Genomic DNA, 230,686 nt, shown 5'->3' with positions numbered 1-230,686 from the left:
TCCTCGCGGACGACCAGCGGCGAGCCGTCCGACTCGAACAGTCCGGCAGCGTGCACACCCCCGGTCGCTTCGAACGTGCGCTGCTGCCGGCGCAATAGGTCGGGCAGTGCGCTCAGCAAATCCGCGCCCACCCGCGTCTCGTCGCAGGCCAGGTCGTAACGCCCCTGCCGTCCCAACGAGTCGATCGAGTCAGCACCACACACCCCACAGGCACTCGAGGTGTAGGTGTCACGGGGACGTGGCGGCGTGATGCCCGATGCAAGCATCAGGTCGAGCACGTTGTAGGTGTTCACCGGTGTGCCGCTGTCGTCGTCGAGCACCGACCCGGCGCAGTACTGGGCACGCAGCACGTCGCTGGCGGCCACGATCACGCCTTCGGCATGCAGCCAGCCGTGCGCCAGCTCGATGTCATGCCCAGGGGTGCGCATGGTCACGGCGTGGGCGCGTCCGTCAAGCCGCAGTTCGAGAGGTTCTTCGACGGCGAGCCGATCCGGACGCGGGGTGGTGCCGCAACCGTCGATGCGCAGCACCCGCACCGGCTGGGTGACCCGCCCCATCAGCGCAGCCCGATCGGGCTGCCGTCAGCTACCTCGAGCCGCACCACAATCGATTTGGACGTGGGCGTGCCCGACTCGTCGGCCACCGAGTCGAGCGGCACCAGCACGTTGGTCTCGGGAAAGTAGGCGGCGATACAACCGCGCGCGGTCGGGTAGTCGACCAGCCGGAAGCCGTGCGCCCGGCGGTGCTCGACGGTCTCGCCGCTGGGCCAGCGCGAGATCAGATCGACAACAGCACCTTCGCCGAAGCCCAGCTCGGCTCGGTCGTCGGGGTGAATGAACACCACCCGGCGGCCGGCGGTGATGCCGCGGTAGACGTCGTCCATGCCGTAGATCGTGGTGTTGAACTGGTCGTGGCTGCGCACGGTCTGCAGCAACAGGTGACCAGGGGGCACCTCGACGATCACCAGCGGGTTCACCGTGAACCGGGCCCGGCCGGTGGAGGTGTTGAAGGTGCGCGAGTCGCGCGGCCCATTGGGCAACACGAAGCCCGCCGGGTCGGCCACCCGCTGCTCGAAGTGTTCGAATCCCGGCACGGTGGCCTCGATGTGGCTGCGGATGGTGGCGTAGTCGCCGCGCATCGCCGAGAAGTCGACACCCTCGTTGCCCAGGGTGCGTTCGGCGATCGAACACACGATGTCGACCTCGGAACGCAACGCGTCGCCGGCCGGGCAGAGCCGGCCACGGCTGGCGTGCACCATGCCCATCGAGTCCTCCACCGTCACGAACTGCTCGATGCCGCCGGTGCGGTCGTATTCGGTGCGGCCGAGCGTGGGCAGAATGAGTGCCCGGCGACCGGGCACCGCGTGGCTGCCGTTGAGCTTGGTCGAGACGTGCACGGTGAGCCCGACGTTGCCCAGAGCCGCCTCGGTGAGCGCCGAATCGGGGGTGGCCCGCACGAAATTGCCGCCCACCGCGACGAACACCCCGCAGCTACCGTCACGCATCCGCCGGATCGCCTCGACCACGTCGGTGCCGTGCGTGCGCGGTGGCTCGAAGCCGAACCGGTCACGCAGAGCGTCCAGAAACCACTGCGGCGGGCGTTCGTTGATGCCCACGGTGCGGTCGCCCTGCACATTGGAGTGCCCGCGCACGGGGCAGGCGCCGGCGCCGGGGCGTCCGACGTTGCCGCGGAGCAACAGAAAGTTGACGATCTCGCGAATGGTCGGCACCGAGTTCTTGTGCTGGGTGAGCCCCATCGCCCAGCACACGATGATCGAGCCAGCGGCCTTCACCTGCTCAACGATGCGTTCCAGTTCGGCTTTGGGCAGGCCGCAAGCCCGTTCGATGTCTGCCCAGTCGACCGCCAGCGCAGCGGCCCGAAACTCGTCGTAGCCGCTGGTGTGCTCGGCGATGAAGTCATGGTCGACGGCGTCGGCTTCGATCAGGAGCCGATTCAGCCCCGCAAAGAATGCCAGGTCGCCGTTGAGCCTGATCTGGCAGTACTCGTCGGCGAGTTCCACCCCGCCGCGCAGTACCCCACGGACGGTCTGCGGGTTGCGAAATGCCTTCAACCCGGCCTCGATCAGGGGATTCACCGCGATGATGCGACCGCCGTTGGCCTTATTTCGCTCCAGGCTCGACAACATGCGAGGGTGATTGGTGCCCGGGTTCTGCCCGGCCACGATCAGCAGGTCGGCCGTTTCGACATCGGTGAGCGTGACTGTGCCCTTGCCGATGCCCAGGGTCTGGCCCAGCGCGGCCCCACTCGACTCGTGGCACATATTCGAGCAGTCCGGCAGGTTGTTGGTGCCGAACGCGCGCACGAACAACTGGTAGGCATAAGCGGCTTCGTTCGAGGTGCGGCCCGAGGTGTAGAACACAGCCTGATCGGGGCTGGTGAGACCCCGCAACTCGGTTGCGATCAGGTCGAACCCGTCGTCCCAGTCGATCGGTTCGTAGTGGGTGGCCCCCTCGCGCAGCACCATCGGCTCGGTGAGCCGGCCTTGTTGGCCCAGCCAGTGGTCGGACTTCGTCGCCAGGTCGGCCACCGAATGCTGGGCGAAGAACCCAGCCGTCACCCGGCGCAGCGTGGCCTCTTCGGCCACCGCCTTGGCGCCGTTCTCGCAGAACTCCGCCAGGTGCCGGTGGTCGGGGTCGGGCCAGGCGCAGCCGGGACAGTCAAAGCCCTTCTTCTGGTTGAGCGCGGTGAGGGTGAGCACCGAGCGCAGCACGCCCATCTGGTCATTGGACGCCTGCAGCGCGCGCAGCACACCCGGCACGCCGGCGCCGTAGCTCTTGGGCGCCCCGAGTGCGAGTCGGGCGTCGCCGGCGTCCTCGATCGGAGCCTTACGGGCCATGCTCCCCCTCCTTCGGCGATTCGCGTTCGATACTGCCCTTCGGTGTGGGTCTCGACAAGCTCGACCAGCGACCGAACCAACCCACTCACGACCCCGACAACCCCGACCAGCGACCGAACCAACCCACTCACGACCCCGACAACCCCGACCAGCGACCGAACCAACCCACTCACGACCCCGACAACCCCGACCAGCGACCGAACCAACCCACTCACGACCCCGACAACCCCGACCAGCGACCGAACCAACCCACTCACGATCCCGACAAGCCCGACCAGCCGGATCGGTCTTGGCGATCTCGATCAATGCCGGGTCGTCCTGCTACGCCTGCAGGGTGCGCTGAAACAAGTTGCGCTGTGACTTGGTGAGCTCACCCTCGGGCACGGTGACATCGACGGCCAACGCCTCACAGGCCACTCGGTAGCAGTAGCCGTCGGCAACCGGATTGCCGGCCTCTATCGCCAGTAAGGCCTCGGAGGTGAGCAGCCGGTTCCACCGCTTCGCGTCTTTGGCGGGCAGATCGTCGAGGGTAGTGCGACGCTCTTTGACCAGCCCGGCGATGCCGCCGGTGCGGCGCAGCAGCAGTTCGGCATCGGTGCTCGGCTCACGCTGGTCGGCGGCGGCGCCGGTGGGCACGGCGAGCGACACCCCGACGGTCGTCCAGCCCTCGCGCACCGCGGTGTGCTGGGGGCTGCCGTCACCGAAGCGGGCGGCCGCCGCAGCGACGGTGAGCCGGGCGAAGCTGGCGAAGTCGGCCCGCGGGCTGATCTCGCTGCCGGTGAGCACGTCGTACCAGACCTGGCCGGCAGCCACCCAGGCCGGCCCGCCGATCGCCCTGGCCGCCTCAGCGAAGGCACGGTTGGGAATGCCGGAGTTGATATGCACGCCGCCGTTGTCGTCGCTCGTGGTGACGAAACGGTCCATGTGGTCGGGCTGCGGATCTTTACCGAGCCGAGGGTCGTCGTAGGCGGTGCCGGGCGCGATCATGTTGCGCAACGCCACTCCATCGACGCCGGGAAGCAGCAGGTCGGCACCGATCAGCCAGTCGGCGCTAGCGGCGTCTTGGCCAAGCTGGTACTGCCTGACCAGCACGCCGAAGACGTCCGAGATGTGCTCGTTGAGCGCGCCGGACTGACCTCGGTAGACCAGCGCGGCGGTGTTCTCGGTGACACCGTGGGTGAGTTCGTGACCGATCACCTCGAGGCTGGCGGTGAACCGGCCGAAGATCTGGCCGTCTCCATCGCCGAACACCATGCGCTCGCCATTCCAGAAGGCGTTGTCGTAGCCCTGGCCGTAGTGAACGGTGCCCGGGAGCATCATGCCGGCGCCGTCGATGGAGTCTCGGCCGTAGACCTCACGAAACAGCGCCCAGGTCGCTCCGAAACCGTCGTAGGCCTCGTCGGCGGCAAGGTCACCGGTGGCCGGCTCGGCCTCTCGACGGATGACGGCGCCGGGCAGATGGTCGGTGTTTCCGGCTGTGCTGATCTCACGCCGCGGGGTCGCCTCACCCACGGCAGCCACCGGTCGCACATAGCCGGGCGCGGACGGCTGGGTGCCGCGTCGGTCACGGAGCGAACGGTCGGTCAGCAGCGTCTGCTGGGCAACATCGGCTACCCCGGGATCATCGCTGTCGGCGAGCCGCCGCAACAGGTAAGGCGGAACGATCGAGTGCCTGCGGTACGTCATGAGTCAAGCATGCTCGCCACCTCGGACACTTTCCGGCGACACCCCATGATGGGGCGGGGCCGGACGCCCCAAACGCGACTGACACCTCGGCGAGTCGCTGCCGCCCGGCCAAGCGCCACGGGCTCCCGATCTCGCCAGTGAGCCGACGGCCCGCACCGGCGACCGACCAGACCCTGTATCAAAAGAGGCTGTATCACGAGCCGCCAGGAACCGCTCCCACCCACATCACACCCACATCATCAGCGGACGGGCGCTGGCGGTGAGGGGCGCCGTGATTGGCACACCGCCCTCATTCTGCCGGCTTGGCCGACCGCGAGCCCGGTTTCGGCGCGAACTCCCTCGATCGGGCGCGCGATGTGCAGGGTGAGGTAGACCGCCTCGTCATCGGACAGGGACTGCTCGTTGACGGCCAGCAGGTGGCGAATGCGTTCCAGCAGTGGTCCGCCTCCGGCGAAGGCCGCATCAACCACCCGCCACGTCGTGCCTCAGGGGTCCGTGTCTTCTCACCTGCCCGCCCCCACCAAGCGTCCAGTGCACGCCCAGCACCTCTCCGGATGCACGGGCGCACGTTTCACCAGGCACCCTGCTGCACCAAGTCGTGGATGGGGTGCCGGCTGTGGAGGTGCTCGTGACGTGGCACATCGCCCCGACCTGCCGGTCAAGCCAGGTCCGGTCCAGCCAGAAGGCTACGAACGTCGGCCCTCACCCGAGCGTGAGACGATGGTGCAACGATGAGAGGATCACGCCCTTGATCACCAAACTCACCCTGGCCGTCGGCGGCCTGCTCACTCTGACCGGCATCATCGCCTACCTGGCCACCCACATGGTCAGCCTCACCGCGCTCATTCCCAGCGCGGTCGGCGTGCTGTTGCTGGTGGCCGGCTGGCTGGCCCGCACCGAGCGACTGCGTCGGCATGCCATCCACGGGGCGCTGGCGGTGGCGCTGATCGGCGCACTGGGTTCGGTGATGAACGTGGTGAAGGTGGGCCAGTTGTTCAACGGAACGGCCGAGCGCCCCGGAGCCATCGTGGCGAGTCTGGTGATGTTCATCGCACTGGTGGTGTACCTGGCCGTGGGGGTGCGGTCGTTCATCGCAGCGCGTCGTGGGCGGGCGGCCTGAACCGCGCCAACCCGAACCGCGTCGTGGACAGTGTGAATTCTTCGCACTAGTGACCCCGTGCCAAGCGGGCACGCCTGCGGACTTCTCACTGGTGCGAACATTTCACACAAGTCCGCGCTCCCCAACGGGCCCGCGCCCCGGTCGGGACCTCGACGAGCTCGACCATCACCACTGCGTGAGTGCGCCGGGCTACACCCGCCGATCAGGGTATGAGAGACGATTCCGCTCAGGGCGGCCTGTCGCAGGCGAGACTGCTCGACCGGCACCCCCGGGGTCGAGACGGCTCAGGATGGCTGCCGTTGCGTCAGGTCGCGAGCAACAGCCGGGCGGCTCGGTAGCGCCAGGGTCGGACGCCGCGCCGCGCTGCGGCCCAGGTGAACATCGCCGGCCGTGGCTGCGGTGAACACCCGCGCTGCCGGCCCCTCGGCCTGCAGCGTGCTGAGCAGTTCAGCTACTCGGGCCAACTGACCGCGCACGGCGTGCAGTTCGTCTTCGAGGGCCAGGATGCGGCGAATGCCCTCAAGGTTGATGCCCTCGTTCTGCGACAAGAACTGAATGTGCCGCAGCTTGGCGATGTCGCGCAGCGAGTAGCGGCGCCCCCGCCCGCGGGCTCGTTTGGGCACCACCAGACCCAGCCGGTCATAACCACGCAGAGTCTGAGGGTGCATCTCGGCGAGTTGCGCGGCCACCGAGATCACGAAGACCGGCGCGTCCGAATCGATGCGCTGGGGCAGAAATGCGGTCGGCTCGGTCATGGCGATCAGCTGTACAGACTCGAGCGCGGGTCAAAGTCGCCCAGGGCCGCGGCGAAACTCTCCAGGGCCTCTTTGGCGGTGTCGTTGAGCTGGTTGGGCACCTGCACCTCGACGGTGACCAGCAGGTCGCCAGTGCTGCCGTCCGGCTTATGCACGCCCTTGCCGCGCACCCGGAAGGTGCGTCCGTTGGGTGTGCCGGGCCCGATCTTCAGGGTGACCCGCTGCCCGCCGAGAGTGGGCACCGACACCTCGGCACCCAGCGCGGCCTCGGTGAAGGTGACCGGAACGGTGAGGGTGAGGTTGTCACCCTTGCGTCCGAACAGCTTGTGTGGCCGCACGTGCACCAGCACGTAGAGGTCGCCGGGGGCACCCCCGTTCTCACCGGCCCCGCCCTTGCCTTTGATCCGAATGCGCTGGCCGTCGGTGACACCGGCCGGAATGCGCACCTGCATCGACTTGGTCGAGCGACCGCGACCCGAACCGCCACAGACCGGGCAGGGCTGCTCGACGATCAGCCCGCGGCCACGGCACTCGTGGCACGGTTCGCTGACCGCGAAGACTCCGCCGCTGGTCGAGGTCTCCATGCCGCTGCCCTGGCAGGTGCCGCACACCCGGGGCAGCGTGCCCGACTTGGCCCCGGTGCCCGAGCAGGCGGCACAGGCCTCGTCCGAGACGGTCTGCATGGTGACTGTGACGCCCTCTACGGCATCGGTGAACTCGATGGTGGCCTCACCCTCGATGTCTTGACCACGGCGTGGGCCGCGGGTGGTGCCGGTGGTGCGGCGGGTGGACGTGCCGCCGAACAGGTTGCCGAACAGGTCGGAGATGTTTCCGCCCGCGGCATTGCCGCCCGGGCCGCCCGCGTTGCGGAAGAGGTCCTCCATCGATGGCCCCGGGCCGCCGCCGGGAAAGCGGAATCCGCCCCCGCCGAACAGGCTGCGGGCGTCGTCGTACTCCTTGCGCTTCTTCTCGTCCGACAGCACCGAGTTGGCCTCGGAGATGTCCTTGAAGCGCTGTTCGGCCTGGGGGTCGTTCTGGTTCTGGTCGGGGTGATTCTCACGGGCCAGCTTGCGGAACGCCTTCTTGATCTCGTCAGGCTTGGCGTCCTTCGAGACGCCGAGAACCTTGTAGTAGTCCTTTTCGATCCAGTCCTTCGTACTCATTCCCACGCCTCCTTTCCGGCTACTCGTGATGGTGCCTACAGCCTGCCCGGTCGTGACAAGCTCGGCCATGGATCATTCGGGTTCGGCCACCCCCACCCGGGCCGGCCGGATCACCCGGTCGTCCAACCGGACGCCCTTCTGCATCACCGCAGACACGGTGGTGACCTCCACGTCCGGCAGTGGCACATGCATCAGGGCCTCGTGAATGGTGGGGTCGAACGCGTCGCCGACCTCGCCGTACACGCTCAGCCCGTACTTTGCTCCGATGCGCTCCAGTTCGTCGGCCACCAGCTTGAATCCGCCGGTGAGCTCGTCGTGGCTGCGAGCGGCCTCAACGCTATCGAGCACCGGCAACAGGTCGAGCACCACGGCCTCGACACCGCCCTGCCGCGACAGGGCACGGTCGCGGTCGACCCGCTTCTTGTAGTTGGCGTACTCGGCCTGCAGCCGCTGCAGGTCGGCGGTGCGTTCGGCCGCCAGCTCCTCCAGTTCACTGATCTTCGCCGAGACGATCGAGTCGTGCAGCGCCGCCGGCTGCGACTCGGCGTCGGGCGAGCGGTCGATAATCAGCTCTTCGGCCTCGTCGGGGCTCACGGGGTGGTCAGCGGGTAGCTGCTCCTCGTTGGTCACAGAGATCTCCTTCACGGAACCAGGCCCGCGGGTGCTGCCACCCGCGGGCCGGTTCGAGCGTCACTTCTTGTCGTTGCTCTCATCATCGACGATCTCAGCGTCGACCACGTCGTCATCGGACGCTTCGGACGCCGGAGCGTCGCCCTCGGCGGGCGCCTCGGCCTGCTCCTGCTTGGCCTGGGCGGCGGCGTACATCGCCTGACCCATGGCCGATGCCTTGGTGTTCAGGTCGTCCATCGCCTCCTTGACCGCGTCGTTGTCGTCGCCGGCCAGGGCTTCCCTCAGCTTGGCCAGGGCTTCCTCCACCGGGGCCTTCACGTCGTCGCCGATGTTCTCGGCGTTGTCGGCGATCAGCTTCTCGGTGCGGAACGCCAGGGCGTCCGCCTCGTTGCGCATCTCGACGTTCTCACGCCGCAGGCGGTCCTCCTCGGCGTGCGACTCGGCATCCTTGACCATCCGGTCGATGTCGTCCTTGCCCAGCGCCGAACCGCCGGTCACCGTCATGGACTGCTCCTTGCCGGTGGCCAGGTCCTTGGCGTGGACGTGCACGATGCCGTTGGCGTCGATGTCGAAGGTGACCTCGATCTGCGGCACGTTGCGCGGCGCCGGCATCAGGCCGGTGAGCTCGAAGTTGCCCAGCGACTTGTTGTCGCGGGCGAAGTCGCGCTCGCCCTGGTACACCTGGATCATCACCGACGGCTGGTTGTCCTCAGCGGTGGTGAACACCTCGGACCGCTTGGTCGGAATGGTGGTGTTACGTTCGATGATCTTGGTCATCACGCCACCCTTGGTCTCGATGCCGAGGCTCAGCGGGGTGACGTCGAGTAGCAGCACGTCCTTCACCTCACCCTTCAGCACGCCGGCCTGCAGTGCGGCGCCCAAGGCGACGACCTCGTCCGGGTTGACGCTCTTATTGGGCTCCTTGCCGCCGGTCAGTTCCTTGACCAGGTCGGCCACGGCCGGCATGCGGGTGGAGCCGCCGACCAGGATGACGTGGTCGATCTTGCCGACCGAGGTGCTGGCGTCCGAGATGACCGCGTTGAACGGGGTGCGGCAGCGGTCGAGCAGGTCCTGGGTCATCCGCTGGAACTCGGCCCGGGTGAGCTTCTCGTCCAGGTGCAGCGGACCCTCGGCGCCGGCGGTGATGTAGGGCAGGTTGATCGAGGTCTCCTGGGTGGAGGACAGCTCGATCTTGGCGCGCTCGGCGGCCTCTTGCAGGCGCTGACGGGCCATCTTGTCCTTGCTCAGGTCGATGCCGTTGGCGTTCTTGAACTGCTTGACCAGCCAGTCGACGACACGCTGATCCCAGTCGTCGCCGCCGAGCCGGTTGTCGCCCTTGGTGGCCTTCACCTCGAAGACGCCGTCGGCGATCTCGAGCAGCGACACGTCGAACGTGCCGCCGCCGAGGTCGAAGACCAGCACGGTCTGCTCGGTGTGGCCCTTGTCGAGGCCGTAGGCCAGCGCAGCCGCTGTCGGCTCGTTGATGATCCGGTCGACGGTCAGGCCGGCGATCTCACCGGCCTCCTTGGTGGCCTGACGCTCGGCGTCGGAGAAGTAGGCCGGCACGGTGATCACGGCGTTGGTGACCGGCTCGCCCAGGTACGCCTCGGCGTCCCGCTTCAGCTTCTGCAGCACGCGCGCGCTGACTTCTTGCGCGGTGTAGCCCTTGCCGTCGATGTCGACCGACCAAGTGGTGCCCATGTGCCGCTTCACCGAGCGGATGGTGCGGTCGACGTTGGTGACCGCCTGACGCTTCGCGACCTCGCCGACCAGCACCTCGCCGCTCTTGGTGAAGGCGACGACCGAGGGGGTCGTGCGGGCGCCCTCAGCGTTGGGAATGACGGTGGGCTCGCCGCCCTCAAGAACGGCGATGACCGAGTTGGTGGTGCCGAGGTCGATGCCTACTGCACGAGCCATGCTGTGTTCCTCCAGTGACTAGTAGTTCTCTGCCGGTTCCTCCGGCTAACGTGTTGAGCCTAGCACGCTCAACTGTGAGATTGAGTGCATGAGACTCAACTATCGAAGATGCCTTCGTATTCCATCCGCGGACGATGCGGGCGAGCGGGTTTGGATCACGTCCGTTAGGCGAAAGACGTTCTGCGAGCCAGTCGCAGAACCGTCCACGGACCGGCTGAGGATCACGCTTGAATCATCGTTGGTCGAACCGAGTTCGCCGGCTTCGGCCCTGGTGGCAAGGTGTTCGACCGACTACGAAGGCACTGCTTTTCACTGGTTGAGCTTGTCGAGACCTCGAACGGAGTGCCCTGACTAGGGGTTTCGGCAAGGTCAACCCGCGAGGGTTGCGTTGATGAGCGCTTCCCTAGCGCCGGCATGCGGTACTGAACGCTTCGTTGCCGTCATCGGCGAGAACCCGCCTTGAACCGACCGGAACCGTCCCCTGAACCGAACGGAACCGTCCCCTGACCACGCAGAACCGTCCCCTGAACCGAACGGAACCGTCCCCTGAACCAACCGGAACCGTCCCCTGAACCAACAGGAACCGTCCCCTGAACCAAGAGCCGGGCTCACACGTTCGCTGGGCCGGGCGTGAAAGATTGGTGAGGTGATCGACCGAAGGGGGTACGGGTACCTGTGGTTCCGGACGACCCGATCGACATTCGTAGTGCGGCGTTCGGCAGCTGGCCGCGGGGTGCACCTGGGCACCTCGGTGAGCGACCTGAAGACGAGCTACGGCGACTCATTGAGGCGCGCCAGCATGACCGACACCGGGGCAAAGCGTGAAGCAGCGCGCGTTGACCAGCAACACCCAGCACATCGCCTACGTCGCCGGCACGGTGAGCCGGATCGCCATCGGCTACCGTGCCGCGGAGGGCTCGATCACACTGCCGCCGCCCTGCTGAGCGGCCCCACCCAGCAGCGGAACCAGCCGCTCCAGCACGGGGAACGAGTGCCATAACGGGTGCCCGAAACCCTGCACCTCGATCGTCACTCCGGCGTCCGGGGCTGCTGCGCTCAGGGCCGCGAACGAGTCGGCGTGGCACAGGTCGCTGCGCACGCCGCGCACCAGATTGACCGTGACCGAGCCGTCCAGCGGCAACTCGCCCGGCAGGTGCGGCTGGGCCAGCACTTGGGCGATGGCCATCAGGTCGGCGGGTCGATAGCGCACCCAGGGCTCACGAAGCTGCCGCCGGCGGGCCCGCATCACCCAGTCGTGGGCATGATTGGTGGCGTAGCTCGCCGGCTGGCGCAAGACGTCGGCAAGGTTGTGTAACTCAAGTGTGAGCAGGCTGCGGGTCATGGTTGCCACCGGCTCGATCAGCGACACCGACCGCACCGGGGCCACTGCCTGCCACCGGGCCAGCGCGGCCACCCCGAGCGAACACCCGGTCGAGTAACCGAGCACGTCGATCGTGCCGGGCATGGGGTGGCCCAGCGACTCCAGCGCGGCCTGCTGGTAGTCGACCATCAGCTCGGCCCAGGCGACCACATCGCTCTTGAGCATCTTCTTGCGCAGCCATGCCGGCAGCGGGTCGCCGTAGTGACTCATGCCGGGAATCTCGACCAGCAGCACCGGCTCATCGAATGCTGCGGCCAGCATGCGGCACTTGGCCGCCTCCCACGGGCCCAGCGGGGTATTAAAACCGGGATAGTAGATCAGTAGCCGATCGCTCGGCTCCCCCACCAACATGGCCTGGAGCGGTGGGGCGTCGGAGTCGATCCGGGTGACGAATTGCAGCAACCGGCCCGTCGGTTCGGCAATCTCGTCGGCACCCACGACCCTCAACTGCACGTGCTCCCGCATGCTGCCGATGGTAAACCTCGATCCATGGTGCGCGGCGTTGCGGTCATGACTGGGTGCGACACGCCACACTAGGAACGTGCATCAACAGCGTGCCCTGATCCGACGCCCGTCGCCGCAGCTCAGCGACGGCCTACTCACCCACCTGGAGCGCCGGCCGGTGAACGTGGCCCGGGCCGTCGAGCAGTGGCAGAACTATCGCCGGGCCCTGCACGATAACGGCTGGGAGACCGTCGAGGCACCCGCTGCCGACCAGTGCCCGGACGGGGTGTTCATTGAGGACACCATGGTGGTCTACGGCGACCTGGCCGTGATCAGCCGGCCCGGGGCGCCCGAACGCAGGCTCGAACTACCGGGCGCCGAGGTGGCCATGCGGGCACTCGGCTACCGACTGGCCCGGATCACCGAGCCGGGCACCCTCGACGGCGGCGACGTGTTGAAGCACGGCAACACCGTCTGGGTCGGCATCGGCGGCCGCACGAACGCGGCCGGCATCGAGCAGCTCGCCCGCCTGCTGGCGCCGCTGGGCGCGCGGGTCATCGCGGTGCCCCTCACCAAGGTGCTGCACCTGAAGTCGGCGGTCACCGCGCTGCCGGACGGCACCGTGCTGATTCACCCCGACACCATCGACGACCCCTCGGTGTACCCGAGCGTCCTCGAGGTGCCCGAACCCGAGGGTGCGCACGTGGTGCTGCTGAACGGCCAGCGGCTGTTGCTGGCGGCATCGGCCCCGCGCACGGCTGAGTTGTTGTCGCAGCGTGGTTACGACATCACCGCCGTCGACATCAGCGAGTTCGAGAAGCTCGAGGGCTGCGTGACCTGCTTGTCGGTGCGCCTGCGCGGCAAGTCAGCGGTGCAGTGATCGGCACATCCTGGGCACCCCCGCCGAGAAACGCACGTTTTGCTGTGTCAACTCGCCGCAGTTCGCTCCCGCCGCGGCAAGACGATGGTTATGGCTTGCCTCAGAGGCCGGCATAACCATCGTTTCACCGCGGCGGGTTCCCCACTCGGCGTGAGCCAGCGTGATAACCCGCATATCGCGGCGTGCCTGCCGCCCGGGGCGATGGAACGTCTCCAGCCGTGCCCGTAGAGCGTGATGACGCACATATCGGGGCATGCCTGGGGCCGGGCCGAGCCGACACCTGCGCGGCAAGTGAGCGATGCCGTGCACCGCACGGCGATCGGGGCGAGAATGGTCGCATGACGCAGGCCGTGATCTTCGACCTCGACGGCACCCTGACCAACACCGAGGCGGTGTGGCACGAGCAGCGCCGCACGTTGCTGGCCGGTGAGGGCAAGGCGTGGTCCGAGTCCGACAGCATGGCGATCATGGGCATGAGCACCCCCGAGTGGTCGGGCTACATGTTCGGCACGGCCGGCTTCGCCGCCAGCGCCGAGGAGGCCGCCCAGCGCACCATCGACTCACTGCTCGACCGGTACCGCCACGATCTGCCGGTGCTGCCCGGCGCACGTGAGGCCGTCCGGCGGCTGGCCGAGAATTGGCCGCTCGCGGTGGCGTCGTCGTCGCCACCCGTGCTGATCGAGCGTGCGCTGGAGGCAATGGGCGTGCGCGAGTTGTTCGCCGTGGTGCGCTCCACCGAGCAAGGCAGCGCCAGAGGCAAGCCCTCCCCGGACGCCTTTCTGGCCGCGGCCGAGCAACTCGGTTCGCAGCCGGCTCACACGGTCGTGGTCGAAGACTCCGGCAACGGCATTCTGGCCGGGCTCAACGCCGGCATGCCGGTGGTCGCGATTCCGCCGCACTTCTTGCCGCCGTCGGCCGAGATCCTCGGTCGCGCGGCGGCCGTGCTCGACAGTCTCGACGCGCTGACCGTTGACCTGGTGCGCCGGGTGGGTGCCTGAACGCAGGGCCGTTCCGGTGCGTTAGGGTCGCCAGGGTGATCATCGCCTTCTGGGACATCGACGGCACGCTGGTGCGCAACCCGAGCAACCGTGCCGACCTGTTCACCGAAGCCACCGCTGCTTTCGGGGTCGACCCGGTGGAGCCGCCGGGTCCGCGCGAGGGGTTCACCGACCGCCGACTGGCCGAGGTGCACCTGCGGGCCGCGGGGCTGGATGCGGCCCGGGTCGAGGAGTTTCTCGACCACTTGGACGAACTGTCGGAGGCGTTCTACCAGCACACCCCACGCGAACCGGTCCCTGGGGCACGGCAAGCCCTGGAGATGACCAGACGGTTCGGCTGGCGCAACGGCCTGCTCACCGGCAACACCCCTCGCCGCGCGCGGGTGAAGCTGCGCACGTCAGGCTTCGACCTTGATGCGATCGACTGGAGCCTGTTCGCCTCGGGCGGCTACGTGTCAGACCGGGCCGAACTCGGCCGCCGGGCCCGCCGTCTGGCCGGGGACTCCCCGCTGGTGGTGCTGGGCGACACCACGCAGGACGCCATCGCCGCCGACGCCGCCGGGGCTGCCTTCGTGGCGGTGAACACCGATCCCGAAAATTGCAGGCCATCGCAGACTCTGCCGTGCTGGCGGTCGACTCGCTGGCCTCGGAGAAGTTCACCGCCTTCGTGGAGGCCTACACCGGCTCCTGAAGCCCCGATTTTCGTTGGTCGAGCGTGTCGAGACCTCAGACCTGGCACGGAACTAACGGGTTTCGACACGATCAACCACCGCTGGATGCGTTGGCCCACTAAGCAATACCTCGCACTCGCCGGTCGAGCGTGTCGAGACCCCAGAAATCACTCTCCCCTCGTCGCTGACACCCACACCAGACGCCCCTCCCAACACCGGGTTTTCGCCGGTCGAGCTTGTCGAGACCCCAGAAATCACCCTCCCCTCGTCGCTGACACCCACACCAGACGCCCCTCCCGACACCGGGTCTTCGCCGGTCGAGCGTGTCGAGACCCCAGAAATCACCCTCTCCCCTCGTCGCTGACACCCACACCAGACGCCCCTCCCGACACCGGGTTCGGCGCCAGGACTCATCGTCTGGCGCGCAGCCCTTGGCGCGTCCACCGTCCGGCCCACTAACCTCGTGTCAAGGAGACGCGATGCTCAAAACCCTGTTGCTCGGCATGTCGCGCACCCCGGCGGTGCAGAAGGCGGTCGTCACCTTTCCGCCCACCCGGAGGGTGGTCGATCGGTTCGTCGCGGGTGAGACCCTCGATGACTGCCTGCGGATCACCCGCGCCCTGGTCGATCAGGGCCTGCTGGCCACTGTGGACTTTCTCGGCGAGGACACCACCACGGCCACCCAGGCCGACCGGGTCACCGACACCTATGTGGAGTTGCTCGAGGCGCTGGCCGCTGAAGGGCTGACCGACGAGGTGGAGGTGTCGATCAAGCTGTCGGCGTTGGGTTCGCTGCTGACGGGCGGCTACGAACTGGCCCTCGACAATGCCCGGGTGATCTGTGCGGCGGCCGAAAGGCTGGGCACGACGGTCACCGTCGACGCCGAGGATCACACCAGCACCGACGCCACCCTGCGCACGGTCAACACTCTGCGGGAGCAGTACCCGTGGGTGGGTGCCGTGCTGCAGTCGATGCTGTACCGCACCACCGCCGATTGCGGACGGCACACGCAACCGGGCAACCGGGTGCGGCTGTGCAAGGGGGCCTACGCGGGGCCGTCCGAGGTGGCGCATCGGGCCACAAGCGCGGTCGAGCGCAACTACCGCCGCTGCGCCACGATTCTGCTGCAGGGCGAGGGACGTCCGTTGTTCGCCACCCACGACGACGCGATGATCGAGCACGCGCTGGCCGAGGTGCGTCGACTCGGCCGGGCCGCTGACTCGTTCGAAGTGCAGATGCTGCTCGGCGTCCGCTCCGACGAGCAGCGCCGGTTGGCTCGGCTCGGCCACACGGTGCGCGTCTACGTTCCGTTCGGCACCGATTGGTACGCCTACTTCATGCGCCGGCTGGCCGAACGACCGGCGAACGTCGGGTTCCTGCTGAGGGCCTTGTTCGAGCGCCCCCGCAGCAAGCAGACGCAGTCCGGTTTCTGATCAAGGGGCCGCTCGCCCCGCACCGTGCAGATCGCTACGGAAGCGCTGATTTTTCGCTGGTCGAGCTTGTCGAGACCTCGGACACAGTGCCCTCACTAGGAGTTTCGACACGCTCAACCGGCGGTGCTTGCCTTGATCAGCGCTTCCTGGCTCTGCCGACGCTGCCGGATTGAACTGTCGGAACCCCATGCCGGGGCTCACGTCCGTCCGGGGTCTCGACGAACTCGACCGACGTTGCTCAGACGGACGCCGCGCGCTCCAGCCCCGCGGCGAGATCGGCCACCAGGTCGTCCACGTTCTCGATGCCGACGCTCAGCCGCAGCATGCCGGGGGTGATTCCGGCTGCCACCTGCACCTCCGGCGGCATCGAGGCGTGGGTCATGGTGGACGGGTGTGACACCAGCGATTCGGTGCCGCCTAGCGACTCCGCCGCGCAGAACAGCCGGAGCCCCTCCATGAACGCCCGGGCCGCCGCAAGTCCCCCGGCGAGGTCGAAGGTGACGATGCCGCCGAACAACTTCTGCTGGCGGGCGGCCAGTTCGTGTCCGGGGTGGCCGGGCAGGCTGGGGTGGTGCACTGCCGTCACGGCCGGGTGGGCGTGCAGCAGAGCGACGATCGCCGCCCCGTTCGTTTCGTGCAGCGCCATGCGAGCGTGCAGGGTGCGCACCCCACGCATCGCGAGGTAGCTGTCGAACGCCCCGCCCGTCACACCCAAGCAGTTCGCCCACCAGGCGAACTCCTCGACCTGGGCATCGGTCGAGCACACCACGGCACCCGAGACGACGTCGCTGTGGCCGGAGAGGTACTTGGTGGTGGAATGCACCACCAAGTCGGCGCCCAAGTCGAGCGGACGCTGCCCCAGCGGCGTGCAGAACGTGTTGTCGACCACAACGCTCGCGCCGGCATCGTGGCCCAGCCCGGCCAGCGTGGCGATGTCGCTGATCCGTAGCAACGGGTTCGACGGGGTCTCCACCCACAGCACCGACGGACGATGCGTCGCAATGGCCCGCTCGGCGACTGCCGGATCGGTCAGATCGGTCAGCACCAGCTCGAAGTGGCCCTTGCGGCCCAGCGCGTCAAACAGTCGCCACGACCCGCCGTAGCAGTCGTGCGGGGCGAGCAGCACCTGGCCGGGTTGCAGCAATCCGGTCAGAACCGTCGTGACGGCACCCATGCCGCTGGCGGTGATCACCGCCCCGGCGCCGCCCTCGAGTGCCGCGATCGCGCCGGCCAAGGCGCTGCGGGTGGGGTTGCCACGACGGGCGTAGTCGAACGCGCGCGGCACCCCGAACTCTTCGAAGGTGTAGGTGGTGCTCAGGTAGATCGGGGGCACCACCGCCCCGTGGGTCAGGTCACTGTCGATGCCGGCGCGCACCGCGCGGGTGATCGGCGAGAGCTCGCTCACTGGGCCTCCTTTCCCCGCTGGACAATAGTCGGTCGACGCCGACCTGCCGGCCGGCGTCGTCCAGCACGTGGGAGGCTCCCTCGCCAAGCGTGCTTCGCAAAGGGGCCGACCGTTGGTCGCTGGCACCCCGGGCGACTGGCCGGCCGAGCGTCTCGAGTGCAGGCAGCGGTGGCCGTAATCGGTGCGATAAATCCCTTTCAACCCTGCACACGAGCGAGTACCTTCCCGTTATGAGGATCGAAGACATCATCCGCGGCAAGGGTGCCGGAGTGGTCACGATCGAATCGGCGGCCTCGGTGGAACAGTTGGTGGCCGTCTTGGGTGAGCATCGCATCGGCGCGGTGATCGTGTCGTCTGACGGTCTGCACATCGAAGGAATCGTGAGCGAGCGCGATGTGGTACGTGAGCTCGGCAAGCAGGGCGCGAGCGTACTGGCCCGCCAGGTCAGCGACATCATGACCGTCAACGTGCACACCTGCAGCCTCGGCGACACCCTCGAAGAGACCGCCCAGACCATGACCTACCAACGCATTCGGCACCTGCCCGTGGTGGTCAACGGCGAACTGCACGGGGTGATCTCGATCGGTGACGTGGTGAAGAACCGCATCGACCAGTTGCTCGACGAACGCAACCACTTGCTCGGCTACCTGCACGCCTGACCCGGTGAGCCAGCCGCCACTCGACAACGCCGCGGCCCAGGCTGCCCGCGCACTGGGCATTGAGGTGACGGTGACCCGGCACGGCCGGGTGAGTTCGCTCGCAGAAGCGGCCGCGGCCCGGGGCGTACAGCCGCGCGACATCGTCAAGACCATGGTGGTGCGGCGGGGAGCCGAGGACTACCTGTTCGTGCTGGTGCCGGGCGACGCCGAGATCGCCTGGCCCAAGCTGCGCGCATTGCTGGGGGTGTCTCGCCTCTCGATGCCCGACGCCGCCACGGGCCGCGCGGTGACCGGCTACGAGCGCGGCACGATCACCCCGTTCGGGGCCTCGACCGCCTGGCCGGTGATCGCCGACGCCTCGATCACCGGACGCCGGGTGTCGATGGGCAGTGGCACCCACGGCGTCGCGCTCGGCATGGACGCCGACGCGATGCTTGCCACCCTGGGCGCCACGGTGGCCGACATCACCTAACCCGGTGCTCTTGTACCCGGTGCGCTCGACCCGGAGAGCACCGATAGTCGATCGACGGTGTGAAATCTTCGCACCAGTGACGACGGCCATCGCTCCGACGCCTCGGGCCACATGCACTGGTGCGAACATTTCACACCCCTAGGGGTGGTTGGCTCAGGCGGAGAGCCGCCTAGCCTGAATTAACAGTCGGACGCGGCCCCGCGTCCACCGAAGGAGGCACCCCATGGGTATCGGCGACACGATCAGGAACAAAACCGAAGAGATCGGTGGCAAGGTCAAACAGGCTATGGGCGATGCCACCGACAACCCCAAGCTCCAGGCCGAGGGCGCTGCCGAGCAGGCCGGCGCGAAGGTCAAGCAGGCCGGCGAAGCGGTCAAGAACGGCGTGCAGGATGCCGGCGAAGCCGCCCAGGCGGCCTGGAGCAAGGCCACGAACTGATCGCTCCCCCGGCGATCGGAAGAGGGCGGCGTCACCCCACGTGGGGTGACGCCGCCGCCATTCATCACCACCGCTCGCCCGGTTAGGGTGCTGACATGGAACGCGCGCTGATTCGGGTGGACGGCTACGTGCAAGGCGTGGGGTTCCGCTGGTGGGTGCAGGCAGTCGCCCGCGAACAGGGCCTGGTCGGCTACACGCTCAACCTGCCCGACGGCCGGGTCGAGATCGATGCCCAGGGATCCAGCGTGGCACTCGGCAAGCTGCTGGCCATGCTGTTCGAGCAGCCGCCCCGGTCAGGACGCCCCGGACGGGTCACCTCACACGCCGTCGAATGGCTCGAACCGGCCACCGGAGTCGTCGGATTCCGGGTGCGCTGAGACCCGGCGATCCCCGCGCTCAGGTCAATGCGGCGGTCATCGTTGCGCAAATTTGAGGCCTCTGCCCTGTCGCCCTGACCCGTGGCATCTACCGGCTCGACCGTGGCTCGCGACCACCACACTCTCTCGATCATAGGATTTACACAGGCTTTACCTAGCTGAACCTCACAGGCGACTGACAGATTGACCATATGACGACCAGCACACGGGGTGGCAGCGATCCCCTGACCCGGCCCGACGGCACAGCGATCAAGATTCTCACCGTCGACGACGAGTCGAGCTTGACCGAGTTGCTCAGCATGGCGATGCGCTACGAGGGCTGGGATGTGGTCACCGCCGGCTCCGGACTGGCTGCGGTGAAGGCCGCCCGCGAGGTGCGTCCGGACGCCATCGTGCTCGACATGATGCTGCCCGATTTCGACGGCCTCGAGGTGATGCGGCGTATTCGCACCGAGCAGCCCGACGTGCCGGTGATCTTTCTCACCGCCAAGGACGCCCTTGAAGACCGCATCGGCGGCCTCACCGCGGGTGGCGATGACTACGTCACCAAACCGTTCTCGCTGGAGGAGCTCATCGCCCGGCTGCGCGGCCTGCTACGTCGCACCGGCGCCACCACGGTTCGGCCCGGATCGCAGTTGGTGGTCGGCGACCTGGTGCTCGACGAGGACTCCCACGAGGTGACCCGCGGCGGCGACGAGATTCAACTCACGGCGACCGAATTCGAGTTGCTGCGCTACCTGATGCGCAACCCCCGCCGGGTGCTCAGCAAGCCGCAGATTCTCGACCGGGTCTGGAACTACGACTTCGGCGGGCAGGCCAACGTCGTGGAGTTGTACATCAGCTACCTGCGTAAGAAGATCGACGCGAACCGGCTGCCCATGATTCACACCCTGCGCGGCTCGGGCTATGTGTTGAAACCCGCGACCGAATGAGCCTTTTCGTGCCCGACACCGCCCTGCCGTCACCGGCGCCGTCCCCGGTGCCCGCTCCGGTGCGCCCGCTGGCCAAGGGCACGCTGGGGCGCCGGCTGGTGGTGCGAGTGGCCGTGCTGGTGGCCGTGGTTGCCATGGGGTTGAGCACCGTGGTGGCGCTGGCCGCCTACAACATTCAGATCAGCCAGGTCGACACCCGCCTGGGCCTCGCCCTCGACCGCGAGACGCGACGCGTTGGCGGGGGTGTCGGCGGTGGCCCCAGCGGGCCCTCCCCGGGCGGCCAGGTGATCGGCACCATCACCGCCACGCAGACCGCAGCCACGATCAGCGGCGCCATCTTGGTGGACCGCTCCGGAAACAACACCGGCGTCGGCTTCGAAACGCTCTCGACCGACGCCTTGGGCCAGCTCGCGGCGCTCAACCTGGCCACCGACACCAAGACCACCATTCAGCTCAGCGGCTACGGGCTTTACCGGGTGGCGGCCGCGACCGACGGCACCAACCGGGTGATTGTCGGCATTCCGATGGGCGAAGTGGCCAGCGCCATGACCACGCTGTTGCTGTATGAGGCGTTGCTGGCCGGGGTGGTGATCGCCGGAGCGGTCTTCGTGGCCCGCAGCGTGGTGGTGAACAGCCTGGCCCCACTCAACCGGCTGGCGGCGACCGCGACCGCCGTCTCGAATTTGCCGCTTGAGACGGGCGAGGTCGAGGGCATCGTGCGGGTGCCGCACAGTGACACCGACCCTGTGAGCGAGGTCGGACGAGTCGGCCTGGCCTTCAACCACATGCTCGACAACGTCGAGGGCGCGCTGGCCGCCCGGCATGCCTCGGAGGTGAAGCTGCGGCAGTTCGTCGCCGATGCCTCACACGAGCTGCGCAACCCGCTGGCCGCGATTCGGGGCTACGCCGAGCTGACCCGGCGCGAACGCAGCCAGCTGTCGGCCACCATGGCGCACGCGCTGACCCGCATCGAGTCGGAGTCCGACCGGATGAGCACCCTGGTCGAAGACTTGCTGCTGCTGGCCCGGCTCGACTCGGGCCCGGCGCTGGATCTTGCCCCCACCGACCTGACCGAGGTCGTGCTGAACGCCACCAGTGACGCTCGGGTGGCCGGGCCCGATCATCACTGGTCGCTGTCGCTGCCCGACGAGCCCGTCTATGCCATGGGCGACCGTTACCGCCTGCACCAGGTGCTGGCCAATCTGCTGGCCAACGCGCGCACCCACACACCTCCGGGCACTGACGTGCGAACCGCCGTCCGGGTCGAAAACGGACGGGCTGTGCTCACCGTCACCGACAATGGGCCCGGCATCCCGGCCGGCCTGCAGGCGCAGGTGTTCGAGCGATTCACCCGCGCCGACACGAGCCGGGTGCGCAAGCAGGGCGGTTCGTCCACCGGCCTGGGGCTGGCGATCGTGGTCGCCGTTGTCACCGCCCATCACGGCACTGCCTCGGTGCAGTCGGAGCCCGGCCGGACGGTGTTCACGATCAGCATTCCGAGCGCGCCGGCGCCGGCCCGGGGTTGAGACTCGATACGCGTCAGGAAGCACTGCGTTCTCGCCGGTCGAGCCTGTCGAGACCCCGGCCACACCGCCACAACAAGGAGTTCCAATGAACTCAACCAGCAGTCCGCACACAGACCAACCCCTTCAACCAGCCAAGGCGCCGACCAGCACACCTAAGCGTTCTCGCCGGTCGAGCCTGTCGAGACCCTGCACAAACATCGAGCAAGACTTGAGGGTTGCGAACGTTCGCAACTCCTAGTCAGAACCGGTTCTTGAACGTCGGCGTCGACGCCGGGTCGAGACTTTCAGTGGCTCTTGGGTAGCTCTCAGGTTTGAATCACTACCCATGACCCACCCCAGCGTCCGCATTCGCGCAGCCCTGCTGGCGCTCGCCGTCAGCGCGGCCGGCCTGATCGGCGGCACCGTGGCCACCACCGAGAGCGACGCCGCCTTCGACTACAACGGCTACATCGCCAAGGCGGCCGAGGCCGCGAAGGCGTCCAAGAAGCTGTATGGGGTGCCGCGTGCGGTCACCATCGCACAGTCGATTCTCGAGTCGGGCTGGGGAAACTCGGGGCTCAGCACCAAATACCGCAACTACTTCGGCATCAAGTGCAGCGCCGTGATCAGCCCGCATCAGAACGGGTGCGTCGCGCTCTCCTCGTACGAGTACGTGAAGGGCAAGAAGAAGAAGTACGTCAGCCGCTTTCGCACGTACCGTTCGATGGAGAAGTCGTTTCTCGACCACGGCCGGATGCTCAACTACCTCGACCGCTACAACGCCGCCTTCAGGCACTCAAACGACCCCGACAAATTCATTCGCGCGGTGCACAAGGCGGGCTACGCCACCGACCCCAACTATGCGGCCCTGGTGATCAAACTGATGAAGAGGTGGAACCTGTACCGCTTCGACACTCCGACCGCGACCGCCTCGACCACCAGGACCACCACCAGCAAGGCGTTCATCGCCCGCATCGCCGGGCTGGCCCGGCGCAGCGAGGCAGTCACCGGGGTGCCGTCGTCGGTCACCATCGCGCAAGCGATGTTCCACTCGGCCTCGGGCACCAACAAGCTGGCCACCAAGGCCAAGAACTACTTCGGCATGGCCTGCGGCAAGGTCAAGAGCACGGTCACCTCGTCCTGCACCACGATCAGCGGCACCAAGTACCGGTCGTACAAATCGCTGGCCGCATCGGTGAAAGACCAGGCCACCGTGCTCTCGACACGTCCGCGCTACGCCAAGGCGATGAAGCTGACCGCCCACCCCAAGGCGTTCCTGAAGGCCGTGCAGAAGGCCGGCTGGTCTTCGAGCAAGACCTACGCCACCAAGGTGTACGCCCTGATCAGCACGTACAAACTCACCACGTACGACCTGCTGATCACCACGACGCTCAAGAAGGGCACCACCAGCGCCAAGGTGACCGCGCTGCAGAGCCTGCTGGGCAGGGCGGGCGTGGCGGTGAAGACCACCGGCTACTTCGGCACAGACACCGTCGCGGCGGTGAAGAAGTACCAGAAGAAGGCCAAGCTGACCGTCACCGGCAAGGCCGACCCGCTCACCCTGACCAAGTTGACCCCCGACGTCACCAAGGGCGCAAAGGGGGCTCAGGTGAAGGCGCTGCAGGCGCTGCTGAAGAGCCGGAAGTACGCGGTGGACGCGTCCGGAACGTTCGGCTCGAAGACTCTGAAGTCGGTGAAGGCGCTGCAGAAGAAGTACGGGCTTCCGACCACCGGCATCGTGTCGGTGCGCACCTGGGGCGTGTTGTTCGGCTGAGCCGTTGAACCAAAAAGAACCGTCCCCTGAACCACGGGGACGGTTCTTCGTGGTTCAGGGGACGGTTCCGAACGGTTCAGGTGAGCGGGTTCGCCTTCAGCCATTCGGCCACGGCCTCGGTCAGGCCGATCGTTGCCGCGCGGGAGCGCATGCTCATCAGCGCCGCGTTGTCGAGCTTGCCGTGCAGTTGTTGCACCACGTCGAGCACCGTGTCGTCGGACGACAGCTCGGTGCGCAACAGCGCCACCTGAGGGTCGGACGCCACCATGCCGAGCGGATCTTCGACGGCCTGCAGGTCGGCTGCCGCCGGATCGGTGCCCTCGAACACCCCGATCGCGCCGGCCCGCACCTGCTCAGCGCGGGCGGCCGAGTCGTCGACGGTCTCGACCTTGGGTCGTTTGCCGTAGATGGTGGCCAGGCCCTCAGGACCGTCCGGCGCCTTCAGCCAAGCCGCCGGCCCGACCACCCGGTCGGTACCGGTCAGCTCGCTCAAGGCATGCCCGGGCGCCTTTGCCAGGTAGCGCCACCCGTGATCGACCTGGGACGGCTGCAGCACCGCCACTTCGCCGTCCAGCGCCCTGGCCAGGTCGGACACCAGGGCTGAGGGGTCGCTCGAATCGACCTCGAGGGTCTGGGCGGCCGTCCAGGCGTAGGCGGGCGCCAGGTCGAGCTCGCCGGCCATCAGCCGGCTGACCAGCGTGTTGGTGTCGCCTGACACCTCGACGATGCGCGCCGTGTGCCCCTTGGCCACCAGCCCCTGCGCGTACAGCTCGGCCAATGCCTTGGTGGCCGGGTCGTCGGTGGTGGCGATCACCACGGCACCGGACGCGCTGGCGCTACCGCCGGCACTCGCAGACGGCGTAAACGGCGTCTGCCGGGCGCAACCAACGCACGCCAGCAGCACGGTCAGGACGATCAGCACACACCGTTTCATCGCCGTCCACTCTGCCACCGGGGCCGGCCCGGATGGCTGAGCGCCACCCCGCACGGTTCAACGACCGATCGAACCTGCCTACCGATGGCGTGGGTCGATGAGTTCAACCGACGAACGCCGCCGCCCCCGGACTCCCCCCAAAGCGCTGATTTTTCGTCGCTCGAGCCTGTCGAGACCCCAGACATCCCGCTCCGGCAAAGGGGCTTCGACCAGCTCAACCAGCGAGAGCTGCGTTGATCAGCCCTTCCCTCAGCACGCACCAAGGCCCGGCCGCACCAGCGACCGAGCCCAGCAAACGGTGAGTCAGCGGTTCGCCAACGCCGACTGTGCCGCCGCCAGCCGTGCGATCGGCACCCGGAACGGCGAGCACGACACGTAGTTGAGCCCGACCTTCTGGCAGAACTCGATCGAACTCGGGTCGCCGCCGTGCTCGCCACAGATACCGAGCTTGATGTCGGGACGCGCCTGGCGGCCCAGGTCGACCGCGAGTTCGACCAGCTTGCCGACGCCGGTCTGGTCGAGCCGGGCGAACGGGTCGCTCTCGTAGATCTTCTTTTCGTAGTAGGCGTCCAGGAATTTGCCCGCGTCGTCACGGCTGAAGCCGAACGTCATCTGGGTCAGGTCGTTGGTGCCGAAGCTGAAGAACTCTGCCTCGGACGCGATCTCGTCGGCGGTGATCGCCGCCCGCGGGATCTCGATCATGGTGCCGACCAGGTATTTCAGGTCGACGCCCGCCTCGGCGATCAGTGCGTCGGCGGTGTCGGTGACGATCTTTTTGACGAACGCCAGCTCTTTCACCTCGCCGACCAGCGGAATCATGATCTCGGGCACCACGTGCCACTCCGGATGCCGCTTCTGCACGTTGATCGCGGCCTCGATGATCGCCCGGGTCTGCATCGCCCCGATCTCGGGGTAGGTCACGTCGAGTCGGCAGCCTCGATGGCCCATCATCGGGTTGAACTCATGCAGCGAGTCGATCACGCTGTGCAGTTCGTCGGCCGCGATGTTCATCTCGCCTGCCAGGGCAACGATGTCGTCCTCGTCGTGCGGGAGAAATTCGTGCAGCGGCGGGTCGAGCAGCCGGATCGTGACCGGGTAGCCCTCCATCGCCTCGTAGATGCCCTCGAAGTCGCCGCGCTGCATCGGCAGCAGCTTCGCCAGCGCCGCCTCGCGCTGCTCGGGGGTCTTCGACACGATCATCTCGCGGATCGCAGCAATGCGGTCAGCCTCGAAGAACATGTGCTCGGTGCGGCATAGGCCGATGCCCTCGGCGCCAAACTCACGGGCCTGCGCGGCGTCGGTGGGCGAATCGGCGTTGGTACGCACCTTCATGGTGCGAAACTCGTCGGCCCATTCCATGATCCGGCCGAAGTAGCCGCCGATCTCGGCCGGCACGGTCTTGATCGCCACGCCGTAGACGTTGCCGGTGGAGCCGTCCAACGAGATCCAGTCGCCCTCGTTGTAGGTGACGCCACCCAGGGTGAACGACGTGCCTCCGGGCGGAAAGCCGATGTCGCCCAGACCCGAGACGCAACAGGTGCCCATGCCGCGGGCCACCACTGCTGCGTGCGAGGTCATGCCGCCGCGGGCGGTGAGAATGCCCTTGGCGTAGTGCATGCCCTCGATGTCTTCAGGCGTGGTTTCGAGCCGCACCAGCACCACGTCTTCGCCCCGCTTGCCCTTGGCGGCGGCGTCCTCGGCGGTGAAGCTGACCTGGCCGCACGCGGCACCGGGCGAGGCCGGCAGGCCCTTGCCGATGGGGGTGGCCGCGGCCAGTTCGGCGGCGTCGAACTGCGGGTGCAGCAGCGCGTCGATCTGCTTGGGGTCGATCATCTTGACGGCCTGTTCGGTGCTGATCTGGCCTTCGTCGACCAGGTCGCAGGCAATCTTGAACGCCGCCGCAGCCGTCCGCTTTCCGTTGCGGGTCTGGAGCATGAAGAGCTTGCCCTCTTCGATGGTGAACTCCATGTCTTGCATGTCGCGGTAGTGGTCTTCGAGCTTGTCGACGATGGCCTGAAACTCGTCGTAGACCGCCGGGTTCTGCTGCTTGAGCTGATCGATGGTGAGCGGGGTGCGAATGCCGGCCACCACGTCTTCGCCCTGGGCATTCATCAAGAACTCGCCGTACAGGCCCTTGTCGCCGGTGGCCGGGTTGCGCGAGAACGCCACCCCGGTGCCCGAGGTGTCGCCCAGATTGCCGAACACCATCGACTGCACGTTGACCGCGGTGCCCCAGTCGGACGGAATGTCGTTGAGCCGGCGGTAATAGACGGCGCGCGGGTTGTCCCACGAGCGGAAGACGGCCTTGATGGCGCCGAAGAGCTGCTCGATCGGATCAGTCGGAAACTCAGAGCCGATCTTGGCCTTGTATTCGGCCTTGAATTGCTCGCTGAGTTCCTTGAGGTCGTCGGCGGTGAGTTCGAGGTCGTCGGTGACTCCCCGGTGTTCTTTCATCTCGTCGATGAGCTCTTCGAAGTAGGCCTTGCCCACCTCCATGACCACGTCGGAGTACATCTGAATGAAGCGGCGGTAGCTGTCGTACACGAAGCGCGGGTTACCGGTCTTCTTGGCGAAAGCGTCGACGACGGTGGGGTTCAGGCCAAGGTTGAGAATCGTGTCCATCATGCCTGGCATGGACGCCCGCGAGCCCGAGCGCACCGACACCAGCAATGGGTTGTCGGGGTCGCCGAACTTCTTGCCGGTCATCTCTTCGAGCCTGCCGATGTAGGCGACGATCTGGTCGCGAATGTCGTCACCGATCTGCTCGCCGTCGGTGTAGTAGCGCGTGCAGGCTTCGGTGGTAATGCAGAAACCCTGCGGGACGGGCATGCCCAGCCCGGTCATCTCGGCGAGGTTGGCCCCCTTGCCCCCGAGCAGGTTCCGCATCGAACCGTCGCCTTCGCTGAATTCATAGACGTATTTGTGACTCATCGTGACCTGACATCTCCTTCGATGGGGCTCCGGCCGAGGCAATGCGTGTCGATTATGAGGACCGACCCGCGGGACGTCGGCGGAGCCGGGCGGCACCCGGTATTTCTCGGTCACTCTAGCCCGTTGCCGGCAGTGCTGTGGGCCGGCACGTGAACAGTCTTGCCGCTCCTGGCGGACGCGCCCGCCCCGCGGCGTCCGACTGTGGTTTCCTGGCTGGATGCGGAGCGGATCGGACGGGCGCGAGGCTGGCCCCGACGCCGTCACCGAGGTGATCCTGCGCTGGTCGAGCGGTCTGGGTGGGTCGAGCCTGTCAAGACCCGATTCACATCGCCCGAGCCTGTCGATTTCTCTCCCCGAACCCATCGCCGTGCTCGACGATCTGGACGCCGCACTGACCACCGCACTGCTGGCCGGCGGCCTGACCCCGCGCACCTGGTGCGACGACGTGCGTGACGAACTGGCCGTGCCGCCCCCGAGCCGGTGCGCGACGCCGTCCGAGGCGCTGATCGGGGCGCGCACCGTGCTGTGGCGGCTGCCCAAGGCGGTCAGCGCCGTGGACGAATACGCCGAACTGATCGCGCGACACGCGTCCGCCGAGGTGCTGGTGGTGGCCGGCGGCCGCGACAAGCACCTGAGCCGGTCGATGAACGACGCCCTGGCCAGGCATTTCGATTCGGTCTCGGCCACCCTGGGGCACCGCAAGGCCCGGGCCTTGGTGGCCGCAAGACCCCGGCCCGGGCGGGCACGCTGGCCCGCATCCGCCCACCTGGACGCCCTGAACGTGACCGTCGCCGCGCACGGGGCGACGTTCAGCACGAACCGGCTCGACCGGGGCACGGCACTGCTGGCGAGCTGCTTCGAGCGCCTGCCGGATGCCGGCTCGGCAATTGATCTCGGCTGCGGCAGCGGAATCCTGACAACGCTGCTGGCTCGCCGCGGCGTCAATATTCACGCTGTGGATGTCGCCTGGAGTGCCACCGACGCAACCCGGCTCACCGCGGCGGCGAACGGGGTCGAGGCCAAGGTGCTGCGCCGGGCCGGCCTGGCCGGGTGGCGGCAGCCGGTCGATCTGATCGTGACCAACCCGCCGTTCCACGTCCGGTCGGCCAAAGACACCTCGCCCACCCGCGCCCTCTTCGATCAGGCATCTGACGTGCTGGTCGAGGGCGGCGAGCTCTGGTGCGTCTACAACGCGCATCTGCCCTACCTGCACTGGCTGCGCGACACGATCGGCCCGACCGAGATCGTTGCTCGCGACCGGGCCTATGTGGTGACCAGATCAGTACGCCGGCACGAAGCCGGACAGCTTGATCGAAGGGTCTGAGGCAGCCTGACCCAACGCTGTGTCGCGGCGATCGACGTCATGGCGACGATCGACGTCATGACGCCGAGTGCGCCGATGGATTCGACCGTCCGGCTCACGCGGGACTGGCGTACTCGACGCCGAAGCGCGCCAGTCCACGATCGAAGGTCACGGCCAGCTACGCAGCTCTTCTTGTGATGTTCTGATGCCTCATCGTCTGTGCGGTGTTGCTTGAACCGAGATCTCTGGCGACCTTTTTCGCTCTCGATCCGCAACGGGCAGCCCGACAACGACTCATCGGGAAGCGCACTGATCAATGCGGCGTTTCGTTGGTCGAGTGTGTCGAGCCCTTCGGGCGACATGGTTCCCACAAGGGGTTTCGACTAGCTCAGCCAGCGAGGGTCGCGTCGATCAGCGCTTCATTGGCTTAAGGACGCCCTGACCTTCGTTGGTCGAGCGTGTCGAGATCTCACACATGGCGCTGTGGCTAGGCGTTTCGACAAGCTCAACCAGCGGTGTTTGCATTGGTCAGCGCTTCGGTAGCTGATTTCACTGGTTGAGCTTGTCGAGACCTCGAAAGAGTGCTCTCACCAGGGGCAATAGCTCATCAAGCGCGTTATCAACGATCTAGCCGGTAGCCCATGGCGCCAATCCAGCAGGTCGACGAGTTCGGCTAGGCGTTTCAACCTCGCTATACTAGGCAAGCCAACAGGCGATCCCGCCCAACAGAGACTGCCAACGAATGCTGTGTGGGACGCAATCCGGCTACGCGGACCGACACCACCGCGCGAGCCGTGCACCCGGCAGCACCACAACGGGTCACATGCCACCCCACCGGTCTGTTACAGACAAGCAACGATCGGCGCTCAGACTGCTCACGGTTTGCGATCATCCATTAACAGCACGCAGAATGGCACTCTGATTTAAAGGGACTCGGACTCGGACTTGGGAAGCTCACCGGAGCGGAGGACCGTCCGAAAGCCGAGTACGAACTGGAAGAGTTGAATTGACTTCAGCATTGCCCCACCCCGACCGCCGCACCCCACGAGTCACCTGGCGCCGCTTGGCGGCAGTTCTGCTGACCACGGCCCTTGCGACCGGACTGCACCCGAGTGTCGCCTCGGCTGCCACATTGAAGACGCTCACGCTCAAGGCCCACGTTTCGTCGTGGGCCAAGTCGGCCCCAGCCGAACCACACAGATCGCCGAAGTCGTTGTCGTCGCGCCGATCACACCGGTTGAGGTCGGCCTCCAGTTTCGGGCCCAGGGCACATCTTCGGGTTACCGCGCCAAGCTCACGATCGACGCCGACGGCAATGTCTCTGGCGCCTTCAGCCGAGTGGCCTCTCGCAAGCAGACCAGCTTGAAGGGCGGGGCCGAGCTCGGCTTCAAGGTTTCTCCCGGAGATCGCATCCACCTCGAGGCCACGGTCGCCGCAAAGAAGACCGTCAGGCTGTACCTGCGCGCCTGGAAGGAAGGCGCCACCAAGCCGTCGGCATGGCAACTGGTTGCGAAGGACTCTTCCTCGAAAAGGATTTCGCAGTCCGGCTCGGTCTACTTGTGGGGGCGAACCCCTGCTGGAAGCCCGACGATAACTCTTGGCTACGATGTTGAATCAGTTGCCACGTTCTCGGCGACGAAGGCTGCGAAAATCGGCGTGGTGGCGCCACTCGTCTCTGACACGAGTTTCAGCATCGCGGTGATCGGCGACACCCAAGAAGAAACTGATGCGTCTACCGATTCACGCTTCCCAGACAGAACCGCATGGCTTGCCAAGAATAAGACCTCGCTCAATCTGCAATATGTGCTTCACACGGGTGACATGGTCAACTGGGGCTGGCTGGTTCCGTCACAGTACACGGTAGCCAAAGCTGCCATGCGCAACCTGACCACAGCAGGCATTCCCTTCTCCCCCGCCATCGGAAATCACGACACGCGAGCAGTCGGCTGGAACGGAATCGCGGGATCTACCGGGTACGGAGGGAGTACCTACGCGAGCAACCCCGAATGCGTAACCAAGCTCGGCGCGAGTGCCTGCAACACCAAATTATTGGTTCGCAAGACGGACGAGTTCAATTCCGCTTTCCCCGTGAGCGGACTGACGGCCCAGGTGGGCGGGGCTTTCGAGAGTGGCAAGGTTGACAACATCTGGACGACGTTCTCGGCTAACGATACCAAATGGCTTGTCATGAGCCTTGAGTTCGCACCACGCAAGACCGCCGTCGAGTGGGCTCGCAAGGTCGTTGCGAGCCACTCGGACTACAACGTGATCATTGCCACGCACTATTATCTGGATGAGCACGGCAAGATCTCTGCCAGCAACGCCGGCTACGGCGACACCAGTGGACAGTACCTCTACAAGCAGATTGTCTCGAAGTACTCGAACGTGAAGATCGTGACATCGGGCCATGTGGGTAGCTATACGAGCCGAACCGACACCAACAACGGTAACCGGGTCGTATCTTACCTGGGCGACAAGCTCGGTGCTTCTGATAATCCCCTGCGAATACTTACTATCAACACGTCAACGGGCGTTGTGGCCAACACCGTGTACCGCACGATCAAGGGGTCGACTGCGACCAGCTACAGCACCGGCAAGAACACCATCACGATCACCCGCTGAAGCCTCGGTGGGGCCAGAATGCCTGGCCCCACCGAGGCTCGGGCCGAGAACCCCGGCGAGCACGCACCAACGCGACCAGCCCGGCGGGCCTCGCCAGCGGACCCGTTGGGGCCGGTGCGGCGCGTTGACACCCCTCGCCACACCGTCGACGATGGCTTGGGCAGGCGGCAAGTGAAAGGGACGGTGTGCACGCGTTCACGCTGAAGAACTGTGAGTTGGGCGTCGCCACCGCAGCCACCCAGATCGAGGGCGGCCACGCCCCCACCAACTGGCACCGCTGGGCCGAGCAACCCGGCCGAATCAAGGATGGCTCCGGGCCCTGGCGGGCCAACGACCACTGGAACCGGATCGACGAAGACCAGTCGCTGCTGCGTGAACTCAACGTGCAGCACTACCGCATGGGCCTGGAGTGGGCCCGGGTCGAGCCGCGTCCGGGCGAGTTCGACACTGGCGCCATCGAGCACTACCGCGACGAACTCGGCAATCTCAACGACGCCGGGATCAAGCCTCTGGTCACCCTGCACCACTTCAACAACCCGGTGTGGTTCGAAGACGCGGGCGGCTTCCTCGCCCGCGACGCGACCGGGGCGTTTCAGCGCTACACCCAGCACATGGTGGGCGCGCTGGGCGACCTGTGCGACGAGTGGATCACGATCAACGAACCCAACATCTACGCCACGCACGCGCACTACTTCGGCCTGTGGCCACCCGGAGACCGTTCGCTGAAGACGCTCACCCGCGTCTACACCAACCTGGCCGCGGCCCACATCGACGCCTACAAGCTGATTCACGAGCTGCAGCCACACGCCCGGGTAGGGGTGGCGCAGCATCTGCGGGTGTTTCGGCCGCGCATCGCCTGGCACCCCGGCCACTGGGCGTCCGCCCAGATGATGGAGTGGCTGTTTCAACGGGTGATCACCAAAGCCATGTGCAAGGGCCGCTTCCTGGCCCCGCTGTCGCAGCCGCCGGGCGTACACCCCGGCACCTACTACGACTTTCACGGCATCAACTACTACTCACGCAGCACGGTCAGCCGGCTCGACGACGGCGTTGGCGCCGACGTGCCGATCAACGACCTGGGCTGGGAGATCTACCCCAAGGGCCTGATCGAGGTGGCGACCTGGCTGCACGAGGGTTACCCGGGGCCGCTATATGTCACCGAGAACGGCACGGCCAACTCAGACGACGGGTTTCGCAGCCGCTTCTTGTACGAGCACCTGGCCGAGATCGCGGCATCCGACCTGCCGATCGAGCGGTACTACCACTGGAGCTTTATCGACAACTGGGAGTGGCTCGAGGGCGAATCGGCCCGGTTCGGGCTGATCGCCCTCGATTACCAGACCCAGGAGCGCACCATTCGCGAGTCTGGACGGTTCTTCGCCGAGATCGCCGCGACCCGCGGGGTCACCGAGCAGATGTACCAGCGCCATGTGGCGCACCAGATCTACTCACGCAACACTCCATCCCGCTGAGCACGACGAGTCTCATTCGGACGAGACTGGGGCGCCGGTCGAGCTTGTCGAGACCCCAAGCAGAGTGCTCTCACTAGGGGTTTCGACAAGCTCAACCAGCGGCAGGCGCATTGATCAGCACATCCCTAACCCGGCTCCGTTGATGTCTCCGCACTCGGCTCCACGCTCGGCTCAAGAGTTGGCTCCAGACTCGGCTCCGGCGTCGGGCTGGGGTCCGGATCGCTACTGGACAACTTCTCCACGCTGACCTTAGAGGAGGTCACGGCGTTGCCATGCGGGTCTGTGACCGTGACCTGATATATGGCCGTCGACGTACTTCCTGAAAAGGCATACGGGTCAGGGAACGACATTGTCCCTCGCTGCCAAAAGGGCACCGACACGGTGCGCTTATCGATCACGACGCCATTGCGAGAGAGCTCGTAGGTGAGCGCGAGATCATCGCGATCCCACAATTGGTCCCAACTCACAGCCACGGTTCCACCGGATTCTTGTTCCGCGGCAAGCGCGAGAGACGCGCTCGTTCCAGTGGGCCCAACCTCATTGGGCGCCACCGCTGATATAGCCATACGCACCAGCCCCTGCTGTGCGGTGCCGTTCACCTTCGGAAACTCACCGCCCAACGAAATGTAGGTGCCGTTGCCGACGATGGACCATGCAGCCTGGCTCATCCCGGTGTACGTGCCTGCAGAGAGATTGGGAAACCAATTGTACAGTGCAGGAGCAGGTTTTCCCTCGAAGTTGGTGTACGCCTTAGACGAGGTCTGCCCGTTCTTGGCGACGGTACCCGCCGCCTTCTTCGTCACCGCAAGCGCGCGATACCAGGCGGTGCGCCCTTTGGATGTGTCGCTCGTATCGGGAAATCCACCGATGTTCGAGCAGTAGTGGGCGTGCCCGACACTGTAAACGATGTCGCCGATCGGAGCGACGCTATAGGTGTCGCCGTGACAGTCCTGCAGCCAACGGACCGCACCTGTCGTGCTTGACGCGGCGTAAACGCCCTCGAAGTTGCCGGTGCCGTAGGTGTAACCCGTACCATAGACGGTGCTACCGTCAGTTGCGAGGCTGAGAATCGCGGACGCCTTGCCGCCATTCTTAACGACCTTGTTGACCTTCCAAGTCTTGGTCTTGCCGGTCTTAGGGCTGACTGCACCTGACCCCGAAGCAGCCGTCGAGTTCAACTTGCTGAACATGCCGCCGACGATGAGGAGCTTGTTCTTAGAAGTCAGCAGTAAGGCATACACCTGCGCGTCCGCCTTAGCTTTCCAGCGGGTGAGCTTGCCCGTGCTCGCCTTCACCGCCGCCAGCCGGGATCGCGCCTTTCCGTTCACGGCACTGAACGTTCCACCTGCGTAGACCGTCGTCGAATTCACGGCCAGCGCATTGATCGTTCCCGTGAAGGACGGATTCTGTGACTCAAGTGCTCCTGTTGTCGAGTTCAAGGCGGCGAAGCGCGACCGAACACTCTCACCAACCTGGGTGAAGCCTCCGCCCACATAAAGTGTCTTCTTGTCCGTCGAGACCGCCAGAGCCCGGATCGGGCCATTGAATGCATCCGGTGCGAAGGTAGTGACCAGGGCTCCGGTGGTGATGTCGTAGGCCAACAGATTGATGCGAGTTGTCTCTTCAGTACCCGCGGCGGCGCCCGCCGGACGCGCCGCGGTGAACTCACCGCCCGCATAGACGACATTGCCAATCATCACCTGCGTCCACACGACACCATTGATCTGCACGGTCGGCAACGCATCCGCGGTCACGGTCTTCGGCGTTGGCTCAAGCACCGTCGGGACTGCCGCGTCGGCCGTCCCTGAGCCTGGCAATACGGTGATCATCACGACCAGTCCGATTAAGGCCGCCAGCCGCTGCCTCCAGCCGGTCGATCGATGAACGCATGGTACGCCGAGGCCTTCTGTACACATCAAATTTCCCCCCCCGAGAAACACACCTCGAACCACAGCCGAGCAAAAGCCCCCTCCTACAAGCTTGCTGAAACCCCTCGTCAGCAACCTCGTGGGGGACACTCCTCCCATGCCCGGCATAGTGGAACCAGAACTACCCGTCGTTGACCGACAGGTCCAAGTGCAGGATACCTTGGCTGGCTGTGTCGTCAACCTCAGTCGACTGGTTCGACGAGACTCCCGCAATGAAGGCGCCGGGTGAACTACGCGGACCTCACGTTGGGCTAGAACCTAGTCGACACCACCAGTCAGATCAGCGGGCGCAAGCTGTGTGATGTCTCAAACCATTGTTGAGGTTGCATCTCACACATCGTGCGCAAGCAGCCCCGTGATGCACCACTCGAAAGTGCGCTCCCGAGAGTTCGGCCTGAACAGCACAGATACCCGGCGAAAATCGCGTAATATCCGTCCGGCTCATGAGCGGTGAAACGTTTCAGGGTTCTCTCTTATTCGAGCGAGTGGAAGCGGTTCGCATGTTGCTGAACCCACGCGGATAGTTCTTCGTTATGCGCGAGAAGATTGGCGCTCGAACCGCCTCGAGGGCGCATAGTCGCGAGCCACCCAAAGAAACGACCCGAAACCCGGACAGATCTCTTGCAGACCTCACCACTCAGTCGCGATGGTAGAGATCTCGGGTATAAATCTTGTGACTGACGTCGACCAACTCATCATGATGCCGATTGGTCACGATGACATCAGCCCGAGCTTTGAAGTCAGCCAGATCGCGCACCACCTCAGAGCGGAAGAACTCATCGTCAGACAAGGCAGGTTCATACACGATGACATCAATACCCTTGGCTTTGATCCGCTTCATAATCCCCTGAATGGACGAGGCCCGGAAGTTATCGGATCCTTCCTTCATGACCAGCCGGTAGACACCAACGACGCGAGGCGCCCGCCGCAGAATGTCGGCGGCGATGAAGTCCTTACGAGTGGTATTAGCATCGACCACCGCGGCGATCAGATTCTGCGGCACAGCATCGTAGTTGGCTAGTAGCTGCTTGGTGTCCTTGGGCAAGCAATAGCCGCCGTAGCCGAACGATGGATTATTGTAGTGCGTGCCGATCCGTGGATCTAAACCGACACCCTCGATGATCTGTTTTGTATTCAATCCATGAGTGGCTGCGTAGGTGTCAAGTTCGTTGAAGTAGGCCACCCTGAGAGCCAGGTAGGTGTTAGCGAACAACTTGATCGCCTCGGCCTCCGTGGGGTCTGTCAGCAGCACTGGAATGTCGTCATCCAGAGCCGCTGACGCAAGCATCTCTGCAAACTCCCGCCCGGGTGTGTCTTGATTGCCGACGACTATGCGTGAAGGGTGCAGGTTGTCGTAGAGAGCGTGGCCCTCGCGAAGGAACTCTGGGGAGAAGATGATCGTTGCTTGTGGGTATTTGTCAGAGATCCGCCTTGTGTACCCGACGGGCACCGTCGACTTGATCACGACCACAGAGGAAGGGCTGTGTTGCGCCACCCACTCGATGACTGTTTCGACGCTGGTGGTGTTGAAGTAGTTTGCGACTGGATCGTAATCGGTGGGCGTCGCAACGATGATGAAGTCCGCGTCGACCGCTTGTTCACGGTCGGTGGTCGCGACCAGTTTCAGATCCGGATCAGCGAGGTAGGTGTCGATGTCGGAGTCACTGATCGGCGAACGGCGAGTGTTGACCAGGTCGACTCGCGCGGGGTCGACGTCGACGGCAACCACCTCGTGATGACGTGCCAACAGCACGGCTGAAGCCATGCCTACGTATCCCAGGCCGAACAAGGCAATCTTCACGATTTCTCTTTCATTGTGCGTAACCAGTGCTGGCCCGGATCGGCCGGGTCCATTCTTTCACCACATCCGAAGATCGATGTGCGGCTGTCCCGGCAAGACATCGATCCGGCGACGTGCCCACAGGCATAATTGCCGCATGGCCACACCCCTCTGCCCTCCACCGCGGACCATAAGGGCCGGGGGCGGGCTGAACCAACCCGTCGTGTCACGTCGCGGGCTGCTCGCCGGCGGCGCGGCGCTGGTCGCCTCCGCGGCGGTCGGCTGTGCCTCTGTCCAGCCGGGTCAGGCTGTTCACACCTGGGCCGACCTACTGGCGGACGATCCGTTCTACGTAGCCCACCGCGGCGGTGGAAGAAACTGGCCGGAGATGACCTCCTACGCCTACGACCAGGCGGCGGCGCTGCCCTTCGTCAAGGCTCTCGAGGTTTCGTTCTGCCTCAGCGCAGACGGCGTCCTGGTCTGCAGCCACGAGCCCGACCTGAGTCGGGTCACAGGAGTCTCAATCCAGATCGGCGAGAGTGCCTGGTCGGCCTTGGCCCCGCTCACTGTGTCCGCGGCAAACACCGACGACCCGGCGCAGCCTCGGCGCCCGCTCAGCCGCTTCGAGGATGTCATCGAGAGACACATCGACCGGCTGGTGATCTTCGTCGAGCCGAAGGTCTCGGCGGCGGTGGAGCCGCTGATGTCGAGAATGGTGGCCCTCGGCCAACCCGAGCGCGTGGTGTGGAAGCAACCGGTGAACCAGCCGAACTTCGCAAGGGCCAAGCAGAACGGTTTTGCGACCTGGGGCTACGTGCTCGACGAGACCAGTCACGTGAATCGGCTCGGCCAGTTCGCGACGGACGCGAACATCGACATGCTGGGGGTGGCCGTGACCGCCACGGATGCCCTCACCTCCGCGGTCACGTCAGCCGCTGCCGCTGCCGCTGCCGCCAAGCCTGTGATGATGTGGCCGGTCACCAGCGTCGAGCAACGCGCACGCGCACTGTCATTCGGGTCGCGCGGGCTGATGGCCTCCGACATTCGCAACCTCCCCGTGACACCGCTGTGAACGGGCATGTCAGGCTCATCACGGTGCGTGCACACACATGTGGCCGACACCACCCGAAGCTTCGTCGGCGCTAAGTGAACACCTCAGGCGATACCGAGAGACGTTCTCAATGCGCGCTGGTAGACCGCAGGGTCGTACCGGTCGACCGCTGACTGCCGGTCGAGGGCGACCTGCTGCACAACCGCCGGCCAGTCAGCTAAGAGCGCAGCGACCGCGTCTGCCAGTGCGACAGGATCGGAGGGTGCCACGAACCGTGCGCTCCCGAAGCCGGCGGCGGCCTCCCTTAAGCCACTGGTCTCGCTGACCACGAGGGGGCGTTGCGCCAGCATCGCCTCGACCGCGGTGTTGCCGAAGGGTTCGTCGACTGTGGACGGAACGCAGATGATGTCGGCCGCGGCCAGATGACCCCACACGTCCGGGTCGAATCCGGTGAAAGTCACCGAGTCATCGAGCCCGAGGCTGGTGACCTGGGCGCGCAACTGCTGCTCGAACCACTCGTAGCCCTCGAAGACGGCGCCCAGGAGCTCGAGCCGCGCCGGGATGTCGCGGCGGTGCAGCTCGGCCAGCGCATCCACCGCTACCTGTGGCCCCTTACGGGGCGACAACCGGCCGATGAACACGATCCGGGGGTCATCGCCGGGATCAGCTCGAGGCGGCTGCGGCGGCGTGTCGGGGCCGACGACGCCGTTGTAGACCACCTCGGCGCGACCACGCAGCCACGGCCACACCCCGGCCAGTGCCTCAAGGCTGAATCGGCTGTTCACGACCAAGCGGCTGGCGAGGAGCAGCGGCGCGTAGAGCAGCTGCCTGACCAACCGCGGCTGGCTGGCTTCGGCTTCGTGAACGTGGCAGACGGTGCGCACCCCGCTGGTGCGGCCGAGCAGGAGCCACAACGGAATGGTGAGCGTGTTCACCAGGACCAGCTCTGCCTCCGTCTCGCGGAGCAGGCGACGGCCGGCCCCCATGGCTGCCAGGGTTTCGCCGACCAGTCGAACCAGCCCCGTCGGGCGCAGCGCGGATTTGCGCAAGATTGGCGTGGGGCACAACTCGACCTCGGCCCCGCGCTCGGTCGCAGCGGCCACCAGCGGTCCGGACGCGGGCAGGGTCAGCACCACCCTTCGTCCGTCGGCCACCAGCGCAGAGATGGACTCGAGCAGCACGCGGTCCGACCCGTAGAGGTCGGCGCTGGGATGCGCAACGAGTACCGTTCCGGCATCGGCAGGCACTGGCTCCCCGTCCCGCCAGCCTGGCCGGCGGCGGCGGCCGCTCGATCGCGGCGCCCGTTCACCGGCAGCCAGGTCCTCACACAGCTTCAGGTACTCAGCGGCCACCCGATCCCAGTTGTAGTCGGTCGCCCTCGCGTGAAGCCCCGCACCAAAGCTCCGCCGGCGTTCAGAATCGGCCTCCGCCTGATGCAGGCGATCGGCGACATCGTTCTGGTCGGCGAAGTACCAGCCACTGTCACGCACCACCTCACGGTTGAACACCGTGTCGAAGGCGATCGTCGGTGCGCCGGCCCCGGCGGCCCGCAGCAGGCTGGGGTTCGTGCCGCCGACCGAATGGCCATGCAGGTAGGTCGCGGCGTTGGCGTAGAGCTGGTCGAGCAGGTCCTGATCCCACACGCCACCGAGCAGCCGGACGCGGTCATCGGCCGCGTCCTTGATGGCTGCGGAGTACCCGCCGGAGTAGGGCGCGGAACCCACGACCACCAGCGGCAGGGCGGCGTCACTGTCAACATAACCGCGGACGATGTCGAGCACGTGGTTCTCCGGCTCAAACCTGGCCACCACCAGGTGGTAGCCGTCGGTAGTGAGGCCGAGCTCAGAGAGCCGGTCCGATCCGGTGCCGGCCAAGTCGGGCGCGCCGTAGGCGATCAGCCGGCTCGGGGCGCCGAACTCTGCCGTGTAGTAGTCGGCGATCCCCTGGGCGTCGGCGATGATCGCGTCCGACCAGCGCACGGCAGCCGCCTCCATCACCCGGTAATAGCGCCGTCCGGTCGGGCCCCACTTGCTGCGACGCCACTCCAGACCATCGACATGCGTGGCGACCGGAATGCCTCGTGCTCGAATGATCGGCAGAAACGGCGCATTGGCGGCGTTGAACACGATGGCCGCGTCAGCGCCGCCCAGGATCGGCTGAATGACCGAGAGCGCAGTGTGAGAGAGCGTCTCCAGGGAGCGCTTACGCAGCGCGGGCAGCCAGACCAGCCGCATACCGCGGTACTCGCGGGGCTGAGGTTCGCCGTCGACCGGCCGACAGAAGACGAGCACTTGGTGGCCCAGCGCGGCCAGGCGAGACCCGATCTCCTCCACCGCGGTCTCGAACCCGCCGTACCTCGCAGGTACTCCACGAGTGCCGATCATTGCAATGCGCATCAAGTTCCCCCGAGTGCTCGTCAGTAAGTCTTGCCATTATCCCCAACCTTGCCTGACGGGCGCGAATGATGGACCATTAGGTACGCAAACCTTCGGGGGAGGGCTCTGCTGTGATCCTGTTTGTCTCTGAAAGAGATGTATGCCGCTCAGTGCTGGCTGCGTCGATATTGCGGGCGGCGAACCCGCTGCCATCAGTCGAGATTCGGCACGCCGGCATGACTGCCGTAGTCGGTGTACCTGCGGATCCGTTGACAGTGAGCATCGGCCGTCGCCTACTCGGCGTTGACCTGGCCGACCATGTTGCCAGTCAGGTCACCAACGATGAGATCGCCTCGGCGGGCCTGATCCTGACCGCGACCCGGGCAATCCGGAGCCAGATCGTTCGGGCCTACGCCCCAGCAATCCGCCGCAGCTTCACCATTCGTCAGGTGGGACGCATCTTGTCTAGTTCGACCCACACCTTCAACCCTGGCGCCTCGGACGCTACCGAGACGCTCTCCGCGTTCGTTCGCTTCCTGAACCAAGAGCGGTCGCCGCTTGGCCTGGGCCGCAGCTACAACGATGACATCATCGATCCCCACGGACAACGGGCTCAGGTCCACGAATTCGCCGCCCGCGAGATCGTCTCGTCCGTCGGGCTGCTCTCGGGTGCGTTCAAGGCCGACTCGGTCGCCTGGGTACCTGCGAGCTGATCCGCAGTCAATGCGATCTGGGGGCACAGGTCCAGCGTCCTGCCCTAGCCCTAACCTGTGAACTCCCATCGCTGCGCCCACGCGCCGCCACGTCCACATTCCGCAGGGACGCCCAACAAGGGAGGCGTCCGACTCGAAAGAGACCGGGACGGCACCCCCGTAGAAGAGATGATGTCAGAGTCAATAATAGTCGGGCATGGCTACACTGCCCCCTACGCGTCTCGGGGGCCCGCCTACGGCGGGCCCCCGAGACTTTCGCTAAGGCGTCTTCGCGATCAGGTCGTCCCAGGAGGCCACGATTGGGAAGTTGGTTGAACTACTCGATAGGTAGGTCACCAGGCTCACTCCCGCGGGACCCTGCAAGTCACTGGTGCTGTCGGTGGTCGACACTTGCCAACTCGGCTCTGTCTGGGTCGTCTTCCACACCTTCGCCTTGATCGTGGTCGGAGACGAACCCGTCACCTGCGCCGCGATCTGCAACGTCGAGCCCACGGTGTAGTTGTAGGCGCTGCCCAGAGTCGTCGAGGACAAGACAGTCTCCGTGCCACCCACCAACTTCACGACATACAGCGTCAACGCACCTGTCGAAGCCACCTTCACTTTGGCGCGGTAACCATTCGATGCCGTTGTCCTCGCGCCCAACGTGAAGAACGCCCCGCCCCCATCAGGCAACTTGTCCAACGACAACTTCACCGACGCCTCGGTGTTCTGCGACGACACCGAAGCCAGCGTCATTCCCGGTCCTGCGCCGGCCGCGGCAAGTGTGATCGTGCCTACACCCGACCCAACCGAGAACAGGTTCGCCCCGCCACTGCGCGTCCAGTCACCCCCGGTATCGGCCGAACCCCACCCGCTGGTTACGGTGCGCCCGAACTCATCTTTCGCCAACGTCGTCGATGAGGCCACAGCCGTTACCGTCTTCGTCACCGAATCCGTAGCGCCGTCATCATCAGTCACCGTCAACGTCACCTGGTAGTCCCCGGCCGCAGCATAGGTGTGATCCGGCGTCTTGCCCGTACCCGAGCCACCATCACCAAAGTCCCACGCATAAGAAGCAACCGAACCATCCGAATCAGACGACCCCGACGCATCAAACGACGCCACCAGACTCACCACCGACGAAGTGAAAGCAGCAGTCGGCTCCACATTCGCGGTCGCAGCCACAGCCGTCACAGTCTTCGTCACCGATCCGGTAGCACCGTCATCATCAGTCACCGTCAACGTCACCTGGTAGTCCCCGGCCACAGCATAAGTGTGATCCGGCGTCTTACCCGTACCCGAGCCACCATCACCAAAGTCCCACGCATAAGAAGCAACCGAACCATCCGAATCAGACGACCCCGACGCATCAAACGACACCGAAAGACTCGACACACTGGACGTGAAGGACGCCGTCGGGCTGACGTTTGACGCGGAGCCACCCGGCCCGGTGGCGAGAAAATCATCGAAGGAAACGATGATCGGAACGTTGGTCGAAGTGCCCGACAGGTAGGTCTGGACGCCCACACCACCCGCGGCCTGAAGCACGGAGGTGCTGTCGGTGCCGCTCACCTGCCAGGTGCTGGGCTCGGTCTGGGTGGTCTTCCATGCCTTCGCCTGGACAGTGGCGGGCGAGGTGCCCACCGCCTGCACTCTCAGTTGAATCGTTGAACCGACCGCGAAGTTGTAGGCCGATCCCAGGCTGGTGGACGCGATCGTCGTCTCCGTCCCGCTCACCACCTTCGTCACGTAGAGCGTGAGCGCACCGGTCGAGCCGATCTTCACCTTTCCCCGGTAGTCGCTGGTGCCGATAGTCCGCACACCCAGACCCACATATGCACCGCCACCATCGGGCACCTTGTCGAGGGTGAAGGTCACATAGGCTTCGGTTTCGGTCGACGAAACCGATTCCAGCGCCGCTCGCGGACCAGCGCTCGCAGCCGACAGCTTGATCTGTCCGACGCCGCTACCCACCGAGAACAGGCTCGCGGTGCCATAACGCGTCCAGGCGCCGCCGGTATCGGCCGAACCCCAACTGCTGGACTCCGTTCGACCAAACCCATCCTTCGCCAACGTCCCCGAGGCAGCCACCGCCGTCACGTTCTTCGTAACCGAGCCGGTGGCCCCACCGTCATCGGTCACCGTCAACGTCACCGCGTAATCTCCGGCCGCAGGAAACGTGTGAGCCAGCGTCTTGCCGGTACCCGATCCCCCATCACCGAAATCCCACGCATACGATGCAACCGAACCATCCGAATCAGACGACCCCGACGCATCAAACGACACCGAAAGACTCGCCACCGACGAAGTGAACGACGCTGTTGGACTCGCATTCGTCACCGTGGTTACCGACTGAGTGACCGTGCCGGTCGACCCGTCACTGTCGGTAACGGTCAGCGTCACGCTGAATGTGCCTACGCTGGCGTAGGTATGACTCGGATTCGACTCGGCGCTCGAGCTTCCGTCACCGAAATCCCACAAGTAGGACGCAATCGTGCCATCGGAGTCAGTAGAACCGGTGCCGTCGAACGTCACGGCCTGCTTGTTCACCGCGCTGGTGAAGGACGCCGACGGCGCCTTGTTGGCGACCGTGGTCACAGTCTTGGTGGTTGTCGCGGTAGCGCCATCGTCATCGGTGACCGTCAGCGTCACTGACTGCGAGCCCGCCGTAGCAAAGGTGTGCGTCGGCTCGGCCAGCGTGCTGGTGCCGCCATCGCCGAAGTCCCACGAGTACGAGCCGATGGTGCCATCGGAGTCGGTCGACGCCGTGCCTGAGAAACTCACAGCGAGCTTGTTCACCTGGTAAGTGAAGTCTGCTGTCGGGCTGACATTGGCCGGCGTACCACCGCCCTTTATGAAGTGGTCGAGCACCTCCGCCGAAGTCAGCGTGCGCGAGTAGACCGCAACCTCGTCGAGACTGCCTTTGAAGTAGTTCGTTGAATTGCCTCCCCAGGTGGAGTCACCACCGATTCGCCAGTAGCCGGTGAAGCTCTGGTTGGTTCTGGTGGTGTTGCTGCCCACCAGTTGGCCATCGACGTACATCTTCATGCCAGAGGTGTCTTGCTGGGCCACCACATGGTGCCAACTGCCGTCGTTGTACGACGCCGCGGAGTCAAAGTAAACCTGCGACCCGGTGTAGACACCGAACCGGAGTTGACCAGAACTCAGCATGTAGACGTGCCGGTCGTAGCTACTGGAGCTGCCAGTGCGGCTGCTGCTGAAGCCGATCAGCTTGCCACCTGTGGTGGTCGTGGTCTTGAACCACAACTCTTCGGAGAACACCGTCGGGTTGATCACCGAGGTCGAGGCGGCCGCCGTCCCGGTGCTGCCGTTGAACGCCACAGACTTGTCAGTGCTCAGCCCGATTCCACTCGTGCCGCCCAAGGTGAACCCGCCGTTGTAGGTGCCAGCGTTGCTGTTACCGCTGGCATCGGTAACCGTGCTGCCACTGGTCTCGGCCAGCCGCCAGAACAGGTCAGGGTTAGCGGCATAGACGGCCGCCCCGTAAGTGTCTGTCGGTGCCGAGGTGGTCAAGGTGCGACCGCTGTTCACGTAGTGTTGCCGCACCTGAGTGGCCGACAAAACGGTCGGGTAGATGGCCACATCGTCGATCTGGCCGTTCAGGTAGCCGCTCGAAGGCGCACTCGGCCAGCCGCTGCTGATCGCGTCACCACCAATGCGCCAGTAGCCCGCGTACAACTGGCCGTAAGTGGTGTCTGTGCGGCTGCCGATCTTGACACCGTCAACGTAAAGCGCCATACCACCGGAGCCGAGGGTGGCGACCACATGGTGCCATGCGCCGTCCCGGTACGAACTGGTCGAGGTGACGGTGCGGTATGCACTCGGGTAGACCCCGAAGGTAACCCGTCCGGCGCTGTCCACGTACACCTGGCGGTCGTAGGAGGTGCTGCTGCCGCTGGCCGCGTTGCCGAAGCTGATGATCTTTCCGCCCGCGGTCGATGTGGTCTTGAACCAGGCCTCAGCGGTAAAGGTGTTCGGACCCTGCTCAGAGACGTTACTCGCCGCCAAGCCGGTGCTGCTGCCGCCGAAGGCGGAGGCGGGGTTGCTGTCATCGGTGATCGCGCCAGTCTGGCCTCCGGTGACCCCGGTGCCCGCGGTCGCGTTGGTGACGCCCGCCCAGTCGTAGACCGTGGTGCCCGATGTCTCGCCGAGACGCCAGAACTTGGCGGCACCGTCGTTAAGGACGCCCTGGGCGTAGGTCGACAGCGTCCCCTCGCTGGCCACCGTCACGTACACGGTGTCCGAACGCACCTCGTTGCCCCATGGGTCGGTCACGAAAATCCGGTATCGGTACTGCTGCCCCGCAACAAGCCCGGTGTCGGTGTAGCTCAAGATGGGCCGGTTCCACTCAGAAGAAGCTGCTGTGACGGTGTAGACCGGCGATGCCGTGACGCCGTCACGAATCACTTTGTAGGTGAGGTTCTCGTTGTCGCGATCCCAGTTGGCCTGCCACGCAACATGCACCTGTCCGGCGGCGAAAGAGGTCAGAGTGGGGTTCTGCTTTGACCCGGTCAGTTCCGGACCGATCGCGTTCGGGGCGATCGTACGCACGGCGTATCGCACCAGGCCTTGCTGGGTGGTGCCGCTGGCCCCTGCACGTGGGAACTCGCCGCCGATCACGACGTAGCTGTCGTTGCCGCTAACGGTCCACCCGGCCTGACTCTGACCGGTGTAGGTGCCACTGGTCAGGTTGGGCAGCCACTTTTGTAGCGACGGGGCCGGGGTGCCGATCCAGTTCGCGTAGCCGAGCTGGTCCGCCTTCAGTGTTCCGGTGGCGGTCTTCGAAGAAGGCGTTCCCCCAGTGGAAGGTCCAACTGGGCGCGGTCTGCCCGAAGCCGTCCTCCAGATTGCCGCAGTAATGCGCGTGACTCACCGTGTAGACCACATCGCCCATCGGGTAGCTGCCGTAGGTATCTCCGTGGCAGTCTTCGACCCACACCAGCGAGCCGTCAGACCAGTCGATCCGGGTCGTGCCTTCCAGGTTTCCGCCGGAGCCGTAGGTGTAGCCAGTTGCATACAGGCTGTCGCTATCGGACGTAAGCGAGAGAATGGCCGCATTGTCGCCACCATTGCGCACCGTGGCATTGACCGGCATTGCTAGGGACTCACCCGTGTCGGGCGTGACGAACGCCAACCCGTAGCCGGGGTTGCTCGAGCCATTGACGGTGGTGAACGAACCGCCCAGAGCAATCTTGGTACCGTCCGGCGAGAGTTTCATGGCATTCACGTTGCCGCCGGCAATCGTCGGCACCCAGCTAAGCAGCGCACCGTCGGAGGCCTGCACAGCCGCGATCTTCGCCCGGGTGGTGCCGCCGACGCTGCTGAAGATTCCCCCGAAGTAGACGGTCGAACTGGTGGCGACGATTGACTTCACGGATGCGTCCGGCTTGGGCTGGAAAGCGTTCACCAGAGCACCGGTAGTTGGGTCGAGAGCAGCGATTCGGTTGCGGATCGACCCGTTCACCTGGGTAAAACTGCCGCCGATGTAGATGCGTGACTTGTCCGGCGAGGCCGTCATGGTGAGCACCTCACCGTTGGTGGTGGGTGCCCAGGTGGTGCTCAGCACGCCTGTGGTGATGTCGTAAGCGAGCAGGTTGGTGCGGGTCACCGTGTCTACACCCGCAGCCGAGCCGGCTGGGCGCGCGGTGGTGAAGCTACCGCCCACATACACGGTGTTTCCGACCACCAACTGCGTCCAGGCCACGCCGTCGATCTGTGCGGTCGGCAGCGGATCAGCTGAGACGGTCACCGGCGTTTTCGGATTCGTCTCGTCCAGCGGCTTCGTGTCTGCCCGGGCTGCGGTCGGGAACTGTGCAAACGTCCCGATCAATGCGACCGAGGCAAACAACGCCAGCAGTCTGCCGAACCCCAGTGATTTCTTCGCCATGTCATCCCCCCGATGAACGCTCGCCCTCCCTAGGCGAGTCGTAGGCACCCGTAACCGGGCCTTGCGGCAGTGGAGAGACAGATCGCGCGCCCAAGGTGAGATTCCCCAATGGCTGCTGCGCCCAATCCCCCCGATTGACGCAAGCCGTTGACGCCCATCAGTCATGGACAGTCGTCGGCACAACAAAGGTACCGTGGCGCCAGGATCCCGTCCAATCTCCGCGTTGACTCATCCATGATGCCCGCGTAGCGCGAGTCGTTGACTCATCTCAGGTTGCCCGCGTGGGATCGGTGACGGATGGAGCTCACGTTGGCGGCACGTAAGGCGATCACGAAGGCCCAGCTAGCGAAGTGGCCGAAGGCGACCAAGGCCGAGAAGGGGGCGATCCTGGACGCGGTGTGCTCAGTGACCGGTTGGCATCGCGACCATGCCCACAAGGCGATCCGCACGATGCTCACCACCCTGATCCACCGCCTCGGCGGCAGCGGCAACCCGTCCGGCGTTACGACGATGCCGCCATCGAGCTCCTGATCACGTGTTGGGCCGTGCTGGACGGACCGTGCGGCAAACGGCACCAGCCCGTTTTTCAGCCACGAGTTGCTCGACTCCCACCCTTGAGGTTGACCCCGGAAATCCGGACAGGTGGTTGTTTGGTCAGGTGGTGTTCGTATTGTAGTGGGCTGATGTAGCCGATGGCGGAGTGGCGGCGGCGGGCGTTATAGAACCCGTCGATCCAGGCGTAGACGCCCTGGCGGGCGGCGGCGATGGTGCCGAACACGTGCCGCTGGTAGTACTCGGATTTCAGGGTGGACCAGAACGATTCCGCAGCAGCGTTGTCCCAGCACACCCCGGTGCGGCCCATGGAACGGAGCAGCCCGTACTCACCACACACGGCGGCGATCTGCTGGCTGGTGTATTGGCAGCCGCGGTCGGCGTGAAAGATGACCGTGTCGGGCAGTTCGCCCCGTAATGCGACTGCTTGACGCAAGGCGTCCTCGACGAGATCGGCCCGTAGGTGGTCGGCGATCGAGCGGCCCCGGACGCGGCGGGTGTGGCCATCGCGGATGGCGCACAGGTAGGCTCAGCCTTCACCGGTGGCCAGGTAGGTGATGTCGGAAAACCAGGCGAGGTCACGCTCGCCTTTGTCGAAGTCGCGGTTGACCAGGTCCGGCGCCGGGTCGAGATCCGGGCCCGGGATCGTGGCTGGTGGATGCCAGGTGCGGGGACTGATCCCCGCTATCTGCGCTTGCCGCATGCACTTCGCGACCGTCTTGACCGATACCGTCTCGCCGGCCTCACGCAGATCATGCACGATCCTGGGCGCCCCGTAGGTGCCATCCGAAGCCTTATGGAACTCGATGATCTTGTCGGTCAACGTGGCCATCCGCTGCTCGCGGCGGGTCGGGACAGCCGCCCGCCGCCGGCGCCATTCGTAGTAGCGGCGCCGATCCACCCCAAGGAGTCGGCACATCCGGCCGATCGTGTAGTTCGCCTTCTCCGCGTCGATCACCTCGAAGCACTCCTGCCGGGAGTGTTCTTCGCCGCGAAGAAGGCTGCGGCTTTTCCCAGGAAGTCGTTATCCAACCGGAGCTCGGCATTCTCGTGGCGTAACCGTTCCAGCTCGGCCCGTTCCGAGACATCCAACGGTGCCTCCGGTGGCGCACCGATCCGGTCCCGCTCTAGCTGGACCCAACGGCCCAACAACTGCGCACCCACGTTGAGCTCCGCCGCGACCGCCGCAATCGTCCGGCCCGTATCGATCACCCGGTACGCAGCCTCACGCCGATACTCCGGGGTATAGCTCTTCCGCTTCTTCGTCGATCCCATCAGGGAACATCCTCTCCAGCGGCCCCTCACAAGGGAACCCGCCAAGACGGCGTCCGGGCTACGGGGTCAACCTCGCTCCATGCTCACCGCGATCTGGCACATGCTCACCAGCCCTACCACCAATACCGATCAGCAGCCGCATAGCCCGGCCCGACAAGAAGCCGGCAGGACAAGCCCCGACCGGTCACTCCACCCTGCCCACTCACCAACGCAACTTCGTGTCAGGCAAGACGAATGTTGATCTCAGTTCAATGATTCTGGGGTGGGGCAGCGCCGCGGCTACGGATGACACGAGTCGGGGCACCGACCGCGATCACCCTTGGAGGGATCACTCCCCTCGCGACGCTGTTCGCTCCGACAACGGCACCCTCACCGATTAGCGTGCCCTTGAGCACCACAGAACCCCTGCCAATCCAGACATCCGCACCGATAGCTGTCGGCTCAGTGAGTAGCTGTTCTCGCATGGGGCCATCGAGGCTGGTCCCATGGTCTGCATCGCGGATCGAGCACATCTCAGCGATCTGCGTGTCCGCACCTATCTGGATCTCTTCCGAGGCGGCCAACACGCAATAGTGCATGACCTTGACCCGGTCCCCCAGCACCAGCTTGGCGGACGATGGAACATCGAGAATGGTGCCCACACCTAGATACACGCCATCACCGAACACAAGGCCTCGATGCGGACGCCAGCGCAGATGCACCCCACGCTCGGCCTGTAGCCGCCGTCCAACAGAACCTCCGCCAATGCGGATCCAGACAGCAAGCACGCCACCTCGGATACGTCGCTGTAGCCTCCGGTAGCGAACGAACAATGCGGTCATGACACACTCCTGCTCTCCGAGACAGCCATCGTATGACGTAGGATCCCGTACGTCTTCGGGTGGGATGGAAAGGTGCGAATGAATTCACTTGGGGGGAGCGACGACGCCAACGGCGGGGTGCGCTCAGACGCGGGCGGGGCCCCGACCAGAAGTCAAGCATTCTCTTCCGTACGCTGGAGCGTTCTCGCCGTGCTGGGCAGGCAACTACCACAGATGATTGCCGCACTCGTCCTCGCCAGAGTGCTGGGCCCTGAAGCCTACGGTGTGATCAGCGCCGCAACCGTCTACGTTACTTTCACCACACTCCTACTTGACCAGGGTCTCGCTGCAGCTCTCGTCCAGCGCCCCGCGCTCCCGCCCGGCCTCAGCGGGGCGGTAACCACAGTGAACCTGCTCAGCGCCGCGGTTCTGGGTGGCGCCACGGTAGCCACGTCCGACTTGGTCGCGCACTTCTTCACCGCGCCCATGCTGGCCCCACTCTTAGGTGTGCTGGGCGGCGGACTGCTGCTGAAAGGCGTGGCGATCACACCTCGCGCCCTCCTGCAGCGTGACCTACGGTTTCAGCGCATCGGCTTAGCCGATCTCGTAGGAGGGACGGCGGGTGCCGCGGCAGGGATCACAGCGGCCCTCGCGGGAGCCGGCATCTGGTCGATGACCTGGATGGTGCTCACCACCGACTCACTAGTGGCGCTACTACTGGCAATTTTCGCCCGCAGCGGGTGGCCGAACCTCAGGTTCGGCCTACTGAGGGAGATCCTGCCGTTCAGCCTGCGAGTGTTCGGCAGCAACGCGCTCGCGTTCCTCTCACGCAACCTGGACAACATCCTGGTAGGACGGTTCCTCGGGGTGGCATCGCTATCGCTGTACTCGATGTCGTACCGCGTACTGGTTGTCCCGGTGCAGTTCATCGGCCAAACCGTGAACCGTGTGGTCTTTCCGATCTTCTCAAGGGTGAGTGACGAACGACACCGCCTTGCGGCAGGACTGCTGATGGCAACGGAGATCCTTGCTTTCACGGCAGTTCCAGTGATGGTCGGGATCTCCGTGGCCTCACCCGAACTCATTGAGTTGATTCTGGGCGCAAAGTGGGCTGCTGCCGCACCCGTACTCACGGTTCTCGCGGTAGCAGGTGCACGAGAGACTGTCTTCAACGTCACGAACCCGCTGATGCGCGCCAAGGGAGCCGGAAAAGAGATCTTTCGGTACGAGTGGCTGGCCGCGGCCGTCCAGCTCAGCGGTATTGCGATCGGCCTGCAGTTCGGGGTCTTCGGCGTTGCTGTCGGCCTGCTGGCCGCCGGCGTAGTCCTCAGTCCTGTGTTGCTGGCCATTCAAAGGCACTTCACCGGGCTGACGATGCGCAGCCAGTTGGGTCGGATGCTGCCGCCTGTGCACGCCAGCATGTGGGGGGCGGTGGCCTACGTACTAGTCCGTTGGTGGCTAGGGCAGCCGTTCGCTGTACTCGCCGTCGGGCTGATCGCCTACCTGTTCGTCACCTTCGGGGTGCTGGGGCTGATCCACCGCTCTGCCACACGGCGAGCGATCACTACCATCAAGGAACTCCTGCGACCGGGAAATCCAGCACCCACGCAGTGAGTTTGTTGTCGGACCCCATTGGCACCACAATGAAGCGTCATGGACGTTCCTGCAGCCCCGGCGAGATTAAAGCGCCGGCTGGCCCCGATTTACCAGACAGTTCGACGTCGGACAAAACGGCTGAACGCCCAAGTTCAGTACATGTGGTATAGGGTATACAACCGGACGGCACACAGACCGGTCACAGGCTCTGCCTCGCTGATGGTGTCGCTGACAAGCTACGGGCAGCGAGTGGAGCAGGCGTTCGCAACGATCGAGGCCATCGGCGCAGGCTCGATACGTCCGCGCCGACTCGTGCTGTGGCTAGACGACCCGGCGATCGCCGGCGCGCTGCCTCCAGAACTTGTTCGGTTGCAGGCCCGTGGGCTGGAGGTGCGCTTAACAACAAACCTCGGCCCCCACACCAAATATTTTCCGAGCCTGGCCGAGCTGGACGGCACTGGCCTCTCCTTGGTGACCGCCGACGACGACATTCTCTATCCACGGCGCTGGCTGGCCGACCTTCTCGAGGCGTCCACCGAGCACCCCGGCCACGTGTGTTGCCATCGCGCCTATGTGGTCTCGGTTCGTGGCGAAGCCATCGCCCCGTACTCAACGTGGCCGGTCTGCCGCACGACCGATCCAGGGCCGACAATCTTCGCCACCGGAGTCTCCGGGGTCCTGTACCCCCCGCGGATGCTAGCCGCGCTGCGGGAGCGGGGAACCGCCTTCCTGGAGTCGACGCCAAAGGCCGATGATGTGTGGCTGCACTGGGTCGCGTGGCGTGCAGGTGTGCCGGTGCGCCAAGTCCGTGCTACCGCTCGGCACTTCCCGATCGTCCCGGGCACCCAGGAGGTTGGCCTGATTCACGCCAACGTCGGTGAGGGAGCCAACGACCGCTGGATCTCCCAAGTCTATGACGATGCGGATGCCAAAGGCCTTGCTGCCGCCGGCGCACCAGCGCGCTGATCGGGCGGTGGTCCTGTCCGTGCACCAGCAATCACCAGACCGAGCAGCACCCAAGTGAGAGTTCCGGTTAGGTTGGCGAAGGCGAGTGCACTGGAGGCGTTCTGGAGCACCAGCACGAGCGTGGCGCCGAGCGCGATGCCCGAGATCCAGCCGTGGCGCCCGTACAGCGCCAGCAAGAGCACCTGGCCACCGAAGAACAGGACGGCGAGCACTAGCCCGACATCGATCGCATACATCAGGAACGAACTCTCCACGCTGGTCTGGAGCCCAGCCTCACGGGCGATGTCGTAGCTGGAGGTGAGCCCAGCCCCGCTGAACAGGTACTTGTGCCAGTTTTCCAAGACGAACTGCAGCGCTTGTTCCCGCGCCTGGCTGGAACCGGTGTCGTCCTGCAAACGCGACAACAGTCCACCGGCCAGGCCCGTGGCCGCGATCCAAATGGAGGCCCCGACGAGGCCGGCGGAGGTCAGCAGCCGGGTCCAGATCGAGATCCGGGAACGGAACACCGCTAGGACGAGAACGCCCAGCATCATCACTCCGCCCACACGACTCTGGGTCACGAGGGTGGACGAGCAGTATAGAAGCAGCAGCCCGAAGCGGAACACGTTGGAGCGCAGCCCAAGGGTGAGGGCCGCACCGCTACTCAGCAGCAGCGATAGAATCAGCGGACTCTCGGTAGTACCCATCCACCGAACGAAGCGGTCGAGGCTAAACCAGGAGTTGGTCAGATAATCATCCTCGTAGAAGATGATTGATCCCAGCGCGCTCTGCATCAAGGAGAGCACAGCCTGGACAGCGGTCGCCAACAGGACGGTGTCACGTAGCAGTAGTTGGCCGCGGCGATCGGCGCGCGAGATGACCATGAGGCCGAGCGCTACCGGTGCCACGATCTGGTCGATCAGGAGCCGGGATCCACCGCTACCGTTGTAGTAGCTAGTCGCCCCGCCCATAACAATGAATAGCACCAGCATTGTGCTCAGATAGGGGTGTGACCCGATCACCCTGCCCAGATGGCCAGGATCCCAGATCATCTGGGCGAGTACCCCGGCAAGCGCCAGCCAGCTAGCTGGGTGGAAGCCGAGCGGCGAGAGGACACTCAAGCCGGTGAGATGATGACCCGCCACAGAAGGAACTAGGGTCCACAGCCAGAAGACCAGACAAGCGAGCAGCACCGGCCTACGCCGGAACCACCAAGCTGTGGCCAGGCAGAGCGCCACCCACGCCACCAACTGCACGTCAGGCCTCTCTGGGCACGTCCTGCTGCCCATAGTATGACGAGACCGCCGGCCCATGTTGCGCTGGCACCATAGTCATCACGGTCCCCAGAACCTTCGCGCTCACCGACCGCAACGACTCGAGTGCGGTGAACACCTGATCCTGCTTGGTGGAGCCGTAACGGACAACCATCAGCACGCCGTCGGCCAGCACCGAGGTAACCACACCGTCTGTCACCGGCAGCACCGGCGGGGTATCGATGATGATCACGTCATACAGCTCCCGCGCCTCGGCTATGAACCGGCCCATCGCCTGGGAACTCAGCAACTCGCTCGGATTCGGGGGGATCGGACCCGACGCAAGAATGGCCAGCCCGTCTGGACCCCAGTCCTGGAGAAGATCAACCCAGTTGGCGTCGCCCACCAGCACAGTGGTGAGTCCGACCGCATCCTCCAGATCGAGCCGCCGCTCGAGCTTCGGCCTCCGCAGGTCGGCATCGACCAGGAGGGTCTTCACGTCCGCCTTGGCGAAGGTCTGGGCGAGATTGATCGCCGTGGATGTCTTACCCTCGGATTCGACCGCCGACGTGACGACGAGAACCTGGATCGGATTGGTCGCGTTCACGAAGCGCAGGTTGGTGCGTAGCTGGCGATAGCCTTCCGCCCGCCTGGTGCGGTTGTCGGCGGGGTTCAAAACCGGATCTTTGTGAGCGCGCGCGTCACGAACCATGGCCGCGAGGGTCGGCACCCCTGTGGCGGCGGCGAGAGCGTCACGGCTGCGGAAAGAGGTATCGAACTGCTGCATGGCGAGCCCGATCGCGATGCCAAGCGCGAGCCCCAATGCCCCACCGAGAGCCAGATTGAGCGCCTTTCGAGGACTTACCGGTTTAGGGTTTAGCGTCGGACCAGAGATCACTCGCAGTTCGACCTCCGACTTATCCTCACGATTATCGACCTCGCCGATCACTGTATCGAGGTTACGGGCGATCGATGCGGCGATCCGCTGCGCACGGTCAGGGTCAGTATCGGTGACCGTCACCTGCATAAGCACGGTGTCCGCCTCCACGGTCGCGGCGATCATCGTCGTCAAAGTTGGTGGGTCGATATCAATCCCTGTGTCTATGATGATCGCCCGGGCGAAGAGTTCGGAGTTGATCACCCCGACATAGGAGTTGATTCGGCGCTGGGCGAACTCATCTTCCTGCAACGCCGAGGTCGCCCCGCTGCTGGATGTGGCGGCAAAAACGGTCAGTCCCGCCTGATACTGGGGCTGGGTGGTTTCATTGATCACCCAGGCGCCGCTAAGGCCAAGGACCAAGCACACCAGGAGGATCGGCCAGGATCGGGCCAGACCCACCAGTTGCGCCCGGAATCGTGAGCTCGAGGCATCTTCGCCCAAGGCTGACGGAACCATCGCAATGGGTGCCGACATCAGACACTCCCCTCAAAAATCGATACGGCCGCCTCAGTCGAGTAGCGAAACTCCACTCTGATCTGGCCTCGCTGGTTCTTGGGAACGTTGAAGATGTAGCTCCCCTTAGCCTTCTTCCCCGGAGCAAGCCGTCCGCTGAACGGAACCGGGTCGGGACCGCTGAGCGCAGCCGCCGGCGCATTCTTCTTACCGTAGTAGAGGTTCACAACCGTGTTGGCGAGATCAACCGGGCCGTCGGAGCGATTGCGCACCTGAACGGTGACTCGGAGCGCAGGGCCGGCAATCTCACCCGGCCCCTGGGCCTCGCCTGTGACCGCCTTGATTGCAGTCACCTCAGCGGTGACGCCCTTGGCTGGATGCGCCGGCTCATCAATGCCCGCCGTCACCGTCGCCGCCGCCGCACTGGTCGGCTCAACGGACGGCGTTCCGGTAGCGGTTGGTGTCGGAATGTACTGCGTGGGCACTGGCGTGGTTTCGCCTGGCGCGGTGGCAGGACCGGGTGTCACGGTCGAGGCGCTCGATCCATGGTTCGCTGGACGAACCAGCAGGGCTCCGCCCGCCACTACAGCAAGTGCACACCCTCCGAGTACCAGCCATCGGATCCATTTTGGGCGGTCAGGTTCAGACAACTGGTCGCTCATCTGTCCATGTTCCCCTCTGGAAGCCGCCAGGGTTGCCCCCATCCCCGGGGATCCCGCCACGATGCTAGCGCAGGGCATCCAGTCAAGATGAGCGATCCCGAGGTGGAGACACGCGTGGCTCCACACAGCCGAGCAAGGCAGCTCGCAACCTGAAAATGACATGGGGATTTGTCAGAAATGGTGCATATCTCTTAGACTTTTCTCAGCTTTGCCGGGGGGAGGCTACCTGGACACCGTCCAGACGGTATCTGTTAACTACGGAAGGATCCCCAAAACATGCCTGCCACTCCCGCATCAACCCGAAGACTGCGCAACGCGCTGGCTGTTCCTGTTGTTGCACTACTCGCTGCCGTACTTGCACTGGCATCAGCACCCCAACCGGCGGAGGCCGCTTCCACATCGGGGACTCTGAGCCTATCCCCCGGCACCTACGCCAATGCAGCTATCACCACGACGTCACTCGCCGACTCGATGGTCAGCGGCAACTTCACCGTCCCCAGCGCCAAGCCTGTCTACCTCGGCCTCCAGTTGCGCAACAGCGGTGTGAAGACCGGCTATCGAGCCAAAGCGAGCGTGAACGGCGCCGGGGCCATCACCGTGGGAATCTCTCGCGTGAGCGACTACGCCGAGACCAAGCTAGCGTCGGTATCGACCGGTCTCACAGTCACGTCCGGCGCCCAGGTGTTTGTCGAGGCAGCGTCCGTCGGTAGTAACCCGGTTCAGGTGTACGTGAAAGCGTGGACCAGCGGCAACGGGTTCACCGGTTGGCAACTCTCCTACATGGACTACACCAGTAGCCGCATCACCGCATCGGGCGCGCCCAACGTGTGGGCGTACTTAAGCGGAAACGCTAGCGCCTCGGCCACAATCCCTTATACAGGCGTCAGCGTAAGCTCGTACACGGCGGCACTTGCGAGCGCAAGCACCGTTGGCACATCGGTGGTCTCGGACAAACCAACGAGCACCGTCACCGCCGCCACGACGTCCACGTTCCCCACCGATGCCAGCACCGGCGTGAAATCCGGAAGCACGCTGACCCGCCACGACGGAAACATCACCGTTACCACGGCTGGCACTGTGCTAGAAAACCTCGACATCCATGGGTTCGTCACAGTGAAGGCAAAAAACGTCACGATCCGCAACTCCATCGTGCGGGGCGGCAAGCAGCAGGGCACTCAGCAGGGGCTGATCACCAACTACGGCTATGACAATCTGGTGATTGAGGACGTGGACGTTAAGGCCGAGTACCCCTCGGTCTACTTCGATGGAATCAAGGGGTGGGACTTCACAGCCACCCGTGTACACGTGGTCGGGAACGTCGATTCGGTCAAGATCCACGGCGACAACGTGACTGTGCAGGACTCGCTCCTGGAAGACACCACCTATTACGCCAGCGACCCGGCGCAAGACGGCGGTGCGACCCACAACGACAACATCCAGATTCTCACTGGCACCAATCTGAAGATCACCGGCAACACGATCCAGGGAGCGACCAACTTCGCAATCCTCGGTGGTGCCGAACAAGGCGATGTGAATCTGACCGTCACTGGCAACTATCTGGACGGCGGCCACTGCACGGTGAAGCTGCAGGTGAAGAACAGCAACAGCGAGACCGCCAAGGTGACCAAGAACACCTTTGGCCCCAACCGCACGGTCAGTTCATGCGCCTTCACCGCGTACCCCGCGGTAAGCCTGACCCAAAGCGGCAATGTGTTCACCGACGGCACGAGCGTGACCCCGGTGATCGTCGTGTCCTGACCCGAGCGCGCAGAATTGCCGTCCGAACTCACGCTCGGACGGCAATTCTGCGTGTCGCCCCTTCGTGGGGTGGGTTGCTCACTACGCACATGTACGCACCCACAGTGGGCTAGCCAACCAGACCATTGGTGATGGATTCTTCCACCACTGGATGGGCCCCGGGTCGTCACTGAGAGGTCAGCCCGCAAGAGCCCTGACAGTTCACCCAGGGGCGGGCGCGAGCCGAAAGGTGATCCGGCATCGCCGTGCAGTCTGGCGAGCGCCGTATGAAACTCGGATCGGGGCGAGCGACTGTCGGTGCCGATGGCACCTGCACGTCGGAGGGGGATTCATCAAGATGACTGGAATTTCTGTACGTACACGTGGATCGCGAGCACTGGCAGTGCTGGCCGGACTGCTTGTGGCCATCGCGGTGGTGGCACCGCCGACGGCGAAGGCCGACTCCGACCCGGTGGATCCGAGCAACTCGACGACGCCGCCAACGGTGGCCATCGACCGGCTGCCGACTGTGCAACACAACGGCGTTGCGTGGAACCAGGTGATCGTCAGCAACGTCGTCTACGTGGTCGGGAGCTTCACCGCGGCCAGACCTGCCGGAGCGGCATCCGGCACGAACCTGACGACTCGGAACAACGCACTGGCCTACAACCTGACCACCGGCGAACTCATCACCACCTGGAACCCGAACCTGAACGGGCAGGCCCTAGCGATCGCAGCCGCACCGGACGGGTCAAGGATCTATGTTGGAGGCGATTTCACCACCGTCGGCGGCACTAGCAAGTCCCGCATTGCGGCTCTCGATCCCACCACCGGCGCCCTGATTTCGTCGTTCACCGCCAGAGTTGACGGCACAGTGCGGGCGATCGCGGCGACGGCCTCCACCGTCTACGCGGGTGGATCGTTCTCAACGGTGAACGGGGTAAGCCGCGCCCGCCTGGCCGCCATCCGAGCCAGCGACGGTGCACTGCTGACGGCTTTCGCTCCCACGCTGACGACACTCGACACGTCCAGCCCGAAGGTGCATGCGCTGGTCCTGTCCCCCACCGGGGACCGGCTCGTGGTCGGAGGAAATTTTGGTGCGCTGAACGGCTCGTCCCAACCTGGGTACGGCCTCGGCATGCTGAACTCCACCACCGGCGCAAGCCTCGCCCTACCTGCGAACGACACCGTCCGCGACGCTGGCAAGGACTCTGCGATCCTCTCGCTCAGCAGCGACGGAACCTACTTCTACGGCACCGGTTACATCTACGGCACCGGAGGAAACCTCGAAGGCGCCTTCTCCGCACGTTGGGCCGACGGCGGCATCAACTGGGTGGAGGACTGCCACGGCGACAGCTACGGGGTGTACTCATCCCCGACTGCGGTGTACGTGGTGGGGCACCCGCACTACTGCCTGAACCTCGGCGGCTACGGCGAGACCAGCACCCCACAACGAGCGCTGGCGTTCAGCCGGGCGGCCACCGGGACCTTGACCAAGGACACGCGCGGCTACCCCAGCTTCACCGGCGTGGCGGCACCGTCCCTGCAGAATTTCTTTCCCCAGCTCACCACCGGAAGCGTCTCTGGGCAGGGTCAGGCGGCCTGGACCGTGACGGGTTCGGGAGACTACGTCGTGCTGGCCGGAGAGTTCGGCCAGGTGAACGGCACCGCGCAGCAGGGGCTGGTGCGGCTGGCCAACAAGGCGATCTCGCTGAACCAGCAGGGGCCGAAGGCGAGTGGTACGAACTTGACCCCAACCCTGACCTCGCCGGCGGCGGGCCAGGTGAAACTCGCCTGGACAGCGAACTACGACTACGACAACACCCGGCTCACCTACTCAATCCTGCGCGACGCCACGTCGAACGTGGTCGCGACCCTGACCGGTGACTCGACGTGGTGGTCACGGCCGTCCCTGTCGTACACCGACTCGGGCGTTGCCGCAGGCACGCACACCTATTGGGTGAAGGCGGCCGATTCGTTCGGCAACTCCCAGACCTCGCCATCGGCGTCGATCACCGTCACCAGCTCAACCAACGCCTCACCCACCGCGTCCTTCACCGCGACGGTCAGCAGCTCGACGGTCAGCGTGAGCGCCGCGGCGTCCACCGATTCCGATGGCAGTATCGCCAGCTACGCCTGGAACTGGGGTGACAGCAGCACCGGCTCGGGGGTGACCGCGACCCACACGTACGCGGCTGCCGGCACCTACTCGGTGACGCTCACGGTCACCGACGATCAGGGAGCGACGGCAACGTCCACCATGAGCGTGGCGGTCGGAACCTCGACCAGCGTGCTTGCCGACGACGCGTTCACGCGCACGGTCACGTCCGGTTGGGGCACCGCCAGCACCGGCGGCGCCTGGACAGTAAGCGGAACGGGCTTCTCCACCGATGGCAGCACCGGGTTGCTGACCCTGTCCTCTTCGGGAGTCACCCGGGTCGCCGCGCTGGCGGGTATCTCGTCGACCTCATCTGACCTCACCTCGACCATACAGCTCGACAAGCTGCCGAGTGCGTCCGCGGGCTGGATCGGGCTGATTGGACGCCGGGTCGGCAGTGCCGATTACCGGCTCAAAGTGCGGTTCGACACCGGTGGCACCCTCGCGCTGTACCTGGTCTCGGTCAGCGGCACTGAAACCACCTTGGCCAGCGCCACGGTGTCAGGGGTGACGTACACGGCCAACGCGAAGCTGAACGTGCGACTACAGGTAACCGGCACGTCGCCGACGACACTCTGGGCCAGGGCATGGTTGTCGACGGCGTCAGAACCGTCGGCGTGGCAGGTCTCGACAACAGATTCGACGGCTGCGCTGCAGGCGGCCGGCTCTGTTGGCGTCCACGGGTACATGTCGACCTCGGCCACGAACTCCCCGTGGACAATCAGGTTCGACGACTTCAAGGTCGTGCCGGCCTGAAACCGGCCAGACGGTACCTGCCAGGAGGCACGAAGTCAGTAGTTGGCCCGCCGGAGCATGTAGCCGCCTACCTGGGGCTAAGCTGTGTGAGCCGTTTCCGGCACCAGGCGGAACCAGGGGAGAGACATGACTAGCGCGGACGCCAAGTCCTTTGGCGCGTCCTTCGAACAGTTGCGCGCAGCGCAAAAGAATTCGACGGGCGCGCCGCTCTATTCCAAGCTGGTCAACCGCCCGCTCGGTCGCGTGTTCGCAGCAGCCGCCCATCAGTTCGGACTGACTCCGAACGCTGTAACAGGGATCAGCGCGGCCTTCACCTTCGCGGGCATCATCGTGCTGGCGGTCGCCCCTCTTGGGGTAACCACCGGTCTAGTGGTTGGAGTACTGCTGGTTCTCGGCTACGCGCTGGACTCGGCGGACGGCCAACTCGCGCGATTGCGCGGAGGTGGCAGCCTGGACGGTGAGTGGCTGGACCATGTCGTCGACTCGGTCAAGCTAGCCACCATTCACCTGGCAGTTCTGGTCGCGGCCTACCGCAGCGGCGCCCCCCAGTGGTTCTTGTGGGTTCCGATCGCATTCGCGGTGGCCCAGAACGTGTACTTCTTCGGCATGATCGCCACCGATCTGGTGTTGCGTGAGCACCACGCACGTACCGCACCCGGCACACCCTTCGCGGCACCGCGGTTTGGCCAGAATTCAGCCACGCTGGTGAGCGTCGTACGCATAACGATCGACTACGGTTTTCTCTGCGTCGCGTTCGTGCTGCTCGGAGTGCCGTGGCTGTTTGGGGCCATCTACACGGTGATGGCAGTGTGCATGGTGGGTTACACCGCCCTGGCAGCTATCCGGTGGTTCCGGTTGGTGCGGTCCGCGTCCTGAGTGGCGGCTACGTGCGCTTGTACTCCTGATAGCGGTAGCCGAAGACACCCGCGGCAAGGCCGGCGCCGCGAGCGAGATTCCTGGCGCCACGGGCACGAAGGCCTTCGTTCCTGGTAGCGAAGCCGACCACCCAGCGAGCTGCTCCTCCGGCGACGCGGGCAATTCCGGAACCGAAATCCCTCAGCTGCCAGCGCAGGCGTTGACCCGAACCCTTGGCGACGCGCAACGAGGTGGCGCTCCAACTCGTCCCACTGCGTAGGGCACGCAAGAGCACCCAGCGCCGGGTCGTTCGACTCGCCGGCACGATGTCGTAGACGACAGCCTCATCGCACCAGGTCATACGACCCCCACGAGCGACCAGCTCGCGGGTGAACAGGGTGTCACTACCGCCGCTGAGGCCGAAGTCGAGGTCGAACTCCAGCTCGAAGCTGCGGATCTCGCGCAGGTCGAGCAGGAGGTTGTTGGTTGCCGCCACGACCACTGGACTCCCCGTGGCCATACGCCGCCGGGTAAAGAAGCCTCCGGAACTGATCCAGCTATCAGGCTCAGAATCGAACTGAGAGACCACCGGACCAACCACTGCCCCACCGTAGGCCTGGTGGGCATCCAGCAGCAACGACAGCCAGCGCTCAACCGGCCGCTCGTCATCGTCGATGAACACCAGGAGATCGCGCTCGCTCGACTCCGTGAGCGCACGATTGCGGGCCGCTGCGATACCGGAGACCGGCTCGACCACATAACCGACCGGCACGGCACTCGACGCGGCGGCCTGCGTCACCACCTTCCGGGCACTAGCGTCTGCATCGTTGTCGATAACGAGCACGTCGACGTCCCAGCCGTCGGCCGTGGCTGTGACCGCTTCGGCCACCAGCCGCGGGATCGCGGCGGCGATGTCGTCCGGACGCCGATAGGTGAGGACGGCTACGCGGACTGAGGGCTTCACCGCTCCACCTGAACGTATCGAAGTGAGCCTACAACACCACAAACAAACGACGACTTCACAGTCGACCCTCCCCCAGAATCCGCTTCGGGAATACCAATCGTCCCGCAGCGGGAGAATAATGACCGGGCTCCGTCCAGAACCTCTCGGTCAGATGATTATTCACCGACCGCCTGACGGTTGCCAATTTCGCTCGAACCAAGGCGGCGGTCTCAGTCTCCGCACACGATCTGGACGATCTGTGTGCTGGCGTCGCGAATGCCAGCGAACGCCTCGTCGTAGACGGCCGCTGAACGACCGAAGGGATCGACGATGTCGTCGCTCTTGCCGCGAGGGCGCGGAGCGAGCGGGCGGCCAGCAATGGCGAGCGGCAGGATCTGCCACAGCCGCTCCCCCGGTGTGAGCCCCGTCGGCAACGCGGACAGATCAAGGGAGCCCAGAACCCGCGCGAACTCCACCAAGGTGAAACTACGACGCACATTGGCAGGAACCAGTTCGAGCACCCGCGAGCGGTGCTCGCGGGTGAGTGTGAGCACCAGGTTGGCCGCTCGCAGCAGATCTGCCGTCACCTGGCGGGCGACGAAGCCGTCCGGGTCCAGGCCGGCCGTCCGCAGGTAGCCCGTCATCTTGGCGTCGAGCGGGTGACCGGCCAGGGCCATCACGCCGGCACTGCCCACATTCACGGTGTCACCCAGGCCCGAGCGGAGCAGTAGCTCAACGGTCGGTGAGCGAGAGATGTTGGCTGTGCAGACGACGAGTACGCGAGGTTCCCCGGCAACGCTCTTCGACAGGCTGGGCATCAGGCCAGTAGCGAAGCCAAATAGTCGCCGTAACCCGACTTAGCCAGCACGGACGCCCGCCGCGCCAGCCCTTCGTCGCTGAGGAAGCCCTGCCGCCAGGCCGCCTCTTCGGGGCAGCCCACCTGCAACCCCTGCCGGGCCTGAATGGTGCGCACGAAATTGCTGGCGTCGTTGAGCGAGTCGAAGGTGCCGGTGTCAAGCCAGGCTGTGCCACGCGGCAAGAGCGACACCTGGAGCTTGCGATCCTCCATGTACACCCGGTTGACGTCGGTGATCTCATACTCACCACGCGCCGAGGGCGGCAACTCGCGAGCGATGCCTACCACGTCGTTGTCGTAGAAGTAGAGGCCGGGCACCGCGTAGTGCGACTTCGGCCGGGCCGGCTTCTCTTCGATCGACACCGCCAGTCCGCTGGGGTCGAGTTCGACCACGCCGTAGGCGGTCGGGTCGGCCACCCAGTAGCCGAAGATGACCGCGCCGTCGATGTCGTTGAACCGCTTCAACTGGGTTCCGAGGCCCTGGCCGTAGAAAATGTTGTCACCCAGCACCAGACAGCACGAGTCGTCACCGATGAAATCGGCGCCGATGGTGAACGCCTGGGCGAGTCCCTTGGGTTCGGGCTGCACCGCGTAGCTGATCGAGATGCCGAACTGCGAACCGTCGCCGAGCAGCCGCTTAAAAGCCTCCTGCTCGTGCGGGGTGTTGATCACCAGCACCTCTGAGACGCCTGCGAAAATCAGCGTCGACAAGGGGTAATAGATCATCGGCTTGTCGTAGACGGGCACCAACTGCTTGCTGCTGCCGAGGGTGATGGGGTGGAGCCGGGTGCCGGAGCCGCCCGCCAGAATGATGCCGCGCATGTGCGGCATTCTCCCATGGGCGGGCAAGGCGCCGCGAACCCATAGGATTGCCCCTATGTCTTCGCTTCTCGTAACCGGCGGAGCCGGGTTCATCGGCAGCAACTTCGTCCGGCACGTCCTGGCCAACACCGACCACACGGTCACGGTGTTGGACGCCCTCACCTACGCCGGCAACGCCGCCTCGCTGGACGGGTTGCCGGCCGACCGGTTCAAGCTGGTGGTGGGCTCGGTGTGCGATGCGGCGCTGGTCGACGAGCTGGTCAGCGACCACGACGTCACCGTGCACTTCGCCGCCGAATCGCACAACGACAACTCGCTCAACGACCCGTCACCGTTCATTCAGACCAACCTGATCGGCACCTACGAGTTGCTACAGGCCGTGCGCAAGCACGAGAAGCGGTACCACCACATCAGCACCGACGAGGTGTACGGCGACCTCGAGCTCGACGACCCGGCGAAGTTCACCGAGAACACCCCGTACAACCCGTCCAGCCCCTACAGCTCGACCAAGGCGGGCAGCGACCTGCTGGTGCGCGCCTGGGTGCGCAGCTTCGGCGTGCAGGCCACGATCAGCAACTGTTCCAACAACTACGGGCCCTACCAGCACGTGGAAAAGTTCATTCCGCGCCAGATCACCGGCGTGATCGACGGCGTCCGGCCCAAGCTGTACGGCGCCGGCCAGAACGTGCGCGACTGGATTCACGTCGACGACCACAACGCGGCGGTGCTGCGCATCATCGACGACGGCCAGATCGGCGAGACCTACCTGATCGGCGCCGACGGCGAGATGAACAACAAGGCTGTGATCGAGTTGATCCTCGAACTGATGTGCCAACCCACCGACGCCTACGACCACGTGAACGACCGCCCCGGCCACGACCTGCGCTACGCGATCGACGCCACCCGGCTGCGCACCGAACTCGGCTGGACGCCCACCTACCGCGACTTCCGCTCCGGGCTGGCGGCGACCATCGACTGGTACCGCGCGAACGAGGCCTGGTGGCGTCCGATGAAGGCGGCCACCGAGGCCAAGTACGCCCGCACGGGTCAGTGATGGCCGCGTTGACCGTTCAGCGCACCCCGGTCGAGGGTCTGCTGGTCATTGATCTGCCGCTGCATGGCGACGCCCGTGGCTGGTTCAAAGAAAATTGGCAGCGGGCCAAGATGGTCGCGCTCGGCCTGCCCGATTTCGCTCCGGTGCAGAACAATATGTCGTTCAACGCGGCCGCGGGGGCCACACGCGGGCTGCACGCCGAGCCCTGGGACAAGCTCATCTCGCTGGCCACCGGACGCATCTTCGGCGCCTGGGTCGACCTGCGGCCCGGCCCCGGTTTCGGCACCAGCTTCACCCTTGAGCTGGGCCCCGACAAGGCGGTTTTCGTGCCACGAGGGGTGGCGAACGGCTACCAGGCACTTGAGCCCGACACGGTGTACAGCTACCTGGTCAACGAGCACTGGAGCCCCGAGGCGCGCGGTGAGTACACCTACCTGAACCTGGCTGACGAGAGCGTGGCGATTCCGTGGCCGATCGCCCTGGCCGAGGCCGAGATCTCCGACGCCGACCGCGCCCACCCGCGGCTCGCCGATGTGACGCCGATGGCGCCCAAGCGCACCGTCATCGTCGGTGCGAGCGGCCAGTTGGCCCGCGCGCTGCAGGCGGCGCTGCCCAACGCGATGGTGCTGGGGCGTCCGGACTTCGACCTGACCGATCCGGCCAGCCTTGAGGCCGTCGCCTGGGGCCAGGTCGGCACGATCATCAACGCCTCGGCCTACACCGCCGTCGACGCCGCCGAGACCGATGAGGGCCGGCGAGCCGCCTGGGCGCTCAACGTCACGGGGCTGGGCCGTCTGGTCGAGGTGGCCCGCCGGCACCGCATCGCACTGGTCCAGGTGTCGTCGGACTACGTGTTCGACGGCACCATCGAGACCCACCCCGAAGACGAGCCGTTCAGCCCGCTCGGCGTCTACGGCCAGACCAAGGCCGCCGGTGACGCACTGGTGGCCACACTGCCCCGGCACTGGATCGTGCGCACCTCGTGGGTGATCGGCGAAGGCAACAACTTCGTGCGCACCATGGCGTCGCTGGCCGACCGGGGCGTCAGCCCGAGCGTCGTCGGCGATCAGTACGGCCGGCTCACCTTCACCAGCGACCTGGCGGCCGGCATCGCGCACCTGATCGCCGTCGATGCGCCCCCAGGTACCTACAACCTGACCAACGCCGGACCCACCCAGAGCTGGGCCGACATCGCCAAGCGGGTCTTCGAGTTGCTGGGACGCTCCGTCGACGATGTCACCGAGGTGACCACCGCGGAATACTTCGCCGGCAAGACGATGGCGCCGCGGCCGGTGCACAGCACGCTGGCGCTGGCCAAACTGGCCAATGCCGGGTTCGAGCCGGCCGACGCCGACGAGCGGCTGGTGCAGTACCTGGGCTGAGCCTGCGGGGTGAAAAGAATGCGCGACCAGGTGAAGGCACGTGAGCCGGCACACAGTCGGTCGGAAAGTGGCCTCGGGCTCTCCTTGATGCCCTAGGCCGGAACTGTGGCCCTCTTGTGCTCGGCAATCCTTAGAACCGAGGGGCGCACATACTCGCCCGTGACCCTCGCGTGCTTGGCGATTGCCTCAGCGGCGCGCTTCTGCGCACGGGTCACGCGCACAACCTTGGTCTTGCCCATGTTCCACCTCTGCTCATCGCTAGCTCAATCATATTGACCCGGCTTCCAAGGGGTCGACACCGACGCTCCGCCTCGAACCGCGGGACTGGCCTTTCAACGGTGCAACTCCTCCAAGGAGGATCCCCATGGTCGGCAGAGTCGAGTGAACTCCCTCGCGTCGGACGACAAGCGCATACCCGAAGTCACCACCGCACTGGGCGATGTCATAGACACTCTCGTCTTCTGCCCTGACCCACATCCTTCGCTAACGTGGCGTTTATGGATGTTCACGCTGCCCTGGCCCACCTCGGAGTGCGTGTTCCTGACGTGCTGCTGCCGACGGGTGACCTGTACCGATGGGCCGTCGTTGCGTGCGATCAGTTCACCAGCCAACCCGACTACTGGCGCCAGGTTGATCAGATCGCTGGCGAAGAGCCCTCGACCCTGCGGCTCATCTTTCCAGAGGTCTACCTCGATCAGCCAGATTCCGAAGCCCGGATCGCGGCGATCAACGCGTCGATGACCGACTATCTCGACGCCGGCCAACTCCGCGAACATCCAGGCACCATGGTGCTGGTGCGCCGCGAGACCCACCACGGCACGGTGCGTTGGGGGTTGATCGTCGCACTCGACCTGGAGCAGTACTCGTGGGCGCCAGACGCCCACACTCTGATTCGCGCCACCGAAGGCACCATCCTCGACCGCTTGCCCCCGCGCGTGAGGGTCCGCGAGAGTGCGCCATTGGAGCTCCCGCACATCATGGTGCTGATCAGTGACGCCCAGCGTTCGGTGATCGAGCCATTGGCCACTCGGGCCAAGGACTTCGAACAGCTCTACGACACGGAGTTGATGCTCGGCGGCGGACGAGTCACCGGCTGGGCGGTCAACGGCTCCAGCAACTTTGCCGGCATCGCCACCAGCCTGCAACACCTGTTGGACGGCCTCGACCCGGCCAACCCACTGCTCTTCGCGATGGGCGACGGAAACCACAGCTTTGCCACGGCCAAGAGCATCTGGGAGAACATCAAGGCCCAAGTGCCGCGTGATTCGTGGACCGATCACCCGGCCCGCTACTGCCTGGTCGAGTTGGAGAACATCTACGACCCGGGACTTGCGTTCGAGCCGATCCACAGGGTGCTGTTCGGCATTGACCGGGCCACCTTCGAGGCGGCGCTGGTGAATCACTGCGCAGCATTCGAACGTGCGCCTGCGGCATCCATCAGCGAAGTCTTAGAGGCCATCGAAGGGCCGGTTCAATCCTTTGGCCTCATTGATGCCTCCGGGCCGACCGTTTACAGCCTCAGCGCCCCTGCGGCCAGCATCGCCGCCGGCACCCTACAGCGCACCATCGACCAGCTAACCGAGTCGGGCACGGCCTCCGTCGACTACATTCACGGCGCGGACGTCACCGAAGAGCTCGGCAGCGCGCCCGGCAACCTGGGCCTGCTATTGCCGCAGGTGAGCAAGCAGTCCTTTTTCGCCTCGATCGTCGCCGATGGTGCACTACCGCGAAAGACGTTCTCGCTGGGTGAAGCGCAAGACAAGCGGTATTACCTCGAAGCACGGCGCATTCACTGACCACACGGCGGGTACCAGGGAGGCGCTGACTTTTCTCTGGTCGAGCGTGTCGAGACCTCAGGCGGAGTGCTCTCACTAGGGGTTTCAACACGCTCAACCGGCGAGGGTCGCTGACGAGCGCTTCCCTAGCTGGCTGGCGGGGTTAGTGCGGCCCGGTCAACACGACCGGTGCTAGCGAGAGGCGAGAATCTGCCGCAGCGCCGTCGATGAGGTGTGTGCCGTGTACGGGAAGTAGTGCACCGACGCCCCGACGCTGGCCATCTCGGCCTCAAGACGGTTGCCCTTGGGTGTGCCCTGCCAGTCGTCGCCCTTGAACAGAACGTCGAAGTGCACCTGATTCCACGCCGCGAGCTTGCTGCTGGAGAAATCGACGACCACGGCGTCGACGATGTCCATCGCCGCGACCACCTGCATGCGTTCGCGCAACGGAACCATCGGGTACTTGCCCTTGGCCTGAAAGAGCGCGTCGTCGGTCACCACACCGACCACAAGGCGTTGGCAGTGCTGGCGAGCACGCTTGAGCAGATTGAGGTGACCGATATGGAAGCGGTCCCAGGCCCCGGGCACGTAACCCAACACCCCGCCGGTGCTACTCAGCCGCGCGGTCTGGCCCAACTCATCGCTCGGCACCACGATCTGGCGCGGCTCGAGCCATTTGTCGACCGGCACTGTGCCCACACTCACATCGGTGCGGCCATAGACGACGTCCCTCGGACCGGATTTCAGCGGGCCGGCCGGATCGAAGATCGCTGCATCTGCCACCTGGCGCATGGCGCCGACGATCTCGACACGCTCAATGGCGGGCACGACCGGCTTACGCCCGGTCAGGCTCACCACCGCGTCATCAGACAGCACCTGCGCAACAACTCGGTCAGTGCGCTCGGCAGCTTGCTGCACCACGTCGACGTCCCCAACATCAACCATGTCGAAGACGGACAGTAAAAAACCCGTTTTCACGTTCGGTTCCCCCCGGAAGTGAACGATCAGCCCCCCGCCAACCGCCTTCGCCCATCTTCTCACGAGTTCGCACCTGTGGCCAAACACCGGGCAGAGCACCTGTTCACACCCGTGCCCACACGGCGACACCCGGCGTTCATGTTGCCTTTGGCTCGATCGTGTGGAAAACTGCCATTCAGTGCTTGGGGGAGCACTTTCGCTGGCTCGGGGGAGCTTGCGATTTTTCCGGGGGGAAATCACCATGACGACTCTGGACGCGTACGTTCAGGCAACACAGGCACGGCTTAGCCAGCGAGCTGGCGGCCGCTCAACCACTACTCCAGCCCAGCGCAAGACGATGCTGGCTGTCGTCGACGTGACCATCATCACGTTGGTAGCTCTGGCGGCACACGCCGGCAGATTCGGTCTCAGCTTCTTCGATGACGGCGCCACCGTCGAGGGCACCGTGTGGCTGTATTACGCGATACCGGCCCTGTGGCTCACCGTGCTCGCGCTGTGCGGAGCCTATTCGCTGAACCACCTGCAGACCGGCATGATCGAGTACCAGCGGGTCGCACTCGGTTCAGCGTTCTTCGCCAGCGCGATCGGCATCGGCTGCTTCCTGACCAAATACGACCTGTCGCGCAGCTTCTTCATCTTGCTGTTCGCGATCGGTGTTCCGGCCCTCCTGCTGGGACGGTTCGCGCGGCGCCATCTGCTCAATCGATTGCACAGCGCGGGCCTGTTCCAGACGCCCGTGCTGGTGGCCGGCTCGGCTCGGCACATCGACGAGATCGCTCAGGTGCTGCGCCGCGAAAAGTGGCTGGGTTACCAGATCGTGGGCGCTGTCACGCGCTCGGAGCTGGATGAGACCCCGGCCGGACTGCCGGTGCTGGGGCACGTTGACGACGTCGTGGACTTGGTGCGCGACACCCAGATCGACGCCGTGATCTTCGCCGAGGGTTCGTTCCCCGACAGCCAGCACTTCAAGCGCATGGCCTGGGAGCTCGAGGAGCACGAGATCCAGATGGTCGTGGTGCCGGCGCTCACCGACATCAGTTCCGAGCGGCTCAACCCGCGCCCCGTGGCCGGTCTGCCGCTGGTGCACGTGGAACGTCCACAGGCGATGCAGGCCTCGCGCTGGGGCAAACGAGCCTTCGACCTGATCGGCTCGGGCCTGCTGCTGCTGGTGGCGGGGCCGATCATTGCGGCGGTCGCGATCGCGATCAAGCTCGAAGACCGCGGCCCGGTCTTCTTCAAGCAGGTGCGGGTCGGGCGTCGCGGTAAAGAGTTCGAGTGCCTCAAGATCCGTTCCATGGTGGTCGACGCAGAAGCCCGCAAGGCCGAGCTCGCCGCCCATGACGAGGGCAACGGGATCATGTTCAAGATGGCCCGCGACCCGCGTATCACCCGGGTCGGGCACTTCATTCGCCGCTTCTCCATCGACGAACTGCCTCAGTTGTGGAACGTCTGGCGTGGCGACATGAGCCTGGTGGGGCCGCGACCAGCCCTGCCGGTCGAGGTGGAACAGTACGACCGCGACGCGGTGCGCCGGCTCGACGTGCGGCCCGGCCTGACCGGCCTGTGGCAGGTATCCGGTCGCTCGAACCTGACCTGGGACGAGACCGTGCGACTCGACGTGTACTACGTCGACAACTGGTCGGTCATGCAGGATCTCTCGATTCTGATGCGCACCGCCGGAGCCGTGCTCGGCTCGCGGGGAGCCTACTAACCCGCCCAATGAACGAGGGCCCTCCCCCCGGCCCTCACCCGGCACTGCGGGATCGGTATTCACCGGTCCCGCAGTGTCTGTGAACGTGGACGTGCAGGGCGCCCTACCCTGCCCTGCCGTCCTTCGGGTGGAGCCTTCCCCCTAGGCTCAGCCCGCTGCAGGGCCGGCTCACCCAGCCGGCCCTGCAGCCTTTTCCGGCCCAACGCCGCCAGGCGTCGTTCTCGGTCAGCGCGCTTGGTTAGGCTCGCACCATGACCGACCTCAGCAGCGCCGCTCCCCTGCCCGGCATCGAGTCGCACCCCGGCAGCGGTCACTACGGCATCTATGACCACGGCGCCCAGGTGTGGGCCTGGCAACCGGACAGCCAACAACCCGTCCTCTGGTTGAGTTCGGCCACCCAACTGGCCGACGGCAAGGCGATTCGAGGTGGCATACCGATCTGCTTCCCGTGGTTCGGGCCAGGCTTAAGCGGCGAGATGACACCCGCCCACGGCTTCGTCCGCACCACGCCCTGGCGGCGCGAAAAACTGGACGAAACCGACGACTCTCTCACTGTGACCTACCTCATCGACCCCTCGATCACCGGTCGCCAGCCACTGTTCCCCTCCCCATACGAAGCCCGGCTCACCGCCCGGTTCAGCGCCAAGCGCCTGGAGGTGTCGCTACGAGTCGACAACCGTGACTGCGAGCCGTTCACCGTTGAGGAGGCACTACACACCTACCTCGCGGTCAGCGACGTAACGGTCGTCACCATCAACGGTCTGCACGGGGCCGCCTACCTCGACAAGGTGGCGGGTGACCAGGGATTCGACAACGAGCAGTCAGGCAGCCTGGTGCTCACCGGCCCGACCGACCGAGTCTATAAATCGGCTGGTCACGTCACCGTGGACGACCCGGGGTACGAGCGTCGACTGATAGTGAGTTCGTCCGGAGCCTCCAACGTGGTGGTGTGGAACCCGTGGTCGAGCGGTGCGGCGACGATCGCCGACATCGGGGCGGGCGAGTGGCAGCGGTTCGTCTGCGTCGAGGCCGCCAACGCCTACGCCGACGCGGTCACCCTGCTGCCGGGTGAACACTGGACGATCAGCCAATGCATCGAGATCGCTTCGCTGGACGATTGAGCGCGCATCGGTGGTCGAGCCATTGCTCCTCGACGCGACCGACGCTGGTTGAACTCGTCGAAACCCCACACCCACGCGACACAGGCGAGGTCTCGACAAGCTGACCAACGCAGGTTGAAGTCATCGAAAATCCACACCCACGCGACACAGGCGAGGTCTCGACACGCTCGACCAACGCTGGTTTAGCGTTTCCTTCGAGCGCTGATCAAGGGGCTCGACGTAGCGCGACCGTCGAGAGTCAGCCCATCAGCACGCGCTCGTAGAACGCCAGCTCGGCCTCGAGTGCCCGCTCGATGGTATCGGCGCGTCGAAAGCCGTGCCCTTCGCCCTCGAACACGATCAGTTCAACCTCCAGACCCTTGGCGGCCACCGCACGCGCCATGGTTTCGGCCTGATTCGGCGGCACCACCTTGTCGTCAGCCCCCTGCAGAATCAGCATCGGGCAGCTCAGGGCGTCGACATGGTTGATCGGTGAGCGCTCGGCGTACAACGCGGACGACTCGGGCCAAGGGCCGAGGAGTCCGTCGAGGTAGCGCGACTCGAATTTGTGGGTGTCGACGGCCAATGCCGCGAGATCGCCGATGCCGTAGCGGCTGCAGCCGGCTGCGAAGGCGTCCGACGTGGTGAGCGCGCGCAGCGTGGTGTAGCCGCCCGCACTGCCACCGCGAATCGCGAGCCGCGAACCGTCCACCCGGCCGGTCTCGGCCAGAAACAGCGCACCGGCCACGCAGTCGGACACGTCGAGCACGCCCCATTGACCGCGGAGGCGTTCAACGTAGTCACGGCCGTAACCGCTGCTGCCCGAGTAGTTCACGTCGAGCACAGCGAAGCCGCGGGTGGTCCAGAACTGCACACCGAGATCGAAGCCGCTCGACGAGAACGCGGTCGGGCCGCCGTGGCTGACCACGATCAGGGGTGGGAGCGCGGGAGAGGGCTCGTGCGGCGGAGTCTCGACGGACGAGGGCTCGACCGGCGGGGGCTCGTGCGGCGGGGTCTCGACAAGCTCGACCAGCGGGGGCGGGGGCTCGACCGGCGGGGGCGAGGGCTCGACCGACAACGGACGCGTCGGTGCGTAGAACCAGCCGTGCACCTCGCCGGCCTGGCCCGGCCAGCTCACCGCCTCGGCGTGACTCACCCACTCGGGGTGCAGCACCCGGGGTGCCGCCGAGCGCACCACCCGTCGCCGGCCCGGAGCCAGCTCGACGATCTGCGTCGGCACGTCTTCCAGCTCTGCCAGCAGCACGATCCGGTCGCCCGAGGCGTCCAGGCTGTCGCAGTCCACGATCTCGGCGGTGAGCGGCAGACATTCCCTGGCGTGCGAGTGGGCACCGAACCCGCAGCCGCCCCCACCGGTACCGTGCAGCAGCATCGGCCGGCTCCGGCCGTCGATACGGGGCCGAATCACTACGTCGCCGTTACCGGTGAGCGCCAACGGACGCCGTCCGAACACCCAAAACGGTTCGGTCAGGTCGGCGTTCAGCCTGGTGAGCTGCACCATGTCGCCGCCTGAGGGTCGCACGTACAGTTCGGAGAACCCCGAACGGTCAGAGCAGAACAGCAGGTCTTCGCCGCGCCACAGCGGGTGCACGGCCGACTCTCGCGGCCCCCCTGCCACCACCACCGAGTCGGCCACGGTGAGCCGCTGTGGGTCGAGCCGCCCAGTCACGATCAGGCAGGAGTCCCAGGGCATCGCGGGGTGCCGCCACTGCATCCAGGCCAGGTGGCCCCCCTCGCTCAGCTCGGGGCAGGCGTAGAAGTCGGCACCGGCCGCGAGCACCGTGCCGCCGTCGTCGTTGGGCCCGGTCAGCCGCAGCGCCACCAGGGTGTTCACCGGCTCGCCCGGCGCCGAATGGTCCTCGCGCACCGCCAGCACCAACCCGAGCCGCGGCAATACCCGCAGATCGGCGAACCGCCAGCCGCGCTGGGCAGGAGAGAGCGCGACCGGCTCGGGGCCGTCCACCCGCAGCAACTGCCCGGACGGGTCGGAGCTGACCACCACCACCCCGTCGCGAGCCGCCCAGGCACCGCCGCCGTACTCGTGCACCCGGGTGCGCACGCTCAGCCCCGGCGCCGCCTCGGCAACCGTGCCCGCACGCTCGCGCATCAGCGCTACCCGCCCCTGTTCGGCCGGACGCCCCTCCGTCCAGTACAGGTCGTCGCCGTCGTAGCGCGGTTCACCCAGCCGCACCCCCGCCACAGCCAGTTCTTGGGCCGACAGCGGCGACCCCCAGGTCTCGTAACGCGTCGTGCCCATGGCCCCACCGTAGAGCGGAGCACGGGCACACGACATCGAACAGCGCTGTTCCGGCACCGAAACGCCGATCGATGCACCCGCCGTTGGGTGGGCCGCATCGAAACCCTTGCCGACGAACGTGGGATCGGGTCTCGACAGGCTCGACCGGCGACAGACCGCGCTCACCCCCGGGTAGCCGACGAACGTGCGATCGGGTCTCGACAGGCTCGACCGGCGACAAACAGCGCTCGCCACCGGGTAGCCGACGAACGTGGGATCGGGTCTCGACAGGCTCGACCGGCGACAAACAGCGCTCACCACCGGGTAGCCGACGAACGTGCATTGCGCCCGTGGCTGCCGATGTCGCCCAAATCCACTCGGCAGAACGACCCGCGTTCTACTATGTAGCGTAGTAGTCGAGCGAGTGAGGAATTCGATGTCGCGGGTTCAGAACCGGCAGTTGCGCAGCAAGATCACGACGGCGGCCGAGGCGGCGACGCTGATCAGGCCCGGCCACAACGTGGGCATGAGCGGCTTCACCGGGGCCGGCTACCCCAAGCAGATTCCGTCTGCGCTGGCCGCCCAGATCAAGGCCGCCCACGACCGCGGCGAAGAGTTCACGATCGGTCTGTTCACCGGCGCCTCCACAGCCCCAGAACTGGACGGCGTGCTGGCCGAAGTCGACGGCATCAACTTTCGCACCCCCTACCAGTCCGACCCGATCATGCGGCGCAAGATCAACGACGGCACCTCGGAGTACGCCGACATTCACCTGTCGCATCTGGCGCCGATGATCTGGACCGGTTCACTGGGCAATCTCGACACCGCCGTGGTCGAGGTCACCGCCGTCCACGAGGACGGTGAACTGGTGCCGTCGTCGTCCATCGGCAACAACAAAACCTTCCTCGACCGGGCCGACCAGATCATTCTCGAGGTCAACAGTTGGCAGTCGGCCGACCTCGAGGGCATGCACGACATTTACTACGGCACCCGGCTGCCCCCCGAGCGCCAGCCGGTGATGCTCACCCACACCGGTGACCGGATCGGCCAGCGCAACTACCGGGTCGACCTCGACAAGGTGGTCGCGGTGATCGAGACCGACGCCCCCGACCGCAACACCCCGTTCAAGGCCGCCGACGCCGACTCGCAGCAGATGGCGGGCTACTTTCTCGAATTCCTCACCCACGAGGTGAAGCAGGGCCGGCTGCCGAAGAATCTACTGCCGCTGCAGTCCGGCGTCGGCAACGTGGCCAACGCGGTGCTGGCCGGACTGGCCGAAGGGCCCTTCGACTACCTGACCAGCTACACCGAGGTGATTCAAGACGGCATGGTCGATCTGATCGACGCAGGCAAGATGAGCGTCGCCTCGGCCACCGCGTTCTCACTGTCGCCCGAATACGCCGAGCGAATGAACACCGAAGCCAGGCGGTATCGCGACAAGATCGTGCTGCGCCCCCAAGAGATCAGCAACCACCCTGAGATGATCCGGCGGCTGGGCGTGATCGCCTGCAACGGCATGATCGAGGCCGACATCTACGGCAACGTGAACTCGACCCACATCATGGGCTCGCGCATGCAGAACGGCATCGGCGGCTCGGCCGATTTCACCCGCAACTCGTTCATCTCGGCGTTCGTCACCCCGTCGGTGGCCAAGGGCGGGGCGATCAGTTGCATCGTGCCGATGGTCAGCCACCACGACCACACCGAGCACGACGTGCAGGTGCTGATCACCGAGCAGGGCCTGGCCGACCTACGCGGCAAGTCGCCCAAACAGCGGGCGAAGCTGATCATTGCCAACTGCGCCCACCCGACCTACCGGCCACTACTCGAGGACTACTTCGAACGGGCACTGAAGGTGTGCAACGGCCTGCACACCCCCCATGACCTGCGCTCGTCGCTGAGCTGGCACCAGCGGTTTCTCGAGACCGGAACCATGGCACCGGCCTGACCGCCAGGGAAACACCGAATCTGCGTGGGTCGAGCCTGTCGAGACCTCACATGCACCGCCGGAACAAAGGGTTTCGACGTAGCTCAACCAACGGTGACCACGGCACCAAATCTGCGCTCGTCGAGCCTGTCCAGACCTCACATACACCGCCGGAACAAAGGGTTTCGACGTAGCTCAACCAGCGATGACCACGGCACCAAATCTGCGCTCGTCGAGCCTGTCCAGACCCCTAGCGAGAGCACTCCCTTCGAGGTCTCGACACGCTCGACCAACGAAAAATCAGCACTTGCTCAAAGGGCCAACAGTTGGCGCAGTTCGCTGACGCTGCGCGCGATCGCGGCAGGCTCGGCGGCGGCGAGTTCGTCCTCGGTGGCAGCCCCCCAGGTGACCGCTATCGGCGTCACCCCCGCCGCATGGGCGGCCTGCAGGTCGACCACCGCATCGCCCACATAGGCGGCGTCGCCAGGGTCGGCGTCCAGCCGGGCCAGCGCATGCAGCAGCGGATCAGGTGACGGCTTGTGCCGGACGGTGTCTTCTTCGGTGGCCAGCAGCGCGATGCGCCCGGCGAGCCCGGCGCACTCGAGGCTGACCAGCGCCGAGGAGCGACGTTTCGAGGTCGCCACCCCGAAATTCCGCCCCGACGACTCCAGATCGTCGATCAGTTCGTCCACGCCCGCGAACGACCGCACGTAGGCCGCATGGTTGGCCAGGTTCCAGTCGAGATACTGAGCCATCAGCTCGTCCACCCGGTCGGGCGCCAGCTCAATGAACGTTTCCCGTAGTGAGCGACCGATCCACTGCCTGCACTGGTCGGGCGTGGCCGTCCAGCCGAGCACCTGCGAGGTGGTTCGTTCGAACGACGCAGTGATCAACGGCACCGTGTCGGCTAGGGTGCCGTCGAGATCGAACAGAACGGTTCCATAAGCCGTAGAATTCACTGGTTCACCCTACCGGTGGGCGCGAATGCAGCAGAGAGGACGGCGGCATGACGGACACCACCCGCAAGCCGCGGGGCCGGCGACCTGGCCGGGCCGACACCAGAGCGACGATTCGCCGAGCGGCGCTCACGCTGTTCTCGAATGTCGGCTACGACAAGGTCTCGCTGCGCGCCATCGCCCGCGAGGCAGACGTCGACCCGGCGCTGATTCACCACTACTTCACCAGCAAGTCCGACCTGTTCGCGCAGACGGTGCTCGACCTACCGCTCGACCCCGAGCAGGTGGTGACCCACGTGCTGGACGGCCCGCGCGAACAGATCGGCGCCCGTGCGGTGGCCTCCTTTCTGGCCGTGTACGACAGCCCGGAGGGCGGCCGCGACCGCTTCACTGCCATGCTGCGCTCGGCCGTGGCCGCAGACATCGTGCACCGTCCGCTGAGCGAGTTCATGTCGAAAGAGGTGTTCGGGCCGATCGCTGAGCAGTTGGGGCACCGCGACCACCGGCTACGGGGCCAACTCGCGGTCAGCCTGGTGCTGGGCATGGCGCTCAGCCGCTACATCTTGAAGCTGCCGGCACTTGAGGCGGCACCCGACGCCGAGCTCGTCGGGAGCATGGGTCGCGCGATGCAGGAAATCCTGGTCGAGCCCTGGTGAGTGCCGGTTGGTCCATTCCGGGCAGTGCCGGGTCTGGCTGGCCGTGGGTTGCCGAGTCGTGCCGCGGGTAGGCTTGGCGCGGAATCAGGAGGACGATGAGCTGGCCAGCACCAACCGGTGACCCGATTCGCCCCGCCATGGGCGCGGCGTCCCCGTCCGGCGACCAGGCACCCGGCACCGACCACCACTCGCCCACCGGCCAGCAGGTTGGCACGCTGCCGCCGCCCGCCCCACTGCCGCCCCCTTCGTCCGACTCGACCACCCCTGCGCCGACGACGGCCGGTGGCATCCAGACCCTCGCCCCCACAGGCACCCAACCGGGCCTGGCGCGGCTGAGCGAGAAGACCGGGCAGCCGGTTCGTCCGTGGACGATCTGGGCGGCTGCGGTCTTCATGTTCGGCGGCGCGATCGCGGTGACCGTCGGGCTGCTGATCGCGATGTGGGCCATGGCCTCACCCTGGGTCGAGGTGGCCGACGGCTGGACCAAGGACGACAAATTCAACGAGGCCACGTGGCTGACCGCACAGTTTCCGTCGGAACCGGCGAGCGGCTGGCGGGTGTTCTTCGCCATCGTGTGCTGCCTGATCGCGGTGATCGTGGCCGGCACCGTTGCGGTGATCGGCTACTACGCCTTCGCCGGCTACGGCTGGACCCGCATCGGAGCGCTGGTCGCACTCGCGGTGTCGCTGCTGTCGCTGCTGATCACGCCGATCGCCGCCCTCTCGATCGGCCTGGTGGCGCTGGGCGCGGGCGCGTTGTGGTTGCCGCCGACCGCCCCCTTCTTCAACCGCTGGCACCTGGTTCGGCACCCGGTGGCCGCCTATTCAGAGCCCGTCGAGAACGTGTTCTACGGGCCGTTGCCGCGCTATCGCTGACCAGACCGGGCAGCGGCGAGGGTGCGTGCCGACCCCCGTTCAGAGGTTGCCGCGCCATCGCCACCACACCCGGGTGAAGGCACGATGGATCAAACCTCGTCGAGGTCCGAGCCGGCTTTCATTGCATGACTGAGCAGCTCGTAACCATCATCGAAGACCAGGTGCAACGAGCTCCACACGACGACCCGCGGGGTCGGCCCCAACCATGAGCCAGCGGCGTGGATCGTTCTCACCGGCCAGAGGGCGTGAGTACCGGACGTTCGCGGACGCGTAGCGGACGGCGGCGTCATCGAATCGGTCGCGACGGTCGTTCTTGCGAGCGAACTGGTGCAGCACAGTCAACATGCCTGGCCCACTCGCGGACCACGGCCCGGATCCCGTCCGAGTGGGTGGCGATGCCCTCAGCTTCGGCGCGCGCGGCGCGCGCGGCGAGGGTCGATGCGTCGAGGCACACCGGCACGACCACCCCAGGACCGTCACCCACCGGCGGGCGCCCGCGACACGGCTTTCCTACGGAAGTGCTGATCAATGCGCTCACGCTGGTTGAGCTTGTCGAAACCCCTTGCCGCAGCGTGATGCCCGAGGTCTCGACAAGCTCGACCAGCGGTGGTTGCGTTGATCAGCGCTTCTTTGACGATGCACTTCGTGGAGCGGGCGACGGGAATCGAACCCGCATTCTCAGCTTGGGAAGCTGATGTTCTGCCATTGAACTACGCCCGCTGGAGCGGCGAACCGCGGTCAGTCTAGCGGGGTTCGCGCGAGCATCGCATCACGGCTCAGGGTCTCCCCCGCCCGATCCCTGGAGGCTGGCCCGGCCGCTGTCATCGTCCATCGGCGGGTACTAGCGTCGGCTGCATGAGTTTTGCCGAACCCACCGACGTCGGGCCCGCCTTCGGGGGTGACCTGCCGGTCAGCCCCAGCGACAAGACCCGGGTGCTGGCCCTGCTTGATGCCGCACGCGCCGAGGGCCGGATCACCCAAACCGAACACGCCGAGCGCAGCCAAGCTGCGCACCTCGCCCAGACCTTCGACGACCTGGTGCCGCTGACCCGCGACCTGGTCGCGCTCGATGCCCCCACGGCCGCACCTGCGGCGTGGTCGTCCGCCCCTGGCGACCCGGACGCCGGCCCCGAGTTGATCGTGGCCATCTTCGGCGGGGCCAGCCGCACCGGGCGCTGGCATCCACGCCGCAACCTGAGCGTGCTGACCCTGTTCGGCGGCACCGAACTCGACCTCACCCAGGCCGTCTTCACCGACAACGTGTGCGAGATCAACGTGTTCTGCCTGTTCGGCGGCGTCGAGGTCAAGGTTCCCGACGGCACCCAGGTGCGCAACGAGGCCATCGCCATCTTCGGCGGCGCCGACACCAAGACCGTGCCGCCGGTTGCCGGTGGCCCGACCGTGATCGTCAAGGGTCTGGTCGGCTTCGGCGGCATCGAGGTGCGCGGCCTCAGCAAGAAGGACCGCTAGAGAAGTACCGATCAACGCACGCACCGCCGGTTGACCTCGTCGAAACCCCTAGCCACAGCATCATGGCCACAGTCTCGACAAGCTCGACCAGCCACAGCATCATGGCCACAGTCTCGACAAGCTCGACCAGCCACAGCATCATGGCCACAGTCTCGACAAGCTCGACCAGCGAAGGATCAGCGTTTCCCTAGCGCACCGCGCGCCACGACGACCGCTGACCTCCCACTTGGTTCGTCCGTAGGGTTGGACCCATGGACGACCTGTTCGCTCCGCCGGCCGAGATCTGGCAGCGCATCGCGCCCTCGTACGCGACGGTGTTGCGGCTACGCATGCTGATCACCACGGTCATCGTCACCGGGCTGGTTGGCACCGTGGTCTGGCTTACCGCCGGAGGGCTGTGGGCGGCGCCGTTGATCGCCGTCGGGGTCGGCTACGCCGGCTGGCAGTGGTTCCGGCTCGGCCGCTGGGTGCGCACCTGGGGCTACGCCGAACGCGGCGACGACCTGTACCTCACTCATGGCCTGTGGTTTCGCGAACTCACCGTGATTCCGTACGGCCGCATGCAGGCGGTGAAAGTCGAAAGCGGCCCACTGGGCCGGGCGTTCGGCTTGGCCAGTGTGGAACTGGTGACCTCAAGCCTGCAGTCTGGCGCGACCATTCCGGGCCTGCCGCAGCATGAAGCCGAGCGATTGCGTGATCGGCTGATCGCGATCGGGATCGGCGACGACGAGGTCGTCCGGTGAGCATTCCCCCGGCACGCTTCTCGGGTCGGCCGGGCGTGCCGGTGCCGTTTTCCGCACCCGTCGACGACCGATCCACCACGGCTGAGGTCTCGACAAGCTCGACCAACGACACACCGGTCGACGACCGATCCACCACCGCTCAGGTCTCGACAAGCTCGACCAACGACACACCCGCCGACCACCGATCCACCACCGCTCAGGTCTCGACAAGCTCGACCAACGACACACCCGCCGACCACCGATCCACCACCGCTCAGGTCTCGACAAGCTCGACCAACGACACACCCGCCCACCACCGATCCACCACCGCTCAGGTCTCGACAAGCTCGACCAACGGCGATGGGCGCTTTCCCGTGTCGGCACTGCGCGTCGAAAAGCCGCACCCGCTCACGCCCCTGGTGCGCGCCTGGGTGCTGGTGCTGGCCGCCGTCTGGGCGATCGGACGCGAATTGCTCGGCAACACCGAAGGGTTCCGGCTGCCCCCACTGACCTGGCTCACCATCGGCGGCGGCCTGGTGGTGCTGGTGCTGCTGGTGTTCGCCTACCTCGACTGGCGAGCCACCTCGTTCATTCTCGACCACGGCGAACTGCGCATCGAGACCGGCGTGTTCACCCGCTCGTCGCAGCGCATCCGGTTCGGTCGCATCCAGTCCGTCGACATCACCGAACCGCTGGGCGCCCGGCTGCTCGGGCTGGCCGAGATCGCCATCGACGTCGGCGCCGAGGGCGGGCACCAGGTGCGGTACCTGTCCAGGGCCCGCGCGGCCGCCATGCGCGACTACCTGCTGGCCCGGGCCCACGGCCTGCAGCAGGCTGAGCTGACCCAACGCGTCAGCACCGGAGTGCTGGACGACCTGGGCGAACACGACCAGGTGCTGGTGCGGGTGCCGCCGCAACGACTGCTGATCGGCGCCCTGTTGTCGCACCAGTTTCTGCTGCTGACCGTGCCCCTGTTGTTGCTCGTCGCCGCTCTCATCGCGTTCGATCCGCACGGGCCCGAAGCGGTGTTGAGCAACCCGCTGCTGGTCATCGGCGCCACACTGCCGGCGCTGGGCGGCCTGTGGAGCTTCGTCGCCCAGCGGGTGATCGGCCAATGGAACTACACCTTCGTACGCAGCGGCCCGGGTGTGAAAATCACCCGCGGCTTGACCAGCCTGAGCAGTCAGTCGGTGCCCCGGCATCGCATTCAGTCGCTGCGCATCGCTCAGCCGTTGTGGTGGCGCGGCCTCGACCTGTTTCGGGTCGACCTGGCCGTGCTCGGCAACCACGGGCTGACCACCGACGAAGACGGCGCGGGCCGCACCAGCATTCTGTTGCCGATCGGCACCCGCGCAGAGGTGGAGCTGGTGCTGCGCACGATCTGGCCCGGGCTGGCACTGCCGGCCATCGCCGTTCAGCACAGCCCTGAGCGAGCCCGCTGGCTGCAGCCGCTCAGCCAGCGCTGGGTGGCTTGGGGCGTGGACGACTCGGTGCTGCTCACCCGGTCGGGCTGGCTGACCCGCACCCAGCACGTCGTGCCGCACGCCCGCATTCAGTCGCTGGCCTTGGAGCAGGGCCCACTGGCCAGGCGGCTGGGGCTGGCCAGCGTCGCGATTCACACCACACAGGCGCTGACGCTCATCCGGGCTCGGCACCTTGATCCGGCCACGGCACGCGACCTGGCGCTGAGCGAAACCCTCCGGGCCCGGACGTCGGCTCTGCGCAGCCTGCTGTCGCCAAGGTAAGCGACGCCAAAAACCCTTGTCAGAGCGGCGCATGTGGGGTCTCGACACGCTCGGGTCTCGACACGTCCGGGTCTCGACACGTCCGGGTCTCGACACATCCTGGTCTCGACACGCTCGGGTCTCGACAAGCTCGACCAGCGCAGGACGATCAGTGAGCGGCCCTGCGGGCGCTCCAGGCACTGGCCACCATCTGGTCGACGGTGTGCCGCATGCTCCAGTTCAGGTCGGCCGCAGCGGCGCTCCCGTCGGCCACGATCCGGTCGGGGTCACCGGCCCGGCGCGGGCCGATCTCAGGGGTGAAGTCGACGCCGGTGACGCGGCGCATGGCGTCCATGATCTGCAGCACGCTCAACCCGTCGCCGCTGCCCAGGTTGTAGCCGGGCAGCAGCGGGCGTCCAGCCTCCAACGCCTGTGCGGCGGCCACGTGCGAGACGGCCACATCGCCCACATGCACGTAGTCGCGCACGCACGAGCCGTCCGGGGTGGCATAGTCGGTGCCGTTCACCCGGGGGGTGCGGCCCTCGATCAGAGCCTCGATCACCAGCGGAAAAAGGTTATGCGGGCTGAGGTCGCAGACCTCGTCGGTGGCCGAACCGACCACGTTGAAGTAGCGCAGCGCCACCCCCTGAAACTCCGGCCGGGCCCGGGTCACGTCGGCGATCAGCCACTCGCCGATCAGCTTCGACTCGCCGTAGGGCGATTCGGGGTGGGTGGCGGAATCTTCGGTGACCAGTTCGGTGGCGGGGGTTCCGTACACGGCGGCGCTGGAGCTGAACACCAGCTTGTTCACTCCGGCCCGGTGCATGGCCTCAAGCACCGCGACCGTGCCGGTGACATTCTGGGTGTAGGTGTGCAACGGGCGCTTGACCGAGACCCCCGCGTACTTGAACCCGGCGACGTGCACCACCCCGTTGCAGCCGTGGCGCTCGAGAGTGTCGGCGAGCAGTTCGACGTCGAGAATGTCGCCCTGCACGAACGCCACATCGGACGGAACGAACGACGGCCGTCCCGACGACAGGTCGTCGACGACCACCGGCGTGATGCCCACCGAACTGAACGCGCGCACCACGTGCGCACCGATGTAGCCGGCGCCACCGGTGACCAACCATGAACTCATGCCGACCAGTCTGGCCCCGGGGTCTGCCCCTGGCCAATCGCTTGTCACTAATGTGTGCGGCATGGCTACGAACATCGCGCTCGGCATCGACATCGGCGGCTCGGGTATCAAAGGGGCACTGGTCGACCTGCACGCCGGAGACTTCGCCAGCGAGCGGCTGCGCATCGAGACGCCGCAGAAGTCGACCCCGGCCAACGTCGCCGCGGTAGTGGGCGAGATCGTCGCGAACTTCGCCGACCAACTGGGCGACGGGCCGATCGGACTGACCATTCCCGCGATCGTGCAGCACGGCGTAACCGTGTCGGCGGCCAATATCGACCCGGCGTGGGTCAACTGCCCGGCCGAAAAGCTCTTTTGCGAGGCCCTGGGCCGCGACGTGGTGCTGGTCAACGACGCCGACGCCGCCGGCTTCGCCGAGGTGCAGTTCGGCGCCGCCAAGGGCCACCCCGGTCTGGTCATCATCACCACCCTGGGCACCGGCATCGGGTCGGCGATCGTGCACCGCGGGGTGCTGATCCCCAACTCAGAACTCGGCCACCTCGAGATCGACGGCTTCGACGCCGAAAAGCGGGCGGCGGCGAGCGTCCGCGCCAGAGAGGGGCTGAGCTGGGGCGAGTACGTGCCCCGGCTGCAGCGCTACTACGAGACCGTCGAGTTTCTGTTCTCACCCGACCTGCTGGTGGTCGGCGGCGGGGTGAGCAAGAAGGCCGACAAATTCCTGCCCCACCTGAAGCTGCGCACCCCGATCGTGCCCGCCCAGTTGCAGAACCGGGCCGGCATCATCGGTGCCGCGGTGCTGGCGGTGCAGCAGTAGACCGACCTGATCGGCTGCTTGGCAAGCGCTCATTCTTCGCTGGTCGAGCGCGTCGAGGCCTCGGGCATGACCCTGCGGCAAGGGGTTTCGACAGGTTCAACCAGCACTGGGCGCCGCGATCAATACTTCGCCTGGGCTTTCGAAGCCTGCCAGGCACACAGGCCGAGATGCGGCTGCTTGTGGTACCGGGTTTCCCGCATCAGGGAACCGATCGGTGAGGCGCGTTCGGCCACCAGCTCGACCGGCACCCACAAGTCTGGATCAGGGTTGCTCCATTGCGCCGGCTGATCCGTCTGGTACTCGTAGCGTTCACCGAACAGGGTGAGGTTGACCGCCCCCGAAAGCGATGCGGACGGCGACTGGACGCCACGGAAGCCCGCCCGGCGTAGTTCATGACCCAGACTTTGCGCCCGCGCGTGATCGTCCTCGACGGCGATCGCTGGGTCGAGCCCGCACGCCGCGTAGTCGTCGAACGTCGCCAGGTCGGCGATGTCGTCACAGGCCACCCACACGGCCCACATGTCGCGGGTCATCTCGTCCAGCCGGTCTTTGCCGCGAATGTGGAAATACCGGATGGCCTCCGCCCAAGCGCCTCGGGCTGAGTGCGCGAAGTACTGTGCGTACTCGAGGCCAACCCGGTTCCATCGACCACTGGGCTGGATAGGTTTCGGCGCACCCCCGGAATGAAACAGCGGCGGGTTGCGGCTGTCGACCTGGCGGTACAGCAACCTCTCGACGCGAACTCGTCGCGGCGACTGCTTCCCGTGGCAGCTAGCGCCGGGCACTGTCGGCGTATTCCAGGAGTGGCTGCCAGGCCCGGTCCACATCATCATTCATCAGGTCGACGGGGCTGGCCCCGAGCCGGGGGTGTTCGCTGGTGAACCACAGCGCCACGCCGGTCGGAGTGAAGCTACCTCTGATCGCCTCCGCGCACAGGGCGACCAGAAGCACGCGGCGAGCGTTCTTGGGCCGGATCTTCGTGCCGCCCCTCCAGGTGGAGACCGTCTTTTCGGTCACTCCAAGGATGCGCGCCCACGTCACCAGGTCGGCGCTCGGCAGCATCTTGAACAGCTCCGCTGCGGCCACTTCCGGATTGCTCGGGTCATCGAGCACTTGAACCCGTAGCTGGGTCTCGATGCGATCCAGCGTGTCGTTGAGCACCATAAGCAGCCTGCGCGTCTTCATGATGTCGCCGGCTTCGGCAGCCCGCACCAGCAGGCTGTGATTGACCCACAAGACATTAAGCTCTGCGGCTTCAATGCCCGCCTGGTGCAGGTCGATGAGCGCATCGGCGATCCGGTTGAGACCGCTCGGGCTGGTCGTGTCGAGGCCACCCGGATCAGGAAGCGCATCCTCGGCGGCCTCGACGGCGGCGAGCTTGGCCTCAATGGACTGAGCAGGAGGCATCAATACTCCCTTCAACTACTTACGCACACAGAACTTTGCTTACCTTAATGCCTCGCGTTCTGGATTTCTTCCTCTTGGTTGCTTAAGGGAAGCGCTGAGTCAATGCGGCACTTCGTTGGTCGAGCGTGGCGAGGCCTTCGGACGGCATGGTGCCCACGAGGGGTTTCGACAAGCTCAACCAGCGCTGGTGGCGTTGATCAGCAGCCTCACCCGCCCGTTCAGGGCATGAACCTGAGACCGTCGCCACCTGAGCCCTCGAGCTTGTCGGCCCAGCCAGCCCGACAGCCCATATGCCCAGCAGTGGGCTGATAGTGGCCCGTCTCGTGGCCGCCGACACTCGTGAACTGCCCGGTTCAATCTCGGCCGGTGGAAACACGGGGCACAGGGAACCGGCTCACTATGCTCACCCGGGTGAGCACGACGCTGCCGTCGGATGTCACCGACGCAACCTCATCGGGTGCTGCGCTGCGCCGTTTTCTGCACGGCCTGCCCGGCGTCGATCAGGTGGGTGCCGACCAACGCGCCGCTGCCCTGGGCGCCCGGTCGATCAAGACCTCCAGTAAGCAGTGGGCGCTCGACCTCGCCGTCCGGATGGTCGACCTGACCACGCTGGAGGGCATGGACACCGCAGGCAAAGTGCGCGCGCTGTGCAGCAAGGCGATGCGTCCCGACCCGGCCGACCCCTCGTGCCCGCATACCGCAGCGGTTTGCGTGTACGGCGATCTGGTGGGGGTGGCCAAGGACGCCCTGGGTGACTCCGGCGTGCACGTGGCGGCGGTTGCCACCGCGTTCCCGTCCGGCCGGGCCTCGCGAACCGTCCGGCTGGCCGACACCGCCGAGGCGGTGGCCGCGGGGGCCGACGAGATCGACATGGTGATCGATCGCGGCGCCTTTCTGGCCGGGCGCTACCTCGAGGTCTACGACGACATCGTCGCCGTCCGCGAGGCCTGCGGTGAGGCGCATCTGAAGGTGATCTTCGAGACCGGCGAGCTGCAGACCTACGACAACGTGCGCCGGGCCTCGTGGCTGGCCATGCTGGCCGGAGCGGACTTCATCAAGACCTCCACCGGGAAGATTCAGCCGGCGGCCACCCTGCCGGTGACCATGGTGCTGGTCGAGGCCGTCCGCGACTTTCGCGAGGCGACCGGCACCATGGTGGGGGTCAAGCCGGCCGGCGGCATTCGCACCGCCAAAGACGCGATCAAGTACCTGGTGATGGTGAACGAGGTCGCCGGGCCCGACTGGCTGAACCCCGACTGGTTTCGGTTCGGCGCCTCCACCCTGCTCAACGACCTGCTGATGCAGCGCACCAAGCTGGCCACCGGGCGCTACAGCGGCCCCGACTATTTCACCCTCGACTGAGAACGGGGAGCACCAGCCTCATGACCACCTTCGACTACGCGCCCGCGCTCGAGTCGCGCTCGATCGTCGCCATCAAGCCGCGCTACGGGCTGTTCATCGGCGGCGAGTTCGTCGACGGCCGCGGCCAGAGCTTCACGACCATCGACCCGGCCACCGAAGAGGCGCTCGCCGAAGTGTCCGAAGCGTCCGAGGACGACGTCGACCTGGCCGTTCAGGCCGCTCGCAAGGCGTTTCGCTCCTGGTCACGGATGAGTGGCGCCGAGCGCGGCACGTACCTGTTTCGGATCGCGCGGATCATTGCCGAGCGGTCCCGCGAACTGGCCGTGCTGGAGTCGATCGACAACGGCAAGCCGATCAAAGAATCCCGCGACGTCGACGTGCCGACCGTCGCGGCGCACTTCTTCTACTACGCGGGCTGGGCCGACAAGCTTGAGCACGCCGGGTTCGGGCCCAACCCGCAGCCACTGGGCGTGGCCGGCCAGGTGATTCCGTGGAACTTCCCGCTGCTGATGCTGGCCTGGAAGATCGCCCCGGCGCTGGCCTGCGGCAACACCGTGGTGCTGAAACCGGCCGAGACCACCCCGCTGACCGCGCTGCTGTTCGCCGAGATCTGCCAGCAAGCCGACCTGCCTCCGGGCGTGGTGAACATCGTCACCGGCGCAGAGGCCACCGGACGCGCCCTGGTCGCCCACCCCGGAGTCGACAAGGTCGCCTTCACCGGCTCGACCGAGGTGGGCAAGGCCATCGCCCGCAGCGTCGCCGGCACCGCTCAGCGGGTCACCCTTGAACTGGGCGGCAAGGCGGCCAACATCGTCTTCGACGACGCCCCGCTCGATCAGGCGGTCGAGGGCATCGTGAACGGCATCTTCTTCAACCAGGGCCACGTCTGCTGCGCCGGCTCGCGGCTGCTCGTGCAAGAGTCGGTGAGCGAAGAGGTGCTGGCCAGGCTGAAGCGCCGGATGAGCACCCTGCGGCTGGGTGATCCGCTCGACAAGAACACCGACATCGGCGCGATCAACTCCGCCCAGCAACTGGCCGCGATCCGTGAGCTGTCGGCGGCCGGCGAGGCCGAGGGCGCCGGACGCTGGTCGCCGGCCTGCGCACTGCCCGAACGGGGATTCTGGTTCCCGCCGACCATCTTCACCGGGGTATCGCAGGCGCACCGCATCGCGCGGGAGGAGATCTTCGGGCCGGTGCTATCGATGCTGACGTTCCGCACGCCATCCGAGGCCGTCGAGAAGGCGAACAACACCCCGTTCGGGTTGTCGGCGGGCATCTGGTCCGAGAAAGGCTCCCGGACTCTGTGGATGGCCTCGAAGCTGCGCGCCGGCGTGGTGTGGAGCAATACGTTCAACCGCTTCGACCCGGCCAGCCCGTTCGGCGGTTACAAAGAGTCGGGGTACGGCCGCGAGGGCGGCCGGCATGGGCTGGAAGGGTACCTGCAGTGAGCCGCACCGGCGTTCGCAAGACCTACAAGCTGTACATTGGCGGCGCCTTCCCACGCTCGGAGTCGGGCCGCACCTACCTGGTCAACGACGCCACCGGCGCTCTGCTGGCGAACGCGTCGAAGGCGTCCCGCAAGGACGCCCGCGACGCCGTGCAGGCCGCCCGCAAGGCGTTCGGCGGCTGGTCGGGGCGGGCCGCGTACAACCGCGGCCAGGTGGTGTACCGCGTCGCCGAGGTGCTGGAGTCGCGCCGGGCGCAGTTCGAGGCCGAGATCGTGGCCGCGATGGGCGCCACGCCAGCCGAGGCCGATGCCGAGGTGGACGCCGCGATCGACCGGCTGGTCTGGTACGCCGGATGGTCGGACAAGATCGCCCAAGTGCTCGGGGGCGCGAACCCCGTTGCCGGGCCCTACTTCAACCTGTCGTCGCCGGAGCCGACGGGGGTGGTGGCCGTGGTCGCGCCGGAGTCGCCGCTGCTGGGCCTGGTGTCGGTGGTGGCGCCGCTGATCGCGGTGGGCAATACCTGCGTGGTGATCGCCTCGCAGCCGGCACCGCTCCTGGCGATCACGTTCGCCGAGGTGCTGGCCACCTCCGACGTGCCCGGCGGGGTGGTGAACATTCTCACCGGTGACGCCGCCGAGATCGCGCCCTGGCTGGCCAGCCACCTGGACGTCAACGGCCTCGACCTGACCGGGGTGACCCACACCGACCTGGCCCGCGACCTCGAGATCGCCGCCGCCGGGAACCTGAAGCGGGTGCGACGCCCCGGCGTCGAGAATCTAGCGATGTCGCCCGCGCTCGACCGGATGACCCGTTTTCTGGAGATCAAGACCGTCTGGCACCCGTTGGGGGTGTGATCCGCCCGCGCTTAGAGGTCGGCGCCCCGGCGGAAACAATGACCACCACCGCCAATCAATTCGGGGTGTGATCCGCCCGCGCTTAGAGGTCGGCGCCCCGGCCCCACGTTCGCCGGGCGAACAAGGCTAGGAGCCGACGACGAGATGTGCTTCGGCAGTGCAGTGGGGCATCGGTTGACTGTGCTCGCCGAGAAGTGCGAGTTATCGAAGGAGGTACTGATCAGTGGCGACTTCGCCGCAGCCAAATGAGAGTTATGGAGCTTCGGCGGCGTTGCCATAACGCGCGTTTCGCCGCAACTGCGCCGAGTTCGGGCTGAGGGCTCCTCCATAACGCTCGAATGGCCGCAGAGTTGCCCGCGAGGCAGAGCAGGCCCCGATCAAGGCCGACTGGCACCGCACGGGGTCTGACCCAACAACGCTTCTAGGTCTCGCCGAGGCGATCATCGAAGGCAACGCGGGTCGAACGTGTCCAAGCGCCCTCACCAACCACGTGGACCCCTCAGGCCTCGACAACCGGATCAACCAACCTCAGCCGGCGCGTTCACAGGCCGACCCAGAAGCTGCACCCGGCCGAAACACGGGCGATACATCGGGTCGGTTTACTGTGCCGATGGACCTGAACACCATCACGCGGTTTCGGCGCCCGCGCTCGCGCGGAGACTTGGTCCTGGCCCCGGGTGAGACGCTGCTGGCCGGCGGAACCTGGCTGTTCTCTGAACCGCAACCCGAGACATCCGGCCTGGTCGACCTGACCGCGCTCGGTTGGACGCCCCTTAAGGTCAGCGATGCCGGGCTGCGGATCGCCGCCACCTGCACGATCGCCGAACTGCTTGCGTTGCCGCAGCAGCCGGGCTGGACGGCCCAGCCGTTCTTTCGGGCCTGCGCCGACGCGCTGTTGATGTCGTTCAAGATCTGGGGGCTGGCCACGGTGGGCGGCAACATCTGCCGCTCGTTCGCCGCCGGCTCGATGACCACGCTGGCCGCGACCCTTGACGCCGAGGCCGAGATCTGGTGCCCGGACGGCACCGACCGCCGCGAACCGGTGGCCGGGCTGATCACCGGCAACGGCACCAACACGCTCGCCCCGGGCGAGGTACTGCGGGCGATCGAGATTCCGCATCGCACCCTGGTGGCCACCACGGCACTGCGCAAGATCGCGCTGGCGAAGCTGGGCCGCTCCGGTGCGGTGCTGACCGGACGGCTCGACCCGGACGGGTCCGCGCTGTTCGTGATCACCGCCGCCACGCTGCGCCCGGTGCTGCTGCGCTACCCCGAACTTCCGGACGCCGCCACGCTGCGCGCCGATGTCGCCGACGCCCCGGACTACTACACCGACCCGCTCGGTGCCGCCGATTGGCGCCGGCAGGTCAGCCAGGTGCTGATGGACGAGGTGCGCGTCGAGTTGGCGGGGGGTGCCCGATGACTGCCGAGGGAGTGGGGAGCCCGATGAACAGACCGGTCCCGGCTGCGGACCTGACCGCCGAAGGCACTGTCTCGACCACGGACGGGACCGCCGGGCCCGGGTGCGTCGAAACCCAGGCCGCCGACGAAATCCACTGCACGGTGGACGGCGCCGCGCTGGACGGCGTCCCCGCCCCCGGTCAGTGCCTGCGCACCTTCCTGCGCGAGCACGGGCACCTGGGCATGAAGAAGGGCTGCGACGCCGGCGACTGCGGCGCCTGCTCGGTGCTGCTGGACGGACGCCCGGTGCACTCCTGCCTGGTGCCGGCCGTCCGCGTCGACGGGGCCGAGGTCACCACAGCCTCCGGCCTGGGCACCGCTGACGACCTGCACCCGATGCAGCGGTCGTTCTGCGACAACTTCGGCTTCCAGTGCGGGTTCTGCACCGCCGGCATGATCGTGACCGCGTCCACCCTGACCGCCGACGACGTCGACGACCTGCCCCGGTTGATGAAGGGCAACCTGTGCCGCTGCACCGGTTACCGGTCGATCCGGCAGTCGATCCGGGCCGGCCTGACCGGGGCGGCGACGATCACCGACCAGCCCGCGCCGGGCGAGGCGGCGGTGGGCCGCTCGGTTCCGCCGCCGGCCGGACGCCGGGTGGTGACCGGCACCGAGCCGTACACGTTCGACGTGGTGATGCCGGGCGCGCTGCACCTGCGGCTGCTCAACTCGCCGCATCCACATGCCCGGATCGTCGCCATCGACACCGCGGCCGCCGAGGCGCTGCCGGGCGTCGAACTGGTGCTCACCCACCGCAATGTGCCCGGCGTCCGGTACTCGACGGCCCGGCACGAGCACCGCGTCGACGACCCGGACGACACTCGGATGCTCGACGACGTCGTCCGGTTCCGCGGCCAGCGGGTCGCCGCCGTGGTCGCGACGACGGCCGCGATCGCCGAGCAGGCCTGCCGGTTGATCGAGGTCGACTACCAGGTGCTACCGGCCGTCTTCGATCCCGAGGCGGCGCGGTCGCCCGGTGCCCCGCTGATCCATCCCGACCGGACGCCGGCCGACCGGGTCGACGAGGCCCACCGGAACGTCATCGTCGGGCTGCACGAGGGTCACGGCGGCGACGTGGACGCCGCGCTGGCGGCGTCCGACGTCACGGTGAGTGGGGTCTGGCAGACCCAGCGGGTCAGCCATGCCCAGCTGGAGACGCACGGCACCATCGGCTGGCTGGATGACGCCGGCCGGCTGACCCTGCGCACCTCCACCCAGGTGCCGTTCCTGGTCCGCGACGAGCTCAGCCTGCTGCTGGAGCTGCCCCGCGAGCGGGTCCGGGTGTTCACCGGACGGGTGGGCGGAGGTTTCGGCGGCAAGCAGGAGGTGTTCACCGAGGACCTGGTCGGGCTCGCCGTGCTGCGCACCGGGCGTCCGGTGCAGTTCGAACTGAGCCGCGCCGACGAGTTCTGCCGCACCTCCGTGCGGCATCCGATGCGGGTCGGGGTGAGTCTCGGGGCGTCCGCGGACGGCCGGCTGACCGCGTTGAAGCTCGACCTGCTCTCGGACACCGGCGCCTACGGCAACCACTCCCGCGGGGTGATGTTCCACGCCTGCGCCGAGTCGATCTCGCTGTACAACGTGCCGGTGAAGCGGGTGGACGCCGAGGTGGTCTACACCAACAACGTGCCCTCGGGCGCATTCCGCGGCTACGGGCTGGGGCAGGTGATCTTCGGCGTCGAATCAGCCCTGGACGAGTTGGCCGTCGCCCTGGACATCGACCCGTTCGAGCTGCGCCGGATCAACATGGTCCGCGACGGCGACCCGCTGCTCACCGCGCACGCCGAGCCGGAAGCCGATCTGGTCTACGGCAGCTACGGGCTCGACCAATGCCTCGACCTGGCGGAAGCTGCCCTGACCAGGGGGAACGGCGTGGCGGCGCCGTCCGGCCCGAGCTGGCGCAGCGGCGAAGGCATGGCGGTCGCGATGATCGCCACGATGGCCCCGTTCGGGCATATCTCGCGCACCACGGTCACCCTGCACGCCGACGGCCGCTACCACCTGGGCGTGGGCACCTCCGAGTTCGGCAACGGCACCACCACCGTGCACACCCAGATCGTGGCGACCGCCCTGCACACCGGCGTGGACCGGATCGTGGTGCACCAGTCCGACACCGACGCGGCCCCCTACGACACCGGCGCCTTCGCCTCGGCCGGCACCACGGTCGCCGGCAAGGCGTTGTACTCCGCCGCGCTCAGCCTGCGCACAACACTGCTGACCGCGGCCCACACGCTCACCGGGGCGCCGGCGTCCGATCTGACCCTCGATGCGGACGGGGTGGTCGCCGGTGAGCGCCGGCTCAGCTTCGCGGAGCTGATCGCGGCGGTGCACGACGAGCATCGGGTCGGCGACACCCTGGTGGCCAACGGCGCGGAACTCGGCGACGTCCGCTCGCTGGCCTGGAACGTGCACGCCTTCCGGGTCGCGGTGGACGTCGACACCGGCGAGGTGCGCATTCTGCAGTCCGTCCAGGCCGCGGACGCCGGCACGGTGATGAACCCCGAGCAGTGCCGCGGCCAGGTCGAGGGCGGCGTGGCTCAAGCGATCGGCTCGGCACTACTGGAGGAGGTGCTGGTGGCCGACGGCGTCGTGCTCAATCCGGCCTTCCGCACCTACCGGGTGCCGCAACTCGCCGACATCGGCGACACTGAGGTCTACTTCGCCCAGACCAGCGACGATCTCGGACCCTTCGGCGCCAAGTCGATGAGCGAATCCCCGTACAACCCGGTCGCCGCCGCCCTGGGCAACGCGATCCGCCGGGCGATCGGCGTCCGGCCCTACGAGACGCCGTTCAGCAAGGACCGGGTCTGGCGGCTGGCCGCCGGCTGAAACCCGCCACCGGTACGCGGGGACGGTTCTCTCCGGTCCACACCGGTACGCGGGGACGGTTCTCTCCGGTCCGGAACGCTTCGAAATGGACCGAAAAGAACCGTCCCCGGCGTACCACCGCCGAGGGTTGGTTGCGCTTGTCGAAACCCCTCAGCAGCACACCCTGGTCTCGACAAGCTCGACCAACGAGGAACTACTCAGACCCGCTTGGCCAGATCTCTGGACGCCGCAGCGACACGCTGGGCGACGTCCGGCTCGTCGACGGTCAGCAGGGTGTCGTCGGCGACCACCGGACGGCCGTGCACCAGCAGCAGGGCCAGCGGCGGCTGGGCGGCCAAAGTGAGCGCCGCGACCGGGTCGACCAACCCGGCGTGATCGACGGTGTCGACCTGCCACAGGGCGACATCGGCCAATTTGCCGACCTCGAGCGAGCCCAGTTCGCGATCGCGCCCGAGTACCTTCGCTCCGCCCATGGTGGCCATCCACAAGGCCTTTCGGCCCGACATTCGGTCGGCTCCGGCCCGCAACCGGTTCATCATCACGGCCGCCCGGACTTCTTCGCCCAGCTTGCCCGACTCGTTCGACGCCGCCCCGTCCACGCCGAGCCCGACCGCGACACCCGCGTCCAGCAACTGCGGCACCGGCGCCACCCCCGAACCCAGCCGGGCGTTCGAGGTGGGGCAGTGCGCCATCCCGGTACCGGTGGCGGCGAAGCGAGCGATCGCGGCGTCGTCCAGGTGCACACAGTGCGCCATCCAGACGTCCGGGCCGAGCCAGCCCACCGACTCCAGGTACTCGGTCGGAGTCATACCGAACCGCTCCCGGGTGTAGGCGTCCTCATCGAGAGTTTCCGAGCCGTGGGTGTGCAGCCGGACGCCGAGGTCACGGGCCAGTGCCGCCGCTTCGCGCAGCAGATCGGCGGTCACCGAGAACGGTGAACACGGTGCCAGCGCGACCTGGGCCATCGCTTCGCGGGACGGATCGTGATGTGCCGCGACCGCCTCAGCACTGGCCCGCAGGGCGGCCGCGGTGGTCTCGACGGCGAAGTCCGGCGGCAGCCCGCCGTCCGAGGCGCCCAGGTCCATCGAACCGCGGGTGGCGTGCACCCGTACCCCGATCTCAGTCGCCGCAGCGACGATGCCACCCACGATGTCGCCGGAGCCCTGCGGAAACACGTAGTGGTGATCGGCGACCAAGGTGCAGCCTGAGCGGGCCAGTACCCCCATCGCGCCCAGCGCCGCCACGTGGGTGAGGTCGGCATCGATTCGCGCCCAGATCGGGTACAGCCTCGTCAGCCAGTCGAAGAGGACCGAGTCCTGGGCATATCCCCTGGTCAGCCATTGGTACAGGTGATGGTGGGTGTTGATCAGCCCCGGGGTCAGCAACCGCCCGCGACCGTCCACTCTGGTCAACCCGACCGGTTCGCCGGACGGCGAGCCGTCCGGCGCCCTGCCGTCCAGCGCCCAGGCCGGCGGAGCTCCGCCGCCCACGGCGACGATCTCGGCGCCGTCGATCACCAGATGCCCGTCGGGGTACTCCGTACCGGCTGCGTCGACCGTGACGAGGTGGGCACCGGCGATCACCGTGCGAGCGATCACGCCGGCACCACCGCACAGTGGATCGCTCCCGAGCCGGTCGCCAACGGCTCAGCCCCCGCTCCGGTGCGCGCCGCGATCACCTCGGCCATGATCGACACCGCCGTCTCCATCGGGGTGGACGCCCCCAGGTCGAGCCCAATCGGCGAGTGCAGCCGGGCGATCGCCTCGGCACTGACTCCGGCATGGCGCAGCAACGCCACCCGACGGGTGTGGGTGTGCCGCGACCCCATCGCCCCCACGTACCCGGCCGGCCCGGCCAGCGCCACCTGCAGGGCCGGAATGTCGAACCGCTCCTCGTGGCTGAGCATCGCGATCACGCTGCGCCGGTCGAGTTGCGTCGCCGCCAGGTAGCGGGCCGGCCACTCCACGACCACCTCGTCGGCGTCGGGAAACCTCTGGTTCGTCGCGAATGTCGCCCGGGCGTCCACCACGCTCACCCGGTAGCCGAGTTGCCCACCGAGCCGGCTCAACGCGCCGGCCACGTCCATCGCGCCGACGATCACCAGCCGCGGCCGGACCCTGTTCACCAGCACGGCGAACTCCAGGTCGCCGGAGGCTTCGAGACTGCCGCAGCGCCCGTCGACGGTTCGCTCGGCGAGTTCGGCACGCACCGCGGCCAGCACCTCTCGCGGCAGCACGGCGTCGCCGCCGGTCGGCGTCACCACCCGTCCCAGCAGGTCGGACGGCCCACGCGAGACCAGCGCCAGCGCGGCGTCCCGACCCGCCGCGGCTGCCCGCAACTCGGCGATCAGATCGATGCGCGATGGGTCCAGCTCGTGCGCCAGCACCCGCAACTGGCCGCCGCACGACAACCCGGTCGCGAACGCCCACTCGTCGAACCCGAGGTGTTCGGTGCACACGCCACCCGCCGCCAGCACGCCCGTCGCCAGTTCATGCGCCCGAGCCTCGGCGCAGCCACCCGAGACCGCACCCAGCACGCGCTGCTGAGTCGCTGCCGAACCACCCACCACGGCCATCGATGCCCCGACCGGACGCGGTGCGCTGCCCAGCACCCGGGTGACGGTCACCACCGCGACGGGCGCACCGGCGTCCAGGGCGGTCAGCAGTTGGTCGGCGATCTCGAACATCACGTCCCCTTCCGGGCAGAGCGGTGCTGCTTGCCGATCAGCATCGCCCGGCCCTGTTCCAGTGCGGTGAAGACAGTGTTAACAACACTCGCGCGCCCGCGATACGGGGTCACTGAGGCCACAGGATTATTCCCGCCGCCCAAACGGACGGTGCAGCTTCTTCATGCAGGAGGGTCGCGATGGCGACAGACACAGTGCACGCCTCAGAAGTCACCAAGGCCCGAGTGCATCCAGTTGACGAGGTGCTCCCCGCGCCACGATTGGCAGCTTACGGCTTTCAGCACGTGCTGGCGTTCTACGCCGGCGCAGTGCTGGTGCCGATTCTGGTCTCCAGCGCCTTGGGACTGACCAGCGAGCAGCTCATCCATCTGATCAACGCCGACCTGTTCACCTGTGGCATCGCATCGATCCTGCAGGCAGTCGGCTTCGGCCGGGGCGCCTGGAGGGTCGGCATCAAGTTGCCGCTGCTGCAAGGCGTCACGTTCACCGCGGTCTCGCCGATGATCGCCATCGGCATGGCGGTGATCGGCACCGGCGGCACCCCGGTCGACGGCCTGCTGACCATCTACGGCGCGGTCATCGTGGCCGGCCTGTTCACCTTCTTCGTTGCGCCGTTCTTCGCCAAGCTGCTGCGGTTCTTTCCGCCCGTGGTGACCGGGTCGATCATCTTGATCATTGGTGTCGCCCTGGTTCCGGTCGCCGCCGGTGACATCTCGTTCGGCGCGATCGGCGGCCTCAACGGCGTCGTGATCGACGCGACCGGCGCCTACACGCCGGTGGAAATGTTCGACTACTCGCTGCGCAACCCCGAACTGATGCTGAAGAACCTCGCCTATGCGGGCGGCACGCTGGCGCTGATCCTGGTGGTGCAGCGCTTCACCCGCGGCTTTCTGCAAACCATCGCGGTGCTGCTCGGCCTGGTGGCCGGCACCCTGGTGGCCTTCTTCCTGGGCGACGCCCATTTCGACGACGTCGCCTCGTCGAGCTGGATCGGCGTAACCACCCCGTTCTACTTCGGCGTTCCGCAGTTCTCGATCACCGCGATCCTGTCGATGATCATCGTGATGCTGATCACCATGGTCGAGACCACCGGCGACGCCTACGCCACCGGCGAGATCGTCGGCAAGCGGGTGCGGCCCTCCGACATCTCGGCCGCGATCCGGGCCGACGGCCTGGCCACCACGCTGGGCGGCGTGCTGAACTCATTCCCCTACACGGCGTTCGCCGAGAACGTCGGCCTGGTGCGGCTCACCCAGGTGAAGTCACGCTGGGTGGTCGTCGCGGCCGGCAGCATCATGATCATCCTCGGCCTGCTGCCCAAGGCGGCCGCAATCGTGGCCGGCATTCCGCACCCGGTGCTCGGCGGTGCGGCACTCGCCCTGTTCGCGGCGGTGGCGGTGGCCGGCATCCAGACCCTGCAGAAGGTCGACTTCACCGACCACCGCAACGGCATCGTGGTCGGCACCACGATCGGCGCCGCCGGGCTGATCACCGGCTACGGTGCGATCGCCGGCGCCTTCCCGGGCTGGGCCCAGATCTTCTTCGGCTCGGGCATCACCCTGGGCGCCATCGTCGCGATCGGGCTCAACCTGCTCTTCTTCCACACCGGCGGCGGCCACGGCCAAGCGGTGGCGGGGCGTCCGGGGGTCTCACTGGTCACCATCGAACAGACCAACACGATGACCCGCGACGCGTTCGCCGACACCTTCGGTGACCTGGTGCAGGGAGCCCCGTGGGCGGTCGACGCCGCGTTCGCCGCCCGTCCGTTCGAGGACGCCTACGCGTTGCGGGCCGCCTTCCAAGACGCCCTGCTCGGTGCGACCGAAGAACAGCAGTTGGAGTTGCTGCGGTCGTTCCCCGACCTGGGCAGCCTGCAAGACACCGCGCACGCCCGCTACGCCGATGACCACAGCGTCAAGGGCCTGCCGGAGCTGGCCGGTGAAGACCTCGACGACCTCAACGAGCTGACCACCGCCTTCGAGCAAAAATTCGGCTTCCCGCTGGTGGTCAGCGCCGCCGACGTCGACCGTTACGAGAAGGTGATCGCGCACGGCTGGACGCGGCTGGCCAACTCGCCGGCCGCCGAGAAGGCGGCGGGGCTGCTCGAAGTGGCGAAGATCTTGAACCACCGGTTCAACGAGAAGGTGGCCGACGCCAACCCGATCGCTGCCGCCAAGGCTGCGATCGCAGCCGAGTACGGGCACTGAGTTGGGCACCGCAGCAGGGCCCGCGGCACCACCTGCCGCACCACCGCCCAGTGCGACGGGTGCCACCGCGGGCGTGCACCGCGGGCACCTGCTGCACATCACCGGCGCCACCGGGCTGGCCGGTGCCGACGACAACCTGGTCTCCGTGCCCGACGGCGCGCTCGTGGTGGACGCCACGGGCCGCGTCGCCTGGACCGGTCGGTTCGCCGAACTGCCGTCGGACTACGCCTCCTGGCCGGTGCTCGGCGACGGTTCGGCGATTCTGCTGCCCGGCTTCGTCGACACCCACCTGCACTACCCGCAGACCTACACCACCGACGCCTACGGGGGCGGCCAGCTTCTGGAGTGGCTGGAGCACTGTGTATTCCCGGCCGAGGCGCGGCTGGCGTCCGACGACTATGCGCAGGTGATCGCGCGGCGGTTCACCCGGCGCCGGGCGCAGGTCGGCACCACCGCGGCGATGGTATTCGGTTCGGCCTTCCCCGGCGCCCAGGACGCCTTATTCGAAGCGACCCGAGCGGCCGGATTGCGTCTGGTGTCGGGCCGCGGCATTCAGACCGTCGGGCCGGCCAGCGCAGCCCCACTGATCACCGGTGAGGATCAGGCGATCACGCTGGTGGCCGACGAGATCGACCGCTGGCACTGCGCCGACACCGGCGACGTGGCGTCCGCACTGCTGCATGTGGCGGTGGTGCCGCGGTTCTCGTTGTCGGTCACCCCGCGCACCCTGGCGGCGCTCGGCGAGCTGTACGCCGGCGTCCGCGAACGCGGGGTGTACGTGCACACCCACCTGAATGAGAACAACCGTCCGGGCGACGGCGAGATCGCCGCCGTCCGCGATCTGTACCGGGTACACAGCTATCTCGACACCTACGACGGACGCTTTCTGCCCGGCTCGAAGGTGGGCGGCGAATCGCTGCTCGGGCCGCGCACGATCATGGCCCACGCCGTGCACTGCACCGACGCCGAACTGGCCAGGCTGGCGGCCTCGGGCACGGCGATCGCACATTGCCCCACCTCGCAGCAGTTTCTCGGCTCGGGCACCATGCCGTGGCGCCGCACGATCGCGCACGACGTGACTGTGGCGCTGGGCACCGACGTGGGCGCCGGCGACGAATGGCTGATCCCGCGGGTGGCGAACGACGCCTACAAGGTGCACCTGTCAGAACCCGCCGACGCCTCGGTGGCACTGAGCCCGCCGCAACTGCTCTACCTGGCCACCCTGGCCGGCGCGCAGGCGCTCGACCAGGGCGACCGGTTCGGCAACTTCGACCTGGGCAAAGAGGCTGACTTCGTCACCATCGACCCCGGCCGTGACGAGTTGTTCGCGCTCGCTGTGGCCGCGGCCGGGAATGAACCCGACGAGCACCGCGCGCTCCACCAGTTGCTGTTCACCGTGCTGATGGGGCTGCGCGAGGCAGCCATCGCGCAGGTGCACGTGCAGGGGCGGCAGGTGGTGGCCCCCGACTTCGACGCGGTGCCGGACGCTGACCGGCTCACCCACCGGGTGGCCTGATGCGCAACACGCCCACCCCGGACGAGCCGCCGCTCGGCCCGGTCGTGGGTCTCGTGCTCGCGGCCGGACGCGGCGCCCGAGCCGGCGGGCCCAAAGCGCTGCGCCGCACCGACGACGGCACTGCCTGGGTGGTGCTGGCCGTGGAGCGACTGCTCGCGGGCGGCTGTACCGAGGTGATCGTGGTGCTGGGTGCCGAGGTGATGCGGGCCCGCAAGCTGGTGCCCGCCCATGCGACCGCCGTCTACGCGCCGAGCTGGGAGCGCGGGTTGTCGGCCTCGTTGCGAACCGGCCTGGCCAGCGCCGAGTCGGCGGGCACCGCTCCCCCGTCGGCAGTGGCGGTGACGCCGGTGGACATTCCCGGCGGCAACCCCGAGACGTTGCGCCGGCTGCTGCCCTACCTGGCGACCGACTGCCTGGTCAGAGCCACTTTCGACGGTCGCCCCGGCCACCCGGTGCTGATCGGACGTGAGCACTGGCGCGACCTCGCCCGCTCACTCAGCGGCGACGAGGGCGGCGGCTCGTACCTGCGGGCCCACGGCGTCCGGCTGGTCGAGTGCGGCGACCTGGAGTCGGGCGAGGACGTCGACGAGTAGTCCCGGCATCGGTCATCGCCGGTCGAGCCCCACCCGCCGGTCGAGACCTACCCGCCGATCGAGACCTACCCGCCGATCGAGACCCACCCGCCGGTCGAGCCTGTCGAGACCCACCCGCCGATCGAGCCCCACAAAACCCACCCGCCGGTCGAGCCTGTCGAGACCCACAAAACCCACCCACCAGTCGAGCCCGACGAGACCCACCCGCCGGTCGAGCCTGTCGAGAACCACCCGTCGATCGAGCCTGTCGAGACGTGGACTCGGGCACCCTGACCAGGGGTTTCGACAGCCCCAAGTTTCGACAAGCTCACGGTTTCGACGTAGCTCACGGTTTCGACAAGCTCAACCAACGATGGATGGCTTGAGCGGCACCCTTCTCGTGTCGTGTCACATGCGCTCGGGTGCCACGATGCCCAGCAGGTCCAGACCCTTGCCGAGCACCGTCCGGGTGGCCGCGCAGATCGCCAAACGGGACGTCCGCACCTCACCCTCGCTCTTCAGCACCGGGCACTGTTCGTAGAAGCTGCTCAGCGCGGTGGCAGTGTCGAACAGGTAGGTGCAGAGCTTGTGCGGCTGCAGGCTGACCGCCACCTCGGCGACCACCTCGCCGAACCGCGACAGCAACAGCGCGAGCGCCTGCTCGGCGGGCTCGTCGAGCACCGTCACACCATCGAAGGCCCACCCTTCGGCCCCGGCCTTGCGCAGGATGCCGCTCACCCGGGCGTGGGCGTACTGCAGGTAGGGCCCGGTGTTGCCGGTGGTGGCGACCATCCGGTCGGCGTCGAAGACGTAGTCCTTGTGCAGCGAGGTGGACAGGTCGGCGTACTTCACCGCCGCCATCGCGATCTCGGGCGCGGCCACCTCCTCAGCCAGGTCGAGCAGGGTGTCGAGGGTGACGGTCTTGCCGTCGCGGGTCTTGAACATCTTGCCGTCGGGGCCCAGCACCGACCCGAAACCCACGTGCTCGAGCAGCCCGTCCTGAGGAACCCAGCCGGCCGTCCGGGCCACCGCGAAGACCTGCGCAAAGTGATGCGCCTGCGGCGAGCCGACCACGTAGATGATGCGCTGGGCGTCGAGCTCGCCGAACCGGTAGCGCACCGCGGCCAGGTCGGTGGCGGCGTAGCCGAACCCGCCGTCAGACTTGCGCACGATCAGCGGCGCGTCATCGCCCGGCACGAACACCACCAGGGCGCCGTCGTCGACCACCGCGATGCCGGCTGCCTCAAGATCGGCGGCCACCGTGGGCAGCTTGTCGTTGTACAGCGACTCACCGGCCAGGTCGTCATCGGTGAGCAGTACCCCCAGCCGGGCGTAGGCGGCGTTGAACCCGGCCTTCGACACCTCGATCAACGACCGCCAGATGGCCCGGGTCTGCTCGTCGCCGCTCTGCAGCGCGACAACCCGGCGACGGGCGGCATCTGCAAAGGCCTCGTCGCCACGAAAGTGTTCCTGGGCACGCCGGTACAGTGCGACCGACGAGTCGAGGTCGAGGGTGTCGGCGTCGATGCCCTCGAACAGGATCTGCTCCACCAGCATGCCGAACTGGGTGCCCCAATCGCCGATGTGGTTCTGCGCGATCACGGTGTGGCCCTGGGCGCGCAGCACCCGGGCGAAGCAGTCGCCGATGATGGTGGAGCGCAGGTTGCCAACGTGCATCGGCTTGGCCACGTTGGGTGCCGAGTAGTCGATCACCACCCGCTTCGGCTCTGGCGCCTGCTCTATCACGGCATCCGGCTGATGCAGAATCTGGGTGACCACACCGGCCAGAACCTCACGCTTGAGCCGGATGTTGATGAAACCCGGCCCGGCGATCTCGAGCGGTTCGCACAGATCGGCAAGATCAGCCTCGGCGACGATCCGGGCCGCGATCTCGCGCGGCGGCCTGCCCTCGGCCTTGGCCAGGCGCAACGCCACGTTGCTCTGGAAATGCCCGAACTGGGGTTTGGTCGCCGGACGCAGTTCGGGGTCTACCCCGGTGACGGCCTGGAAACGTTCAGTGAGCAGCACGGGCAGGGAAAGCACGGGTCAATCCTCCCACGTCGCGCGGTGGCTGCCGCGCAAAGTCGCAACCAAGGGCACGCCCACCACGCCGGGCCGGCGCCCGTCATTGCCAGCCCGATCTGCAACCTTCGCGGCCAGCGACGATGCGCTCGCGGCGTTGGAGTGGATCGGGCCACGAGTGTGAAATCTTCGCACCAGTACGATCGTCGCCCGCTGCCGCCGCTGACCACGGTGTCAGGCGCGCGAAGAATTCACACTCCTGCCCGGAGTCCCCCACCATCATCGAGGCAATGATCGAGACCGCAGCGACGCCGAGCGCGTCCGGGCCGTCGGCGCGCGGGAAGAACCCTCTTCGACCCAGTGTGCGGGTGGGCCTGACCAGCCCTATGGAGGCGCCGATTTTCCCTGGTCGAGCGTGTCGAGAGCTCGTACATGCCCCCCGCGGCAAGGGGTTTCGACGTCGCTCAACCAGCGGTGATTACGCTGCTCAGCAGCCCCTTAGGGAAACGCTGATCTTTCGCCGGTCGAGCGTGTCGAGAGCTCGGCCATCATGCTGCGACAAGGGGTTTCGACGCAGCTCAACCAGCGGCAGGCGCACTGATCAGCGCCTCCTCAGGTTAGAATCTGGATTCTCAAATCAACTGCCTGGAGCGCCGCCGGAGCATGATTGACTAGCGCTTGCCTGGGGAAACGCTGATCAATCGTTGGTCGATCTTGTCGAGACCTCGCAGATGCACTGCGGTCAGGGGTTTCGACAAGCTCAACCAGCACAGTCGAGGCGACAGGCGAACCCGATCGAGGAGCATCGTGACCACACCCAGCGTGACCCTGAACGACGGCAACACCATTCCCCAGTTCGGCCTCGGCGTCTTTCTGATGCCGGCCGATCAGACCAAGCAGCATGTGCTCACCGCGCTCGAACTCGGCTACCGGCACATCGACACCGCCGCGATCTACCGCAATGAGCAGGCCGTGGGCGCAGCCATCGCAGAGTCGGGCATCGCGCGCGACGAACTGTTCATCACCACCAAGCTGTGGAACAGCCGCCAGACCGACGCCGAGGCGGCGATCGCCGAATCGCTGCAGAAGCTGGGCCTCGACCACGTCGACCTCTACCTGATTCACTGGCCGACCCCGCAGTACGACACCTATCTGCAGGCCTGGCACAGCCTGCAGAAGATTCGTGCCGATGGCCTGGCCCGGTCGATCGGCGTCTCGAATTTTCATGAGCAGCACCTGCGCCGGGTGATCGCCGAGAGCGACGTGGTGCCGGCGGTGAACCAGATCGAGGTGCACCCCAGCCTGGCCCAGTACGAACTGGTCGGCATCAACGACTCCCTGGGCATCGCCACCGAGGCCTGGAGCCCGCTGGGCCGCACCGCCGACCTGGACCACCCGGTGATCGTCCAAATCGCCGACCGGATCGGTCGCACCCCGGCCCAGGTGATTCTGCGCTGGCACGTGCAGCGTGGGCTGATCGTGTTTCCGAAGGCGTCGAGCCGGGAGCGGCTGCAGCGTAACGCCGACGTCTTCGACTTCGAACTGAGCGCCGACGACATGCTGGCCATCGACGCTCTGGACGCGGGCCACCGGGTCGGCCCCGACCCCGAGACCATGAACGTGCACTGACCGGCGCCCACGAAAGCACTGATCAGCCCAACCACTGCTGGTTGAACCTGTCGAAGCCCCTTGCCAAGGCGGCATAGCCGGGTCTCGACAGGCTCGACCAGCGAAAATCAACGCTCCCTGAGCGTCAGGCCCGGACGGCCTCGTCCACGCTCTTCTCGCGCGGCCCCAACGTGGGCTGGCGCTGGCTCAGCACGTCCCAGATCATCTTGAGGTTGGCGCCCAGCTCGCGCAGCGAGCCGTAGCTCCACGCCTCCTGGTTGGTCTTCGCCGTGTCGTCGCCCACGCCCCAGGCCTCCAAGCCGATCGCCCGGCAGGTGGCCAGCGCGCGGGGCAGGTGATAGGTCTGGCTGACCACGATGGCCCGGCTCACCCCGAAGACCTGCCGGGCCCGCACGCACGAGTCGTAGGTGTCGAAGCCGGCGTAGTCGCCGACCACTTTCTTGGCCGGTACGCCCTTCGCGATCAGGTAATCGCGCATGCCGTCGGTCTCGTTGTAGTGCCGGGTGCTGCTGTCGCCCGAGACCAGGATCGCCTTCACCTTGCCCGCTGCGAACAGTTCATGGGCCACGTCGAGGCGAGCCTGCAGATACCGAGACGGCTGCCCGTCGGCGTACACCTCGGCCCCGAGCACCAGGGCAACCGGCTGCGCGGGCACCTCGTCGACGCTCATCATCCGGTCGTCGGTGACGGCCTTGACGTACCAGGCCGGCCCGATCACCACCACGGTTCCGATCAGGGCCCCGACGACCACCAGCCGGAGAAACACCCGGCCGACCACCCACCCCCGCCGTCGAGCCATACGCCCAGGGTAGGCGTGGGCGGCCCGGCTGCCGGGTAGCCGCGCTGGAGCGGCACCCGATGGAGGCCGTTGCGCATGCGGGCCGCAGGCACTCGTCACTGCCCGCGCACCGTGCTGAGCCGTCGTCCGTTGCCCAGCGCAGGCCCTTGGCGTGTCTCCCGACCTGAAGAAATCGTTGGTCGAGCTTGCCGAGGCCTCGGTCATCGCCCTGTGGCAAGGGGTTTCGACGTGGCTTCGCTACGCCTTCGCTCGCCGGCGGCACTCATGCACACAGCGCAACGAGGCCCGACTCGACAGCCCCACCTGCGGACTCTCTAGACTGCCCGCAATGACCGAGTGGAGCGCCCGGGTGGCCAGCGCCGCGATTCGCGACGTGCCGTTGGAGGCCGACCGGCTCAGTTCGCTCGTCGACGACGAGCGGGCCGGGGCGACGGTCACCTTCGCCGGCGTCGTGCGCAACCACGACCACGGCCGGACGGTGACCGGCATCGACTACCTGGGCCACCCCAGCGCGGCAACGATCATCGCCGAGGTGGCCGTCGAGTTCGCCGGGCGCGAGGGCGTCCACGCGATCGCGGTAGAGCACCGGGTGGGCACTCTGGCGGTCGGCGAGGTGGCCGTGGTGGCCGCGGTGTCAGCCTCGCACCGGGCCGAGGCTTTCGGCACCTGCTCCGACCTGATCGACGCCGTCAAGCAACGGCTGCCGATCTGGAAGCACCAGCACTTCGCCGACGGCACGGCCGAGTGGTCCAACTGCCCCTGACCGCCGCTAGGCGGGGCTGATTCGCCCCCGGCGGGGCAGTTCGGCTGGCAGTGGATCTGCGCAGGGCAGAGTCACCCCCGGCAAGCACCGGCTGCCGGAGGCCCGTCCGGCCACGCAGGGTGGACCCATGGACACCACCACCCTTCCCGACCCGCTGCGGCAACGGCTGGCCGGCGAGCGCATCGGGTTGCTCGACGACCCACAGGGGGAAACGCTGATTCGTCGCTGGTCGAGCATGTCAAGACCTCAAACGGGGCGCTGCGGCTAGGGGTTTCGACAAGCTCAACCACCGATGGACGCGTTGATCGGTACTTCCCTAGGCTGCCGACATGAGTCGCTCTGCCATCGTGCTGGCCGGGGGCCGCTCGGCGCGCATGGGGCGCGACAAGGGAAAACTCGTGCTGCGCGGACGATCGCTGGTCGCTCACGCGGTGGCCGCCTGCCGCGATCGGGGCGGCTGCGATCACGTCGTGGTGGTGGCACCCCATCTGCCCGACGACCTGCCGCCGGGCTCGGCGCTGCTGGCGCTGGAACACCCGCCGTTCGGCGGACCGGTGGCCGGGCTGGCCGCGGGGTTGGCCGCCCTGCCCCCCGCCCAGCCCGACGGCGAGGTGCTGGTGCTGGCCTGCGACCTGCCCCGGGTGGCCGAGATCGTCTCTCTGCTGACCACCGCCGAACTCGGCACCGACGGCACCTGCCTGGTCGATTCGGGCGACGTGCCGCAGTACCTGGCCGGCCGCTATTGCCGCCGGTCCCTGACCAGTGCCCTGCCGGCCGAGGTCGACGGCGCTGCGTTGAAGTCGACGCTGTCCGGCCTCCGGTTGCGGCTGGTTCCCGCCCCCGGGCTGACCTCCGACGTCGACACCCCGGCACAGGCCGACGCCTTTGGCGTCCGGCTCGACTGAGCCGGTCGACGGCACCCCGAGCCGGCACGGCTGGCATCGAGCCGTCACTCGGACCAACAGAGACTGGGCGGCCAAGAAGCAGCGATTTTCGCTGGTCGAGCCTGTCGAGACCTTGGACACGCCGCTACGGCAGGGGGTTACGACAAGCCCAACCACCGTTGGTCGAGCCTGTCGAAACCCCTCGTGAGAGCACTCTGCTCGAGGTCTCGACACGCTCGACCAGCGAAAGATCAGCGGCTCCCTAAGCAATTCTCCCCCTGGCTGTGACCGGACTGTGAGCGCAGACTGACCGATGGTGCCGACAGTTGAGGAGTTCAGATGTCCGGACCGATCGAACCCGCCCCCGGCCGCACACTGAAGGCGACCGACAAACTGCGAGCCGAGCGCGTGCAGTCGGCCGAGGCGGCAGCGGCGAAGCGGCGCAAGCCCACACTCGACGAGCAGGTGCGGGTCGAGCCGAAACGGCGCCGGCCCATCGACGTTCCGGTGCACCACCCCGTCGAGCAACCCCTCGAAGGTCCGGTCGGACAGCAGCCGGCCGAACGTATCGCCGTGGCCGTCGACCCCCGGCGCGGCCAGGTCGAGGCGGGCCCCTCGCTGCAACGCCCGATCGGGGACCTGGTCGAGATCGACCCTCGGGTTCCGCCGCTGCGGGCCGATCCGATTCTGGTGGGGCCGGTGATCAGGTGGCCGATCCCCGAGGGCAACGCCCAGATTCCGGACGCCCCCGCCGTCACCCTCGACCACCATTTCGAGGTGATCCGCTCGGCCGACCTGGTGTCGCTGGTGGTCAGTTCCGCCGGCCTTGAACTGGCCGACGACACGCTCACGGCGGCAGCCGACGGCCCCGGCGGCCTGCTGGTGTTCACACTGCCGTTCCAGCACCTGGGCGAGCGGGCCTTCTACGAGGGCATTCCAGCGCCCGAACCGGACCCGAACAACCCCGCTGGCCCGCCGAAGCCGTCCACCGGGGCAGCCGAAACCCCTGCCTACCCCGTCGACGGCATTCCGGCCCGGGCCAGCCGGGTGGTGGTGCAGGTGCCCGCCGGGGCCACCGTCGAGGTGAGCACCACCGGCTTTCTGGACGCCCTGGCCCGGTTCACCATGGCCGTGCACCCGCTGGCCACGCCCGGCCAGGTGCGCAGCCACGCCACGCTCGCCACCCACCTGGTGAACGTGCTGGCCAATGCCGGGCTGATCCAGCAGGTGACGCAGGCCGACCAGGTGCACCAGGTGCTCGCGCTCGACACCAGCACCGGGGTTGCCCAGTTGGCCCGCACGCTCGCCCAGGTGCGCGCGACGCTGGCCGCACCCGCCGCCACATCGGTCGGCACGCTGGTGGACGACTGGCGGGTCGGCATCGACGTGCCGATCTTTCGCAACCCGGCCAAGCTGAGCCGCCCGCCCGGTGTGGGCGAGACCGCGATCGAGGCGCCCTACCGGCTCGTCATCTCGCCGGCGGCCGACAGCGGCTGGACGCACGCCCACGACCCGGTGCCCGACGGCTCCGGCACGGCCGTCGAGCTGTGGCACACCCGGCTCGGGCATCGCGGCGAAGGCACCGTCAATGAGCAGCCCGAGACGATTCGGGCGATCTGGGCCCGCGACCGCGAGAAGCACCCCAACTGGGCCAGCGCCGAGGTGCCGCCCGGCGAGGATCCGTTCCGCATGTCGCTCAACCCGCGCGACCGCAACATGCTGGTGCGCCAGACCAGTGAGACCTGGGCGAAGAACCGGGTCACGATCACCGACCCCACCCCGGTCGACGCCACCCGCCTCTACCTGTCGAGCCTGGGCGCCTGGCTCGACCTGCACGGCCTGTGGAACACCGACCCGTGGTCGAACCAGCAGATGGGCTCGATCCTGTCGTGGGACCACGAGGCACCGATGGGCCGCGACCAATACGTGCGGGTGGCCTACCCCGGGCACCTGTTCCCATTCGGCCACAAGGCCACCTTGGTCAAGGTGACCGAGCGGAAGATCAAGCCGCCCGACACCAAGGCCACCCTGTTTCAGCGCAAATTCATCGTGGTCGGCGAACCGTGGAAGACCTACGCCGCCCGCGACCTGCCGTTCACCCGGGTCGAGATCGCTCCGACCATCACGCCGATCCTGTCGCCCGAACCGTCACCGGCCGAAGAAGTCACCTGCTTCGTGGTGCAGGCCGGTGGCGGGGTATTCCAGTTCGTACTGCACTGCCTCGACATCGACGGCCACGAGGCCAAGCTGCCGACAGGCCTGGTCTGGGTTGCCGACGGTGCGGTGCGTCCGTTCCCGGCCGGCAAAGACCCGGGCACCCTATTCGCCGGCCTGGGCGAGACCAACGGCCTGGGCCAGAACATCGCATTCGTGCCCTCCGAACCCGGCGGCAAGGACACCGCCGTGCCGACCACCGCTCTCAGCTTCGTCGGCGACGACCTGCAAACCACGGCGGTGCCGCACTTGAAGGCCGCGAAGGCGTCCATTCCGGCCGTTGAGCGAATGAACCCGACCGGGCCGCAGCCGTTCAGCTATGCCGAAGCCTGGCTCAGCCACGGCTTCGAGGCAGGCAACGCCGGCCAGGTCTGGGCACAGCTGGCCAGCTCGCCGGTGCTGGGCTTCGGCCAGGGCGGGGCCTCCAGCGGCGGTGCCGGCGGGTTCGTCGCGCCGTCACTGCCGATCGCCGGCATTTCACGCGTCCAGGGGCCGGTGGGCGACGTGGCCGGGGTGGCGTCCGGCAGTTTCGACCCGATGGCCTACCTGGGGGCCGCGTTGCCCAAGCTGTTCGGGTTCGTGCCGCTGACCGCCATACTGGACGCCCTCGGGCTCAAAGACGCCCCCGCGCTGGTCACCGAGTCGCTGGCCAAGGTCGAGGCCCTGATGGCCGACCTGAACGAGTTGAAGCAGACCGTCGCCGACGCCGCCGCCCAGGCCCAGGCGGCCCTGACCCAGGCCCAGGACACCGCGAACGACCTCACCGCCCAGGGCCGGGCCGCGCTGGCCGGGGAGCTGCTGGCCAAGGCCCAAGACGCCGCCTCCAGTGCCCAGAACGTCGTCGCACCGGTGCTGACCGCCGCCGACGGGGTGCTGCAGGCGATCATCGACGCCCCCGGCGATCTGGCCAACGCGCCCGGCAGGCTGGCCGCCGCACTGAACGAGCTGGCCGGGGCACTGACCGCGGTCGAGGCCGCCGCCGCCAAGCTCACCCCACTGGCCAAGAACCGGCTGACCGCCCTCACCGCGGCGCTGCGCAGCGCGGCCACCGACGTCGGCATGGTGCAGTCGGTGGTCGACTTCGTGCAGGGCATCGCCACCGGCGTGGCGCAGGCCCGGTTCTCGTACAAGTGGCAGCCCACGCTCAAATCGTGGCCCGACGAGACCAAACCGGTTCTGAAACTGCCCAAGAACGGCTTCACCTTGGCCGTCGAGGGCCAGGCCGGCGCCAAGCCGAAGCTCGACATTCTGGCCGAATTGCGCGGCTTCGCGCTGATTCTGCCGCCGGGCGAACCGATGATGAAGCTGCCCTTCGACCACCTGAGCTTCAAGGCCGGCAGCAGCGGCAAGGTTGAGGTCGACGCCGCGGTGGGGAACATCGAGTTCGTCGGCATCTTGTCGTTCGTCGAACGCATCAAGCAGTTGATCCCACTCGACGGCTTCAGCGACCCTCCCTACGTCGACGTCGCCCCGGACGGCGTCGTGGCCGGCTTCACCCTGGAGTTGCCCAACCTGGCCATCGGCGTGTTCAGCCTGTCGAATATGTCGCTGGCCGCCGACGTCCGGGTGCCGTTCCTGGGCGACATCGTGTCGGTCGGTTTCGGCTTCTGCAGCCGGGAGCGTCCGTTCAACCTGGCCGTGTTGTGCCTGGGCGGCGGCGGCTGGTTCGGCATTCGGCTCAGCCCGCGCGGCCTGGAGGTGCTCGAACTGGGCCTCGAGGCGGGCGCGTACCTGTCGGTGAACCTGGGGGTGGCCTCGGGTTCGGTGTCGATGGCGCTCGGCATCTACCTGCGCATGGAGGCCGACAAGGGTTCGCTGACCGCCTACTTCAGGCTGCGCGGCGAGGTCGACGTACTGGGCCTGATCAGCGCCTCGATCGAGCTGTACCTGTCGCTCAGCTACGACTTCCCCAGCGGCAAGCTGGTCGGCCGGGCCGTGATCACCGTGAAGGTGAAGGTGCTCTGCTTCTCGGCTTCGGTCGAGATCTCGTGCGAACGCAAATTCGCCGGCAGCAACGGCGACCCGAGCTTCGCCGAGGTGATGGGCGTGCAACCCGACTTCACCTCACCGCTGTGGGACGAGTACTGCCTGGCCTTCGCTGAGGAGCCGAATCATGCGTGAACAGTTCACCGTCGTCGCCCTGCCCTATTCATGCAGCCCGGACGCGGACTTCCACGTCTCGTTGTTCGTCTCACCCGACATCGAGGTGGACGACCCGCGCGACACCCTGGCGGTCACCGAGGTCTTTCAGCACTGGGCCAAGGCCCTGGCGCAGGCCCGGTTCGTGCTGGAGGACCAGAACGGCGAGCTCGCCTGCGAACCACTGCTCGGTGCGATCGAGGACGGTCTGTGGGAGGAAGTTTTCCCGCCCGAGACGCCCGTGACCGCCTTCGTCACGCCGGACTGGAAGCAGCGGCCCTGGCGGACCTTTCACCCGGGCGCCACCGCTGGCATCGCCCGCATGGTGAACCTGATGGCCACCATGGTCAACGGCGTCGACGCCCCCACCGTGCAGCAATTGCCCTGGTACGGCACCGGCATCTTCGAGACCCTCGGCGGCGCGACCGGCCGCCGGCAGCTCAACCCCCTCGACCTGGTCGGACGGGTTGAGACCGGCCTCACCGAGGCGCTCGATGCCGCCACCCGCGAGGGCGTGCCGCTGGCCGAGTTCGGCACCCCCGGCCGGTATTTCGCCAACGACTCACTGCCCGACGATCTGCCGATCGGCAGCCAATTGGGTGCCAGCATGGTCGAACTGCACCGCGCCCGCCGGTTCTACTCCCACCCCGAGGAGGAAACCGACTACCAGCCGCGGCCCGACCCCGACAACCCCGGACCGCCCCCGCCCGACAAGCAGATTCCCGACTTTCACGCCCGGGTCTCACTGGTCAACGATCATGGGCCGCTGCAGCGCAGGCTCGGCCTGGTCGTCGACGTGAAGTCCGAGGCCGAGCGGCTGGCCGCTAGCGAATGGCTCCTGGGACGCATTCTGATCCCGGGCCGAGAAGATGCCACGAAGGTCGTCCGGGTTGCGGTGCGCCCGGTCGGGCGGGCCCTGGTGACCCGAGCCGAAGACGAGTCGCAGTGGATCAACGGACGGCTGCCGGTGGGCAACGTCGACTCGTTCGACCTGCTCGACCTCGACCCCGACGGTGCCGCGCTGAAGACCGAGCAGTACCTGTCGAGCTACCCGCGCACCGTCGCCGCGGCACTGCAGGGCGCTCCGGCGAACGCCGCACCGCCGGCGCTGCGCACCACCGGGTTCACCGTGGCGCGCAAGAACAACGGCGCCACCACCGCCGGGGCCATGGGCCGGCAGGGCTCGGTGCTCGACCAGGTGCGCAGCCAACCGGCGCTGCTGCCCGCACCCGACGCGCCATTGATGGCCACCGAAGACGTCATGCAGGGCGTCCGGGTCGAGGTGCACGATAACGTGACCGGGCTGTGGCGCTCACTGCACCAGGTACACGTGAAGGCGCAGGTACTGAACGGGCGGGCCCTGGAGTTCGACGACATCGCGTTCCTGCAAGAATCGGCCGCCACGCACGCCGGCAAGGACGATTCGCCGATCCATGTGCACGAGGCCGTGTTCGGGTGGGACGGGTGGAGCCTGTCGGCGGCCCGTCCGGCCCTGCCGGTGGTCAGCGAGGACGGCGTCGAGAAAGTGATCGCCACCCCGGCGCCGCCCACCGACCCGTCGACGCCGGTGCTGATCGAGCGCTGGGCTGGCCTGGGCACGCTGCCGCGGCTGCGGTTCGGCCGGCGCTACAGCTTCCGGGTCTGGGGCGTCGACCTGGCCTGCAATTCGCGGCCACACGCGATCGGTGCACCACCGCAACCCGACGTCGAACCCGCCGGCGGGGCACCGCAGGCCGAGGTGGCACCGCCGGCCGGGCCGGTGGCGGTGCAGACCGCCGACCTGACCGCCCTGCGCGACTTCCGCAGCGGGGCGTTGAGCCGACTGCGGGAGCGTCCGATCGAGGCCGCTGCGGCGGCGCAGCCGATCGAGGCCGGGCAGGGCGGTGAGGGTCTGCAACTGGCGCAGGTGCTGCCGCAGATCGTCGGCCGCCTGCAGTCGCGCCGCGGCGACGCCGTCGAGCAGCCCGTCTCGGCGCTGGCCCAGGTGCGCGACGTGCTGGCCACCGGGCTGAACGACGACAACCTGGCACCCGCCGCCACCGCCACGCTCAATCCGGACGTGATTCGCAGCGGGCTGGCTCTCGACCCCGACCTGCTGGCCGGGCCGCTGGGCACGTCGGAGGCCATCGCGGTCTCGGCCGAGTTGCCGTTCGTGCGTTGGCAACCGGTGCCCCCACCGGCCATCGTGCCGCGCCGGCTGTTCACCGAGGGCGAGTCGAACCAGGTGCTGGTGATTCGCTCCTGGGTGAGCCAGGACCCGTCGTCGCTGGCGATCTCGCTCGGCACCCCCGAGCAGTACGCGGTGGCCAATCCCGGCCGGGAGGCGACCTGCGAGCGGCAATTGGTGCCGCCCAAGACCAGCCAGCTCGAGGCCGAGCAACACGGCGCCTTCGACGCGGCCATCGCCTCGCCCGACGCCGCCGCCCGCAACCTGTGGCTGCATGCCGCGATTCGCGAGTCGGGCACCCTGTTCGATCTCGACGTGCCACGGCTGAACGACCCGGGGGTGCGCGACCCGCAGCCGGGCATCGCCCTGGTGCATGGCCCGGGCGCCTCCCCCGGGGAACTGAAGAGCCTGCCCCTGCCCCCCGGCGAGGCACCCGGCCCCGGCCAGTACGTGGTGCACGACACCGACCTGCTGCACACCCCCTACCTGCCCGACGTGCTGGCCCGCGGGTTGGGTTTCGTGTTTCCCGATGCAGGCAAGGACAAGACGATGGTGCCGCCGTTCGGCGTCGAGGGGTTCACCGCCCGCTACCCGGGCGCGCTGCCGACCGACGACCAGCCGTCCGCCTGGCCGGCCATCGACGGGTACCGGCTGGTGCTCGACGGAGCGGCCGAACTGAACGGACGGGTCGAGCCGCACCTGGTGAGGCTGTCGTTGCCGGCCGGGACCGCACTGCGGACCAAGCTGTCGTCGACCCTGACCCTCGACGACCTGGACGTGATGGCTGTCTGGCTGCAGCTACCCGAGGCCCTGCGGCAGTGGCCGGGGGTGGCGCAGGCGGCGGCCAACGGCTGGCTGTGGCCGCTCACTCCGCCCTCGGAACTCAGTCTGGTGCATGCGGTGCCGCGTCCGATCGAGGCCCCCGAACCGATCGGCTTCACGATCTATCGGGCCGCCAGCGCCACCAACGTGATGCTGCTGGGCGGGGTGCAATTGCATGGGCCGAGCAGCGACTCGCTGCTGATCGACGCCCGCTGGACCGACGTGGTCGACGACCTGTCGGACGAAAAATGGAAGGAACTGCCGAACCAACGCCAGGTGGCCGCCACGACGGCGATCGAGCCGTGGGAGGACATCGCGATTCTCACCGGCACCCACCCCGACCACACCTACGACGACGACACGATCGGGCACGTGCGCGGGCACCGGGCGGTGCACGAGTTCGGTGACACCAAACATCGGCTGGTGCATTACCGGCTGCGGGCCACCACCCGGTTCCGGGAGTACTTCGCGCCTGAGGAGCTGACGCCGCTGCCGCCGTCGCAGACCGACCCGGCACTGCCGATCGACGACGGCCGCTCGAGCGTCAGCGCCGAGATCGAGGTGCACGTGCCGAACAGCACCCTGCCGGCACCGCCGCTGGTGCATTCGGTGATTCCGCTGTTCCGCTGGGAGGACGCCAGCGAGCCCGACCAGCCGATGGCGCGCCGGCGCACCCGGCGCTCAGGGGTGCGGGTGTACCTGGAGCGGCCGTGGTTCGTCACCGGCGCCGACGAACAGATCGGGGTGGTGCTCACCGTCGGCGGCAAGCGGCCGACCACGACCTTCACCAGCCAGTGGGGCGGTGACCCGTTCTGGGCCGGCAGCGACATCGACAACTCCGACGCGGTGCGGCTCACCGACCTGCTCAGCGCGCTGGGCCTCGACGACTACGACTCGGTGGCGGGGCCGTCGGGCCGGCCGCAGGTCTACCCGTCGGCGGACGACCCGAACGTGCAGGTGATGGTGGTGCCGTACCGTCCGCAGTACAACCTGGAGCGACGCAAGTGGTTCGTCGACATCGGCTTTCCGGCCAGGTTCTGGCCGTTCGTGCAGTTGTCGCTGGTGCGCTACCAGCCCTACAGCGTGCCCGGCCGGCACCTGTCGAAGCCCGTGCGCTGCGACTATGTGCAGATCGTGCCGGAACGCACCGCCTCGGTCAGCCGCACCAGCGAAAACCGGGTGCGGGTGCTGGTCTCAGGCCCGGTCGGCTACCACGACGCCACCCCGTCGCTGGTCGGCGCGCGGCCGGTCAGCACCGTCGGCATCAGCGCTGCTGAGCGAGCGCTGGCCGGGGTGGCCGCAGTGGGCGCGAACCGGGTGCTGCGAGCCAAACTGCAAACCCGCGACCCCGGCGCCACGAGCGACTTGGCCTGGACGACGGTGCAGGTGACCGACCTGATCGTGCGCGGCTACGCCGGCTCGCTGGCGAACCTGGTCTGGACCGGCGAACTGGACGTGCCCGAGGGGCTGCCGTTCGTTCGTCCGACCACCCCGGGCACGCACCGGGTGCGGATCGAGGAATGGGAGACCTTCGTCGGCGACCCGGCGAACCTCGGCGACCCACACAGCCCCCCGACCCGGGAGAACCGGCTGATCTATGCCGACGAGTTCGAACTGGGCACCCCCTAGCTCGAGACGAGGACGGTTCAGGGGACGGTTCCACACGGTTCAGGGGAGCGGCCCTCCTTTGCTGCGGCTTGCCGCTGAGGACGTCCGCGCAGCACAGTTGAGACATGAACGCCCACCCGTTCCGCGTGTTGTGCATCGACGGCGGCGGTGTGCGCGGACACCTCCCTGCCCTGCTCCTCGCCGAGATCGAGCGACGAGCCGGACGACCCGCTGACGAGCTCTTCGACCTGATCGTGGGCACCTCCACCGGCGGCATCATCGGCATCGGCGTCGCGATCGGTATCGAGGCCTGCGAGTTGGCCCAGTTCTACCCACGAGTCGGACGACGCATCTTCGGCGGCAGCCACGCCGGTATACCGCAGTCGAAGCGTCTGTTCGGCAGTGTTGCCGACCTGGCCGAGCGCTTGGACCGCGCGTCTCGGCACATCGGTGCGTCGTTCGGCGGCAACCCCGCGATGGACGGCAATTCCAAGCATCGGCCGGACGGCCTGGAAGCAGTGCTGCGCGAGGTGTTCGGCGATCTTCGCCTGGCCCAGGTCACCACTCCCCTGGCCATCACCACCTTCGATACCGCTGCCGCTATGCCAGTCGTGCTGGCCAGTCGAGACGCGGTGGCCGACCCGATGTTCGACCTGACCCTGCGCGATGTCGCCCGCGCCACCTGTGCTGCACCGACGTTCTTTCCACCGGCCACCATCACCTGGGGCGGCGCCCAGCGCAGCTTCGTCGACGGCGGCATGTGGGCCAATAACCCGGCTGCGGTTGGCCTGTCCGAGGCGCTTGCCCTCACCGGCGGACGGGCGTCCGCCGATACGATCTGCCTGGTGTCGCTCGGCACCGGCGCTGCTCCTGGCAGCTCGCTGCTCGATCAGAACGGCACCTGGCTGGGAGCCGCCCACGACCTGGCCGGCCTGGCCACCAGCGTGTGGGCCGGTGAGTTGCTGGCCCGCCGCGCCCTTGCTGCGTCCAGGTTCCATCGCTTCCAGGTCGTGGACGCCCGTCTCGCCGGCGCCATGGACGACCCGAGTCGCGAGCGGCTCGACGCTCTCGGCCGGGCCGCGCAGCAACTGATCACCGACCGCTCCGACGACCTGGACGCCGCGATCGCTCAACTCACCTCTGGGTGAACGATCCGTGATCGACCCATCGGCGGCACCGGTGGCCCTGCACGCTGGGCTAGCCCCCGGCGAAGGGCGGCAGTACGTCCACCTGAGATTCCGGGCCGATGTACTCGCTGCGCTCGTGCACGGGGCGTCCGTCGATCAGCAGGGTGGATACCGCCAGCACCTTGGCCAGCCGCTCCCGGTCGGCGCCGAGCTGCTCGACGAGCTCGGCGACGGTGACGTCGAAGTCCGGCTCGAATGATTCTTCGGGCACACCCGCAGCCTCGGCCGCGCCGGCGAAATAGCGAATCCTCACGGTCAACCTCCGATGGCGCTCATGGTTCGATCTGGTGGCACAAAGCCGGGTTCGCCGATGCCGTGCGCGACGGCCTTGCGGCCGTGCGCGCCGGCCCACAGCTCGGCGAGTTCGAGGTCGGACGCCCCGGCCCGCAGCGGTCCGCGCAGGTCGGTCTCGGTGCGCGAGAACAGGCAGGTGCGCAACTGGCCGTCGGCAGTGATTCGGGTGCGGTCGCAGGCGGCGCAGAACGGTGCCGTCACCGACGGGATCACGCCGATCAGTCCGCCCGGCTGGGTGCCGTCGGGTGCGATCTGCCACAGCTCGGCCGGAGCGGCGCCACGAGGTTCGGCGGCCGGCGTCAGCTCGAACCGCTCGCCCAGCAGGGCGAGGATTTCGGCCTGGGCGACCAGGGTGGCTCGGTCCCAGACGTGCTGGGGGCCCAGCGGCATGTGCTCGATGTAGCGCAACTGGTAGCCGCGCTCGAGGCAGAACTGCGCCAGCGGCACGACGTCGCGTTCGTTGTGATCGCGCATGATCACCGCATTCACCTTCACCGGCAGCGCTCCGGCGGCCTCGGCGGCGGCCAGGCCGGACAGTACGGCGGGCAGCCGGTCGCGGCGGGCCAGCGCGGCGTAGCGCTCCCGATCGAGTGAGTCCAGGGACACGTTCACCCGGCCCAAACCTGCCGCAACCAGGCCTGATACGCGCTTGTCGAGGCCGATGCCGTTGGTCGTGAGCGAGAGTTCGGGGGTGTCGCCGGCGTGGGTACGCAACTGCTTCGCGCCGGCGATGATGCTTTCCAGCGAGCGCCGCAGCAGGGGCTCGCCACCGGTGAAACGAATCTTGGTGACCCCCAACTGCCGCACTGCCACCCCCAGCACCCGCAGCACCTCGGCATCGCTCAACACCTCGTCGGTGGGCAGCCAAGGCAGGCCCTCGGCGGGCATGCAGTAGCCGCAGCGCAAGTTGCACCGATCGGTCAGCGAGACCCGCAGGTCGGTGGCGACGCGCCCATGCGCGTCGGCCAGCCGCAGCGGAACCCGCACCCCCACCGTCATGCGCACACGGTACGCGAGGCCGCGGCGGCCGACCGCTCGGCGTCCACGGGTGGCTGCCGCCCAAGGCTTCGACGTTGAGGATCAACCAACGATGGTTTCGACACGCTCAACCAACGCTGGGGCCCGCGATCAGCGGGTGCCGCTCGGCTCAGATGCCGACGTCCTCGAGCAGGTCGGTGACCAGTGCCGCGATCGGAGAGCGTTCCGAGCGGGTCAGCGTCACATGGGCGAACAGCGGATGGCCCTTGAGCTTCTCGACCACCGCGACGACGCCGTCATGCCGTCCGACCCGCAGGTTGTCACGTTGTGCCACGTCGTGGGTGAGCACGACCCGCGAGTTCTGCCCGATCCGCGACAGCACGGTGAGCAGCACGTTGCGCTCCAGCGACTGCGCCTCGTCGACGATCACGAACGCGTCGTGCAGCGACCGGCCGCGAATGTGGGTCAGCGGCAGCACCTCGAGCAAATCGCGGGCCAGCACCTCGTCGATCACGTTGCGGTTGGTCACCGAGCCCAGGGTGTCGAACACCGCCTGCGCCCACGGCGACATCTTCTCGCCCTCGCTGCCGGGCAGGTAGCCGAGCTCTTGGCCACCCACAGCGTACAGCGGACGAAATACGATCACCTTGGCGTGCTGCTGCCGCTCCAGCACCGATTCGAGGCCCGCACACAACGCCAGGGCCGACTTGCCGGTGCCGGCCTTGCCGCCCAGCGACACGATGCCGACGGACGGGTCGAGCAACAGGTCGAGCGCCACCCGCTGTTCGGCGGAGCGGCCGTGAATGCCGAAGCAATCGCGCTCGCCGCGGACCAGCTTGACGCTGCCGTCGGGCAGCACCCGGCCCAGCGCCGACGAGCCGGACGCGTGCAGCACCACCCCGCTGTGGCAGGGCAGGTCGAGGGCTTCGGGCACGATGGCGGTGCCGTTGGCGTAGAGGCCGTCGACGCTGGCCGGCGCCACCTCGACCTCGGCCATGCCGGTCCAGCCCGAGTCTGGCGGCAACTCGTACAGGTACTCCTCGGCTGCCAGCCCGACCGCCGACGCCTTGACCCGCAGCGGCACGTCCTTGCTGACCAGCACCACGTCACGGCCCTCGGCGGAGTAGTTCAGCGCGACCGCCAGAATGCGCGAGTCGTTGTCGCCGAGCCTGAAGCCGTGCGGCAACACGGTCTGGTCGGAGTGGTTCAGCTCCACGTGCAGGGTTCCGCCGGAGTCGTTGACGCTGAGCGGCAGGTCGAGCCGTCCGTTGGCGATGCGCAGCTCGTCGAGGTAGCGCAGGGCGGTGCGGGCGAAGAAGCCGAGTTCGGGGTGCTGACGTTTGGCCTCAAGCTCGGTGACCACCACGATCGGCACGATCACCTCGTGCTCGTCGAAGTTGCGCAGGGCATGCGGATCGCTGAGCAGCACGGAGGTGTCGATCACATAGGTGCGCACGGCGGTCGCGTGATCGACGCGAGTGGTTCTACGGGTAGACCGAGTGGTTTCGGGCACGTGCGCTCCTGTTCGTTCGGGCCGCACGCTGCACCGGCGCCGGCCGCCAGTGCTGATCAGCCGGAGAGGGTTGGGCCCGGTGCGGGCCCGCGGGTTCGACCGGTCAGGGTCAAACAGCGCATCGTTTCCTCCTGGACGGCCGCCGTGGGGTGACCGTGTCTGCACTGTAAGCCGGGCGCGGGCCGATGGCGGTTGCACGCGCAGCGCGTGTCGCCGTCGTCACGCAATATTCACGATGGGTGCGCGTCGCAGCGACCGACGAGGCACAGAGATTCCCTAGGGCGTGCTGGGACGACGTCCAGCCGACTTCGCCTACCTGCGGAATCTCGTAACCCTCTAGGGTGTCTGGCATGACGTTGCCCGAGCATCTGATCATGCCCACAACGCCGCAGGCACCCGCAGAGTCGCAGGTGCGAGGCGATAACTACCGCATCACCGTGCTGAGCCCCGCTCTGTTTCGGCTGGAGTATTGCGAGAGCGGCCAGTTCGAAGACCGCGCCACCCAACTGGTGGTCAACCGGCAGTTCGAACCGGTCGACTTCACGGTGCGCCGCACCAAGCACGGCATCGAGATCGCCACGCAGGGCGTGCACCTGAGCTACGACGAGAAGCCGTTCAGCCCGGGCGGACTGTTCGCCCACCTGGCCGGCGGAACCGGTCACCGCCGCACCTGGCGCTACGGCGAACAGCAGGAACTCTGGGGCGGCGGCAGCGCGAATCTGGGCGGTACCGCACGCACCCTCGACGAGGTGGACGGCCCCACCCCGCTGGAGAACGGGGTGCTCAGCGTCGCAGGCTCGGCGATGCTCGACGACAGCGCCACCATGGCGCTCACCGTCGACGGCTGGGTGGCCCCGCGCACCCCCGGCGCAACCGATGTTTACCTGTTCGCCCACGGCGCCGACTACCAGCAGGCCCTGGACGACTTCTACCGGCTCACCGGTTCACAGCCGCTGCTGCCCCGCTGGGCATTCGGCAACTGGTGGAGCCGCTACCACCCCTACACCGATGCCGAGTATCGCGGCCTGATGGAGCGTTTCGCCGCGCAGGGGGTGCCGTTCAGCGTCGCGGTGATCGACATGGACTGGCACCTGGTCGACGTGCCGCCGCAGTACGGCACCGGCTGGACCGGCTACACCTGGAACCGCGAGCTGTTCCCCGATCCGCAGGAGTTTCTGGCCTGGTTGCACGAACGCGGTCTCAAGGTGGCACTCAACGTGCACCCCGCCGACGGCGTCCGGGCGTTCGAAGAGGCGTACCCGCGCATGGCAGAGGCGCTGGGCATCGACCCGGCCACCGAGCAGCCGGTCGACTTCGACATCGCCGACGAGGCGTTTCTGCGTGCCTATTTCGAGCAGTTGCACCACCCCCTCGAAGACCAGGGGGTCGACTTCTGGTGGCTCGACTGGCAGCAGGGCACGCACACCTCGGTTGCCGGACTCGACCCGCTGTGGCTGCTCAACCACTTTCATTTTCTCGACAGCGCACGGCGCGGGGAGCGTCCGGTCACCTTCTCGCGCTACGCCGGCCCGGGCTCGCACCGCTACCCGGTCGGGTTCTCGGGCGACACGATCAACAGTTGGCCCAGCCTGCACTTTCAGCCCGAGTTCACCGCCACCGCCTCGAATATCGGCTTCGGCTGGTGGAGTCACGACATCGGCGGCCACATGTTCGGCTACCGCGACAACGAGCTGGTCACCCGCTGGTACCAGTTGGGCACGTTCTCGCCGATCAACCGGCTGCACTCCACGCTGAGCCCCTTTCAGGGCAAGGAACCGTGGAATTTCCCGGAGCCGTACGACGGCGTGATGGTGGAGTACCTGCGGTTGCGGCACCGGCTGGTGCCCTACCTGTACACGATGAATGAGCGGGCCAACCGCACCGGGCAGTCCCTGTGCCGTCCGCTGTACCACGAGAGCCAGGTGGGCGACCTGGTTGAGCCGCGCAACTTCGGGTCGCGCAATACCTATTTTTTCGGCACCGAGTTGCTGGTGGTGCCGATCACCTCGCCCGCGGACGCCGGCACCGGGCTGGGCGCGGCGTCGTCGTGGCTGCCGGCCGGCCGCTGGACCGACTTCTTCACCGGGGTCAGCTACGCGGGCGGGCGTGACGTGCAGTTGCACCGCCGGCTGGGCGAATACCCGGTGCTGGCCCGCGACGGCGCGATCGTGCCGTTGACCGGCCCGGACGAGCTGGGCATCGGCAACCCGGCATCGTTTGAGGTGCATGTGTTTGCCGGCGCCGACGGTGAGTTCATCGTGTACGAAGACGACGACGCCGCGAACCCGCGGGCCGTGCGCACCCGGCTGACCTGGAACGATGCCGAGGGACTGTTCAGCGTGGGTGCCGCGCAAGGCGAGCTGGCTGTGGTGCCGTCGGTTCGGTCGTGGACGGTGGTCGTGCACGGCGTTGGCGAGGCCACAGTCGATCAAGGGGTTGCCAGCGCCGGGCCTACCGGCCTGCGGATCGACCTGGGCGCGGTGGCCACCTCCTCGGGGGCGAGCGTCCGGCTGTCGCAACGACTGCCGGTGACCCACCCGACGACACGCGATCGGCTGTTCGAGGTGTTGCGCAGCACCCAGGGCGAGTACCTGACCAAAGACCGGGCCTGGGCGGCGATCCAGCAGATGGGGGACTCCCTGGAGCTGGTTCGCCGGCTGGACGGCATCGACCTGCCCGACCCGCTGCGGGCCGCGCTGTACGAGTTGCTGCTGGCGCAGTAGCCGCTGGTTGAGCTAGTCGAAATCCCCCCCCCACACAGGACACACAATCCGAGGTCTCGACAAGCTCGACCAACGAAAACCAGCAACCACCGCTGGTTGAGCTAGTCGAAACCCCCACACAGGACACACAATCCGAGGCCTCGACAAGCTCGACCAACGAAAACCAGCAACCACCGCTGACTCTCAGCGGCCGAAGCGGCGTTCCCGCTGGGCGTAGGCTCGCAGCGCGCGAATGAAGTCGACCTTGCGAAAATCCGGCCACAGGGCCTCGTGAAAGTAGAACTCGCTGTGCGCCGACTGCCAGATCAGAAAGCCCGATAGCCGCTGCTCACCCGAAGTGCGGATCACCAGGTCGGGGTCGGGCTGCCCGGCGGTGTACAGGTGCGAGGCGATCTGGTCGATCTCGAGCGTCTCGGCGAGCTCGGCCAGGCTGCTGCCCTTGGCCGCCTCGGCGGCCAACAGCGACCGGAACGCGTCGCGCAACTCGTGCCGTCCGCCGTAACTGACCGCCACGTTCACGTGCATGGCCGAGCGCCCCTCGGTTGAGGCCGACGCCTCGCGCAGCCGGGTCGCCATGGCCTCCGGCAGTAGGTCGAGGTCACCCACGATCTGCACCCGCCACGGACCCTCCGCGGCCAGTTCGACCACCAGGTCTTCGATCACCTGCAGCAGGGGCGCGAACTCGTGGTCGTCCGACCGGTCGAGGTTGTCGGTAGAAAGCACCCACACGGTCACGGTCGGGATGCCGACCTCTTCGCACCAGCCGACGAACTCCTTGAGCTTGTCGGCCCCGGCGTCGTAGCCCACAGCCACCGGCTCGTCGGGGGCGTTGCGCCGGGCCCAGCGCCGATTGCCGTCGGCCATCACCGCCACGTGCCGCGGCAGCCGGTCGGGGGTCAGGTCGGCCAGCAACCGCTTTTCGTAGGCGTGGTATGCCAGACCGGTCGGATCGAGCGCGGTGAGCACCCGGGCGACGCGAGTGACCCACTCCATGCGGGCAACCCTACCGCCGTGCGCGCCGGCGGGGGTGGCACGAGCAGGGCTGTCGAACCGGTTTGACCGTGATTCACCTGTGGGCGACGTAGCGAGCGGCGCCAGAGCGGCGCACTGGCAAGCCGGTTGCGCGCAGCCGGTGCACCCTTGGCGTCGCACAGTGACCACAGATCGGCGGATCGAGGTTTCACCAGACGCTGATCTTTCGCTGGTCGAGCTTGTCGAGACCTCGAACGGAATGCTCCCACGAGGGATTTCGACAAACTCAACCGGACGAAATCCCTGCCACAGCGTGATGACCGAGGTCTCGACAAGCTCGACCAGCAAGAAATCAGCGGTTCCTCAACGGGTGGCCAAGTTTCGCAGCGGTTCACCGGCCACGAACCGCCGCAGGTTCTCGCCGATGAACTCACGAGTGTGCAGCGGACGACCACCGGCGTTGTGCGGGGTCAGAATTGTGCGCGGCGCACTCCACAGGGGCGAATCGGACGGCAGCGGTTCGGTCTGCATCACGTCGAGTGCGGCTCCGCCCAGGGTGCCCGCCGTCAGCGCGGCAACCAGCGCCTCCTCGTCGATGGCGTTGCCGCGGCCGACGTTGACCACCCAGGCCCAGGCCGGCAGCAGGGCCAGCCGGCGGGCGTCCAGCACGTTGTCGGTGGCCGGCGACTTGGGCAGCACCAGCACCAGCACGTCGGTGCGGGGCAGCAACTCGTCCACCTGCTCAGTGGCCACCACCGGAAACCCGCCGCGTTCGCCGGCGCTGCGCGCCACCCCGGTCACCGACGCCCCGAACGCCGCGAACCGTGCCGCACAGGCCTGCCCGATCGAACCGAAGCCCCAGATCGTCACCCGCGAGTCGATCAGCGTGGTCAGCGTCTTGCCGTCGTGCAACGGCTTGAACCCGCTCAGCTCGGCGGCCCAGCGGTGCTCACGTTGCGCCGCGGCCGCTTCGGGCAACTGGCGCAGCCCGGCCAGAGTGAGCGCGATGGTGTGCTCGGCGACCGTCTCGTCGTGAAAGCCGCGACCGGTCGTGACCTGCACAGAATCGGGAAAACCGGCCGCCAGCACCGGGTCGGGGCCGGCGGTGAGGGTCTGGATCCAGCGCAAATTGGGGGCGCCCACCAACTGGTCGATGATCGGCGATGCGAAACCCCACAGCACCGCCGCGTCGGCGGCCAGATGGGCCTCGGTCAGGTTCTGCTCAGGGTCGTAAGGGAGCATCTCGACTCCGTCGACCGGATCGAGAACCGCGGGTGCGTCGGTGGGAACGATCAGCAGCATGAACCCCACCTTGTCACGGCAGCGCACAAGGGGTTGGCCAATCATCGTTGGTCGAGCCTGGTCGAGGCCATCGCGATGTGGCGGTTTCGACCAGCTCGAGCGACGGCGTGCCCGTTGATCAGCCCAGGGTGACCATCGCGATCGCGATGAAATGGCAGATGGCGGCCACGATCGTGCAGGCGTGAAAGATCTCGTGGTAGCCGAAGTAGCGCGGGGACGGGTCGGGCCGCTTGAGCGCGTAGACGACGGCACCGGCGCTGTAGACCAGGCCGCCCAACGCGATCAGCACGAAGGCCGGCAGGCTGGCGTTCGCCCAGAACTCGCCGACCCAGCCGAGCGCCGCCCAACCCATCACCAGATACAGCAGGGTGTGCAGCCAGCGCGGAGAGTTGATCCAGACCAGGTTGAAGAACACCCCGGCGGCCGCGGTGGCCCAGATGATGATCAGCAGCATGGTGCGGCTGGACGGGCTGAGCAGCATCAGGGCCAGCGGCGTGTACGACGCGGCGATGAACACGAAGATGTTGGCGTGGTCGAGCCGGCGCAGCATGGTGCCCGTCCGCTCGCCCCAATTCCCCCGATGGTAGGTGGCACTGACACCGAACAGTTCGACCGCGGCCAGCAGCCACACGGCACCGCCGATGCGTCCGGTGACGGTGGGTGCGAGCACCACCAGCGCCAGGCCGGCCAACAAGGCCAGCGGCGTCATCACCAGGTGCAGCCAGCCGCGCATCAGCGGTTTGGCAACCGGAGCGTGACTGAGATCCATGGTGCATCCTTGGGTTGTCGTGACGCTACCTACGGTAACGTAGGTTCATCATCGGATCAAATCATCAGCCGATGAAATCGGCCTCACCTGCGAAGCAGAATCCGGCCACCGAACCGGCGCCGGACGCGGCGCGCCGTCGGGCAGACTTGCAGATCAGGAGGCAGCCATGACCGTTCAGACATCCGCCGGGCACCCCGAGCAGGCCCACGCGCTGACCGCGGACGAGACGCTCGAGGCACTCGGCGTCAGCGCCGACGGCCTGACCAGTGCCGAGGCCCAGCAGCGACTCGACCGGTACGGGCCGAACCGGCTCGAGGCGGTCGCCCCCGAGTCGGCGATCAAGCGTTTTCTGTCGCACTTCGACGACGTGCTGATCTACATTCTGCTCGCGGCGGCCGCGCTCAAGGTGGCCATGGGCGAGTGGATCGACTTCTGGGTGATCTTGTCGGTTGCGGTGATCAACGCGGTGATCGGCTTCGTGCAGGAGGGTCGCGCCGAACAGGCGCTGGCCGGCATTCGCACCATGCTGTCGGCCGACGCCCAGGTGCACCGCGACGGCGCGTGGAGCTCGATCCCGGCCGAACAGCTCGTGCCGGGCGACATCGTCCGAGTGGCGGCCGGGGCCAAGGTGCCGGCCGATCTGCGACTGATCGAGGCGTCCAACCTACGGGTCGAGGAGGCTGCGCTGACCGGCGAGGCGGTGCCGTCCGATAAGCGGGTCGAGCCGGTGGCGCTCCGCGCGGGCATCGGCGACCGCTCGTCAATGCTCTTCTCGTCGTCGCTGGTGTCGGCCGGCCAGGGCGTCGGCGTGGTCACCGCCACCGGCGCCCAGGCCGAGATCGGCCGGATCACCACTCTGCTCAGCGAGATCGACGCCTTCGACACCCCGCTGACCAGGCAGATCGCCGGATTCGGCAAACACTTGTCACTGGTCATCGCCGTGATGGCGCTGGCCATGGTGGCAATCGGCAAGCTGCTGCACGGCATGCCCGCCGGCGAGCTGATCTCGGCCACCATCGGTTTCGCGGTCGCAGCCATTCCCGAGGGCCTGCCGGCGCTGGTCACCATCACGCTCGCCTTGGGCGTGCAGCAGATGGCCAAGCGCAACGCGATCGTCCGCCGGCTGCCGGCGGTCGAGACACTGGGGTCGGTCACCCGGATCTGCTCCGACAAGACCGGCACCCTGACCACCAACGAGATGACGGTGCGCACGGTGGTGACCCCGCTGGGCGACTACAGCGTGGAAGGGCTCGGCTACGACCCGTCCGGCACCATTCGGCAGGGCGACACCGAAGTCACCCTGGCCGGACACGGCGACCTGCTGGCCACCGTGGCGGTGATGAGCGTGGTCAACGACGCCGTGGTGAGCGAAACCGACGGACGCTGGGGCCTGGTCGGCGAGCCCACCGAGGGCGCCTTGCGCACTCTGGGGTTGAAGGCCGGTTTCGACCCGTCCGGGTACCCGCGCACGGCGGTGCTGCCGTTCGACTCCGACCACAAGTACATGGCGACCGCGAACACCACACCCGAGGGACACCGGGTGATCATGGTCAAGGGCGCCCCCGACCGGCTGCTCGACCGGGCGACCCAACAGCTCGCCCCCGGCGGAACGGCCCCGCTCGATCGGGACTGGTGGAACGCTCAGGTGGACGCCCTGAGCACCCAGGGGCTGCGGGTGCTGGCCGCCGCCAGCCGGCCCGCAGACGCCGACACCGTGACCCATGACGATCTCACCGACCTGGTGCTGCTCGGCATCACCGGCATCGTCGACCCGCCGCGGCCCGAAGCCATCACCGCCATCGCCACCTGCCACGCGGCCGGCATCAAGGTGACGATGATCACCGGCGACCACGCCGGCACCGCCACCGCGATCAGCCGCGAGATGGGCATCGTCGACGAGTCCACCGAATCGGCGGTCACCGGCGCCGAGCTCGAGGCGGCCTCCGACACCGAACTGCGCAGCATCGTCGACCGCACCGACACCTTTGCCCGCACCAGCCCCGAGCACAAGCTGCGCCTGGTGCGGGCGCTGCAGGCCAACGGCGAAATCGTCGCCATGACCGGCGACGGGGTGAACGACGCGCCGGCGCTGAAACGGGCCGACGTCGGGGTGGCGATGGGTATCAAGGGCACCGACGCCACCAAAGAGGCGGCCGACATCGTGCTGGCCGACGACAACTTCGCCACCATCGAGTACGCCGTCGAAGAGGGCCGGCGAATCAACGACAACCTGAACAAATCGGTGCTGTTCCTGCTGCCCACCAACGGCGCCCAGTCGCTGGTGGTGCTGGTGGCGGTGCTGTTCGGCACCACCATGCCGCTGGAGCCGGTGCAGATTCTGTGGGTGAACATGATCACCGCGGTCACCTTGTCGCTGGCCCTGGCCTACGAGCCGGCCGAGGCCGACATCATGCGCCGGCCGCCCCGTGCGCCGGGCACTCCCCTGGTCAGCGCCCGGTTCTTGCCCCGGCTGGGGCTGGCGTCGCTGCTGATCGCGGCCGCGACTCTCGCCACCTTCTTGATCGGGCTGCGCCTCGGCCTCGACGTGGCCGCCGCCCAGACCTGGGCCGTCAACACCCTGGCACTCGGCCAGGCCGCCTACCTGTTCAACTCCCGGTTCCTGCGCGAGTCGAGCCTGCGCCGCGAAGCTCTGGTCGGCAACCCACTGATCTGGCCGGTGATCGGCGTGCTGGTGCTGCTACAGATTGCCTTCGCCTATCTGCCGGTGCTGAACACCTGGTTCGGCTCGGCGCCGGTCGGCGTGCTGGGGTGGGCGGTGCCGCTGGGGTTCGCGGTGGCGATCTTCCTGGTCATGGAGGGCGTGAAGGTGCTGGTGCGGCGCTCCGAGCTGCGCGGCTGATTGACCCCGCACCCCGTTGTGGAGGCGCTGATCAACCACCGCTGGTTGAGCTTGTCGAAACCCCTCCCAGGGCATGTACCTACGGGTTCTCGACAAGCTCGACCAACGACAAGCTCGACCAACGACAAGCGCGGGGCGTGCTCAGGGTCGCTGCCACAAGGCACTGCGCAGCGGCTTCAGTTCGGTGACCGGCTCGAAGCAGACGGGGCCACGGCACACATAGGCGGTGGCCGCTCCCCCGCGGGCGTCACGATCGTCGAAGTGATGGGCGAAGCCGGACGTGCCTGTGGGGCCGGCCAGCAACGCCGTCCCGGCCGGAGCCATCCGGGCCGCGGCCCGGGTCAGCTCAGCGATCGGCTCGTCGCCGGGGGTGACGATCACCGCGACCGCAGGCATCAGCCGATGGCGGGCCTGATCGGCGATCAGTTCGTCGGCCAGCGCCCAGCCCGCGAAGCGCGGGGCCGACTCGACCATGCCGCGCAGGGTGACCGCGGCACGATCGGCCCGCTCCGCCAGGTCGGGGCGGTCGGCCAGCAGACCGACCAGTCGCAGCGCCGCCACCAGGCAGGCGGTGCCCGAAGGGGTGGGGTTGTCGGAGGTGTCGCGCGCCCGGGCGAACGGACCCGGCCCGTCAGTCGCCGGGGCATCGTAGAAGCCGCCGTCACCGGCATCGAAGCCGGCCAGCGCCGCCTCGAGCAGCAGCACGGCCCTCTCGAGCCACAGTGACGACCCGGTGGCGCCCGCCAGTCGGGCCAGCCCCAGCGCGAGAGCCCCGTGGTCCTCGGCCATGCCGGGAGCGTCACCCGCGACGCCGTCCATCGCGGTGCGGCGCAGCCGTCCGTCGACCCACAGCGTCCAGGTCGCCTCGGCGGCGCGGGCGGCCAGGGCGAGCCAGTCCGGCTCGCCGAACACCAGGGCCGCGTTCACCAGGGCGTCGATCGCGAACCCATTCCAGGCGGCCACCAGCTTGTCGTCGCGGGCCGGCGCGAACCGGGTGGCCCGCACCTCACGCAGCCGGTCGAGCACTCCGTCGAGCCGCTGCCAATCGGGCCTGCCGCGCAATTGCAAGGTCGACAGGCCATGCTCGAAGGTGCCGGCGGCGGTGACGTGGAACAGCTCCTGGGCCCAGGCGCCGTCCGATGCACCGAGGGCGTCGATGAGCAGTTCGGGCGACCACACGTAGTAGATGCCCTCGTGCACCATGCCGCGAATGTCGCACGAATCGGCGTCCAGGCTTGAGCCGAACCCGCCGCGCTCAAGCTGCAGGTCGTCGCGCAGAAACCGGACGATGCCGCGCACCGTCCGCTCGAACAGCAGCCGCAACCCCTGATCGTGATCGGCGGTGCGGCACCAGGCGCGGGTGTAGCTGCCCAGCAGCAGGGCGTTGTCGTAGAGCATCTTCTCGAAGTGCGGCACGACCCACGCGGCGTCGACGCTGTAGCGGTGAAAGCCGCCGCCCACCTGGTCGTGAATGCCGCCGCGCAGCATCGCCTCCAGGGTGCGCTGGGCGGCGTCCAACGATGCTGGTTCACCGGTCACCAGCAGGGCGTCGACCAGACCGGGGGTGGGGAATTTGGGCGCGCGCCCGAAGCCGCCGTGCACGGCGTCGAAGTCGGCCGAGACCTGCCGCAGCACCCCCGGCAGATCGACGGCTGCCGGGGCGGGCGGCGCATCGAACTCGCCGGAGACATGCGCCACAATGCCGGCCGCGCTGCTCAGCACCTCGTCGCGGCGGTCGCGCCAGGCGTCGGCCAGCGCGGTGACCACCTGGGCGAACGACGGCATGCCGCCGACCGGCTGCGGCGGGTAGTAAGTGCCCGCGAAGAACGGGTCACCGCCGGGGGTGAGAAACACCGTCATCGGCCAGCCGCCCTGCCCGGTGAGCGCCTGGGTGGCCTTCATGTGCACGGCGTCGATGTCGGGACGCTCCTCGCGATCGACCTTGATCGCCACGAAATGTGAGTTGACCAGGGCCGCGACCGCCGGGTCTTCGAACGACTCGTGGGCCATCACGTGACACCAGTGGCAGGCTGCGTAGCCGACGGATAACAAGATCGGTACGTCGCGGCGCCGCGCTTCGTCGAACGCCCCGGCGCCCCACTGCCACCAGTCGATCGGGTTACCGGCGTGCTGCTGCAGATACGGGCTTGTCGCATCGGCGAGACGGTTGACCAATTCTCTGACTCCTGACGAGCGGCATGCCTACCACGTGACCCGAGGGATAGACGAAGCAGATCTCCGAGAGCCAGACGCGACTCCCACCCGTCCAGACTAGTCCGAGAATGGACCCCGGCCAGGCGCGCGGCAGCCCCGGCGGGACTCGACCATCGTCACCAGCGGCACCGAGGCGAACCGCCGCGACGACGGCATCGCTGTCGCCCCCGCCACCCTTCTCGGCCCGTGAATGTCCGCCAATGACAGCCCAAGGGTGCAAACGGAGCTCCGGGAACACTGGCAAGAAACGAAGGCCCGGAATCTCGCTCAGGGCAACAGCCCGATTTTGCCCGAGGACCAACTCTGGCTTTCGCCGACCCGGAGAAGAGCGTGCCGGTTCGGCGATGAAGAGTCATGACAACGGGAAACGCTCAAGGACACGATCGGCAAGCGAATCGGTACGGGCTTCGATGTCGGCTACCGTCCACCCTTGCTTCTCGGCGAGTTCATTGTTCAGCGCGAGGCCGTTCTTGTATCCGATGAAACGCCCCTGAAAGTCAATGCGGTCACGCTTGTCCGGGAAGGATTTATTGCCCAGGTTGCTGTTGTACGCCGTGATTGTCAGGTTGCCGAGCCGGTGGACGTGCTCCTCCTGCGCAGCCTTCGCTGCCTCGGCTCCGCCAAGCATGTCCTGCCATGCCTGAGGGATCTTCTCGCCCTGCGGAAAGATGTGCTCGATCGTCCAAACGAAGTGCCCCTTCTCCTGAACCCAGAGATCAACCTTGGTCTCTTTCGTCATCGCGTCCTCGGCGAGCGTCGTCAGCACGAAACGGGTGACGTCGGTGTTCTCTTCGTAGATTGCACTTTCAAGCCGCTCGCGGAACGTCTCGTCGCTCGATGAGGCGCCGGTCAGCTCCGCCGACACCACGGCGACGGCATCGTCACCGACTACGCCGTCCAACCTGGAAATGACATCCATGAAGAGCTTGGGCAAGGCGTAGGTCTGTGGGAACCCGGTCAGGTTGCGGCGCACGAAGAAGCTGGTCAGTCGTGTCACGACATCGACCAGTTGCACCTCGGACAGTTCCAGCAACTCGGCCTTGCTGAGCATCCACATGATCAGGATGTACGAGGGGGCACCTTGGGCGCGAGTAAGTTGCCGAAGAGCGTGGTCCAGTGCGTTGGGTGAGTCAATCTCCGCCGTGCCAGTCACACGCCCATAGATCTTGCTGGCAGCGACCAGTGCGTCAACGCGCGCCTCGATGTCACCTGCGAGGAGCGCCTCGTAGATGCGGATCAGGCGCGACTTCGTCGCGACTGGCGCGTTCGCCACCATGGGCAACTCGGCCTTGAAGGAGTTGTAGTAGTGGCGCAGGAATCTCTCGTGGATGGCGTAGTCGTCGCCGAGACTGGTGAGCATCTCGTTCCAGCGCTTGAACGCATCATCGACGTTCATGACCTTCTTGCGCTCGGCTTCAGCGAGGAGGTGGTTCTTGATGAGGTCGACGGGCGTCAGTGGCATGCCTCGGTTGTTGAGGGACTCGAACAAGACGAAGGCATCGGCATGGCTGGCGACCTCAATCTTCACAATGACGGCCTGCTCCACGGCATCACGGATCCTCATGGCGGCATCGACTTCTCTGACGCCTTCGGACTCCGCCAGTTTGGTGAGTGCCATACGGAAATGCTCGTAGCACTTGGAGATGCGACGCAGTGAGAAGTACGGCTTCTTGCTGGGGTCAATCTTGAGGCCGGCTGCCGCGAGTACCGTCCGGTAGTCGTCGCGGTTGTGCCCTTGGGTCTGCGGGGTGACCCGGGGCTCGCCGTCCTGCTTCCTGATGAGCTGGCGCCCGAGGTTGGTGACGTCAGTTCGATCGTCCTCGTCAAGAACATCGACGTTGGCCTTGAGCACCGAGTAGATGGCCGCCAGCAGGAGAGTGATGGTCGTCATGCGCTGCTGGCCATCAACAAGTTCCAGCACGTTGCTTGCTGCCGCATCGTCGGTCTGGTTCACGGTAATGATGGTCCCAAGGAAGTGAGCCCCATCTGCCTCGACAAGGTCTTGGAAAAGGTCCTCCCATTGGCCCTTCTGCCACGAGTACTCGCGTTGATACGGCGGGATCTTGTACTGTAGGTTCCCGTCGTGGCCGAGCAGCGTGTGCACCGGGTATTGGTTGGCGGACTTGATCACAGGGCCAAGCCTATTGGCCTGTCGAATCGACAGTGCGCTGGACTCAACACCAACGGTCTGGCGTCAGCTCACTCGGGACGCGTCAGCACGTTCAAAAACTCGTCGTTGACGAAGAGCAGTTCCCTGCCCACCTTGATGTCGCTCAGGAGGCCCGCTTGAACCAAAGCGTGCAACCATGACGAGGCGGTCTGGCGCGCAACGTCGCAGCGCTCGGCAACGGTGTTGATGCGGCAGTACGGCTGTTCGAACAGCAGGGCCAAGAACTGCGGCCGTCACCGCTCGCAACAGCCGGTAGTAGTCGTTCTTCCGGGCGATGATCGCCCGCCAGAGGTAGAGAATCGGGTCGTTCAGCAGGCCGGCCTCGATCAGCATGAGGATGTTGATGACGCGGCCGGTTCGCCCGTTGCCGTCGTGGAACGGGTGGATGGCTTCGAACTGGTAGTGGGCCAGCAAGTGACACACGGAACCCCGGAAACGGAGCCCCGCTGCGCGACCCAGACACGTCGCTTACCGATCGACCCCGTCGTCCGGCTTGCCGCCCTCCGCCGGCGTCCGGATCTTCCCGATCTCGTGCCGCATGCTGCGGTACAGCAGGTACATCACCACGGCGAGCGCCACCACCATCGCCAGCGGAAACCAGCTTGCGTCGGCTAGATCGAGTAAGACCATGTGTTGAGAGTAACCGGGGTTCGGGTGTCGATGCCCGCGAACAGGTCTTCTTCGGGCAGAGCGACCGGCACTGTCGACTTGGCCAGTTGAAAATCCTCAGTCGGCCAGCCGGCCTGCTGAATCGCCATCGGCACCGCGAACCAAGGCCCGTCGGGGTCGATCTGGCTGGCGTGGGCCCGCAGGGCGTGGTCACGCAGCGGGAAGTACTCCGCACAGGGCACGAAGGTGGTCAGCCGGTCCTCCACCTCGTCGCGCTCCCAGTTCTTCAGCCACTCCGCGTAGGGACTCTCCAGACCGTGCGCGTGCATCAACTCGTCCAGCTTCGCGAACCGCGCACGGTGAAAACCCATGTGGTAATAGACCTTGAGCACCTGCCAAGCCGGGCCGTGCTCGGGCCAGGCATCCGGATCGGCGGCGGCCGCCACAGCGGCCATCGAGACCTGGTGGCACATGATGTGGTCGGGGTGCGGGTAGCCCCCGTTCTCGTCGTAGGTGGTCAGCACGTGCGGCCGGAACTCGCGAATCACCTTCACCAGCGGCCCGGCGGCGATCACAGGGTCCACCAGACCGAAGCAGCCCGGCGGCAGCGGCGGCAGCGGGTCACCCTCGGGCAGCCCCGAGTCGACGAACCCGAGCCAGGTCTGCTCGATGCCCAAGATGGTCTTGGCTCGCGCCATCTCTTCGTGCCGCAGGGTGGCGATGGTGGCCCAGTTCTCGGGGGTGTCCATGCGTGGGTTCAGAATCGAACCCCGCTCGCCACCGGTGCAGGTCGCCACCAGCACCTGGACGCCCTCGGCCACGTACTTGGCCGTGGTCGCCGCCCCCTTGGACGACTCGTCGTCGGGGTGGGCGTGCACGTGCAGCAGCCGCAACGGCTCGCCCGCGGCGTCCACCCGCATCATGGTGGTCTCAGACATGGGCGCCATTGTGCCCACCAGCCCCAACGGACCACACCAACTTCCAACGGCCGGACGGGCACAATGGCCGGGTGAGCATCACCGAGGCCGACCGCGAGCGGATCAGCCGCCGCTACCCGCGCAAACGCTTGTCACCGGCGGTGCTGGCGGTGCTGGGCGTGGTCGTGCTGGCCCTGATCGGCTACGTGGTGTGGGTGGCCTCACACCGAGCCAACCCCGCGGTCACGGGCCGCATCGACACCTTCGCCATAGTTTCGGACAACGAGGTGACCGCAACGCTCACGGTGGAGCGCCCCGACCCGTCGGTAGGGGCCAAGTGCTTTCTGATCGTTCAGGCACTCAGCTACGACCGGGTCGGTGAAAGCTGGGTCGAGATTGCGCCGGGCAGCCAGCGACTCACCACCGTGCCGGTCAGCCTGCGCACGTTCAAGCGCGGCACAGCCATCACGGTCGACTCGTGCACCACCGCAACCTGACACCACCAGCGCAACCCAATACCACCAGCGCAACCTGAGACCGCGGGCGAATGTTGCTAGGCTCGACCGATGGCTGACGAGCAGATTGAGACCATCTGGCTGACCCAGGAGGCGTTCGACGCGGCCAGCGCTGAGCTGGAGCTTCTGAAGGGCGAGGGTCGCGCCACCGTGACGGCGAAGATCGCCCGCGCCCGCGACGAAGGCGACCTGAGCGAGAACGCGGGCTACCACGCCGCCCGCGAAGAGCAGGGCCAGCAAGAGCTACGCATTCGCCAGTTGGAGTCGATGCTGCGCAACGCTCAGGTCGGGGAGGCCCCCGAGGGCGACGTCGACCAGGTGGCCCCCGGTTGCAAGGTGACGATCGCCTACGACGACGATCCGGACGACACCGACACCTTTCTGCTCGGCTCACGCGAGCTGATGGCGCTGGCAGACTCCACCTCGATCGAGGTGTTCTCCCCGCAGTCGCCGCTCGGACAGGCGATCACCGGGGCCAAGGTCGGCGACACGGTGAGCTACATCGCCCCCACCGGCAAACCGATCGAAGTCACCGTCCTCGAGGTGCAGCCCTACCGGAGCTGAGTGCGCTGAATTCTCGCCGGCTGAGCAAAGGAAGTCCTGCTCTATGCGCCCACCGCTGGTTGAGCTGGTCGAAACCCCTTGCCGGAGCGGCACATTCGAGGTCTCGACAAGCTCGACCAGCAAGGGTCAGGGGTCTCGACAAGCTCGACCAGCGAGGGTCAGGGGTCTCGACAAGCTCGACCAGCGAGGGTCAGGGGTCTCGACAAGCTCGACCAGCGAGGGTCAGGGCAGCTCGGCCAACAGTGCTGCGGCCCGCTCGGGGCTAAGTGTGCCGGCCGACACCTGGGCCAGCACCTGCGCTCGCGCATCGAGGGCGATGGCACCGGGCGTGGCGGCGTCGGGGGCGGGCGCTTCGGCGCCGGCCAGCCCCAGCTTCACCAGCAGGTCGGTGAACCGGGCCCGAGCCGTGGGGTACGACACTCCGAGGTGCTTCTCGACCTCACGCAGATTGCCCCGCGAGCTGAGGAACACCTGCAGCAGCTCTAGCTCTTTGGCGTCGAGCGCGCAGAAGTCGCAGCGGGCGAAGCGGCCCGACAGCTCGGTGCCACAGCCCGGGCAGCCGAGCCGGCTGGTGACCAGCTCGTCGCCGCACACCGGGCAGTCCACCGGCGCACGATGACCGCCGCCGCGGGCCCCGCTGCTCATCGCAGATCGGCCTTGATGGTGGCCCACCCCATCACCACGCCGACGTCGAGCCGGGCGGCACCGCTGCCCAGCACCACCTCGTCGACGTGGTCGTTGGCGGCCCCGGCCCAACTCACCTTGCCGAGCTGGACGTCGGTCCGCACCGTCACGCTCGACCGGTCACCCAACTCGATGTCGATCGAACCCGACTCGCAGCGAATGCGGGAACGCCCGGTGGCGAAGTCACCCCGAATAGTGGCCGACCCGGCCTGCACCAGCACGTCACTGGCCTCGGCCACCCGGTCGAGGGTTGCCCCGCCGGCGGTGACCCGGATCTTGCCCAGGAACGGCACCCCCTGCGTGGTCAGCGCTCCCGCAGTCACCTCGGCATCGACCGCGATGCTGGGGTTGACCCGCACCAGCAGCTCTTTGCCCAGGCCGAGCGAGCGCAGGTCGTCGAAGCTGCGCGGCGGCAGCAGAATGAACCCGTCGAAGCTGGGCCCGATATCGCCGTCGCTGGTCACCTCGAGCACCGAGCCGCTGCGGCGCAGCACGTGTGGGCCGTCCACCGCGGCGGTGGCGACGGTGCCGTCGCCGACGATGCGCACCCGCCGCGCCACCGCCCGCACGCTGACCAGGTCGACCCCCTTCGCACCAGTGGCCCGGCGCGGGCTGGGCGGCACGTCCTCGACGAACGGCGGCTGGCTGAACACCCCCGCCGCGTGCCGGTCTGGGCCGTCCATATCGCCTGCGAGATCGTCGTCACTGGGCTCGGCGGTGGCTGCGGCTGCCGCCTTCAACGCGTCGATGCGCCGGGCGGCCTCGGCGGCGTCAATGCGCCCCGCGGCGAGGTCTTCAAGGATCGGCGTCAGATCCGGTTCAGTTGCCATGCAACAAATGTAAACCAGACTTTCTAGAATAGAAAGCCTTCGGCGTTAGGTGTTTCCCTTACCGAACCGCTGCTTGTCGCCGGTCGAGCCTGTCGAGACCTCGGGTATGCGGCTCCGGCAAGAAGGGTTGCGACCCGCTCAACCAACGGTGGTTGCGTTGCGCACTCCTTTGAGAAGGCGCCGGTTTTCGCCCGTCGAGCTTGTCGAGATCTCGGACGGAGTGCCCTGACTAGGGGTTTTCGACAAGCTCAACCAGCGACGGGTTGCGCGGATCAGCGCTTCCTCAAGCGTCTACCCCTTCGGCCGTTAGGCCTCTGAGCGAGCGGAGGAACGCCACCGCGAACGCCATCACGGGGATCACCAGCAGAGCCCCGACGATGCCGCCCACCTGGGCGCCCACCGCGATGCCGATCAGCACCGCCAGCGGGTGCAGAGACGCCGCCCGGCCCAGCAGCAACGGTTGCAGCAAGTGCGACTCCAGCCACATCACCGCGATGGTGCCGCCCAGCATGATCAGGGCCGCCACCCAGCCGTGGGTGATCAGCGCGAGCGAGGTGGCCACCGTGCCAGCGATCACCGCGCCCACCACGGGAATGAAACAGACGATGAAGGTGAGTGCGAACAGGGCCAGTGCCATCGGCACGCCGATGAACGCGGCGATGATCGCCACGCCGGCGGCGTCCACCGCAGACACGATCACCTGTGCCCGCATGTAGCTGACCAGGGACGCCCAACCACGTTCGGCCGCCTTGTCGGTGGGCTGCTGGTAGCGCTCGGGGAGCAGTCGCATGGCCGTCTTCCACAGGTGCTCCCCCTCGGCCAGAAAGAAGAAGGTGGCGATCATGGCGATCGCGACGCCGGCGAAGAAGTGCCCCACCGAGGTGCCAACCTTGGCGGCGTAGCCGGCCAGCACCGCCCGCGAATCGCTGATCCACGTGGTGAGTGACTGCATCCACTGGTCGATCTGGGTCTGGTCAATGCCCAGCGAACCGTCGCCCAGCCACTGCATCAACTGGTGAAATCCGGCCACCGACTGCGCGACCAGTTCGGGCGCCTGCCGAGCCGCATTGACGCCGATGCCCCAGCCAATGCCCACGATGACCAGCCCCATCACCAGCAGGCAGGCCACCGCTGCGAGCAGCGGGTGCCAGTTGTGCTGCTTCAACCGCTGCGCCAGCGGGCTGAGCAGGGCGGTGAGCAGAAAGGCGATGCCCAGCGGCACACTGACCTCGGAGAACTCGGACAGCAGCCAGCCGACGCCCCACACCACCGCCGCGAACAACAGCACCCGCCACGACCAGCCGGCCGCCGTCCGCACACCTTGCGGAATCGGGTTCTCCGGCTCGGGTTCGGGTGTCGGGTCTGACGTCCCGATGGACGACGCCGGCGCGACGGCGCCGGCCTCCGGACGGCGCCGGGTACGGCGGAACGGGCGGAAAGCCATGCGGTGATCCTCTCGCGGGGTTGCCACCCAGCCTACTGACCGGTGGGGCGACGCATCCGGTTCGCCATCGTCGGGTTCTGGCCCCGGCAGCTGTGAACCCGGACGGGTGTGGGCGCGGGCTACGCTCGAAGTCGCACCCGTCCGGCACCGCTGCGGCGCCGAATCGCAGGTGCAAGGAGGTGCGATGCCGATCGACACCGCTGATCATGCGAAACGACGCGCCGCCCTGGCCGGAGCGCTCGCCGTGTTCGCCGGGCTCGGCTTCGGGCAGTTGGTCGCGGCGCTGGTCGCACCTCAGGCCGCCCCGGCGCTCGCCGTCGGCGCCCGGATCATCGATCTGACCCCCACCCCGGTGAAGGACTGGGCCGTCGCCACCCTCGGCACCTGGGACAAGCCGGTGCTGGTCGGCGGCGTTGCGATCGGCACGCTGTGCCTGGGAGCCCTGATCGGGTTGCTTGCGCTGCGGCGGCGGGCCTGGCTGTGGATCGGCCCGGCGCTGCTCACCGTGATCGCGGCCATGGCCGCGGCAGCGGCGCCGCAGGCCGGCCCGTTCGCGATCGTGCCCGCAGTAGCAAGCGGCGGTGTGGGCGGCCTGACCCTGCGCTGGCTGCTGGGCACCGGGGCCGCCCCCAGCGACGACGACGGAGCACCCCGCGCACTGCCCCGGCGGGCCTTCATCGCCGGCAGCGCGGTCGCCGGGGCGTCCGGCGCCGCCGCCCTGATCGCCGGGCAATACCTGAGCAGCACCCGGCAGCGGCCCACGCCAGTGACACTCCCGGCCCCGAGCGAGTCCCTGGCGTCGCTGCCGTCCGGGGCGGACGCACCGGGGATGGCACCCTGGGTCACCCCCAACCAAGAGTTCTACCGGGTCGACATCAGCCTGATCGTGCCCACCGTCGACGTGGCCGGGTGGCGGCTCAGCATCGACGGCCTGGTCGATCGGCCCTACAGCCTGGGCTGGGACGACCTGCTGGCGCTACCCCTGATCGAACGCGACGTCACGCTCAACTGCGTCAGCAACGAGGTGGGCGGCCCCTACATCGGCGGCGCGCGCTGGTTGGGGGTGCGCACCCGCGACCTGCTGGACCGGGCCGGCGTGCAGGCCGGCGCCGACATGGTGCTGAGCCGCTCCAGCGACGGGTTCACCGCGAGCACCCCCGTGCAGGCACTCACCGACGACCGCGACGCGCTGATCGCGATCGGCATGAACGACCGGCCATTGCCGGCCGAGCACGGCTTTCCGGCCCGGCTGCTCACCCCCGGGTTGTACGGCTACGTCGGTGCGACCAAGTGGCTCACCCAGCTCACCGTGACCAGCTACGCCAATGATGCGGCCTACTGGACGCTGCGCGGCTGGGCGCCCGAGTGCCCGGTCAAGCCGTCGAGCCGCATCGACACCCCGAGCGGGTCGGCCAGCCTGCAGCCGGGCACGGTGATGATCGGCGGCGAGGCGTGGGCGCAGCAGATCGGCGTGGCGCGGGTGCAGGTACGCATCGACGGTGGCGACTGGCGGGCGACCCAGATCGGCCCGGACGGTGGCATCGACTTCTGGCGACAGTGGACCTATGCCTGGCCGGCCACCGCCGGCCAGCACACCCTGGAATGCCGGGTGATCGACGACTCCGGCGCCGACCAGGTCGAGGTTCGGGCGGCGCCATTCCCCGACGGGGCGTCGGGCCTGCACAGCGTGGTGGTCACGGTCGGCTGAGTTCACCCACACTGCTGGGCAAACGCCGGCATCGTTGGTTGCGCCCCGAAACCCCTGGCCAGTGCGGCACCGGGGCGGCCTCGACCCGCTCGATCAGCGTGTCCGTGGGCATCGGGAATCGCCCCGATGCGGCGCCGTTGTTAGGTTGAGCGGGTGAGGTTGTCGCTGCGCTCATCGCTGCCCCGCACCGTGGTGATGCTGGCGGTGTCGGCGTTCTTCGTGGCGGTCGGCTTCGGGGTGATGATTCCGGTGCTGCCGCTGTTCGCCGCCTCGTTCGGCGTCACCAATTTTCTGATCGGCCTGGTGGTGTCGGCCTTCGCCGGCATGCGGCTGGCGATGAGCCCTTTCGTGCGGCGAATCAGCGACCGCGTCGGCCACCGCCGCACGATCGGCATCGGCATGTGGGTGGTCGGCGGGTCGTCGGCGCTGTGCGGGTTGGCGGGCAGCTACGGGGAACTGTTGGCCTGGCGGGCAGTGGGCGGTCTCGGCTCGGCGATGTTCACCATCTCGGCCACCGCCCTGCTGCTGGCGAGCGTCGGCCCCGAGCTGCGCGGCCGGGCCAGCGGGCTCTACCAGGGCGGCTTCCTGCTGGGCGGCATGACCGGGCCGGCGATCGGCGGGCTGCTGGCCGGAGTGTCGCTCACCGCCCCGTTCTACTTCTACGCCGGCACCCTGGTGATCGCGGGCACCATCGCGTTCACCCAACTGCACGACCCGCCGGGCATGGCCGAGGCGACCGCCGCGGCACCCACCCGGTCGCTGGCCGAGGTGGCCCGCGACACCCGGTTCCGGGCCGCCTGCCTACTCAGCTTCGGCACCGGGTGGCAGTCGTTCGGGGTGCGGTCGGCACTGGTGCCGATTCTGGTCGTCAGCTACCTGGGCGCACACCCCTCGTGGACCGGCATCGCGTTCGCGATCGCCGCCGTCGCCCAGACCCTCGCCTTGCAACCGGCCGGACGTGCCACCGACCTGATCGGACGGCGTCCGGTGATGGTGGCCGGTGGCCTGCTGGCTGCCGCGTCGACGCTGGCCACCCCGTTCGCTCCCAACCTGCCTGTGCTGGTGGTGCTGCTGTGCGTCTACGGGGTGGCCTCGGCGGCCCTGGGCACCGCACCGACGGCCGCCCTGGGCGACGCGGCCAAGGATGCTGGCAGCCAGCCGGTGGCGATCTTCTCGATGATCGGCGATTCGGGCGCGATTCTCGGCCCCCTGGTCGCCGGCCTGCTGGCCGACCACCTGGGCATGCCCGCGGCCTTCGGTGCCGGGGCGGCGATTCTGCTGGCCGGGGCACTGCTGTCGTGGTCGATCCCAGCCCGGCTCGATCGGCCCGAACCGGTACGGGCGCGATGACCCGCCGCCCGTTGCCCGAACTCGTCGCCCCCGACTGGGCCGACGCCCTGGCGCCGGTCGCCGACCAGATCGCCGCCATGGGCGACTTTCTGCGCGCCGAACTGGCCGCCGGCCGCGGCTACTTTCCGGCCGGCCCGAATGTGCTGCGGGCCTTCAGCCGTCCACTGTCCGACGTGCGAGTGCTGGTGGTGGGACAGGACCCCTACCCGACCCCCGGGCATGCCGTCGGATTGTCGTTCTCGGTGGCGCCGGACGTCCGTCCGGTGCCCCGGTCGCTGGCCAATATCTACGCCGAATTGCACACCGACCTGGGCATTGCGCCGGCCGCACACGGCGACCTGAGCGGTTGGTTCTGCCAAGGGGTGCTGCTGCTCAACAGGGTGCTGACCGTCCGTCCGGGAGCCCCGGGTTCGCACCGCGGCAAGGGCTGGGAGCAGGTCACCCAGCGGGCGATCGAGGCCCTGGTCGCGCGCGGCGGCCCGCTGGTCGCGATCCTGTGGGGACGCGACGCGCAGAACCTGCAGCCGATGCTGGGCGAGGTTCCGGTGATTGCCTCGGCGCACCCCTCGCCCCTGTCGGCCCGCTCGGGCTTCTTCGGCTCGCGTCCGTTCAGTCGCACGAACGCGGCGCTCGAAGCCCAAGGCGCCCGTCCGATCGATTGGCGGCTGCCGGCCGGCTGAACGTTGGAGCCCGGGCTGTCGACGTTTCGCCCCCTCTGGATCGGTGGGGGCCGGTGTGGCACCCTGACCGGAGTCCCCGACCGGAAGTGCTCCAGCCATGACCCGCCACCCACGCCTGCTGTTTACCCCGCTCGTGCTCCTGCCCGTGCTGGCCCTGCTGCTCACCCCGGCTGCCGCCCCCGCGGCGGCCGATCCGCTGGTCCGCCCGGCGGCCTCTGATGCCGCCTTGGCGACCAAGGTGGCCTCGGTGCTCAGCGACTCGAGGGTGAAGAAGGCCACCGTCGGCGTGGTGGTGACCGAATCGTCGTCGGGCACCCCGTTGTACCGGCGATCGGCCACCACCGCCATCTCACCGGCTTCGAACATGAAGCTGGTCACCGCCGCCGCCGCGCTCGATCTGCTGGGCCCCGACCACACCTTCAGCACCGAGGTCTACTCTCCCGCCGCCCCGGTCGACGGCGTGGTCAGCAAGCTGTACCTGAAGGGCAACGGCGACCCGACCCTGCGCGAGCGCGACCTTAAGGCACTGGCCGCCCAGGTCAAGGCGGCGGGTATCACCCAGGTGAGCGGCGGTGTCGTCGGCGACGGCAGCTTCTTCGATTCCGACAAGTACAACAACTACTGGGACCCCGCCGACTACAACAACGCCTACGCCGCCCAGGTCACCGGGCTGACCCTGTCGCCATCGTCGAGCTACTCAGTGGGCACTGTCCAGGTCACCTACCAACCTGGCTCCGGCAAGGGCAAGAAGGCCAAGCTCGGGCTCGTGCCCGCTCGGGCGGCGGGGTATGTGAAGCTGGTCAACAAGACCACCACCACAGCGGCCGGCTCGGGAGCCTCGATCAGCGTGCGGCGCACGTCGGGCACCAACACCATCACCGTTTCGGGACGGGTGGCGCTCAAACGCAGCCTGGTGAAACGCACGGTCACGATCAGCAACCCGACCCGTTACGCGGCACACGTGTTCACTCGTGTGCTGCGCGCGTCCGGCGTCACGGTGCTCGCTTCCCCCACCACCGGTAGCACACCGGCAACCCGAGTGCAGGTTGCCTCCGACAGCTCGGTGCCGCTGAGCACCATCGTCACGCTGCTGATGAAGCCGTCGAACAACGGCATGACCGAGCATCTGGCCAAGACCCTGGGCCGGGTCAACGGCAAGGCCGGCACCTGGAAGGCCGGTGCCGCCACCATGCGCACCTGGCTTGCCGGCACCCAGACCGTGCCGTCGAATGTGGTGTTGGTGGACGGCTCCGGGCTCGCGCACCGCAACAAACTCACCGCCCGGGTGCTGGTGCGGCTGCTGCAGTATGCCCAGACCCGGAGCTGGTTCGACGTCTTCTACGCCTCGCTTCCGGTGGCCGGCAACGCCGACCCGGCAATCGGCGGCACACTCGCCGACCGTATGGTCGGCACCGCGGCACAGAACAACCTGCGGGCCAAGACCGGCACGCTGAGCGGTATCACGGCGCTCAGCGGCTATGTCACCGACAGGTCCGGACGCCGCTACACCTTCTCAATGCTCGGCACGTACAGCGGCTCGTCGCCGCGCATCGTGTTCGACAAGCTCGGCGCGACGCTGGCAGGCTGGTCGAGCTGAGGAATGTCGCACCCCATGCCGGGGTTGCTGTGGCAGGAGGCACACATGCTGTTCACCAAGCCGACCCTGGTCGACCCACGGGTGGCCCTGCCCGGGCGCGGCACCCCGGTGCTCGCCCAGCCGTTCTTTCACCGGGTCTTCGGCCATCGCATCGACCGGGTGCCCGCGGGCGCCGAGGTGGCGATTCTGGGGCTGGGCTGCTTCTGGGGGGCTGAGAAGCTGTTCTGGAACACCCCGGGGGTGCTCAACACGGCGGTTGGCTACGCGGGCGGCTACACGCCGAACCCCAGCTACGAAGAGGCCTGCTCCGGACGCACCGGGCACGCCGAGGTGGTCAAGGTGGTCTATGACCCTCAGCGGCTGAGCTACGAAGACGTGCTGGGAGTCTTCTTCGAGAACCACGACCCCACCCAAGGCTTCCGGCAGGGCAACGACCGGGGCACCCAGTACCGCTCGGCCATCTACACCCTCGACGACGACCAGGCCACGCGCGCCCGGGCCGTCCGCGACGCCTACGCGCCCGCCTTCGCCAGCGCGGGCTTCGGCGAGATCACCACCGAGATCGCTCCGGCCGGCGCGTTCTATTACGCCGAGGGCTATCACCAGCAGTACCTGGAGGCCAACCCGTTCGGCTACTGCCCGGTGCATGCCACCGGGGTCACCTGCAACCCGCCGACCGACTGAGCCGAAGAAACACCGATTTCGCTGGTCGCGCTTGTCGAGACCCTCGGATGTGCAGCTCTCACTCGAAGATTCCCGCAACCAGAATCTTCCCGTCCCACGGCGGGCCGGAACAGCCCTGTGATGCTGAGTCGAAGATTCGCCGAATCTCCTCCCATCCCGATCCGCGCGCGAAGCCGCGGCCAGCTACTGGCAAGGGGTTTCGACATCGATCTGCGGCCACCGTGCGACCCCAGCCGGGCGCACGGGCTGCGTGCGCGGATGCCACCCTCGATGAATGTGGCGACCCGCGACGCAGGGACACGGCGGTGGCGACCCTGGCCATGGCAGCCCAAGGCGTCGATCGTGCCTCGGCAGGGCGCGCGGCGATTCGAGCGTTATGGGGCCGGCTGGCGCGCCCCAGGTGTCCCGACGCGCACAGATGAGCGTTATGCCCGCCATGGCGGCAGGTCATAACGCTCATCTGTGCGCGTCGGGACACAACTGCGACGCTGCCGCGGATCAATACGCCCGTTTCTCGGCGGGCGCGCCCAGCAGTAACCGATCGGGTGGATCGAAACGCCCCTCCGGGCGGGACGGCAGCGCGGACTATCCTGACCGCCATGATCGACGCCGACCTGGCCACCCGGTTGCGCGACGCCGGGTTGGGGTGGCGCCCGACGAGCGGCGACCGGTTCATCATTCCCAGCGGCGACTTCGCCGGCGAGGTGTTCGTGGTGGCCGAGATGACCATCGAGGTGCAGGACGTGCCCGGCGGCAACGCCGTGTTCAAGTTCAACGGCACCACCGAATGGGCGCTCGATTCGGTGGACGCCCGGCGGGTGCTGTGGCTGCCTCGCGAAGACCAGTTGCGCGACGAACTGGGTGACGCGTTCGACACCCTGGCCGTAGTTCCGGGCGGCTTCGCGGTGACGCTGAGTGGCGGCTCGCGACATCTCGACATCGACGCCGAACGTGCCTACGCCCGAGCCCTGCTCCATACCCTCGGGGCATCGTGAGTGTGCCGTCCATCGCCGAGGGCGAATTGCTGGCGATCAGCCGAGCGCGGTGGATCACGTTCAAGAACTGACCGACGACCACACGGTGCGCCTGAACCGCCACTTCGTCCGCTACGCCGGCTCCAACCGCTCCATCGGGCAGCCGTAGAATGATTCGCATGGGCACTCCTACAGTGGCCGAGAATCCATCGCGCATCGCCCTCCGCTATGGCTGGGCGGCGTTAACTCCGGTGGTCGTCGTGGCTACCGTGGCCTTCGGCCCACCGGCACTCATGGTCTTCTCGGTGGTGGCAGGGGCGCGCTGATTGAGACCGGTGTTCGCGCGCGCGGCTGGGCGCGTCCCGTCGTGATCACGATCGGGGTACTGCTGGTGGCACTGCCGGTGTTCGGCTTCATCGACATGGCGAGCGGCAGCTTCGTGATCACCCTGCGCTGATCGGGCCGCATCGGTCGGCCGGATCTGCACCGGACGCTCACCTCGGACCTGCGGGCCTTCGGCAACTAGGGTGGCCGACATGACGCCAGCAGCCGCACCCCAGGCCCGCCCCGCGTGGCACAACCAGCAGACCATCGACCGCTTTCTCGACGAGGCCCGCGTGTGGGCCGTCGTCGGCCTCTCCGGCGACCCCGGCCGCACCGCGTACGCGATCGCCGACCTGCTGTACAGCCGTGGCAAACGGGTGATCCCGATTCATCCTCGCGCTCCGCTGCTGTTCGGTGAGCAGGGTTACCGAAGCCTGGCCGAGGTTCCCTTCGCGATCGACGTGGTCGACGTGTTCCGCCGCTCCGATGCGGCCGGTCAATACGTCGACGAAGCCATCGCGACCGGCGCCGGCGGGGTGTGGCTACAGCTCGGCGTGATCGACCACGACGCGTTCGAGCGGGCCACCGCGGCCGGGTTGCCGATGGTGATGGACACCTGCCCGGCCATCGAGTGGAGGTTGCGCGCGAGTTGACCGCAGCGCGCACGAGTGCGATCAGCCGATACCGACGGGCTCTCGGCGTTCGGCTGGGCCGGTCGGCTCAGCCGTGGCCGTCGGCTGGCCGAACACCAGGCTGCGCTGCACCTGGAAGCTAGCCAGAAACAGAGTCGGCTCGACCAGCACCTTGGCCAGAGCCAGCGCCAGGCCGAATCCGGTAAGCCAGGCCAGCAACCCATAATTGGCCAGCAGCAACAACGCGACCAGCGCGTAGTAGCGCAGCATCGTGGACCGCAGCGGACGTCGCGATGCGAACACCATGCGCCGGTTGGTGACGAAGTTGACCGCCGAGCTCAACCCACGAGCGCCGATCACCGCCGCCAGCAGGTTGCCGGTCAGCGCATTCAGCACCAGCAGGGCGACGAAGTCGACGCCGAAGGCGATCAGCGACGACGCCGAGAACGCCAGCAGCGGCAGGTAGATGCGCACCGAATCGGCCAGCGGGCGGAAGTGTGACGACGAGTTACCGGCCAGGTAGATGGTGGCGATCGGCACCTCGTCGATCGTCCAGCCGGCCTCGCGGGCCCGCAGCAGCAGGTTGAGCTCGTACTCGAACCGGTCGCCGGGCACGCCGCACAGCCAGTCGAGCGCTTCCGGCGGGTAGCCGCGCAGCCCGGTCTGGGTGTCGCTGACCGCCACGCCGCTGGCCGCCCGGAACGCCCAGCGGGTGATCACGTTGCCCACCCTGCTGCGCAGCGGCACTCGTCCGGCGAAGGCACGAACGCCCAGCACCATGGAGCCCGGACGAACCGCGCGTCCGACCCGCAGAATGTCGACCACCGCGTGCTGGCCGTCGGAATCGGCACAGATCACGCTCTGCCCCGGGTAACGCCGGGCGATGTGCGCGAAGCCGTGCTTCAGCGCCGCACCCTTGCCCCGGTTAGCGGCGAAGCCGATGACGTCGGCGCCCAAAGCCGCGGCGTCACTGAACAGCGGGGCGTAGCCCGGGCCGCTGCCGTCGTCGACCACGACCACCGCCACCTCGGGTGCCTCACGGGCCAGGTCGCGCAGCAGGGCGAGCAGTTTGCGATCGGGTTCGAAGGACGGAATCAGCACGATCATCGCTCAGCCCGCCACGTAGAGAATGTCGGACGTTCCCCGCTCTTGGCCCTTGCCCAGCGGGTTGTTGACCAGGTTGCCGTTGAACACCATCGCCGACGATCCCCCGCCGTCGAGGTTGTAGGCCACCTGGGCTCCACGATCGACGAACACCTGAGCGAGTTCGGGCAGCGTCATACCGCGGCTGTAGCCATTGCTGCGTCCGTCGACGACGACCCAGACGAAGTGGTTGGCGGCGATCATGCCGACCGCCGTGCGCGGCTGGTTGCCCTGAATGGAGTGGTTGCCGAAGTTGGTGTCGATCTCGATCGAGTCGATGCCGTCGATCACCTTGCCGCCGTTCACCAGACCGGGGCCGAACGACAAGGTGTTCCAGACCCCGTCCGCGATCAGTTGCTCAGCGTCGGTCTCGGTCTCGTCGTAGAGCGTCATCGAACCGTTGCGGTACATGGCGAGGCCCTGCCGCGCCCCCTTATCGCGGTAGGCGACGCCGTCGCGCACCACGATGCCGGTGTCGCGAAACCCGTAGTAGTCGCCGTTGATCGCCAACACCGCGTTCTTGCTCTTCGCGATCACCGAGGGGTAGGCGATGATGTTGGTGCCGAATTCGTCCTGGGCGAAGGCGGAGCGAATCAGCGTGGCATCGGTGGTAGTGATGTCGGCCACGAAATAGGTGATCGCATCGCTGCCCGACCCGGTGCTCACCTTTTCGATGGTCAGCGACGTGGCCGAACTGGTGTAGCTGTCGTCGGTGCTGGTGCCGGTGGGAACTGCGGAGCTGGCGGTCTCGGTGACCGTGCCCTCGACGTGCTCGATCAGGTAGCGATCGGCTGCCCAGGCCGCAGTGCCACCCAAGCCCAGCACACCGGCTGCTCCGCCCAACAGCAGCCGGCGCGACACCCGCCGGGTGATCAACGAATCGCTCATGGATCAGTTGTAGGCAGCGGCGCTGTGCGGTCGCTGTGCTGCTGCTGCGGCAGGGCTGGGGGTGGCCGCTGCGGCAACGAGTTTCGACTCGCTCAACCAGCGGTAGTCGTGTCGATCAGTCGTTGCCTCAGCAGCGACGGGCCACCGGTCCGTGGCCCCGTCGCCCGCGCCCGCGCAGCCGAAGTCAGTCCGCGTCGGCGATGCGGTCGAGCGCCTCTTCCCAGTGTTGGGCGATGGCTTGGGCGTCCCAGCCGCCGGGAATGTGCTCGTGCCGAATCTCGACCACAGTGGAGTCGTCGGCCTGCTTCACCAGGTGCAGATCGACCAGAGACTTGGGGGCGTCGTCGTCGGCGTGCCAACTGAACCGGATCTGCTCCAGCGGGTGATAGCTGCGCACCACGCCGAAGGTGCCATTGACCGAGCGCCAGGAATCGCCCTTGTCGCCCAGCAGGCCCCCCTCACCCAACAGGGCCTCGGAGCCGGCGGGGGTGGCGAGCAGGCGCCACACTTCCTTGACTGGTTGCGACACCGACCGCTGCACGACCACGGTGGTGCCGGTGGACGCTGCGAGCGTGTCGCCCGCCATCTGATCTGTCATTGAAACCTCGATCCGACTCGGTCCGAACCCGGTCAACGGCGACCGGTGACACCCACCATACCCGCGCCGAGTCGGCCGCGTGCAGCGTGTCGATGCACAGTTCTCAGTCGCCGAACGACTAGAAATGGACCCGTCGACCGGACCGCGTATGAGGCGGTCCGGTCGAGTTGTCGCCGCGGGCCGACCGGAAAGTTGTGACACCTGTGACACATGGTGCGAAACCACACGCATGTGACAGATGGAAAGTAAGTCCACCTGAGCGTTGCCAGATTCTAAAAAAAATCTTCCGGATTGGTATTGCACCAGCCCCGAAGGGCGAGTAGAAATACTCCTACGCCGAACCCGGCGGGCCGGACGATCGCAAGACCCGAAGATCCGTCACAGTGGTTCAGCACACAGACGGAGATCGAGGTCCATTGCCCGTGGAGCAATCCACGAGCGCTCCGCATGACGAGCGGACGGATCAGCGAACCGACCGGAGTTCGGGCTCGTCTTTCCCGAACGAACAGGGGCCGGACCAACTCATACTTGGTCCGGCCCCGCCTCGCGTTCGGCTGAACTCTCGCTCGCGGGATCAGAGCCCTCGACCCGCATCCGCGGACTGGGACGGTAGGCCGACACCGACGGCTCCCCCGCCAACCAGAACCGCCACGGGCGCAGGGCAGCCACCGACACCCCCACCCGAGGCCCGGACGACACCGGGCCGGCCGGCTGTGCCGCGGCGACCAGCTCCAGGCCGTCCTCGCCGAAGCGGCGCCCGGAGTCGTCCAGGGTGAGCGCCAGCACCTGGCCGAGGCAGCCCGGCCCACGAGCCAGCCGGGCGTCCGGCACCCCGGGGCGGCGCGACCGGGCCAGCGGCAGGCCGTCCACCACTTCACCAGCACGCAACAGCACCGCCGAACCGCTGCCGGACGGTCCACAGACCACGTTGGCGCAGATGTGAATGCCGTAGCTGCGGTAGCAGTACAGCGTGCCGGGCGGCTCGAACAGGTGCCGGGTGTGCGGTCGCCAGCCCCGATACGCGTGCGCGGCCGGGTCGCCGGCACCGGCGTAGGCCTCGACCTCGGTGAGCCGCAGCGTCACCCCGTGCACCCGAACCAGCGCACCCAGCAGTCCCGAGGCGACGACCGGCGCAGAGCGGGTGAGATCCACCGGCCCAGTGTGCACGCTGTAGTCTCGCGGGGTGCGTAACCCTGCCCTGGTAGCGGCGATCGCCGCGCTCAGCCTGCTCGGGGGTTGCGTCGAACCGGCCGCCGCACCCAGCCCCTCAGCCTCCGTCACCCAAGTCGGTCTCGACCTGACCGAACCCGGCCAGGCCCGCTCGATGCTGCGCAAGCTCATCGCCAAGGCGGGCACGCCGAACCTGATTCAGGTCGAGATCACCGAGCAGTGGGCGGCGATCACCGTGGTGAAGGACGGCCAGCCCGAAACCTGGGCGTGGCGCGACGACACGATCAAGCAGGTAGACACCGACGTGGTCTACGTCAAGCAGACCGTGTTCTCGATCGACGACTTCAACATCAACGACGTCGGCGCCCTATTCCGGGCCGCCGAGAGCATCTCGTCGTCGCAGAGCAATCAAGAACTGCAGATCGTGGACTCGTCAGCGGGCGAGGTGTTCATGAGCGTGTCGACCAACCCCGAGTCACGCACCGTGTTCTTCTACCCCGACGGGGCACTGCTGCCGACCCTCGACTTCAACACCTCCGGCGGCATCAGCCAGGGCCTCTCAGACGTGATCGGCTCGCGGGCCAGCGCCATCGCAATCGGCATTCAGTCGACCATGGGCGCCTGGCTCGACTATGCGGGCAGCACCTCGACCACGGTGCGCCGGTTGCGCACCGCCACGGTGCCGGTGACCATCAACGAGCGGTCACAGCGACCCGAGCTGCCGCTGTTCTCGGCGGCACGGGTCGACCCGGAGGCGATCTGGCGGGTGCTGCAAGCGGCACGGCAGCGCGACGAGTTCGAGGACGGCACGCGCTGGGAGGTGACCATCGACGAGCGCAGCGGCGTGCTGCGCATGTACTTCACGATCGGCAGCAAGTCGCTGGTGACCGACCTGGACGGCCAGACCGTGGAGCGGTAGCGCTCCGGGATCAAGCCATCGGCCGCGGGACGGGGTTCAGCCGGCGAAGGTGTCGCCCGACTGGGGTCGCCGGAGTCGAAGGCGGTGGCGAGCCAGTTCTGGCGTTGCGCCGACGATCGGTGGGGTCACGACTCACACTCGACCCGGCCGGCGGCGGCGCGGACCCGGCCGGTGACCATATGCGGAGTAGTGGCTGGTGCCCGGGCACGCAGTGCGCTGGCCCTTCCCGGCGGCGGTCAGCTACCCCGTCGGTAGGGCGTCGGTTTGGAACGCCTCCGACGCTCGGCCATCATGGGCAGATGCAGATCGTCGGGGTCGTCGCCGCGGGAGGGGCCCGAGTCTTCGTGCAGGCCGCTAGACCACGGCACCGACCCGCACCGGTTGGCGTGGCAACTGGGGTACCGCATCGTCCGGCCCCTGTCGGCAACCGGCCAGGGCGACGACCTGACCCTCACCGTGCAGGTGTCGGCCCACGGCCGTCCGGTCACCGAGCCCGGCCCACGGCGCAGACGCGCGCTCGACCCCGACCTGAGTGAACACGAGATCAGCACCCCCCTGGTGCGACAGCGGCTGGCCGCCTACGCGATCGTGCTCAGCGACCGGGGGCTGCTGGCGACCGAGTTCTCGCACCGCACCGCCGTGCCCGGTTCGTGGGGGCTGCCCGGCGGCGGCATCGACGCCGGCGAGAACCCCAGCCAGGCGGTGATCCGCGAGGCCGTTGAAGAGACCAGCCAAGACATCGAGATCGCGCATTTGCTCGACATTCAGACCGATCACTGGATCGGACGGTCGCCGGCGGGCGTGATCGAGGACTTCCACGCAGTGCGGATCATCTACGCCGCAACCTGCCCAGCCCCCACCGACCCGGTGGTCAACGACGTAGGCGGCACGACGGCGTCCGCCCGGTGGGCGCCACTGCAGCACTGGCAGCGCATGCACTGGGCCGCGGGCACCCGGGCACTGCTCGACCGGCATCTGGTGCGGGTGTCGATGGAGTTGGGCTACCGGCGCCGCTGGGCAACCGGCTGAGCACCTACCGCACCTTGATCGGCACGAGGACGCAGCAACGCCGCGAACCCGAGGGTTCGCGGCGTCGGACCGGCCGAATGGGTCAGTTGGAGCGGAAGTACGACAGCAGCCGCAGCATCTCGATGTAGAGCCAGACCATGGTGACCGTGAGGCCGAAGGCCGCGCGCCACGATTCCGACTCGGGAGCCTGCATGGCGATGCCCTGCTCGATGAAATCGAAGTCGAGGATCAGGTTGAACACCGCCAAGCCGACGCCGAGCGCCGAGATCAGCAGCAGCAGCGCCAGGTTGCCGTGCGAGAACATGAAACCCAGGCCGAACATCGACAGCACGAAGTTGACCAGCAGCACGCCGGCGTAGGCCATCGTGCCGATCATCACCATCTTGCGGAATTTGTTGGTGACCTTGATGCGGAAGAATTTGTAGGCGCCGAGCGTCGCTGCGGCAGCCACCAGGGTGGCCAGCACGGCAGTGGGAATGATGCCGTTGAACGCGGTCTCGTAGATCTTGCTGACCGCGCCGATGAACACGCCCTCGACGGCTGCGTAGGCGAGCACCGCCCCCGGCTTGATCACCCGGCGGGCCGCCACCACCATCACCGTGACGAAGCCGGCCAGCGCACTGATGATCAGGCCGGCCATCAAGAACCGAGCCGGCATGAACATGAAGGTCAGCGCGGCGACGCCGATGACGGTGCCCATGGTGATGGCCGATTTGGTGATGACATCGTCGATGGTCATCACGCCGCGAGTGGCCTGAACCGGGTCTTGCGGGCCGTACGGGTTCGGGTACTGGCCCGGCTGCTGGTAGCCCTGGCCGGGCTGGAAGCCTTGCTGGTAACCGTAGGGCTGCTGGAAGCCGCCCTGAACCGGCTGCTGCGGCGTAAAAGCGTCCGGCCTCGAGAGAACGGGGTTGGAGCTGCGCATGAGTTGGTTTCCTCCTTGTGGATGCACCTTCATTGTAGAGAACATGCGAAGGGGTCGGAACCTTCCACACCCTGAGGTGCCCCGGAGTCGTGGCCGACCGTCTCGAATGGTCCTGACAGGCACCTTGGCGCACGCCGATCGGCGACCCGGTCGCAGCGTCCGGCCCACTGGGGGACGCAGCGACCAACCCGCCGATCGCAGGTTGAGCGTCGAAAGCCCTTGCGCAAGTCACATGTTCGAGGTCTCGACAAGCTCGACCAGCGAAGATTTGGCCAGGCAACCACCGCCGGTTGGGCGTCGAAAGCCCTTGTCCAAGCCACATAATCGAGGTCTCGACAAGCTCGACCAGCGAAGATTTGGCCAGGCAACCACCGCCGGCTGAGCACGTCGAAAGCCCTTGCGCAAGTCACATAATCGAGGTCTCGACAAGCTCGACCAGCGAAGGTCAGCACTTCGTTAGGGGCGCGGGGCGCCGAGTCGGTCGCGCCGTGACGCGGGCTCCGAGACGGCAACGTGGTATGCCTCGACGAAGTCGGCCACGAGCGCAAGGAACCGATCGCGCTCGTCGCCCATTGCCGCGAGTGCGGTGCGATAAGTGCTCAGCGTCGCGTCGAGGGTGCGCTCAAACTCGCGAACCCCCAGCGGCGAGCTGGTGAACAGGTAGGGGCCGCGACCACGACCTCGGGCCTTGACCAGCAAGCCGGCGCCGACGGCGGCGTTCACCTGCCGGTTGACGGTGGACTGCTCCAGGCCGAGCAGTTCGGCGATCTGACGCAGCGTGTACGACTCGCCGTCGGTGAAGAGCCACAACAGCCGCATATCGGCGGTGCCGAGGGTGGCCCGCTGACTGAGCACCCGGCGCGCACTGTCGAGGCTCGCCAGCAACCCGGCCAGACGACGCGAGTCTTCGACCTGCCCGTTCACCGCTCTACGAATGTCGCGTACCGGTGCGTTCATTTGCCTCGTCACCACTCCACTGTGTTGATCCGCCTGGATGTGTGTATCCTACATACTCAAGGTGCTTGTGTAGATTACATACCCGCGCGGCGGGGTGGAAGGATGACCGATGAACCACGCTCCCGCGTCCGATGCCACCGGGGTCGCGCCGGTTGACCGTCCGCTGCTGGTGGTGCTGGTGCTGGGCTTCTCAAGCCTGTGCGCCGCGCTGATGCAGTCGCTGGTGATCCCGATCCAGTCCGAGTTACCCGACCTGCTGCACACCAGCGCCAGCAACACCTCGTGGGTCGTCACGGCAACGCTACTGGGGGGTGCCGTGGCGATGCCGGTAGCCGGCCGGCTCGCCGACATCTTCGGCAAGAAGCCGGTTCTCGTGACCTCGGCGATCATTCTGCTCGCCGGATCGCTGCTGTGCGCGATGACGGACACATTCCTTCTCGTGCTCGTCGGTCGGGTGCTCCAGGGCATCGCCATGGGCTACATCCCGGTCGCGATCAGCATGGTGCGCGAAGTCACCCCGGCCCAGATGACCAATGCCGCGTTGTCGGCGGTCAGCGCGACGCTCGGGGTGGGCGGCGCGCTCGGCCTGCCGCTGGCCGCGCTGATCGTACAGAACATGAGCTGGCACGCCCTGTTCTGGCTCTCCAGCATTCTTGCGGCCGTGGTCATCGCTGTCTCTGCAACCCTGCTGCCGCACCACCGCCGCGAGCATCCGGCCAAGATCGACGTGATCGGCGCGATCGGGCTGGCGGTCGGCCTGGTCAGCGTGCTGGTCGGAGTCACCAAGGGCAACGACTGGGGGTGGGCGAGCCCCAGCACCCTCGGCATGATCGCCGGCGGCACCCTGGTACTGATCGCCTGGGGGTTCTACGAGGTCAAGCACGAGTCCCCGCTGGTCGACCTGCGTACCACGGTGCGGCTGCCCGTGCTGTTCACCAACCTCGCGGCACTGATGGTCGGCTTCGGCATGATGGCCCAATCAGTGGTCGTGCCCCAGCTTCTGCAGATGCCCGCGGCGACCGGCTACGGGCTCGGTCAGTCCATCTTGCAGACCGGCCTGTGGATGGCTCCGGCCGGGCTGATGATGCTCGCGATGTCTCCCGTCTCGTCCAACCTGCTCACCCGCTTCGGAGGACGGATCACCCTGGCGATCGGCAGTGGCGTGCTTGCGGTCGGCTACCTGATCGGCGTGTTCTTGACCGACGAACCGTGGAAGTTGATGCTCGCAACCATTGTGGGTTCCGCCGGCGTCGGTATCGGCTACGCCGCCATGCCGGCCCTGATCTTGGGCAACGTGCCCCGCGCCGAGGCATCTTCCAGCGTGGGCGTGAACTCGCTGATGCGCTCCATGGGCACCACCATCGCCGGCGCGGTGATGGCCATCGTCCTGACCAGCCGCACCCTCACGCTGGGCGAGGCCACGATTCCCACGCACGACGCCTTTCAAACCTGCTTCATCATCGGAGCAGCCGCCGCTGCCACGGCCGTGGCGCTCACCCTGCTCATCCCCCGCCAGAAGAGCACTGACGGTTCAGCCGAACAGGAGGATCTGCGCAACAAACCCGTGTCGGTGTCTGCATGACGCAACCGCAACCCGGTTGACCACGCTCGCCGCGCAACTGGCGTCCATCCACCTGGTGGCGCCGCTCGCCATGAACTGCGCGCCGTTCGTCCTCAAAGAGCGTAACCTCGACCGTCCACAGGTGCTCGCGGCAACTCACGGCGCAAGCCAGAACGAGGAGGCCCGCGCATGACTGAGATCCTGCGACTGCGGAACGTCGACTTTGTGCGCGAGTCGAGGCAGATCCTCACCGGCGTGAACTTCACCGTGAGCGCCGGAGAGCATTGGGCGCTGATCGGGCCGAACGGCGCGGGCAAGAGCACGCTGCTGAGCATGTGCGGCGCTGAGAAGCACCCCACGCGCGGCACCGTGCATGTTCTCGGCCACCAGCTGGGGCGGGTCGAGATTCGCAAATTGCGCGAATCCATCGGGCACGTCAACCCGCGCCACCCGCTGCGCTCCGCACTGACGGTGCGGCAGGTTGTGCTCACCGGGGCGACGGGCACCACCGAGCTCATGCCGCGCTGGGAGCCCAGCCCAGAGGTGTTCGAACGCGCCGATTACCTCATCGCCATGCTGGGGCTTCGCACGTTAGCCGGGGCGACGTGGCCCACGATGTCGCAGGGCGAACGTGGGAGAACCCTGATCGCCCGAGCCTTGGTCACCGACCCACCGCTGCTCTTGCTGGACGAGCCCTCGACCGGCTTGGATATTGCGGCGCGGGAACAGTTCCTCGAAACCGTCGATCACCTGCATCGTTCTCACCCAGAGCTGGCAACCGTGCTGGTCACCCATCATCTCGAAGAGCTACCCGAGACGACAACACACGCGGCACTCCTCAACAACGGGCGCATCTTCGCCGCCGGCCACGCCTGCGACGTGCTCACCACTGAGCACGTGACCGAGAGTTTCGGGCACCCGATTCAGATCGAGTACCGCGACCGACGCTGGCAGGCCCGCGCTATCCGAGCATCGGGGTCATGAACGACATCTCGCTCTTGGCCCCGTTCGACCCTGGTGGCCCTTCAGTGCCCCCGGCGGGGTTCGAACCCGCACTGGAGCGGGTTTAAGCCGCTTGCCTCTGCCGATTGGGCTACGGGGGCACGTGCCCAGGAGTCTACGACGCTCAGAGTGCCAGCAGGCCCAGCGCGATGCCGTCCAGAATGTCGGATTCACTGATCGTCAGGTCGACCGACAAGCGGGCGCCGATCCGGTCGGCGATCAGGGCGCCGGCGCAGATCACGTCGGCACGCTTGGGGTGCATCGACGGCAGTGCCTTGACCTGCTCGACGCTCGCGCCGAGCAGCCCGTGGGCCAGCTCCCGCAGTGCACCTCGAGTGATGGACGAGCCGTGCACCCTCGCGCGGTCGTAGCTGGGCAGCCGCTGGTTGAGCGCCGAGAGCGACGTGGCGGTACCGCCCACCCCGATCCAGGTGGCAACGGCGGCGAAGTCGATGCCGGCACCGTCGAGCAATCCATCGATGTAAGCGGCGGCCGTGCCGATCTGATCGGGGGTGGGTGGGTCGCCGGCCAGGAACCGCTCGCGCACCCGGACGCTGCCGATGTCGAGCGAGCGACCGTGCTCGATCGTGGGCGAGGCTCCCGCGCTGCCGACGATGAGTTCGGTGGAGCCACCGCCGATATCAATCACCAGCACCGGCGCGGCGACGTCCGGCAGTGCGGTGAGTGCGCCGGTGAACGACAGCCGGGCCTCTTCGTCACCGCTGATGATCTCGGGGCGCACCCCGAGCCGCTGCTCGGCGCCGGCGAAGAACTCGTCACGGTTGGACGCGTCGCGCGCCGCCGAGGTGGCCACCAGCCGCACCCGGTCGACGGCGAATCCCTCGATCACCCCGGCGTACTCAGCGAACGCGTCCAGGGTGCGAGCCAGCGCGTCGGGGTGGAAGCGGCCGGTGGCGTCCACCCCTTGGCCGAGCCGGGTGAGGACCAGCCGCCGGTCGAGGTCGGCCAGACCCCCGCCGTCCGCGGTCTCGGCGACCAACAGCCGCACCGAATTGGTTCCGCAGTCGATCGCTGCCACCCTCATGTCGCCCCCAGGCATTCACCGAACGGAAAATCGCGCAACAACGCAACAGCCTCGTCGCCCAGCGGGTTGACGCCGGGGCCGACAGCAAGCGAATGCGCCACCAGCACGTGCAGGCACTTCACCCGGGTGGGCATGCCGCCGGCGCTGACGTGGTCGATCTCGGGCACCACGCCGAAGGCCCGGCGCTCGGCCAGGTACGACTCGTGGGCTCGCCGGTAATGCTGCGCCAACCCGGCGTCATCGGCAAGCCGCGCCGTCATATCGGCCATCAGTCCTTGTGCTTCCAGCGTCGAGGCCCCGGCCACGGCGTGCGGGCAGGTCAGGTAGTACAGGGTCGGGAATGGTGTGCCGTCAGGCAGTCGTGGGGCGGTGACCACCACGCCCGGGTCGCCGTTCGCACACCGCCAGGCCACCCGCAGCAGGCCACGCGGCGCGCGGCCGAGCTGTGCCTCGATGGAGGCAACGTCAACCGGGTCGATCACGGCAGGCACGTCGTCATTGTGCCGCATCCGCCGGGTGCGTGAGCCTGTGACGCTTTGGTGGGGCAACGCATCTGCGGTCCAGCCAAGCGCGACCAGTCTCGGTCGCGTCGCTCGGCGCCCCTAGCGAGCACGCCGAGAAACGCGCGTATTGGTCGGCGCCTTCGCGGCCGTTGCCTCGCCGCGCGCCGAGACGAGCGTAATAGCGTGCCGCGGCGGCGGGCATGACGCTCGTCTCGGCGCGCAGGCCTGGGTTGTGGGCGCAAGCCAAGCTGAAAACGCGCAGATCGCCGCGCGCCCCGGCCGGGCCGGTCGACACCAGCCCTGCACATCGCACTGCCCGGATCGGCACTGCGGTGCAGCGGTGCTGCACGTCGCAAGCCAGAAGAACGCCGATCGTGGACGAAGCAGCTCTGGACCCCGCCGACAGAAGGGTTCGAAAACATCAGCCCGCGGCGGATGGGTTGATCAGCGCTACCGGCCGACGCCGCGCTCGGGGTTGTCCGCAGTCTCGATCGACCCCCACAGGCGATCGAACCACATCTCGGCGTGTTCACCCGGGGGCAAATCGGTCTGCGAGTCGAGCACCACGCCGGTGCCAAGCGGCTTACCGTCGGCGCCGATCACCTTGAAACCCTTCTCGCCCGGCAGCAGCCAGCCCAGCCGATCGCGGGCCTGCGCCTTGACGTAGGCGGGGTCGTTCCAGCGGTTCAGCTCGTCTTGGAGTTCACCGATGCGTTCATTGCGCTGGGCGATCTGTTGCTGTGCCTCACCCAGATCACGCTGCTGATCGAGGTAGATGCGCAGCGAGTTGGCGTACGACAGTGCCAAAACGACCAGCACACTGAGTACTGCGAGCGCCCGACGAGTCAGCCCCAATCTGCTGGGCAGCACCGGAAAGCGGCGCTGCGCCGCAGGCGTCGCGGCGCCGGGTGCGCCGGTCGACGCAGCCGCGACCGACGTGGGTGTGGACGCGCGCGAACCGGCCCGGGAACGCGTCGTGCGCCCCGGGCCGGCCGGCGATGTACGTGGTGGCCGCCTGTCGCGAGCCATCAGCCCTGATCTTTCATCAGGTCAAGCGTACGGTCAGTTGGTGCTGAACCTCGGGAAGGCGGCGGCACCGGCGTAGCGTGCCGCGTCTTCGAGGTCTTCTTCGATGCGCAGCAGCTGGTTGTACTTGGCGACCCGCTCGGTGCGAGCCGGCGCACCCGACTTGATCTGGCCACAGCCCAGGGCGACGGCCAGGTCGGCGATCGTGGTGTCTTCGGTCTCGCCGGAACGGTGGCTCATCATGGTGGCGTAACCGGCCCGGTGCGCCATGGTGACCGCGTCGATGGTCTCGGTCAGCGAACCGATCTGGTTCACCTTCACCAACAGCGCGTTGGCGGTGCTGGTGTCGATGCCGCGCTTGAGCCGCTCGACGTTGGTGACGAACAGGTCGTCGCCGACCAATTGCACCTTGTCGCCGATCTCGTCGGTGATCTTCTTCCAGCCGACCCAGTCTTCTTCGTTCAGCGGATCCTCGATCGAGACCAGCGGGTAGTTGGCGACCAGATCTTCGTAGTAGGCGACCATCTCGTCGGAGCTCTTCGACGCCCCCTCGAAGGTGTAGGTGCCGTCTTCGTTGTGGAACTCGGACGCGGCGACGTCGAGCGCCAAGGCAACATCTTTGCCCGGCTCAAAGCCGGCGTTCCCGATCGCCTCGACGATCAGGTCGAGCGCGGCCCGGTTGCTCTCCAGGTTGGGGGCGAAGCCGCCCTCGTCACCCAGGCCGGTGGCCAGGCCCCGGCCCTTCAGCACAGCCTTGAGCGCGTGGTAGACCCCGGCACCCATCTCGAGCGCCTCAGCGAAGGTCGTGGCACCGATCGGGGCGATCATGAACTCCTGAATGTCGACGTTGGAGTCGGCGTGCGAACCACCGTTGAGGATGTTCATCATCGGCACCGGCAGCAGGTTGGCGGTCGGGCCGCCGATGTACTTGTAGAGCGGCAGGCCGGCCGACTCGGCAGCGGCGTGCGCAACCGCCAGCGAGACCCCGAGGATCGCGTTGGCGCCGAGCTTGGACTTGTTCGGGGTGCCGTCGAGTTCGATCATGGCCTGATCGACCGCCCGCTGCGCGGAGGCGTCCAGCCCGATCACTTCGGCCGACAGTTGCTGCTGCACGTTCTCGACGGCCTTCAGCACACCCTTGCCGCCGTAACGGCCCTTGTCACCGTCGCGAAGCTCGGCCGCCTCAAAGGCTCCGGTCGAGGCCCCAGACGGTACGGCCGCCCGGCCCTGCGAGTCGTCTTCGAGAATGACCTCGACCTCGACGGTGGGGTTGCCGCGAGAATCGAGAATCTCACGGGCGTCGACGAATTCGATAGTTGCCACGATGCAATGCCTTTCGGGTGGTGTGACACGTCGATGCCACCCTAGTGCTCCCCCCTGTCCGTTCGCCATGAAAGGCGCTAACTGGCGGACGTGATCAGCCGGCCCGGGCACGATCAGCCGGACGACTCCGCCGCCCGCACCTGTTGCTCCACTCGCCGCACGGCGGCGCGGGTGACCTGCTCGGCGTCGATGCCCGCCGCCTGCGCCTGGGCGACCAGGGCCATGATGCGGGCGCCGACGTCGTCGCTTTCGTCGATGCTCACCGGAACGCCGTGTGCGCTCGCCCGGGCCAGCACCTTGGTGGCCCTGCTGAGCGCCGACAGCCGTTCGGGAATGCCGTCCAGAGCCGAGGTGCGGCCCTTCTCAGCCCGCTTGCGCTGCTCCCAGGAGCCGACCAGATCGGGCGGCACGTCGGCGCCAGCAAATACGTAGGGGTGCCGCGCCACGAGCTTGTCGGCGATGCCGCGAGCCACGTCGTCGATGCTGAACCGCCCGGCCTCGGCCGCGATCTCGGCGTGGAAGACCACCTGCAACAGCAGGTCACCGAGCTCTTCGACCAGGTCGGCATCAGAACCGTGCTCGATCGCCTCGACCACCTCGAGAGTCTCTTCGACCAGATAGCCGATCAGCGACTCATGAGTCTGCTCGGCGTCCCACGGGCACTCGCTGCGGAGTCGGTGCATCACCTCGATCAGGCGCTGCAGTTGCGCTGCGGCCATCGGCTCAGGCGGGCGCGGACGGGCTGACCCAGGGTTCTGAGAGCTGCCCCGCGGTCTGGTCGACCGCCAGCGAGTCCACAGACCAGGCGCCGTAGCGCGGGTTGACCTGCACCGTGATCTGCTGGGCGCGCGCCACGAACGCCTCGGCACCCACCTTGGTGAGCACCAGCGAGAGATCGGCGGCATCCTCGGCGAAGCTGGCGGCGTCCGGATCGTCGAGGAATTTCGCATAGGCGCTGATCTGGGTGTTGGCCGCCAGTGCCTCCACCTGGCCTTGCCGAGTGATCTCGATGGCCTGCTCCTTGGCGATCACGCGGGCCAGTTCACCACGAATGGCCATGGTGAGCACGGCCTCGTTCAGGTCGGCCTTGGCCGCGTCGGCGCGGCCGACCGCAGTGGTGACGGCGTCGAGCTGGGCGGAACTGATCACGGTGCCGTTCACGGTGGCGGCGACCGTGCCGGCGGGCGTCGAACAGCCAGCCAGTGCCAGCAGGCCGGCCACCAGTGCGGCCAGCCAGCAACGCATGCGCTTCATCGTGCTTCCTCCGAACGTTCGCTGCGATCCTAACCTCTCCCGGCAATCGGTTCGGACGCAACCGGGGCTGATCAGAAGATGTCGGTGAGCACGGCGGTGGCCCAGTCGAGCAGCGGCAGGTCGACGATCGGCTGCCCGGCGATCGGACGGGTCATCGGCCGCGGAATCAGCAGATGGCCGGCGGTGCGGCGCAGTTGCGCGCCGGGGTACAGCCTGGCCAGCCGCAGCGCCCGCGAGTCGGCCAGTTCAGCCGGCGAGAACCGCACCGACGTGCCGGCCATGATGATCTCGGTGATGCCCTTGGCCTTGGCCAGCAGCCGGAACCGGGCCACCGCCAGCAGCGCCTCGGCGGGCTCGGGCAGCGGGCCGTAGCGGTCGAGCAACTCTTCGCGCACCTCGTCGATGCCCGCCTCGTCGCCCACCTGAGCCAGTCGCTTGTACATTTCGAGCCGCAGCCGCTCCGATTCGACGTAGTCGACCGGCAGGTGGGCCTCGACCGGAAGCTCGATCTTCATCTCGGGTTCGGGCTCGACCTCTTCGCCGCGGAAGTCGGCAACCGCCTCACCGACCAGCCTGATGTACAGGTCGAAGCCGACCTCGGCGATGTGGCCCGACTGCTCACCGCCGAGCAGATTGCCGGCGCCGCGAATCTCGAGGTCTTTCATCGCGATCGCCATGCCGGCGCCCAGGTCGGTGTGTGCCGCCATCGTGGCCAGCCGGTCGTGCGCCGTTTCGGTGAGCGGCTTCTCGGGCGGGTACAGAAAGTAGGCGTAGCCACGCTCCCGCCCGCGCCCCACTCGTCCGCGCAACTGATGCAGTTGCGACAGCCCGAGCAGGTCGGCTCGCTCGATCAGCAGCGTGTTGGCGGTGGAGATGTCGAGCCCCGCCTCGACGATGGTGGTGCACACCAGCACGTCGGCGCGACGCTCCCAGAAGTCGACCATCACCTGCTCGAGGGTGTGCTCGTTCATCTGGCCGTGCGCCACCGCGACCCTGGCCTCGGGCACCAGCTCGGCCAGCCGTTTGGCGGTCTTCTCGATCGAGTTGACCCGGTTGTGAATGTAGAAGACCTGTCCCTCGCGGGCGAGCTCGCGGCGGATCGCGGCCCGCACCTGCGCCTCGTCCCAGGGCCCGGCGAAGGTGAGCACCGGGTGCCGCTCCTCGGGTGGGGTGGCGATCACGCTCATCTCGCGAATGCCGGTGATCGCCATCTCGAGCGTGCGCGGAATGGGGGTGGCGCTCATCGACAGCACGTCGACGTTGAGCCGCAGTTTCTTCAACGCCTCTTTGTGTTCGACGCCGAAGCGCTGCTCCTCGTCGACGATCACCAACCCCAGGTCTTTGAACTGCACCTCATTGCCGAGCAGGCGGTGGGTGCCGACCACCACGTCGACGGTGCCGTCGGCGATGCCGGCGGCAGTCTTCTTGGCCTCGGCCGCGCTCTGAAAGCGGCTGAGCGGGGCGACGGTGACGGGAAAGCCGGCGTAGCGGTCGGCGAAGGTCGCATGGTGCTGCTGCACCAACAAGGTGGTGGGCACCAAGACGGCCACCTGTTTGCCGTCCATCACCGCCTTGAACGCGGCCCGCACCGCGATCTCGGTCTTGCCGTAGCCGACGTCGCCACAGATCAGCCGGTCCATCGGCATGACCTGCTGCATGTCGGCCTTCACCTCGGTGATCGCGGCCAGTTGGTCGGGGGTCTCGACGTAGCTGAACGCGTCTTCGAGTTCGCGCTGCCACACGGTGTCGGCCCCGAACGCGTAACCCTTGGACGCCTGCCGGGCCGCGTACAGCTTGATCAGTTCGGCGGCGATCTCGCGGACGGCCTTGCGGGCGCGCGATTTGCGCTTGGACCAGTCGGCGCCGCCCATCTTGTCGAGCGTCGGGTTCTCGCCACCGACGTAGCGGGTGACCAGATGCAACTGGTCCATCGGCACGAACAGCCGGTCGCCGGGCTGCCCGCGTTTGGACGGCGCGTACTCGACGACCAGGTATTCGCGGGTGGCGCCCTGCACGGTGCGCTGCACCATCTCGACGTAGCGGCCGACACCGTGCGTCTCGTGCACCACCGGATCACCGGCGTCGAGTTCGAGCGGATCGATGGTGTTCTTGCGCCGGGCCGGCATCGTGCGCGACGACTTGTCGACCTCGCGCTGACCGGCCAGGTCGGCGGCGGTGTACACCGTGAGCCCCGCCGCGGGAAGGGTGAATCCGTGCCGCAGCTCTGCCACGGTGACGGTGACCAACCCTGGCTCGGGCGGCCCGAGTAGCTCGATGACACCGCGGGCCGGGACCCCTGCCTCGGTGAGCACCTCACCCATGCGGGTGGCCAGGCCGGGGCTGTCGGCCACCAGCACCACCCGGCCGTCGGCGGCGACGCTGCCGCGGACGGCCTCGATACCGGCCTGAGCGTCGCCTCGAAATACCTCGCCCTCACGGGCGCTCACCGTGCGCGATTCGACACCGGCCAGGTCGGCTTCGCCGATGCCGAGGTCGACCGGATCGTCCCAGTCGTCGGCGGGGGCCGGCGCGAGGGCGTCCGGGGCTGCGGCCCACGGCGACAGCGACCACCAGGCCTGGCCACGCTCGAAGGCGCGCCGCCGCACCTCGGCCAGTTCGCGGTAGGCGCCGGCCGCCAGGTCGATCGGCGCTTTGCCACCCGAGGCTGCCGCCGCCCAGGACGCCTGCAGAAACTCCTGGCTGGTCTGTACCAGCTCGTGAGCCCGGGCCCGCACCCGGTCGGGGTCGGAGATCAGCACCAGGGTGTTGCTCGGCAGCACGTCGATGAGCAGTTCGAGGCCGTCGACCAGCACCGCCGACAAGGACTCCATGCCGTCGACGGCATGACCCTGGGCGATCCGGTCGAGCATCTCGGAGAGGTTGCCGGCGATGCTGCTGGTCTGTTCTGCCAGGGCCGCGGCACGGGCCTTGACCTGGTCGGTGATCAGCAGTTCGCGGCACGGTGAGGCGGTCACCTCGCTGAGCGGGTCGCCGAACGAGCGTTGGTCGGCCACCGCGAAGCTGCGGATCTCGTCGACCTCGTCACCGAAGAAGTCGACCCGAACCGGGTGCTCGGCGGTCGGTGGGAACACGTCGAGAATGCCGCCGCGCACAGCGAACTCGCCGCGCCGCTCGACCAGGTCGACCCGGGTGTAGGCGGCGTTCACCAAGGCTCGGGCCAGGTCGGCCAGATCATGCTCGTCGCCGGTGCGCAGGGTGACCGGCAGCAGGTCGCCCAAACCCTTCACCTGGGGTTGCAGCGCGGAGCGGACCGGCGCCACGATCACCCGCGGGGCCGGCTGCTCGTCGTTGCCGGCCAGCCGGCGCAGCACCTTGAGGCGGCGTCCGACGGTGTCGGAGCGCGGGCTGAGCCGTTCGTGGGGCAGCGTCTCCCAGGCCGGGTAGTAGGCCACCTGGTCGTCGCCGAGCAGCGAGGCCAGCGCCGCAGTGGTCGCCTCCGCCTCGCGGTAGGTGGAGGTGATCAACAGCGCGGGACGCGCCGAACCGGTGACCAGTGCGGCCACCAGCAGCGGGCGCAGCGCGTCGGGTGCGGTCAGGTCGAGGGCGCGGAGCCGGCCCCGCCGCGCGTCGTCGACGGACGCCGCGATGGTGGGGTCGGAGGCGACGAGTTCGACCAGGCCCGGCAAAGTCACCGGGCAACCCTACTGCCGGTGGGCGACGGTTTCAGACGCGAAGTCGGTCGGGAGTGAACCCGCTCTCTGACGTCGGCGCGATCGACAGAGATCGCGGTAAGCCCGCAGCGTGCCCGGCCTAGCCACAGCCATCAGCTTGCGAATCCCCCGCCATGCAAGTGACCCTAGGACGATGGACGTGAAAAGCAGTGCGATCTCGAGCCAGGCAATCACTGGCCCTCGTGTGAACGCGCAAGCCACGCCGAGGATCAGAGCCATCCAGGCACTTAGGGCCAGGTAGATCGACGTCGGATGCCGCCGCACCTGTCGGTTGAACTCGACTCGGCCCAGAAGCCCGGCCTCAGCTTGTCGTAAGTCGCGCTTCCCCTCGTGCCCTCTGCCCAGGGATGACAGGACTTGATAGGCACTCTCAGCAGCCGCCAAGTGCTCAATGCGGCGGCGATACGGCGCGATCGGGCCAACAATGAACCGCCAGGCGAACGTGATGCCCGGTGCCAGCGTGAGCGCTGCTACCGCCAATAGATCGGTAAGGCTCAGTTCATTCATGCGGTCCCCTTCTTGAATCGCCCTCTTCAGCCCAGCTCGCGGGCGATGTCGGGCACGAATAGGCTTCGGCCGGCGGCTTGCATGCTTCGCATCAAGGCCAGCGCCTGCTCGGCATCCAGATCACCGTCGGCCACGATCATGCGCATCACGTCGACCGTGCGGTACGTGAGGATCCCCTGACGCTTCGCATACTCGACCGCGTCGTGATCATCGGAGACCCACCACGAGTCCGCGAACTCGGCGACAGTTCGGATCACATGGCACGTTTGCGCCTCGCCGAGGTGCTGGAGCGGTTTGGCCGAGTGTCCGCCCATGACCACACGACGGATCCGCTCAACGGAGACGGCCTCGCGGTCGGAAATTTCGATGGGATCGCCCAGCCAACCGTCAGCAGCGATGGTGGCCAACTGAGGCAGCACGCACGCAGAGTTCGACGCCTCGTGGGCCACAGCTTCACACCACCGGCCACGCCCGCGGAGCCAGTCCCTGAGCAGGTCCAACCGATACACGGCGGCGAAGTTGCACAGCACCGTGTTGTCCGGAAAGACCGCGTAACCCATCAGTCATCCACCTCACCCGTGTCGAGGCTGGCGCGCAGGGCGTCCGTGGTGGTCTCGGACAAGCCGGCAAACAGCCGCAGGGTCACATCGCCGGCTTCATACGCTGCCCAGGCGTCGCGCAGCAGCAGCCCTGGAGGCCTGGTCGAGAGCGATTCGGCGGCCAACTGAGCGTTGAGCGCCTGAAGCCCGGCTTTCTGAGCCGCATCACTACCACTGATGCGTCGCCACCGGTCGCGGGCCCCAGCATCGATCAGCCGCAGGCTCTCCAGCCGAATCGCCAGAGACGTCGGCGAGACACGCAACTTCGTGGCAAGGCGGCAGAACTTCTCGGTGTCAAAGCCTGGCGCCACCGCTTCGCGCAACGTCTCTTCCGGCATCAGCAGGGTGGCCGCGAAGGAGTTCGCGCGAACCTCGCTCTCTGCCCGCTCGGTGCGGTAGATGTTCTGGTCGGTGTGAATCTGCTGGTCATCACTGGCCAGCAGATGGCCCAACTCGTGCGCGAGGGTGAAGCGCAATCGAGCCGGCACCGGCTGCGGCGCGGCGAGAATTAACTTCAGATCGGGAGTCGCCGCGGCCAAACCGTCGAAGCCGTCACCCAGTGGCCTGATCGCCACGTCGATTCCGAAGGCCCGTTCGATCAGGGCCGGTAGCGGGTCATTGATGATGTCGCCGGCAGCAGCCAACTGCTCGGCCGCCGACTTGGCCAGCGCTGCCCCTTGATCCTTCCACAGGCCGCCCAGCCTCGGAGGAGTCGGCAGTCTCCACCCCTGCGCGTAGCCCAACGACGCCAGATCGGACCGAAGAGTCATGTAATGGCGAGCGAGCACCAACGCCCCGCTCGCCGGACTACCTGCGGACGCCCGCGCCGCGGCAGCCAGCGGGGGCTCGTCCCCGGTCACCAACCAATCCACGCTCACGTCACACGCCTCAGCAATCAGAGCCAGATCAAGTGAAGAGAACTTGCGAACACCGGAGAGTGACTTGGACAACTTGGTCGGCTCCAGACCCACCTCGGCCGCGAAAGCACCCTGCGTGCCGCCCCGCTGGCTTAGCAGCTCACGCACGCGCTCAGCAATAGTCATGGTGACCATCGTGACACTCAGTTGCGATAATCGCAACTGAGTGTCACCGCGATCGCAAGAGTTGGACGCTGGGTCGTCCGGGTTGGGCAACTGACGCCGGCGTCGAGCTCACACTTCATCCCCGCCATTCGCGCTCTGGAGGCAGCGGGCAAGGTCACGGCTGCCCAGGTCATCGTCAAGGGAAACACGATCAAGGTCGAGGTGGTGTTGTACGCCGCCCGTGCGCATGACCTTGGCGACGCATGGGTGCGCACACACACTGCCCCAGCAACGCAGGCAGCAGCATTGCCGCGTTGGCAGTTCAACCCTGCACCGGGCTGGCCAACGCCTCCCGAAGATTGGGTTCCGGACCCGACGTGGCGACCGCCCGCCGAATGGCCCCCCGCACCGCCATGGCGGTTCTGGATCGAACGTCCTTAACCTGCAAGAAGACCCGGTGGGCCGACAGTTCGTGCCCTACTTCTCGATCGTGCCGAACTCGACACCCGGCACGCACTGGGTGGCGCCGGCCGCCACCGTGGCGGTGATCACGAACTTCTTGGTCTTGCCCGGCTTGAGGTTCTGAATCACCTTGAAACCGCGCCCCATCACGTCGCCGGTCGAGGTCGTCCAACTGATCGTGACCAGAAAGTCGGCTCGCTCGGCCTGCGACGAGGTCAACTCGCCCGAGACGGTCTGCTTGCCGGCTTGCGTCTTGCACTCGCCGAGGGTGAGGTCGCGCACCGCCCCCTGCGCCTCCTGCACCGTCGGCGGCGTGGGCAGATCGGTGGGCGAGACTCGTCCGGGATCGATCGAGGCCGCCGACGTGGACGGAGCCGACGTGGCGCTGCAGCCGGCACCGCCCAACACCAGCAGGGTGAGCGCAGCCGTGATCGTGATGGCCTTCATGATCTCCTCAAGGGTGTGTGGTTGGGTGCGCCGGGTCACGACCGGTCACCCGTGCGGCGGCGGCGTGCCACGACCAGCAGGACGGCTCCGAGCGCGAGGAGGCCCGCGCCCGCCAACCCGAACTCCAGTGCGGCGTTTGTGCCGGTCTGCGGCAGTTCGGGGCTGGCCGGCGCGTTGACGCCGATCGTCACCGAACTCTTGTCGCTGACCGACACGCAGGACTGCTGGTCGGGCATGTCGGGATCGACCGCGCAGAATTGTGCGGTGACCGTCGCCGTGTTGGTGATCGCACCGGCCTTGGCGTCGGCCCGGGTCACGGTGTAGGCGTCAGCGGTGCAGGTGGTCGACTCTCCGGGCGCCAGGCTGTCGGCCGGGCAACTCACCCCGCTGAGCATCGGGTCGCTCAAGGTGACATCGGTGAGCGTGGTGTTACCGGTGTTGGTGACCAGGAACGTGTAGTTGATCTGGTCGCCCTGGCTCACCTTGCCGGTGACATCCGCCGACTTCACCAGGCTGATCGCCGGGGTCTGCTCGATGGGGGTGGTCACCGTATCGTCGGTGGTCACCGGCTCTCCGGTGGGTGGCGTGCCGGTCACGCTGGCCGTGTTGACCACCGTGCCCGCATCCACGTCGGCCTGGGTCAGGGTGTAGGTGGCGGTGCAGGTCATCGAGTCGCCGGGCTCCAACTCGGTGCCCGGGCAGGTCACCTCGCCCACCTTGACATCGGTCACCGTGATCGCGGTCAGCGTCACGTTGCCGCTGTTGGCGACCAGGAACGTGTACTCGATGGTGTCGCCCGCGCTGTTGCCCGAGGGCGTGCCGGCCTGCTTGTGCAGGGTCAGCCCGGGTGCCGGGGTGATCGGCACGTCGACGGAATCGATTGCCGTCACCGGGTCGCCGGTCGGCGGGGTGCCCGACGCCGTGGCCTCGTTGTGCACCGTTCCGGCGTTCACGTCGTCCTGAGTCAACGTGTAGGTCGCCGTGCAGGTCGTGGACGCCAGCGGCGCCAGCTCCGTCACGGGGCAGACGACGGTGCCGACCTTCGGGTCGTCGACGCTGATCGAGGTCAGGGTCACGTTGCCGGTGTTGGTCACCACAAACGTGTAGTCGATCGTGTCACCCGCCACCTCGCCATTGGCCGTGCCGGACTTCTCCAGCGCGATCGCCGGCGTCGAGGGTATCGGCGTGGTCACCTCGTCGTCGTCCGTCACCGGGTCACCGGTCGGCGGGGTGCCCGTCGCGGTGGCCGTGTTGACCACCTCACCGGCATCGACGTCGGCCTGGGTCAACGTGTACGTGGCGGTGCAGGTCGTCGACGCCAGCGGCGCCAGTTCGGTCTCAGGGCAATCGACTGTGCCGGCCTTGGGATCAGCCACGCTGACCGAGGTCAACGTCACATTGCCCGTGTTGGTCACGGTAAACGTGTAGTCGATGGTGTCACCCACGCGGTTACCCGACGGAGTACCCGCAGACTTCACCAACGTCAGCGACGGCTCAGACGAAACCGGCGTGGTCACGGTGTCGTCACCGGCGACCGGATCGCCGGTCGGCGGGGTGCCCGTCGCGGTGGCCGTGTTCACCACCTCACCGGCATCGACGTCAGCCTGGGTCAACGTGTACGTGGCGGTGCAGGTCGTCGATGCCAGCGGCGCCAACTCCGTCACCGGACACGACACCACACCCACCTTCGGATCAGCCACGCCGACCGAGGTCAACGTCACATTGCCGGTGTTCGTCACCACAAACGTGTAGTCGATCGTGTCGCCCGCCCGGTTGCCCGACGACGCTGCCGCCTCCTTGTCGAGGCTCAGCGACGGCTCGGACGGCACCGGCGTGGTCGCCGAGTCGGCATCCGTCACCGGGTCACCGGTCGGCGGGGTGCCCGTCGCGGTGGCCGTATTGACCACCTCACCGGCATCGACATCAGCCTGCGTCAGGGTGTACGTCGCCGTGCAGGTCGTCGACTCGTCCGGTGCCAGCTCGGTCTCAGGGCAATCAACGGCGCCGACCTTGGGATCAGCCACCCCGACCGAGGACAGGGTCACATTGCCGGTATTCGTCACCACAAACGTGTAGTCGATCGTGTCCCCCACGCGGTTACCCGACGGAGTACCCGCAGACTTCACCAACGTCAGCGACGGCTCCGACGGCACCGGCGTGGTCACCGAGTCGTCATCAGTCACCGGGTCACCGGTCGGCGGAGTGCCCGTCGCCGTGGCCGTATTGACCACCTCACCAGCATCCACATCAGCCTGCGTCAGGGCGTACGTCGCGGTACAGGTGGTGGACGCCTGCGGCGCCAGCTCCGTCACGGGGCAGACGACGGTGCCGACCTTCGGGTCGTCGACGCTGATCGAGGTCAGGGTCACGTTGCCGGTGTTGGTCACCACGAACGTGTAGTCGATCGTGTCACCCGCCACCTCGCCATTGGCCGTGCCGGACTTCTCCAGCGCGATCGCCGGCGTCGAGGGTATCGGCGTGGTCACCTCGTCGTCGTCCGTCACCGGGTCACCGGTCGGCGGCGTACCCGTGGCGGTGGCCGTATTGACCACCTCACCGGCATCGACATCAGCCTGCGTCAGGGTGTACGTCGCCGTGCAGGTCGTCGACTCGTCCGGTGCCAGCTCGGTCTCAGGGCAATCAACGGCGCCGACCTTGGGATCAGCCACCCCGACCGAGGACAGGGTCACATTGCCGGTATTCGTCACCACAAACGTGTAGTCGATCGTGTCCCCCACGCGGTTACCCGACGGAGTACCCGCAGACTTCACCAACGTCAGCGACGGCTCCGACGGCACCGGCGTGGTCACCGAGTCGTCATCAGTCACCGGGTCACCCGTCGGCGGAGTGCCCGTCGCCGTGGCCGTATTGACCACCTCACCAGCATCAACATCAGCCTGGGTGAGCGTGTACGTCGCCGTGCACGTCGTCGACTCTCCCGGCGCCAACTCCGTCACCGGACACGACACCGCACCCACCTTCGGATCAGCCACCGCAACATCACTCAACGTCACATTGCCGGTGTTCGTCACCAGGAACGTGTAGTCGATCGTCGAACCAGCCGTGTTACCCGACGACGTACCGGCCGTCTTCTCCAGACTCAACGACGGCGTGGACACAATCGGCGTATCAGTCGAATCGGTCGGAGTCTCAGGATCACCCGTCGGCGGCGTCCCCGTACCCGTCGCCGTATTCGCCACATGCCCAGCATCCACATCAGCCTGCGTCAACGTGTACGTCGCCCTACACGTCGCCGACTCACCCGGCGCCAGTTCGGTCACCGGACACGACACCGCACCCACCTTCGGATCACTGACCGCAACATCGGTCAGGGTCACATTGCCCGTATTCACCAACACGAACGAATACACGATCGTCGAACCAACCGCATTACCCGACGGCGAACCCGCCTGCTTGTCCAACGACAACCCCGGCTCCGACGAAACCGGCGTCGTCACCGAGTCATCATCCGTCACCGGATCACCCGTCGGCGGAGTACCAGACGCCGTGGCGGTGTTGACCACCTCACCAGCATCGACATCAGCCTGCGTGAGGGTGTAGGTCGCCGTGCAGATCGTCGAAGCCCCAGGCGCCAGCTCGGTGTCGGGGCAATCAACGGCGCCGACCTTGGGATCACTGACCCCGACCGAGGTCAGAGTCACATTGCCCGTATTTGTCACGGTGAACGTGTAGTCGATCGTGTCACCCGCCCGGTTACCCGAGGGCGCAGCGGCCTCCTTGTCCAGGCTGAGCGACGGAGTGGACGGAACCGGCGTCGTCACCGTGTCGGTGGGCTCCTCCGGATCGCCCGTCGGCGGAGTACCCGTGGCCGTGGCGGTATTCACCACCTCACCGGCATCGACATCGGCCTGCGTCAGCGTGTACGTGGCGGTGCAGGTTGTCGACTCACCAGGCGCCAACTCCGTCACCGGACACGACACCACACCCACCTTCGGATCAGACACCGCAACATCGGTCAGGGTCACATTGCCCGTATTCGTCACGAGGAACGTGTAGTCGATCGTCGAACCAGCCGTGTTGCCCGTAGGTGTGCCGGCCTGCTTGTCCAACGACAACCCCGGCTCCGACGAAACCGGCGTGGTCACCGAGTCGTCATCCGTCACCGGGTCACCGGTCGGCGGGGTGCCCGTCGCCGTGGCCGTATTGACCACCGCACCAGCATCGACATCAGCCTGGGTCAACGTGTACGTCGCAGTGCACGTCGTCGACTCTCCCGGCGCCAGCTCCGTCACCGGGCACGAGACCGCACCCACCTTCGGATCAGCCACCGCAACATCACTCAACGTCACATTGCCGGTGTTCGTCACGATGAACGAGTAGTCGATCGTCGAACCAGCCGTGTTACCCGACGGCGCACCGGCCGTCTTCTCCAGACTCAACGACGGCGTGGACACAATCGGCGTATCGGTCGAATCGGTCGGCGTCTCAGGATCACCCGTCGGCGGCGTCCCCGTAGCCGTGGCCGTATTCGCCACATGACCGGCATCCACATCAGCCTGCGTCAACGTGTACGTCGCCGTACACGTCGCCGACTCACCCGGCGCCAGTTCGGTCACCGGGCACGACACCGCACCCACCTTCGGATCACTGACCGCAACATCGGTCAGGGTCACATTGCCCGTATTCACCAGAACGAACGAATACACGATCGTCGAACCAACCGCATTACCCGACGGCGAACCCGCCTGCTTGTCCAACGACAACCCCGGCTCCGACGAAACCGGCGTCGTCACCGAGTCATCATCCGTCACCGGATCACCCGTCGGCGGAGTACCAGACGCCGTGGCGGTGTTGACCACCTCACCGGCATCCACATCAGCCTGCGTCAGGGTGTACGTCGCCGTGCACGTCGTCGACTCCTGTGGCGCCAACTCCGTCAGCGGACACGACACCACACCCACCTTCGGATCAGCCACTCCGACCGAGGTCAACGTCACATTGCCGGTATTCGTCACCACAAACGTGTAGGCGATCGTGTCACCCGCGTTGTTACCGGTGGGCGTCCCACCCTGCTTGTCCAGGCTCAGCGACGGAGTGGACGTGATCGGCGTCGTCACCGTGTCGTCGTCCGTCACCGGATCACCCGTCGGCGGAGTACCCGTGGCGGTAGCCGTGTTGACCACCTCACCGGCATCGACATCAGCCTGAGTAAGGGTGTACATCGCGGTGCAGGTCGTCGACTCGTCCGGCGCCAGCTCGGTCACCGGGCACGACACCGCACCCACCTTCGGATCGCTGACCGCGACCGAGGTCAACGTCACATTGCCGGTGTTCGTCACCAGGAACGTGTAGTCGATCGTGGAACCAGCCGTGTTACCCGAGGGCGCACCCGCGGACTTCACCAACGTCACCGAAGGCGTCGACGCGATCGGGGTGTCGGTGGTGTCGGTGGGGGTCAACGGATCACCCGTCGGCGGCGTTCCCGTCGCGGTGGCGTTGTTGATCACCTCACCGGCATCCACGTCGGCCTGAGTCAGCGTGTACGTGGCGGTGCAGGTCGTCGACTCTCCCGGCGCGAGCTCCGTCACGGGGCACGACACCGTGCCGACCTTGGGGTCGGACACCCCGACCGAGGTCAGCGTCACATTGCCCGTGTTCTGGAGCAGGAAGGAGTAGTCGATCGTGTCGCCCACGGCACTACCCGTGGGCGTGCCGGCCTGCTTTTCGAAGGACAACCCCGGAGCGGACGGCACCGGAGTGGTGACCTCGTCGATCGCGGTCACGGGATCACCCGTGGGCGGAGTACCCGTCGCGGTCGCGGTGTTGACCACCTCACCGGCATCAACATCAGCCTGGGTGAGCGTGTATGTCGCGGTACAGGTGGTGGACGCCTGCGGCGCCAGCTCCGTCACCGGGCACGACACCGCACCCACCTTCGGATCACTGACCGCAACATCACTCAACGTCACATTGCCCGTGTTCGTCACGATGAACGAGTAGTCGATCGTCGAACCAGCCGTATTGCCCGACGGCGCACCCGCGGACTTCACCAGGTTGATCGCCGCCGCCGACGGAATCGGCGTATCGGTCGAATCCGTGGGCGTCTCAGGATCACCCGTCGGCGGCATCCCCGTAGCCGTGGCCGTATTCGCCACATGACCGGCATCCACATCAGCCTGCGTCAACGTGTACGTCGCCGTACACGTCGTCGACTCACCCGGCGCCAACTCCGTCACCGGACACGACACCGCACCCACCTTCGGATCAGACACCGCAACGTCACTCAGCGTCACGTTGCCCGTGTTCACCAGAACGAACGAGTAATCGATCGTCGAACCAACCGCATTACCCGACGGCGAACCCGCCTGCTTGTCCAACGACAACCCCGGCTCCGACGAAACCGGCGTCGTCACCGAGTCATCATCCGTCACCGGATCACCCGTCGGCGGAGTACCCGTGGCGGTAGCCGTGTTCACCACCTCACCCGCATTCACATCAGCCTGCGTCAACGTGTACGTCGCCGTACACGTCGTCGACTCACCCGGCGCCAACTCCGTCACCGGACACGACACCACACCCACCTTCGGATCACTGACCGCAACCGACGTCAACGTCACATTGCCGGCATTCGACACCACAAACGAGTAGTCGATCGTCGAACCCGCCGTATTGCCCGACGGCGTGCCCGCAGACTTGTCGAGCGTGATCTGCGGCACCGATGCGATCGGGGTGTCGGTGGTGTCGGTGGGGGTCAACGGATCACCCGTCGGCGGCGTTCCCGTCGCGGTGGCGTTGTTGATCACCTCACCGGCATCCACGTCGGCCTGAGTCAGCGTGTACGTGGCGGTGCAGGTCGTCGACTCTCCCGGCGCGAGCTCCGTCACGGGGCACGACACCGTGCCGACCTTGGGGTCGGACACCCCGACCGAGGTCAGCGTCACATTGCCCGTGTTCTGGAGCAGGAAGGAGTAGTCGATCGTGTCGCCCACGGCACTACCCGTGGGCGTGCCGGCCTGCTTTTCGAAGGACAACCCCGGAGCGGACGGCACCGGAGTGGTGACCTCGTCGATCGCGGTCACGGGATCACCCGTGGGCGGAGTACCCGTCGCGGTCGCGGTGTTGACCACCTCACCGGCATCAACATCAGCCTGGGTGAGCGTGTATGTCGCGGTACAGGTGGTGGACGCCTGCGGCGCCAGCTCCGTCACCGGGCACGACACCGCACCCACCTTCGGATCACTGACCGCAACATCACTCAACGTCACATTGCCCGTGTTCGTCACCACAAACGTGTAGCCGATCGTCGAACCAGCCGTATTGCCCGACGGCGTACCGGCCGTCTTCTCCAGACTCAACGACGGCGTGGACACAATCGGCGTATCAGTCGAATCGGTCGGAGTCTCCGGATCACCCGTCGGCGGCATCCCCGTACCCGTGGCCGTATTCGCCACATGACCGGCATCCACATCAGCCTGCGTCAACGTGTACGTCGCCGTACACGTCGCCGACTCACCCGGCGCCAACTCCGTCACCGGACACGACACCACACCCACCTTCGGATCAGACACCGCAACATCACTCAACGTCACATTGCCCGTGTTCACCAACACGAACGAGTAATCGATCGTCGAACCAACCGCATTACCCGACGGCGAACCCGCCTGCTTGTCCAACGACAACCCCGGCTCCGACGAAACCGGCGTCGTCACCGAGTCATCATCCGTCACCGGATCACCCGTCGGCGGAGTACCCGTGGCGGTAGCCGTGTTCACCACCTCACCCGCATTCACATCAGCCTGCGTCAACGTGTACGTCGCCGTACACATCGTCGACTCACCCGGCGCCAACTCCGTCACCGGACACGACACCACACCCACCTTCGGATCACTGACCGCAACCGACGTCAACGTCACATTGCCGGCATTCGACACCACAAACGAGTAGTCGATCGTCGAACCCGCCGTATTGCCCGACGGCGTGCCCGCAGACTTCACCAACGTCAGCGACGGCTCGGACGTGATCGGCGTGTCCGTCTCGTCGGTCGCCTGCACCGTGGCTGGCGTGGTGCCGTCCGGCGCCGTGCCCGTCGCCGTCGCAACATTGCGCACGGTGCCGGCATCGATGTCGGCCTGGGTGAGTGTGTACGTGGCGGTGCAAGTCGTCGACGCCCCCGGCGCCAGCTCCGTCACCGGACACGACACCGCACCCACCTTCGGATCACTGACCGCAACCGACGTCAGCGTCACATTGCCGGTGTTCGTCACGTCGAAGGTGTAAGCGATGGTCGAGCCCGCCGTATTGCCCGACGGCGCGCCGGCCGTCTTGTCGAGCGTGATCGCGGGCGTGCGCTCCAGCGGAGCGGTTGCATCGTCGGTCGCCGTCGGCGGCGTCAGGCCGGCCGGCGGCGTACCAGTGACGGTCGCGGTGTTGTTCACCACGCCGGCGTTCACATCGGCCTGGGTGACGGTGTAAGAGGCGAGGCAGTCCATGCTCGCGCCCGGCGCCAGGGTGCTGACCGGGCAACTGATCGATGCGACCTTGGCGTCGCTGATGGCGACGTCGGTCAGCGTGGTGCTACCGGTGTTCACCACGTGGAAGGTGTAGACGATGGTCGAACCGGCGGTGCTGCCGCTCGGCGTGCCCGCGGTCTTGTCGAGGGTGATGCTCGTGGTGCGGGTGATCGGCAGGTCCACCGAATCTGTGGCGGTGGGCGGCGTCATGCCGGCCGGCGGAGTGCCGGTGGCTGTGGCCGTGTTGGCGATGTGACCCGCATCGACATCGTTCTGGGTCAGCGTGTAGGTGGCCGTACAGGTGGTGGACTCCCCCGGCGCCAGGGTGGTGGTCGGGCACGACGCGCCAGACACCTTGGGGTCGTCGATCACCAGGCCGGTCAGCGTCACGTTGCCCGTGTTCGTCACCACGAAGCTGTACGGCACCGTCGACCCGGCGGTCTGGCCGGTCGGCGTGCCGGCCTGCTTATCGAGGGCGATGCTGGTGCTGCGGGTGACCGGCACGGTCTCGCCGTCGGTGGCCGAGACCGGCAGCCCGGTACCCACCGTCACCGCGTCGACCTGGGCGGTGTTGACCACCGATCCGGCGTCGACATCGGCCTGGGTGAGGGTGTAGGTGCCGGTGCAGGTGGTGGACGCTCCGGGCGCCAAAATCGTCACCGGGCAGCTCACGCTGGGCAGCTTGGAGTCGGTCAGGGTCACGTTGGTGAGGCTGGTCGCACCGGTGTTGGTGATCACGAAGCTGTACGCAATGGTCGAGCCGGCGCTGTTGCCCGAGGGAGTCCCGGCGATCTTGTTCAGCGCAATGGATCGAGTGGGGTCGAGCGGAGTGACCTGGGTGTCGGACGCCGTCGGGGGCGTCATGCCGGTGGGCGGAGTGCCGGTGGCCGTGGCGGTGTTGCTCAGCGAACCCGCATCGATGTCGGCCTGGGTCAGGGTCAACGAGCCCGAACAGGTGGTAGACGCCCCCGGCGCCAGGGTGGTCACCGGGCACGTCACGCCGGACACCTTGGGATCGGTCACGGTGACCGCGGTCAGCGTGACGTTGCCGGTGTTGGTGACCAAGAAGTTGTAGTTGATCAGGTCACCGGCATCGGGGGTGCCGTTCGCGTCGGTGTCGGTGAACCCGGAGAATTGCTTGTCGAGGGCGATCCCGGTGGTGCGGGTGACCGGAATGGTGTTGGTGTCGGTGGCGGACGGTGCGCTCAGCCCGGTCGGCGGAGTGCCGGTGGCAGTGGCGGTGTTCGTCACCGTTCCCGCGTCCACATCAGCCTGGGTGACGGTGTAGGTCGCCGTGCAGGTGGTGGACGCGCCCGGCGCCAGGGTGGTGACCGGGCAGGTCACTGTGCCGACCTTCGGGTCGCTCACCGCCACCCCGGTCAGCGTGGTGTTGCCGGTGTTGGTGACCAAGAAGGTGTAGGCAACCGAAGCCCCCGCAGCGGCCCCCGTGATGGTGCCCTGCTTGTCGAGCGTGATGCCCGTGGTGCGGGTGATCGTGCGGGTTGCCGAGTCGGTGTCGGTGACGGTGCCACCGGTCGGCGTGGTACCCGAGGCCGACGCGATGTTGTTGACCACCCCGGCATCGACGTCGGCCTGGGTGAGGGTGTAGCTGGCGGTGCAGGTGGTGCTGGCGCCGGGCAGCAACGAGGTCGCGGGGCAGCTCACCGTGCCCACCTTGGCATCGGTCACCCCGACCGAGCTGAGGGTGACGTTGCCGGTATTGGTGACCAGGAACGTGTAGGCGATCGTCGAACCGACGGTGTTGCCGCTCGGAGTGCCCGCGGTCTTGGTCAGGTCGATGCTGGGAACCGCGGTCAGGGTCTTGGTCTCGGTGTCGGTGTCGGTGACGTTCGACCCGGTGGGTGGCGTGCCGGCCACCGTGGCGGTATTGACCACCGAGCCGGCGTTGATGTCGGCCTGGGTCAGGGTGTAGGTGGCAGTGCAGGTGGTGCTGGCACCGATGGCCAGCGACGTCACCGGGCAGCTCACGCTGCTGACCTTGGTGTCGGTGACCGCGATGCTGGTGAGCGGCGTCTGGCCGGTGTTGGTCACCAGAAAGCTGTAGCTGACGGTGTCGCCGGCGTCGGCGCGTCCGTTGGCGCCGAGGTTGACGGTGCCGGTCTTGTCGAGGGTGATGGCCGGACGTCCGTTGGTGAAGTCACAGGTGATCACCGCATTCAAGACGGTGGCCGTGGCGGGGATCGTGTAGGTCGATCCCGACAGGCTGCCGACGCTGGTGCCCGCGGCGTTCGTGCAGGTCGCGCTCGACAGCGCCCAGTCCGACGGAATGGTCGACTCGTTGATGGTCGCGGCCGACCCGATGGTCGCAACGCTGAATGCCTGGGTGCCGGTGGTGGCAGTGTCGCCGTCCACCTGCACGGCGGTGCCGGCAGCGGTGGTGGTGACCGTGCCGGTGGTCTGGGTGGTATTGGTCAACGTGAAGCCGAACGGGCCGCCTGCGGCACCCAAGGTGGTCTTGCGCAGAATGATGGTGGGCCGCACGGCCATCACCACCGGGTAGTCCTCGACCTCACCGGAGGCGGCCAGGCCGGTGGGGCTCTGCGCCGCGGTGGCCACGTAACTGGTGCGGAACCGGGCGTAGGTGCTCCCGGCCGTCGTGGTTGCGGCGATCGGCCAGGTCAGGGTCGCCGAGGTCGCGCCCGCGGCGACCGTGGCGCACTGCCGCTCGGTGGTGGTGGTCGCGAAGGCGCCGTCGCGGTCAATGTCGATGAAGCCGCAAACGGTGGCAGCCTTCGACACCCCCGACAACGGCACGGTGAGGGTGTAGTCGTTGGCCTCGCCGGCCAGAATGCCCGGCAGCGTGGTGAACGCGTCCTCGTCGTCGAGGTTGTCGGTGTCATCGCCGGTGGCGCCGGTACCGGTGAACGGGCTGGCGGTGGCATTGCGGGTGTTGGCGTTGTCTTCGTCGATGATCGAGCCGAGCTTGAGGTCGCCGATCACGTGCGCCGGGGCCTGGGTGCCGTTGTAGCTGCTCGGGGCGTCGCCGAAGTCCTGCGGCAGAGTGACGGAGAGGCCGAACGCGTCGCCGGTGTTGGAGCTGTTGTTGGGGTTGCTTGCGTTGGCGTTCTTGACGAATACCGCCGACACGTTAAACACCATTGAGGTGACCGTGCCGTTGACACGGACGCTGCCGCACGCCGCGGTCGCAGCAGACGCGTACCCAGTGCCGTTGCTGGTCGTCGTGCAGTCAGCACTGACGCTGTCGTTGGTGGCCGTGATCCGGCTGGAAGTCACCGAGAACTGGCTGTTGCCGGCCAGCCTGGTCAGGCTGAGGCCGGATGTTGCCAGATCGAGAACAGCGTGCAACTGCGACTGCCCCGTAACGGAGACCGTGCCATTGGGCGATGTGGACGTGGCCGTGGAGACTCCACCGATCCCGGAAAGGTGCAGAACCGGGTTGGTCACGGGCTGGCTGAAGGCGACTGTGATCGTGCCCAGGCCCGAACAGGTGCCGGTGGAAGCGCAGGTTCCGGTGTTCGCCAACGGCGCGGTCACGCTGTCCGTGGCGAGAATCGTCGGGCTGTAATCGGAAGACGTAAAGCCGCGCGACGCGAAAGTCCCCGTGCCATTGTTCGAGGTGTTTCCCGTACTGGTGACAGTCACCACGACCTTCGATGGGGTCTCGACGGTGCCGATGCCAGTGGTCGTGTTGGAAGACCAAGTCGCGGTGGGTATCTCGAATGCCTGCGCGGGGGTCGATCCAGGCGCACCATAGGCCAGAAAGCTCGCGGCCATCACGAAGCTCAGCAGCAGGCTGAGCGCGCGGCGTCGGCGAAGTTCACGCGGGCGATGGGCCCCGGGGGTGTGCCACATGAGTGATCCTGTTCACGCAGGGTCGATCAGGGTGCCCTCCCATGTAACACCAGCCGCCGCTCTGACCCGTGTTGCGAAGCCGCGGCCAGGGCAACCTTAGAAGACCTGTGAGTACCTCAACAAACCAGCGTTGGTCCTTGACATTAACCACCAGGTATGACCAAGGCGCGAGGGCGGTCACGAGCACCCGCGTTTCACCCTCCACAGCGCGGCAATCCCCCTGCGACAGTGGACTGTCGAGCCTCTCGCACACGCCGCAACCGGTCGCCGGCAACGCTCAACGTCTGGTTGAGACCGCTGGCAGCTTCCACACAGTCTCTACCCATGCCGTAGAATTTGCGCATTGCAGGGGCGCGCCGGCCCGTGGGCTAGGCAGGCGGCGGAGTCCTGTTGAAAAATGGCACAAGAGGTAGCCGGCGACCTCCGTGCGGGTCAGATGCGCGACAGCTACGGGGACGAAGGGGACGGAGCTATCGAAGAACGCCGTGGTCTACAGGCGGACGACCTGGTGAGCCCGGCTGCGGCTCCCCCGGTTCGTGATGTCGTTGCGATCGGAACTCCACCCGACTCGCACGCCCGGGAAGCAGTGACCGGCCACGACTGGCAGCGGTTGCAGCAGTTGTGGCTGGAGTGGTTTCAGTACGAGAACCTCGCTGACCACCCCGACGCCATCGAGGCCTACCGCACGATCGACGAGGAGGGTCGGTTCAGTTGCCCGATCCTCACCCTGGCTCGGGCGATGGCCGAGGCGACCCAGCCCGACGGCAAGGTCGACCCCGAGGCGGTGCGCCGAATCGTCGCCAACGACGCGGTGACCGTGCACCTGCACTGGCGCAACCACGACGACACCGACGCCGCCGTGCTGGCCGGGATCAGCTATCTCGCCGGTCAACTGGAGACCGCTGCGCCCGGCCGGGGGCTGACCGACGCCTTGTCGACCCGAGACGAGATCGATCACTTCATCGCTGAGCGTCGGCGGGCCGGACAGCCGCCGAGCCCCGCGGTGGCCACCCTGTTCGCCTCCCGTTCGGCACAGTTGGCGCTGGCCTCCGGCAGCCCCGGCACGGCGGCCTCCGAGGTGACCCGGGGAATGCTGATGCACGGCACTGCGCCGCCGCGCGCGGTCGACGACATCGAGGCCGTCCGGCTGCTGTCGCTGGAACTGTTCGGCACCTTTCACCACGGCGCCGAACCGTCGGCCGCCCAGTCGGCGCCCACGGCGAGCGGAACCTCCACCGCCGCCCGGCTGGCCCGGCTGGCCGCCGCCCTGCGCCTGCTCGACCACGCGGCGGCCGATCGCGAGCTGGCCGACTGGCGCCCCGCACTGGGCGAGCGGCTCTGGTCGGTGCGGCTCTACCTGCAGGGCGTGCGCGTGTCGCTGTGGGGCGACCCCGAGGTCGGCCTGGCGCAGTTGGACACCGAGGTGGCACACAACTCGGCCTACTCCACCGAGCAGCACGAGCCACTGGGCCGGTTCGCCCTGCGCCGGGTGCGCGTGCTGTTGCTGAGCGAATTGGGCGCCTCGACGGCAGCGCTCAGCCAGGCCGGACGCATCGACCCGCCGCGCAACTGGGTGCCACTGGCCCGCTCCGCACTCTGGGCCAGCCGGCTGGACGATGCCCTGCACTATTCCGAACAGGGCCTGTACGAAGCAGAGACCTGGCCGGGCGAACGGGCCTCACTCGAAGCCTCGCGCGCTGCCGCGCTGGCCCTGATGCGCACCACGCCGGCCGACCTGGTGCGCAAACGAGTGCGCATCGCGGTGGACCGCTGCACCCAGACACACTCGCTGATCGGGGTCGCAGCCCTTCCCGAGTTCGCTCGCCGGCGGTTGCTCCAGGTGCACGACGACCTCGACTGCGACCCGGGCTGCATTCTGTGCGACCCCGAACTTCGGGCCCGGGTGCAGCATCTGGACGGCCGCTCCCCCACCGGCGGCGTGGCCGTCATGCTGACGGCGCGCGAGCGCGAACTGCTGCCCCTGCTGGCCGGGCCACGCTCGGTGCCAGAGATCGCCCGCGTCTTGCACGTCACGGTCAGCACGGTGCGCAAGCAGATCGTGACCCTTCGGCTCAAATTCGATGCCACCAACCGTGAAGAATTGGTTCGCCGGGCCAGGTTGTCGGGGCACCTGTCCTCGCGTGGCCAGTCGTGAAGCAGCGCCGAACGCGCTGCGCGCCGCGACCCGAATGGCCGTCCGGAATTTCCCTACCGGCGCGGGTGACGGTAGATTAGTGGGGTTGCCTCGGCGAGGGGCCCCGGGCCCGTGATCGACAAGGTGTGCGCGATGCGCGTGCCCTCCCTCGTTCGAGATTCTTGAGTTGCAGACGAGGTAGAGGAGAAAGAGCCACACATGGCTGAAGTGAAGATTTCTGCAGTAGCCCGCACCGAGTTCGGCAAGGGCGCCGCCCGCCGCGCCCGCCGCGACGGACTGGTTCCGGCCGTGCTGTACGGCCACGGCACCGACCCGGTGCACGTGTCGCTGCCCGGCCACGACACCCTGCTCGCCCTGCGGGCCGCCAACGCCCTGCTGTCGATCAGCATCGACGGCACGTCGCCCCAGTTGGCACTGCCCAAGCAGGTGCAGCGCAACCCCGTGCGGGGCACGGTCGAGCACGTCGACCTGGTGATCGTGAAGCGCGGCGAAAAGGTCACCGTCGAGGTGCCGCTGCACGTGATCGGCGCCGACGACAAGGCTGACCGGGTGATCGTGATGGATCAGCAGACCATCACCATCGAGGCCGAGGCCACCAACATTCCGGCCGCCATCGAGATCGACGTCACTGGCCTCGAGATCGGCGATGCGGTCGCCGCCAAAGACCTGAAGCTGCCCGAGGGTGCGGTGTTCCCCGGCGAGCCGGACGACCTGATGCTCAGCATCACCGCGGCCAAGACCCAAGAGCAGATCGACGCCGAGCTCGACGCCGCAGCCGGCGGCGACGAAGAGGCCGCCGCCGCGCCTGCCGAGGCCGAGAGCGAGTAAGCAGCACCGGTGGCTGCATGGCTGGTGGTCGGGCTCGGAAATCCGGGCCCGACCTACGCGTCTCACCGGCACAACGCCGGCTTCATGGTGGTCGACGAACTGGCCCGCCGCGCGGGAACGGGGTTCAGCGCCCCCCGCGGCATGCGGGCCGACGTGGCCGAAACCCGGCTCACCCCGCTGGGCATGGGCCGAGTCGGTGCCGAAGCCCAACGAGTCGTGCTGGTCAAGCCCCGCACATTCATGAACGACTCGGGTGCGGCGGTGCGCAAGGCGTGCGGGTACTACGGCGTCGAACCGTCCGAGGTGGTCGTGGTGCACGACGAACTCGACCTCGACTTCGAGCGGCTGCGGCTCAAGCTCGGCGGCGGCGACAACGGGCACAACGGCCTGAAATCGATCCGGTCGGCGCTGGGCACCGGCGACTTCTACCGGGTGCGGTTCGGCATCGGACGTCCGCCGGGGCGGCAGGCGCCGTCCGACTTCGTGCTGACGAATTTTCCCGCCGCAGCGCGGGAGCAACTGGCACTTGAGATCGACCGCAGCGCGGACGCCATCGAAGCGCTGATCGGGCAGGGGCTCGAGGCGGCGCAGAACCGCTTCAACAGCTAAGCAGTTCGCCACCTCGGGAGGCCTGTCACTCGGCAGCCCCAGGTGGCGGGGGCCGGACGTTGGGGCACGTCCGACCCCCTGGTGTACCTCCTGCACCGGACTTGAGGCGGGAGGTCCTCAACGACCGGCCTCGGGGGGCGGTCGGTTCAGGTCCGAGCGCTCGGTGCACCTGGTTGCAACCGTTGGTTGCCCGATCAACTCTGGTGCCTGCACACCCGCGATCAAGACCGGGATCACGCCTCTACCCACTCATTTGGGCACCCGTTTGGGCACCCCGTCGCAGCGGCGTCGTGCTGGGTGAGGGTGACCGGCTACTCGACGCCGAACAGCGAGGTCACCGAACCGTCGACGAAGACCTCCTGAATCGCCTGGGCCAGCAGCGGCGCGATCGACAGCGTGGTGAGCTTGGGAATCACCAGGTCGTCACGAGTCGGCAGCGTGTTGGTGACGATCACCTCTTCGAACGCGGACGCGTTGAGCCGTTGCGCCGCCGGCCCGGAGAGAATCGGGTGGGTGGCCGCGGCGATCACCGTGGCAGCGCCGTGGTCGCGCAGCGCGGCGGCGGCCTGGCAGATGGTGCCGGCGGTGTCGATCATGTCGTCGACCAGCAGGCAGACCCGGCCCCTCACGTCACCGACCACCTCGCCGACGGCCACCTCGTTGGCCTTATTGGGGTCCCGGCGCTTGTGAATGATGGCCAGCGGAAGGCCCAGTCGGTCGGACCAGTGATCGGCAAGCTTGACCCGGCCGGCGTCGGGCGAGACGACGGTCATGTTGTGGAGCGGGTAGTTGTTGGCCACGTAGTCGGCCAGCACCGGAATGCTGAACAGGTGGTCGACCGGGCCGTCGAAGAAGCCCTGGATCTGCGAGGCGTGCAGGTCGACGCTCATCAGCCGGTCGGCGCCGGCGGTCTTGTACAGGTCGGCGATCAGCCGGGCCGAGATCGGCTCCCGGCCGGCGTGCTTCTTGTCTTGGCGACCGTAGGGGTAGAACGGCGACACCACGGTGATGCGCTTGGCCGAGGCGCGCTTGAGCGCGTCGATCATGATCAACTGCTCCATCAGCCACTCGTTCACCGGTGCCGGGTGGCTCTGAATCACGAAGGCGTCCGCGCCGCGCACCGACTCTTCGAAACGCACGTAGATTTCGGAGTTGGCGTAGGTGACCTGCCTGGTGGGCACCAGATCGACACCGAGCAGGTCGGCGACCTCTTCGGCCAGTTCGGGGAATGCCCGACCGGTGCACAGCATCAGGTGCTTCTCGGTCGGCCGCTTGATGCCGCTCATCGGCCGTCCTCGTTCTCGTTCGTCTGGGGTTTGCTGCCGCGCAGGGCAGCCTCGGCGGCAGCCGCGGTCTTGGTGCCGTCACGTTTACGGGCCACCCAACCCGCAATGTTGCGTTGCTGGCCGCGCGCGACGGCCAGCTCGCCGGGGCCAACCGGGGCGGTGATCGTCGAGCCGGCCGCCACGTAGGCACCGTCGGCGACCTCGACCGGAGCCACCAGCACCGAGTCGCTGCCGATGAAACTGGCCGCTCCGACGGTGGTGTGCGACTTGGTGACACCGTCGTAGTTGGCAAAGATCGTGCCGGCGCCGATGTTGGCCCCGGCACCGACGGTTGCGTCGCCGCAGTAGGTGAGGTGTGGCACCTTGGCTCCCTGCCCGATGGTGGCGTTCTTGGTTTCGACGAAGGCGCCGATCTTGCCCTTGGCCCCCAGATTGGTGCCCGGGCGCAGATACGCGAACGGCCCGACCTCGGCGCCTGGCCCGATCACCGCGAGGGTGGCGTGGCTGCGGACGACGTGGGCGCCCTCGTCCACCTCGACGTCGACCAGGGTGGTGTCGGGGCCGATCACGGCACCGCTGGCAACCGACGTCGCCCCTTCGAGCGAGGTGCCGGGCAGCAGCGTGACGTCGGGGGCCAGGTCGACCGAATCGTGCACCCAGGTGCTGCCCGGGTCGACGATCGTGACGCCCTGCGCCATCCACCGCCGCAGAATGCGCCGATTGAGCTCGGCGCTCAGCGCCGACAACTGAATCCGGTCGTTCACACCTTGCGCCTGCACCGAGTCGGTGAGCACCGTGGCGCCGACCCGGCGCCCGAGCCCGCGGGCGAAGCCGATCACGTCGGTGAGGTAGAACTCGCCCTGAGCGTTGTCGTCGCTGAGTTCGGCCAGCCCCGAGCCCAGCACCGCCCCGTCGAACACGTAGATGCCGGCGTTGATCTCACTGATCGCCTGCTCGGCCTCGGTGGCGTCGCGCTGCTCGACGATACGGACGACCTCGCCGCCGTCGCGCACGATACGTCCGTAGCCGGTGGGGTCGGGGGCGATCGTGGTGAGCACGGTGACCGCGTTGCCTTCGCCGCGATGCGCCTCGACCAGAGCGCGCAGGGTATCGCCGGTGAGCAGCGGAACGTCACCGCTGGTCACCACCACATCGCCGGTCAGTTCACCCAGCCCGGCCAGGCCCGAACGCACGGCGTCACCCGTGCCGCGCAACTCGTGCTGCACGGCGGTGACCACCTGAGGGGCGACCTCGGCCAGGTGCTCCTCGACCTGCTCGCGCTGGTGGCCGACCACCACGACCAGATGATCGGGGTCGAGCGCGCTGGCGGCGTCGACCGCGTAGCTGAGCATCGATCGTCCGGCCAGGTGGTGCAGCACCTTCGCGGTGGACGACTTCATCCGGGTGCCGGCACCGGCAGCCATGATGACGACCGCCGCGACCCGCGGGTGGTCGGTAGTGGACACGAAATCTCCAAGGGTCGAAGGCCACGAACTCTCGCCGAACACCGTCGGCCGAGACTACGGGCCTCAGCCTAACGCCCCCCGCCGTCCAGCGTGACGCGTGCCAGACCCCGTTCGGGCGTGATCAGGCGTCGCCGAAGGTGACCGCCTCGGCCTCGGTGACCGATCCGACCGGCTCGACCTCACCGTCGAGCGCGCGCAGCCGCTGCCGTGCAGTGAACAGCACGGCGACGCCGGCCAGCACCGCCCCCGCACCCACCCAGAACGGCAGGTCGAGGGCGTACTCGCCCAGCACGCCGGCCAGCCACGGCGCGATCGCGCCGCCGGTGAACCGGACGAAGCTGTAGGCGGCCGACGCTGTGCCGCGCTCGGCGTCGGAGACCTTCATCACGGCCTCGGTGATCAGCGTGTTGTTGACCCCCAGGAAGGCGCCGGCGATCACCACCCCCACCGCCAGGACGGCGCGGTTGTCGACGAAGGCGCCCATCACCACGAGCACCATGGCGAAGCAACTCAGTGCCGACACGATGCCGGCGAAGGTGCCGATTTGGCGCTGCACCCAGGGGGCCACGAACACCGACGCCAGGGCCAGCAGTGCGCCCCAGCCGAAGAAGATCAGGCCGATCTGCTGCGCACCCATCTCGAGCGCGAAGGGGGTGAAAGCCAGCAGGGTGAAGAAGCCGAAGTTGTACAGCAGCGCGGTGATGCCAACGGTCAGCAGGCCGGGGTCGCGCAACGCCTTGAGCGGCGCCGACAACGGGGTGGGCCGCCGCTGCTCACGCTCGTTGGGAAGAGTGATCAGGGTGGCCACCAGGGCAATCGCCATCAGCACCGCAACGCCGAAGAACGGCAGTCGCCACGAGATCGAGCCCAGCCAACCGCCCAGCAGCGGTCCGGCCGCGATGCCGACCCCGAGCGCCGCCTCGTAGAGGATGATCGCCTGGGCGACCGATCCGGACGCCGCCTTGACGATGGTGGCCAGTGCGGTCGCGATGAACAGCGCGTTGCCCAGGCCCCACAGGGCACGGAACGCGACGATGCCGGCCACGCCGTCCTGCATTCCCGCCAGCGCCGACCCGGTGATGATCAGGACGAGACCGGCGGCCAGCGTCCACTTGGCGCCGATCCGGCTGCTCACCCAGCCGGTGCCGAGCATCGCGACGCCCATCACGGCCATATAGCTGGTGAACAGCAGTGACACCTCGGACGGGCCGGCGCCGAGTTCGTCCGCGATCGGCTTGAGAATCGGGTCGACCAGGCCGATGCCCATGAACGAGATCACGCAGGCGAATGCGACCGACCAGACGGTGCGGGGTTGACGAAGCATCGAGTTCAGACCTTGTCTGCCGCGGTTCGTGCGGCGGTGAGTAGCTGGTGGAGTAGATCGGCGGCCTCGCGCACGCGATGCTCGGCGATGCCCGCATCGGCCAGCAAGCGGTTCATCACCTCGCCGCGAGCCCGCCTGGCGCGAACCAGGGCGCGGCGTCCGGGCTCCGTGATCACGACCAGGCAGGCGCGGGCGTCGTCCGGGTCGTGGGTACGGTCGACCCAACCGAGGGAGTGCAGCCGTCCGACCTGGCGGGTGACGGCGGGCTGGCTGGTGTGGTCGGCCTCGGCCAGGTCGCCAACGCGAATCGGGCCATGCTCCTCCACCATCACCAGCAGCCGCAGAGTGGCCGGCGGCGCCCCCAGCTCGGCGTGCGAGCTGGCCCAACGCGAGAGCCCGCCGGCCGCGCGGACCAGATCTTCCGGCGCGGAGGAGGTGTGCATGACGTAGGTATATAACATAGGCATGCATTAATTCAACCCCTCGGGCGGTGGCCGCGATGACCGCTTCGCATGGCGTGACGCCGAGATGCGAGCGCCGTGGGAGCCGCCATCGGGGCTGGGCTGCGGGCGGCGAAAATCAAGCGCCAGCCGGTCAAGTGAACCTGTTCGATTGTGGAAAGTATTTTTGGTTTTCCACAAGGTGCGATGGTGGTCAGTGGCGAATCAAAAAGTGTCAGTGGCGGTTCGTAGGTTGAGGGCATGGAGACGCAGTACGAGCATCACGATGATCGCCACTTGCTGGCGATCGTCGATGGCGCCCTGGACGCCTTGGGCGACGACCGGGTCCGGCTGCACTCCGACGCCGACCTGCTAGAGCTGCTGCAGGTGGCGATCAGGGTCGGGGCCAAGCTGTCGGCCTGGCAGAAGCTGTTGGCAGCCCAGATCGAGACCGGCGAGGTGGCGTGGCGCGAGCGGAAGAACTCCACCACGACCTGGCTGGCCGAGGCCGAGAACCTCACCCCACGCGAAGCGGCCCGGCTGATTCGTTCCGGCATGGAGCTGGCCCGCTTCCCGGTCGTGGCACACGCGGCGGGCACGGGCAGGGTGTTGCCTGGTCAGGCCGACGCGATCAGCCAGGTGCTGGCGAAGCTGCCCAGCGAGCTCGACGGCGCCACCGTCGTCCGGGCCCAAGAGTTGATGGTCGGGTTCGCCGACACCCACAACGCGGCCGAACTGGGGCGGCTGGCCACCCATCTGCTGGAAGTCGTCTGCCCCGAGACCGCCGACGAGCTCGAAGCCGAGCGGTTGGAGCGGGAACGGCGGCAGGCGACCCGCGATCGGTACCTGGCGTTCCGCAACAACGGGCACGGCTCGATTCTCGTGCGGGGTTCGCTACCGGTCGCTGACGCCGAGCCGCTGATCCGCATCGTCGACGCCTACGCGGCAGCACAGAAGCGAGCCTTCGAAGCGGCCGACCCGCGCTGCCCCATGCCGAGCCCGGGGCAGCGCCGGGCCGATGGACTGCTCGCTCTGGTCGAGCACCACCAACGCCAAGCAGTAGCACCCAATCATGGCGGCGACCGACCACGCGCCGTGATCACCCTGTCGTACGACACGTTGCTCAAGGCCGCGAACGATGCCGGGCTGGTTGACCCGTTCGGCCGCATCGTCGGCACCGGTGAGCCCGTCAGCCCCAGCACAGTGCGTCAACTATTGTGCGATGCGGACCTGCTGCCGGCGGTCTTGGGCGGCAGTTCGGAGGTTTTGGACGTTGGCCGCACCCGACGGCTCGTCACCCCGGCGATCAGGGCAGCACTCGAGATTCGTGACGGCGGCTGCATGTTCCCCGGCTGCGACAAGGCACCGCAGGCCTGCCACGCGCACCACGGCATTCCCTGGTGGGTCGGCGGGCCCACTGCCTTGACCAACCTGTTCCTGCTCTGCCCGCACCACCACAACATCGTCGAACCCAGCCGAGACCCGGCATCCGACCGTTGGACGATCCGGCTCGGGTCGAACAGCGTGCCCGAGATCACCCCGCCCCGCCGGGTCGACCCCCGTCAGAAGCCCCGCATTCACGCCCGCTTCATGGTCAGACGCCAGTGATGAGCGGGCGACAAATCACGGGGCTGCACTATCGAGGGCCTCTCGCTGTGGTCGCGGTTCGGTCTGTAGTCTCACAGGACACCCCACCTCAAGGAGTTCGACCGATGAAGCCCCTTGCCATCACTGTTGCCAGCGCCGCACTGGTTGCCCTCGCCGGGTGCTCCTCACCGGCCGCGACACCAGTCCCATCCGTATCGGCGGCTCCGGCCGGAACCGACTCGCCTGCACCGACAGCAAAGCCGCAGCCGCTCAACCTGACGGGTAAGTGTAAGCAGACCAACTCCAACACCGAGGACGCCTGGCAGGCGATCACCATCAAGGCGCACACCATCGAAATTCACTGGGTCTCGGATGGCGGCGACACCAAGTCGGTCTACTGGGTCGGCACCTTCACGGCTCCGCAGACCACCGAAGACACCTACGCGTGGACTTCCAAACGGGACCGCAAGAAGACCGACAACGCACTGCTGGCATCCACCTCGAAGACCAAGGCATTCAGCTACGCCGGCGGCGTGCTCGGTTATGAGGTGAGCCTGATGGGCACCACGACGACCGTGAAAGCGGAGCGGATCTGATCTGCGGAAGCCGCCGGCAGGCCCTTCGCGTCTCTATTCGCCGCTTGTGGGCGGGACGCGTGCGCAGACGCCCGGAACGCCCGCCTCTCGGGTTCGCGAGGCGGGCGTTCCGGCTTGTCAGATCCGCATTGCTGCGGCCAAGCTCCCCGGGTAGGAGTCGAACCTACTGCGCTAATCCTGATTCAAAGTCAGGCGGGCCCTGCCGGAAGACCAACCGGGGATCGTCCACCAACTCTACGATGCCTGAGCACACTCCGCACCCCGACGCGTTTGGCGCGCCGACCCCGGGCGGGAGAGACTGGTCCGATGGCGAACCCTTTGGCCGCTCCGGCCGGACGTGCCCGACGCGTGCGCGTGCGGATGACCCGGTCCGAGCGGCGGGAACAATTGATCGACGTCGCCCGTTCCCTGTTCGCCGAGCGCGGGGTCGACGCCACTTCGGTGGAAGAGATCGCAGCCCACGCCGAGGTCAGCAAACCGGTGGTCTATGAACACTTCGGCGGCAAAGAAGGCCTCTATGCGGTGGTCGTCGATCGCGAGGTGCGCAACCTGCAGACCGCGATCCGGGCCGCACTGACCACCCCCAAGGTGGGTGCGCGGCGACTGATCGAACTCGGCACACTGGCCCTGCTCGACTACATCGACGCTTGCCCGGACGGCTTCGCCATCATTTCGCGCGGATCCTCGGCCACCTCGCCCGAGGGTTCGTTCGCGACCATCCTGACCGACATCGCCAGCCGCGCCGAAGACCTGCTGGCCGCCGAGTTCGCCAACCGCTCGTTCGACCCCGCCCTGGCACCCATGTACGCCCAGATGCTGGTCGGCCTGGTGGCGCTGACCGGCCAGTGGTGGCTGGCCAACCGCGATTCCGAGCCGCTCGACAAGCAGGTGGTGGCCGCGCACGTGGTCAATCTGGCCTGGAACGGCATGCGCCACCTCGAGGTCAATCCCAAGCTGGCCCGGCGCCGGCCGGTCGCGCTGGTGACCGAACCCCACGCCTCCGCCTGATCGCGACGCCCCGCCGAAACCTTCCCACTGCTGCTCGATAGAGTCGCCGTCATGCCTGCGCCTGCACCTTCCGCACCCACGTCCGCGCCCGCCGTGGTCAACCTGTTCGCCTACAACGGGCTGGTCATCGGCACCTGGGCGGCCTCGCTGGCGGCACTGCGCGAACGCTTGGGCCTGGACGCCTCAGGCATCGCGATCATGCTGGTGGCCGCCGGAGTCGCAGCGATCACCGCCATGCAGGTCGGCGGACGGCTGGGCGATCGGTTCGGCGCCCGCCGTGTGGCGCTGGCCTCTTTGCCACTGCTGACGGGCGGCTTGTTGCTGGCCGGTTTCGCCGGCGGTTACCTGGCGCTGTTCATCGCCGCTCTGCTCCTGGGCCTCGGCAACGGCGCCATCGACGTGGCAATGAACGCGATCGGGGTGCAGGTCGAGGCCTCCCGGCCGAAGCCGATCATGAGCTTCTTTCACGGCATGTGGTCGGTGGGCAACTTCGCCGGTGCCGGCCTGGTGTTCATCGCCGCCCTGGCCATGCCGGCCGTGGCGGTGCAGGCCGCGGCGCTGCTGGCCACCGTCGTCGGAGTGGCGGCGGGCATCGTGGCGCTACGATTCACCCCCGAGACGGCGGCGGTCAGCCACGCCGACGAGTCTGGGGTGAAGACCCCGATACCGCGCTGGGCCTATCTGCTCGGCCTGATGGCGATCGCATTCGGCCTGGGCGAGGGCACGGCGATGGACTGGTCGGGCCTGCACGTCACCGAGGTGGCGGGCATTCCCGCGGCCCAGGGCTCGCTGGCGGTCACCGTGGTGGCCGGCTTCATGGTTGCCATCCGGCTGCTCGGCGATGCCCTGGTGGCACGCTTCGGACGGCGGGCAGTGGTGCGGTTCGGCGGTGCCTGTTCGGCCCTGGGCTACATGATCACGGCACTCGCCACGCCGCTGCCGATGCTGCTGATCGGCTGGGGCCTGGTGGGCTTCGGCATCGGCATGATCGCACCTCAGGTGTATGCGGTGGCGGGTCACGCCGCCGGTGGCCGCGGGCTGGCCGTGGTGGTCACCTTCGGCTACGCCACCTTTCTGTGCGGTCCGGCCGTGATCGGCTTTCTGGCCGGCCACCTGGGCTTGCAGCGTGCCATGTTCGTGCCGGCGGTGCTGTTGGCGGCGCTGCCCTTTCTGGCCTCGGTGATGCCGGCCGACGAACGTCCGCAGAAGATCACGGCCTGAGCTTGCTCAGGCCGTGATCAACCGTGCGCCGGGCACCGGGCCCATCACCCGCCGGACCGCGCGGCACAGTCCCTGGCTCGACAACTGAACCGACAGGTCGACCGCGGCTGCCTCGTTGGCGGCCAGAAAGGCGCAGGTGGGCCCGGCGCCCGAGACGATCGCGCCCAGTGCACCCAACTCGGTGCCGGTCTGGAGAATGCGCACCAGGCCCGGACGCATCGCGGCAGCGGCGGGTTGCAGGTCGTTGACCAGTGCGGCACCCAGGGCCGCGGCGTCGCCGGCGACCAGAGCGTTCAGCACCCCGGTGGGCAACGGCAGCTCGGCCGGCGCGTCGGGGTTCAGCTCGTCGAACCGCCGGAACACCGCAGGCGTCGGCAACTCGTCCTCGCTCAGCGCCAGCACCCAGTGGTAGGTGCCCCGGCTCAGCACCGGCATCAGTTCGTCACCGCGTCCGGTGCCCAAAGCAGTGCCGCCCATCAACTGAAACGGCACGTCGGCACCGAGCATTGCGCCGAACGTCCGCAGGTCGTCGGGAGTGGTGTCGAGATCCCACAGCACCGAGCAGGCCAACAGCGTGCCCGCCGCGTCGGCCGATCCGCCGGCCATGCCACCGGCCACGGGAATGGTCTTGCGAACCACGATCTCGGCGCCAAGCCGATTGGGCCCGTAGTGCTCGGCCAGCAGCCGCGCCGCCCGAACCGCCAGATTGCGATCGTCGCAGGGAACCTGATCGGCCTGCTCGCCCACGACGGTGACGCTGAACCGGCCAGGCTCGCTCCACCGCACGGCGATCTCGTCGAACAGCGACACCGACTGAAAGACCGTGGCCAGCGGGTGGTAGCCGGTTGGGCGCACGGCACCGACCCGGAGTGCCAGGTTGATCTTTCCTGAGGCCCGAACCCGGATCCAGTCCGGCTCGGGGGCAAGGGGCGTCGCCACGTTCGCGAGGCTATCCGATGGCTGGAGTCGATGACACCCGAACAACGTGGCCGACCGAAACTGCGGCCCCGCAGAGTCGCTGTGGCTGGGCACAATTGCCCACGGCAACGGGTTCGCACCGTCGCTAGATTTGCCCCAGCAAGGAGATGCAATGTCATACCTGGAGGTTTTCTGGAGCCCCTCACGTGAGGACAACTTCACCACAGCCAGCACGCAGGGCAAGGACTCCGCCAAGGCCGCGAACTACCAGTTGGCCAGACAACGCGCATCGGCAGAGGACAAGCCGGGGCCCGGTCTGGTGCCGCTCAAGCTGTTCTACAGCGAGCAGCGCAAGGACAACTTCACCACCGCGACGACCATCGGCGAGCAGAGTGCCCTGGCCGCCGGCTACCGATTCGTTCGGATCGAAGGGTACGTGTGGCCAACACCCCAACCGGCCACCACCGGACTGTGGGCGCTGCGTCTGTACTGGCATGCCGGTCGTGGCGATAATTTTCTCACCACGTGCCGCGAGGACGAAGAGGCGGCGAAGGCGGCCGGCTACCGATTCGTTCGCATCGAGGCCTATGCACAGCCCCTGGTCCGGTTCGACTGACGATCCCGCGCGAGCCAGGGCTCAGATCACGCGACGGCCGCCAGCCTGGCGAAGTCGTGCACGTCGAGCACCTCGCCGCGGGCGGTGGGCTCGATGCCGGCCGCCTCGAGTGCCGACGAGGCCTGCGCCGACGAGCCATAGATCCCGGCCAGGGCCGAGCGCAGCATCTTGCGGCGCTGGGCGAAGGCGGCGTCGATCAGCGCGAACACCTGCTGCCGGGTGGCGGTGGTGTCGGGCGGGTCGCGGCGTTGCAGCGCCACCAGGCCCGAGTCGACGTTGGGCACCGGCCAGAACACCGACGGCGGCACCGACCCGGCCCGTCGAGCACTGCAATACCAGGCGAGCTTCACCGACGGCACCCCATACACCTTCGAACCCGGGCCGGCCACCAAACGGTCGGCCACCTCGGATTGCACCATCACCAGCCCCTTGGCGACACCGGGAAACGTGGCCAGCACGTGCAGCAGCACCGGCACGCTCACGTTGTAGGGCAAGTTGGCGACCACCGCCGTTGGCTGCGGGGCCGGCAGCGCCGTGACGCTCAACGCGTCCGCCTCGGTGACGGTCAACCGGTCGAGCGCCGCGGGCAGCCGTTCGGCCACCGTGCGCGGCAGCCGTCCGGCCAGCCGGTCGTCGATCTCGATGGCGTGCACCCAGGCCAGTTGCTCGAGCAGGCCCAGAGTGAGCGAGCCGAGGCCGGGGCCGATCTCAAGCGCCACATCGTCGGGCCGCAACTCGGCGGCGGCGACGATGCGCCGCACCGTGTTGGCGTCGTGCACGAAGTTCTGCCCGCGCTGTTTCGACGGCCGCAGGTCGAGTTCGGCGGCCAGTTCGCGAATGGTTCGCGGGTCGAGCAGGCCCTCAGCCATCGCCGCGACCCCCATCGCCGCAGGCGCCCCAATCGCCGAACAGGGCGGACGCGTTGGCGTCCAGCAGCCGGCAGAAGCCGGCCAGGTCGGCGCCGCGCCGCTCGGCCAAGAACCGGACCGTCAGCGGCAGCAGGTACGACGCGTTCGGCCGTCCCCGCAACGGCACCGGAGTCAAGTAGGGGGCGTCGGTCTCGACCAGCAGCCGGTCGTCGGGGGTCAGGTCGAACGCCTCGCGCAGCGCGTGATTGGGCTTGAACGTGACCGTGCCCGGGAACGACAGCCAAGCGCCCCGGTCGAGACACTGCCGGGCGAAGTCCGCGTCGCCCGAGAAGCAGTGCATCATGAACCGCCGCGGCACCCCTTCGGTGTCGAGCACATCGAGAACGTCGGCGTGCGCGTCGCGGTCGTGGATCACCACCGCCAGGTCGTGCTCGGCGGCCAGCGCCAGGTGGGCCGCGAACGACTGCCGCTGCAAGCGTTTTCCTTGGTCATCGCGGGTTCGGTAGTAGTCGAGCCCGGTTTCGCCGATGCCCCGCACGCCCCCGGCCCGGACCAGTGCGGCGATCGCGTCGAGCTGGTTGGGCAGGTCGGCGCCCGCTCGCGCAGCGTCGTTGGGGTGCAACGCCACGCAGGCGATCACAGCGCTGTGCGCCCGGGCGATCTCGACCGCGGCCCGCGAGCTGGGCACGTCGCAGCCGACCTCGACCAGGCGATGCACGCCGACCGCCCGGGCCCGCGCGATCGCCTCGGGCACCGGCAGCCCCGAGAAGTCCTGGGTGCTGAGCAGGTGGGTGTGGGCGTCCGTGGTCGGCGCGGGCAGCGGCGGCGGCGCCTCGGGCAACTCGCGACTCAACGCTCACTCCGGCTCTTCAGGGCCGCGTCGTAGAGCGCCCGCCGCGACACCCCATGCAGCGCAGCCGCCTCGGCCACCGCCTGCGACAACCGCTCCCCCGACTCCACCGCCGCCAGCGCCACCGCCAAGGCAGCCTGCCGATCACCCGAAACCTGCGCGCCTTCGATCACCACGGTGAGTTCGCCGCGCACCTCGCCGCCCGCCCACTGCCGCAGTTCGGCCAGCGTGCCACGCAGCACCTCTTCGTAGGTCTTGGTCAACTCGCGGCAGACCACGGCCCGCCGCTCGGCACCCAGGGCAGCCTCGGCGTCGGCCAGAAACGCCGCCAGCCGGTGCGGGGCCTCGAAGAACACCATGGTGCGCGACTCGGTCGCCAATCCGGCCAGCCGGGCCCGGCGTTCGCCGCTCTTTCGCGGTAGAAAGCCTTCAAAGCAGAACCGGTCGGTCGGCAGGCCTGAGACGGCCAGAGCGGTCAGCACCGCAGACGGCCCCGGCACCGCCGTCACCCGCACCCCCGCCTGGGCGGCCGCGGCGACCAGCCGGTAGCCGGGATCCGAGACGGCCGGCATGCCGGCGTCCGTGACCACGACGACCCTCCGTCCGGCCAGCAGGTGTTCCAGCAGCGGCGCCACCCTGGCGCCCTCGTTGCCGTCGAAGAACGACACCACCGATGCCGTGGGCGAGATGCCCAGCCGACGGCACAGGTCGCGAAACCGCCGGGTGTCTTCGGCCGCGACCACGTCGGCCCCGGCGAGCGCCCGCAGCAGTGCCGGCGAAGCGTCATCGGCGTGGCCGATGGGCGTGCCGGCCAGCACCAGCACCCCGTTCTGCGTCATGCCGCTACTGTTCCACATCGACCGCGCAACCCTCGCCGCAGGCGCGTGAACCGGGCTACTCACGCATCGTTAGGATGGCTGGGTGACCGAAACCAACCAGGCGTCCGCAGTCGAGCTCGCCGAAGAGCCGGTCACCGCCGCCGAAGCCCCACCGCAGGGTCTGGTGACGCCGCAGAGCGGCGGCGGCTGGCAGCCCCCGGCCGCCCGTGACGACCTGACCACGATCGAGCGCCTGCGCCACGGCCGGCTCACCGACACCGCCGCCGGGTGGGCCGTCACCCTGGGCATCACCCTGCTGGCGTTTCTGATTCGCATTCAGAACCTCGGCTACCCCAAGAATCTGGTCTTCGACGAGACGTACTACGCCAAGGACGCCTGGTCGCTGCTGATGTTCGGTTACGAGCGCAACTGGCCCGACGACGCCAACGCCTCGGTGGTGGCCGGCAACCCGAACGTGTACTCGACGACGGCCGAGTTCGTCGTGCATCCGCCGCTGGGCAAGTGGCTGATCGCGCTGGGTGAGCACTGGTTCGGCATGAACGCGTTCGGCTGGCGGTTCATGGCCTGCGTGTTCGGGTCGCTGCTGGTGTTCGCCACGATTCGGCTGGCCCGACGGTTGTCGCGCTCCACCCTGATCGGCGGCCTCGCGGGCCTGCTGCTGACCCTGGACGGGTTGGCCTTCGTGATGAGCCGCACTGCCCTGCTCGACATCTTTCAGTCGTTCTTCATCGTCGCGGCGGTTGCCTGCTGCGTGGCCGACCGCGACTGGTATCGCAACCGGCTCGCCGCGGCGCTGGAGCAGCGCGGGCTGCACGACTTTCACGGCGAGTTCGGGCCGGTCGTCTGGCTGCGTCCGTGGCGCCTCGCCGCCGGGGTGATGTTCGGCGCCGCGCTGGCCTGCAAGTGGAACTCGGTGTTCGTACTGGCGACCTTCGGCGTGCTCGGCGTGCTGTGGGACGTCGGGGCCCGCAAGCTGGCGGGCGCCAACTGGCGCTCCTGGCTCGCGGTGCTGGTCGACGGCATTCCGGCGTTCGTCCGCCTGGTCGTGGTGGCCGCGGCGGTGTACCTATCGACCTGGATCCCGTGGCTGCTCGGCACCGGCGGCTATGACCGCGACTGGGGGCTGAAGAACCCCGACCACCCGTGGGTGAAGGCCTTCGGCGAGGGCTTGGCCTCACTGCTGTACTTCCACCAAGAGATCTACGCCTTTCACACCGGCAGCTACATCAACAACGCCACCCACCCCTACGATGCACACCCGGCGGGCTGGCTGGCCATGGTACGTCCGACCGGCTTCGACGCAGTCAACGACATCAAGCCGGGCACCGACGGCTGCGTCGGCCCCGAGAACTGCATTCGGGTGATCTCGGCCATGGGCACCCCGGTGCTGTGGTGGATGGCCGCGATCGCCCTGGTGGTCTGCGCGGTGTGGTGGATCGGCGGCCGTGACTGGCGCTTCGGCGTGCCGGTGCTCGGCGCCATGGCCACCTACCTGCCCTGGTTCAACTACACCGACCGGCCGCTGTTCTTCTTCTACGCCATCACCATCGTGCCGTTCACCGTGATCGGGCTGGCCATGCTGATGGGCCTGATTCTGGGGCCGGCGAACAGTCCCGGACGCCCACGCGGCGCGGTCATCGTGGGCGTCGCGGTGGCACTGGTGGCGCTCAACTTCGCCTACATCTACCCCGTGCTCACCGACGAATTGCTGCCGTACTCGCAGTGGTTGTCGCGCATGTGGCTGAGATCCTGGATCTAGCCAGCGCGACAGGCAAACCAGCGCGGTGGGCAAATCGGTCGGGTCTCATAAGATTCGTACCCCGCACGATCACCACAGCGGGCGCTTAGGGTGCAGAAGACCCAAGCCCGAGAGGATCGCCATGGCCCTGTGGACGTTGCACGGTGACGGAAGGCTCAAAGCCGGTGAGGTGGTGGCACCGCACGAGAGGTTGTCGTGGGGCAAGACCGTGGGGCTGGGAGCGCAGCACGTGGTGGCGATGTTCGGCGCCACCTTCGTCTTCCCGCTGCTGATGGGGCTCAATCCGCAACTCGCGGTGATGATGTCGGGCATCGCCACGCTGATCTTTCTACTGGTGGTGCGCGGCCGGGTGCCGAGCTACCTCGGGTCGTCCGCCTCGTTCGTGGGCGTGGCCACCGCGATCTACGGGGCCGGCGGCAACCCGGCCGACCTCACCGGCGCCATGCTCTGGGTCGGCGTGCTGCTGTTCATCGTGGGCATCGTCATTCACTTCGCCGGCTCGCGGGTGATTCACCGGGCGCTGCCGCCGGTGGTCACCGGCGCGGTGGTGATGCTGATCGGCTTCAATCTGGCACCGGTGGTGGCCGGCACCTACTGGCCACAGGACCAGTGGATCGCCCTGTTCGTGATGCTCGTCGTGGTGGTGCTGAGCGTGGGCGTGCGGGGCTTCATCGGACGCATCGCGATCTTCTTGTCGCTGCTGATCGGTTACCTGGTGAGCTGGCTGGCCGACCTGGCGACGGGCCCGATCACCGCCTACAGCCCGTCCGCCGGTACGGCCACCACGCACCTGCGCGTCGACTGGTCGGGGGTGGACGCCGCCCCCTGGGTCGGCTTTCCGCCGCTGACCGACCTGGCCGGCTGGCAGTTCAACGCGGCAACCAACGTGGTGGGCATTCACGCTCCGCAATTCAACCTCGCGTTCACCCTGATCGCGCTGCCGGTGGTGATCGCGCTGATCGCCGAGAACACTGGGCACGTGAAGGCGGTGGCCGAGATGACCGGGGCCAACCTCGACCGCGACATGGGCCGGGCGATCGCTGCCGACGGCATCGGGTCGGTGATCGCCACTGCGGTGGGGGCGGGCCCGACCACCACCTATGCCGAGAACATCGGCGTGATGGCAGCGACTCGGGTGTATTCCACGGCCGCCTACGTGGTGGCCTCCGTGGTGGCGATCCTGTTCGGGTTCTCGCCCAAATTCGGGGCGATCGTGTCGGCCACCCCAGGTGGCGTGCTGGGCGGGATCACGGTGGTTCTTTACGGCATGATCGGGCTGCTCGGCGCCAAGATCTGGAAAGAGAACGGGGTCGACTTCGGCAACCCGGTCAACCTGGTGCCGGTCTCGGCGGGCATCATCATCGGCGTCGGCAACGTGTCGCTGCAGTTGAGCCCCCAGTTCGTGCTGGGCGGAATCGCGCTGGGCACCATCGTCACGGTCGGCCTCTACCACCTGGGCGCAGCCCTGGCGCCCAGGGAGTTGCGTGACGCCGCCGGCGGGGCGGTGCTGATCGTCGACGAGCCAGGGGCGTGGCGCGACGACGAACCGTCCCAGCACTGAACACTGAGCGCTGAGCAGCCCAGCTCAGCTCAGCTCAGCTCAGCTCAGCTCAGCTCAGCTCAGCCTTCGATCATCGCCGAACCGAGCCACTCGGCCGGAATGCCGAACCCCTCCACCAGCGCGATCGCCCGCGGACGGAGCTCGCCGCAGAGCTGGTTGATCTGCCGCCGCAGCGCCTTCGCCCGCGAGTCCGACATGCGGTTGTGGGCCATGAACCAGGCGGCGTCCGCCTCCAGCGAGGTAAGCGCGAACAGCGTGCACAGCTCCTCGAGGGTCTGCCTGGCCGCCGCGTCAGTGGTGGCGGCGATGCCGGCGATAAACGAGTCGAGCACCACCCGCTCCATGTGAGCACGGGCCACGAACAGCACGTGATCCTGCAGGGCGTTCACCGCGTCGAACGAGTCTCGATCGGCGGCTCGCATGCGCCGGGCGAGCGAGTCGGTGCTGTGCCGCTCGCGCTCCTCGAACATCCAGGCGTGCCAGCCGCGATCGTAGATCGCGGCGGTATCACCCTTGCGGCGAGCGGTGGCCACCAGCCGCTCGGCCAGCAGCCCGGCACCGGTGCGTTCGATCACCGAACTGCCCACCAGCCGGGCCGACGCCTGCACCATGCCCAGGGCGTCGAGCCCGCCCCACACCTCGGCGTAGTTGGTCAGCACGCCCTTGGCCACCAACTGCATCAGCACCGTGTTGTCGCCCTCGAAGGTGGCGAACACGTCGGTGTCGGCACGCAACTGGGTGAGCCGGTTCTCGCTCATATAGCCGGCTCCGCCGCAGGCCTCGCGGCAGGTCTGAATGGCAGTGTTGGCGAACTCGGTGTTGAGCGCCTTCAGGCCTGCGGCCAGGGTTTCGAGCGCACGCTGTTGCTTGGCCGAGCGTCCGGGGTCGGACGCCACCCGGGCGAAGGTCTCGATCAGGTCGTTCTGGGCGAAGCCCAGTGCGTAGGCCCGCGCGATGGCCGGCAGTAGCTTGCGCTGGTGGGCGAGGTAGTCGAGCAGCGGGGTCTCGGCGTCGGTGCCGGGGTGGGTGAACTGGGTGCGCCGCTCGGCGTACCGGGTGGCGATCGACAACGCGCGGCGGGCTGCGATCGCGCCCCCACCGCCGATGCAGATGCGCCCCCGCACCAGTGCCCCCAGCATGCTGAAGAAGCGCCGGTTCGGGTTGTCGATGGACGAGCTGTAGCGGCCGGCGGCGTCCACCGAACCGAACCGGTTCAGCAGCGCCTCGCGGGGCACTCGCACCTGATCGAAGCTGATCGTTCCGTTGTCGACGCCGAGCAGGCCGCCCTTGTGGCCGTTGTCGCCGATGCTGACCCCGGCGGCAACGGCGCCGCTCTCGTCACGAATCGGCACCAGAATGCAGTGCACCCCGTGGGGTTCGCCGTCGACGACCAATTGCCCGAAAACGGCCGCCATGCGGCCGTGCGCCGCGGCATTGCCGATGTAGGTCTTGGCCGACGACGGATGCGGCGAATGCACCACGAAGTCGCCCGCCTCGGCGTCATAGGTGATGGTGGTCTCGAGCGAGGCCACGTCGCTGCCGTGGCCTCGTTCGGTCATCGCGAAGCAGCCCAGCAGGTCGAGGGCGAGTGCGGGGCCGAGATATCGCTCCTGCTGCGCGGCGTCGCCCAGGTTGGCGATCGCGCCGCCGAACAGGCCGTGCTGCACGCCCGACTTGATCGCCACCGACAGGTCGCCGTACGACACCGTTTCGAAGTCGATCAACGACTGCTCCAGCGCGGCCCGCTCGGCGGTCTGGGCCGGCTCGATCGAGATGCCGATGCCCGACCGAGAAACCTCGTGCAGCCGCCGCAGCGTCCATTCGCGGGCCTCGGTGAGGCCGAGGGCTGCGTCGCGATGCATGCCCGCTGCCGGCCACAATGCCCGCCCGGCGGCTCGACGCTGGTGGTATCTGCCCTCGAAGGCGATGTTCAGGGCGGCGCCCAGGGGCAGCTCCGCTACGGACGACTCCTGCTCGACGGCCTCGTCGGCGGCGATGGTGCTCATCGGTACTCCTCGTTGGCGGTAGTGAGCGCGGACGTGGTGAAAGCCGGCCCGACCAGGGCCGCGAGGTCGTCGGCGACGTCTTCGGCCGCACGCTGCATGCCCGAGCGAATCCACTGGTCGGTGGCCGCGCGCACCGCGCCGACCAGGGCATGGCCCCAGGTGTCGGCACGATCGGCGGGGTAGCCGCCGGCCCGCAGAATGTCGGCCATCCGGGTGCCGATCCGCATGGTGAGGCCAGCCACCGGGTCGTCGGTCGGCTCTCCATCGACCAGCGGGCGCGACATCACGAACCGGTAGATCTCGGGGTCGTGCTGCACCAGTTGCAGGTAAGCCTGCGCGAGTTCGCGCACCAGGGCGGGCAGGTCGTCGCTGGCCCAACTGACCGAGGCCTGCAGGTCATCGAGAATGAACTGCGCGGTCTTCTCGACCACAGCCCGGTAGAGCCCCGGGCGGTCGCCGAAGTGGCGATAGAACACCGGCTTGGACGTGCCCGCAACGGCAGCGATGTCGTCCAGGCTCACGGTGGCGCCGTGGTGCCGAATGGCGCGCAGGGTCGACTCCACCAGCTCCTTGCGGCGCAATCGGCGGTGCTCGGCCCAGCGGGTGTCACGGCCGTCCAGGTGGGTGCTCACAACACCGAGAGTACCCGGTACTTTACGTACCTGCTACCGTGAGTATCGAACAATCTGCGAAGGAGCTTCGATGGCTGATCTGCGTACTGCCGTGCTGGTGGGCGGCAACCGCATTCCGTTCGGCAGAGTCGTTGGCAGGTACGCCAGCGCCACCAACCTCGACCTGTTGACCGCCGCCATCGACGGTCTGGTGGCTCGCTACGGGCTGGCCGGCCGGCGGCTGGGCGAGGTGGCCGCGGGGGCCGTGCTCAAGCACAGCCGTGACTTCAACCTCACCCGCGAGGCGGTGCTGTCGTCGGCGCTGTCTGCCGCCACCCCCGCCTATGACGTGCAGCAGGCCTGCGCCACCAGCCTCACCGCGGCCATCCAGCTGAGCAACCGCATCCGGGTCGGCCAGTTCGACGTGGCGATCGCGGGCGGCGTCGATTCGGCCTCCGACTCGCCGATCGCGGTCAACGACCGGCTGCGCAAGAAGCTGCTCACGCTGCATGCGGCCAAGACCCCGCTCGACAAGGTGAAGACACTGGCGAGCGTGCGTCCGGGCGACCTGGTGCCCGAGATTCCGCGCGCCGCCGAGCCGCGTACCGGTCTGAACATGGGCCAGCACCAGGCGCTCACCACCGCGCGGTGGGGCATCACCCGTCAAGCCCAGGACGAACTCGCCGCCGCCAGCCACCACAACCTGGCCCGGGCCTGGAGCGAGGGCTTCTTCGACGACCTGGTCACGCCGTACCTGGGCCTGACCACAGACCAGCCGCTGCGCCCCGACACCTCGGTGCAGAAGCTGGCCGCCCTGCGCCCGGTGTTCGGCGACGGCCCCGACGCCACCATGACCGCCGGTAACTCCACCCCGCTGTCGGACGGCGCCGCCGTGGTGCTGCTCGCCGAGCAGGGCTGGGCACGCGAGCACAACCTGCCGGTGTTGGCCCGCATCGTCGACGCCGAGACCGCCGCGGTCGACTACCTGACCGGTGCCGAGGGCCTGCTGATGGCCCCTGCCTACGCCACCGCGCGGCTGCTGAGTCGCACCGGTTTGTCCCTGCAGGACTTCGACTACTACGAGATTCACGAGGCGTTCGCCTCGACCGTGCTGTGCACCCTGGCCGCCTGGGAATCGGACGACTACTGCCGCGAGACCCTCGGCCTGCCCGGCGCGCTGGGCCCGATCGACCGCGCGAAGCTGAACGTGAACGGCTCGTCGCTGGCGGCCGGTCACCCGTTCGCCGCGACCGGAGCCCGCATTCTGGCCTCCCTGGGCAAGCTGTTGGCCGCCAAGGGCCCCGGCTCGCGCGGCCTGATCTCGGTCTGCGCCGCCGGCGGGCAGGGTGTCGTCGCGATCGTGGAGGCGAGCTGATGAACCTCGACGCAGTCGTCTCGGGCGTGCTGAACTCCGCGGTCGGCAAGAAGGCGCTCGCAGCCGCTGGATTGCTGCCGGCGACCGCTCTGCGCCGCGGCGAGACGCTGCCGTTCGGCCCCGTGGCGATTGCCGCCGTGGGCGGGAGTTCCGCCGCTTGTGACGCGCTCTCCACCATCGGGGTGGCCACCCAGCCGGCGCTGGTCGACGCTCCCGGCACCCGCAGCACCGACCACAACGGTCGCGAGCGACCCCCCGCCTACCCGACGGCGATCGGCGCGATCGTGGTGGACGCCTGCGCTGCGACCACCATCGACCAGTTGGAGCAGGTCCGAGCCGTGCTGCGTCCGGCGGTCCGAGGGCTGGAGCCCTCGGGCCGGGTGATCATCGTGGCCGGCGACCCGGCCAACGCACCCAGCGTCGAGGCCGCGGCCGTGCGTCAGGCACTCGACGGCATCATGCGCAGCGTCGGCAAAGAGCTGCGTGCCGGCGCCACCTGCAATCTGGTGCAGCCGGCCGGCTCGACCACTGCGGGGCAACTGGGCCAGGTGCTGCATTTTCTGCTGTCCGGACGATCCGCCTACCTCGACGGCCAGCCGCTGGTGCTGGCCGAAGTGACCACCCAGCCGGCACCGCCGGGTCGCATCGTGGTGGTCACCGGTGCGGCCCGCGGCATCGGCGCGGCCATCGCGCGACGGTTCGCCGCCGACGGCGACCGGGTGGTCGTGGTCGACGTGCCGACCGCCGGCGAGGCCTTGGCCGGCGTGGCCAACGAATTGCACGGCACAGCGCTGCAACTCGACATCACGGCACCGGACGCCGGGCAGCGCATCGCCGAGCACGTCGCCTCCCGCTACGGTTCGGATGCCCGGATCGGCGCACTGGTGCACTGCGCCGGCATTCTGCGCGACAAGATGCTGGCCAATCTCGACGAGGTCCGCTGGGCCGCGGTGCTGCAGGTGAATCTGGCAGCCCAATTGCGGATCAACGACGTGCTGCTCGCCCCCGCCACCCGCGGCGGCATCGCCGACGGCGGCCGCATCGTGGGCGTGGCCTCGACCAGCGGCTGGGCCGGCAATAAGGGGCAGACCAACTACGCGGCGTCCAAGGCTGGCGTGATGGGCCTGGTGCGGGCACTGGCCCCACGGCTGGCCGACCGCGGCATCGTGGTGAACGCGGTGGCGCCCGGGTTCATCGAGACCGACATGACCGCGTTGATTCCGGTGATCGACCGTGAGATCTTCCGGCGCAGTTCCAGCCTGCTGCAGGGCGGCAGCCCCACCGACGTCGCCGAGGCGGTCGTATTTCTGGCCGACCCCCGCACCCCGATCAACGGCCAGGTGGTCCGGGTCTGCGGCCAACTGATCGTGGGTCGCTGATGGCCGACCTGAGCCTGGAGGCCATGCCCGGCGCAACCGGGCTGTACCTGCGGGCACTGGCACCCACCCGCCGTCCCGACGTCGCGGCGGGCCTGCCGGAGCGGGCCGTGCTGCTGTCCGGGCACCGCTGCACGGTGGCCGAGGTGGCCGCCTACGACCGGGTCTGCGGTTTCACGCTCGGCGACACGTTGCCGGCCACCTGGCTGCACGTGCTCACCTTTCCGCTCCAGCTCACCTTGATGACCGCCGGCGACTTTCCGCTGGCGCCGGCCGGCATGGTGCACGTGCGCAACGAGCTGACCCAGCATCGTGCGGCGCTGATCACTGAGGCGTTCGACCTGGCCGTGCGCGCCGAGAACCTGCGGCCGCACCGGCACGGGGTGCTGGTCGACCTGATCGGCGAGGTGCGGGTGGGCGACGAGTTGGTCTGGCAGGGTCTTTCGGTCTACCTGAGCCGGCACGCGAGGCTGCCCGGCGAACCGGGTGCGGACGGCCCCGGCGGCCGGGGCGATGGCGGCGACTCCGACCGCGGGCCTTACGCCCCGCAAGCCGCGGACGCGGGCGCGCCGGTTCTCCGCCCGGCCGGGCTCTGGCGGCTGCCCGCTGATCTGGGCCGCCGCTACGCCGCGGTCTCGGGCGACGTGAACCCGATTCACCTCAACCCGCTGGCCGCCCAAGCGTTCGGCTTTCCGCGCACTATCGCCCACGGCATGTGGAGCCACGCCCGGCTGCTGGCCGCCCTGCAGCCCCGCCTGCCCGCCGCGTTCACAGCCCGGGTGCAGTTCGCCAAGCCGGTACTGCTGCCTTCGACGCTGCGTTACGCCGTCGCCGCGAAAGAGCACGGCTACGCCGCTGCGCTGAGCAGCAGCTGTGGTGACCGCGTGCACCTGACCCTCGACCTGGCGCGCACGCAATCCTGACCCCGGGACGGTTCTGCTTGGTTCAGGGGACGGTTCCGCTTGGTTCAGGGGACGGTTCTGGTCACCCTTGCCGCAACCGCCGGAGCGTCACCTCGGCGAGCAGTGCCGCGCAGTCGGCCAGAACGTCGTCGTCGAACAGTGCCCGGGCCGAATGGTTGGTGGCCGCCACCGTCCAGTCGTCGCCGGGGTAGGCCGACACGAAAATGAACGCCCCCGGCACCTGTTCGAGCACATAGCTGAAGTCTTCGGCGCCCGCCTTGGGAAAGGGTTGTTCGACGTACCGGTCGGCCCCGAACAGGTCGACCACGGTGTCGGCCAGCAGCGCGTACTCACCGGGATCGTTGACGGTGACCGGGTAGCCGCGCAGGTAGTCGACCGTGACGCCCAGCCCGTGCGCCTCGGCGATGCCGCGAGCCAGGCGTTCGATGCGCTCGGGCGCCGAGTCGTGGTTGGCCTTCGAAAAGGTGCGCACGGTCAGGTCGATGCGGGCGTCGTCGGGAATGATGTTCTCCTTGGTGCCGGCCACGATGCATCCGGCCGTCACCACCACCGGGTCGAAGGCGTCGAACTGCCTGGTCACCATGGCCTGCAGAGCCAGCACGATCTCGCATGCCACCGGCACCGGGTCTTTCGACTTGTGCGGCTGCGACCCGTGCCCGCCGGCGCCCCGGACGGTGATGGAGCACTCGTCGGCAGCGGCCATCAGCACCCCCGGACGGCCCGACCACACCCCCAGCCGATGCTCCGGGGCCACCACGTGCAACCCGTAGGCGGCATCAGCCAGCCGTCCGGCCGCACCGAGCACCCCCTCGTCGATCATCGGCGCGGCACCGCCGGGCCCCTCTTCGCCGGGCTGGAACATGAACACCACGTCGCCGGGCAATTGGTCGCGCAGCTCGTGCAGAATGCGAGCCGCACCCACCAGCCCAGCCACGTGCAGGTCGTGGCCGCAGGCGTGCATGGTTCCGGTAGCCGAGGCGAACGGCTGACCGGTGGCCTCGGTCACCGGCAGCCCGTCCATGTCACCACGCAGCAGCACGATCGGACGCCGCCCGCTGCTCTCGGCGCGTCCGCGCAGCACCGCGACCACGCTGGTCAGTTGCCTGCCCGTGGTGATCTCGAGATCGAGCCCCTGCAGCGCGGCCAGAATGCGGGCCTGAGTGCGCGGGTTGTCGTTGCCCAGCTCGGGGTCGGCGTGCAGGGCACGACGCAGGGCGCGCAGCTCGGGGTGCAGGCGGTCGGCGATGGCGGTGGGTGAGGTCATGACGTCACCCTAGGGAACCGCCGGCAGACGCGAGTGCCGCGTTCAGTCGCGCAGCGCCCGGCCCAGGGCGTCCAGCTTCGCTTCGATCGCGCTCAGCCGCGCCTCGGCTTCACCCGGCAGCACGCTCCCGGCCCCGGAAGCCAGCGCCACCGGCGCTCGCCCGCGGGTGAACTTCCACCACCCGACACCCACTGTCACCACCAGAGCGGCGGTCATCACCGCGAACCGGGTCCATTGCCCCTCGGTCGAGGCCCCGATCGCCACGGCGTAGATCATCGTGAACAGACCGCCCAGCAGCGCCCCGTTGGCCAACACCGGCCCCGCCTCGGCGATCACCAGCGACAACAGCATCACCAGCGTGGCAGCGATCAGCAGAATGATCGACGAGGTCAGCCGCCACCGGTCATAGGCCGATGACGACCCCGAATAGTCGCCCGTCTCGGGGTAGAAGGTGTTCACCCCGATGCCGACGAAGGCCGTGACCACCAGGCCGAGAAACACACTGAAGATCACCTGCAGCACCGATTGGCTGAGGTCGCGTTGCGCGTTCATGCCCCCAAGCGTGCCATCACGGCGTCGGCGAACACCTGCTCCGCACCCGGCGCCAGGTCGAGAAAGTAGCTCGGCTCGAGCAGTTCCAACTCCATCAGCACCGGACGGTCGTCGGCGTCACGGGCCAGATCGACCCGGGCGTACAGGCTCGGGCAGGCGGCGGCCAGACCGCGAGCGGCGAAGATGTCGCGCACCACGGCCAGCGCCTGCCGGGCCACCGCACGCTCGTCGGGCGGCGCCTGTTCTGCGGTGATCGTCTCTTCGTATGCGTCGCCGCCGAGCAGCCCACCGCCCAGCGACAGCAGCGGACCCTTGCGAATGGCGTGCACGAACCGGTCGTCGAAGTGAATCAGCGACCGCTCCCCCACTCGGCCCACCGAGGCGATCGCCGGCTGCACCATGACCAGCTTTCCGTTGCCCAGGATGCGCCCGGCCAGGGCCGTCGCCGCCGGATCGTGCGGGTCGAACAGCCCGGTGTCTGCCGAGGCTGCCGACACGTTGGGCTTGACCACCACTCGTCCGGTGGACGCAGCCAGCGCCGCACGCACCTCGGCCGCGCTGCCGCAGTAACTGGTCGGGCAGGCCGGAACGCCGTGCCGGCGCAGTTCGCCCAGGTAGGCCTTGTCGAGGTTCCAGCGCACCACCTCGGGGTGGTTCGCCACCGGCGCCACCGCCTCGACCCGGGCCAGCCAGGCCAGAAACTCCTCCCATCGCGACGCGTAGTCCCACGGCGACTTGATCACCACCAGATCGACGTCGTCGTAGCGGGCCGTCTCGTCGAGCCAGTCGACCACCCGGCAGGTCACCCCCCGCCCGGTCAGCGCACGGACGATCAGCGGCAGTTCGCGGTCGGCGTCCACCGGGCTGGTCAGGGCGTACTGCGAGGTGATCAGGGCGACGGTCGGCACGAACCCATCCAACTGCACCGACGACGGGGGTCTCGACATGCTCGTCCAGCGAGAAGGTTCAAGCAGCCGGCCGCCCTCGACTCGGTTTCAAAACGGTGACAATCCGCACCCCCGGCCCTGTCAACGCTTGTTGGCCCCAACCTGTCCGATTACTGTGCGGCCATGCCAGAGCCCCTTGTGGTGATCGAGAAGGTCAATAAGCACTTCGGCGATCTGCATGTTCTCAAAGACATCGACCTGTCGATCGACAAGGGCGAGGTGGTGGTTCTGATCGGCCCGTCGGGGTCGGGCAAGTCGACGCTGTGCCGCACCATCAACCGGCTCGAGACCTTCGAGAGCGGCTCCATCACCATCGCCGGCAAGACCCTGCCCGACGAGGGCAAAGCGCTGGCCGACCTGCGCGCCGATGTCGGCATGGTGTTCCAGTCGTTCAACCTTTTCGCGCACAAGACGATTCTCGAAAACGTCACTCTCGGCCCGATCAAGGTGCGCAAGATTCCCAAGGCCGACGCCGAGAAGAAGGCCCTCGAACTGCTCGGACGGGTGGGTGTCGCCCACCAGGCCGCGAAGTACCCCGCGCAACTGTCGGGCGGTCAGCAACAGCGGGTCTCCATCGCCCGCTCGCTGGCGATGAACCCCAAGGTGATGCTGTTCGACGAGCCCACCTCCGCCCTCGACCCCGAGATGGTGCAGGAGGTGCTCGACGTCATGGTCGAGCTCGCCAAAGACGGTATGACCATGATCGTGGTCACCCACGAGATGGGTTTTGCCCGCAAGGCGGCCGACAAGGTGGTGTTCCTGGCCGACGGCGAAATCGTCGAGCGCAACACCCCCAGCGAGTTCTTCGCCAACCCCACCTCGGCCCGCGCCAAGGACTTTCTGTCGAAGATCCTCACCCACTGAAGCCGAAGAAGAAGCCGAAGAAAAGTAGCGAACCGACCAGTAAGGAGTACGTCAAAGATGTCACTGAAGAAACTCGGAGCAGCGCTCGCCGCAACGACGCTGGCCCTGACCCTGTCCGCCTGTGGCAGCGGCAGCAGCACGAACCTGCAGGCCCTGAAGATCGGCATCAAGATCGATCAGCCCGGCCTGGGGCTGAAGGACGGCGACACGTACAGCGGGTTCGACGTCGACGTGGCTACCTACATCGCCAACAAGCTGGGCACCACGACCGACAAGATCACCTTCATCCCGGCGCCGTCGGCCCAGCGTGAAACCCTGATCGAGAGCGGCCAGGTCGACCTGGTGGTGGCCACCTACTCGATCACCGACGCCCGCAAAGAGAAGGTGAGCTTCGCGGGGCCGTACTTCATCGCCGGCCAGAGCCTGCTGGTGCGAGCCGACGACGATTCGATCACCGGCATCGACTCACTGGCGGGCAAGAAGCTGTGCTCGGTGACCGGCTCCACCTCGGCGCAGCAGATCAAAGACAAGGTGCCCGGCGTCAACCTGCAGGAGTTCAGCACCTATTCCGAATGCGTCGCGGCACTGACGGCGTCGGCCAAGACTATCGATGCGCTGACCACCGACGACACGATCCTGGCCGGATTCGCCGCACAGGCGGCCAACCTCGGCAAGGTGAAGCTGGTCGGCGGAACCTTCAGCACCGAGAACTACGGCGTTGGCCTGAAGAAGGGCAACACCGACCTGTGCACCAAGGTCACCGAGGCGATCAAGGCGATGATCGCGGACGGTTCCTGGCAGAAGGCCGTCGACACCAACCTGGGCCCGGCCGGCTTCACCCCGCGCGCCGGCAACCCGCCGACGCCGGCCGCCTGCTCCTGACGTCAGTGCGCGGGAGGGTGCCGCCGGCGGCGACACCCTCCCGCCAGTAGAAGGGAGGTGACGCGGTGGGCGCCATTTTCGCCAAATACGACATTTTCGGGGCATTCCTGGTCACCATTGAGCTCGCCGTGCTCTCGGCGATAGGAGCGCTGGTGATCGGCACCCTGGTGGCGATCCTGCGGATGTCGCCGGCCGCGGTACTGCGACTGATCGGCGCCGCGTACGTCAATGTGGTGCGCAACACGCCACTGACCGTGCTGATGGTGTCGAGCATTCTCGGGGTCAGCTTCATTCTGGGCCTCAGTTGGTCCGACGATGCGAAAACCAACGCCTTCATCTGGGGGGTCATCGTGCTGAGCGTCTACCATGCCTCGTTCGTTTGCGAGGCGCTGCGCAGCGGTGTCAACACCATTCCGACCGGGCAGGCCGAGGCTGCCCGATCGATCGGGCTGACCTTTCAGCAGTCACTCACCGAGGTGATCCTGCCGCAGGCGTTCCGGGGAGCGATCGCCCCGCTGGGCTCCACCCTGATCGCGCTGATCAAGAACACCACGGTGGTCGCGGTGATCGGCGTTGCCGACGCGGCCAATCTGATGGCCGTGATCATCGAGAACGAGACCGGCGGTGCGATCGTCTTCGGCATCTTCGCCCTCGGCTTCGTCATTCTCACCTTGCCGATCGGCGTCTGGTTCACCTCGCTCTCGCGCAAGCTGGCGGTGAAACGATGAGCGCGCAGGCGGTGCTGTTCGACGCACCAGGCCCGAAGGCCAAGCGTCGGCACGCGATCTTCACCATCGTCGGGTCGGCCGTGATTGCGGTGCTCCTGGTGTCGGTGGTGTACCGGCTCAGCACCCAGGGCCAGCTGGAGGCTGCCAAATGGACGCCGTTCCTCACCGCCAGCCCCTGGCTGAACTACTTGATCCCCGGCCTGATCGGCACCCTGAGCGCCGCCGTGGTCTCGGTGATCGCGGCCGGCATGCTGGGCCTCGTCCTGGGCGTCGGACGCCTGTCGGACCTGGCCTGGGTGCGCTGGCTGAGCGGCATCGTCGTCGAGTTCTTCCGAGCGGTTCCGGTGCTGATCATGATGATCTTCCTGTTCATCATCTTCAGCCGCAACGGAGTGTTCCTGCCCAGCGTCAACCCGTTCATGGCGGTGGTGATCGCGCTCACCCTCTACAACGGTTCGGTGATCGCCGAACTCGTCCGCTCCGGGGTGAACTCGCTGCCCAAGGGGCAAGCCGAGGCGGGCTTGTCGATCGGCCTCACCCCGGGCCAGACCCTTCGCGAGATTGAGTTGCCGCAGGCACTGGTGGCCATGCTGCCCGCGCTGATGGGCCAACTGGTCGTGGTGATCAAAGACACCGCACTCGGCTACGGGATCACCTACAGCGAGCTGCTCAACCAGGCGAAGAATCTCGGGTCGGGCTACTCCAACACACTGCCGGCCTACATGGTGGCCGCTGCCCTGTTCATCGTGATCAACTACGCCATGACCAACCTCGCCGGCTCCGTTGAGCGGCGGCTGAAAAGGCGCGGGCACACGGCCGCACCGGTCACGACCACCGTGCCGAACATCGTGCAGGGCCACGCCGAGCCCGGCGATGTCGCCGACGACGCGGCCGAGGGCCAAACGACCACCTGACGTTTTGACAATGACTCCCACCCGCCTGAGAATGATTGTCATGAAGCTCTGGAAGGTTTTCGCTGCCGTCACCGCCGTTCTCGCCCTGGCCTCGACCACGGGGTGCGGCAGCGGCGGTCAACCATCGTCGCCCGCCGCGTCCACTGCTGCGTCCACCGCCGGCAAGCTGTCGGTGACCGTCGCCTTCTATCCGTTTCAGTTCATCGCGCAGCGGGTCGGCGGCGACCAGGTGAACGTGACCAGCCTCACCGCGCCCGGCTCAGAACCCCACGATCTGGAGCTCACCCCCAAGCAGGTGGCGGCTCTGGGTCAGGCCGACCTGGTGATCTTTCAGAAGGGTTTTCAGCCTGCCGTCGACACCGCGCTGCAGAACGTGCAGGTGAAGGCGACGGTCGACACCGCGTCCTTCCTCACCCTCAAGACCCTTGAAGAAGAGGGCGAGCACGCCGCTGAGGGCGAGCACAGCGACGAAGAAGACGAGCCTGGCTCGCTCGACCCGCACACCTGGCTCGACCCCAGCAATATGGTGGCCATCGCCGAGCACGTCCGCGACGCGCTGAGCGCCGCCGACCCGGCCGCGGCCAGCACCTTCAGCGCCAACACCACCACGCTGATCGACGACCTCAACAAGCTGGACGATGACTACCGCACGGGCCTCACGAGTTGCCAGCGCACCGTGTTCATCACCTCACACGAGGCATTCGGCTACCTGGCCCAGCGCTACGGTCTGCAACAGGTGGGCATTCGCGGCATCGAGCCCGACACCGAACCCACCGCGGCTCGCATCGCCCAGGTGCAGAAGATCGCCCGCGAGAACAAGGTGACCACGATCTTCTTCGAGACGCTGGTCTCGCCCGCGGTCGCCGAATCGGTGGCCGGCGACCTGGGCCTGGTCACCGACGTGCTCGACCCACTGGAGGGCATCACTGCACAATCGCGCGGGGCCGACTACCTTGAGGTGATGCGCTCCAACCTGACCGCCCTGCGCAAGGCGAACGACTGTTCATGACCTCGGCCCCACCCGCGATCTCGGCCGACCACGTCGACGTGGTGCTGTCAGGCGTGCCGATCGTGCGCCAGGCGCGCTTCGACATCGAAGCGGGCCAGACCGTGGCGGTCACCGGCAACAACGGCTCGGGCAAGACCACCCTGATGCGGGCACTGCTCGGGCTGGTGCCGCACCGCGGCGAGATCAGCCTGTTCGGCACCGAAATCAGTCGGTTTCGCGACTGGCGCCGCATCGGTTACGTGCCACAGCGCAGCTCGATCCTGGTGCAACAGGCGACGGCCCGCGAGGTGGTGGCGTCCGGACGGCTGGGGTTGCGCCGCCCGTTCTGGCCGGGCGGTTCGGCCGACCGGCGCGCGATCGCCGGCGCACTCAGCGAGGTGGGCCTGGAAGACCGGGCCGGGGCACCGTTCGTCCGGCTCTCGGGCGGGCAGCAGCAGCGGGTGCTGATCGCCCGGGCGCTGGCCGGCGGGGGCGACCTGATGGTGTGGGACGAGCCGCTGGCGGGCGTTGACCAGCTCACCCAGGGTGTGCTGGCACAGGTGGTGGCACGGCTGCGCGATCAGGGCCGCGCCGTGGTGATGGTGCTGCACGAGTCGGGGCCGCTGGAGCCGCTGATCGACCGGGCGATCACGCTGGCCGACGGACGGGTCATCGGCGACGGCCCGTTCGAGGCGTCCCCGGGCGGCCACGAAGTGCACGAACTGCCGCGGTCGCACACCCACCCGGTCGGGCTGGAGGTGGTCTGAGGTGGACTGGCTCGCGCTGGAGTTCATGCAACGGGCGCTGCTGGCGGCGGTGATCACCGGGCTCACTGCCCCCGCCATCGGCACCTATCTGGTGCAGCGCCGGCTCAGCCTGCTGGGCGACGGGCTGGGCCATCTCGCCGTGGCCGGCGTCGGTTTGGCTTTCCTGACCGGCACCGCTCCCCTGCCGCTGGCCGTGATCGTGTGCGTGGTGGGCGCGGTGGGCATCGAACTGCTCCGCGAGCTGGGCCGCACCAGCGGTGATGTCGGGCTGGCGATCCTGTTCTACGGCGGACTGTCCGGCGGCCTGCTGCTGGCCGGCCTGGCCGGGCAGGGCACCGGCGCACTGTCGGCGTACCTGTTCGGGTCGCTGCTCACCATCACCGTCGCCGAGCTGTGGGTCGTGGGCGGGCTCGCAGCGGTCGTGCTGCTGGTCTGCCTGGGGCTGTTGCCGCAACTGTTCGCGGTGAGCGCCGACGAGCCGTTCGCCCGCACCATCGGCCTGCCGGTGCGGTTCTACAACGTGCTGGTGGTGGCGCTGGCGGCGATCACCGTGACGGTGTCGATGCGCACCGTCGGGTTGCTGTTGGTGAGCGCCCTGATGGTCGTTCCGGTGGCGACGGCCAACCATCTGGTGATCGGCTTCCGGCGCTCGATGCTGGTGGCCATGGGTCTGGGTGTGCTGGCCGCGGTGAGCGGCACGGTGGGATCGTTCGAACTCGACACCGCACCGGGAGCGCTGATCGTGGTGATCGCCATCGGGCTGTTCGCGCTTAGCTGGCCGGCCTCGCTGCTGCTGGCCCGGCGGCACGCACCGGCGGTCGAACTGGTGGACGCCCAGCCGCCGCGCTCGCACGAGGTGACCGAAGAGGAGCACCCGCACGTGCACGCCGAAGGCTGCGGGCACCTGGCCGTGACCCATGGCGGCCACGTCGACTACATTCACAACGGTCACCGGCACGCCGCGCACGAAGGGCACTATGACGAACACTGAACGCACCCCGCGTAACACCCGGCAGCGCGCCGAGGTGCGCAACGCGGTGGCCGGCAGCAAGACCTTCGCCACCAGCCAAGAGATTCACGACCGACTGCGTCATGACGGGTCGAAGATCGGCCTGGCGACGGTGTACCGAACCCTGCAGACGATGGCCGCCGGTGGCGAGATCGACACCATTCGCACCCCCGACGGCCAGATTGCCTACCGCACCTGCACCCCCGGGCACCATCACCACCTGGTCTGCCGGGCCTGCGGACGCACCGTCGAGATCGACCTGCCCGGGCTGGAGGAGGCCACCCGCAACATCGCCGGCGAGTACGGCTTCGCCGAGATCGACCACGAGGTCGAGTTCTTCGGGCTCTGCACGTCCTGCCGTTGACGGGTGTCGACCGAGCCGGCGACGCTGCCGACCCGGCGCCCACGACTCTAGCGGCCCGCTACCGCGATCGTGATGAATGCCGGCTGCGACCCTACGCAGGCGTCGGAGAATCGTCGACCTGGGGTGGGTGAGGGAACCGGTGATTTTTCGCTGGTCGAGCCTGCCGAGACCTCGGATATGCGTCTTCGGCAAGGGGTTTCGACGTAGTTCGACCAGCGGTTGGCGGCCTTGAGCAGCGCTTGCTCAGGGCAGCGGGTAGCCGGCGGCGCGGTACAGCCGGTACCACTCCTCGCGGCTCAGCACGACCTGCTCGGCACCGGCGCTGTCTCGCACCCGGGCGGGGTTGGTGGTTCCGACCACCACGTGGGTGCGGGCGGGGTGCCGCAGCACCCAGGCCAGGGCCACCGCCGTCGGGGTGCTGGCGTGCTCGGCGGCGATCCGGTCGAGTTCGTCGTTGAGGGCCGCGTGGTGCTCACGGTCGCCGACGACCACGCCGTGCGCCCCCTGCAGCGGCGACCATGCCTGCACCGTGATGTCGTTGTTGCGGGCGTGGTCGAGCACCGCGAGATCGCGTGAGGCCGACTGTTCGATGCCGGCGACGTTGGCCGATAGGCCCTGCGCCACCGGGCCGGCATGACCCAGCCCGAACTGCACCTGGTTGATTCGCAGCGGCTGGCGCACCGCGGCACTGAGCAACTCCCATTGCGGCGGGGTGTGGTTCGAGACTCCGAAGGCGCGCACCTTGCCCGCCTCGTACAGGGCGTCGAAGGCCGCCGCCACCTCGTCGGGCTCGACCAGGGCGTCCGGACGGTGCAGCAGCAGCACGTCCAAATAGTCGGTGCGCAGGGCCGCCAGCGAGGCGTCCACACTGGCCAGAATGTGCTCGCGCGACGAGTCGTACCAGCCGGACCGAATGCCGACCTTCGACTGCACGATCACCTCGTGCCGCTCGGACGCGGGTACGGCCCCAGACTCCCCGAACCGCCGCTCGCAGCGATGCGGCTCACCGCCGTAGATGTCGGCGTGGTCAAAGGTGGTCACCCCAACGGCCCGGGCGGTGTCCACCATGTCGCGAAGCTGGGCATCGCTTAGTGATGCGATACGCATCAGCCCGAGCACGACGGCGTTGCTCATTGAAATCCTTCCACTGTCGAAGTCCACCAGTGTGCCCGGGCAACCCCTGTCCGTCGACGCACGGAGCCGGGCGAGCCGAAGACTCGTCCGGGCATTGACCGCTGCCACGACCCGACCTACGCTCAGCGGTTGGGCGCGAGGCAACCGCACCTCACAGCCGAGTGGAGTGGCCATGATCCAACAGCGCGAGCGAGTCGCCGAGTTCCGGCGCCTGCACCAATCCGGCACCTTCGTGATGGCGAACCCGTGGGACGTCGGCAGCGCCCGAGCGCTCGCAGGCCTGGGCTTCGCGGCGCTGGCCACCACCAGCGCCGGGTTCGCCTGGTCGATGGGGCAGCCCGACAACGCGGTCGGCCTGCAGCCCACGCTGAGTCACCTGCGCACCATCAGCGCAGCAGTTCAGGTGCCGGTGAACGCCGACTTTCAAAACGGCTACGCGATCGAGCCGGACGACGTAGCGGCGAACGTCCGATTGGCCGCCGAGACCGGCATCGCGGGGCTGTCGATCGAGGACTTCTCCGGCGACCCGACCGACCCGCTGCTGGAGGCAGGGCTGGCCGCCGAGCGGATCGTGGCGGCCCGAGCGGCTCTGGACGCCGCGGGTAGGGGCCTGGTGCTGACCGCACGGTCAGAAGGCTTCGTGTGGGGGCGTCCCGATCTGAACGACACGATCCGCCGACTCACCGCCTACGCCGAAGCCGGGGCGGACTGCTTGTATGCGCCGTGGATCACCGACCTCGCCCACGTCGCCACGATTGTGCGCGCCGTCGCTCCGAAACCGGTGAACCTGTTGATTCACACGCCGTTCGCCACCGTGGCAGACGCCGCCCGCATCGGCGTTCGGCGCATCAGTGTCGGCGGCATGCTGGCCAAGACCGCCTGGCGAGGCTTCCTGTCCGCGACACACGAGATTCTCACCCAGGGTACGTTCACGCAGTTCGCCGACCTTCCCGACCTGAACGGACTGCTTGAAAGCTAGCGATCCACCGGCATCGCCAGCCGACACCCACACCGCGGGGGCGATCAGCCCAATACCGTCCGAACGGGCACCGCGGGCTGCCACTGGCTCTGGTGCAGATGCTCGATTCCGCTCAGCACAACGTCGAGCGCGAAGGCGAACTCGGCATCGGCGTCGCACCCCGCCGCAGCGTGCGCCGATGTCGTGGCCATCCGCATGATCGCGGGGTAGCTCGCCTCGAAACCGGCCACTGCACGAGCCCGCTGCTCCGAGCCTTCGGGCAGTTGCGGGGTCGGCAGCACATCACGGGTGAAACCCCACATGCGGGTGCTCAGTGCGTGCATCGCGTGGTGAACCAGGTCGGCCGACAGGCCGCCGTCGAACATCGCACCCATCAACGCGTCCATGTGGGCGAGCGCGCGCGGGGTTGCGACCTCGCGCGATTCGATCGCGTCACGCACCCACGGGTGGGCGACCACGAGTCGGCGAGCAGCGAAGATGCGCGTGCGCACCGCCTCACGCCAGACCTCCGGGTTCGACGAGCAGGCAATGTCAGCGAGCACCCGGTCGAGCATCTCGTCGACGAGTTGCGACCGGTTGGCGATGTGCTTGTACAGCGCCATGGGGGTCACACCGAGTCGGTCGGCGACGCCGCGCATGCTGGCGGCGGCCAGGCCCTGCTCAGCGGCGAGCCCGATGGCTGTCTCGACGACGCGGCTGCGTGGGCACCGGCGTACTGCTCTGGCGGTTGCTGCGCTCCCACGGCGCGGTTCGCGCCGCCACCTTCGCACTACTTCGCACTGTAGAAGCGGCCGTGATCATCGCGGGCACTCTCCCCATGCTGGCGAGCGTCTGGGTCGATGACGCTCACGGGCTGTGGAAAGCCAGCGCCTCCGCGGTGCACACCGCGTCGTTTCTGATCGGGCAGGGGCTGGTGATCAGCGTCAACACGATTGTGCTCGGATGGCTGCTCTGGGACTCTCGCGCGGTGCCGCGGACGCTGGCCGCGCTCGGAGCCATCGGTGGGACGATCGTGCTGGCCAGCAACCTGGCGCAGCTATGGGAGGCAATTCCCCTCAACGGGGTGCTGGCCGGAACCGCCGCGGCACTCATCTTCGCGTTCGAGGTGTGGCTTGCGATCTATCTGATCGCGGTCGGCCTGCGACCGTTCACCCCCGACGCCTCAAGCCAGCAGGGTCGAACCGCGCGCCGGAGCACCAACTACGGTGGCGGTCTGTGACGAGAGTGACGAGAGTCGCTTCCTTCCACGCGCTCCCCCGTGGAGCACGAAGCCCTCGTCCCCGGTGACCTTCAGGGTGTGGGCGACACCGCCGATCGCCACGTCGACCTCGCCGGCCAGCCGGGCCGATGCCTTCATCCGAGCGGCGGCAGCCCCACGGCCACCTCGGTCGCCTCCGCAGCCGGACGGAAGCGGCCCACCAACCGCAAGGCCGGGTCGCATTCGTGGCACGGCGGCGTCGCGCTGCTCGCGACAGGCCGTCCATCGCGGGCGCAGGTCGGGTTCGGTTCTGTTCACAAGGGTCGTTCCACGAGGAAAGCCGGTTACTACGGCGGGTCCGGCCAGCGCAAAAAGGTCTTCTGCCGCACCGCTGTAACCGGGTTGTCGCGAGCAGTGGCTATCATGTCCACCGTTAGCATCGCGTCAAGCTTGCCTGACCCGGACATCCGCTGCCCTGCACGGATCAACTCAACCTCCCGATGACGGGTCGGCGAATGTCCCTGTCTTGCGTCGCCGCCGCGGTGACCATTGAGGGGGGAAAACTCATGTCGCTTACTATTCACGCGCGCCCGGACGGCCGGCTCACCAGATCAGGCCCTGAGGCGCAGCTCGACTCGTCACGACGCCATCGTCTCGATCGCCATCGGCGAGACCTGCCTGGACGCCGTGCATCCGGAACCTTCCGCCGAGCTCACCACCGCCGCCAAGGAGCGGCTGTGGACGATGCTCGCACCGACGGAAGAGGTGCTGGAATCGGGGGAGGGAATTCTCGTGAAGCTCCGTTCCGAGCCGGGACGGGCCACCCCGCGCCGCGCCGACGCGCTTGCCGCGGGGCTGATGCGCACTCCACTGCATGTGGCGGGCCAGGACCGGCGTATCGACGTCGGCGTCTCCTGGGCCGCGCCGCAGCGGTGGACTCCGGGCACCATCGACCGGCTTGAGGAGCGGTCGCGGGCCGCGCTCGCCCAGCGCGAGCCCGGGCTCCTCCGGCGCGCAAAGAAGTCCCGCATCCGTCGGTTCCAGCCCGGTATCGCCACGCAGGTCGCGCTGCTGATCCTGCTCACCGTCGTGCTGCCGTTCGCGCTGATGGTCGCCGCCGAACGGAACGGGATTCACCTCGCGGACGTCCTGCTCGTGATCGTCGCCGCGGCGTTGGCTCTCACCATCGGCGGGCAGTGGGTGGAGACCACGATCGGCGCCTTCGCGCGCACTGATCCGCCCGAGACCGAGATCGCGCGGCCCCTGGCGTCGGCGATCATCGCCGCCTATCTGCCGAACGAGCAGGACACCATCATGGAGACCCTCCAGGTGTTCCTGCGGCACGAGTACGCCGGCGGGCTCCAGGTGATCCTGGCCTACAACACGCCCAAGCCGCTCCCGGTTGAGGCCGAGCTCCGCAGGCTGGCCGCCGCCAACCCGCGACTGACCCTGGCCAAGGTGGATGGAAGCACGTCCAAGGCGCAGAACGTGAACGCCGCCGTCTCGCTGGTCCGTGGCGAGTTCGTCGGGCTGTTCGACGCCGACCACCAGCCCGATCCGGGGTCCTTCGACCGCGCCTGGCGGTGGATCGCTTCCGGCGTCGATATCGTCCAGGGCCACTGCGTCGTCCGGAACGGCGACGAATCCTGGGTGGCGCGCACCGTCGCGGTCGAGTTCGAGCAGATCTACGCGGTCAGCCACCGTGGCCGTCAGTTGCTGCACGGCTACGGCATCTTCGGTGGTTCGAACGGCTACTGGCGAACGGAATTGCTGCGCACTACGCGGATGCGCGGCTCGATGCTGACCGAGGACATCGACTCCTCGCTGCGCGCGATTCGCGCCGGTGCCCGGATCGAGAACGACCCCAGGCTGATCAGCCGCGAGCTCGCTCCGACCACCCTGGGCGCGCTGTGGCGGCAGCGGATGCGCTGGTCGCAGGGCTGGACGCAGGTCGCCCTGGCCCACAGCGGCGCCGTCCTGTGGGGGGACGAGCTCACCCCGCGGCAGCGGGTCGGCCTGTTCTTCCACATGCTTTGGCGGGAGAGCTACCCGTTCATCTCCGCACTCGTGGTGCCGCTGCTGGCCTTCTACCTGTGGCATGGTGGCGGCCTGACCTTCGGCAACCCGGCGCTGCTGGTGCTGATGCTGTTCGCCTTCACCACCACCCCGCTGGCGGTGCTGCTCACCCGACGGGTCGCTGATCCGCAGATCGCGCGCCGCGCGAGCTGGTGGGGGTGGTACCTCGTGGTCTCGATGGTCTTCTACCACGAGTTCAAGAACGTGATCTCCCGGATCGGCGTGATGAGGCTGATGCTCTCGGCCGAACAACACTGGACGGTCACTCCCCGCACCGCGCCCGTCCGCGCCGCGTCCGCCGTGCCGGTTGAAATCACGGCCGGCTAGATTTCCTTGGTAAGACCCCGAAGGCGCCGGCTGATCTGGTTGGTCAGCCGGCGTCGGGACGGACGTAGACCAGCGCGAGATAGCCGCGCGCGAACGACCTGACGTCCACCAGCTTGAGTGTGGTGAACTGGGTGAACCTCACACCGCCTCATCGTCTCCAACGCGAAGATCCGCCACGGCAACGTCTACTGCTACTTCGTGTGCTCCGGTCAGCATTCCAAGCGCACCGACTGCACCCGCCAAGCCATGCTCATCGAGGACGTCGAGAAACTCGTCGAGGACTACTACAAACGCGTCCAGATCACCCCGGCCCAGCAGGACGCTCTCGCCGGGATGCTGCACCACGAGTTCGACCGGCTCATGGCCGCCGAAACCGACGAACTCGCCCGGCTCACCGCGAACCGCGACCGGCTCGAAGGCGAACAAGACCGGCTCATGCAAGCCCACTACGCAGACGCCATCCCACTGACCGTCCTCAAACGCGAGCAGGACCGCATCACGGGCGAACTCGACAAGGTAACCCGTCGCATCGACGCCCACTACGGCGACTACGCCGACGCCCGCGCACACCTCGACGACGCGCTCGGACTCCTCGCGAACTGCGCCGACATCTACACCCGCTGCGACGACACGAACCGGCCGCTCTGCAACCAGGCCTTCTTCACCAAGGTCTACATCGACGAGGACAACGAACTGCGCGTCGAGCTGGGCCGCAGATGCCAACAAGGCCCGAACCTCTACCAACATTGACGTTGGCAAGGGTTCGAGCCTTGTGCGTGGGGTGGACGCAATGGAACGCTGCGGGAACAGGCGACCACGGGTTGAGAGGCTTATTTCCGCATGGAATCAAGGTATCCGCGAAGAAGTGGAGTCCGAGCACGGGGCTGATGACCCGTTGATCGGCGCGTCGGCTGAACCAAAGAAACGACCTCGAACACGGCTCACGGGCCAGGAAGTGGACACTATGCGAACAGCCCGCGCGCAGGGCGTGAGCGTGACCGCCGTGGCGCGTCGGTTCGGGGTTCACCGGGGCACGGTGTGGGCGAAGACGCGTTGACAGCGCCAGCGCCGCGCTCCGCTTCGTGTGATGGCACCCACGCGCGGTTAGCTTCCGCGCGTGGGTGCCATGACGATGAAGAAGCAGTTCGGCTCGTCGCCCGGATTCTCGAGGCGATGCCTGCGGTCGCCAGGGGTCTGGACGGTGTCGCCCGCGCGAAGGTCGATCGGCTCCCTCCCGTCGATGAGCACGCGCAAGGCGCCCTGCGTGACGTGGAAGATCTCGGCGGTATTCGCACCGTGCGGGGCGAAGTCGACCGTTGTCGTGTGGGACGGGATGACGTAGCGGATAAGGCGGACGCGTGCGCTCGGCTGTGCGAGGAGGGTGCGTCGCACCCCGGTGTCCGGGTCGATGAACTGTTGCGCATCGGCTTCGTGTTGCACGACCGGCTCCGGCGTCTGTTCGAGCAGTTCACTGAGGTCGCTGCCGAGACCGGCCGCGATAGCGAGCGCGTTGCTCAGGCTCGGGTTCAGCGCGCCGCGCTCGATCTTCGACAGCGAGCCGGTGGAGACGCCGCTGGCGTCGGCGAGCTGGTCGAGCGTGATCCCAAGCTCGGCGCGACGCGCCCTGACTGCCGAGCCGAAGCGCGCGGGAACACCATCGGTCACGAGCCGACTCCTTCACACAAATTTTCGGATACGAACATTGCTTTGAGTATAGTACCAATCATGAATCTGCTCTTGGCGGCCACGCCGATGCTGCTGATCGTGGTCATGCTGCTCCTGCGGCAGAGTTCAACCCGAGCAGCCGCGATCGGCCTCATAGCGGCGGTCGCCGTCGCGGTGTGGCGCTTCGGCCTGGATGCGAGCACCTCGCTTGACGCGCTGGGCGCCTGGTGGCCGCTCGTGGTCGAGGTGCTCTTGATCATCGCCGGCGGTGTCGCCTTCGCCGAGGCCGGGCGCCGCACGGGAGCCCAGGGCATCACCGCGAGCTGGCTGCGCGGCTCGCTCGGCACCGGCGTCGCACCGGTGCTGGCCATCGTGCATGGCGCAACACCCTTCGCGGAATCGCTGACGGGATTCGGCATCGGCGCGATCATCGCCGTTCCCCTGCTCATCGCACTCGGGTTCACCAGCCGGAAGGCGGTGACGATCGGCCTGCTCGGCCTGTGCGCGGTGCCCTGGGGGTCGCTCGGGCCGGGCACCCTCGTCGCGGCCGAGCTCGGCGGGGTCGACTATCAGCAGCTCGGCGTCGTCAGCGCGCTCTACAGCCTGCCCGTCTTCATCGGCGTCGGCATCGCGGCCGCACTGCTCACGGCCGAACCGGGCAAGCGGGTGGCCGGCGTCATCGCGGCGTGCGGCTCGGGCTCGCTACTGTGCGCCGGGGTGCTGGGCGCGAACCTCCTGATCGGCACCCCGGCCGCCGGTGCCATCGGTGCCTTGCTCACGCTGCTCGTCCATCTCGCACTGAGCCGTGCCCGCGGCGTCCGCATTCAAACTCCGCTCGGCTTGGGGCGGGCGCTCGTACCGTATGAGGTGCTGCTCGGCGGCGTCGTCGCCATGAGCATTCTCGTGCGCCTGCTCGGCGCGCAGGAGACACTGCTGCGCTACCTCGCCTCACCCACGGTGTGGCTCTTCATCGCCACCGCCGTCGCACTGATCGGGCACCGCAGCCACACGAGGCCGACCGCCGCCTACACTCTGCACACCTGGACGCACGTCGGCCCGGCCACCGCGATGTTCCTGATCTTCGGCATCGTCATGGCCGTCTCGGGCATGTCGACCGCGGTGGCGAACGCCCTCGCCAGCCTCGGTGACGGGTACCTCTTCGCACTCCCGTTCGTCGGCGCACTCGGCGGGTTCCTCACCGGCTCCAACACCGGGGCCAACGCTATGTTCGCCAGCACGCAGGCATCCGCCGCCCACCTCATCGGCGCCGATCCACTGCTCGCAATGGGCGCGCACAATGTGTCGGCCGCGCTGCTGATTATGGCCGCACCAGCCCGCGTAGAACTGGCAGCCAGGCTGAGCCCCGAGCCGCCGCCGCGCGGGCCGATCATGCGCTTTCTGCTACTGGTCGATCTCGGGGTCGTGGCCGTCATCGCACTGGCGCTGGTGTCGCTCCAATACCTCGCTACCGGATGACGCAATCGTCGATGAAATGGTCTGTGGCCGTCAAGCACGATACGGGCCATCGAATAGATTGAAACCGCAAAACCGCCGTTCGAACCAGACTCAGAATCCGACCCCTGGACGGCCAGAGTACGGATCGCTTCGAGTGGTGTCCGGCGTAGATGGCGCGCGGAGTCGCCGTGCTCGTTCATCGACAAGCCGTCGAGTCTGTTCTGCCGCTGCCCGTTTCGTCTCGACCAGTGCGGCGGCTGCTTGCGCACGGGCGTCGCGGGCTTCTCGCTCTGGACGGATGAACTTCGATCGTGTCGGGTCGCGGCGTACTCGGTCGGCTCTCAGCTCTTGCGCGAGGAGGGTGACGCGTTCGCGGTCGTGCCGGTCTTTGAGTGCCGTCTGCTTGGTCGTTTGCTCCGGCCGCGCCGCCAAGAAGACGGCCTGCACACGCAGGGCGGAGACATCGTCGAGGTGGCGGGATGGATCGGCGTGCGATGGGGTGAGCTGCGGGCGCTGCGCGTCTCCGATGTCCAGCGTGTGCCGATGCTGGGCCTTCATGTGACCAAGTCCCAGACCGAGGGCGGCAAGGTCAAGCCGACCAAGGCCTACGCAACCCGGTTGGTCCCGCTGCCCCAACAAATCTGGCCCACCGTTCAACGTCTGATGCAGGGCAAGTCACCGAACGATTTCCTGATTACCGGACCCAGCGGCGGCCAACTGTGGACCGGCACCTTCCGGCGCGCGGTGAAGTGGAATGTCAACGGCAGGGGGCGCCGCCCGCACGATCTGCGCCACACGGCCGCCTGTCTGTGGCTCGCACGGGGCGTGGATGTCGGGACGGTCCAGAAGTGGTGTGGTCACAGGTCCATCGCCACCACGAACATCTACCTGCACTGGCTCGGCACGGCGGCGGACAAGTCCGCTCTCGCGCTCCTCAACTCTCCTCGCCAGACTCCCGGGACAGGTGCCGAAGTGGCTGTTCTGCCCGCTCAGGCGGGCCAATGAGCCTCTCGAAATCCCGGCCCGTGAACCCGGAAAATACCCCGCTGGTCATTCTGGGGGTGGCTGGGGGGTGGCTGCCCGAGGAGCACATCGGTGTGATTACTGCGATGAAACCCGCTTTGACTAGGGGTTTTACTGGGTGGAGCTAAGGGGATTCGAACCCCTGACCTTCTCATTGCGAACGAGACGCGCTACCAACTGCGCCATAGCCCCAGATGCTCAACGAGCACACCGACTCTAGCAAAGAACCCCGCAGCGTTCACGTCGGCGACACACCGAGCCCTCATTCACCGACAGCGCGGCGATCCTGGCCCTGGTCGCCCTCCGGACGCTCAACAGCCAGCGGCTCGGCCGTCACCGGCAGCGAACTGCTCACCGCCACCGGCGCCGACAGGTCGATGGTGCGTACCGTGCGCGGGGCCATCGGCTTGCTCACATAGGTGGGTGCGGTGATCGGAACCGGGTCCCACAGCGACCGCGGCTGCGGCACCGGGGCGGTCAGCTCCACCGACGCCTCCGACGCCTCGCCCGCCTGCGACAGCACGGCGATCGCCACGGTCTGCTCATCACTGCACTCGCCAATCCGGCGGGCCCGGGCGTCAAGGTCACGGCGCATGGCCCGCACACTGAACCGCGCGACCACGAGAAACAGCACCAGCAACCCGGCCGGAATCACCGGCGCCCACCACGGCACGTGGCCCAGCGCAGCCGGGACGCTGACCCCGAGCAGCACCACCACCAACGCCAGCAACACGCGGCGTCGGCGCGCAGCCGCCTGCCGATCGATCTGCCCCAGTTCGTAGAGGGCCGACCGCCTCGTCAGTGGCGTGGACACGATTGCCGTGCCCTCCTCTGCCGTCGCCAGCGATGCGCCCCGGCGCACGATGGTAACGGTGGCCGAGAACGGCGCCGCCGGGTCGATCTGGTCGATCGACGGATCGGCTTGGCGCTTGAGAAAGTACGGCACGAGGTACACCAGCCAAGCGGCGGCGATCACGCCGAAGATCACTCCCGTCAAACCCACGCAGTAACGTTACGGGGGCGGGACGCCGACCCAGCGGAGCACCCGCGGAGTGTCGCTTGATCAGGCCGAATGCTTCAATCGATGGAGCAGGCCGAGCCCCACCTCGTCGGCGTGCAGGGCAAACATCTCGTGGTCGCGCCAGTCGCCGTCCACATGCATGTAGCGGGACCGGTAGCCTTCGTGCCGAAAGCCCAGCTTCTCGACCACCCGCAGGCTGCGGACGTTCTCGGGCCGGATCGCCACCTCGAGCCGATGCAGCCGCAGGGTGAAGAAGCAGTAGTCGGCACCCAGGGCCAACGCGGTCGGAATGATCCTTCGCCCGGCCCAGCGCTGGTCGACCCAGTAACCCGCCTGGGCCCAGGACGCCGAGCCATGGGTAATCCCCGAGATGGTCAGTTGGCCGGCCAGCACCGCGGGCTGCCCGTCGGGCCGGTAGTCCACCGCGAATGGCAGCATCGTGCCCAGCCGCGCCCGCCGGTTGAACTGGCGCACCATTCCGGCGAAGGTCAACGGGGGTTCGATCGACTCGGGTGGCCTGGTCGAGTCCCAGGGCGCGGTCCAGGCGGCATTGCGCCGGCGAAGCTCGTCCCACGCGCGTCGATCGCGCTGCCGCCAAGGCCGCAGGGTGACCGGCCCATGCGTCAGTTCGACGGGCCAGAGCGACCCCGACTTCATGCCGCCGGCTGCGTCAGCACCCACACCTCGACATCGGAGTTCGCGGGCACGAGGTGGGTTCCGGGAGGTAGCACGATCAGGGCGTCCGCGCGGGCGAGGTCGTAGGCGAGTTCGGTGCCGGGCACTCCGGCCGGCTCGACGCCACGTTCTGAGACGATCGCCGGAATCAGTTCGGTGGCGTCGTCGCGGCCGTGCATGGCGACCCGGGCAGGCAGCGTACGGCTGGACGGCCGGACCTCCGGTTCGCCCTGCAGCCGGCGCAGGGCCGGACGCACGAAAGCCTGGTAGCCGACGAAGGCCGACGAGGCCCCGCCCGGCAGCACGATCACCGGGGTACGGTCGTCACCGATAGCACCGAACGCCTGCGTGCCGCCGGGGTTGATGCTCACCCGGTGCACGTTCACCTCGCCCAGTTCGTCCAGCACCTGGGGCACCGCGCCGTCCAGGCCGCCGACGATCACCACCAGGTCGGCACGAATCAACTGGTCGGTGAGGGCTTGCGCGATCACCGCAGCGTCGTCGCCGAAGGTGCCGGCGGGAAACACCTGGGCGCCATCGGCCTTGGCCGCAGCCGCGATCAGGGCCGTGGTCGCGTCGTAACGATGAGCTCGCGAGGTCAGCGGCAGGCCGGGCGGCACCAGGTTCGCGCCCACCGTCAAAACCACCACCCGGGGCGGCTGCCGCACCAGCACTTTGTCGTGCCCCACCTCGGCCAGCAGCCCGATCGCGCCGGCATCGAGCACCCGCCCCGTTTCGAGCAGCAGGGTGCCGTCGGCGATGTCCGAACCGGCCGGCCGCAGGTGCTGCCCGGGCGTCACGGGCCTGCGCACCTCGACCTCGACCTCGCCGCCGTCGGTCGCCTCGACCGGCACCACGGCATCGGCCCCTTCGGGAATCGGCGCACCGACGGCCACCCGCACGGCGGTGTTCTCGAGCAGGGGCGCGCCGCGATAGACCGGGTCGTCGAGCGAGTCGAGCACCGGCAGCCGCACCGGTTGATCTTCGCGGGCCGCGGCGACGTCGGCCGCACGCACCGCGTAGCCGTGGGCGGCGGCGCTGGTGAAAGTGGGCAGGTCGAGGTCGGCCACGATGCTCTCGCAGAGCCGGCGGCCGAAGGCGTCCAGCACGCCCAGGCCGATCGGCGGCTGGGGTTCGATCACCTGGAGCAAAGCGGTGCGGTACTGCTCCACTCCGATCGGCTCGGATTGCGGCTGTGGCGTCTGATCGGCCCGAGTCTCGTCAGCCTGCGTCTGGTCGCCCTGCGGCTCGCCGATCTGCTCTGCCTCGGGCAGAGACCGCTTCTTGCGTCCGAATAGCGCCATGGCTCTTACCATAGGTCAATGCCCGAGGCCGTCCCTGCGCACGCTCCGATGCGGTCAACCGATGATGCGGGGGTGCGGCGCGAGAAGGCCGTGCTGCGCGCACGTGTCCGTGCCGCCCGGCGGGTGCCCGAGGCCACCGTCGCCACCGCGCGCCGCACCGCCCGCGCGCTCGCGGTGAGCGACGAGCACGACACGGTGGCGCTGTACGCGTCGCTGGGCGACGAGCCCGACACCTGGTCGCTGATCGACGCCCTGCACGCCAGCGGCCACACCGTGCTGCTGCCCGTGCTCGGACGGCACCCCGACGGCGCAGCACGACGCCACCCCGACTGGGCCCGCTACGCCGGCCGGGCGGCGTTGCGGGTCGGCTACGCCGGTATTGAAGAACCGACCACCGAGGCCCTCGGCGCCAACGCCCTGTCCGCCGCCTCGCTGGTCTGGTGCTCGGGGCTGGCCGCAACGCCGGACGGCGATCGGCTCGGCTCCGGCGGCGGCTGGTACGACCGGGCGCTGACCTACGCCCACGCGGACGCCCTGATCGGGGTGCTGTTGCGCGACACCGAGGTGCTGGCTCGGGTGCCGGTCGAGCCGTTCGACCGACGAATCGGGGTGATCGTCACCGACTCGCGCACACTGCGCCTCCCGGTCGCCCCGGAACGCTCTCCCGGTTGGGGCTAAACTACGGCCGTCGATTGTCTGCCTGGGAAGTTGCCGATGCCCACCTATCAGTACCGCTGCCTGGACTGCTCGAACGAACTCGAGGCGGTGCAGAAGTTCACCGACGACCCTTTGACGACCTGCCCCACCTGCCAGGGCACCCTCCGCAAGGTATTCAGTGCGGTGGGCGTCGTGTTCAAGGGTTCCGGCTTCTACGCCACCGACAACCGTTCCAAGGCCGCGACCGCGGCGGCACCAGCCGGCGACAGTGCGGCGTCCGGCAAGGGCGCAGCACCAGCCAAGAGCACTGCAGCGGCCACGAGCACTGCGCCGGCGGCCTCGGGCGGCGACGCGAAGCCTGCCACGAAGCCGAAGAAACCCGCGGCCGGCAGCCCGGCCGCCTGAACCCTGGCCGTGGCATTGCCCGGCCGGCGATCATCGGCGTTTCCCGGCGATTCTGAACACTTTGCCACGGCCGGTCGTTGACTGAGGGCGTGAAGACGTTTCTCGGTCGATTCCGACGCCTACTGCGCACCCACCGCCGGCTGGCGGCTGCTCTGTTGGCCGGCGCCGCCGTCTGGGCCGGTCTCAGCGCGCTGCGTCCCGCCGACCCACCCACGGTGGCCGTGCTGGTTGCGACCCGTCCGCTCACCGGCGGCGTGACGATCGGCGCCGAAGACGTCGCGGTGCGCCAGCTGCCCGTCGCCTGGCTGCCGACCGAATACCTCGACGACCCGGTCCAGGCCGTGGGCCGGCCGGCCACTCTCAACACCCCGGCAGGCGCCGTGCTGGTGCCGGCGAGCGTGGTCAGCCGCGACTCGCTCGCGACACCCGGCATGGCGGTGCTGCCGGTCGCCTTGACGGCCACCGCCGCGGGGCTGATCAAGGTCGGCGACCACATCGACCTGATCGCCTCGACCGACGACGGTGCGGCACCTGTGGCGTCGGCCGCTCGGGTCGTGGCCGTGCTCTCCTCAGACCCGGCAAAGTCGGGGCTGGTGCCAACGCTGGGCGACGACCCGGTGGTGCTGGTCGAACTGCGTCCGGACGCCCTGGCGAAGGTTGCCGCGGCCGCGGCCCGCGGCCCGCTGGGCTTCGGCTTCCGCTGACCTGGCCGCAGCGAGCGGTCCCGCAGCCGTCGTGCAGCACCGGGAGTCCAGCAACGGGGACGACCGCATTCGCCTCTCGGCTGTGACTAAATTGAACGCCCATTGCAGCCGTCCGCTCCCACCTGGGGGCAGTTGCACGTGAAAGGGACATTCAAATGATCAAGGGATTCAGAGACTTTCTGCTGCGCGGCAACCTGATCGATATTGCCGTCGCGTTCGTCATCGGCGGTGCGTTCGGCGCGGTCACCACGGCGTTCACCCAAGTGGTCGTGGAGATTCTCGCGAAGCTGGGCGGCGCCCCGAACTTCGACTCGTGGGCCCCGCTGGGCCTCACCTCGGTGGGCCCCTTCCTGACGGCACTGGTGGCGTTCGTCATCATGGCCTTCGTGGTGTACTTCGGCATCGTCGTGCCTTATGAGAAGGTCAAGGCGCTGAGCGCCAAGGCCGAAGCCGAAGCCGAAGCGGGCCCGACCACCGAGGAACTGCTCAGCGAGATTCGCGACCTGCTGAAGAAGAGCGCCGCCTGACCATCGGCGACAACTCGAACCCGAATCCCCGTCACCCCACCGGTGCCGTCACCTCACCGGTGGCGGGGATTCGGGCTTGTCGGCAGTCGCTCAGACCCCATGATGCGGGGGCACGTCGGCCATCAGCCGACGCTCATC

The 230,686-nt window shown here is 67.5% G+C and carries 183 protein-coding genes, 4 tRNA genes and 3 pseudogenes (2 of these 190 running past the window's edge); 99 read left to right on the top strand and 91 right to left on the bottom strand.

Going from position 1 to position 230,686, the window contains the following annotated elements:
• From fdhD to QM721_RS05195, 3 genes are all read right to left on the bottom strand, one after another.
• Positions 1–557, bottom strand: the 5' portion of a protein-coding gene (gene fdhD / locus QM721_RS05205) for a formate dehydrogenase accessory sulfurtransferase FdhD (protein WP_415119669.1). 328 nt of this gene lie to the left of the window's left edge; the window shows 557 of its 885 coding nt (coding positions 1–557); the start codon lies at positions 555–557; its stop codon lies off the left edge, out of view.
• Entirely contained in the window at positions 557–2,857 is a 2,301-nt protein-coding gene (locus tag QM721_RS05200; RefSeq protein ID WP_415119667.1) for an FdhF/YdeP family oxidoreductase, read from the bottom strand. The genes fdhD and QM721_RS05200 overlap by 1 nt, the downstream gene beginning before the upstream one ends.
• A 321-nt stretch (positions 2,858–3,178) precedes the next feature.
• Positions 3,179–4,543 (bottom strand): protealysin inhibitor emfourin, encoded by a 1,365-nt coding sequence (locus tag QM721_RS05195; protein ID WP_415119665.1) that lies wholly within the window; start codon positions 4,541–4,543, stop codon positions 3,179–3,181.
• Between the two features lie 748 nt (positions 4,544–5,291).
• On the opposite strand from QM721_RS05195, the gene QM721_RS05190 reads away from it, so the two are divergent.
• Positions 5,292–5,663 (top strand): hypothetical protein, encoded by a 372-nt coding sequence (locus QM721_RS05190; protein WP_415119663.1) that lies wholly within the window; start codon positions 5,292–5,294, stop codon positions 5,661–5,663.
• Between the two features lie 284 nt (positions 5,664–5,947).
• Here QM721_RS05190 and QM721_RS05185 read toward each other — a convergent pair whose 3' ends face one another.
• The 5 genes from QM721_RS05185 to QM721_RS05165 form a co-directional block, all read right to left on the bottom strand.
• Positions 5,948–6,418, bottom strand: coding sequence for a heat shock protein transcriptional repressor HspR (locus QM721_RS05185; RefSeq protein ID WP_415119661.1), 471 nt, complete (start codon positions 6,416–6,418; stop codon positions 5,948–5,950).
• 5 nt (positions 6,419–6,423) lie between these two features.
• Entirely contained in the window at positions 6,424–7,581 is a 1,158-nt protein-coding gene (gene dnaJ, locus QM721_RS05180; RefSeq protein WP_415119659.1) for a molecular chaperone DnaJ, read from the bottom strand.
• Positions 7,582–7,653: 72 nt separating this feature from the next.
• Positions 7,654–8,211, bottom strand: coding sequence for a nucleotide exchange factor GrpE (grpE, locus tag QM721_RS05175; protein ID WP_415119657.1), 558 nt, complete (start codon positions 8,209–8,211; stop codon positions 7,654–7,656).
• 60 nt (positions 8,212–8,271) lie between these two features.
• Positions 8,272–10,128, bottom strand: a complete 1,857-nt coding sequence (gene dnaK / locus QM721_RS05170) for a molecular chaperone DnaK (protein ID WP_415119655.1) — start codon at positions 10,126–10,128, stop codon at positions 8,272–8,274.
• Positions 10,129–11,026: 898 nt separating this feature from the next.
• Positions 11,027–11,974, bottom strand: coding sequence for a hypothetical protein (locus QM721_RS05165; RefSeq protein ID WP_415119653.1), 948 nt, complete (start codon positions 11,972–11,974; stop codon positions 11,027–11,029).
• A 76-nt stretch (positions 11,975–12,050) separates the two neighbouring features.
• Here QM721_RS05165 and ddaH point away from each other — a divergent pair, with 76 nt between their 5' ends.
• The 4 genes and pseudogenes from ddaH to QM721_RS05145 all read left to right on the top strand — a co-directional run bounded on the left by ddaH (position 12,051) and on the right by QM721_RS05145 (position 15,935).
• The gene (gene ddaH / locus QM721_RS05160; RefSeq protein ID WP_415119649.1) at positions 12,051–12,833 is read left to right on the top strand and encodes a dimethylargininase; all 783 of its coding nucleotides are present in this window, start codon (positions 12,051–12,053) and stop codon (positions 12,831–12,833) included.
• A gap of 338 nt (positions 12,834–13,171) precedes the next feature.
• The gene (locus tag QM721_RS05155) at positions 13,172–13,831 is read left to right on the top strand and encodes an HAD family hydrolase (protein WP_415119647.1); all 660 of its coding nucleotides are present in this window, start codon (positions 13,172–13,174) and stop codon (positions 13,829–13,831) included.
• A gap of 35 nt (positions 13,832–13,866) precedes the next feature.
• A pseudogene (locus QM721_RS05150) lies at positions 13,867–14,382 on the top strand (HAD family hydrolase); the annotation flags it as partial.
• 599 nt (positions 14,383–14,981) lie between these two features.
• On the top strand, positions 14,982–15,935 hold the full coding sequence (locus QM721_RS05145; protein ID WP_415119645.1) for a proline dehydrogenase family protein: 954 nt from the start codon (positions 14,982–14,984) through the stop codon (positions 15,933–15,935).
• A gap of 238 nt (positions 15,936–16,173) precedes the next feature.
• Here QM721_RS05145 and metB read toward each other — a convergent pair whose 3' ends face one another.
• Positions 16,174–17,340 (bottom strand): cystathionine gamma-synthase, encoded by a 1,167-nt coding sequence (metB, locus tag QM721_RS05140; RefSeq protein WP_415119643.1) that lies wholly within the window; start codon positions 17,338–17,340, stop codon positions 16,174–16,176.
• Positions 17,341–17,570: 230 nt separating this feature from the next.
• Here metB and QM721_RS05135 point away from each other — a divergent pair, with 230 nt between their 5' ends.
• From QM721_RS05135 to QM721_RS05105, 7 genes are all read left to right on the top strand, one after another.
• Positions 17,571–17,999 (top strand): CBS domain-containing protein, encoded by a 429-nt coding sequence (locus QM721_RS05135; RefSeq protein WP_415119641.1) that lies wholly within the window; start codon positions 17,571–17,573, stop codon positions 17,997–17,999.
• 4 nt (positions 18,000–18,003) lie between these two features.
• Positions 18,004–18,471 carry an aminoacyl-tRNA deacylase gene (locus QM721_RS05130; protein WP_415119639.1) on the top strand — a complete coding sequence of 156 codons (468 nt, stop codon included), beginning with the start codon at positions 18,004–18,006 and terminating at the stop codon, positions 18,469–18,471.
• A 223-nt stretch (positions 18,472–18,694) separates the two neighbouring features.
• On the top strand, positions 18,695–18,910 hold the full coding sequence (locus tag QM721_RS05125) for a CsbD family protein (protein ID WP_415119637.1): 216 nt from the start codon (positions 18,695–18,697) through the stop codon (positions 18,908–18,910).
• Between the two features lie 95 nt (positions 18,911–19,005).
• The gene (locus QM721_RS05120) at positions 19,006–19,287 is read left to right on the top strand and encodes an acylphosphatase (protein ID WP_415119635.1); all 282 of its coding nucleotides are present in this window, start codon (positions 19,006–19,008) and stop codon (positions 19,285–19,287) included.
• A gap of 191 nt (positions 19,288–19,478) precedes the next feature.
• The gene (locus tag QM721_RS05115) at positions 19,479–20,219 is read left to right on the top strand and encodes a response regulator transcription factor (RefSeq protein WP_415119633.1); all 741 of its coding nucleotides are present in this window, start codon (positions 19,479–19,481) and stop codon (positions 20,217–20,219) included.
• Positions 20,220–20,227: 8 nt separating this feature from the next.
• On the top strand, positions 20,228–21,745 hold the full coding sequence (locus QM721_RS05110) for a sensor histidine kinase (protein ID WP_415119631.1): 1,518 nt from the start codon (positions 20,228–20,230) through the stop codon (positions 21,743–21,745).
• A gap of 325 nt (positions 21,746–22,070) precedes the next feature.
• On the top strand, positions 22,071–23,498 hold the full coding sequence (locus QM721_RS05105) for a glucosaminidase domain-containing protein (RefSeq protein ID WP_415119629.1): 1,428 nt from the start codon (positions 22,071–22,073) through the stop codon (positions 23,496–23,498).
• A 76-nt stretch (positions 23,499–23,574) separates the two neighbouring features.
• Here the strand turns inward: QM721_RS05105 and QM721_RS05100 are convergent, their stop codons facing one another.
• Together QM721_RS05100 and ppdK are read right to left on the bottom strand one after the other, a co-directional pair.
• Complete coding sequence (locus QM721_RS05100) at positions 23,575–24,432, bottom strand: glycine betaine ABC transporter substrate-binding protein (protein WP_415119627.1); 858 nt, start codon at positions 24,430–24,432, stop codon at positions 23,575–23,577.
• 303 nt (positions 24,433–24,735) lie between these two features.
• Entirely contained in the window at positions 24,736–27,363 is a 2,628-nt protein-coding gene (ppdK, locus tag QM721_RS05095) for a pyruvate, phosphate dikinase (RefSeq protein WP_415119625.1), read from the bottom strand.
• A 217-nt stretch (positions 27,364–27,580) separates the two neighbouring features.
• On the opposite strand from ppdK, the gene QM721_RS05090 reads away from it, so the two are divergent.
• The 3 genes from QM721_RS05090 to QM721_RS05080 all read left to right on the top strand — a co-directional run bounded on the left by QM721_RS05090 (position 27,581) and on the right by QM721_RS05080 (position 32,760).
• The gene (locus tag QM721_RS05090) at positions 27,581–28,687 is read left to right on the top strand and encodes a class I SAM-dependent methyltransferase (RefSeq protein WP_415119623.1); all 1,107 of its coding nucleotides are present in this window, start codon (positions 27,581–27,583) and stop codon (positions 28,685–28,687) included.
• Between the two features lie 1,146 nt (positions 28,688–29,833).
• A complete protein-coding gene (locus QM721_RS05085; RefSeq protein ID WP_415119621.1) occupies positions 29,834–31,288 on the top strand; it encodes a metallophosphoesterase in 1,455 nt (484 codons plus the stop codon).
• A gap of 185 nt (positions 31,289–31,473) precedes the next feature.
• The gene (locus QM721_RS05080) at positions 31,474–32,760 is read left to right on the top strand and encodes a glycoside hydrolase family 1 protein (protein ID WP_415119619.1); all 1,287 of its coding nucleotides are present in this window, start codon (positions 31,474–31,476) and stop codon (positions 32,758–32,760) included.
• Positions 32,761–32,885: 125 nt separating this feature from the next.
• On the opposite strand, the gene QM721_RS05075 is transcribed toward QM721_RS05080, so the two are convergent.
• Both QM721_RS05075 and QM721_RS05070 read right to left on the bottom strand, forming a co-directional pair.
• Positions 32,886–34,589 (bottom strand): hypothetical protein, encoded by a 1,704-nt coding sequence (locus tag QM721_RS05075; protein ID WP_415119617.1) that lies wholly within the window; start codon positions 34,587–34,589, stop codon positions 32,886–32,888.
• A gap of 736 nt (positions 34,590–35,325) precedes the next feature.
• The gene (locus QM721_RS05070; protein ID WP_415119615.1) at positions 35,326–36,489 is read right to left on the bottom strand and encodes a nucleotide sugar dehydrogenase; all 1,164 of its coding nucleotides are present in this window, start codon (positions 36,487–36,489) and stop codon (positions 35,326–35,328) included.
• 202 nt (positions 36,490–36,691) lie between these two features.
• Between QM721_RS05070 and QM721_RS05065 the strand changes: the two genes are divergently transcribed.
• The gene (locus QM721_RS05065) at positions 36,692–37,540 is read left to right on the top strand and encodes a glycerophosphodiester phosphodiesterase (RefSeq protein ID WP_415119613.1); all 849 of its coding nucleotides are present in this window, start codon (positions 36,692–36,694) and stop codon (positions 37,538–37,540) included.
• Positions 37,541–37,623: 83 nt separating this feature from the next.
• Here the strand turns inward: QM721_RS05065 and QM721_RS05060 are convergent, their stop codons facing one another.
• A complete protein-coding gene (locus tag QM721_RS05060; RefSeq protein ID WP_415119611.1) occupies positions 37,624–39,915 on the bottom strand; it encodes a glycosyltransferase in 2,292 nt (763 codons plus the stop codon).
• A gap of 110 nt (positions 39,916–40,025) precedes the next feature.
• Here QM721_RS05060 and QM721_RS05055 point away from each other — a divergent pair, with 110 nt between their 5' ends.
• Positions 40,026–40,607 carry a hypothetical protein gene (locus tag QM721_RS05055; RefSeq protein WP_415119609.1) on the top strand — a complete coding sequence of 194 codons (582 nt, stop codon included), beginning with the start codon at positions 40,026–40,028 and terminating at the stop codon, positions 40,605–40,607.
• 258 nt (positions 40,608–40,865) lie between these two features.
• On the opposite strand, the gene QM721_RS05050 is transcribed toward QM721_RS05055, so the two are convergent.
• Positions 40,866–45,227: a PKD domain-containing protein gene (locus tag QM721_RS05050; protein ID WP_415119607.1), complete on the bottom strand. Its 4,362-nt coding sequence runs from the start codon at positions 45,225–45,227 to the stop codon at positions 40,866–40,868.
• A 19-nt stretch (positions 45,228–45,246) separates the two neighbouring features.
• Positions 45,247–46,659, bottom strand: coding sequence for a hypothetical protein (locus QM721_RS05045; RefSeq protein ID WP_415119605.1), 1,413 nt, complete (start codon positions 46,657–46,659; stop codon positions 45,247–45,249).
• Between the two features lie 132 nt (positions 46,660–46,791).
• On the opposite strand from QM721_RS05045, the gene QM721_RS05040 reads away from it, so the two are divergent.
• On the top strand, positions 46,792–47,025 hold the full coding sequence (locus QM721_RS05040; protein WP_415119603.1) for a hypothetical protein: 234 nt from the start codon (positions 46,792–46,794) through the stop codon (positions 47,023–47,025).
• A 55-nt stretch (positions 47,026–47,080) separates the two neighbouring features.
• Here QM721_RS05040 and QM721_RS05035 read toward each other — a convergent pair.
• A pseudogene (locus tag QM721_RS05035) lies at positions 47,081–48,324 on the bottom strand (IS3 family transposase).
• 245 nt (positions 48,325–48,569) lie between these two features.
• Positions 48,570–49,142, bottom strand: coding sequence for an acyltransferase (locus QM721_RS05030; RefSeq protein WP_415119601.1), 573 nt, complete (start codon positions 49,140–49,142; stop codon positions 48,570–48,572).
• A gap of 78 nt (positions 49,143–49,220) precedes the next feature.
• Between QM721_RS05030 and QM721_RS05025 the strand changes: the two genes are divergently transcribed.
• Together QM721_RS05025 and QM721_RS05020 are read left to right on the top strand one after the other, a co-directional pair.
• Positions 49,221–50,735 carry a lipopolysaccharide biosynthesis protein gene (locus QM721_RS05025; protein ID WP_415119599.1) on the top strand — a complete coding sequence of 505 codons (1,515 nt, stop codon included), beginning with the start codon at positions 49,221–49,223 and terminating at the stop codon, positions 50,733–50,735.
• Positions 50,736–50,774: 39 nt separating this feature from the next.
• Entirely contained in the window at positions 50,775–51,683 is a 909-nt protein-coding gene (locus tag QM721_RS05020) for a hypothetical protein (protein WP_415119597.1), read from the top strand.
• Here QM721_RS05020 and QM721_RS05015 read toward each other — a convergent pair.
• The 3 genes from QM721_RS05015 to QM721_RS05005 form a co-directional block, all read right to left on the bottom strand.
• Positions 51,629–52,918: a hypothetical protein gene (locus QM721_RS05015; RefSeq protein ID WP_415119595.1), complete on the bottom strand. Its 1,290-nt coding sequence runs from the start codon at positions 52,916–52,918 to the stop codon at positions 51,629–51,631. The genes QM721_RS05020 and QM721_RS05015 overlap by 55 nt on opposite strands.
• A gap of 1 nt (position 52,919) precedes the next feature.
• Positions 52,920–54,188 carry a polysaccharide biosynthesis tyrosine autokinase gene (locus QM721_RS05010; protein WP_415119593.1) on the bottom strand — a complete coding sequence of 423 codons (1,269 nt, stop codon included), beginning with the start codon at positions 54,186–54,188 and terminating at the stop codon, positions 52,920–52,922.
• A gap of 140 nt (positions 54,189–54,328) precedes the next feature.
• Entirely contained in the window at positions 54,329–54,970 is a 642-nt protein-coding gene (locus tag QM721_RS05005; RefSeq protein WP_415119591.1) for a DUF4352 domain-containing protein, read from the bottom strand.
• Between the two features lie 276 nt (positions 54,971–55,246).
• Between QM721_RS05005 and QM721_RS05000 the strand changes: the two genes are divergently transcribed.
• The 3 genes from QM721_RS05000 to QM721_RS04990 all read left to right on the top strand — a co-directional run bounded on the left by QM721_RS05000 (position 55,247) and on the right by QM721_RS04990 (position 60,497).
• Positions 55,247–56,728 (top strand): hypothetical protein, encoded by a 1,482-nt coding sequence (locus tag QM721_RS05000; RefSeq protein ID WP_415119589.1) that lies wholly within the window; start codon positions 55,247–55,249, stop codon positions 56,726–56,728.
• Positions 56,729–57,065: 337 nt separating this feature from the next.
• Positions 57,066–59,621, top strand: coding sequence for a PKD domain-containing protein (locus QM721_RS04995; protein ID WP_415119587.1), 2,556 nt, complete (start codon positions 57,066–57,068; stop codon positions 59,619–59,621).
• A gap of 126 nt (positions 59,622–59,747) precedes the next feature.
• On the top strand, positions 59,748–60,497 hold the full coding sequence (locus tag QM721_RS04990; RefSeq protein WP_415119585.1) for a CDP-alcohol phosphatidyltransferase family protein: 750 nt from the start codon (positions 59,748–59,750) through the stop codon (positions 60,495–60,497).
• 7 nt (positions 60,498–60,504) lie between these two features.
• Here QM721_RS04990 and QM721_RS04985 read toward each other — a convergent pair whose 3' ends face one another.
• The 3 genes from QM721_RS04985 to rfbA all read right to left on the bottom strand — a co-directional run bounded on the left by QM721_RS04985 (position 60,505) and on the right by rfbA (position 63,097).
• Positions 60,505–61,440 carry a glycosyltransferase family 2 protein gene (locus tag QM721_RS04985; protein ID WP_415119583.1) on the bottom strand — a complete coding sequence of 312 codons (936 nt, stop codon included), beginning with the start codon at positions 61,438–61,440 and terminating at the stop codon, positions 60,505–60,507.
• A 209-nt stretch (positions 61,441–61,649) separates the two neighbouring features.
• Positions 61,650–62,237 carry a hypothetical protein gene (locus tag QM721_RS04980; RefSeq protein WP_415119581.1) on the bottom strand — a complete coding sequence of 196 codons (588 nt, stop codon included), beginning with the start codon at positions 62,235–62,237 and terminating at the stop codon, positions 61,650–61,652.
• Positions 62,237–63,097, bottom strand: coding sequence for a glucose-1-phosphate thymidylyltransferase RfbA (rfbA, locus tag QM721_RS04975; protein ID WP_415119579.1), 861 nt, complete (start codon positions 63,095–63,097; stop codon positions 62,237–62,239). The genes QM721_RS04980 and rfbA overlap by 1 nt, the downstream gene beginning before the upstream one ends.
• Before the next feature lie 55 nt (positions 63,098–63,152).
• Between rfbA and rfbB the strand changes: the two genes are divergently transcribed.
• The 3 genes from rfbB (at position 63,153) to QM721_RS04960 (ending at position 67,329) form a co-directional block, all read left to right on the top strand.
• Positions 63,153–64,151, top strand: a complete 999-nt coding sequence (gene rfbB, locus QM721_RS04970; RefSeq protein WP_415119577.1) for a dTDP-glucose 4,6-dehydratase — start codon at positions 63,153–63,155, stop codon at positions 64,149–64,151.
• On the top strand, positions 64,151–65,533 hold the full coding sequence (locus tag QM721_RS04965; RefSeq protein ID WP_415119575.1) for a sugar nucleotide-binding protein: 1,383 nt from the start codon (positions 64,151–64,153) through the stop codon (positions 65,531–65,533). Before rfbB ends, QM721_RS04965 begins: the two co-directional genes overlap by 1 nt.
• A gap of 497 nt (positions 65,534–66,030) precedes the next feature.
• Entirely contained in the window at positions 66,031–67,329 is a 1,299-nt protein-coding gene (locus tag QM721_RS04960; RefSeq protein WP_415119573.1) for a DUF1015 domain-containing protein, read from the top strand.
• Between the two features lie 171 nt (positions 67,330–67,500).
• Here QM721_RS04960 and QM721_RS04955 read toward each other — a convergent pair whose 3' ends face one another.
• Positions 67,501–68,385 (bottom strand): adenylyltransferase/cytidyltransferase family protein, encoded by an 885-nt coding sequence (locus tag QM721_RS04955; protein ID WP_415119571.1) that lies wholly within the window; start codon positions 68,383–68,385, stop codon positions 67,501–67,503.
• 238 nt (positions 68,386–68,623) lie between these two features.
• Between QM721_RS04955 and QM721_RS04950 the strand changes: the two genes are divergently transcribed.
• Both QM721_RS04950 and QM721_RS04945 read left to right on the top strand, forming a co-directional pair.
• Complete coding sequence (locus tag QM721_RS04950; protein WP_415119569.1) at positions 68,624–69,997, top strand: sugar transferase; 1,374 nt, start codon at positions 68,624–68,626, stop codon at positions 69,995–69,997.
• A 251-nt stretch (positions 69,998–70,248) separates the two neighbouring features.
• Complete coding sequence (locus QM721_RS04945; RefSeq protein ID WP_415119567.1) at positions 70,249–71,118, top strand: D-hexose-6-phosphate mutarotase; 870 nt, start codon at positions 70,249–70,251, stop codon at positions 71,116–71,118.
• A 238-nt stretch (positions 71,119–71,356) separates the two neighbouring features.
• Here QM721_RS04945 and QM721_RS04940 read toward each other — a convergent pair whose 3' ends face one another.
• On the bottom strand, positions 71,357–73,372 hold the full coding sequence (locus QM721_RS04940) for a prolyl oligopeptidase family serine peptidase (RefSeq protein WP_415119565.1): 2,016 nt from the start codon (positions 73,370–73,372) through the stop codon (positions 71,357–71,359).
• 415 nt (positions 73,373–73,787) lie between these two features.
• Here QM721_RS04940 and QM721_RS04935 point away from each other — a divergent pair, with 415 nt between their 5' ends.
• Positions 73,788–75,299 carry an acetyl-CoA hydrolase/transferase family protein gene (locus QM721_RS04935; protein ID WP_415119563.1) on the top strand — a complete coding sequence of 504 codons (1,512 nt, stop codon included), beginning with the start codon at positions 73,788–73,790 and terminating at the stop codon, positions 75,297–75,299.
• A 290-nt stretch (positions 75,300–75,589) separates the two neighbouring features.
• Here QM721_RS04935 and QM721_RS04930 read toward each other — a convergent pair whose 3' ends face one another.
• Positions 75,590–76,237: an HAD family hydrolase gene (locus QM721_RS04930; RefSeq protein WP_415119561.1), complete on the bottom strand. Its 648-nt coding sequence runs from the start codon at positions 76,235–76,237 to the stop codon at positions 75,590–75,592.
• Between the two features lie 47 nt (positions 76,238–76,284).
• Here QM721_RS04930 and QM721_RS04925 point away from each other — a divergent pair, with 47 nt between their 5' ends.
• Both QM721_RS04925 and QM721_RS04920 read left to right on the top strand, forming a co-directional pair.
• Positions 76,285–76,890 (top strand): TetR family transcriptional regulator, encoded by a 606-nt coding sequence (locus tag QM721_RS04925; RefSeq protein ID WP_415119559.1) that lies wholly within the window; start codon positions 76,285–76,287, stop codon positions 76,888–76,890.
• Positions 76,891–76,985: 95 nt separating this feature from the next.
• The gene (locus QM721_RS04920) at positions 76,986–77,765 is read left to right on the top strand and encodes a hypothetical protein (RefSeq protein ID WP_415119557.1); all 780 of its coding nucleotides are present in this window, start codon (positions 76,986–76,988) and stop codon (positions 77,763–77,765) included.
• Between the two features lie 646 nt (positions 77,766–78,411).
• On the opposite strand, the gene QM721_RS04915 is transcribed toward QM721_RS04920, so the two are convergent.
• A tRNA-Gly gene (locus QM721_RS04915) sits at positions 78,412–78,485 on the bottom strand.
• Positions 78,486–78,620: 135 nt separating this feature from the next.
• On the opposite strand from QM721_RS04915, the gene QM721_RS04910 reads away from it, so the two are divergent.
• From QM721_RS04910 to QM721_RS04900, 3 genes are all read left to right on the top strand, one after another.
• A complete protein-coding gene (locus QM721_RS04910; protein WP_415119555.1) occupies positions 78,621–79,235 on the top strand; it encodes a DUF1707 SHOCT-like domain-containing protein in 615 nt (204 codons plus the stop codon).
• A 251-nt stretch (positions 79,236–79,486) separates the two neighbouring features.
• Complete coding sequence (locus QM721_RS04905) at positions 79,487–79,978, top strand: PH domain-containing protein (RefSeq protein WP_415119553.1); 492 nt, start codon at positions 79,487–79,489, stop codon at positions 79,976–79,978.
• Complete coding sequence (locus QM721_RS04900; protein WP_415119551.1) at positions 79,975–81,702, top strand: PH domain-containing protein; 1,728 nt, start codon at positions 79,975–79,977, stop codon at positions 81,700–81,702. The genes QM721_RS04905 and QM721_RS04900 overlap by 4 nt, the downstream gene beginning before the upstream one ends.
• 148 nt (positions 81,703–81,850) lie before the next feature.
• On the opposite strand, the gene galE is transcribed toward QM721_RS04900, so the two are convergent.
• The gene (gene galE / locus QM721_RS04895) at positions 81,851–82,819 is read right to left on the bottom strand and encodes a UDP-glucose 4-epimerase GalE (protein WP_415119549.1); all 969 of its coding nucleotides are present in this window, start codon (positions 82,817–82,819) and stop codon (positions 81,851–81,853) included.
• A gap of 61 nt (positions 82,820–82,880) precedes the next feature.
• Here galE and ppgK point away from each other — a divergent pair, with 61 nt between their 5' ends.
• Positions 82,881–83,633, top strand: coding sequence for a polyphosphate--glucose phosphotransferase (gene ppgK / locus QM721_RS04890; protein WP_415119547.1), 753 nt, complete (start codon positions 82,881–82,883; stop codon positions 83,631–83,633).
• Between the two features lie 119 nt (positions 83,634–83,752).
• Here the strand turns inward: ppgK and QM721_RS04885 are convergent, their stop codons facing one another.
• Both QM721_RS04885 and QM721_RS04880 read right to left on the bottom strand, forming a co-directional pair.
• Positions 83,753–84,460 carry an RES family NAD+ phosphorylase gene (locus QM721_RS04885; RefSeq protein WP_415120118.1) on the bottom strand — a complete coding sequence of 236 codons (708 nt, stop codon included), beginning with the start codon at positions 84,458–84,460 and terminating at the stop codon, positions 83,753–83,755.
• Complete coding sequence (locus QM721_RS04880; protein WP_415119545.1) at positions 84,405–85,040, bottom strand: hypothetical protein; 636 nt, start codon at positions 85,038–85,040, stop codon at positions 84,405–84,407. Before QM721_RS04880 ends, QM721_RS04885 begins: the two co-directional genes overlap by 56 nt.
• Before the next feature lie 399 nt (positions 85,041–85,439).
• Between QM721_RS04880 and deoC the strand changes: the two genes are divergently transcribed.
• The 5 genes from deoC (at position 85,440) to QM721_RS04855 (ending at position 92,997) form a co-directional block, all read left to right on the top strand.
• Positions 85,440–86,402, top strand: coding sequence for a deoxyribose-phosphate aldolase (gene deoC / locus QM721_RS04875; RefSeq protein WP_415120116.1), 963 nt, complete (start codon positions 85,440–85,442; stop codon positions 86,400–86,402).
• 20 nt (positions 86,403–86,422) lie between these two features.
• Positions 86,423–87,850 carry an aldehyde dehydrogenase family protein gene (locus QM721_RS04870; RefSeq protein WP_415119543.1) on the top strand — a complete coding sequence of 476 codons (1,428 nt, stop codon included), beginning with the start codon at positions 86,423–86,425 and terminating at the stop codon, positions 87,848–87,850.
• Complete coding sequence (locus tag QM721_RS04865) at positions 87,847–88,704, top strand: aldehyde dehydrogenase family protein (protein WP_415119541.1); 858 nt, start codon at positions 87,847–87,849, stop codon at positions 88,702–88,704. The genes QM721_RS04870 and QM721_RS04865 overlap by 4 nt, the downstream gene beginning before the upstream one ends.
• Positions 88,705–89,314: 610 nt before the next feature.
• Positions 89,315–90,127, top strand: coding sequence for an FAD binding domain-containing protein (locus QM721_RS04860; protein WP_415119539.1), 813 nt, complete (start codon positions 89,315–89,317; stop codon positions 90,125–90,127).
• Between the two features lie 23 nt (positions 90,128–90,150).
• A complete protein-coding gene (locus QM721_RS04855; RefSeq protein WP_415119537.1) occupies positions 90,151–92,997 on the top strand; it encodes a molybdopterin-dependent oxidoreductase in 2,847 nt (948 codons plus the stop codon).
• Between the two features lie 197 nt (positions 92,998–93,194).
• On the opposite strand, the gene QM721_RS04850 is transcribed toward QM721_RS04855, so the two are convergent.
• Complete coding sequence (locus QM721_RS04850) at positions 93,195–94,595, bottom strand: 8-oxoguanine deaminase (RefSeq protein WP_415119535.1); 1,401 nt, start codon at positions 94,593–94,595, stop codon at positions 93,195–93,197.
• Positions 94,592–95,683 carry an XdhC family protein gene (locus QM721_RS04845; RefSeq protein ID WP_415119533.1) on the bottom strand — a complete coding sequence of 364 codons (1,092 nt, stop codon included), beginning with the start codon at positions 95,681–95,683 and terminating at the stop codon, positions 94,592–94,594. Before QM721_RS04845 ends, QM721_RS04850 begins: the two co-directional genes overlap by 4 nt.
• Positions 95,684–95,862: 179 nt before the next feature.
• Between QM721_RS04845 and QM721_RS04840 the strand changes: the two genes are divergently transcribed.
• The 3 genes from QM721_RS04840 to QM721_RS04830 all read left to right on the top strand — a co-directional run bounded on the left by QM721_RS04840 (position 95,863) and on the right by QM721_RS04830 (position 99,999).
• On the top strand, positions 95,863–97,890 hold the full coding sequence (locus tag QM721_RS04840) for a solute carrier family 23 protein (RefSeq protein ID WP_415119531.1): 2,028 nt from the start codon (positions 95,863–95,865) through the stop codon (positions 97,888–97,890).
• A gap of 73 nt (positions 97,891–97,963) precedes the next feature.
• Positions 97,964–99,406, top strand: coding sequence for an amidohydrolase family protein (locus tag QM721_RS04835; protein ID WP_415119529.1), 1,443 nt, complete (start codon positions 97,964–97,966; stop codon positions 99,404–99,406).
• Positions 99,406–99,999, top strand: coding sequence for a nucleotidyltransferase family protein (locus QM721_RS04830; RefSeq protein ID WP_415119527.1), 594 nt, complete (start codon positions 99,406–99,408; stop codon positions 99,997–99,999). The genes QM721_RS04835 and QM721_RS04830 overlap by 1 nt, the downstream gene beginning before the upstream one ends.
• Before the next feature lie 387 nt (positions 100,000–100,386).
• On the opposite strand, the gene argS is transcribed toward QM721_RS04830, so the two are convergent.
• Complete coding sequence (gene argS / locus QM721_RS04825) at positions 100,387–102,021, bottom strand: arginine--tRNA ligase (RefSeq protein ID WP_415119525.1); 1,635 nt, start codon at positions 102,019–102,021, stop codon at positions 100,387–100,389.
• A gap of 786 nt (positions 102,022–102,807) precedes the next feature.
• Between argS and QM721_RS04820 the strand changes: the two genes are divergently transcribed.
• Complete coding sequence (locus tag QM721_RS04820) at positions 102,808–103,629, top strand: aldo/keto reductase (RefSeq protein ID WP_415119523.1); 822 nt, start codon at positions 102,808–102,810, stop codon at positions 103,627–103,629.
• A 124-nt stretch (positions 103,630–103,753) separates the two neighbouring features.
• Here the strand turns inward: QM721_RS04820 and QM721_RS04815 are convergent, their stop codons facing one another.
• Complete coding sequence (locus QM721_RS04815) at positions 103,754–104,428, bottom strand: SanA/YdcF family protein (protein ID WP_415119521.1); 675 nt, start codon at positions 104,426–104,428, stop codon at positions 103,754–103,756.
• Positions 104,429–104,756: 328 nt separating this feature from the next.
• Between QM721_RS04815 and QM721_RS04810 the strand changes: the two genes are divergently transcribed.
• From QM721_RS04810 to QM721_RS04785, 6 genes are all read left to right on the top strand, one after another.
• Positions 104,757–105,191, top strand: coding sequence for a molybdenum cofactor biosynthesis protein MoaE (locus tag QM721_RS04810; protein ID WP_415119519.1), 435 nt, complete (start codon positions 104,757–104,759; stop codon positions 105,189–105,191).
• Between the two features lie 127 nt (positions 105,192–105,318).
• A complete protein-coding gene (locus tag QM721_RS04805) occupies positions 105,319–105,459 on the top strand; it encodes a hypothetical protein (RefSeq protein ID WP_415119517.1) in 141 nt (46 codons plus the stop codon).
• A 61-nt stretch (positions 105,460–105,520) separates the two neighbouring features.
• A complete protein-coding gene (locus QM721_RS04800) occupies positions 105,521–106,096 on the top strand; it encodes a molybdenum cofactor guanylyltransferase (protein ID WP_415119515.1) in 576 nt (191 codons plus the stop codon).
• A gap of 318 nt (positions 106,097–106,414) precedes the next feature.
• On the top strand, positions 106,415–110,410 hold the full coding sequence (locus tag QM721_RS04795) for a hypothetical protein (protein WP_415119513.1): 3,996 nt from the start codon (positions 106,415–106,417) through the stop codon (positions 110,408–110,410).
• Positions 110,403–115,046, top strand: a complete 4,644-nt coding sequence (locus QM721_RS04790; RefSeq protein ID WP_415119511.1) for a hypothetical protein — start codon at positions 110,403–110,405, stop codon at positions 115,044–115,046. Before QM721_RS04795 ends, QM721_RS04790 begins: the two co-directional genes overlap by 8 nt.
• Before the next feature lie 104 nt (positions 115,047–115,150).
• The gene (locus QM721_RS04785; protein ID WP_415119509.1) at positions 115,151–116,173 is read left to right on the top strand and encodes a patatin-like phospholipase family protein; all 1,023 of its coding nucleotides are present in this window, start codon (positions 115,151–115,153) and stop codon (positions 116,171–116,173) included.
• Positions 116,174–116,222: 49 nt separating this feature from the next.
• Here QM721_RS04785 and QM721_RS04780 read toward each other — a convergent pair whose 3' ends face one another.
• The 3 genes from QM721_RS04780 to QM721_RS04770 form a co-directional block, all read right to left on the bottom strand.
• Positions 116,223–116,465 carry a MoaD/ThiS family protein gene (locus QM721_RS04780; protein WP_415119507.1) on the bottom strand — a complete coding sequence of 81 codons (243 nt, stop codon included), beginning with the start codon at positions 116,463–116,465 and terminating at the stop codon, positions 116,223–116,225.
• Positions 116,466–116,467: 2 nt separating this feature from the next.
• Entirely contained in the window at positions 116,468–117,505 is a 1,038-nt protein-coding gene (gene moaA / locus QM721_RS04775; RefSeq protein ID WP_415119505.1) for a GTP 3',8-cyclase MoaA, read from the bottom strand.
• Between the two features lie 148 nt (positions 117,506–117,653).
• Positions 117,654–118,997: a PhoH family protein gene (locus QM721_RS04770; protein ID WP_415119503.1), complete on the bottom strand. Its 1,344-nt coding sequence runs from the start codon at positions 118,995–118,997 to the stop codon at positions 117,654–117,656.
• A 350-nt stretch (positions 118,998–119,347) separates the two neighbouring features.
• On the opposite strand from QM721_RS04770, the gene QM721_RS04765 reads away from it, so the two are divergent.
• A complete protein-coding gene (locus QM721_RS04765; RefSeq protein WP_415119501.1) occupies positions 119,348–121,720 on the top strand; it encodes a TIM-barrel domain-containing protein in 2,373 nt (790 codons plus the stop codon).
• A gap of 183 nt (positions 121,721–121,903) precedes the next feature.
• Here QM721_RS04765 and QM721_RS04760 read toward each other — a convergent pair whose 3' ends face one another.
• From QM721_RS04760 to trhA, 3 genes are all read right to left on the bottom strand, one after another.
• Complete coding sequence (locus QM721_RS04760) at positions 121,904–122,713, bottom strand: isoprenyl transferase (protein ID WP_415119499.1); 810 nt, start codon at positions 122,711–122,713, stop codon at positions 121,904–121,906.
• A 342-nt stretch (positions 122,714–123,055) separates the two neighbouring features.
• On the bottom strand, positions 123,056–123,994 hold the full coding sequence (locus QM721_RS04755) for an NAD(P)-dependent oxidoreductase (RefSeq protein ID WP_415119497.1): 939 nt from the start codon (positions 123,992–123,994) through the stop codon (positions 123,056–123,058).
• A gap of 118 nt (positions 123,995–124,112) precedes the next feature.
• Positions 124,113–124,763 carry a PAQR family membrane homeostasis protein TrhA gene (trhA, locus tag QM721_RS04750; RefSeq protein ID WP_415119495.1) on the bottom strand — a complete coding sequence of 217 codons (651 nt, stop codon included), beginning with the start codon at positions 124,761–124,763 and terminating at the stop codon, positions 124,113–124,115.
• A 166-nt stretch (positions 124,764–124,929) separates the two neighbouring features.
• Here trhA and QM721_RS04745 point away from each other — a divergent pair, with 166 nt between their 5' ends.
• Complete coding sequence (locus QM721_RS04745) at positions 124,930–127,623, top strand: HAD-IC family P-type ATPase (RefSeq protein ID WP_415119493.1); 2,694 nt, start codon at positions 124,930–124,932, stop codon at positions 127,621–127,623.
• 141 nt (positions 127,624–127,764) lie between these two features.
• Here the strand turns inward: QM721_RS04745 and QM721_RS04740 are convergent, their stop codons facing one another.
• The 6 genes and pseudogenes from QM721_RS04740 to mca form a co-directional block, all read right to left on the bottom strand.
• Complete coding sequence (locus QM721_RS04740; RefSeq protein WP_415119491.1) at positions 127,765–129,798, bottom strand: thioredoxin domain-containing protein; 2,034 nt, start codon at positions 129,796–129,798, stop codon at positions 127,765–127,767.
• A gap of 391 nt (positions 129,799–130,189) precedes the next feature.
• Positions 130,190–131,968, bottom strand: coding sequence for a DUF262 domain-containing protein (locus tag QM721_RS04735; RefSeq protein WP_415119489.1), 1,779 nt, complete (start codon positions 131,966–131,968; stop codon positions 130,190–130,192).
• Positions 131,969–132,036: 68 nt separating this feature from the next.
• A complete protein-coding gene (locus QM721_RS04730) occupies positions 132,037–132,228 on the bottom strand; it encodes a hypothetical protein (protein WP_415119487.1) in 192 nt (63 codons plus the stop codon).
• 142 nt (positions 132,229–132,370) lie between these two features.
• Positions 132,371–132,430, bottom strand: a pseudogene (locus tag QM721_RS04725) (hypothetical protein); the annotation flags it as partial.
• A 45-nt stretch (positions 132,431–132,475) separates the two neighbouring features.
• Positions 132,476–132,637 (bottom strand): hypothetical protein, encoded by a 162-nt coding sequence (locus QM721_RS04720; protein WP_415119485.1) that lies wholly within the window; start codon positions 132,635–132,637, stop codon positions 132,476–132,478.
• Positions 132,619–133,554: a mycothiol conjugate amidase Mca gene (gene mca / locus QM721_RS04715; RefSeq protein ID WP_415119483.1), complete on the bottom strand. Its 936-nt coding sequence runs from the start codon at positions 133,552–133,554 to the stop codon at positions 132,619–132,621. The genes QM721_RS04720 and mca overlap by 19 nt, the downstream gene beginning before the upstream one ends.
• A gap of 71 nt (positions 133,555–133,625) precedes the next feature.
• Between mca and QM721_RS04710 the strand changes: the two genes are divergently transcribed.
• Together QM721_RS04710 and greA are read left to right on the top strand one after the other, a co-directional pair.
• Complete coding sequence (locus QM721_RS04710; RefSeq protein ID WP_415119481.1) at positions 133,626–134,030, top strand: DUF4307 domain-containing protein; 405 nt, start codon at positions 133,626–133,628, stop codon at positions 134,028–134,030.
• A 69-nt stretch (positions 134,031–134,099) separates the two neighbouring features.
• Positions 134,100–134,612, top strand: a complete 513-nt coding sequence (gene greA, locus QM721_RS04705; RefSeq protein ID WP_415119479.1) for a transcription elongation factor GreA — start codon at positions 134,100–134,102, stop codon at positions 134,610–134,612.
• Positions 134,613–134,834: 222 nt separating this feature from the next.
• Here the strand turns inward: greA and QM721_RS04700 are convergent, their stop codons facing one another.
• The 3 genes from QM721_RS04700 to QM721_RS04690 all read right to left on the bottom strand — a co-directional run bounded on the left by QM721_RS04700 (position 134,835) and on the right by QM721_RS04690 (position 137,570).
• The gene (locus QM721_RS04700) at positions 134,835–135,218 is read right to left on the bottom strand and encodes a DUF2089 domain-containing protein (RefSeq protein ID WP_415119477.1); all 384 of its coding nucleotides are present in this window, start codon (positions 135,216–135,218) and stop codon (positions 134,835–134,837) included.
• A gap of 35 nt (positions 135,219–135,253) precedes the next feature.
• On the bottom strand, positions 135,254–136,126 hold the full coding sequence (locus QM721_RS04695; RefSeq protein WP_415119475.1) for a hypothetical protein: 873 nt from the start codon (positions 136,124–136,126) through the stop codon (positions 135,254–135,256).
• Positions 136,127–136,409: 283 nt separating this feature from the next.
• Positions 136,410–137,570 carry an AI-2E family transporter gene (locus QM721_RS04690; protein WP_415119473.1) on the bottom strand — a complete coding sequence of 387 codons (1,161 nt, stop codon included), beginning with the start codon at positions 137,568–137,570 and terminating at the stop codon, positions 136,410–136,412.
• Between the two features lie 184 nt (positions 137,571–137,754).
• Between QM721_RS04690 and QM721_RS04685 the strand changes: the two genes are divergently transcribed.
• The 8 genes from QM721_RS04685 (at position 137,755) to QM721_RS04650 (ending at position 145,540) form a co-directional block, all read left to right on the top strand.
• Positions 137,755–139,278: a molybdopterin-dependent oxidoreductase gene (locus tag QM721_RS04685; protein WP_415119471.1), complete on the top strand. Its 1,524-nt coding sequence runs from the start codon at positions 137,755–137,757 to the stop codon at positions 139,276–139,278.
• A 153-nt stretch (positions 139,279–139,431) separates the two neighbouring features.
• The gene (locus tag QM721_RS04680) at positions 139,432–140,628 is read left to right on the top strand and encodes an MFS transporter (protein WP_415119469.1); all 1,197 of its coding nucleotides are present in this window, start codon (positions 139,432–139,434) and stop codon (positions 140,626–140,628) included.
• On the top strand, positions 140,625–141,308 hold the full coding sequence (locus tag QM721_RS04675) for a uracil-DNA glycosylase (protein WP_415119467.1): 684 nt from the start codon (positions 140,625–140,627) through the stop codon (positions 141,306–141,308). Before QM721_RS04680 ends, QM721_RS04675 begins: the two co-directional genes overlap by 4 nt.
• A gap of 97 nt (positions 141,309–141,405) precedes the next feature.
• Positions 141,406–142,905, top strand: coding sequence for a D-alanyl-D-alanine carboxypeptidase/D-alanyl-D-alanine-endopeptidase (gene dacB / locus QM721_RS04670; protein ID WP_415119465.1), 1,500 nt, complete (start codon positions 141,406–141,408; stop codon positions 142,903–142,905).
• A 45-nt stretch (positions 142,906–142,950) separates the two neighbouring features.
• Complete coding sequence (gene msrA, locus QM721_RS04665) at positions 142,951–143,589, top strand: peptide-methionine (S)-S-oxide reductase MsrA (RefSeq protein WP_415120114.1); 639 nt, start codon at positions 142,951–142,953, stop codon at positions 143,587–143,589.
• A 599-nt stretch (positions 143,590–144,188) separates the two neighbouring features.
• A complete protein-coding gene (locus QM721_RS04660) occupies positions 144,189–144,584 on the top strand; it encodes a pilus assembly protein CpaE (RefSeq protein ID WP_415119463.1) in 396 nt (131 codons plus the stop codon).
• Between the two features lie 158 nt (positions 144,585–144,742).
• On the top strand, positions 144,743–144,889 hold the full coding sequence (locus QM721_RS04655; protein WP_415119461.1) for a hypothetical protein: 147 nt from the start codon (positions 144,743–144,745) through the stop codon (positions 144,887–144,889).
• 210 nt (positions 144,890–145,099) lie between these two features.
• The gene (locus QM721_RS04650) at positions 145,100–145,540 is read left to right on the top strand and encodes a CoA-binding protein (RefSeq protein ID WP_415119459.1); all 441 of its coding nucleotides are present in this window, start codon (positions 145,100–145,102) and stop codon (positions 145,538–145,540) included.
• Between the two features lie 21 nt (positions 145,541–145,561).
• Here QM721_RS04650 and QM721_RS04645 read toward each other — a convergent pair whose 3' ends face one another.
• The 4 genes from QM721_RS04645 to QM721_RS04630 form a co-directional block, all read right to left on the bottom strand.
• Positions 145,562–146,626, bottom strand: a complete 1,065-nt coding sequence (locus QM721_RS04645; protein WP_415119457.1) for a GtrA family protein — start codon at positions 146,624–146,626, stop codon at positions 145,562–145,564.
• A 3-nt stretch (positions 146,627–146,629) separates the two neighbouring features.
• Entirely contained in the window at positions 146,630–147,550 is a 921-nt protein-coding gene (locus tag QM721_RS04640) for a phosphodiester glycosidase family protein (RefSeq protein ID WP_415119455.1), read from the bottom strand.
• A 184-nt stretch (positions 147,551–147,734) separates the two neighbouring features.
• On the bottom strand, positions 147,735–148,148 hold the full coding sequence (locus QM721_RS04635; RefSeq protein WP_415119453.1) for an SRPBCC family protein: 414 nt from the start codon (positions 148,146–148,148) through the stop codon (positions 147,735–147,737).
• A gap of 522 nt (positions 148,149–148,670) precedes the next feature.
• A complete protein-coding gene (locus tag QM721_RS04630) occupies positions 148,671–149,300 on the bottom strand; it encodes a DNA-3-methyladenine glycosylase (RefSeq protein ID WP_415119451.1) in 630 nt (209 codons plus the stop codon).
• 31 nt (positions 149,301–149,331) lie between these two features.
• Between QM721_RS04630 and QM721_RS04625 the strand changes: the two genes are divergently transcribed.
• On the top strand, positions 149,332–150,237 hold the full coding sequence (locus QM721_RS04625) for a hypothetical protein (RefSeq protein ID WP_415119449.1): 906 nt from the start codon (positions 149,332–149,334) through the stop codon (positions 150,235–150,237).
• Positions 150,238–150,618: 381 nt separating this feature from the next.
• Positions 150,619–151,266, top strand: coding sequence for an NUDIX hydrolase (locus QM721_RS04620; protein WP_415119447.1), 648 nt, complete (start codon positions 150,619–150,621; stop codon positions 151,264–151,266).
• Between the two features lie 82 nt (positions 151,267–151,348).
• Here QM721_RS04620 and QM721_RS04615 read toward each other — a convergent pair whose 3' ends face one another.
• On the bottom strand, positions 151,349–152,191 hold the full coding sequence (locus tag QM721_RS04615; protein WP_415119445.1) for a Bax inhibitor-1/YccA family membrane protein: 843 nt from the start codon (positions 152,189–152,191) through the stop codon (positions 151,349–151,351).
• Between the two features lie 456 nt (positions 152,192–152,647).
• Positions 152,648–153,160, bottom strand: coding sequence for a hypothetical protein (locus QM721_RS04610; protein WP_415119443.1), 513 nt, complete (start codon positions 153,158–153,160; stop codon positions 152,648–152,650).
• A 97-nt stretch (positions 153,161–153,257) separates the two neighbouring features.
• On the opposite strand from QM721_RS04610, the gene QM721_RS04605 reads away from it, so the two are divergent.
• From QM721_RS04605 to QM721_RS04595, 3 genes are read left to right on the top strand one after another with little or no spacing between them, the layout of a single operon-like run.
• A complete protein-coding gene (locus QM721_RS04605) occupies positions 153,258–154,730 on the top strand; it encodes an MFS transporter (RefSeq protein WP_415119441.1) in 1,473 nt (490 codons plus the stop codon).
• A 16-nt stretch (positions 154,731–154,746) separates the two neighbouring features.
• Positions 154,747–154,902: a hypothetical protein gene (locus QM721_RS04600; RefSeq protein ID WP_415119439.1), complete on the top strand. Its 156-nt coding sequence runs from the start codon at positions 154,747–154,749 to the stop codon at positions 154,900–154,902.
• Entirely contained in the window at positions 154,899–155,693 is a 795-nt protein-coding gene (locus QM721_RS04595) for an ABC transporter ATP-binding protein (protein WP_415119437.1), read from the top strand. Before QM721_RS04600 ends, QM721_RS04595 begins: the two co-directional genes overlap by 4 nt.
• Positions 155,694–155,738: 45 nt before the next feature.
• Here the strand turns inward: QM721_RS04595 and QM721_RS04590 are convergent.
• The 13 genes from QM721_RS04590 to QM721_RS04530 all read right to left on the bottom strand — a co-directional run bounded on the left by QM721_RS04590 (position 155,739) and on the right by QM721_RS04530 (position 179,170).
• Positions 155,739–155,812, bottom strand: a tRNA-Leu gene (locus tag QM721_RS04590).
• 23 nt (positions 155,813–155,835) lie between these two features.
• The gene (locus tag QM721_RS04585) at positions 155,836–156,756 is read right to left on the bottom strand and encodes an exopolyphosphatase (protein WP_415119435.1); all 921 of its coding nucleotides are present in this window, start codon (positions 156,754–156,756) and stop codon (positions 155,836–155,838) included.
• Positions 156,753–157,247 carry a DUF501 domain-containing protein gene (locus QM721_RS04580; protein WP_415119433.1) on the bottom strand — a complete coding sequence of 165 codons (495 nt, stop codon included), beginning with the start codon at positions 157,245–157,247 and terminating at the stop codon, positions 156,753–156,755. The genes QM721_RS04585 and QM721_RS04580 overlap by 4 nt, the downstream gene beginning before the upstream one ends.
• A 462-nt stretch (positions 157,248–157,709) precedes the next feature.
• Positions 157,710–158,288 carry an FtsB family cell division protein gene (locus QM721_RS04575; protein WP_415119431.1) on the bottom strand — a complete coding sequence of 193 codons (579 nt, stop codon included), beginning with the start codon at positions 158,286–158,288 and terminating at the stop codon, positions 157,710–157,712.
• 33 nt (positions 158,289–158,321) lie between these two features.
• A complete protein-coding gene (eno, locus tag QM721_RS04570; RefSeq protein WP_415119429.1) occupies positions 158,322–159,608 on the bottom strand; it encodes a phosphopyruvate hydratase in 1,287 nt (428 codons plus the stop codon).
• Between the two features lie 113 nt (positions 159,609–159,721).
• Positions 159,722–160,327: a MazG family protein gene (locus QM721_RS04565; protein WP_415119427.1), complete on the bottom strand. Its 606-nt coding sequence runs from the start codon at positions 160,325–160,327 to the stop codon at positions 159,722–159,724.
• Between the two features lie 4 nt (positions 160,328–160,331).
• Positions 160,332–160,862: a hypothetical protein gene (locus QM721_RS04560; protein WP_415119425.1), complete on the bottom strand. Its 531-nt coding sequence runs from the start codon at positions 160,860–160,862 to the stop codon at positions 160,332–160,334.
• Between the two features lie 71 nt (positions 160,863–160,933).
• Positions 160,934–164,515, bottom strand: coding sequence for a transcription-repair coupling factor (mfd, locus tag QM721_RS04555; protein ID WP_415119423.1), 3,582 nt, complete (start codon positions 164,513–164,515; stop codon positions 160,934–160,936).
• A gap of 9 nt (positions 164,516–164,524) precedes the next feature.
• The gene (locus tag QM721_RS04550; RefSeq protein WP_415119421.1) at positions 164,525–165,061 is read right to left on the bottom strand and encodes a hypothetical protein; all 537 of its coding nucleotides are present in this window, start codon (positions 165,059–165,061) and stop codon (positions 164,525–164,527) included.
• Between the two features lie 26 nt (positions 165,062–165,087).
• The gene (locus QM721_RS04545) at positions 165,088–165,621 is read right to left on the bottom strand and encodes a hypothetical protein (RefSeq protein WP_415119419.1); all 534 of its coding nucleotides are present in this window, start codon (positions 165,619–165,621) and stop codon (positions 165,088–165,090) included.
• Positions 165,621–166,520, bottom strand: a complete 900-nt coding sequence (locus QM721_RS04540; RefSeq protein ID WP_415119417.1) for an ImmA/IrrE family metallo-endopeptidase — start codon at positions 166,518–166,520, stop codon at positions 165,621–165,623. Before QM721_RS04540 ends, QM721_RS04545 begins: the two co-directional genes overlap by 1 nt.
• Before the next feature lie 639 nt (positions 166,521–167,159).
• Positions 167,160–167,591 carry a hypothetical protein gene (locus tag QM721_RS04535; RefSeq protein ID WP_415119415.1) on the bottom strand — a complete coding sequence of 144 codons (432 nt, stop codon included), beginning with the start codon at positions 167,589–167,591 and terminating at the stop codon, positions 167,160–167,162.
• Positions 167,592–167,626: 35 nt separating this feature from the next.
• The gene (locus tag QM721_RS04530; RefSeq protein ID WP_415119413.1) at positions 167,627–179,170 is read right to left on the bottom strand and encodes a GEVED domain-containing protein; all 11,544 of its coding nucleotides are present in this window, start codon (positions 179,168–179,170) and stop codon (positions 167,627–167,629) included.
• Here QM721_RS04530 and QM721_RS04525 point away from each other — a divergent pair.
• The 4 genes from QM721_RS04525 to pth all read left to right on the top strand — a co-directional run bounded on the left by QM721_RS04525 (position 179,151) and on the right by pth (position 183,488).
• Positions 179,151–179,609, top strand: coding sequence for a hypothetical protein (locus QM721_RS04525; RefSeq protein WP_415119411.1), 459 nt, complete (start codon positions 179,151–179,153; stop codon positions 179,607–179,609). The two genes, QM721_RS04530 and QM721_RS04525, sit on opposite strands and share 20 nt — an antisense overlap.
• Positions 179,610–180,293: 684 nt before the next feature.
• A complete protein-coding gene (locus tag QM721_RS04520; protein ID WP_415119409.1) occupies positions 180,294–182,051 on the top strand; it encodes a response regulator transcription factor in 1,758 nt (585 codons plus the stop codon).
• A gap of 198 nt (positions 182,052–182,249) precedes the next feature.
• Positions 182,250–182,879 (top strand): 50S ribosomal protein L25/general stress protein Ctc, encoded by a 630-nt coding sequence (locus tag QM721_RS04515; protein WP_415119407.1) that lies wholly within the window; start codon positions 182,250–182,252, stop codon positions 182,877–182,879.
• Between the two features lie 9 nt (positions 182,880–182,888).
• Positions 182,889–183,488, top strand: coding sequence for an aminoacyl-tRNA hydrolase (pth, locus tag QM721_RS04510; RefSeq protein WP_415119405.1), 600 nt, complete (start codon positions 182,889–182,891; stop codon positions 183,486–183,488).
• Positions 183,489–183,799: 311 nt separating this feature from the next.
• Here pth and QM721_RS04505 read toward each other — a convergent pair whose 3' ends face one another.
• The 4 genes from QM721_RS04505 to QM721_RS04490 form a co-directional block, all read right to left on the bottom strand.
• The gene (locus tag QM721_RS04505) at positions 183,800–184,774 is read right to left on the bottom strand and encodes a ribose-phosphate diphosphokinase (RefSeq protein WP_415119403.1); all 975 of its coding nucleotides are present in this window, start codon (positions 184,772–184,774) and stop codon (positions 183,800–183,802) included.
• A complete protein-coding gene (gene glmU, locus QM721_RS04500; protein ID WP_415119401.1) occupies positions 184,771–186,240 on the bottom strand; it encodes a bifunctional UDP-N-acetylglucosamine diphosphorylase/glucosamine-1-phosphate N-acetyltransferase GlmU in 1,470 nt (489 codons plus the stop codon). The genes QM721_RS04505 and glmU overlap by 4 nt, the downstream gene beginning before the upstream one ends.
• 121 nt (positions 186,241–186,361) lie before the next feature.
• On the bottom strand, positions 186,362–187,564 hold the full coding sequence (locus tag QM721_RS04495; protein WP_415119399.1) for an MFS transporter: 1,203 nt from the start codon (positions 187,562–187,564) through the stop codon (positions 186,362–186,364).
• Between the two features lie 5 nt (positions 187,565–187,569).
• On the bottom strand, positions 187,570–188,031 hold the full coding sequence (locus QM721_RS04490) for a MarR family winged helix-turn-helix transcriptional regulator (RefSeq protein ID WP_415119397.1): 462 nt from the start codon (positions 188,029–188,031) through the stop codon (positions 187,570–187,572).
• A 234-nt stretch (positions 188,032–188,265) separates the two neighbouring features.
• Between QM721_RS04490 and QM721_RS04485 the strand changes: the two genes are divergently transcribed.
• Entirely contained in the window at positions 188,266–189,612 is a 1,347-nt protein-coding gene (locus QM721_RS04485; protein ID WP_415119395.1) for a DUF222 domain-containing protein, read from the top strand.
• Positions 189,613–189,716: 104 nt separating this feature from the next.
• Positions 189,717–190,187: a hypothetical protein gene (locus tag QM721_RS04480; protein WP_415119393.1), complete on the top strand. Its 471-nt coding sequence runs from the start codon at positions 189,717–189,719 to the stop codon at positions 190,185–190,187.
• Positions 190,188–190,329: 142 nt separating this feature from the next.
• Here QM721_RS04480 and QM721_RS04475 read toward each other — a convergent pair.
• Positions 190,330–190,408: transfer RNA gene (locus tag QM721_RS04475), tRNA-Gln, on the bottom strand.
• Between the two features lie 139 nt (positions 190,409–190,547).
• Between QM721_RS04475 and QM721_RS04470 the strand changes: the two genes are divergently transcribed.
• Both QM721_RS04470 and QM721_RS04465 read left to right on the top strand, forming a co-directional pair.
• Positions 190,548–191,195: a TetR/AcrR family transcriptional regulator gene (locus QM721_RS04470; protein ID WP_415120112.1), complete on the top strand. Its 648-nt coding sequence runs from the start codon at positions 190,548–190,550 to the stop codon at positions 191,193–191,195.
• A gap of 51 nt (positions 191,196–191,246) precedes the next feature.
• Entirely contained in the window at positions 191,247–192,416 is a 1,170-nt protein-coding gene (locus QM721_RS04465) for an MFS transporter (protein ID WP_415119391.1), read from the top strand.
• Between the two features lie 6 nt (positions 192,417–192,422).
• Here the strand turns inward: QM721_RS04465 and QM721_RS04460 are convergent, their stop codons facing one another.
• Positions 192,423–193,355 carry a 4-(cytidine 5'-diphospho)-2-C-methyl-D-erythritol kinase gene (locus tag QM721_RS04460; RefSeq protein ID WP_415119389.1) on the bottom strand — a complete coding sequence of 311 codons (933 nt, stop codon included), beginning with the start codon at positions 193,353–193,355 and terminating at the stop codon, positions 192,423–192,425.
• A 151-nt stretch (positions 193,356–193,506) separates the two neighbouring features.
• On the opposite strand from QM721_RS04460, the gene QM721_RS04455 reads away from it, so the two are divergent.
• The gene (locus tag QM721_RS04455; RefSeq protein ID WP_415119387.1) at positions 193,507–193,950 is read left to right on the top strand and encodes a hypothetical protein; all 444 of its coding nucleotides are present in this window, start codon (positions 193,507–193,509) and stop codon (positions 193,948–193,950) included.
• A gap of 26 nt (positions 193,951–193,976) precedes the next feature.
• Here QM721_RS04455 and rsmA read toward each other — a convergent pair whose 3' ends face one another.
• Genes rsmA through rsmI form a run of 3 tightly spaced genes read right to left on the bottom strand, consistent with a single transcriptional unit; the run spans position 193,977 to position 196,508 of the window.
• The gene (rsmA, locus tag QM721_RS04450; protein ID WP_415119385.1) at positions 193,977–194,819 is read right to left on the bottom strand and encodes a 16S rRNA (adenine(1518)-N(6)/adenine(1519)-N(6))-dimethyltransferase RsmA; all 843 of its coding nucleotides are present in this window, start codon (positions 194,817–194,819) and stop codon (positions 193,977–193,979) included.
• Positions 194,812–195,672, bottom strand: a complete 861-nt coding sequence (locus tag QM721_RS04445) for a TatD family hydrolase (RefSeq protein ID WP_415119383.1) — start codon at positions 195,670–195,672, stop codon at positions 194,812–194,814. Before QM721_RS04445 ends, rsmA begins: the two co-directional genes overlap by 8 nt.
• On the bottom strand, positions 195,669–196,508 hold the full coding sequence (gene rsmI / locus QM721_RS04440) for a 16S rRNA (cytidine(1402)-2'-O)-methyltransferase (protein ID WP_415119381.1): 840 nt from the start codon (positions 196,506–196,508) through the stop codon (positions 195,669–195,671). The genes QM721_RS04445 and rsmI overlap by 4 nt, the downstream gene beginning before the upstream one ends.
• Before the next feature lie 214 nt (positions 196,509–196,722).
• Here rsmI and QM721_RS04435 point away from each other — a divergent pair, with 214 nt between their 5' ends.
• Positions 196,723–198,267 carry a dolichyl-phosphate-mannose--protein mannosyltransferase gene (locus tag QM721_RS04435; protein WP_415120110.1) on the top strand — a complete coding sequence of 515 codons (1,545 nt, stop codon included), beginning with the start codon at positions 196,723–196,725 and terminating at the stop codon, positions 198,265–198,267.
• A gap of 121 nt (positions 198,268–198,388) precedes the next feature.
• Positions 198,389–199,828 carry a uracil-xanthine permease family protein gene (locus QM721_RS04430; RefSeq protein WP_415119379.1) on the top strand — a complete coding sequence of 480 codons (1,440 nt, stop codon included), beginning with the start codon at positions 198,389–198,391 and terminating at the stop codon, positions 199,826–199,828.
• 59 nt (positions 199,829–199,887) lie between these two features.
• Here QM721_RS04430 and QM721_RS04425 read toward each other — a convergent pair whose 3' ends face one another.
• Together QM721_RS04425 and QM721_RS04420 are read right to left on the bottom strand one after the other, a co-directional pair.
• On the bottom strand, positions 199,888–201,834 hold the full coding sequence (locus QM721_RS04425) for an acyl-CoA dehydrogenase (protein WP_415119377.1): 1,947 nt from the start codon (positions 201,832–201,834) through the stop codon (positions 199,888–199,890).
• A complete protein-coding gene (locus tag QM721_RS04420; protein WP_415119375.1) occupies positions 201,831–202,466 on the bottom strand; it encodes a TetR/AcrR family transcriptional regulator in 636 nt (211 codons plus the stop codon). Before QM721_RS04420 ends, QM721_RS04425 begins: the two co-directional genes overlap by 4 nt.
• A gap of 70 nt (positions 202,467–202,536) precedes the next feature.
• On the opposite strand from QM721_RS04420, the gene QM721_RS04415 reads away from it, so the two are divergent.
• Genes QM721_RS04415 through QM721_RS04405 form a run of 3 tightly spaced genes read left to right on the top strand, consistent with a single transcriptional unit; the run spans position 202,537 to position 206,119 of the window.
• Positions 202,537–203,820, top strand: coding sequence for an acetyl-CoA C-acetyltransferase (locus QM721_RS04415; protein ID WP_415119373.1), 1,284 nt, complete (start codon positions 202,537–202,539; stop codon positions 203,818–203,820).
• A complete protein-coding gene (locus tag QM721_RS04410) occupies positions 203,820–205,199 on the top strand; it encodes a 3-oxoacyl-ACP reductase (protein ID WP_415119371.1) in 1,380 nt (459 codons plus the stop codon). Before QM721_RS04415 ends, QM721_RS04410 begins: the two co-directional genes overlap by 1 nt.
• Positions 205,199–206,119, top strand: coding sequence for a MaoC/PaaZ C-terminal domain-containing protein (locus QM721_RS04405; RefSeq protein WP_415119369.1), 921 nt, complete (start codon positions 205,199–205,201; stop codon positions 206,117–206,119). Before QM721_RS04410 ends, QM721_RS04405 begins: the two co-directional genes overlap by 1 nt.
• A 61-nt stretch (positions 206,120–206,180) precedes the next feature.
• On the opposite strand, the gene QM721_RS04400 is transcribed toward QM721_RS04405, so the two are convergent.
• From QM721_RS04400 to QM721_RS04390, 3 genes are read right to left on the bottom strand one after another with little or no spacing between them, the layout of a single operon-like run.
• Positions 206,181–207,383, bottom strand: coding sequence for a M20 metallopeptidase family protein (locus QM721_RS04400; RefSeq protein ID WP_415119367.1), 1,203 nt, complete (start codon positions 207,381–207,383; stop codon positions 206,181–206,183).
• Between the two features lie 42 nt (positions 207,384–207,425).
• Entirely contained in the window at positions 207,426–207,935 is a 510-nt protein-coding gene (locus tag QM721_RS04395) for a hypothetical protein (protein WP_415119365.1), read from the bottom strand.
• Positions 207,932–208,843 carry an ATP-grasp domain-containing protein gene (locus QM721_RS04390; RefSeq protein WP_415119363.1) on the bottom strand — a complete coding sequence of 304 codons (912 nt, stop codon included), beginning with the start codon at positions 208,841–208,843 and terminating at the stop codon, positions 207,932–207,934. Before QM721_RS04390 ends, QM721_RS04395 begins: the two co-directional genes overlap by 4 nt.
• Positions 208,844–209,005: 162 nt before the next feature.
• Here QM721_RS04390 and QM721_RS04385 point away from each other — a divergent pair, with 162 nt between their 5' ends.
• The 8 genes from QM721_RS04385 (at position 209,006) to QM721_RS04350 (ending at position 215,398) form a co-directional block, all read left to right on the top strand.
• Positions 209,006–209,746, top strand: coding sequence for an amino acid ABC transporter ATP-binding protein (locus QM721_RS04385; RefSeq protein WP_415119361.1), 741 nt, complete (start codon positions 209,006–209,008; stop codon positions 209,744–209,746).
• Positions 209,747–209,803: 57 nt separating this feature from the next.
• A complete protein-coding gene (locus QM721_RS04380; protein ID WP_415119359.1) occupies positions 209,804–210,628 on the top strand; it encodes a glutamate ABC transporter substrate-binding protein in 825 nt (274 codons plus the stop codon).
• Positions 210,629–210,693: 65 nt separating this feature from the next.
• Positions 210,694–211,356 (top strand): amino acid ABC transporter permease, encoded by a 663-nt coding sequence (locus QM721_RS04375; protein ID WP_415119357.1) that lies wholly within the window; start codon positions 210,694–210,696, stop codon positions 211,354–211,356.
• On the top strand, positions 211,353–212,270 hold the full coding sequence (locus QM721_RS04370; protein ID WP_415119355.1) for an amino acid ABC transporter permease: 918 nt from the start codon (positions 211,353–211,355) through the stop codon (positions 212,268–212,270). The genes QM721_RS04375 and QM721_RS04370 overlap by 4 nt, the downstream gene beginning before the upstream one ends.
• A 40-nt stretch (positions 212,271–212,310) precedes the next feature.
• Complete coding sequence (locus QM721_RS04365) at positions 212,311–213,279, top strand: metal ABC transporter substrate-binding protein (protein ID WP_415119353.1); 969 nt, start codon at positions 212,311–212,313, stop codon at positions 213,277–213,279.
• A complete protein-coding gene (locus QM721_RS04360; protein ID WP_415119351.1) occupies positions 213,276–214,025 on the top strand; it encodes a metal ABC transporter ATP-binding protein in 750 nt (249 codons plus the stop codon). The genes QM721_RS04365 and QM721_RS04360 overlap by 4 nt, the downstream gene beginning before the upstream one ends.
• A gap of 1 nt (position 214,026) precedes the next feature.
• Entirely contained in the window at positions 214,027–215,016 is a 990-nt protein-coding gene (locus tag QM721_RS04355) for a metal ABC transporter permease (protein WP_415119349.1), read from the top strand.
• Complete coding sequence (locus QM721_RS04350; RefSeq protein WP_415119347.1) at positions 215,003–215,398, top strand: Fur family transcriptional regulator; 396 nt, start codon at positions 215,003–215,005, stop codon at positions 215,396–215,398. Before QM721_RS04355 ends, QM721_RS04350 begins: the two co-directional genes overlap by 14 nt.
• A gap of 243 nt (positions 215,399–215,641) precedes the next feature.
• On the opposite strand, the gene QM721_RS04345 is transcribed toward QM721_RS04350, so the two are convergent.
• Entirely contained in the window at positions 215,642–216,532 is an 891-nt protein-coding gene (locus QM721_RS04345) for an aldo/keto reductase (protein WP_415119345.1), read from the bottom strand.
• Positions 216,533–216,704: 172 nt separating this feature from the next.
• Between QM721_RS04345 and QM721_RS04340 the strand changes: the two genes are divergently transcribed.
• Complete coding sequence (locus tag QM721_RS04340) at positions 216,705–217,511, top strand: isocitrate lyase/PEP mutase family protein (protein WP_415119342.1); 807 nt, start codon at positions 216,705–216,707, stop codon at positions 217,509–217,511.
• 44 nt (positions 217,512–217,555) lie between these two features.
• Here QM721_RS04340 and QM721_RS04335 read toward each other — a convergent pair whose 3' ends face one another.
• Positions 217,556–218,281 carry a TetR/AcrR family transcriptional regulator gene (locus tag QM721_RS04335; RefSeq protein ID WP_415119340.1) on the bottom strand — a complete coding sequence of 242 codons (726 nt, stop codon included), beginning with the start codon at positions 218,279–218,281 and terminating at the stop codon, positions 217,556–217,558.
• Here QM721_RS04335 and QM721_RS04330 point away from each other — a divergent pair.
• The 3 genes from QM721_RS04330 to QM721_RS04320 all read left to right on the top strand — a co-directional run bounded on the left by QM721_RS04330 (position 218,212) and on the right by QM721_RS04320 (position 221,862).
• A complete protein-coding gene (locus tag QM721_RS04330; RefSeq protein WP_415119338.1) occupies positions 218,212–218,730 on the top strand; it encodes a DUF4386 domain-containing protein in 519 nt (172 codons plus the stop codon). The two genes, QM721_RS04335 and QM721_RS04330, sit on opposite strands and share 70 nt — an antisense overlap.
• A gap of 666 nt (positions 218,731–219,396) precedes the next feature.
• On the top strand, positions 219,397–221,112 hold the full coding sequence (locus QM721_RS04325; protein ID WP_415119336.1) for a glycosyltransferase family 2 protein: 1,716 nt from the start codon (positions 219,397–219,399) through the stop codon (positions 221,110–221,112).
• 246 nt (positions 221,113–221,358) lie between these two features.
• Positions 221,359–221,862, top strand: a complete 504-nt coding sequence (locus QM721_RS04320; protein WP_415119334.1) for a hypothetical protein — start codon at positions 221,359–221,361, stop codon at positions 221,860–221,862.
• A 354-nt stretch (positions 221,863–222,216) separates the two neighbouring features.
• On the opposite strand, the gene QM721_RS04315 is transcribed toward QM721_RS04320, so the two are convergent.
• Positions 222,217–222,777, bottom strand: coding sequence for a helix-turn-helix domain-containing protein (locus QM721_RS04315; RefSeq protein ID WP_415119332.1), 561 nt, complete (start codon positions 222,775–222,777; stop codon positions 222,217–222,219).
• Positions 222,778–222,837: 60 nt separating this feature from the next.
• Between QM721_RS04315 and QM721_RS04310 the strand changes: the two genes are divergently transcribed.
• Positions 222,838–224,253: an L-lactate permease gene (locus QM721_RS04310; protein ID WP_415119330.1), complete on the top strand. Its 1,416-nt coding sequence runs from the start codon at positions 222,838–222,840 to the stop codon at positions 224,251–224,253.
• Positions 224,254–224,493: 240 nt separating this feature from the next.
• Positions 224,494–225,237, top strand: a complete 744-nt coding sequence (locus QM721_RS04305) for a tyrosine-type recombinase/integrase (protein ID WP_415119328.1) — start codon at positions 224,494–224,496, stop codon at positions 225,235–225,237.
• A 137-nt stretch (positions 225,238–225,374) separates the two neighbouring features.
• On the opposite strand, the gene QM721_RS04300 is transcribed toward QM721_RS04305, so the two are convergent.
• The 4 genes from QM721_RS04300 to glp form a co-directional block, all read right to left on the bottom strand.
• Positions 225,375–225,447: transfer RNA gene (locus tag QM721_RS04300), tRNA-Ala, on the bottom strand.
• Positions 225,448–225,517: 70 nt separating this feature from the next.
• Positions 225,518–226,258, bottom strand: a complete 741-nt coding sequence (locus QM721_RS04295) for a hypothetical protein (RefSeq protein ID WP_415119326.1) — start codon at positions 226,256–226,258, stop codon at positions 225,518–225,520.
• A 60-nt stretch (positions 226,259–226,318) separates the two neighbouring features.
• On the bottom strand, positions 226,319–226,957 hold the full coding sequence (locus tag QM721_RS04290) for a GNAT family N-acetyltransferase (RefSeq protein WP_415119324.1): 639 nt from the start codon (positions 226,955–226,957) through the stop codon (positions 226,319–226,321).
• Positions 226,930–228,255 carry a gephyrin-like molybdotransferase Glp gene (glp, locus tag QM721_RS04285; protein ID WP_415119322.1) on the bottom strand — a complete coding sequence of 442 codons (1,326 nt, stop codon included), beginning with the start codon at positions 228,253–228,255 and terminating at the stop codon, positions 226,930–226,932. The genes QM721_RS04290 and glp overlap by 28 nt, the downstream gene beginning before the upstream one ends.
• Positions 228,256–228,273: 18 nt before the next feature.
• On the opposite strand from glp, the gene QM721_RS04280 reads away from it, so the two are divergent.
• The 4 genes from QM721_RS04280 to mscL all read left to right on the top strand — a co-directional run bounded on the left by QM721_RS04280 (position 228,274) and on the right by mscL (position 230,548).
• Complete coding sequence (locus QM721_RS04280) at positions 228,274–228,933, top strand: 5-formyltetrahydrofolate cyclo-ligase (RefSeq protein ID WP_415119320.1); 660 nt, start codon at positions 228,274–228,276, stop codon at positions 228,931–228,933.
• Positions 228,934–228,969: 36 nt separating this feature from the next.
• A complete protein-coding gene (locus tag QM721_RS04275) occupies positions 228,970–229,317 on the top strand; it encodes an FmdB family zinc ribbon protein (protein WP_415119318.1) in 348 nt (115 codons plus the stop codon).
• Positions 229,318–229,406: 89 nt separating this feature from the next.
• Positions 229,407–230,021, top strand: a complete 615-nt coding sequence (locus tag QM721_RS04270; RefSeq protein WP_415119316.1) for an SAF domain-containing protein — start codon at positions 229,407–229,409, stop codon at positions 230,019–230,021.
• Positions 230,022–230,176: 155 nt separating this feature from the next.
• Positions 230,177–230,548 (top strand): large conductance mechanosensitive channel protein MscL, encoded by a 372-nt coding sequence (gene mscL, locus QM721_RS04265; RefSeq protein WP_415119314.1) that lies wholly within the window; start codon positions 230,177–230,179, stop codon positions 230,546–230,548.
• A gap of 90 nt (positions 230,549–230,638) precedes the next feature.
• On the opposite strand, the gene QM721_RS04260 is transcribed toward mscL, so the two are convergent.
• Positions 230,639–230,686, bottom strand: the 3' portion of a protein-coding gene (locus QM721_RS04260) for a hypothetical protein (RefSeq protein ID WP_415119311.1). The gene runs 297 nt beyond the window's last position; only the last 48 of its 345 coding nucleotides appear in the window; the start codon falls outside the window, past its right edge — the gene reads right to left on this strand; the stop codon is at positions 230,639–230,641.

The organism is Micropruina sp. (genome assembly GCF_047602085.1).
Lineage (GTDB): Bacteria > Actinomycetota > Actinomycetes > Propionibacteriales > Propionibacteriaceae > Micropruina.
Note: the sequence above shows the minus strand (reverse complement) of the source record. Positions and strands in the feature narration are given on the sequence as shown.

Bases quoted from the DNA above. Each gene is read 5' to 3' on its own strand.
- QM721_RS05185 (WP_415119661.1), bottom strand. From the start codon at position 6,418: ATGACCGAGCCGACCGCATTTCTGCCCCAGCGCATCGATTCGGACGCG.
- QM721_RS04945 (WP_415119567.1), top strand. From the start codon at position 70,249: ATGACCGACCTCAGCAGCGCCGCTCCCCTGCCCGGCATCGAGTCGCAC.
- QM721_RS04785 (WP_415119509.1), top strand. From the start codon at position 115,151: ATGAACGCCCACCCGTTCCGCGTGTTGTGCATCGACGGCGGCGGTGTG.
- QM721_RS04380 (WP_415119359.1), top strand. From the start codon at position 209,804: ATGTCACTGAAGAAACTCGGAGCAGCGCTCGCCGCAACGACGCTGGCC.
- QM721_RS04535 (WP_415119415.1), bottom strand. From the start codon at position 167,591: ATGAAGGCCATCACGATCACGGCTGCGCTCACCCTGCTGGTGTTGGGC.
- QM721_RS04560 (WP_415119425.1), bottom strand. From the start codon at position 160,862: ATGAAGCGCATGCGTTGCTGGCTGGCCGCACTGGTGGCCGGCCTGCTG.
- QM721_RS05195 (WP_415119665.1), bottom strand. From the start codon at position 4,543: ATGACGTACCGCAGGCACTCGATCGTTCCGCCTTACCTGTTGCGGCGG.
- QM721_RS04550 (WP_415119421.1), bottom strand. From the start codon at position 165,061: ATGAATGAACTGAGCCTTACCGATCTATTGGCGGTAGCAGCGCTCACG.
- QM721_RS04395 (WP_415119365.1), bottom strand. From the start codon at position 207,935: ATGAACGCGCAACGCGACCTCAGCCAATCGGTGCTGCAGGTGATCTTC.
- QM721_RS04465 (WP_415119391.1), top strand. From the start codon at position 191,247: ATGCCTGCGCCTGCACCTTCCGCACCCACGTCCGCGCCCGCCGTGGTC.
- QM721_RS04405 (WP_415119369.1), top strand. From the start codon at position 205,199: ATGGCCGACCTGAGCCTGGAGGCCATGCCCGGCGCAACCGGGCTGTAC.
- QM721_RS05005 (WP_415119591.1), bottom strand. From the start codon at position 54,970: ATGAGCGACCAGTTGTCTGAACCTGACCGCCCAAAATGGATCCGATGG.
- QM721_RS04275 (WP_415119318.1), top strand. From the start codon at position 228,970: ATGCCCACCTATCAGTACCGCTGCCTGGACTGCTCGAACGAACTCGAG.
- QM721_RS04320 (WP_415119334.1), top strand. From the start codon at position 221,359: ATGCTCATCGAGGACGTCGAGAAACTCGTCGAGGACTACTACAAACGC.
- QM721_RS04650 (WP_415119459.1), top strand. From the start codon at position 145,100: ATGACGCCAGCAGCCGCACCCCAGGCCCGCCCCGCGTGGCACAACCAG.
- QM721_RS04840 (WP_415119531.1), top strand. From the start codon at position 95,863: ATGGCGACAGACACAGTGCACGCCTCAGAAGTCACCAAGGCCCGAGTG.
- QM721_RS04810 (WP_415119519.1), top strand. From the start codon at position 104,757: ATGACCGAGTGGAGCGCCCGGGTGGCCAGCGCCGCGATTCGCGACGTG.
- moaA (WP_415119505.1), bottom strand. From the start codon at position 117,505: ATGACGGTGGGGGTGCGGGTTCCGCTGCGGCTGGCCGACGCGCATGGG.
- QM721_RS04815 (WP_415119521.1), bottom strand. From the start codon at position 104,428: ATGGCTCGACGGCGGGGGTGGGTGGTCGGCCGGGTGTTTCTCCGGCTG.
- deoC (WP_415120116.1), top strand. From the start codon at position 85,440: ATGCTCACCCGGGTGAGCACGACGCTGCCGTCGGATGTCACCGACGCA.
- QM721_RS05025 (WP_415119599.1), top strand. From the start codon at position 49,221: ATGAATTCACTTGGGGGGAGCGACGACGCCAACGGCGGGGTGCGCTCA.
- QM721_RS05045 (WP_415119605.1), bottom strand. From the start codon at position 46,659: ATGACTGATGGGCGTCAACGGCTTGCGTCAATCGGGGGGATTGGGCGC.
- QM721_RS04410 (WP_415119371.1), top strand. From the start codon at position 203,820: ATGAACCTCGACGCAGTCGTCTCGGGCGTGCTGAACTCCGCGGTCGGC.
- QM721_RS04280 (WP_415119320.1), top strand. From the start codon at position 228,274: ATGCCCGAGGCCGTCCCTGCGCACGCTCCGATGCGGTCAACCGATGAT.
- QM721_RS04660 (WP_415119463.1), top strand. From the start codon at position 144,189: ATGATCGACGCCGACCTGGCCACCCGGTTGCGCGACGCCGGGTTGGGG.
- QM721_RS04615 (WP_415119445.1), bottom strand. From the start codon at position 152,191: ATGCGCAGCTCCAACCCCGTTCTCTCGAGGCCGGACGCTTTTACGCCG.
- QM721_RS04860 (WP_415119539.1), top strand. From the start codon at position 89,315: ATGGACCTGAACACCATCACGCGGTTTCGGCGCCCGCGCTCGCGCGGA.
- dnaJ (WP_415119659.1), bottom strand. From the start codon at position 7,581: ATGAGTACGAAGGACTGGATCGAAAAGGACTACTACAAGGTTCTCGGC.
- QM721_RS04925 (WP_415119559.1), top strand. From the start codon at position 76,285: ATGACGGACACCACCCGCAAGCCGCGGGGCCGGCGACCTGGCCGGGCC.
- QM721_RS04690 (WP_415119473.1), bottom strand. From the start codon at position 137,570: ATGGCTTTCCGCCCGTTCCGCCGTACCCGGCGCCGTCCGGAGGCCGGC.
- QM721_RS04585 (WP_415119435.1), bottom strand. From the start codon at position 156,756: ATGAGGGTGGCAGCGATCGACTGCGGAACCAATTCGGTGCGGCTGTTG.
- QM721_RS04645 (WP_415119457.1), bottom strand. From the start codon at position 146,626: ATGATCGTGCTGATTCCGTCCTTCGAACCCGATCGCAAACTGCTCGCC.
- QM721_RS04370 (WP_415119355.1), top strand. From the start codon at position 211,353: ATGAGCGCGCAGGCGGTGCTGTTCGACGCACCAGGCCCGAAGGCCAAG.
- QM721_RS04480 (WP_415119393.1), top strand. From the start codon at position 189,717: ATGAAGCCCCTTGCCATCACTGTTGCCAGCGCCGCACTGGTTGCCCTC.
- QM721_RS05090 (WP_415119623.1), top strand. From the start codon at position 27,581: ATGCGGAGCGGATCGGACGGGCGCGAGGCTGGCCCCGACGCCGTCACC.
- QM721_RS04520 (WP_415119409.1), top strand. From the start codon at position 180,294: ATGGCACAAGAGGTAGCCGGCGACCTCCGTGCGGGTCAGATGCGCGAC.
- QM721_RS04565 (WP_415119427.1), bottom strand. From the start codon at position 160,327: ATGGCCGCAGCGCAACTGCAGCGCCTGATCGAGGTGATGCACCGACTC.
- QM721_RS05145 (WP_415119645.1), top strand. From the start codon at position 14,982: ATGCTCAAAACCCTGTTGCTCGGCATGTCGCGCACCCCGGCGGTGCAG.
- QM721_RS04345 (WP_415119345.1), bottom strand. From the start codon at position 216,532: ATGAGCAACGCCGTCGTGCTCGGGCTGATGCGTATCGCATCACTAAGC.
- QM721_RS04365 (WP_415119353.1), top strand. From the start codon at position 212,311: ATGAAGCTCTGGAAGGTTTTCGCTGCCGTCACCGCCGTTCTCGCCCTG.
- QM721_RS04760 (WP_415119499.1), bottom strand. From the start codon at position 122,713: ATGGAGTGGGTCACTCGCGTCGCCCGGGTGCTCACCGCGCTCGATCCG.
- QM721_RS05165 (WP_415119653.1), bottom strand. From the start codon at position 11,974: ATGCGGGAGCACGTGCAGTTGAGGGTCGTGGGTGCCGACGAGATTGCC.
- QM721_RS04720 (WP_415119485.1), bottom strand. From the start codon at position 132,637: ATGGTCTTACTCGATCTAGCCGACGCAAGCTGGTTTCCGCTGGCGATG.
- QM721_RS04515 (WP_415119407.1), top strand. From the start codon at position 182,250: ATGGCTGAAGTGAAGATTTCTGCAGTAGCCCGCACCGAGTTCGGCAAG.
- QM721_RS04755 (WP_415119497.1), bottom strand. From the start codon at position 123,994: ATGCTGCTGATCGTTCCCACCGACGCACCCGCGGTTCTCGATCCGGTC.
- QM721_RS05030 (WP_415119601.1), bottom strand. From the start codon at position 49,142: ATGACCGCATTGTTCGTTCGCTACCGGAGGCTACAGCGACGTATCCGA.
- QM721_RS04495 (WP_415119399.1), bottom strand. From the start codon at position 187,564: ATGCTTCGTCAACCCCGCACCGTCTGGTCGGTCGCATTCGCCTGCGTG.
- QM721_RS04385 (WP_415119361.1), top strand. From the start codon at position 209,006: ATGCCAGAGCCCCTTGTGGTGATCGAGAAGGTCAATAAGCACTTCGGC.
- QM721_RS04795 (WP_415119513.1), top strand. From the start codon at position 106,415: ATGTCCGGACCGATCGAACCCGCCCCCGGCCGCACACTGAAGGCGACC.
- QM721_RS04605 (WP_415119441.1), top strand. From the start codon at position 153,258: ATGAACCACGCTCCCGCGTCCGATGCCACCGGGGTCGCGCCGGTTGAC.
- QM721_RS04455 (WP_415119387.1), top strand. From the start codon at position 193,507: ATGTCATACCTGGAGGTTTTCTGGAGCCCCTCACGTGAGGACAACTTC.
- QM721_RS04640 (WP_415119455.1), bottom strand. From the start codon at position 147,550: ATGAGCGATTCGTTGATCACCCGGCGGGTGTCGCGCCGGCTGCTGTTG.
- QM721_RS04765 (WP_415119501.1), top strand. From the start codon at position 119,348: ATGACGTTGCCCGAGCATCTGATCATGCCCACAACGCCGCAGGCACCC.
- dacB (WP_415119465.1), top strand. From the start codon at position 141,406: ATGACCCGCCACCCACGCCTGCTGTTTACCCCGCTCGTGCTCCTGCCC.
- rsmA (WP_415119385.1), bottom strand. From the start codon at position 194,819: ATGGCTGAGGGCCTGCTCGACCCGCGAACCATTCGCGAACTGGCCGCC.
- QM721_RS04400 (WP_415119367.1), bottom strand. From the start codon at position 207,383: ATGACCTCACCCACCGCCATCGCCGACCGCCTGCACCCCGAGCTGCGC.
- QM721_RS04885 (WP_415120118.1), bottom strand. From the start codon at position 84,460: ATGTGGACCGGGCCTGGCAGCCACTCCTGGAATACGCCGACAGTGCCC.
- QM721_RS04470 (WP_415120112.1), top strand. From the start codon at position 190,548: ATGACCCGGTCCGAGCGGCGGGAACAATTGATCGACGTCGCCCGTTCC.
- QM721_RS04685 (WP_415119471.1), top strand. From the start codon at position 137,755: ATGCCGATCGACACCGCTGATCATGCGAAACGACGCGCCGCCCTGGCC.
- QM721_RS04505 (WP_415119403.1), bottom strand. From the start codon at position 184,774: ATGAGCGGCATCAAGCGGCCGACCGAGAAGCACCTGATGCTGTGCACC.
- QM721_RS04635 (WP_415119453.1), bottom strand. From the start codon at position 148,148: ATGACAGATCAGATGGCGGGCGACACGCTCGCAGCGTCCACCGGCACC.
- QM721_RS04935 (WP_415119563.1), top strand. From the start codon at position 73,788: ATGTCGCGGGTTCAGAACCGGCAGTTGCGCAGCAAGATCACGACGGCG.
- greA (WP_415119479.1), top strand. From the start codon at position 134,100: ATGGCTGACGAGCAGATTGAGACCATCTGGCTGACCCAGGAGGCGTTC.
- QM721_RS04485 (WP_415119395.1), top strand. From the start codon at position 188,266: ATGGAGACGCAGTACGAGCATCACGATGATCGCCACTTGCTGGCGATC.
- QM721_RS04595 (WP_415119437.1), top strand. From the start codon at position 154,899: ATGACTGAGATCCTGCGACTGCGGAACGTCGACTTTGTGCGCGAGTCG.
- trhA (WP_415119495.1), bottom strand. From the start codon at position 124,763: ATGGATCTCAGTCACGCTCCGGTTGCCAAACCGCTGATGCGCGGCTGG.
- QM721_RS05060 (WP_415119611.1), bottom strand. From the start codon at position 39,915: ATGCGCATTGCAATGATCGGCACTCGTGGAGTACCTGCGAGGTACGGC.
- QM721_RS05115 (WP_415119633.1), top strand. From the start codon at position 19,479: ATGACGACCAGCACACGGGGTGGCAGCGATCCCCTGACCCGGCCCGAC.
- QM721_RS04545 (WP_415119419.1), bottom strand. From the start codon at position 165,621: ATGGGTTACGCGGTCTTTCCGGACAACACGGTGCTGTGCAACTTCGCC.
- QM721_RS04415 (WP_415119373.1), top strand. From the start codon at position 202,537: ATGGCTGATCTGCGTACTGCCGTGCTGGTGGGCGGCAACCGCATTCCG.
- glp (WP_415119322.1), bottom strand. From the start codon at position 228,255: ATGGCGCTATTCGGACGCAAGAAGCGGTCTCTGCCCGAGGCAGAGCAG.
- msrA (WP_415120114.1), top strand. From the start codon at position 142,951: ATGCTGTTCACCAAGCCGACCCTGGTCGACCCACGGGTGGCCCTGCCC.
- QM721_RS04960 (WP_415119573.1), top strand. From the start codon at position 66,031: ATGGATGTTCACGCTGCCCTGGCCCACCTCGGAGTGCGTGTTCCTGAC.
- QM721_RS04950 (WP_415119569.1), top strand. From the start codon at position 68,624: ATGCTGGCTGTCGTCGACGTGACCATCATCACGTTGGTAGCTCTGGCG.
- QM721_RS05105 (WP_415119629.1), top strand. From the start codon at position 22,071: ATGACCCACCCCAGCGTCCGCATTCGCGCAGCCCTGCTGGCGCTCGCC.
- QM721_RS04920 (WP_415119557.1), top strand. From the start codon at position 76,986: ATGAGCTGGCCAGCACCAACCGGTGACCCGATTCGCCCCGCCATGGGC.
- QM721_RS05040 (WP_415119603.1), top strand. From the start codon at position 46,792: ATGGAGCTCACGTTGGCGGCACGTAAGGCGATCACGAAGGCCCAGCTA.
- QM721_RS04805 (WP_415119517.1), top strand. From the start codon at position 105,319: ATGGACACCACCACCCTTCCCGACCCGCTGCGGCAACGGCTGGCCGGC.
- QM721_RS04980 (WP_415119581.1), bottom strand. From the start codon at position 62,237: ATGCCCAGCCTGTCGAAGAGCGTTGCCGGGGAACCTCGCGTACTCGTC.
- QM721_RS05125 (WP_415119637.1), top strand. From the start codon at position 18,695: ATGGGTATCGGCGACACGATCAGGAACAAAACCGAAGAGATCGGTGGC.
- rfbA (WP_415119579.1), bottom strand. From the start codon at position 63,097: ATGCGCGGCATCATTCTGGCGGGCGGCTCCGGCACCCGGCTCCACCCC.
- QM721_RS05135 (WP_415119641.1), top strand. From the start codon at position 17,571: ATGAGGATCGAAGACATCATCCGCGGCAAGGGTGCCGGAGTGGTCACG.
- rsmI (WP_415119381.1), bottom strand. From the start codon at position 196,508: ATGACGCAGAACGGGGTGCTGGTGCTGGCCGGCACGCCCATCGGCCAC.
- ppdK (WP_415119625.1), bottom strand. From the start codon at position 27,363: ATGAGTCACAAATACGTCTATGAATTCAGCGAAGGCGACGGTTCGATG.
- QM721_RS04880 (WP_415119545.1), bottom strand. From the start codon at position 85,040: ATGCCTCCTGCTCAGTCCATTGAGGCCAAGCTCGCCGCCGTCGAGGCC.
- QM721_RS04745 (WP_415119493.1), top strand. From the start codon at position 124,930: ATGACCGTTCAGACATCCGCCGGGCACCCCGAGCAGGCCCACGCGCTG.
- QM721_RS04790 (WP_415119511.1), top strand. From the start codon at position 110,403: ATGCGTGAACAGTTCACCGTCGTCGCCCTGCCCTATTCATGCAGCCCG.
- QM721_RS04845 (WP_415119533.1), bottom strand. From the start codon at position 95,683: ATGTTCGAGATCGCCGACCAACTGCTGACCGCCCTGGACGCCGGTGCG.
- galE (WP_415119549.1), bottom strand. From the start codon at position 82,819: ATGAGTTCATGGTTGGTCACCGGTGGCGCCGGCTACATCGGTGCGCAC.
- QM721_RS04575 (WP_415119431.1), bottom strand. From the start codon at position 158,288: ATGGCTCGCGACAGGCGGCCACCACGTACATCGCCGGCCGGCCCGGGG.
- QM721_RS04990 (WP_415119585.1), top strand. From the start codon at position 59,748: ATGACTAGCGCGGACGCCAAGTCCTTTGGCGCGTCCTTCGAACAGTTG.
- QM721_RS04310 (WP_415119330.1), top strand. From the start codon at position 222,838: ATGAATCTGCTCTTGGCGGCCACGCCGATGCTGCTGATCGTGGTCATG.
- rfbB (WP_415119577.1), top strand. From the start codon at position 63,153: ATGTCTTCGCTTCTCGTAACCGGCGGAGCCGGGTTCATCGGCAGCAAC.
- mscL (WP_415119314.1), top strand. From the start codon at position 230,177: ATGATCAAGGGATTCAGAGACTTTCTGCTGCGCGGCAACCTGATCGAT.
- QM721_RS04360 (WP_415119351.1), top strand. From the start codon at position 213,276: ATGACCTCGGCCCCACCCGCGATCTCGGCCGACCACGTCGACGTGGTG.
- dnaK (WP_415119655.1), bottom strand. From the start codon at position 10,128: ATGGCTCGTGCAGTAGGCATCGACCTCGGCACCACCAACTCGGTCATC.
- QM721_RS04940 (WP_415119565.1), bottom strand. From the start codon at position 73,372: ATGGGCACGACGCGTTACGAGACCTGGGGGTCGCCGCTGTCGGCCCAA.
- QM721_RS04675 (WP_415119467.1), top strand. From the start codon at position 140,625: ATGACCCGCCGCCCGTTGCCCGAACTCGTCGCCCCCGACTGGGCCGAC.
- QM721_RS04695 (WP_415119475.1), bottom strand. From the start codon at position 136,126: ATGGCAACTGAACCGGATCTGACGCCGATCCTTGAAGACCTCGCCGCG.
- QM721_RS04905 (WP_415119553.1), top strand. From the start codon at position 79,487: ATGGACGACCTGTTCGCTCCGCCGGCCGAGATCTGGCAGCGCATCGCG.
- QM721_RS04855 (WP_415119537.1), top strand. From the start codon at position 90,151: ATGAACAGACCGGTCCCGGCTGCGGACCTGACCGCCGAAGGCACTGTC.
- QM721_RS04870 (WP_415119543.1), top strand. From the start codon at position 86,423: ATGACCACCTTCGACTACGCGCCCGCGCTCGAGTCGCGCTCGATCGTC.
- QM721_RS05020 (WP_415119597.1), top strand. From the start codon at position 50,775: ATGGACGTTCCTGCAGCCCCGGCGAGATTAAAGCGCCGGCTGGCCCCG.
- QM721_RS05000 (WP_415119589.1), top strand. From the start codon at position 55,247: ATGCCTGCCACTCCCGCATCAACCCGAAGACTGCGCAACGCGCTGGCT.
- QM721_RS04425 (WP_415119377.1), bottom strand. From the start codon at position 201,834: ATGAGCACCATCGCCGCCGACGAGGCCGTCGAGCAGGAGTCGTCCGTA.
- QM721_RS04350 (WP_415119347.1), top strand. From the start codon at position 215,003: ATGACGAACACTGAACGCACCCCGCGTAACACCCGGCAGCGCGCCGAG.
- QM721_RS04655 (WP_415119461.1), top strand. From the start codon at position 144,743: ATGGGCACTCCTACAGTGGCCGAGAATCCATCGCGCATCGCCCTCCGC.
- QM721_RS04430 (WP_415119379.1), top strand. From the start codon at position 198,389: ATGGCCCTGTGGACGTTGCACGGTGACGGAAGGCTCAAAGCCGGTGAG.
- QM721_RS04910 (WP_415119555.1), top strand. From the start codon at position 78,621: ATGAGTTTTGCCGAACCCACCGACGTCGGGCCCGCCTTCGGGGGTGAC.
- QM721_RS05075 (WP_415119617.1), bottom strand. From the start codon at position 34,589: ATGATCACCGTATTGCCAGGCTCAGGGACGGCCGACGCGGCAGTCCCG.
- QM721_RS04800 (WP_415119515.1), top strand. From the start codon at position 105,521: ATGAGTCGCTCTGCCATCGTGCTGGCCGGGGGCCGCTCGGCGCGCATG.
- QM721_RS05120 (WP_415119635.1), top strand. From the start codon at position 19,006: ATGGAACGCGCGCTGATTCGGGTGGACGGCTACGTGCAAGGCGTGGGG.
- QM721_RS04995 (WP_415119587.1), top strand. From the start codon at position 57,066: ATGACTGGAATTTCTGTACGTACACGTGGATCGCGAGCACTGGCAGTG.
- QM721_RS04965 (WP_415119575.1), top strand. From the start codon at position 64,151: ATGGCCGCGTTGACCGTTCAGCGCACCCCGGTCGAGGGTCTGCTGGTC.
- QM721_RS05100 (WP_415119627.1), bottom strand. From the start codon at position 24,432: ATGAAACGGTGTGTGCTGATCGTCCTGACCGTGCTGCTGGCGTGCGTT.
- ppgK (WP_415119547.1), top strand. From the start codon at position 82,881: ATGGCTACGAACATCGCGCTCGGCATCGACATCGGCGGCTCGGGTATC.
- QM721_RS04490 (WP_415119397.1), bottom strand. From the start codon at position 188,031: ATGCCTATGTTATATACCTACGTCATGCACACCTCCTCCGCGCCGGAA.
- QM721_RS05200 (WP_415119667.1), bottom strand. From the start codon at position 2,857: ATGGCCCGTAAGGCTCCGATCGAGGACGCCGGCGACGCCCGACTCGCA.
- QM721_RS05155 (WP_415119647.1), top strand. From the start codon at position 13,172: ATGACGCAGGCCGTGATCTTCGACCTCGACGGCACCCTGACCAACACC.
- QM721_RS04830 (WP_415119527.1), top strand. From the start codon at position 99,406: ATGCGCAACACGCCCACCCCGGACGAGCCGCCGCTCGGCCCGGTCGTG.
- QM721_RS04340 (WP_415119342.1), top strand. From the start codon at position 216,705: ATGATCCAACAGCGCGAGCGAGTCGCCGAGTTCCGGCGCCTGCACCAA.
- mca (WP_415119483.1), bottom strand. From the start codon at position 133,554: ATGTCTGAGACCACCATGATGCGGGTGGACGCCGCGGGCGAGCCGTTG.